The sequence below is a fragment of the Actinomycetospora sp. CA-101289 genome (assembly GCF_050955895.1).
GTDB lineage: Bacteria > Actinomycetota > Actinomycetes > Mycobacteriales > Pseudonocardiaceae > Actinomycetospora.
The window spans coordinates 3,419,348-3,650,033 of record NZ_CP192093.1; the positions used below are offsets into that span (position 1 = coordinate 3,419,348).

The 230,686-nt window shown below is 73.5% G+C and carries 203 protein-coding genes, 1 tRNA gene, 3 rRNA genes and 1 pseudogene (2 of these 208 cut by a window edge); 80 read left to right on the forward strand and 128 right to left on the reverse strand.

Features of this window, described 5'->3' with window-relative positions; translation table 11 throughout:
* Positions 1-1,204, reverse strand: the 5' portion of a protein-coding gene (locus ACQPX6_RS17135) for an acyclic terpene utilization AtuA family protein (protein ID WP_433781479.1). The gene continues 542 nt to the left of window position 1, outside the view; 1,204 of the gene's 1,746 nt are visible here — the first part of the coding sequence; its start codon is at positions 1,202-1,204; the stop codon falls past the left edge of the window.
* A gap of 289 nt (positions 1,205-1,493) precedes the next feature.
* On the opposite strand from ACQPX6_RS17135, the gene ACQPX6_RS17140 reads away from it, so the two are divergent.
* The 3 genes from ACQPX6_RS17140 to ACQPX6_RS17150 are packed head-to-tail and all read left to right on the forward strand — an operon-like array spanning position 1,494 to position 3,975.
* Positions 1,494-3,083 (forward strand): AMP-binding protein, encoded by a 1,590-nt coding sequence (locus ACQPX6_RS17140; protein WP_433781481.1) that lies wholly within the window; start codon positions 1,494-1,496, stop codon positions 3,081-3,083.
* A 38-nt stretch (positions 3,084-3,121) separates the two neighbouring features.
* Positions 3,122-3,550 (forward strand): FAS1-like dehydratase domain-containing protein, encoded by a 429-nt coding sequence (locus ACQPX6_RS17145; protein WP_433781483.1) that lies wholly within the window; start codon positions 3,122-3,124, stop codon positions 3,548-3,550.
* Positions 3,547-3,975: a MaoC family dehydratase gene (locus tag ACQPX6_RS17150; RefSeq protein ID WP_433781484.1), complete on the forward strand. Its 429-nt coding sequence runs from the start codon at positions 3,547-3,549 to the stop codon at positions 3,973-3,975. Before ACQPX6_RS17145 ends, ACQPX6_RS17150 begins: the two co-directional genes overlap by 4 nt.
* Before the next feature lie 4 nt (positions 3,976-3,979).
* On the opposite strand, the gene ACQPX6_RS17155 is transcribed toward ACQPX6_RS17150, so the two are convergent.
* Genes ACQPX6_RS17155 through ACQPX6_RS17165 form a run of 3 tightly spaced genes read right to left on the reverse strand, consistent with a single transcriptional unit; the run spans position 3,980 to position 6,754 of the window.
* Entirely contained in the window at positions 3,980-4,999 is a 1,020-nt protein-coding gene (locus tag ACQPX6_RS17155; protein ID WP_433781485.1) for a phosphotransferase family protein, read from the reverse strand.
* Positions 4,996-5,922: a DUF7064 domain-containing protein gene (locus tag ACQPX6_RS17160; protein WP_433781487.1), complete on the reverse strand. Its 927-nt coding sequence runs from the start codon at positions 5,920-5,922 to the stop codon at positions 4,996-4,998. Before ACQPX6_RS17160 ends, ACQPX6_RS17155 begins: the two co-directional genes overlap by 4 nt.
* Before the next feature lie 7 nt (positions 5,923-5,929).
* Positions 5,930-6,754, reverse strand: coding sequence for an enoyl-CoA hydratase/isomerase family protein (locus tag ACQPX6_RS17165; RefSeq protein ID WP_433781488.1), 825 nt, complete (start codon positions 6,752-6,754; stop codon positions 5,930-5,932).
* An 85-nt stretch (positions 6,755-6,839) separates the two neighbouring features.
* On the opposite strand from ACQPX6_RS17165, the gene ACQPX6_RS17170 reads away from it, so the two are divergent.
* Entirely contained in the window at positions 6,840-7,670 is an 831-nt protein-coding gene (locus ACQPX6_RS17170; protein ID WP_433781490.1) for a PaaI family thioesterase, read from the forward strand.
* A gap of 89 nt (positions 7,671-7,759) precedes the next feature.
* On the opposite strand, the gene ACQPX6_RS17175 is transcribed toward ACQPX6_RS17170, so the two are convergent.
* Together ACQPX6_RS17175 and ACQPX6_RS17180 are read right to left on the reverse strand one after the other, a co-directional pair.
* A complete protein-coding gene (locus tag ACQPX6_RS17175; protein ID WP_433781492.1) occupies positions 7,760-8,623 on the reverse strand; it encodes an SDR family NAD(P)-dependent oxidoreductase in 864 nt (287 codons plus the stop codon).
* Positions 8,624-8,658: 35 nt separating this feature from the next.
* Positions 8,659-9,114, reverse strand: coding sequence for a MaoC family dehydratase (locus ACQPX6_RS17180; protein ID WP_433781493.1), 456 nt, complete (start codon positions 9,112-9,114; stop codon positions 8,659-8,661).
* A 101-nt stretch (positions 9,115-9,215) separates the two neighbouring features.
* On the opposite strand from ACQPX6_RS17180, the gene ACQPX6_RS17185 reads away from it, so the two are divergent.
* Positions 9,216-10,529, forward strand: a complete 1,314-nt coding sequence (locus ACQPX6_RS17185; RefSeq protein ID WP_433781494.1) for a phytoene desaturase family protein — start codon at positions 9,216-9,218, stop codon at positions 10,527-10,529.
* A 27-nt stretch (positions 10,530-10,556) separates the two neighbouring features.
* Positions 10,557-12,179: a class I adenylate-forming enzyme family protein gene (locus ACQPX6_RS17190; RefSeq protein WP_433781495.1), complete on the forward strand. Its 1,623-nt coding sequence runs from the start codon at positions 10,557-10,559 to the stop codon at positions 12,177-12,179.
* Between the two features lie 6 nt (positions 12,180-12,185).
* Here ACQPX6_RS17190 and ACQPX6_RS17195 read toward each other — a convergent pair whose 3' ends face one another.
* Entirely contained in the window at positions 12,186-13,910 is a 1,725-nt protein-coding gene (locus tag ACQPX6_RS17195; protein WP_433781496.1) for a class I adenylate-forming enzyme family protein, read from the reverse strand.
* A gap of 104 nt (positions 13,911-14,014) precedes the next feature.
* Positions 14,015-14,773: an enoyl-CoA hydratase/isomerase family protein gene (locus tag ACQPX6_RS17200; RefSeq protein ID WP_433781497.1), complete on the reverse strand. Its 759-nt coding sequence runs from the start codon at positions 14,771-14,773 to the stop codon at positions 14,015-14,017.
* Positions 14,774-14,833: 60 nt separating this feature from the next.
* Between ACQPX6_RS17200 and ACQPX6_RS17205 the strand changes: the two genes are divergently transcribed.
* The 6 genes from ACQPX6_RS17205 (at position 14,834) to ACQPX6_RS17230 (ending at position 20,087) form a co-directional block, all read left to right on the forward strand.
* Entirely contained in the window at positions 14,834-16,039 is a 1,206-nt protein-coding gene (locus ACQPX6_RS17205) for an enoyl-CoA hydratase-related protein (protein WP_433781499.1), read from the forward strand.
* Positions 16,040-16,133: 94 nt separating this feature from the next.
* Positions 16,134-17,444 (forward strand): aromatic ring-hydroxylating oxygenase subunit alpha, encoded by a 1,311-nt coding sequence (locus ACQPX6_RS17210; protein WP_433781501.1) that lies wholly within the window; start codon positions 16,134-16,136, stop codon positions 17,442-17,444.
* Positions 17,441-17,986: an aromatic-ring-hydroxylating dioxygenase subunit beta gene (locus tag ACQPX6_RS17215; protein ID WP_433781502.1), complete on the forward strand. Its 546-nt coding sequence runs from the start codon at positions 17,441-17,443 to the stop codon at positions 17,984-17,986. The genes ACQPX6_RS17210 and ACQPX6_RS17215 overlap by 4 nt, the downstream gene beginning before the upstream one ends.
* A complete protein-coding gene (locus ACQPX6_RS17220; RefSeq protein WP_433781503.1) occupies positions 17,986-18,273 on the forward strand; it encodes a hypothetical protein in 288 nt (95 codons plus the stop codon). Before ACQPX6_RS17215 ends, ACQPX6_RS17220 begins: the two co-directional genes overlap by 1 nt.
* Before the next feature lie 9 nt (positions 18,274-18,282).
* Positions 18,283-18,894: a TetR/AcrR family transcriptional regulator gene (locus tag ACQPX6_RS17225; protein ID WP_433781505.1), complete on the forward strand. Its 612-nt coding sequence runs from the start codon at positions 18,283-18,285 to the stop codon at positions 18,892-18,894.
* Between the two features lie 38 nt (positions 18,895-18,932).
* Positions 18,933-20,087 carry an acetyl-CoA C-acetyltransferase gene (locus tag ACQPX6_RS17230; RefSeq protein WP_433781506.1) on the forward strand — a complete coding sequence of 385 codons (1,155 nt, stop codon included), beginning with the start codon at positions 18,933-18,935 and terminating at the stop codon, positions 20,085-20,087.
* A gap of 9 nt (positions 20,088-20,096) precedes the next feature.
* Here ACQPX6_RS17230 and ACQPX6_RS17235 read toward each other — a convergent pair whose 3' ends face one another.
* The gene (locus ACQPX6_RS17235; protein WP_433781507.1) at positions 20,097-20,906 is read right to left on the reverse strand and encodes an enoyl-CoA hydratase/isomerase family protein; all 810 of its coding nucleotides are present in this window, start codon (positions 20,904-20,906) and stop codon (positions 20,097-20,099) included.
* Positions 20,907-21,011: 105 nt separating this feature from the next.
* On the opposite strand from ACQPX6_RS17235, the gene ACQPX6_RS17240 reads away from it, so the two are divergent.
* The 5 genes from ACQPX6_RS17240 to ACQPX6_RS17260 all read left to right on the forward strand — a co-directional run bounded on the left by ACQPX6_RS17240 (position 21,012) and on the right by ACQPX6_RS17260 (position 26,171).
* The gene (locus tag ACQPX6_RS17240; protein ID WP_433781508.1) at positions 21,012-21,806 is read left to right on the forward strand and encodes an SDR family NAD(P)-dependent oxidoreductase; all 795 of its coding nucleotides are present in this window, start codon (positions 21,012-21,014) and stop codon (positions 21,804-21,806) included.
* Between the two features lie 64 nt (positions 21,807-21,870).
* The gene (locus ACQPX6_RS17245; protein ID WP_433781509.1) at positions 21,871-23,043 is read left to right on the forward strand and encodes an acyl-CoA dehydrogenase family protein; all 1,173 of its coding nucleotides are present in this window, start codon (positions 21,871-21,873) and stop codon (positions 23,041-23,043) included.
* 31 nt (positions 23,044-23,074) lie between these two features.
* Positions 23,075-23,695 carry a TetR/AcrR family transcriptional regulator gene (locus tag ACQPX6_RS17250; RefSeq protein ID WP_433781511.1) on the forward strand — a complete coding sequence of 207 codons (621 nt, stop codon included), beginning with the start codon at positions 23,075-23,077 and terminating at the stop codon, positions 23,693-23,695.
* Between the two features lie 74 nt (positions 23,696-23,769).
* Positions 23,770-24,942 carry an acyl-CoA dehydrogenase family protein gene (locus tag ACQPX6_RS17255; protein WP_433781513.1) on the forward strand — a complete coding sequence of 391 codons (1,173 nt, stop codon included), beginning with the start codon at positions 23,770-23,772 and terminating at the stop codon, positions 24,940-24,942.
* A gap of 14 nt (positions 24,943-24,956) precedes the next feature.
* Positions 24,957-26,171 (forward strand): cytochrome P450, encoded by a 1,215-nt coding sequence (locus ACQPX6_RS17260; protein ID WP_433781515.1) that lies wholly within the window; start codon positions 24,957-24,959, stop codon positions 26,169-26,171.
* A gap of 56 nt (positions 26,172-26,227) precedes the next feature.
* Here the strand turns inward: ACQPX6_RS17260 and ACQPX6_RS17265 are convergent, their stop codons facing one another.
* The 11 genes from ACQPX6_RS17265 to iolC form a co-directional block, all read right to left on the reverse strand.
* Entirely contained in the window at positions 26,228-27,214 is a 987-nt protein-coding gene (locus tag ACQPX6_RS17265; protein WP_433781516.1) for a sugar phosphate isomerase/epimerase family protein, read from the reverse strand.
* Positions 27,215-27,284: 70 nt separating this feature from the next.
* Positions 27,285-27,644 (reverse strand): universal stress protein, encoded by a 360-nt coding sequence (locus ACQPX6_RS17270; RefSeq protein WP_433781517.1) that lies wholly within the window; start codon positions 27,642-27,644, stop codon positions 27,285-27,287.
* 32 nt (positions 27,645-27,676) lie between these two features.
* Positions 27,677-29,098, reverse strand: a complete 1,422-nt coding sequence (locus tag ACQPX6_RS17275; protein WP_433781518.1) for a sugar porter family MFS transporter — start codon at positions 29,096-29,098, stop codon at positions 27,677-27,679.
* Positions 29,099-29,394: 296 nt separating this feature from the next.
* Positions 29,395-30,900, reverse strand: coding sequence for a CoA-acylating methylmalonate-semialdehyde dehydrogenase (locus ACQPX6_RS17280; RefSeq protein ID WP_433781520.1), 1,506 nt, complete (start codon positions 30,898-30,900; stop codon positions 29,395-29,397).
* Positions 30,900-31,802: a sugar phosphate isomerase/epimerase family protein gene (locus ACQPX6_RS17285; protein WP_433781521.1), complete on the reverse strand. Its 903-nt coding sequence runs from the start codon at positions 31,800-31,802 to the stop codon at positions 30,900-30,902. Before ACQPX6_RS17285 ends, ACQPX6_RS17280 begins: the two co-directional genes overlap by 1 nt.
* A complete protein-coding gene (locus ACQPX6_RS17290; RefSeq protein WP_433781522.1) occupies positions 31,799-32,815 on the reverse strand; it encodes a Gfo/Idh/MocA family protein in 1,017 nt (338 codons plus the stop codon). Before ACQPX6_RS17290 ends, ACQPX6_RS17285 begins: the two co-directional genes overlap by 4 nt.
* A gap of 12 nt (positions 32,816-32,827) precedes the next feature.
* On the reverse strand, positions 32,828-33,742 hold the full coding sequence (locus tag ACQPX6_RS17295) for a sugar phosphate isomerase/epimerase family protein (RefSeq protein ID WP_433781523.1): 915 nt from the start codon (positions 33,740-33,742) through the stop codon (positions 32,828-32,830).
* Positions 33,739-35,643, reverse strand: coding sequence for a 3D-(3,5/4)-trihydroxycyclohexane-1,2-dione acylhydrolase (decyclizing) (gene iolD, locus ACQPX6_RS17300; protein ID WP_433781524.1), 1,905 nt, complete (start codon positions 35,641-35,643; stop codon positions 33,739-33,741). Before iolD ends, ACQPX6_RS17295 begins: the two co-directional genes overlap by 4 nt.
* Complete coding sequence (iolB, locus tag ACQPX6_RS17305; protein WP_433781525.1) at positions 35,640-36,515, reverse strand: 5-deoxy-glucuronate isomerase; 876 nt, start codon at positions 36,513-36,515, stop codon at positions 35,640-35,642. Before iolB ends, iolD begins: the two co-directional genes overlap by 4 nt.
* A complete protein-coding gene (locus ACQPX6_RS17310; protein ID WP_433781526.1) occupies positions 36,512-37,408 on the reverse strand; it encodes a Cgl0159 family (beta/alpha)8-fold protein in 897 nt (298 codons plus the stop codon). The genes iolB and ACQPX6_RS17310 overlap by 4 nt, the downstream gene beginning before the upstream one ends.
* Complete coding sequence (gene iolC / locus ACQPX6_RS17315; RefSeq protein WP_433781528.1) at positions 37,405-38,373, reverse strand: 5-dehydro-2-deoxygluconokinase; 969 nt, start codon at positions 38,371-38,373, stop codon at positions 37,405-37,407. Before iolC ends, ACQPX6_RS17310 begins: the two co-directional genes overlap by 4 nt.
* Before the next feature lie 137 nt (positions 38,374-38,510).
* On the opposite strand from iolC, the gene ACQPX6_RS17320 reads away from it, so the two are divergent.
* The 3 genes from ACQPX6_RS17320 (at position 38,511) to ACQPX6_RS17330 (ending at position 42,361) form a co-directional block, all read left to right on the forward strand.
* Positions 38,511-39,257: a GntR family transcriptional regulator gene (locus ACQPX6_RS17320; RefSeq protein ID WP_433781529.1), complete on the forward strand. Its 747-nt coding sequence runs from the start codon at positions 38,511-38,513 to the stop codon at positions 39,255-39,257.
* A gap of 35 nt (positions 39,258-39,292) precedes the next feature.
* Complete coding sequence (locus tag ACQPX6_RS17325; RefSeq protein ID WP_433781530.1) at positions 39,293-40,666, forward strand: alpha-amylase family glycosyl hydrolase; 1,374 nt, start codon at positions 39,293-39,295, stop codon at positions 40,664-40,666.
* Between the two features lie 141 nt (positions 40,667-40,807).
* Positions 40,808-42,361, forward strand: coding sequence for an acyl-CoA synthetase (locus tag ACQPX6_RS17330; protein WP_433781532.1), 1,554 nt, complete (start codon positions 40,808-40,810; stop codon positions 42,359-42,361).
* Here ACQPX6_RS17330 and ACQPX6_RS17335 read toward each other — a convergent pair.
* A complete protein-coding gene (locus ACQPX6_RS17335; RefSeq protein WP_433781533.1) occupies positions 42,349-44,022 on the reverse strand; it encodes an AMP-binding protein in 1,674 nt (557 codons plus the stop codon). The genes ACQPX6_RS17330 and ACQPX6_RS17335 overlap by 13 nt on opposite strands.
* 80 nt (positions 44,023-44,102) lie before the next feature.
* Complete coding sequence (locus ACQPX6_RS17340; protein ID WP_433781534.1) at positions 44,103-44,798, reverse strand: TetR/AcrR family transcriptional regulator; 696 nt, start codon at positions 44,796-44,798, stop codon at positions 44,103-44,105.
* A 162-nt stretch (positions 44,799-44,960) separates the two neighbouring features.
* Between ACQPX6_RS17340 and ACQPX6_RS17345 the strand changes: the two genes are divergently transcribed.
* The 11 genes from ACQPX6_RS17345 to ACQPX6_RS17395 all read left to right on the forward strand — a co-directional run bounded on the left by ACQPX6_RS17345 (position 44,961) and on the right by ACQPX6_RS17395 (position 59,305).
* A complete protein-coding gene (locus ACQPX6_RS17345) occupies positions 44,961-46,112 on the forward strand; it encodes an acyl-CoA dehydrogenase family protein (RefSeq protein ID WP_433781535.1) in 1,152 nt (383 codons plus the stop codon).
* Between the two features lie 11 nt (positions 46,113-46,123).
* Complete coding sequence (locus ACQPX6_RS17350; RefSeq protein WP_433781537.1) at positions 46,124-47,722, forward strand: AMP-binding protein; 1,599 nt, start codon at positions 46,124-46,126, stop codon at positions 47,720-47,722.
* 2 nt (positions 47,723-47,724) lie between these two features.
* Positions 47,725-49,323: an acyl-CoA carboxylase subunit beta gene (locus ACQPX6_RS17355; RefSeq protein WP_433781539.1), complete on the forward strand. Its 1,599-nt coding sequence runs from the start codon at positions 47,725-47,727 to the stop codon at positions 49,321-49,323.
* 7 nt (positions 49,324-49,330) lie between these two features.
* On the forward strand, positions 49,331-51,304 hold the full coding sequence (locus ACQPX6_RS17360; protein ID WP_433781540.1) for a biotin carboxylase N-terminal domain-containing protein: 1,974 nt from the start codon (positions 49,331-49,333) through the stop codon (positions 51,302-51,304).
* Complete coding sequence (locus ACQPX6_RS17365) at positions 51,301-52,851, forward strand: class I adenylate-forming enzyme family protein (RefSeq protein WP_433781541.1); 1,551 nt, start codon at positions 51,301-51,303, stop codon at positions 52,849-52,851. Before ACQPX6_RS17360 ends, ACQPX6_RS17365 begins: the two co-directional genes overlap by 4 nt.
* Positions 52,848-53,627 (forward strand): enoyl-CoA hydratase/isomerase family protein, encoded by a 780-nt coding sequence (locus ACQPX6_RS17370; RefSeq protein ID WP_433781542.1) that lies wholly within the window; start codon positions 52,848-52,850, stop codon positions 53,625-53,627. Before ACQPX6_RS17365 ends, ACQPX6_RS17370 begins: the two co-directional genes overlap by 4 nt.
* Positions 53,624-54,394 carry an enoyl-CoA hydratase/isomerase family protein gene (locus tag ACQPX6_RS17375; RefSeq protein WP_433781543.1) on the forward strand — a complete coding sequence of 257 codons (771 nt, stop codon included), beginning with the start codon at positions 53,624-53,626 and terminating at the stop codon, positions 54,392-54,394. The genes ACQPX6_RS17370 and ACQPX6_RS17375 overlap by 4 nt, the downstream gene beginning before the upstream one ends.
* A 4-nt stretch (positions 54,395-54,398) precedes the next feature.
* Complete coding sequence (locus ACQPX6_RS17380) at positions 54,399-55,202, forward strand: TIGR03084 family metal-binding protein (protein ID WP_433781544.1); 804 nt, start codon at positions 54,399-54,401, stop codon at positions 55,200-55,202.
* A 47-nt stretch (positions 55,203-55,249) separates the two neighbouring features.
* Entirely contained in the window at positions 55,250-56,914 is a 1,665-nt protein-coding gene (locus tag ACQPX6_RS17385) for an acyclic terpene utilization AtuA family protein (RefSeq protein WP_433788288.1), read from the forward strand.
* Positions 56,915-57,047: 133 nt separating this feature from the next.
* Complete coding sequence (locus ACQPX6_RS17390; protein WP_433781545.1) at positions 57,048-58,388, forward strand: condensation domain-containing protein; 1,341 nt, start codon at positions 57,048-57,050, stop codon at positions 58,386-58,388.
* Positions 58,385-59,305: an alpha/beta hydrolase fold domain-containing protein gene (locus ACQPX6_RS17395; RefSeq protein ID WP_433781546.1), complete on the forward strand. Its 921-nt coding sequence runs from the start codon at positions 58,385-58,387 to the stop codon at positions 59,303-59,305. Before ACQPX6_RS17390 ends, ACQPX6_RS17395 begins: the two co-directional genes overlap by 4 nt.
* Before the next feature lie 6 nt (positions 59,306-59,311).
* Here ACQPX6_RS17395 and ACQPX6_RS17400 read toward each other — a convergent pair whose 3' ends face one another.
* Entirely contained in the window at positions 59,312-60,058 is a 747-nt protein-coding gene (locus tag ACQPX6_RS17400) for an IclR family transcriptional regulator (protein ID WP_433781547.1), read from the reverse strand.
* A 106-nt stretch (positions 60,059-60,164) separates the two neighbouring features.
* On the opposite strand from ACQPX6_RS17400, the gene ACQPX6_RS17405 reads away from it, so the two are divergent.
* The 4 genes from ACQPX6_RS17405 (at position 60,165) to ACQPX6_RS17420 (ending at position 64,397) form a co-directional block, all read left to right on the forward strand.
* A complete protein-coding gene (locus ACQPX6_RS17405) occupies positions 60,165-60,926 on the forward strand; it encodes an acetoacetate decarboxylase (RefSeq protein ID WP_433781548.1) in 762 nt (253 codons plus the stop codon).
* Positions 60,923-62,143, forward strand: coding sequence for a CaiB/BaiF CoA transferase family protein (locus ACQPX6_RS17410; RefSeq protein ID WP_433781549.1), 1,221 nt, complete (start codon positions 60,923-60,925; stop codon positions 62,141-62,143). The genes ACQPX6_RS17405 and ACQPX6_RS17410 overlap by 4 nt, the downstream gene beginning before the upstream one ends.
* Positions 62,144-62,184: 41 nt before the next feature.
* On the forward strand, positions 62,185-63,129 hold the full coding sequence (locus tag ACQPX6_RS17415; protein WP_433781550.1) for a 3-hydroxyacyl-CoA dehydrogenase NAD-binding domain-containing protein: 945 nt from the start codon (positions 62,185-62,187) through the stop codon (positions 63,127-63,129).
* 68 nt (positions 63,130-63,197) lie between these two features.
* On the forward strand, positions 63,198-64,397 hold the full coding sequence (locus ACQPX6_RS17420; RefSeq protein WP_433788289.1) for an acyl-CoA dehydrogenase family protein: 1,200 nt from the start codon (positions 63,198-63,200) through the stop codon (positions 64,395-64,397).
* Between the two features lie 151 nt (positions 64,398-64,548).
* Here ACQPX6_RS17420 and ACQPX6_RS17425 read toward each other — a convergent pair whose 3' ends face one another.
* On the reverse strand, positions 64,549-65,277 hold the full coding sequence (locus ACQPX6_RS17425; protein WP_433781551.1) for a GntR family transcriptional regulator: 729 nt from the start codon (positions 65,275-65,277) through the stop codon (positions 64,549-64,551).
* A gap of 140 nt (positions 65,278-65,417) precedes the next feature.
* Between ACQPX6_RS17425 and ACQPX6_RS17430 the strand changes: the two genes are divergently transcribed.
* From ACQPX6_RS17430 to ACQPX6_RS17460, 7 genes are all read left to right on the forward strand, one after another.
* Positions 65,418-66,635, forward strand: coding sequence for an acyl-CoA dehydrogenase family protein (locus tag ACQPX6_RS17430; RefSeq protein ID WP_433781552.1), 1,218 nt, complete (start codon positions 65,418-65,420; stop codon positions 66,633-66,635).
* A gap of 14 nt (positions 66,636-66,649) precedes the next feature.
* Complete coding sequence (locus ACQPX6_RS17435; RefSeq protein WP_433781553.1) at positions 66,650-67,531, forward strand: fumarylacetoacetate hydrolase family protein; 882 nt, start codon at positions 66,650-66,652, stop codon at positions 67,529-67,531.
* Positions 67,528-68,499: an alpha/beta fold hydrolase gene (locus tag ACQPX6_RS17440; RefSeq protein ID WP_433781554.1), complete on the forward strand. Its 972-nt coding sequence runs from the start codon at positions 67,528-67,530 to the stop codon at positions 68,497-68,499. Before ACQPX6_RS17435 ends, ACQPX6_RS17440 begins: the two co-directional genes overlap by 4 nt.
* Before the next feature lie 10 nt (positions 68,500-68,509).
* Positions 68,510-69,133, forward strand: coding sequence for a VOC family protein (locus ACQPX6_RS17445; RefSeq protein ID WP_433781555.1), 624 nt, complete (start codon positions 68,510-68,512; stop codon positions 69,131-69,133).
* Positions 69,134-70,726, forward strand: coding sequence for an FAD-dependent monooxygenase (locus tag ACQPX6_RS17450; RefSeq protein ID WP_433781557.1), 1,593 nt, complete (start codon positions 69,134-69,136; stop codon positions 70,724-70,726).
* Positions 70,727-70,746: 20 nt separating this feature from the next.
* Complete coding sequence (locus ACQPX6_RS17455) at positions 70,747-71,352, forward strand: NADPH-dependent FMN reductase (protein WP_433781558.1); 606 nt, start codon at positions 70,747-70,749, stop codon at positions 71,350-71,352.
* Between the two features lie 147 nt (positions 71,353-71,499).
* Positions 71,500-71,706, forward strand: a complete 207-nt coding sequence (locus ACQPX6_RS17460; protein ID WP_433781560.1) for a hypothetical protein — start codon at positions 71,500-71,502, stop codon at positions 71,704-71,706.
* A gap of 127 nt (positions 71,707-71,833) precedes the next feature.
* Here the strand turns inward: ACQPX6_RS17460 and ACQPX6_RS17465 are convergent, their stop codons facing one another.
* On the reverse strand, positions 71,834-72,382 hold the full coding sequence (locus tag ACQPX6_RS17465) for a hypothetical protein (RefSeq protein WP_433781561.1): 549 nt from the start codon (positions 72,380-72,382) through the stop codon (positions 71,834-71,836).
* Between the two features lie 1,301 nt (positions 72,383-73,683).
* Here ACQPX6_RS17465 and ACQPX6_RS17470 point away from each other — a divergent pair.
* Positions 73,684-74,010 carry a hypothetical protein gene (locus ACQPX6_RS17470; protein ID WP_433781562.1) on the forward strand — a complete coding sequence of 109 codons (327 nt, stop codon included), beginning with the start codon at positions 73,684-73,686 and terminating at the stop codon, positions 74,008-74,010.
* Between the two features lie 607 nt (positions 74,011-74,617).
* Here the strand turns inward: ACQPX6_RS17470 and ACQPX6_RS17475 are convergent.
* Positions 74,618-75,556: a LysR family transcriptional regulator gene (locus ACQPX6_RS17475; protein ID WP_433781564.1), complete on the reverse strand. Its 939-nt coding sequence runs from the start codon at positions 75,554-75,556 to the stop codon at positions 74,618-74,620.
* 36 nt (positions 75,557-75,592) lie between these two features.
* On the opposite strand from ACQPX6_RS17475, the gene ACQPX6_RS17480 reads away from it, so the two are divergent.
* Both ACQPX6_RS17480 and ACQPX6_RS17485 read left to right on the forward strand, forming a co-directional pair.
* Positions 75,593-76,651, forward strand: a complete 1,059-nt coding sequence (locus tag ACQPX6_RS17480) for a hypothetical protein (RefSeq protein WP_433781566.1) — start codon at positions 75,593-75,595, stop codon at positions 76,649-76,651.
* Positions 76,652-76,673: 22 nt separating this feature from the next.
* Entirely contained in the window at positions 76,674-77,642 is a 969-nt protein-coding gene (locus tag ACQPX6_RS17485; RefSeq protein ID WP_433781568.1) for a helix-turn-helix domain-containing protein, read from the forward strand.
* On the opposite strand, the gene ACQPX6_RS17490 is transcribed toward ACQPX6_RS17485, so the two are convergent.
* Together ACQPX6_RS17490 and ACQPX6_RS17495 are read right to left on the reverse strand one after the other, a co-directional pair.
* Positions 77,634-78,164: a carbonic anhydrase gene (locus ACQPX6_RS17490; RefSeq protein ID WP_433781569.1), complete on the reverse strand. Its 531-nt coding sequence runs from the start codon at positions 78,162-78,164 to the stop codon at positions 77,634-77,636. The genes ACQPX6_RS17485 and ACQPX6_RS17490 overlap by 9 nt on opposite strands.
* A gap of 15 nt (positions 78,165-78,179) precedes the next feature.
* Complete coding sequence (locus ACQPX6_RS17495) at positions 78,180-78,980, reverse strand: alpha/beta hydrolase (RefSeq protein ID WP_433781570.1); 801 nt, start codon at positions 78,978-78,980, stop codon at positions 78,180-78,182.
* Positions 78,981-79,134: 154 nt separating this feature from the next.
* On the opposite strand from ACQPX6_RS17495, the gene ACQPX6_RS17500 reads away from it, so the two are divergent.
* A complete protein-coding gene (locus ACQPX6_RS17500; RefSeq protein ID WP_433781571.1) occupies positions 79,135-79,683 on the forward strand; it encodes a carbonic anhydrase in 549 nt (182 codons plus the stop codon).
* A 48-nt stretch (positions 79,684-79,731) separates the two neighbouring features.
* The gene (locus ACQPX6_RS17505) at positions 79,732-80,562 is read left to right on the forward strand and encodes an alpha/beta fold hydrolase (RefSeq protein ID WP_433781573.1); all 831 of its coding nucleotides are present in this window, start codon (positions 79,732-79,734) and stop codon (positions 80,560-80,562) included.
* A 371-nt stretch (positions 80,563-80,933) separates the two neighbouring features.
* Here the strand turns inward: ACQPX6_RS17505 and ACQPX6_RS17510 are convergent, their stop codons facing one another.
* Together ACQPX6_RS17510 and ACQPX6_RS17515 are read right to left on the reverse strand one after the other, a co-directional pair.
* Positions 80,934-81,755 carry a DNA polymerase beta superfamily protein gene (locus ACQPX6_RS17510; protein ID WP_433788290.1) on the reverse strand — a complete coding sequence of 274 codons (822 nt, stop codon included), beginning with the start codon at positions 81,753-81,755 and terminating at the stop codon, positions 80,934-80,936.
* Positions 81,756-81,844: 89 nt separating this feature from the next.
* Positions 81,845-83,383 carry a tyrosine-type recombinase/integrase gene (locus ACQPX6_RS17515; RefSeq protein ID WP_433781574.1) on the reverse strand — a complete coding sequence of 513 codons (1,539 nt, stop codon included), beginning with the start codon at positions 83,381-83,383 and terminating at the stop codon, positions 81,845-81,847.
* A 181-nt stretch (positions 83,384-83,564) separates the two neighbouring features.
* Between ACQPX6_RS17515 and ACQPX6_RS17520 the strand changes: the two genes are divergently transcribed.
* Positions 83,565-84,746, forward strand: coding sequence for an IS481 family transposase (locus tag ACQPX6_RS17520; protein WP_433781575.1), 1,182 nt, complete (start codon positions 83,565-83,567; stop codon positions 84,744-84,746).
* Between the two features lie 374 nt (positions 84,747-85,120).
* Here ACQPX6_RS17520 and ACQPX6_RS17525 read toward each other — a convergent pair whose 3' ends face one another.
* The gene (locus tag ACQPX6_RS17525; protein ID WP_433781576.1) at positions 85,121-86,032 is read right to left on the reverse strand and encodes a hypothetical protein; all 912 of its coding nucleotides are present in this window, start codon (positions 86,030-86,032) and stop codon (positions 85,121-85,123) included.
* A 52-nt stretch (positions 86,033-86,084) separates the two neighbouring features.
* Between ACQPX6_RS17525 and ACQPX6_RS17530 the strand changes: the two genes are divergently transcribed.
* Both ACQPX6_RS17530 and ACQPX6_RS17535 read left to right on the forward strand, forming a co-directional pair.
* Positions 86,085-86,480, forward strand: a complete 396-nt coding sequence (locus ACQPX6_RS17530) for a hypothetical protein (RefSeq protein ID WP_433781578.1) — start codon at positions 86,085-86,087, stop codon at positions 86,478-86,480.
* Positions 86,481-86,848: 368 nt separating this feature from the next.
* Positions 86,849-88,132 (forward strand): pentapeptide repeat-containing protein, encoded by a 1,284-nt coding sequence (locus ACQPX6_RS17535; protein WP_433781579.1) that lies wholly within the window; start codon positions 86,849-86,851, stop codon positions 88,130-88,132.
* Positions 88,133-88,146: 14 nt separating this feature from the next.
* Here ACQPX6_RS17535 and ACQPX6_RS17540 read toward each other — a convergent pair whose 3' ends face one another.
* The 4 genes from ACQPX6_RS17540 to ACQPX6_RS17555 form a co-directional block, all read right to left on the reverse strand.
* A complete protein-coding gene (locus ACQPX6_RS17540; RefSeq protein WP_433781580.1) occupies positions 88,147-89,460 on the reverse strand; it encodes a protein rep in 1,314 nt (437 codons plus the stop codon).
* A 445-nt stretch (positions 89,461-89,905) separates the two neighbouring features.
* Entirely contained in the window at positions 89,906-90,058 is a 153-nt protein-coding gene (locus ACQPX6_RS17545) for a hypothetical protein (RefSeq protein ID WP_433781581.1), read from the reverse strand.
* Complete coding sequence (locus ACQPX6_RS17550; protein WP_433781583.1) at positions 90,055-91,353, reverse strand: hypothetical protein; 1,299 nt, start codon at positions 91,351-91,353, stop codon at positions 90,055-90,057. Before ACQPX6_RS17550 ends, ACQPX6_RS17545 begins: the two co-directional genes overlap by 4 nt.
* A 105-nt stretch (positions 91,354-91,458) precedes the next feature.
* On the reverse strand, positions 91,459-91,866 hold the full coding sequence (locus ACQPX6_RS17555; RefSeq protein ID WP_433781584.1) for a hypothetical protein: 408 nt from the start codon (positions 91,864-91,866) through the stop codon (positions 91,459-91,461).
* 174 nt (positions 91,867-92,040) lie between these two features.
* Here ACQPX6_RS17555 and ACQPX6_RS17560 point away from each other — a divergent pair, with 174 nt between their 5' ends.
* Positions 92,041-92,235, forward strand: a complete 195-nt coding sequence (locus tag ACQPX6_RS17560) for a helix-turn-helix domain-containing protein (RefSeq protein WP_433781585.1) — start codon at positions 92,041-92,043, stop codon at positions 92,233-92,235.
* A 272-nt stretch (positions 92,236-92,507) separates the two neighbouring features.
* Here ACQPX6_RS17560 and ACQPX6_RS17565 read toward each other — a convergent pair whose 3' ends face one another.
* From ACQPX6_RS17565 to ACQPX6_RS17590, 6 genes are all read right to left on the reverse strand, one after another.
* Positions 92,508-94,451, reverse strand: coding sequence for a hypothetical protein (locus ACQPX6_RS17565; RefSeq protein WP_433781586.1), 1,944 nt, complete (start codon positions 94,449-94,451; stop codon positions 92,508-92,510).
* A 226-nt stretch (positions 94,452-94,677) separates the two neighbouring features.
* Positions 94,678-95,664, reverse strand: a complete 987-nt coding sequence (locus ACQPX6_RS17570; RefSeq protein ID WP_433781587.1) for a protein NO VEIN domain-containing protein — start codon at positions 95,662-95,664, stop codon at positions 94,678-94,680.
* Positions 95,665-96,519: 855 nt separating this feature from the next.
* Positions 96,520-96,993: a hypothetical protein gene (locus ACQPX6_RS17575; RefSeq protein ID WP_433781588.1), complete on the reverse strand. Its 474-nt coding sequence runs from the start codon at positions 96,991-96,993 to the stop codon at positions 96,520-96,522.
* Positions 96,994-97,112: 119 nt separating this feature from the next.
* Positions 97,113-98,381, reverse strand: a complete 1,269-nt coding sequence (locus tag ACQPX6_RS17580; protein ID WP_433781589.1) for a hypothetical protein — start codon at positions 98,379-98,381, stop codon at positions 97,113-97,115.
* A 143-nt stretch (positions 98,382-98,524) separates the two neighbouring features.
* The gene (locus tag ACQPX6_RS17585; protein WP_433781590.1) at positions 98,525-98,950 is read right to left on the reverse strand and encodes a hypothetical protein; all 426 of its coding nucleotides are present in this window, start codon (positions 98,948-98,950) and stop codon (positions 98,525-98,527) included.
* Between the two features lie 104 nt (positions 98,951-99,054).
* Positions 99,055-99,387 carry a hypothetical protein gene (locus ACQPX6_RS17590; RefSeq protein ID WP_433781591.1) on the reverse strand — a complete coding sequence of 111 codons (333 nt, stop codon included), beginning with the start codon at positions 99,385-99,387 and terminating at the stop codon, positions 99,055-99,057.
* 111 nt (positions 99,388-99,498) lie between these two features.
* On the opposite strand from ACQPX6_RS17590, the gene ACQPX6_RS17595 reads away from it, so the two are divergent.
* Together ACQPX6_RS17595 and ACQPX6_RS17600 are read left to right on the forward strand one after the other, a co-directional pair.
* Positions 99,499-100,107 carry a hypothetical protein gene (locus tag ACQPX6_RS17595; protein WP_433781593.1) on the forward strand — a complete coding sequence of 203 codons (609 nt, stop codon included), beginning with the start codon at positions 99,499-99,501 and terminating at the stop codon, positions 100,105-100,107.
* Positions 100,104-101,291, forward strand: coding sequence for a tyrosine-type recombinase/integrase (locus ACQPX6_RS17600; protein ID WP_433781594.1), 1,188 nt, complete (start codon positions 100,104-100,106; stop codon positions 101,289-101,291). Before ACQPX6_RS17595 ends, ACQPX6_RS17600 begins: the two co-directional genes overlap by 4 nt.
* A gap of 93 nt (positions 101,292-101,384) precedes the next feature.
* On the opposite strand, the gene ACQPX6_RS17605 is transcribed toward ACQPX6_RS17600, so the two are convergent.
* Both ACQPX6_RS17605 and ACQPX6_RS17610 read right to left on the reverse strand, forming a co-directional pair.
* Positions 101,385-101,458 (reverse strand) — tRNA-Pro (locus tag ACQPX6_RS17605).
* 38 nt (positions 101,459-101,496) lie between these two features.
* Positions 101,497-102,114, reverse strand: a complete 618-nt coding sequence (locus ACQPX6_RS17610) for a TetR/AcrR family transcriptional regulator (protein WP_433781596.1) — start codon at positions 102,112-102,114, stop codon at positions 101,497-101,499.
* A 51-nt stretch (positions 102,115-102,165) separates the two neighbouring features.
* Between ACQPX6_RS17610 and ACQPX6_RS17615 the strand changes: the two genes are divergently transcribed.
* From ACQPX6_RS17615 to ACQPX6_RS17655, 9 genes are all read left to right on the forward strand, one after another.
* Positions 102,166-103,386 (forward strand): oxygenase MpaB family protein, encoded by a 1,221-nt coding sequence (locus ACQPX6_RS17615; RefSeq protein ID WP_433781597.1) that lies wholly within the window; start codon positions 102,166-102,168, stop codon positions 103,384-103,386.
* 32 nt (positions 103,387-103,418) lie between these two features.
* On the forward strand, positions 103,419-104,909 hold the full coding sequence (locus ACQPX6_RS17620) for a mannitol dehydrogenase family protein (protein ID WP_433781598.1): 1,491 nt from the start codon (positions 103,419-103,421) through the stop codon (positions 104,907-104,909).
* Between the two features lie 72 nt (positions 104,910-104,981).
* A complete protein-coding gene (locus tag ACQPX6_RS17625) occupies positions 104,982-107,639 on the forward strand; it encodes a LuxR C-terminal-related transcriptional regulator (RefSeq protein ID WP_433781599.1) in 2,658 nt (885 codons plus the stop codon).
* Positions 107,640-107,917: 278 nt separating this feature from the next.
* A complete protein-coding gene (locus ACQPX6_RS17630) occupies positions 107,918-109,924 on the forward strand; it encodes a serine/threonine-protein kinase (RefSeq protein ID WP_433781600.1) in 2,007 nt (668 codons plus the stop codon).
* A gap of 14 nt (positions 109,925-109,938) precedes the next feature.
* Positions 109,939-110,652 carry a hypothetical protein gene (locus ACQPX6_RS17635; RefSeq protein ID WP_433781601.1) on the forward strand — a complete coding sequence of 238 codons (714 nt, stop codon included), beginning with the start codon at positions 109,939-109,941 and terminating at the stop codon, positions 110,650-110,652.
* A 33-nt stretch (positions 110,653-110,685) separates the two neighbouring features.
* Positions 110,686-118,782, forward strand: a complete 8,097-nt coding sequence (locus ACQPX6_RS17640; RefSeq protein WP_433781602.1) for a hypothetical protein — start codon at positions 110,686-110,688, stop codon at positions 118,780-118,782.
* A gap of 118 nt (positions 118,783-118,900) precedes the next feature.
* Positions 118,901-121,036: an FHA domain-containing protein gene (locus ACQPX6_RS17645; RefSeq protein ID WP_433781603.1), complete on the forward strand. Its 2,136-nt coding sequence runs from the start codon at positions 118,901-118,903 to the stop codon at positions 121,034-121,036.
* Positions 121,037-121,040: 4 nt separating this feature from the next.
* Positions 121,041-121,706, forward strand: coding sequence for a CBS domain-containing protein (locus ACQPX6_RS17650; protein ID WP_433781604.1), 666 nt, complete (start codon positions 121,041-121,043; stop codon positions 121,704-121,706).
* On the forward strand, positions 121,699-122,658 hold the full coding sequence (locus ACQPX6_RS17655) for an FHA domain-containing protein (protein ID WP_433781606.1): 960 nt from the start codon (positions 121,699-121,701) through the stop codon (positions 122,656-122,658). Before ACQPX6_RS17650 ends, ACQPX6_RS17655 begins: the two co-directional genes overlap by 8 nt.
* 66 nt (positions 122,659-122,724) lie before the next feature.
* On the opposite strand, the gene ACQPX6_RS17660 is transcribed toward ACQPX6_RS17655, so the two are convergent.
* Entirely contained in the window at positions 122,725-123,300 is a 576-nt protein-coding gene (locus ACQPX6_RS17660) for a TIGR03086 family metal-binding protein (protein WP_433781608.1), read from the reverse strand.
* 149 nt (positions 123,301-123,449) lie between these two features.
* On the opposite strand from ACQPX6_RS17660, the gene ACQPX6_RS17665 reads away from it, so the two are divergent.
* A complete protein-coding gene (locus tag ACQPX6_RS17665; protein ID WP_433781610.1) occupies positions 123,450-126,077 on the forward strand; it encodes a LuxR C-terminal-related transcriptional regulator in 2,628 nt (875 codons plus the stop codon).
* A gap of 9 nt (positions 126,078-126,086) precedes the next feature.
* Here the strand turns inward: ACQPX6_RS17665 and der are convergent, their stop codons facing one another.
* From der to ACQPX6_RS17680, 3 genes are all read right to left on the reverse strand, one after another.
* The gene (gene der / locus ACQPX6_RS17670; protein ID WP_433781612.1) at positions 126,087-127,484 is read right to left on the reverse strand and encodes a ribosome biogenesis GTPase Der; all 1,398 of its coding nucleotides are present in this window, start codon (positions 127,482-127,484) and stop codon (positions 126,087-126,089) included.
* A gap of 1 nt (position 127,485) precedes the next feature.
* The gene (cmk, locus tag ACQPX6_RS17675) at positions 127,486-128,241 is read right to left on the reverse strand and encodes a (d)CMP kinase (RefSeq protein ID WP_433781614.1); all 756 of its coding nucleotides are present in this window, start codon (positions 128,239-128,241) and stop codon (positions 127,486-127,488) included.
* Positions 128,242-128,332: 91 nt separating this feature from the next.
* Entirely contained in the window at positions 128,333-129,076 is a 744-nt protein-coding gene (locus ACQPX6_RS17680; RefSeq protein WP_433781616.1) for a pseudouridine synthase, read from the reverse strand.
* A 145-nt stretch (positions 129,077-129,221) separates the two neighbouring features.
* Here ACQPX6_RS17680 and ACQPX6_RS17685 point away from each other — a divergent pair, with 145 nt between their 5' ends.
* A complete protein-coding gene (locus ACQPX6_RS17685; RefSeq protein ID WP_433781618.1) occupies positions 129,222-129,503 on the forward strand; it encodes a hypothetical protein in 282 nt (93 codons plus the stop codon).
* Positions 129,504-129,825: 322 nt separating this feature from the next.
* Here ACQPX6_RS17685 and ACQPX6_RS17690 read toward each other — a convergent pair whose 3' ends face one another.
* From ACQPX6_RS17690 to ACQPX6_RS17710, 5 genes are all read right to left on the reverse strand, one after another.
* The gene (locus ACQPX6_RS17690; protein WP_433781620.1) at positions 129,826-130,905 is read right to left on the reverse strand and encodes an IS110 family transposase; all 1,080 of its coding nucleotides are present in this window, start codon (positions 130,903-130,905) and stop codon (positions 129,826-129,828) included.
* Between the two features lie 109 nt (positions 130,906-131,014).
* Positions 131,015-132,523, reverse strand: coding sequence for a carboxylesterase/lipase family protein (locus ACQPX6_RS17695; RefSeq protein WP_433781621.1), 1,509 nt, complete (start codon positions 132,521-132,523; stop codon positions 131,015-131,017).
* A 29-nt stretch (positions 132,524-132,552) separates the two neighbouring features.
* Complete coding sequence (scpB, locus tag ACQPX6_RS17700; protein WP_433781622.1) at positions 132,553-133,122, reverse strand: SMC-Scp complex subunit ScpB; 570 nt, start codon at positions 133,120-133,122, stop codon at positions 132,553-132,555.
* Positions 133,119-133,961: a segregation and condensation protein A gene (locus tag ACQPX6_RS17705; RefSeq protein WP_433781623.1), complete on the reverse strand. Its 843-nt coding sequence runs from the start codon at positions 133,959-133,961 to the stop codon at positions 133,119-133,121. Before ACQPX6_RS17705 ends, scpB begins: the two co-directional genes overlap by 4 nt.
* Positions 133,958-134,857, reverse strand: a complete 900-nt coding sequence (locus ACQPX6_RS17710; RefSeq protein WP_433781624.1) for a ParA family protein — start codon at positions 134,855-134,857, stop codon at positions 133,958-133,960. Before ACQPX6_RS17710 ends, ACQPX6_RS17705 begins: the two co-directional genes overlap by 4 nt.
* A 249-nt stretch (positions 134,858-135,106) precedes the next feature.
* Between ACQPX6_RS17710 and ACQPX6_RS17715 the strand changes: the two genes are divergently transcribed.
* Complete coding sequence (locus tag ACQPX6_RS17715; RefSeq protein ID WP_433781626.1) at positions 135,107-136,354, forward strand: MFS transporter; 1,248 nt, start codon at positions 135,107-135,109, stop codon at positions 136,352-136,354.
* Positions 136,355-136,378: 24 nt separating this feature from the next.
* Here ACQPX6_RS17715 and ACQPX6_RS17720 read toward each other — a convergent pair whose 3' ends face one another.
* Positions 136,379-136,978 (reverse strand): TetR family transcriptional regulator, encoded by a 600-nt coding sequence (locus ACQPX6_RS17720; RefSeq protein WP_433781627.1) that lies wholly within the window; start codon positions 136,976-136,978, stop codon positions 136,379-136,381.
* Between the two features lie 164 nt (positions 136,979-137,142).
* On the opposite strand from ACQPX6_RS17720, the gene ACQPX6_RS17725 reads away from it, so the two are divergent.
* On the forward strand, positions 137,143-138,537 hold the full coding sequence (locus tag ACQPX6_RS17725; protein ID WP_433788291.1) for a cytochrome P450: 1,395 nt from the start codon (positions 137,143-137,145) through the stop codon (positions 138,535-138,537).
* Between the two features lie 24 nt (positions 138,538-138,561).
* Here ACQPX6_RS17725 and ACQPX6_RS17730 read toward each other — a convergent pair whose 3' ends face one another.
* The 29 genes from ACQPX6_RS17730 to ACQPX6_RS17870 all read right to left on the reverse strand — a co-directional run bounded on the left by ACQPX6_RS17730 (position 138,562) and on the right by ACQPX6_RS17870 (position 173,795).
* Complete coding sequence (locus tag ACQPX6_RS17730; protein ID WP_433781628.1) at positions 138,562-139,488, reverse strand: site-specific tyrosine recombinase XerD; 927 nt, start codon at positions 139,486-139,488, stop codon at positions 138,562-138,564.
* Positions 139,485-140,612 (reverse strand): alanine dehydrogenase, encoded by a 1,128-nt coding sequence (gene ald, locus ACQPX6_RS17735; RefSeq protein WP_433781629.1) that lies wholly within the window; start codon positions 140,610-140,612, stop codon positions 139,485-139,487. The genes ACQPX6_RS17730 and ald overlap by 4 nt, the downstream gene beginning before the upstream one ends.
* Before the next feature lie 49 nt (positions 140,613-140,661).
* Positions 140,662-141,339 (reverse strand): NUDIX domain-containing protein, encoded by a 678-nt coding sequence (locus tag ACQPX6_RS17740; RefSeq protein ID WP_433781630.1) that lies wholly within the window; start codon positions 141,337-141,339, stop codon positions 140,662-140,664.
* Positions 141,336-143,099 carry a CTP synthase gene (locus tag ACQPX6_RS17745; protein ID WP_433781631.1) on the reverse strand — a complete coding sequence of 588 codons (1,764 nt, stop codon included), beginning with the start codon at positions 143,097-143,099 and terminating at the stop codon, positions 141,336-141,338. Before ACQPX6_RS17745 ends, ACQPX6_RS17740 begins: the two co-directional genes overlap by 4 nt.
* A gap of 131 nt (positions 143,100-143,230) precedes the next feature.
* Positions 143,231-144,145: a copper transporter gene (locus ACQPX6_RS17750; protein ID WP_433781632.1), complete on the reverse strand. Its 915-nt coding sequence runs from the start codon at positions 144,143-144,145 to the stop codon at positions 143,231-143,233.
* On the reverse strand, positions 144,145-145,338 hold the full coding sequence (gene steA, locus ACQPX6_RS17755; protein ID WP_433781633.1) for a putative cytokinetic ring protein SteA: 1,194 nt from the start codon (positions 145,336-145,338) through the stop codon (positions 144,145-144,147). The genes ACQPX6_RS17750 and steA overlap by 1 nt, the downstream gene beginning before the upstream one ends.
* A gap of 95 nt (positions 145,339-145,433) precedes the next feature.
* Positions 145,434-147,329, reverse strand: coding sequence for a DNA repair protein RecN (recN, locus tag ACQPX6_RS17760; protein ID WP_433781634.1), 1,896 nt, complete (start codon positions 147,327-147,329; stop codon positions 145,434-145,436).
* Positions 147,330-147,431: 102 nt separating this feature from the next.
* Positions 147,432-148,343 (reverse strand): NAD kinase, encoded by a 912-nt coding sequence (locus ACQPX6_RS17765; protein ID WP_433788292.1) that lies wholly within the window; start codon positions 148,341-148,343, stop codon positions 147,432-147,434.
* Positions 148,344-148,480: 137 nt separating this feature from the next.
* The gene (locus tag ACQPX6_RS17770; RefSeq protein WP_433781635.1) at positions 148,481-149,320 is read right to left on the reverse strand and encodes a TlyA family RNA methyltransferase; all 840 of its coding nucleotides are present in this window, start codon (positions 149,318-149,320) and stop codon (positions 148,481-148,483) included.
* Positions 149,321-149,325: 5 nt separating this feature from the next.
* Positions 149,326-149,523: a hypothetical protein gene (locus ACQPX6_RS17775; protein ID WP_433781636.1), complete on the reverse strand. Its 198-nt coding sequence runs from the start codon at positions 149,521-149,523 to the stop codon at positions 149,326-149,328.
* 69 nt (positions 149,524-149,592) lie between these two features.
* Complete coding sequence (locus tag ACQPX6_RS17780; RefSeq protein ID WP_433781637.1) at positions 149,593-150,594, reverse strand: HAD-IIA family hydrolase; 1,002 nt, start codon at positions 150,592-150,594, stop codon at positions 149,593-149,595.
* Complete coding sequence (locus ACQPX6_RS17785) at positions 150,591-152,303, reverse strand: hypothetical protein (protein WP_433781639.1); 1,713 nt, start codon at positions 152,301-152,303, stop codon at positions 150,591-150,593. The genes ACQPX6_RS17780 and ACQPX6_RS17785 overlap by 4 nt, the downstream gene beginning before the upstream one ends.
* Positions 152,304-152,416: 113 nt before the next feature.
* Positions 152,417-152,533 (reverse strand): 5S ribosomal RNA (gene rrf, locus ACQPX6_RS17790).
* A gap of 124 nt (positions 152,534-152,657) precedes the next feature.
* Positions 152,658-155,782 (reverse strand): 23S ribosomal RNA (locus ACQPX6_RS17795).
* Positions 155,783-156,196: 414 nt separating this feature from the next.
* Positions 156,197-157,728: ribosomal RNA gene (locus tag ACQPX6_RS17800) — 16S ribosomal RNA — on the reverse strand.
* The 16S, 23S and 5S rRNA genes sit together here, the layout of an rRNA operon.
* Positions 157,729-158,144: 416 nt before the next feature.
* The gene (gene tyrS / locus ACQPX6_RS17805) at positions 158,145-159,422 is read right to left on the reverse strand and encodes a tyrosine--tRNA ligase (RefSeq protein ID WP_433781640.1); all 1,278 of its coding nucleotides are present in this window, start codon (positions 159,420-159,422) and stop codon (positions 158,145-158,147) included.
* A 22-nt stretch (positions 159,423-159,444) separates the two neighbouring features.
* On the reverse strand, positions 159,445-160,074 hold the full coding sequence (locus ACQPX6_RS17810; RefSeq protein ID WP_433781642.1) for a DNA-3-methyladenine glycosylase: 630 nt from the start codon (positions 160,072-160,074) through the stop codon (positions 159,445-159,447).
* A gap of 31 nt (positions 160,075-160,105) precedes the next feature.
* Positions 160,106-161,020 carry a lytic murein transglycosylase gene (locus tag ACQPX6_RS17815; protein WP_433781644.1) on the reverse strand — a complete coding sequence of 305 codons (915 nt, stop codon included), beginning with the start codon at positions 161,018-161,020 and terminating at the stop codon, positions 160,106-160,108.
* A 188-nt stretch (positions 161,021-161,208) separates the two neighbouring features.
* Positions 161,209-162,633, reverse strand: a complete 1,425-nt coding sequence (argH, locus tag ACQPX6_RS17820) for an argininosuccinate lyase (protein WP_433781645.1) — start codon at positions 162,631-162,633, stop codon at positions 161,209-161,211.
* On the reverse strand, positions 162,633-163,826 hold the full coding sequence (locus ACQPX6_RS17825) for an argininosuccinate synthase (protein ID WP_433781646.1): 1,194 nt from the start codon (positions 163,824-163,826) through the stop codon (positions 162,633-162,635). Before ACQPX6_RS17825 ends, argH begins: the two co-directional genes overlap by 1 nt.
* Positions 163,823-164,392: an arginine repressor gene (locus ACQPX6_RS17830; protein WP_433781647.1), complete on the reverse strand. Its 570-nt coding sequence runs from the start codon at positions 164,390-164,392 to the stop codon at positions 163,823-163,825. Before ACQPX6_RS17830 ends, ACQPX6_RS17825 begins: the two co-directional genes overlap by 4 nt.
* The gene (gene argF, locus ACQPX6_RS17835; protein WP_433781649.1) at positions 164,389-165,324 is read right to left on the reverse strand and encodes an ornithine carbamoyltransferase; all 936 of its coding nucleotides are present in this window, start codon (positions 165,322-165,324) and stop codon (positions 164,389-164,391) included. The genes ACQPX6_RS17830 and argF overlap by 4 nt, the downstream gene beginning before the upstream one ends.
* Complete coding sequence (locus ACQPX6_RS17840) at positions 165,321-166,529, reverse strand: acetylornithine transaminase (protein ID WP_433781650.1); 1,209 nt, start codon at positions 166,527-166,529, stop codon at positions 165,321-165,323. The genes argF and ACQPX6_RS17840 overlap by 4 nt, the downstream gene beginning before the upstream one ends.
* 2 nt (positions 166,530-166,531) lie before the next feature.
* A complete protein-coding gene (argB, locus tag ACQPX6_RS17845) occupies positions 166,532-167,482 on the reverse strand; it encodes an acetylglutamate kinase (RefSeq protein ID WP_433781651.1) in 951 nt (316 codons plus the stop codon).
* Entirely contained in the window at positions 167,479-168,657 is a 1,179-nt protein-coding gene (gene argJ / locus ACQPX6_RS17850; protein WP_433781652.1) for a bifunctional glutamate N-acetyltransferase/amino-acid acetyltransferase ArgJ, read from the reverse strand. Before argJ ends, argB begins: the two co-directional genes overlap by 4 nt.
* The gene (gene argC, locus ACQPX6_RS17855; RefSeq protein ID WP_433781653.1) at positions 168,654-169,685 is read right to left on the reverse strand and encodes an N-acetyl-gamma-glutamyl-phosphate reductase; all 1,032 of its coding nucleotides are present in this window, start codon (positions 169,683-169,685) and stop codon (positions 168,654-168,656) included. Before argC ends, argJ begins: the two co-directional genes overlap by 4 nt.
* A gap of 38 nt (positions 169,686-169,723) precedes the next feature.
* Entirely contained in the window at positions 169,724-171,721 is a 1,998-nt protein-coding gene (locus ACQPX6_RS17860) for an FAD-dependent oxidoreductase (RefSeq protein WP_433781654.1), read from the reverse strand.
* A 230-nt stretch (positions 171,722-171,951) separates the two neighbouring features.
* Positions 171,952-172,998, reverse strand: coding sequence for a winged helix DNA-binding domain-containing protein (locus ACQPX6_RS17865; RefSeq protein WP_433781655.1), 1,047 nt, complete (start codon positions 172,996-172,998; stop codon positions 171,952-171,954).
* A complete protein-coding gene (locus ACQPX6_RS17870) occupies positions 172,995-173,795 on the reverse strand; it encodes an alpha/beta hydrolase (RefSeq protein WP_433781656.1) in 801 nt (266 codons plus the stop codon). The genes ACQPX6_RS17865 and ACQPX6_RS17870 overlap by 4 nt, the downstream gene beginning before the upstream one ends.
* Before the next feature lie 63 nt (positions 173,796-173,858).
* Here ACQPX6_RS17870 and ACQPX6_RS17875 point away from each other — a divergent pair, with 63 nt between their 5' ends.
* Positions 173,859-174,416, forward strand: a complete 558-nt coding sequence (locus ACQPX6_RS17875) for a TetR/AcrR family transcriptional regulator (RefSeq protein ID WP_433781657.1) — start codon at positions 173,859-173,861, stop codon at positions 174,414-174,416.
* Between the two features lie 52 nt (positions 174,417-174,468).
* On the opposite strand, the gene pheT is transcribed toward ACQPX6_RS17875, so the two are convergent.
* The 3 genes from pheT to ACQPX6_RS17890 form a co-directional block, all read right to left on the reverse strand.
* Positions 174,469-176,997, reverse strand: a complete 2,529-nt coding sequence (gene pheT, locus ACQPX6_RS17880) for a phenylalanine--tRNA ligase subunit beta (protein ID WP_433781658.1) — start codon at positions 176,995-176,997, stop codon at positions 174,469-174,471.
* 60 nt (positions 176,998-177,057) lie between these two features.
* Positions 177,058-178,125, reverse strand: a complete 1,068-nt coding sequence (gene pheS / locus ACQPX6_RS17885; protein ID WP_433781659.1) for a phenylalanine--tRNA ligase subunit alpha — start codon at positions 178,123-178,125, stop codon at positions 177,058-177,060.
* Between the two features lie 82 nt (positions 178,126-178,207).
* Entirely contained in the window at positions 178,208-178,708 is a 501-nt protein-coding gene (locus ACQPX6_RS17890; RefSeq protein WP_433781660.1) for a MarR family winged helix-turn-helix transcriptional regulator, read from the reverse strand.
* Positions 178,709-178,802: 94 nt separating this feature from the next.
* On the opposite strand from ACQPX6_RS17890, the gene ACQPX6_RS17895 reads away from it, so the two are divergent.
* The gene (locus ACQPX6_RS17895; RefSeq protein WP_433781661.1) at positions 178,803-179,345 is read left to right on the forward strand and encodes an NADPH-dependent F420 reductase; all 543 of its coding nucleotides are present in this window, start codon (positions 178,803-178,805) and stop codon (positions 179,343-179,345) included.
* Positions 179,346-179,357: 12 nt separating this feature from the next.
* Here ACQPX6_RS17895 and ACQPX6_RS17900 read toward each other — a convergent pair whose 3' ends face one another.
* From ACQPX6_RS17900 to ACQPX6_RS17925, 6 genes are all read right to left on the reverse strand, one after another.
* Positions 179,358-180,182: a TrmH family RNA methyltransferase gene (locus ACQPX6_RS17900; protein WP_433788293.1), complete on the reverse strand. Its 825-nt coding sequence runs from the start codon at positions 180,180-180,182 to the stop codon at positions 179,358-179,360.
* Complete coding sequence (rplT, locus tag ACQPX6_RS17905; RefSeq protein ID WP_433781662.1) at positions 180,179-180,568, reverse strand: 50S ribosomal protein L20; 390 nt, start codon at positions 180,566-180,568, stop codon at positions 180,179-180,181. Before rplT ends, ACQPX6_RS17900 begins: the two co-directional genes overlap by 4 nt.
* A gap of 69 nt (positions 180,569-180,637) precedes the next feature.
* On the reverse strand, positions 180,638-180,829 hold the full coding sequence (rpmI, locus tag ACQPX6_RS17910; protein ID WP_433781663.1) for a 50S ribosomal protein L35: 192 nt from the start codon (positions 180,827-180,829) through the stop codon (positions 180,638-180,640).
* A gap of 141 nt (positions 180,830-180,970) precedes the next feature.
* Positions 180,971-181,597: a translation initiation factor IF-3 gene (gene infC, locus ACQPX6_RS17915; RefSeq protein ID WP_433788294.1), complete on the reverse strand. Its 627-nt coding sequence runs from the start codon at positions 181,595-181,597 to the stop codon at positions 180,971-180,973.
* A gap of 255 nt (positions 181,598-181,852) precedes the next feature.
* Positions 181,853-184,747 (reverse strand): excinuclease ABC subunit UvrA, encoded by a 2,895-nt coding sequence (uvrA, locus tag ACQPX6_RS17920; protein WP_433781664.1) that lies wholly within the window; start codon positions 184,745-184,747, stop codon positions 181,853-181,855.
* A 189-nt stretch (positions 184,748-184,936) separates the two neighbouring features.
* Positions 184,937-185,740 (reverse strand): helix-turn-helix domain-containing protein, encoded by an 804-nt coding sequence (locus ACQPX6_RS17925; RefSeq protein ID WP_433781665.1) that lies wholly within the window; start codon positions 185,738-185,740, stop codon positions 184,937-184,939.
* A gap of 52 nt (positions 185,741-185,792) precedes the next feature.
* On the opposite strand from ACQPX6_RS17925, the gene ACQPX6_RS17930 reads away from it, so the two are divergent.
* The 5 genes from ACQPX6_RS17930 (at position 185,793) to ACQPX6_RS17950 (ending at position 188,988) form a co-directional block, all read left to right on the forward strand.
* The gene (locus tag ACQPX6_RS17930) at positions 185,793-186,365 is read left to right on the forward strand and encodes a TIGR03086 family metal-binding protein (protein WP_433781666.1); all 573 of its coding nucleotides are present in this window, start codon (positions 185,793-185,795) and stop codon (positions 186,363-186,365) included.
* Between the two features lie 15 nt (positions 186,366-186,380).
* Positions 186,381-186,617 (forward strand): hypothetical protein, encoded by a 237-nt coding sequence (locus ACQPX6_RS17935; protein WP_433781667.1) that lies wholly within the window; start codon positions 186,381-186,383, stop codon positions 186,615-186,617.
* A gap of 20 nt (positions 186,618-186,637) precedes the next feature.
* On the forward strand, positions 186,638-187,315 hold the full coding sequence (locus ACQPX6_RS17940; protein WP_433781668.1) for an MBL fold metallo-hydrolase: 678 nt from the start codon (positions 186,638-186,640) through the stop codon (positions 187,313-187,315).
* Between the two features lie 125 nt (positions 187,316-187,440).
* Positions 187,441-187,959: a hypothetical protein gene (locus tag ACQPX6_RS17945; protein WP_433781669.1), complete on the forward strand. Its 519-nt coding sequence runs from the start codon at positions 187,441-187,443 to the stop codon at positions 187,957-187,959.
* A 111-nt stretch (positions 187,960-188,070) separates the two neighbouring features.
* Positions 188,071-188,988, forward strand: a complete 918-nt coding sequence (locus tag ACQPX6_RS17950; protein ID WP_433781671.1) for an alpha/beta hydrolase — start codon at positions 188,071-188,073, stop codon at positions 188,986-188,988.
* On the opposite strand, the gene ACQPX6_RS17955 is transcribed toward ACQPX6_RS17950, so the two are convergent.
* A complete protein-coding gene (locus tag ACQPX6_RS17955; protein WP_433781673.1) occupies positions 188,989-189,408 on the reverse strand; it encodes a TIGR03668 family PPOX class F420-dependent oxidoreductase in 420 nt (139 codons plus the stop codon).
* Between the two features lie 4 nt (positions 189,409-189,412).
* Positions 189,413-190,252: an LLM class F420-dependent oxidoreductase gene (locus tag ACQPX6_RS17960; RefSeq protein ID WP_433781675.1), complete on the reverse strand. Its 840-nt coding sequence runs from the start codon at positions 190,250-190,252 to the stop codon at positions 189,413-189,415.
* A gap of 45 nt (positions 190,253-190,297) precedes the next feature.
* Between ACQPX6_RS17960 and ACQPX6_RS17965 the strand changes: the two genes are divergently transcribed.
* Complete coding sequence (locus ACQPX6_RS17965) at positions 190,298-190,675, forward strand: RNA-binding S4 domain-containing protein (RefSeq protein ID WP_433781677.1); 378 nt, start codon at positions 190,298-190,300, stop codon at positions 190,673-190,675.
* A gap of 3 nt (positions 190,676-190,678) precedes the next feature.
* On the opposite strand, the gene ACQPX6_RS17970 is transcribed toward ACQPX6_RS17965, so the two are convergent.
* From ACQPX6_RS17970 to nadA, 7 genes are all read right to left on the reverse strand, one after another.
* Complete coding sequence (locus tag ACQPX6_RS17970) at positions 190,679-190,885, reverse strand: hypothetical protein (RefSeq protein WP_433781678.1); 207 nt, start codon at positions 190,883-190,885, stop codon at positions 190,679-190,681.
* A gap of 76 nt (positions 190,886-190,961) precedes the next feature.
* The gene (locus tag ACQPX6_RS17975; RefSeq protein ID WP_433781679.1) at positions 190,962-191,732 is read right to left on the reverse strand and encodes a GH12 family glycosyl hydrolase domain-containing protein; all 771 of its coding nucleotides are present in this window, start codon (positions 191,730-191,732) and stop codon (positions 190,962-190,964) included.
* 113 nt (positions 191,733-191,845) lie between these two features.
* A complete protein-coding gene (locus tag ACQPX6_RS17980; protein WP_433781680.1) occupies positions 191,846-192,751 on the reverse strand; it encodes a GH12 family glycosyl hydrolase domain-containing protein in 906 nt (301 codons plus the stop codon).
* 10 nt (positions 192,752-192,761) lie between these two features.
* A complete protein-coding gene (locus tag ACQPX6_RS17985; protein ID WP_433781681.1) occupies positions 192,762-193,907 on the reverse strand; it encodes an NAD(P)/FAD-dependent oxidoreductase in 1,146 nt (381 codons plus the stop codon).
* Positions 193,908-193,943: 36 nt separating this feature from the next.
* The gene (nadC, locus tag ACQPX6_RS17990) at positions 193,944-194,816 is read right to left on the reverse strand and encodes a carboxylating nicotinate-nucleotide diphosphorylase (protein WP_433781682.1); all 873 of its coding nucleotides are present in this window, start codon (positions 194,814-194,816) and stop codon (positions 193,944-193,946) included.
* Positions 194,813-196,405 (reverse strand): L-aspartate oxidase, encoded by a 1,593-nt coding sequence (locus ACQPX6_RS17995; protein ID WP_433781683.1) that lies wholly within the window; start codon positions 196,403-196,405, stop codon positions 194,813-194,815. Before ACQPX6_RS17995 ends, nadC begins: the two co-directional genes overlap by 4 nt.
* Positions 196,402-197,418, reverse strand: coding sequence for a quinolinate synthase NadA (nadA, locus tag ACQPX6_RS18000; protein ID WP_433781684.1), 1,017 nt, complete (start codon positions 197,416-197,418; stop codon positions 196,402-196,404). The genes ACQPX6_RS17995 and nadA overlap by 4 nt, the downstream gene beginning before the upstream one ends.
* A gap of 227 nt (positions 197,419-197,645) precedes the next feature.
* Between nadA and ACQPX6_RS18005 the strand changes: the two genes are divergently transcribed.
* The 3 genes from ACQPX6_RS18005 (at position 197,646) to ACQPX6_RS18015 (ending at position 199,607) form a co-directional block, all read left to right on the forward strand.
* Positions 197,646-198,353 (forward strand): NUDIX hydrolase, encoded by a 708-nt coding sequence (locus tag ACQPX6_RS18005; RefSeq protein ID WP_433781686.1) that lies wholly within the window; start codon positions 197,646-197,648, stop codon positions 198,351-198,353.
* A gap of 64 nt (positions 198,354-198,417) precedes the next feature.
* Positions 198,418-199,128 (forward strand): LON peptidase substrate-binding domain-containing protein, encoded by a 711-nt coding sequence (locus ACQPX6_RS18010; RefSeq protein WP_433781687.1) that lies wholly within the window; start codon positions 198,418-198,420, stop codon positions 199,126-199,128.
* A 23-nt stretch (positions 199,129-199,151) separates the two neighbouring features.
* Positions 199,152-199,607, forward strand: coding sequence for an ester cyclase (locus tag ACQPX6_RS18015; protein ID WP_433781688.1), 456 nt, complete (start codon positions 199,152-199,154; stop codon positions 199,605-199,607).
* 3 nt (positions 199,608-199,610) lie between these two features.
* On the opposite strand, the gene ACQPX6_RS18020 is transcribed toward ACQPX6_RS18015, so the two are convergent.
* The 8 genes from ACQPX6_RS18020 to ACQPX6_RS18055 all read right to left on the reverse strand — a co-directional run bounded on the left by ACQPX6_RS18020 (position 199,611) and on the right by ACQPX6_RS18055 (position 205,820).
* The gene (locus ACQPX6_RS18020) at positions 199,611-200,690 is read right to left on the reverse strand and encodes a M20 family metallopeptidase (RefSeq protein WP_433781690.1); all 1,080 of its coding nucleotides are present in this window, start codon (positions 200,688-200,690) and stop codon (positions 199,611-199,613) included.
* Positions 200,691-200,694: 4 nt separating this feature from the next.
* Positions 200,695-201,300 carry a DUF2567 domain-containing protein gene (locus ACQPX6_RS18025; RefSeq protein WP_433781691.1) on the reverse strand — a complete coding sequence of 202 codons (606 nt, stop codon included), beginning with the start codon at positions 201,298-201,300 and terminating at the stop codon, positions 200,695-200,697.
* The gene (locus ACQPX6_RS18030) at positions 201,297-201,527 is read right to left on the reverse strand and encodes a hypothetical protein (RefSeq protein ID WP_433781692.1); all 231 of its coding nucleotides are present in this window, start codon (positions 201,525-201,527) and stop codon (positions 201,297-201,299) included. The genes ACQPX6_RS18025 and ACQPX6_RS18030 overlap by 4 nt, the downstream gene beginning before the upstream one ends.
* The gene (gene bioB / locus ACQPX6_RS18035) at positions 201,524-202,561 is read right to left on the reverse strand and encodes a biotin synthase BioB (RefSeq protein WP_433781694.1); all 1,038 of its coding nucleotides are present in this window, start codon (positions 202,559-202,561) and stop codon (positions 201,524-201,526) included. Before bioB ends, ACQPX6_RS18030 begins: the two co-directional genes overlap by 4 nt.
* A 46-nt stretch (positions 202,562-202,607) precedes the next feature.
* Positions 202,608-203,309 carry a dethiobiotin synthase gene (gene bioD / locus ACQPX6_RS18040; protein ID WP_433788295.1) on the reverse strand — a complete coding sequence of 234 codons (702 nt, stop codon included), beginning with the start codon at positions 203,307-203,309 and terminating at the stop codon, positions 202,608-202,610.
* 34 nt (positions 203,310-203,343) lie between these two features.
* On the reverse strand, positions 203,344-204,258 hold the full coding sequence (locus tag ACQPX6_RS18045) for an MEDS domain-containing protein (RefSeq protein WP_433781695.1): 915 nt from the start codon (positions 204,256-204,258) through the stop codon (positions 203,344-203,346).
* Positions 204,255-205,124, reverse strand: a complete 870-nt coding sequence (locus ACQPX6_RS18050) for an STAS domain-containing protein (RefSeq protein ID WP_433781696.1) — start codon at positions 205,122-205,124, stop codon at positions 204,255-204,257. The genes ACQPX6_RS18045 and ACQPX6_RS18050 overlap by 4 nt, the downstream gene beginning before the upstream one ends.
* Positions 205,125-205,205: 81 nt before the next feature.
* Positions 205,206-205,820, reverse strand: a complete 615-nt coding sequence (locus ACQPX6_RS18055; RefSeq protein WP_433781698.1) for a TetR/AcrR family transcriptional regulator — start codon at positions 205,818-205,820, stop codon at positions 205,206-205,208.
* 61 nt (positions 205,821-205,881) lie between these two features.
* Here ACQPX6_RS18055 and ACQPX6_RS18060 point away from each other — a divergent pair, with 61 nt between their 5' ends.
* On the forward strand, positions 205,882-206,547 hold the full coding sequence (locus ACQPX6_RS18060; RefSeq protein ID WP_433781700.1) for a hypothetical protein: 666 nt from the start codon (positions 205,882-205,884) through the stop codon (positions 206,545-206,547).
* On the opposite strand, the gene ACQPX6_RS18065 is transcribed toward ACQPX6_RS18060, so the two are convergent.
* Together ACQPX6_RS18065 and ACQPX6_RS18070 are read right to left on the reverse strand one after the other, a co-directional pair.
* Positions 206,548-207,681, reverse strand: coding sequence for an 8-amino-7-oxononanoate synthase (locus ACQPX6_RS18065; RefSeq protein ID WP_433788296.1), 1,134 nt, complete (start codon positions 207,679-207,681; stop codon positions 206,548-206,550).
* Between the two features lie 70 nt (positions 207,682-207,751).
* Entirely contained in the window at positions 207,752-209,047 is a 1,296-nt protein-coding gene (locus tag ACQPX6_RS18070; protein WP_433781701.1) for an adenosylmethionine--8-amino-7-oxononanoate transaminase, read from the reverse strand.
* Between the two features lie 43 nt (positions 209,048-209,090).
* On the opposite strand from ACQPX6_RS18070, the gene ACQPX6_RS18075 reads away from it, so the two are divergent.
* Positions 209,091-209,948: a PaaX family transcriptional regulator gene (locus ACQPX6_RS18075; protein ID WP_433781702.1), complete on the forward strand. Its 858-nt coding sequence runs from the start codon at positions 209,091-209,093 to the stop codon at positions 209,946-209,948.
* 10 nt (positions 209,949-209,958) lie between these two features.
* Here ACQPX6_RS18075 and ACQPX6_RS18080 read toward each other — a convergent pair whose 3' ends face one another.
* The 5 genes from ACQPX6_RS18080 to ACQPX6_RS18100 form a co-directional block, all read right to left on the reverse strand.
* Positions 209,959-211,341 (reverse strand): NAD-dependent succinate-semialdehyde dehydrogenase, encoded by a 1,383-nt coding sequence (locus tag ACQPX6_RS18080; RefSeq protein WP_433781704.1) that lies wholly within the window; start codon positions 211,339-211,341, stop codon positions 209,959-209,961.
* Between the two features lie 8 nt (positions 211,342-211,349).
* Complete coding sequence (locus ACQPX6_RS18085) at positions 211,350-212,792, reverse strand: MFS transporter (protein ID WP_433781705.1); 1,443 nt, start codon at positions 212,790-212,792, stop codon at positions 211,350-211,352.
* Positions 212,789-213,397, reverse strand: a complete 609-nt coding sequence (locus ACQPX6_RS18090) for a TetR/AcrR family transcriptional regulator (protein WP_433781706.1) — start codon at positions 213,395-213,397, stop codon at positions 212,789-212,791. Before ACQPX6_RS18090 ends, ACQPX6_RS18085 begins: the two co-directional genes overlap by 4 nt.
* Before the next feature lie 84 nt (positions 213,398-213,481).
* Complete coding sequence (locus ACQPX6_RS18095) at positions 213,482-214,336, reverse strand: amidohydrolase family protein (protein WP_433781707.1); 855 nt, start codon at positions 214,334-214,336, stop codon at positions 213,482-213,484.
* A gap of 9 nt (positions 214,337-214,345) precedes the next feature.
* Positions 214,346-215,170 (reverse strand): class II aldolase/adducin family protein, encoded by an 825-nt coding sequence (locus ACQPX6_RS18100; RefSeq protein ID WP_433781708.1) that lies wholly within the window; start codon positions 215,168-215,170, stop codon positions 214,346-214,348.
* Positions 215,171-215,275: 105 nt separating this feature from the next.
* Here ACQPX6_RS18100 and ACQPX6_RS18105 point away from each other — a divergent pair, with 105 nt between their 5' ends.
* On the forward strand, positions 215,276-215,743 hold the full coding sequence (locus ACQPX6_RS18105) for a group II truncated hemoglobin (RefSeq protein ID WP_433781709.1): 468 nt from the start codon (positions 215,276-215,278) through the stop codon (positions 215,741-215,743).
* A gap of 18 nt (positions 215,744-215,761) precedes the next feature.
* Here the strand turns inward: ACQPX6_RS18105 and ACQPX6_RS18110 are convergent, their stop codons facing one another.
* From ACQPX6_RS18110 to ACQPX6_RS18170, 13 genes and pseudogenes are all read right to left on the reverse strand, one after another.
* Positions 215,762-216,541: an SGNH/GDSL hydrolase family protein gene (locus tag ACQPX6_RS18110; protein WP_433781710.1), complete on the reverse strand. Its 780-nt coding sequence runs from the start codon at positions 216,539-216,541 to the stop codon at positions 215,762-215,764.
* Positions 216,538-216,921, reverse strand: a complete 384-nt coding sequence (locus ACQPX6_RS18115; protein WP_433781712.1) for a VOC family protein — start codon at positions 216,919-216,921, stop codon at positions 216,538-216,540. Before ACQPX6_RS18115 ends, ACQPX6_RS18110 begins: the two co-directional genes overlap by 4 nt.
* Positions 216,922-216,979: 58 nt before the next feature.
* Complete coding sequence (gene dnaE, locus ACQPX6_RS18120; protein ID WP_433781714.1) at positions 216,980-220,516, reverse strand: DNA polymerase III subunit alpha; 3,537 nt, start codon at positions 220,514-220,516, stop codon at positions 216,980-216,982.
* A 376-nt stretch (positions 220,517-220,892) separates the two neighbouring features.
* Entirely contained in the window at positions 220,893-221,564 is a 672-nt protein-coding gene (locus ACQPX6_RS18125; RefSeq protein WP_433781715.1) for a hypothetical protein, read from the reverse strand.
* A gap of 185 nt (positions 221,565-221,749) precedes the next feature.
* On the reverse strand, positions 221,750-222,592 hold the full coding sequence (dapA, locus tag ACQPX6_RS18130) for a 4-hydroxy-tetrahydrodipicolinate synthase (protein WP_433781716.1): 843 nt from the start codon (positions 222,590-222,592) through the stop codon (positions 221,750-221,752).
* 33 nt (positions 222,593-222,625) lie between these two features.
* On the reverse strand, positions 222,626-223,006 hold the full coding sequence (locus tag ACQPX6_RS18135) for a cupin domain-containing protein (protein WP_433781717.1): 381 nt from the start codon (positions 223,004-223,006) through the stop codon (positions 222,626-222,628).
* 57 nt (positions 223,007-223,063) lie between these two features.
* Complete coding sequence (locus ACQPX6_RS18140) at positions 223,064-224,044, reverse strand: malate dehydrogenase (protein ID WP_433781718.1); 981 nt, start codon at positions 224,042-224,044, stop codon at positions 223,064-223,066.
* Between the two features lie 85 nt (positions 224,045-224,129).
* On the reverse strand, positions 224,130-225,431 hold the full coding sequence (locus ACQPX6_RS18145) for an NAD(P)/FAD-dependent oxidoreductase (protein ID WP_433781719.1): 1,302 nt from the start codon (positions 225,429-225,431) through the stop codon (positions 224,130-224,132).
* 170 nt (positions 225,432-225,601) lie between these two features.
* On the reverse strand, positions 225,602-226,285 hold the full coding sequence (locus ACQPX6_RS18150) for a hypothetical protein (protein ID WP_433781720.1): 684 nt from the start codon (positions 226,283-226,285) through the stop codon (positions 225,602-225,604).
* Positions 226,286-226,353: 68 nt separating this feature from the next.
* On the reverse strand, positions 226,354-227,283 hold the full coding sequence (locus ACQPX6_RS18155) for an RluA family pseudouridine synthase (protein WP_433781721.1): 930 nt from the start codon (positions 227,281-227,283) through the stop codon (positions 226,354-226,356).
* A complete protein-coding gene (lspA, locus tag ACQPX6_RS18160) occupies positions 227,280-227,849 on the reverse strand; it encodes a signal peptidase II (protein ID WP_433781722.1) in 570 nt (189 codons plus the stop codon). Before lspA ends, ACQPX6_RS18155 begins: the two co-directional genes overlap by 4 nt.
* 296 nt (positions 227,850-228,145) lie before the next feature.
* A pseudogene (locus ACQPX6_RS18165) lies at positions 228,146-229,618 on the reverse strand (potassium/proton antiporter); the annotation flags it as partial.
* 121 nt (positions 229,619-229,739) lie between these two features.
* Positions 229,740-230,686 carry the 3' portion of a hypothetical protein gene (locus ACQPX6_RS18170; RefSeq protein WP_433781723.1) on the reverse strand. Its footprint extends 463 nt past the window's final position, so the window shows 947 of its 1,410 coding nt (coding positions 464-1,410); the start codon falls outside the window, past its right edge — the gene reads right to left on this strand; its stop codon occupies positions 229,740-229,742.

The window sequence follows — 230,686 nt, forward strand, 5'->3', positions numbered from 1 at the left end:
TCGTGTGGACGCCGGGATGGCCGGCGAGGGCCAGCTGGGTGACCGCGCCGGAGAACGCGCGGCCCACCTTCGTCCGGTCCGGGTCCTTGACCGTGACCCGCAGGTGCGCGACGGCCTGCTCGTTGGTCGGTGCGTCCGGGGTGTCGAAGCGCAGGAGGCGGACGTCGGCCTCGAGGAACCGATCCCGGCCGCCCGCGGCCTCGAACAGCAGCCGCTCGGCCATCGCGGCCTTCGCCTCGATGTCCAGACCCGTGAGCACCAGGGTCATGGTGTTGCGGAACCCGCCGACGTCGTTGAGCGCCACCTTCAGCGTCGCCGGCGGCGGGGTGCCCCGGGCACCGTCGATCCGCACCCGGTCGTCGCCCTCGCCGGTCAGCGCCAGCGAGTCGACGTGCAGGGTGACGTCGGGCCCGGGATAGGCCGGCCCCGCGATCTCGTAGAGCAGCTGTGCGGTGACCGTGCCGACGCTGACCACCCCGCCCGTACCGGGGTGCTTGGTGATCACCGAGGAGCCGTCGGCGGCCACCTCGGCGATCGGGAACCCGGGCAGGTTCGGGCTGGTGACCTCGTCGAGGAAGGCGTAGTTACCGCCGGTGGCCTGCGGACCGCACTCGATGACGTGGCCCGCGGCGACGGCACCGGCGAGCCGGTCCCAGTCGTCCGGCTCCCAGCCGTGCCACCACGCCGCCGGGCCCGTGACCAGCGACGCGTCGGCGACCCGCCCGGTGACGACGACGTCGGCGCCGGCGTCCAGGGCCGCGGCGATGCCCCAGCCGCCGAGGTAGGCGTTGGCCGAGAGCGGCTTGGCCTCCACGGGCGGCACGATCGGCGACAGGTCGGCCCGCAGGTCGTCGCCCTCGACGTGGGCGACGCGAGCGGTGAGCCCAAGCCGACGGGCGACGGCGCGGATCTCCTCGGCGAGCCCGTCAGGGTTCAGCCCGCCCGCGTTGGCCACGATCCGGATGCCGCGCTCGAGGCAGGTCCCGAGGACGTCCTCGACCTGGGTGAGGAACGTGCGCGCGTAGCCGAGCGCCGGGTCCTTCGCCTGGGCCTTGGCCAGGATGAGCATGGTCAGCTCGGCGAGGTAGTCGCCGGTCAGGACGTCGATCGGCCCGCCGTCGACCATCTCGCGCGCGGCCGCGAGACGGTCGCCATAGAAGCCGGAGCAGTTGGCGATCCGCACCGGTCGGCGGTGCTCGGTCATCCGTCACACCCCCCTGGTCGCGGTCTGGTCGTGTAAATGGTCTGTCCATTGACCGGGATCCGCCGGGCCGCTGTCAAGGCGGTCGTCGACGCCGACCGGTGGTTGTCGTTTTGGACCGACCATTGTACGTTCGACCGAATCAGGTGACCCACGCCACGACTCCGAGGACGGCGATCGATGGAGATTCCCACCGTCAGCGACCGCTTCGCGGCGGCCGACGTCGAGAGCTACTACGGGTCCGGCCTGTGGGCGCCGGAGCTGTTCGGCGACCTGCTGGCCCGGACCGCTCGTGAGTGAGCGGGGCGACAAGACCTTCGTCACCGACGGCGAGGCCTCGATGACCTATCGGGACGTGTACGAGGACTCCCTGCGGCTCGCCACCGGCCTGCACGAGGTAGGCGTCCGTACGGGCGACCGCGTGGCCGTGCAGCTCCCGAACTGGGGCGAGTTCGTCGTCGTGGTCGCGGCCGTCGCCCGGCTCGGCGCGATCTCGGTCCCGATCATGCCGATCTACCGCCGCGAGGAGGTCGGGCACGTCCTCGACGACGCCGGCGTGAGCGCCGTGGTGACGCCCGGGACCTTCAAGGACTTCGACTTCCTGGGGATGTACCGCGCTCTCGCTGCCGACCGCCCAGCCGTACACACGATCGTCGCGGTGCGCGCCGACGCGGCCGTCGAGGCTGCCGCGGACGACGCCACCACCACCGTCCGGACCCTCACCGCGCTCACTGCCGACGTCGACCCGGCCACGGCGGAGACCGACCTGGGCGCCCCGGTCACGGCGGACGACCCGTTCGTCATCGTCTACACCTCGGGCACCACCGCGCAGCCCAAGGGCTGTGTGCACACCTTCAACACCTACGTCTCCGGAGCGCGTGCGCTCGGCGTGGCCTTCGCCTACACCGAGGACGACGTGCAGTTCGGCCCGTCACCGGTCACCCACACGACCGGGCTGGTCACCAGCGTCCTGCTCCCGTTGATCTACGGCGCGGCCACGCACTTCATGCCCGACTGGGACCCCGTCCGCGGGCTCGCCGAGATCGAGCGCTACCGCTGCACCGCGAGCGTTACGGCCACCGCATTCATCCAGATGCTCCTCGACGCCTACGACCCGGAGCGCCACGACGCGTCGAGCCTGCGCCTCTGGGTCTCGGCGGGCGCCCCGATCCCCCGCGCGGTCGTCGAGCGGGCCCGCCGGCTCCTCCCCCAGGCGAAGATCCTCAGCCTGTACGGGCGCAGCGAGAACCTCTGCACCACGACGTGCACGGCGGTCGACGACCCGGAGCGCGCGCTCACCAGCGACGGGGCCGCGCTGCCGTTCAGCGAGGTGCAGGTGGTCGACGAGCTGGGCGAGCAGGTGCCGGTCGGCGAGGAGGGCGACATCGCCTACCGCGGCCCGTCGCACATGCTGGGGTACCTCGGCCGGCCCGCGGAGACCGCGGAGCTGTTCACCCCCGACGGCTTCTCCCGCTCGGGCGACCTCGGCCGGATGGACGCCGACGGCTACGTCCGGGTCACCGGCCGGACCAAGGACATCATCATCCGCGGCGGGCTGAACATCAGCGTGCGCGAGATCGAGGACCTGCTCGCCGCCCATCCAGGTGTCGCCCGCGCGGCCGCCGTCGGCATGCCCGACCGCCGCCTCGGGGAGCGGGTGTGCGTCTACCTCGTGCCCGCCGACCCCTCCGGTCCGCCGAGCCTGCACACGCTGAAGGACTACCTCCTCGACAAGGGGGTCGCGCTGCAGAAGGTGCCCGAGCGCGTGGAGGTCGTCGACGCGCTGCCGACGACGGCGACCGGGAAGATCCAGAAGCACCTGCTCCGCCAGGACATCGCCCAGAAGGTCGAGCAGGCCGGGCGTGAGCCGGTAACGACCTGAGCCCGGTGAGCACCCTTGGCGAGGTCACCCTCGGGGACGTGGTCGACGAGGTCACGTTCGCCGTCGAGGCCGGGAAGGTCGCCGAGTTCGCCCGGGCGACGCGGGTCGAGGACCCGGTGCACACCGATCCGGGCGCCGCACGGGCCGCAGGGTTCGGAGCGCAGCCGGCGACGCCCACCCACGTCGTGGTCAGCGGTCACCACCGCGACCAGCAGGCCATGGTCGAGCGGCTCGGGCTCGCGATCGAGCGGGTCGTCGTCGGCTCGACGCGCTGGCGCTACCGCCGCCCCGTCCTCGTCGGCGACCGCCTGCACGGCGTGCGCCGGCTCGTGGACGACGAGCAGCGCACCAGCCGGGACGGCGCGGTGTCGCGGCGCCTGACCCTCGAGACCGTCTTCCTCGACGCCCACGGCACGCCGACCGTCGAGTGGCGCGAGGTCGTCATCGAGCGCGGACTGCGCCCGTGACCGCGCGCGCCCCGGTCGCGCTCGCTGTCGGGGACACCGTTCCCCCGCGCACGATCGGCCCGCTGACCCCGACCGACATCGTGCGCTTCGCCGGCGCGGGCGGGGACTTCAACCCCCTGCACCACGACCCGGCGGCCGCCACCGCGGCGGGCTTCGACGGCGTCATCGCCATGGGCCAGATGACCGCCGGGATGCTCGCCGGCTGGCTCTCCGACCGCTGCGGCGTCGAGCACCTGCGCGAGCTCGAGGTCCGCTTCCTCGCGCCCGTCCGGCCCGGCGACCTCCTGGAGCTCGCGGGCGAGGTCACCGCGGTCCGCGACGGGGAGGCCGGCGAGGCGGTCGCCGACCTCGCACTGACGGCCACGGTCGGCGCCACCCCCGTCGTCCGTGGGGAGGCGGTCGTCGTCCGCGTCGGCGGACGCTGACGCCTCACGTCCCCGCGGCGCGGTGCGCGGCCCCGAGGAACGCCCGGACGAGGGCCGGGTCCTCGTAGTAGGGATCACCCCCGCCGTGGCGGAGGCGCCGGCGGCTGTACTCGTAGAGCACGGCGAGCTTCCAGAGCGCGAGCACCGTGTACCAGGTGAGCCGGGCGAGGTCGCGTCCCGTGGCGGCGGCGTAGCGCTCGGCCAGCTCCTCGCGGGACGGCCAGCCGGGCTCGAGGACGGCGGTCCCGAGCTGCGCCGTCGGGACGAGCGGCTCGCCGGCGACCGGGTAGGACGCCAGCAGGTAGGCGACGTCGAGCAGCGGGTCGCCGAGCGTCGCGAGCTCCCAGTCGAGCACGGCCGCGACCCGTCCCGGTGGCTCCGGCGCGAGGACGAGGTTCCCGAGCCGGAAGTCGTTGTGGATCACCGTCGCCTCGCCGTCGGCGGGGGCCCGCTCCTCGAGCCAGGCGTCGAGGTCGGCGAAGGCGGCGGGCCGCGCGCCGTCCTCGTCGGCCACGAGGCGGCGCAGGCGGGCGAGGTGCCGCCGGGCGAACCCCTCGGGTCGACCGAGGCCCTCCAGGCTCGTCCCGCGCCAGTCGACCGCGTGCAGCGCCGCCAGCGCGTCGACCATCCCCGCGCCGACCTCCCTGCGGACGGCCGGGGACGCGAGGGCCGGCGGCGTCGTGGTGGTGACCACCGGCCCGACGACGTGGCTCATGAGCAGCAGCGGCGCGTCGACGACCTCGCCGGGTCCGGCCGTCGCGAGCACCGCAGGCACGGGGACGTCGCTGCCGGCCAGGCCGCGGAGCAGCTCGGCCTCGCGCAGCACGTCGTGCGCCCCGGGCGGCACCGGTGGCGGCGGCGGGCGGCGCACCACGACCCGGTGCTCCCCGTCGTCGACGAGGTAGGTCAGGTTCGAGTGCCCGTCGCCGATGCGCCGCGTCGTCACCGGGCCGTCGACGAGGTTGTGGCGGCGCAGGAACGCCGTCAGCGCCTCGCGGCGCTCCGGGGTCCAGTCCCAGATCACCGAGCGGCGCCCGCGGTCAGGTGGTCGAGATAGGACCGCGACCACTGGTTCTCCCACTGACCGGCGCCGGACTCACCGTCGATCGTGGCGTGGCAGGCGGCCTCCCAGATCTCGGTCCCGGTCCGCTGGTTGGTGGGGAGCTTGACCAGGCCGTACCGGTCGAACACGACCTCGGTGCGGCTGCCACCGACGTCGACGACGGTCGCCTCAAGCCGCCGCTGGGTCATGTCGTCGTCGTAGGAGGCCCGCTGCTCGATGCGGGCGATCGGGGTGGTGACGCCGTCGCGGGCGACGTAGCCGGCGAACCCCCACTCACCGCGGGCGATCCAGAGCCAGCCGTTCACCGCCCGCCCCGACTCGGTGTAGGCCACGAACCACTTCCAGTGCTGCGGCACGCCCCAGTCGCGCGGCCCCCAGGAGTGGTCGCGGTGGCCCATCCGGCCGCGCCAGTCGATGCGGCGCTCGCCGATCTCGAGGTACCCGTGGATCCGGCCGGACTGCTCGAGACGGTTCTGCGCGAACCACGTCGGGATGCCATCGGGGTTCCCGTGGTAGCTGAACGCGTCGTGGACGCCCTCGAACTCGTAGCGCAGGCGCAGCTCGTCGGAGGTGTAGGTGACGACCGCGGTGCGGCGCAGTTCGGGCTGCGTGACGGTCAGGCCGTCGAAAGCGAAGTCGTCGAGGTCCGTGTCGGCGCCGACCGTGCCGCCGCCCAGCTGGAGTGCCAGGGGCTCCGCCTCCGGGCCCCAGACGGTGACGTTGTAGCCGGTGTGGCCCCGGTCGGTGAGGTAGAGGTAGATCTGCACGCCGAGCTGCTCGTCCGGCATGATCACCTCCCAGAAGAGGCTGTCGCGCATGCGCGCGCCCGGCGCGGGCCAGTGGCGCAGGTCGTCCCGCGGCCCGAAGGCCTCGACGGTGGACACGGCAGCACTACCTCCCGGTGAAGTCGGGTGCCCGACGCTCGCGCAGGGCGGCGAGGGCCTCGGGCATGTCCTCGGTGCGGGTCAACAGGGCCTGGCCCCGGTTCTCCAGCTCGAGGGCGCCCGCGTACGAGGCGATCTCCTGGTTGCGCTGCAACGCTCGCTTGGACAGCCGGACACCGCCGGGCGAGTTCGCCGAGATCGCCGCCGCGAGCGCGAACGCCTCGTCGAACAGGCACTCGCCCGGCACGACGCGATTGACCAGGCCGATGCGCTCGGCCTCGTCGGCGGCGACGACCCGTCCGGTGTAGGCGATCTCCGCCGCGCGTCCGTACCCGAGCAGGCGCGTGAGCTGCCAGGACGTGCCGAGCTCCCCGACGGACAGGCCCACCTTGACGAACGAGCACGCGAACTTCGCCGACGGCGCGGCCAGGCGGATGTCGGCGGCGAGCGCGAGGGACAGACCGCCGCCGGCCGCCGCGCCGTGCACGGCGGCGATGACAGGGAACGGCAGGCCCCGGATCGCCGCGATCCCGCTGCTGGCCAGCTCCTGGAACCGGAGGAACTCCAGGGTCCCCATCTCGGTGATCACATCGATCTCGGCGAGGTCGAACCCGGAGCAGAACGCCTTGTCCCCCGCCCCGCGCAGGATCAGCGCCCGCGCCCCGCTGTCGCGCAGGGCGTGAGCGGCGACGCCGAACTCGGCGAACATGGCCGGGGTCTGGGAGTTGGCGCGGTCGGCCCGGTCGACGGTCAGCACGGCCACGCCGTCGGGGCGCACCTCGAGGCGCAGGGTCTCCATGTCGGGCGCGGAACCGGACCCGTCGATCGTCATGTCGGCCTTCCCACTCGGCACCCGGACCGGGCTACTGTAACTTTTGGCCTGACCATTTGAAAGCGCTACCAGGGCGAGGAGTCCCATGCTGCACGCCGAGGCCGCGGCGCGAGGCCCCCTGCTCGTCACCCCGCACCGGGCGCCCGAGGCACTGTTCGGCCTCACACCGGTCGAGGTCGACGGCGACACCGCGCGGGGCACGATGCGCACCGCCGAGTGGATGACAGATCCGGCCGGTGCGCCGGCCGCCGGGATGCTCGGCGTGCTGCTGGACGACGTCGTGGGACAGGCGACGCTGACGGCGCGGCCCGACGGCGGCTGGCCGGTCACCACCGAGTTGTCGATCGACGTCGTCGGCGGTCTCCCCGTCAACGGCTCGGTCCTCACCGCCGGGAGCCGACTGCTGGCCGCCAGCACCCGCCACGCCACCGCTTGCGGCGAGGTCCGCGCACCGGGGGGCGACGTGCTGGCCGTCGCGACCCTCTCCACGCACTACGTGCCCGGCGTCCCCGACCTCGACGGCGTGGTCCCGGCCGATGCCCCGGACCGGCCACCACCCGGGCTCCGGCTCCACGAGGTCCTCGGAGCGACACTGGAGAGCACCCCGGGCCACGGCGCGCTGCTCGTCGTCCCGCCGGGTCCGGAGGTCGGGAACGTCGCCGGGCACGGTCACGGCGGCATCCTGGCCGCGCTCGCCGACGTCGTGGCCGCGGCGGCGGTGGCCGACGGGGGTCATCCCCTGCGCACTGCGAGCCTGCGCGTCGCCTACCTGCGCCCGGCGGTCCTCGAGGGGCCCGTGCGCCTCCGGGCGGCCGTCGTCCACCGTGGCCGCGCGACCGCCGTGACACGCGTGGACGTCACGGGGGGCGACGGTCGGCTGTGTGCGGCCGCCACGGTGACGGCCGCGGCGCCGTAGCCACGCCTCAGCCACGGGCGGCGGGAGCTCCCCTCGAGGACCTCTCCTGGGCCCGGAGGGGATCGGCGGCGGCGCGTGTGAGGAGCGGGTCACCCGACGGGGTTGGTGCCCGGGACCGCTCCGGCGAGGTCGACGACCTCGTCCCACCGCGCGGCGACGTCCTCGATCGACGGGACCTCGACGAACGTCGCGCCCCGGGTCATGAACTGCCGCACCTGGTGCACCTGACCCCCGCCCGCGACGATCACCGTGCCGTTGTCGGTGCACTCGTCGCTGAGCAGGTGGCCGACAACCGGGGCGACGTGCGCCGGGGCGAGCTTCTCGAGGATCTCTGGTGGCGCGACGTCAGCGGTCATCCGCGTAGCCGCCATCGGGGCGATGGCGTTGGCCAGGATGCAGTACTTCCGGCCCTCGATCGCGAGGGTCTGGATGAGTCCGATCATCCCGGCCTTGGCGGCGCCGTAGTTGGCCTGCCCGAAGTTGCCGTAGATGCCCGAGGTGGAGGCCGCGACGACGACCCGACCGTGGCGCTGCTCGCGGAAGTGGGGCCACGCCGCGCGCACGACGTGGTAGGTGCCGTCGAGGTGCACCCGTTGCACGGCGTCCCAATCAGCGGCGCCCATCTTGTGAAAGGCGGCGTCGCGCAGGATTCCGGCGTTGGCCACGACGCCGTCGACGCGGCCGAAGGCGTCGAGCGCCGTCGCGACGACGCCCCTTCCGCCGGCCTCGTCCGCCACGGAGTCGTAGGACGCGACGGCCTCACCACCGGCACCGCGGATCTCCTCGACGACCGCGTCGGCCGCGGCGTGGCCCTGGCCGGTCCCGTCCCGCGCGCCGCCGAGGTCGTTGACCACGAGGCGCGCCCCGGCGGCCGCGAGCGTCCTGGCGTACTCGCGTCCCAGCCCGCCCCCGGCTCCGGTGACGGCGACGACCCGACCCTCGACTCCGGCCAACCCTGACCTCTCTCCCTTCGGCGCCCGGACGACGCTCAGACGAAGAAGCGCCCGACGCTCTCGACGACGCACGCGGGCTTCTCGGAACCCTCGATCTCCATGACGGTCCCGAAGACGACCTGGACAGTCGACGGGTCGAGCGGCGAGGCCTCGGCGACACGCGCCGTGGCCCGGACCCGCGATCCGACCGGCACCGGAGCCGGGAAACGGACCTTGTTGAAGCCGTAGTTCACGCCCATGCGCACGTTCTCGATGCGGTAGAGCCCGCTGAGCAGGACCGGGAGCAGCGAGAGGGTGAGCAGCCCGTGGGCGATGGTGGTCCCGAAAGGACCGTCGGCGGCCCGCGCCGGATCAACGTGGATCCACTGGTGATCGCCGGTGGCGTCGGCGAACGTGTCGATCGTCTTCTGGTCGACCGTCGTCCACTCCCCGGGGCCGAGCGTCTCCCCCTGTGCGGCGACCACTTCGTCGATCGAGGCGAACGTCCTCATGGGGCGTACTCCCGTCGTCGTCCGCGGCGGCCCGACGGCGCCTTGCCGGTGGTCGACCGCGGCATCTAATCTGGATTAAACCAGAGCTGCGGGGAGGTCGTATGGCCGGCGAGAGCCACCACTGCGACGCGCTGGTCGTGGGCGCCGGGGCCGGCGGGCTGCTGGTCGCCGCGCGCCTCGCGCACCTCGGCTACCGGACCCTCGTGGTGGAACGACGGGACCGGGTCGGCGGCCGGGCGTCGAGCGAGGAAATCGACGGCTTCACCGTGAACAACGGGGCGATCGTCATCGAGGTCGGCGGGATCACCGAGCAGACCTTCGCCGAGGTCGGGGCCCGTTTCGACGTCCGCCGGGCGCAGCCGCCGGTCCTCTATCGCATCGGCGGCAAGGACGTCGACGTCACCGGTGGGGGCTGGGGGTTCCTGCTCTCGAAGCTCACCCGCCAGGGGGCGAAGCTCCTCGACGGCCTCGGGGCCGCGCGCACCGACGAGGGCCTGCCCGACGCGCAGCTCTCCACCGCGGACTGGATCCGCCGGTACACCAGCAACGAGAGCGTGCACGGCATCTTCCGCAACATGTGCGCCTCGATCTTCGCCGTGAGCTCGGAGGACCTCCCGGCCAAGGTCTTCCTCACCTACTTCACGCGGAAGAGCGCGTTCAAGAAGTTCGGGTTCTGCCCGGAGGGCACCATCGGCGTCTGGCGGGCGCTCGCCGACGTCGTCGAGGGCCACGGCGGGGAGGTCTGGCTCGACAGCGAGGTGCGGTCCCTGGACCTCGGCGAGGACGGCACCGTGCGCGGTGCCACCGTCGAACGTCGCGGGCAGGTGACGCAGGTCCACTGCCGCTTCGCCGTCAGCGACGCCGGCCCGGCCGCCACCGCCGACCTCGTCGGCCGCGACCGTCTCCCTGCCGAGCACGTGGCCACCGTCGACACCACCCCGTGCGCGATGCTCGTGGTCAACTTCGCCAGCCCGGAGCGGCTCACCGAGGCCCCCGGACTGCTGAGCTTCGCCAGCACGCGGCGCATGTGCTACGTCGCCAACTTCACCGCGACCTGCCCCGAGATGGCACCCGACGGCTGGCACCTCTACAACGGCACCTCCGTGCCGGAGCCCGCGACCGGTGACTTCGACGAAGAGCAGGAGCTCGAGCTCCTCCGGCTGGACCTCGAGGAGCAGATACCCGGGTACGCGCACGCCCGCCACCTGTCCACCACCGTGTGGCGCGACGCCTGGCCCCCTCAGCGCGCCGTCGCCGGGTACGACATCCCGCACACGACGCCGATCGCGAACCTCTGGAACGTGGGCGACGCGGTCAAGCAGTACGCCAACGGCGGGACCACGGCCTGCGCGGAGACCGCGAAGCTGGTCGTCGACGAGATCGGGGCCCGCTTCCCGGTCCGAGCCCCGGCCTGACCCCTCGACCTCGACGCGAAGGCCGCCATGACCCTTGACCATCCCCCGATCACCCCGTCCGCCACCCAGCGGACGCTGACGCGGTCGGTCTGGGACACCGACGACGCGGTGCCGCTGGCCGAGGCGACGGTCGCCGACCTGGTGCGCGCCCGGGCCGCCGAGCACCCGGACGTCACGGCCCTGATCGGCACCCGGCACGACGGCAGCACGCTGCGGGCGACCTACGCCGAGCTCCTCGCCGAGGCCCGAGAGGTCGCCGCCGGCATCCGGCGCGTGGCCGAGCCGGGCGACCACGTCGCCCTGTGGGCGCCCAACGTCGCGGAGTGGCCGGTGATCGAGTACGGCGCCGCCCTGGCCGGCGTCGTGCTGGTGGCGCTTAACCCCGTGCTGCGCGCCGGTGAGCTCGAGTACGCGCTCCGCCTGTCCCGGGCCTCGGTGCTCCTGCACGCCGACGAGAGCCGGGACTACGACATGGCGTCGGTGGCGACCTCGGTGGCCGCCGAAGTGCCGGCCCTGCGCCACACGATCAGCCTCGGCGACACCGACCGGCTACGGGCGAGAGCCGACGAGGACGCGCAGGTCGAGCCGACCACCCCGGCCATGATCCAGTTCACGTCGGGGACGACCGGGCACCCGAAGGCCGTCCTGCTCGCGCACCGCTCGCTGGTGAACAACGCCCGCCTCACCATGATCACGGGCGAGGTGCCGGCCGGGGCGGTGGGCATCGTGCCGTTGCCGATGTTCCACACCGCGGCGTGCGTCATCTCGACGCTCGGTCCGGCGTGGCTCGGGGGCACGCAGGTGCTCATCGAGAGGTTCGTCCCGCACGAGGTGCTCGCGACCATGGCCGCCGAGGACGCCGACGTGCTCTTCAGCGTCCCCACCGTGCTGGGCGCGGTCCTCGAGGCCGCCCGAGGCACCGACGGTCCGGTCCCCCAGCTCTCGACCGTCCTCGTCGGCGCGTCCACGGTGCCGGGCTCGATGATCGAGGCGGTGGAGCGGACGTTCGGCGCCTCGGTGCACAACCTCTTCGGCCAGACCGAGCTCTCCCCCGTGCTCTCGCTGACCCGTCGCACCGACACCCGCGAGGACCTGGTGACCAAGGTGGGGCGTCCGCTGCCCCACACCGAGGCGGCGATCGTCGACCCCGTCTCCGGCGAGATCGCCCCGATCGGCGAGCAGGGCGAGATCTGCGCCCGCGGCTACAGCCAGATGATCGAGTACTTCGACGACCCCGACGCCACGGCCGCGACGGTCGATGCGGACGGCCGGCTGCACACCGGTGACTTGGGGACGATGGACGAGCGCGGCCTGATCACGGTCACAGGACGCCTCAAGGAGATCATCATCCGTGGCGGGGAGAACATCGCGCCGGCCGAGATCGAGGTCGCGCTCGCCGCCCACCCACAGGTCCTGCGCTCGGCGGTGCTCGGGCTCCCCGACGACCACTGGGGCGAGATCGTGGCCGCCGCCGTGGTCGCCCGCGACCGCGAGGCCGAGGGGCTCGTCGAGGACCTCGAGGCCTTGTGTCGCGAGCGGCTGGCCAAGTACAAGGTGCCCGCACGGTGGTTCCTCGTCGACGACCTGCCCACGACCCCGTCCGGCAAGGTCCAGAAGTTCGCGCTGCGGGAGGAGCTCGGCGCGGGCTGAGTGGCCTCAGGCCGGAGCCGGCTCGACGTCCGCCTGAGCAACCATGCGGGCGAGCCGGAACTTCTGCACCTTGCCGGTGGGTGTGGTCGGCAGGTCGCCGGCCGCCAGGAACACGACCCGACGCGGCACCTTGAACCGCGCGAGCTGTTCCTTGCACGAGGCGATGAGCTCGTCGGCGGTGACCTCCACGTCGGGCTTGGCGACCACGCACGCCACACCGATCTCGCCCCAGCGCTCGTCGGCCACCCCGACCGCGTAGGCCTGGCTCACGCCCGGATGACGCGACAGGACCTCCTCGACCTCCTTGGGCATCACCAGCTCGCCGCCGCTCTTGTACAGCTCCTTGCTCCGCCCGGTCAGCACGAGGTAGCGGTCCTCGGTGACGTAACCGAGGTCGCCGGAGCGCACCCAGCCCTCGCTGTCGAGAGCGAGCGCCGTCTCCTCCGGCTTGCCCCAGAACCCGAGCATGTTCGTCGGACCCCGGGCCGCGAGCTCGCCCTCCGATCCGGTCGGGAGGGGCTCGGAGGTGAGGACGTCGATCGCCCGGAACTCGGTGAGGTCGCCCGCGGACTCCCCGGCCGACTCCGGCAGGCCCGCGACCCCCGCGATCTTGACCCGCCCCACGGTGCCTGACAGCCGCTCCAGCGGGTCCTCGGGGAGGGTCAGCGTCATCGCCCCGCCCTGCTCGGTCATCCCGTAGCCGGTGACGATCTCGTCGACCCCGAGCGCGGCGCGCACCTTCTCCCACAGCCACACGGGTGCCGGCGCGGCCCCGGACAGGATCGCGACGAGGCTCGACAGGTCGCGGACGCCGAGATCGGGGTGCTCTAGCAGGGCGACGGTCATCGTCGGGACGCAGAGGATGTCCGTGGCGCGGTGGCGCTCGATGCCCTCGAGGTACCGGCCGGGGTCGAACGCGGTCTGCGGGATGATCGCGCCGCCGACCATCATTGCCGCCATCAAGCCCTCGACGTAGCCGAACATGTGGTAGCAGGGCAGCGAGAAGAGGATGCGGCGCCCGTCCTCGAACGCCCGCGTCAGCGCCGACGCGTAGCCGGTGCGCTGGCTCGCGTCGTGGGTGATGAGCACGCCCTTGGGCGTCCCGGTGGTCCCCGAGGTGTAGAGGATGTCGGCGACGTCCTCCGGCGCAGCACCGCGGTCGACGCTGCCTCCCGGGTGCTCCCTGCCGAGCTGCTCGAGGTCCTCCACCGAGCCGATGCCGTCGCGCGTCCGCCCGTCGGTGCACAGCGTGACCACGCCGCGCAGCTCCGGGAGCGTGGTCTGCTCCCCGCGGTCCCAGCCCGGGGCGATCTCGTCGAGCATCCCGAGGTGGTCGAGGCCCGCGAAGCCGGTCATGGTGATCAGGAGATTGCAGTCGGACTGCTCGAGGACGTAGCGCAGCTCCTCGGTCCGGTAGAGGAAGTTGAACGGGATGGCCACCGCGCCGGCGCGCGCGATCGCGAACTTCAGCGGGACGAACTCGATGTAGTTCGCCATCACCATCCCGACCCGGTCGCCGGGACGCACCCCGAGCGCCACGAGCGCGTCGGCCAGCCGCTCGGTCCAGGCGGCCACCTCGGCGTAGGTCACCGTCCGGGCGTCGGTGATGACCATGGGGCGGTCGCCGAACTCGTCCGCACAGTGCGCGAGACGGTCGTGGAGGGTCATCGGGGTCCACGTCGGGAAGCGACGCCGCAGCTCCGAGCGCCGCTCGTCGAGACTCGCCACCATCTCCGGCCACCACCCCTCGGTCGTTTAATCCGGAGAAGAATATGCGTGGACAGGCGGCGGGGACCAGCGCTGGAGCCGTGGTCGACCGATGGCGGGAAGCGTCGTCAGCGGTGGCGGAAGCCGGTGAGCCGTGCACCCACCGCCTCCTCGCCCAGGTGGTCCATCACGACCTCGGTCTCCCGGGCCAGCCCGTCCTCCAGCGGCAAGCGCAGGCCCTCGTGGACGAGCCGCTTGGTGCGCGCGGTGGACTGCGGGTCGGTCCGCGCGAGCCGCTCGACGACCTCGTTCACGAGCGCCTCGAAGTCCTCGGCGGGCGCGCTGCGCCAGGCCAGCCCGAGGGCGACGGCCTCGGGTCCCCGCAGCCGCTCGCCCAGCAGGATGTGGGTGAGCGCCCGCTGGGGACCGAGCAGGCGGGGCAGTCGCTGCGAGCCGCCGCCGGCGGGGACCTGGCCGTTGCGGGCGTGGTTGTCGGCGAGCACCGCGTCGTCGCGCACCACCACGACGTCGCTGGCCTGAACGAGCTCGAAGCCCCCGGCCATGGCGTAGCCCTCGACGGCGGCCACGACCGGCACCGGCAGGGTCGCGATCACCGAGCAGGCGCGGTGGAAGGCCTCGAAGAGCCCGCGCAGCGCGGCCGGTCCCTCGGCGCGCAGCCGCCCGACCTCGCCGACGTCACCACCGGCGCAGAAGTGCCCGCCGGCGCCGCGGACCACGATCACGCGGGCGCGGCCGGCCAAGTCCACGAGGTGATCGTGGAGCGCCTCGGCGAGGGCCAGGGTGATCGCGTTCCGGGCCTGCGGCCGGTTCAGCAGGATCACGCCGACCTCGCCCTCGAGCCGAGCGGTGACCTCGTCGTCCGACACGATGACTCCTCGGTGGTGGCCGTGTTCTAATCCACATTAGAACAACGGACCGGGAGCGCCATGCCGTCGCAGCGCGAAGAGGTCGTCCGGCGGCTCTACGACGCCCTCGCCGCGGGCGACGCGCAGGCCGCGACCGAGCTCCTCCACCCGGACTTCGTCGGCGAGACGACCGAGGGCCTGCCCTTCGATCTGGGCGGCACCCATCGCGGACCCGTCGCGATGACGGAGGAGTTCTGGTGGCGGATCGGGCGCCACTACCGCGCTCGCGCCGAGGCCCGAGACTTCCTCGCCCTCGCCGACGGCGGGCTGCTGGTGCTCGGCCGCTACACCGGCAGCGCCCGCGACGGCGGCGGCGCCCTCGACGCCGCGTTCGCCCATGTCCTGACCTTCGACGGCGACCGCGTCCGGTCGCTGCGGCAGTACACCGACAGTGCCCGATGGCGGCAAGCGCTGCCGCCGGCGCCGGCGGGGCGCCGGGAGCTCCGCGTCGTCCAGTACGAGGTCCTCGACGGCGTGGCCACCATCGAGCTCGACCGCCCCGAGGCCGGCAACGCCATCGACCCCACGATGGTCGAGGACCTCGACGAGGCGACGTTCCGGATCACCGCCGATGCCTCAGTCCGCGCCGTGCTTGTGCGCGGCGCGGGCGGCACCTTGTCCGTGGGGGGCGACCTGCCCTTCTTCGCCCGCACCGCCGCCGAGGACGTCCCGCAGCGGCTGCGCGCGATGACCGACCGCTACCACCTGACCCTGGAGAGGCTGGCCACGCTGGAGGTCCCCGTGGTGTGCGCCGTGCAGGGAGCTGCCGCCGGCGGTGGCATGGGCCTCGCCCACGTCGCCGACCTCGTCGTGGCCGCCGACACCAGCACGTTCGTCTTCGGCTACGGGGCGATCGGGCTGGCCTCCGACGGCGCGAACTCCTGGTACCTGCCGCGACTGGTCGGGACGCGCCGGGCGCAGCAGCTTTTCCTCCTCAACCGGCGCCTGACCGGAACGGAGGCCCTCGCGTGGGGCCTGGTGACCGAGGTGGTGCCGCACGACGAGGTGCTCGCGCGGGCCGACGAGCTCGCCGCGACGCTGGCGGCCGGCCCGACCGGCGCCTACGGGCGCATGAAGCGTCTCCTGCGGCAGAGCGCGAGCGCCGACCTCGCCGACCAGCTCGCGGCCGAGACCCGGGAGATGGCGGGCTCGGGAGCGTCGGAGGACTCGCGGGAGGGCATCACCGCCTTCGTCGAGCGCCGGCGCCCGGCGTTCCGGGGTCGATGATGGTCCCGGCACCCCGAGCTCGAGTGAATTGACGCCCGATTCGAAAAAGGGCACCGTGGGTGGCCGAGCCGGCCCCACCTGGAGGTGGAACGCGATGACCGCCGTCGAGGCCTTCCCCGGGGCGGACGCCGGGCGCATCCGCTCGCTGGTCCGGCCCAGTCGGGTGCACGGGTCGATCTACACCGACCCCGCGATCTACGCCCGGGAGCTGGAGCGCATCTGGTACACGACGTGGGTCTACGTCGGGCACGCGAGCGAGATCCCGCAACCCAACGACTACGTGCGCAAGACGATCGGTCCGCAGCAGGTGGTGATGACCCGCGACAAGGTCGGCGGGATCCACGTGCTGCACAACCGCTGCTCGCACCGGGGCAACCTCGTCTGCGACGCGGACGCCGGGAACTCCGGGTCCTTCCGGTGCCCGTACCACGGGTGGACGTTCACGAACACGGGCGAGCTGCTCGGCTTCCCGTTCAACCAGGGCTATGGCGGCAAGCAGGCGAAGGCGGAGCTGGGCGGTCTCGCCGCCGCCCCGCGGGTGGAGACCTACCAGGGCTTCGTGTTCGCGAGCCTCGCCGCCGACGGACCGACGCTGCGCGAGCACCTCGGCGCCGCCGCCGAACGGATCGACCGGTTGGTGCGCCTCTCCCCCGAGGGCGAGGTGGAGCTGACGGCGGGCTGGGTGAAGCACGAGGTCACCGCGAACTGGAAGATGCTGGTCGAGAACGAGACCGACGGCTACCACCCCCAGTTCGTCCACTCCTCGATCTTCAGCATCTCCGGCAGCGGCATCGGCGCGCTCTACAGCGACAAGTCGACCGCGGTGACCCGCGCGCTGGGCGGCGGTCACACCGAGAACGACCTCAGCCCGGAATTCCGCCGCATGGGCGTGCCGATGGGCTGGGCCGGGACGCCCGAGGCCAAGATTGCCGACTACGTCGCCGCCATGCGCGCCACCTACGGCGCCGCCGAGGCCGACGAGATCATGATCGACGGCTCGCCGCACATCATGATCTTCCCGAACCTCTTCATCGCCGAGATCCAGCTCTTCCAGATCCAGCCGCTCGCCCCGGACCGCACCGTCCAGCACGTCACCGCGATCCAGTTCAAGGGCGCGCCGGACCTCAACCGCCGGCTCGTGACGCAGTGCGTCGGCTCGGTCGGCCCGGCCGGCATGCTCCTCGCCGACGACGCCGAGATGTACGAGCGCAACCAGCGCGGCGTCGCCCAGCTCCAGCCCGAGTGGCTCGACCTGCGCCGGGGCCTCGTGCGCGAGCGCACCGACGAGCGGGGGTTCACGATCGGCACGGCCACCGACGAGACCTCGATGCGGGCCATGTGGCAGCACTACCTGACGCTGATGGCGCCGGAGCACGAGGCCGCGACCCCGGAGGCGACGGCATGACCGCCGCCGCCCAGCAGATCGTCGACGGCACTCCCCCTCCCGCGCAGGGCGACGACGCGCTCCAGACCGGCGGGACACCGGAGCTCGCCGAGGTCGAGCAGTTCCTCTACCGGGAGGCCCGGCTCGCGGATGCGTTCGCGCTCGAGGAGTGGGAGGCGCTCTGGACCGACGACGCCGTCTACCACGTGCCCGTGGACGACACCCAGGATCCGCGGACCCACATGTCGATCATCTTCGACAACCGCGGGCGCATCAGCACGAGGATCAAGCAGCTCCAGACCGGCCGCCGCCACTCGCAACGGCCGCCGTCCCGCCTGTGCCGGTCGGTCACCAACGTCGAGATCCTGGGGCGCGACGGGACCGAAACCGTCGTGACCTCGGTCGTGCAGATCCTCGAGTCCCGCGACCGCGGGCTCACCTGGTGGGTCGGGCGGGTCACCCACCGGCTGCGTCGCGTGGAGGGCGAGCTGCGCATGGCGGGGAAGAAGATCGTGCTCGTGGACTCCGACCGTGCCCTGCGCTCGCTGTCGTTCCTCGTCTGATGACCGAGGAGCCGGCGCCCGCCGACCTCGGGGTCGTGGCCAGCGAATTCGCCTCCGTGTCGGTCTCGGTCGACGACCGCGGCAACAGCACCCGCCTGCGCCTGGAGGACCTGCGCACGGGCGTCGTGCGCTACCTCGACGCCCTCGAACTCGAGTCGATCGTCTGGGCGCCCGACGCCTGGATCCGGACGCTGCTCGACCCGTCCCAGCACCGGTGGCGTGACGCCGATCCCGGTCCGGCCCGCGAGTCGCTCCGCACGCCCGGGAGCGCGGTCCCGGAACCCTAGGATCACCTCGTGTCCCGGCCGTCCAAGTCCACGCTCACCCGGGAGCGCATCCTCGCGGCGGCGGCGCAGGTCCTGAGCCGGAAGGGGTACGCCGGAACGCGCCTGAGCGACGTCGCCGAGGTCGCCGACGTGCAGGCGCCGGCGATCTACTACTACTGGCCCTCCCGCGAGGAGCTCCTCGAGGAGGTCGTCACCGTCGGGCAGCAGGCGACCCTGGAGCACGTCGTCGCCTCGCTCGACGCGCTGCCGCCCGGCACCGGGGCCATGGACCGGATCGACTGTGCGATCGCCGCCCACCTGGACGTCGTCCTCGGTCGGTCGGACTTCTCGTCGGCGGCCACCCGCAACGCCGGTCAACTGCCCACCGACATCCGCGAGCGCCAGCTCGTCGGGCAGCGCGCCTACGCCGACGTGTGGCGCCGCCTCGTCGAGGAGGCCGTGGCCGCCGGGGAACTCGCCGGGGACGTCGACGTGCGCGCCGCCCGGATGCTGGTCCTCGGCGCCCTGAACTGGGCGCCGGAGTGGTGGGACCCGCAGCGCGGGTCGTTGGAGGACGTCGTCGCGGTCGCGCAGCACGTGGTGCGATCCGGACTCGGCCCGCGCTTTCCTATTCTGGATTAAACTGGGCGGGACGACGCCGAGCGCACGTGGAGGTGCCCATGTCCGAGGCCTACATCGTGGAGGCGGTACGCACGCCGGTCGGCCGCCGCAAGGGAGGCCTGGCGGCGCTGCACCCCGCTGACCTGGGCGCGCACCCCATCCGGGAGGTCGTGGACCGCACCGGCGTCGACCCGGCCGCGATCGAGGACGTCATCTACGGGTGCCTGGACACCATCGGCGCGCAGGCCGGCGACATCGCGCGCACCGCCGCCCTGGCCGCGGGTCTGCCCGAGTCGGTCCCGGGGGTCACCGTCGACCGCCAGTGCGGCTCGTCCCAGCAGGCCGTCACCTTCGCAGCGCAGGCGGTCATGGCCGGCACGGCCGACCTCGTCCTCGCCGGCGGGGTCCAGATCATGAGCCAGTACCCCATCCTGAGCTCCTTCGCCGCGGGCGAGCCCTTCGGCGCGACCGACCCGTGGACGGGCTCCGAGGGCTGGGAGGCGCGCTATGGCACCCAGGAGATCTCCCAGTTCCGCGGCGCGGAGATGATCGCCGAGAAGTGGGGCATCACGCGCGAGGACATGGAGCGGTTCGCCTACGAGAGCCACCAGCGGGCCCTGCGCGCCATCGCGGAGGGTCGGTTCGACCGCGAGATCAGCTCCATCGCCGGCGTCGAGGTCGACGAGGGGCCACGGGCGGACACCAACCCCGAGAAGATGGCCGGTCTGAAGCCCCTCGCCCCGGGGGGTCGGCTCACCGCGGGGGTCGCGAGCCAGATCTCGGACGGTGCCGCGGCGCTGCTCATCGCGTCGGAGCAGGCGGTGCGCGACCACGGCCTGACCCCGAGGGCCCGCATCCACCACGTCTCGGCCCGCGGCGGCGACCCGGTGATGATGCTGACCGCGCCCATCCCCGCCACCGAACACGCTCTGGGGAAGACCGGCCTGACGATCGACGACATCGACACGGTCGAGATCAACGAGGCCTTCGCGAGCGTGGTGCAGGCCTGGATGGCCGAGACCGGCGCGGACCACGCCAAGGTCAACCCGAACGGCGGGGCGATCGCGCTGGGCCACCCCTTGGGCGCGACCGGCGCGCGTCTGATGACCACCATGCTCCACGAGCTCGAGCGCAGCGGCGGCCGTTACGGGCTCCAGACGATGTGCGAGGGCGGCGGCCAGGCCAACGTCACGATCATCGAGCGCCTGGGCTGAGACCGGAGCTCAGCCCCCGGTGAAGGTCGGGTCCCGGCGCTCGATGACGGCGGCCAGCCCCTCGCGCGCGTCAGCGGTGCCCGAGAGCTCGGCCACGGTGCGCGCCTCCTCCGGGAGCTGCGCCTCCACCCGTGAGCCGAGCCCCGACCACATCAGGCGCTTCGTGGCGGCCAGCGCCCGCGGGGCGCCGGCGGCCAGTCGGCCGACGATCTCGTCTGTCCGCGCGGCCAGCTCCCCGTCGGGCGCCACGGAGGTGAGCAGGCCGAGGTCGAGCGCCTCGGCGGCCGTGAGGACGGGGTTGATCAGAGAGATCTCCAGGGCCTTCCGGAGGCCGACCAGCGCCGGAAGCGTGACGGTCGTCCCGGCGTCCGGGGCCATACCCACCCGCGTTGCGCCGCCGAGGAACTTCGCCGACTCGGCGGCGACGACGAGGTCGGCGGCGCAGACGAGCCCGAACCCTCCCCCGCCGGCAGCGAAGCCGTGCACCGAGGCGACGACGGGCGCCGGGAGGTTCACCAACGCCTGCACCACCATCTGCAGCCACGACGTGGCCTCCCGCAGATAGTCGGGCAGGGCCTCGCCCTTGCTCGCGAAGGTCTTGACGTCCCCGCCCGCGCAGAAGTGCTTCCCCTCCCCGCTGAGCACGAGGACGCGGAGGCCCGGGCGGCTGTGGCAGACCATGACCGCGTCGTGGAAGGCCCGCAGCAGGGGCACGTCGAGACCGTTCGAGGCCTCGGGCCGGTTCAGCCGTAGCCGGGCCACCCCGGCGTCGTCGATGTCCAGCAGGATCGGGCCGGACCCGACGACCTCATCGCTCACTCGTCTGCTCCGTGCTGATAGTTTCTAATCGGCATTAATCGCGGCAGCCCATCACGGGCTCCGGAGGCTGTCAACGTCCTCCCCAGGAGACGGCAGGGAGACGGCATGGACCTCGAGCTCGCCGAGGCGCGGGTGATCGTGACCGGCGGTGCGTCCAACATCGGCCGCGGCATCGTGCACGGCTTCGCCCGCGAGGGCGCGCGCATCGTGCTCGCCGACCGGGACGGCGAACAGGCGCTCCGCGTGCGTGACGAGGCCATGGCGCTCGGCGCCTCCGCGCTCGAGGTCCTCGAGATCGACCTGACCGACGACGGCGCGGGCACACGCGTGGCTGCGCGCGCCGTCGACGCCTGGGGCGGACTCGACGTGCTCGTCAACAACGCCGGGTGGAGCGTGCCCGGCTTCCTCACCGAGCAGACCGACCGCGCCCTCTGGCAGCGCACCGTGGAGACCAACCTGTTCACCGCGATCGACTGCACCCAGGCCGCCCTGGTCCCGATGGGCGAGGCCGGCACGGGGGCGATCGTGTTCATCTCCAGCGACGCCGCCTTCGGCGCGATCCGGCAGGGCGTGTACGGCACCACCAAGGCCGGCCTCATCGCCCTCGCCCGCACCACCGCCCGCGAGCAGGGCCGTCGCGGCATCCGCTCCAACGTGGTCTGCCCCGGCCTCGTCCTGCCCGACGAGGGCGGGGTGGGCTCGGCGAGCCTGTGGGCCGCCGGGCGGGACGCCGTGTTCGACGACGACCAGATCGAGTACGTGCGTCGGCAGACACCGCTGCGGCGACTCACCACGCCCGACGACATCGCCGACGCCGTGGTCTGGCTGTCTTCCCCCCGGGCGGCGCGCCAGGTCACCGGGCAGGTCGTCGCGGTAGGCGGGGGCTCGGTTATGCCGTGAGAGGCGTTGACGGCGTTCCCGTCGATTTTTACTCTGGATGAGAAATTCAACCCGGGAGCCGTCCGTGAACAAGTCCTCCATCGTCCCCGAGACCGATGAGCGAGCGGCGCTGCGCGAGAGCGTGACGGCCCTGGTCGGGCGGTACGGACACGCCTACTTCGCCGAACGGGCACGCAAGCACGAGGAGCCCGTCGCGCTGTGGGAGGAGCTCGGCGCCGCCGGCTTCCTGGGTGTGCACCTGCCGGAGGAGTACGGCGGGGGCGGCGGCACCCTCGGCGACCTCTCGGTCGTGGTCGAGGCCGCGTCGGCCGCGGGATGCCCGCTGCTCATGATGGTGATCTCCCCTGCCATCTGCGGCACCATCCTCGCCCACCACGCGTCGGACGAGATGAAGAAGCGGTGGCTGACCGGCATCGCGGACGGCTCGCTGAAGATGGCCTTCGCGATCACCGAACCGGATGCGGGCTCGAACAGCCACGAGATCACCACGACGGCCCGTGCCGACGGCGAGGGCTGGCGTCTCTCGGGGACCAAGTACTGGACCTCGGGGGTCGACGAGGCCGACGCGATCCTCGTCGTGGCCCGCAGCGGTTCGGCCACGCAGGACGGCCCGCGCCGGCCGCTGTCGCTGTTCGTGGTGCCGACCGACGCCTCGGGCCTGACCCACCAGCCCATCGAGAGCGCGCTGGTCCAGCCCGAGCACCAGTTCACGGTGTGGTTCGACGACGTGCCGCTCGGCCCGGAGGCGCTCATCGGCAGGGACGGCCACGGCCTGCGGCAGGTGTTCTCCGGACTCAACCCCGAGCGGATCACGGCCGCCTCCATCAGCAACGGGATCTCGCTGTACGCGCTGGACAAGGCCACGACGTACGCTGGCCAGCGCAGCGTGTGGAAGGGCGTGCCCATCGGGGCGCACCAGGGCATCGCCCACCCGCTGGCGGAGGCCTACATCCAGGTGGCGCAGGCCCGCCTCATGGCGTCCCGGGCCGCCGACCTGTTCGACGCCGGGGAGGACGCCGCCGAGGCGTCCAACATCGCCAAGTTCGCCGCCGCGGACGCGTCGCTGCGGGCGCTCGACCAGGCCATCCAGACGCACGGGGGGAACGGGCTCGCCCTCGAGTACGGGCTCGCGGACCTGTGGTTCCTGGCTCGGATGCTCAAGACCGCCCCCGTCAGCCGTGAGATGGTGCTCAACTTCGTCGCGCAACGCAGCCTGGGCCTGCCCGCGTCGTACTGATCCCCGGCCGGGCGGAACCTAGGCTGTCGCCGTGGCCCACCCGTCCGCGCCGACCGTCGACACCAAGTCGGCGCGCACCCGTCGGCGGATCGTCGACGCCGCGGCGCACGTGCTCCTCCGCCGCGGCTACGCCGGCACGCGCCTCTCCGACGTCGCCGAGATCGCCGAGGTCCAGGCGCCGGCGATCTACTACTACTTCTCGTCCCGCGACGAGCTCATCGACGAGGCGGTCGCGACCGGGCTCGACCAGGCCCGCACCCTCGTCGCGGAGGCCCTGGCGGAAGCGCCGCCGGACCTCTCGGCCGTCGGGCGCCTGGAGGTCGCCGTCGCCGCGCACCTCAACACGCTGCTCACGCACTCGGACCACGCCGCCGCGGCCATCCGCACGGTCCCCCAGCTCCCGGAGGACATGCGCGAACGCCACCGCCAGGCCCAGCGGGACTACCTGGACGTGTGGCGGGGCCTCGTCGACGACGCCCGCGAGAGCGGCGCCGTCGACCCCGGAATCCATCCGGGGACGGCCCTCATGGTGATCATCGGCGCCCTCAACTGGACCGCGGAGTGGTGGGACCCCTCGCGGGGCTCACTCGACGGCGTCATCGCGGCGGCCCAGCGTCTCGTGGTCCGCGGGCTGAGCTCCGGCGGCCCCTGACCACCCTTGTTTTCTAATCCAGGTTCAGCGATGCTCGAGCGCACGACCACGTCGCCGCCGGAGGTCGACAGCGCATGCGCCGAACCCTGTACACCGACGACCACGAGCAGTACCGACAGTCGGTGCGCGCCTTCCTCTCCCGTGAGGTGGAGCCCCACCTCGAGCGCTGGGACTCCGAGCGCGCGATCGACCGCTCGGCACTCCGGGCGGCCGCCCGGACCGGCCTCTACGGGCTCGCGGTGCCCGAGGAGTACGGCGGCGCGGGCGAGACCGACTACCGCTACCGCGTGGTGGTACAGGAGGAGATCGCCCGGGTCTCCGCCACCGCCTTCGGCATGACCCTGGGGCTGCAGGACGACCTCGTCCTGTCCTACCTCCTCGACGCCACCACCGAGGAGCAGCGCCGGCGCTGGCTGCCCGGGTTCGTCGACGGGTCACTGCTCGGCTCGCTGGCCATGTCGGAGCCGAACGCCGGTAGCGACCTCCGGGGTATCCGCACGTCCGCGCGGAGAGACGGCGACGACCCGGACGCGGACTGGATCCTCGACGGCCAGAAGACCTTCATCTCGAGCGGGATGTCGTCCGACCTCGTCATCGTGGCTGCCCGGACCGACCCGGAGGCGGGGTCCCGCGGGTTCACTCTGTTCGTCGTCGAGGACGGCATGCCCGGCTTCGTCCGCGGCCGCAAGCTGGCGAAGGTCGGCATGCACGCGCAGGACACCGCGGAGCTGTTCTTCGACGGCGTGCGTGTCCCCGCCACCCACGTGCTCGGTCCACCCGGGAAGGGTCTCGCGCTGCTGATGGGGCACCTGCCGCAGGAGCGGCTGGCGCTGATCGCCACCACGTACTCGTCGGCGCGCGCCGTCTACGAGCAGACGGCCCGTTACTGCTTCGAGCGGCAGGCATTCGGCCAGGCCGTCGGCGACTTCCAGAACTCGCGCTTCGTCCTCGCCGAGATGGAGACCGAGCTCGACGTGGTCGAGGCGTACCTCGATCGTTGCGTCCTCGCCTTCAACGCCGGTGAGCTGACGCCGGTCGAGGCGGCCAAGGGCAAGTGGTTCGCCTCGGAGCTGCAGAAACGGGTCGTCGATCGTTGCGTGCAGCTGCACGGCGGCTACGGCTACATGGTCGAGTACCCGGTCGCCCGGGCCTACCTCGACAGCCGTGGACAGACGATCTGGGGCGGCAGCACCGAGATCATGAAGGAGATCGTCGGCCGCGACATCGCCCGCCGCCACCGCACGTGACGAGGAGACCCGAGATGGCCACCCCCGACGATCTCACCGCCGTCGACGTCATGGACCGAGCGCACCACGTCGCCGGGCCGCCCCACGCACTGTTCTCCCGCCTGCGGTCCGCGTGCCCCGCCCACGCGGTGACCGGGCCGGACGGCGAGCGGTTCTGGTCGCTGACCCGCGACGAGGACGTCGTCGCGGTCAGCCGCGACACCGAGACGTTCTCGAACCACCGGGGCGGGATCTTCCTGCACCCCGACCAGGTGGCCCCGCTGGACTTCCTCCGGCAGGTCCTGCTCTTCAAGGACCCTCCCGAGCACCGGAAGTACCGCAAGATCCTCGCCTCGGTCTTCACCCCGAAGGCCATTGCCGGCATGGAGGACTCGGTCCGCGCCACGGTCACCGACGTCGTCGACCAGGTCGTGGGAGCCGGCCGCTGCGACGTCGTGCGCGACATCGCCGTGCCCGTGCCCCTCCGGGTGCTCGCGGGGATCATGGGGCTGCCGGCCGAGGACGTCGACCGGCTCTACGACTGGACCCACCAGATCGAGCGGGCCCAACAGTCCGACGAGCCGGCTGGGGCCACGCAGGTCTTCGGCGAGATGGTCGGCTACCTACACCAGCAGATCGAGCGCCAGATGGCGGAGGGCGGCGACAGCCTCGTCACGCGGTTGAAGGCCGCCGAGGTGGACGGCGAGAGCCTCGCACCCGAGGAGATCCTGACCTTCTTCGGGCTCCTCGTCTTCGCCGGCAACGACACGACCCGCAACACCGCCGCCACGGGCACGCTCGCGCTGCTGCAGCACGCCCAGTGGGGCGCTCTGCACGACGACCCGTCGCTCGCGCCGCGGGCGGTCGAGGAGGTCCTGCGCTGGACCTCGGTCGTGAAGTACTTCGCGCGCACAGCGACGCAGGACACCGAGGTCGCCGGTCAGCGGATCGCCGAGGGCGAGAAGGTCGTCACCTGGTTCACCTCGGCGTCGCGGGACGGGGACCTCAACAAGGACCCCGACCGCTTCGACATCACGCGGGAGAAGGTGCAGCACCGGGCCTTCGGCGGTGGCGGGCCCCACCTGTGCCTCGGCAACCAGCTCGCCCGCCTCGAGCTGCGCGTGCTCTTCGAGGAACTCCCCCGTCGGATGCCGGACCTGGCCCTCGATGGCGAGCCCGAGTACCTGGCGTCGAACTGGGCCCACGCCCTGACGGCATTGCCCGTGCGGTTCGCCCCGGAGCGGGCTTGAGAGGCCGCGATCTGCACGTCATGACCCGCCTCTGCCCGGGCCGGGCCGGCACGAGGTCAGACCTCGCCGGCCGCGGCGAGCAGGACACGGGCCGCGACCTCGAGGCCCTCGAGCTGGCCGAGCTCGACGTCCTCGTGCTCGATGTTGACGGCCATGTCCGGGTCGATCTTCGCCAGGGCGCGCAGGAAGCGCGTCCAGAAGTCCTGGTCGTGGCCCTTCCCGAGGGCGACGAAGTCCCAGGCGGGGTTCTCCGGCCAGGCGGAGAGGGTGGCGTCGCCGCCGAGCCGGATCGGGTCCTCGGTGACTTCGCGGTGGCGGTCGTCGAGCACGCCGTGGACGAGCGCGGCGGGGTTGATCCGGGTGTCCTTGGCGGCCGCGTGGAACACCAGCGGCCCCAGGTGCTCGATCGCTGCGACCGGGTCGATGCCCTGCCAGAACAGGTGACTCGGGTCCATCTCGGCGCCGAGGTGGGTCGCGGCGGTCTGCTCCACCAGCCGCTCCAGGGTGGCGGGGTTGAACACCAGGTTGAACTGGTGCATCTCCAGGCAGACCCGCACGTCGTGGTCGCGGGCCAGGGCGTCGATCTCGCGCCAGAACGGCACCCCGACCTCGGCCCACTGCCGGTCGCGGGCGTGTAGGTAGGTGGACTCGAAGGGCATCGGGTTCCACGCAGGGACGGTGCCCCCGGCTTCGGCCGCCGGGAGGCCCGACATGGCCACCACCCGCGGCACGCCCAGCCGTCCCGCCGCCTCGATGGTGCGCCGCAGATCGGCCGCGTGCACCGGCCCGATCCGCGGGTCGGGGTGCAGCGGGTTCCCGTTGGCGTTCAGCCCGGTCAGCTCGACGCCGGCCTCATCGAAGAGGCCGAGGTAGTCCCCTGCGGCGTCGTCGGACGAGAGGACGTCGTCGACGGGCAGGTGCACCGGCGGCAGGAACCCGCCGGCGTTGATCTCGGCGCCGGTGAGGCCCAGCCCCTTGATGGTCGCGAGGGCTTCCGGCAGCGCACGGTCGTGCAGGATCGCGGTGTAGACGCCGAGCTTCATCGGTGCTCCTCGAAGGTTGGGCTCCGGCGCGGCGGGCGCCCGCTGGGAGCGCCCGCCGAGCCGGGAAAGATCAGTCCGCGGCCTTGACCGCGAGGACCGGGACCGGGCTGTCGAGGAGCAGGCGCTGGGCGACGCTGCCCAGGATCGCCTTCCCCACGGGTGAGCGACGGCGCATGCCGATGACGAGCCGCTGGACGTCGGGCCGGTCGCCGATCTCGTCGAGGACGGACTCTGCGGGGTCGCGGTCCTCCGGTCCGCTGCGCTCGAGGTACGTGACCTTGAGGTCCTCGGGCAGGCCCGAGACGTCGAGGGCGCGCAGCGTCATGTTGAGGACGACGAGGTCGGTGTCGAGCAGTCGTGCTTCGGCGGCTCCGGCGTAGAGGGCCTGCGGACCCTCCCGCCCCTCGGGGACGGCGACGAGGACGGTCACGGGATTCTCCTTCCGTGGGGTGGGGTGCGGGATCAGGAGTACTGCCGGCGGAACTGCTCCTCGAGCTGCTCGAGCGAGCGCCCGCGGGTCTCGGGCACCAGCAGGTACACGAAGACCAGGGCGAGCAGGCCGAGCGCGACGAAGATGAAGAACGTCGAGGCGATGCCCAGGCCCTCGACGACCACGGGGAAGCCGAGGGAGACCACGGCGTTCGACAGCCACAGCACCAGGACGCTGATGCCGATCGCCAAGCTGCGGATCTTCAGGGGGAAGATTTCCGAGAGCAGGAGCCACACGAGCGGGCCGATGGTGCCCTGCATGCAGAACACGAAGAGCACGACGAAGACGAGGATGAACCACGCCTTGGCGGTCCCGTCCGGCAGCAGGAACGCCGACAGCCCGACGAGCAGGTGGAAGAAGGTCGTCAGAGCGAACCCGGCGAGCAGCAGCGTCCGTCGGTTGATCTTGTTCATGATGAGCAGGCCGACGGTGATGCCCAGGACGCTGAACAGGCCGTTGGCGGTGTTGGCGATGATCGCGGCGCTGTCGGAGAAGCCGGCGTCGCCCAGCAGCTGTGTGCCGTAGTACATGATCGAGTTGATGCCGGTGAACTGCTGGAACATGCCCAGCCCGGCACCGATGAGGATGAGCCGGCGGATCCAGCGGACGCCCAGGTCGGTGGCCCCGGCGGTCTTGGAAGCGCGCTCTTCCTCGGCGAGCTGGTGGACCTCGGCCATCTCGGCGCGGGCACGTTCGGGGGTGCGCACCTGCTGGAGGACCCCGAGGGCCTCGTCCTCGCGGCCCTTCAGGACCAGCCAGCGGGGGCTCTCGGGCATGCGCATCATGCCGATGAACAGGGCGATCGCCGGGAGCACGGCGACGACGAGCATGTAGCGCCAGACGCCGGGGTTCTCGCCCCAGATGTTGAAGATGATCGCGTTGATCACGAACGCGGCGAACTGCCCGCTAACGATCATGACCTCGTTGCGGGTGACGATGCTGCCCCGACGCTCGACCGGCGCGACCTCGGAGAGGTAGACCGGCACGGTGGCCGATGCCCCACCGACCGCGAGTCCGAGGACGAAGCGGAAGAACGCGAGCACCGGCCAGCTCGGTGACAGGACGCAGCCGAGGGTCGCGACGCCGAAGACCACGGCGAGCAGGATGATGTTGTGGCGGCGACCGAACCGGTCGGACAGGGCACCGCCGACGATGGCACCGATGGCCGCGCCGAAGATGAGGATGCTGACGACGACGCCCTCGGTGAACGACGTCAGCCCGAGGTCGGCGGTCATCGGCTCGAGCGCGCCGTTGATGACGCCGGTGTCGTAACCGAACAGGAGGCCGCCGAAGGTGGCCACGACGGCGATGACGCCGAGCCGCCTCGAGTGCGGCCCCGGGACGTCCGGAGGGAGCACCGGTGCGTCCGGCCTCTCCTCGTTGTAGGTGGTCATGATGGGACTCCTCGTTGAGCGTGAAGACCTCGTGGGAAAGTCGCCCGGCGGTGGCGCTGACGGCGACCCACGATTTCCTCGTCGGGCCGGGCGCGGAATCCTGCGCGTGCGGACTACGTCGACGATGACCGTTTGTTTGATCCAAGTCAATGCTGTCCCCCGCAATTCTTCGACGATTGTTCTGAGCGGATCCACCCCCCGTGAGCAGGGCGAAGAAGGGCAGCACGACGACCCGGACCGCGGGAACGCGGTCCGGGTCGTCGGAATTGCTGTACGAAATTGTCCGAGGCGCAGGATCAGCCGTTGCGCGGAAATCCGAGGTCGAGCCCGCCCGATTCACCGCGGCGCGCCGGGTCGATCCAGCGCGTGGTGACGACCTTGCCGCGGGTGAAGAAGTGCACGCCTTCGGCTCCGTGGGCGTGGGTGTCGCCGAACAGTGAGTTCTTCCAGCCGCCGAAACTGTAGTAGGCCATCGGTACCGGCACCGGCACGTTGATGCCGATCATCCCGACCTGCACCTCGTTCTGGAATCGTCGCGCGGCACCGCCGTCGTTGGTGAAGATGGCGGTGCCGTTGCCGTAGGGGTTGGCGTTGATCAGCGCGACCGCCTCGTCGTAGGTGTCGGCGCGGACGACCGACAGCACCGGACCGAAGATCTCGTCGGTGTAGATCGACATGTCCGGGGTGACGTGGTCGAACAGCGTCGGTCCGACGAAGAAGCCGTCCCCGTCGGCGTCGGGCGTGACCGTGCGGCCGTCCACCACCAGCGTCGCCCCGGCGGCCTCGCCGGCGTCGATGTAGCCCGACACCCGCTCCTGCGCGGCGCGCGTCACCAGCGGCCCCATGTCGGCGCCGCGGCGCCCGTCACCCGTGCGCAGGCCCTCGGCCCGCTCCCGGATCTTCTCGACCAGGGTGTCCCCGGCGGAGCCGACGGCCACGACGGCGGAGATCGCCATGCACCGCTCCCCCGCCGAGCCGAAGCCCGCGTTGATGGCCTGGTCCGCGGCCAGGTCCAGGTCGGCATCGGGCAGCACGACGGCGTGGTTCTTCGCCCCGCCGAGGGCCTGGACGCGCTTGCCGTGCGCAGTGCCGGTCTCGTAGACGTAGCGCGCGATCGGGGTGGAGCCCACGAAGCTGATCGAACGGACCTCGGGGTGGGTCAGCAGCCCGTCCACGGCGACCTTGTCGCCGTTGAGCACGTTGAACACCCCGTCGGGCAGCCCCGCCTCACGCCAGAGCTCGGCCATCCACAGCGCCGCCGAGGGGACCTTCTCCGAGGGCTTGAGCACCACGGTGTTGCCCGCGGCGATCGCGATCGGGAAGAACCACATGGGCACCATGGCCGGGAAGTTGAACGGGCTGATGATCCCGACGACGCCGAGCGGCTGGCGGACCGAGTGCACGTCGATGCCGGTCGATGCGTTCTCGGTGGCCGATCCCTTGAGCAGGTGCGGCATCCCGCAGGCGAACTCGACGACCTCCTGGCCGCGGGCCACCTCGCCGGCCGCGTCGGACAGGACCTTGCCGTGCTCGGCGGTGATGAGCGCGGCGAGCTCGTCGGCCCGGGTGTTGAGCAGTTCCCGGAAGCGGAACAGGATCTGCGTGCGCTTGGTCAGCGAGGTGTCGCGCCACAGGGGGAAGGCCCGGACCGCGGCGTCGATGACCGCCGCCACCTCGTCCTCGGAGGCGAAGGCGACCTGGCGGGTCACCTGGCCGGTCGCCGGGTCGGTGACGTCGCCGAACCGGTCGGAGGCGGACTTGAGGACGGCGCCCCCGGCCCAGTGGTGGAGTGTCTCGGTCATCAGGGGTTCCTCCCGGGTGCGGGCTCGAGGACGGTGTCCGAGCCGAAGTGCTTGGCGACGAGGTCGGTGACGGTCGCGCGGTCGGCCGTGACGATCTCGGACGCGCGCTCCTCCCAGCCGAAGACGCAGTGGGTGAGCGTGCCGTCGAAGCCCGCCACGGCCAGCGCGGCGAACACGGCGTCGAAGTCGACCTCGCCGGCGCCCATCGGGGCGTGCTGGTGCACGCGGACCGTCGAGCCGGGCGGGTTGACGATGTAGCGCAGTCCGCCCGAGGCGGTGTGGTCGAGCGTGTCGGCGAGGTGCACGTTGGTCACCCGGGCGCCGGCGCGGGCGATGATCCCGGCGGGGTCGTTGCCCTGGTGGAACGTGTGCGGGGTGCAGTAGAGGAACGAGACCCAGTCCCGGTCGAGCCCGGCGACCATGTCCACCGCGGCATGCCCGTCCTCGATGAAGTCGTCGGGGTGGGGCTCGAGCACGAGACGGATGCCCTCGCGCTCGAAGTCCCGTGCCAGCTCCTCGAACGAGCGCAGGAACATCGCCTCGGCGTGCTCGGCACCCTCAGGACGACCGTTGAACTCGGTGTTCATGGTGTCCACGCCGAGATCGACGGCGATCTGGATCGCACGGCGCCACGCGCGGACCGCCGCCTGCCGGGCGTCCTCCGACGGCCCCGACCAACGCAGGACGGGCAGCACCGAGGAGATGCCGACGCCGGCGTCGGCGGCGCGGCGGCGCAGCGTCGCGACCGTGGCCGAGTCGACCCGGGGGTGCTGGAAGAAGGGGATGAAGTCCTCCTTCGGGGAGAGCTCCATCCACTGGTAGCCGGCGCGGGCGACGGCGTCGGGCAGGTCGGTCACCGCGTGGGTGCGGTGGAACATCTGGGCGTCGAGCGCGAGCTTCATCGCTGCTCCATCCCGGTCTCGATGCGCTCGCCCTTCACCACGGCGGCCACGCCTGCCTCGCAGATCGCGGCGGCGGCGTAGCCGTCCCAGCTCCCGGGGCCGTCGACGGCGTCGCCGCCCGTGGCGATGCCGCGGCGCGCGGCGTCGGCCCAGCGCTGCATCTGATCGTCGTAGGCCTGTCCGAAACGGGCGACGAAGTCCGGGGTGATGCTGCCGCCCCACGTACCTCCGACCCGCTTGGTGACGACGTGCTGGTCCAGCCCGATGATCGCCGAGCCGTGCTCGGCCACGACCTCGGTGCGCACCTCGTACGCGATCCCGGTCCGCACGAAGATCTCGATCGTCACCAGGGCGCCGGACTCGGCTTCGAACAGCACCAGCATGGGGTCGGACACCCCGGCCGGGGCCCCGGCGGTGGGCCGGCCGCGGACGACGCTGACCGCGGCGATCTCCTCGCCGAGCAGGAAGCGCGCCGAGTCGGCCTCGTGGACGACCGAGTCGCGGATCATGAACTCGGAGTCGAAGAACTCCGGCACCGCGGGGTTGCGGTGGGTGCAGTGCAGCATCAGCGGGGCTCCGAGCTCGCCGCCGGCGATCATCTGCTGCAGTGCGGCGTACTCGTGGTCGAAGCGGCGCATGAAACCGACCTGGACCAGGCGGCGGCCCAGCGCGGTCTCCCGCCGGTACACCGCGGCCGCGGTGGCGGCCTCCGTGGTCAGCGGCTTCTCGCACAGCACCGGCTTGGCGGCCTCGAGGCAGGCCAGGACCTGGGACTCGTGGGCGGTGCCGGGGCTGGCGATGACCACGGCGTCGACGTCGTCGACGGCGATCGCCGCGAGCGGGTCGGCGACCACCCGGGCGCCGATCGGGTCGGCCACGCGGTGGGCCTGCTCGTCGGAGAAGTCGCTGACCACGGTCACGCGGGCGCCCCGGGTGCGCCGGCTGAGGCTGTCGACGTGGAACGAGCCCATCTTGCCGACGCCGAGCACGGCGACGCGCAGTTCGTCCGTCATGGAGTCCTCCTCTCAGGCCGGCGTGCCGATGCGGACCGACGCGGTGCCGCAGGAGCCGAGGTAGGTGTGGGTGCGCTGCGCGATCGGCAGCGGTTGGTCCGGCGGGCAGGGGTACATGTCCTGCTCGACGATGGCGTAGACGTCGAGTCCCGCCTCCTCGACGGCCGCCAGCACCTCGGGCATCGACGGCACGCCGTAGGGCGGCTCGACCATGGCGCCGGCCTTGACCGCGTCCGGGAACGCCAGGTCCTCGGCCTCGACGCGGTCGATCACGGCCGGGTCGACCTGCTTGAGGTGCAGGTAGCCGATCCGCTCGGGGTACTTGCGGATGATCGCCACGTTGTCGCCGCGGTAGTACGACACGTGACCGGTGTCGAGGCAGAGGTTCACCCAGCGCGGGTCGGTCGACTCGACGAAGCGCTCGATCTCGGACTGGTAGCCGACGTGGGAGTCGGCGTGCGAGTGGAACTGCACCCGCAGGCCGTACTCCTCGAGCACACGGCGCCCGAGCTCGTCCATCCCGGTGGTGAGGCGGTCCCACCCGGCCGCGTCGAGGGTGGGCGACTCGAGGGGCGCTCCGGTCTTGTGGTCGCGCCACGGCTCGGGGATGACGACGAGGTGCTCGCCACCCACGGCCCGGGTCAGCGACGCGACCTCGGTGACCTGGTCCCACACGTGCTCGAAGCTGTCGGGCCTGTGCAGGTGCTCGAACACCGTGCCGGCGGACACGGTCAGGCCGTGGGCACGCAGGGTGTCGGCGAGCTCGGTCGGGTCGGTCGGCAGGTAACCGTAGGGCCCGAGCTCGATGACGTCGTAGCCGGCGGCGGCGACCTCGGCGAGGAAGCGGTCGGCCGGGGTCTGGTCGGGGTCGCTGGGGAACCAGACGCCCCACGAGTCGGGGGCGGAACCCACACGGATGGAGCTCACGAGGACACCTCTTCGCTGGGGTGGAGGAAGTTCTGCTGGGTGGACTTGGCGTCGTCGTAGGTCTTGCGGGCGCGCTGGGTCGACTCGAGGTGCGAGACCTCGGCGACCGGGACGTCCCACCACGAGCGGGAATCAGGGGCGGGCACCAGCGGGTCGGTCTCGACGTGGACGACGACGCTGGTCGTGGCGGCCTTGGCCTCGCGCAGGGCGGCGGCGAACTCGTCGGCGGTCCGGACGCGCAGGACCCGGACGCCGAGCGACTCCGCGTTCGCCGCGAGGTCGACGGGCAGCCGTTCGCCCTCCAGACGCCCGGAGTCCGACCGGTACCGGTAGCGGGTGCCGAACCGCTGCGAGCCGAGCTCCTCGCTCAGAGCGCCGATCGAGGCGTAGCCGTGGTTCTGCACGAGGACGGTGATGACCTTGACGCCCTCCTGGACCGCGGTCACCAGCTCGGTGGCCATCATCAGGTAGGAGCCGTCGCCGACCATGACGACGACGTCGCGGTCGGGACACGCCATCGCGACGCCGACACCGCCGGCCACCTCGTAGCCCATGCAGGAGTAGCCGTACTCGACGTGGTAGCCCTTCGGGTCCCGCGTCCGCCAGAGCTTGTGCAGGTCACCGGGCATGGACCCGGCCGCGCAGACCACGACGTCGCGCGGGTCGGTCAGCTCGTTGACCATCCCGATCACCGACGACTGGGTGAGCACGTCGTCCGACGGTCCCTCGGCGTACGCCCGGGCGACCGTGGCGTCCCACTCGGCGTCGAGCCGCTGGTACTCGGCCTCGAAGTCCGCGTCGACCCGGTGGTCCCTCAGGGCCGTGGTCAGCGCCTCGAGGGTCTCCCGCGCGTCGGCGACGACCCCGATCCCGGCGTGCTTCACCGCGTCCAGGCCCGCGACGTTGATGTTGACGAAGCGCACGTCCGGGTGCTGGAACGCCGTGCGGCTGGCGGTGGTGAAGTCGGAGTACCGCGTGCCGATGCCGATGACGACGTCGGCCTCGCGGGCGATCGCGTTGGCCGCGGTGGTGCCGGTCGACCCGATGGCGCCGAGGCACTGGGGGTGGTCGAAGGCGAGCGTCCCCTTCCCCGCCTGGCTCTGGCCGACGGGGATGCCGGTGGCCGCGCAGAACGCGGCGAGGGCCCCGGTCGCGCCGGAGTAGTGGACGCCCCCGCCGGCGACGACCAGCGGCCGGCGGGCCGACCGGATCGCCTCGGCGGCCCGCGCGAGCGCGGCCCGCTCGGGCAGCGGCCGCGCGACGTGCCACACCCGCTTCGCGAACAGCTCGACCGGCCAGTCGTGGGCCTGGGCCTGCACGTCCTGCGGGAAGCAGACCGTCACCGCGCCGGTCTCGGCCGGGTCGGTGAGCACCCGCATCGCCGAGAGCATCGCCGAGGGCAGCTGCTCGGGGCGCCAGACGCGGTCGAAGTAGCGCGATACGGGGCGGAAGCAGTCGTTGACGGTGACGTCGCCGGAGCCGGGCAGCTCGAGCTCCTGGAGCAGCGGCGACGCGGCGCGATCGGCAAAGGTGTCGGCCGGCAGCAGCAGCACCGGCAGCCGGTTGATCGTGGCCAGGGCGGCGCCGGTGACCATGTTGGTGGCACCCGGGCCGACGCTGGTGGACACGGCCCACGTCTGGAGGCGGTCCTTCATGCGGGTGTAGGCCGCGGCGGAGTGCACCATGGCTTGCTCGTTGCGCCCGAGGACGTAGGGCAGCAGCTCGGGCTCGGCGAGCTCGGCCTCGAGCAGCGCCTGCCCGATGCCGGCGACGTTGCCGTGGCCGAAGATGCCGAAGCAGCCGGCGAACAGCTTCTGCTCGACGGCGTCGCGCTCGGAGAACTGCGCGCCCAGGAAGCGCACGAGCGCCTGAGAGACGGTGAGGCGGACGGTGTCGCTCATGGGTGACCTGCCAGTCGCGGGTCGACCTCCTGGTCCGCCCACGTGGCGCGGACCCAGGCCTGGTCGGGGTGGTCGGTGATCTTCCAGGCGCGCTCGCCCGGGCCCGCCATGACGTTGAGGTAGTACATGTCGTGGCCCGGAGCGGCGGCGCACGGCCCGTGCCAGCCGTGCGGCACGAGCACGGTCTCGCGGTCGCGGACCTCGACGAGCACGTCGATGTCGCCCGCGTCCGAGGCGCTCGTGCGGTGGAAGCCGAGGCCGGGCTCGCCGTGTGGGCCGGGTGCGATCTCGTAGTAGTAGATCTCCTCGAGGGCCGACTCGGTCTCGGTCTCCTCGTCGTGCTTGTGGGCGGGGTAGCTCGACCAGTTCCCGCCCGGGGTGATGACCTCAACGGCGATGAGCGCGCCGGCCTCGAACACGCCAGCGGCGCCGAAGTTGCGCACCTGGCGGCTGCAGGAACCGGCGCCGCGGAGCTCCACCGGGACGTCGGCCTTCGCCACGTGGCGGAACGGCAGGACGGTGTCGGTCCGCGCACCGGTCAGCGCGACCCGGCAGCCGGCCTCGGACCGCAGCGTCGCGGTGCTGTGGATCGGGAGGTAGGCGACGTCGGTGGGGCCGGCGAAGACGTCGCGGCGGCCCTCCAGTCCGCACGCCTCGGCGCCCACCTCCACGTCGACGCCGCCGGTGAGCGGGACCACGATCATCTCCTCGCCGGCGGTGTCGAGACTGTGCTCGGCGCCGGCGGCGAGGCTGAGCACGCGCAGGCTCGAGTGGCTCCATCCGGCGACCTCGGGGGTGACCTCGAGGTCGTAGCCGTGGGTGGCGGCGCTCCCGGCCGGCAGGTGGAGCTCGGTGCGCAGGGCCGTGGTCACGACGCCACCCCCGCGCGCACCAGCGCGACGGCGGTGTCCACGGCGGCGGCGACGTCGCCGTCGGCGGGGTAGAGCAGCGCACGGCCGACGATGAGGCCGCGCACCGACGGCAGGGCCAGGGCGCGCTGCCACGAGGCGTAGGTGTCGTCCGGGGCGCCGGCGGGGTCGCCGCCCAGCAGCAGCGTCGGGAGGGTGGTCGCGTCCATGACGCGCTCCATCTCCTCCACCACGGGCAGCTTCATCCACGTGTAGGCGCTGGCCGTGCCGAGACCTTGGGCGATGTGGATCGACTTGACGACGGCCTCGGGCGAGAGGTCGTTGACGACCTTGCCCTCCACGCGGCGGGAGATGAAGGGCTCGACCATCGCGACGAGCTCGGCGCGGTTGAGACCGCTGACCGCGTCGGCGCAGGCCTGCAGGGTGGCGACGGTGCCCGGGTCGTCGAAGTCGATGCGGGTGAGCATCTTGGCGGCGTCGAAGCCGGCGTCGACGACGCCCTGCACGTCGTAGCCGGTCATCCGGTCGTCCATCTCGAAGCGCGCGCCGGCGAGGCCGCCGCGGTTCATCGACGCGACCACGACCTTGTCCTCCAGGGCCCCCATCAGCAGGAGGTCCTCGAGGATGTCGGCGGTGGCGAGCACGCCGTCCACGCCGGGACGCCCGAGCGCGGTGCGCAGCCGGTCGAGCAGCTCGGGACGGCTCGCCATCGCGTCGGCACGGCCGCGGGCGGAGAGCGCGCCACGCGCGGGGTGGTCCGCGGCGACGATCATCAGGCGGCCGTCGGCCGGCACGAAGGGGCGGCGGCGGCGGGTCGAGAGCAGCTTGCGCACCCGGCCGGGCTCGCGGGCACGGATGTCGGTGACGCCCTCGTAGGACGTGGCGAACTCGCTCACGAGGAGCCCTTCTCGAGGAGGTGGTCGATCTCGTCGGGGGTCGGCATGGCGGTGGAGCACTCAAGTCGGGAGGCGACGATCGCCCCGGCCGCGTTCGCGCGGTGCAGCACGGTCGCCAGCGGCCAGCCGGCGAGCAGGCCGTGGGCGAGCGAGCCGCCGAAGCTGTCGCCGGCACCGAGGCCGTTGAGCGGGGTCACCGGGATGGGCGGTGCTTCCACGCGCTCGCCGTCACGGGTCTTGCCGAGGACGCCGCGCGGGCCCTGCTTGACCACGGCGATCTGCACCCCGGCCTCGAGCAGGGCGTCCGCAGCGCGCTCGGGGTCGGTCTCCCCCACCGCGACCTCGCACTCCTCGCGGTTGCCGACCGCGACGGTGACCTGCCCGAGAACCTTCTGGACCTCGCCGGTGGCGGTGGCGGCGTCCGGCCAGAACATCGGGCGGTAGTCGAGATCGAGGACGGTGTGCTGCTTCTGCGCACGGGCGTCCAGCACGTCGTGGTGGGTCTGGCGGCTGGGCTCCTCGGACAGGCCGGTGACCGAGAGCCAGAGGAGGTCGGCGTCGCGGGCGGCGTCGAGGTCGACGTCGGCGGTGCGGACCTGCAGGTCGGGGGCGGTCGGGCGGCGGTAGAACCACAGCGGGAAGTCGTCCGGCGGGAAGATCTCGCAGAACGTCACCGGGGTGAGGTGGTGGGGGTCCGTGACCACGTGCGCGTCGTCGACCCCGAGCCGGCGGAGCTCACGGCGCACGTAGCGACCGAACGGGTCGTCGCCGACGCCGGTGATGATCGCCGAACGCCGACCCAGGCGGGCGGCCGCGACGGCGACGTTGGCCGTGGTGCCCCCGAGGAACTTGCCGAACGTCTCGACGTCCTCGAGGCCGACCCCTGTCTGCAACGGGTAGATGTCGACCCCGCTGCGCCCGAAGGTCAGGACCTCCGGCGCGCGGGGCGGCTGATCGGTGCTCATGGGGTGTCCTCGTCGACGGCTCGGCGGCGGGTAGCGGTGACGAGGACGTTAAGGAGCCACGAGGACCGACGTCAATACTTTGTCCAGACATAGAGTCATAGAGACCAACACGTCCACGTACCGCTACGGTGGACGCCATGACCGTCGCTTCGGGGCCCGTCGAGCTGGACGTCGACCTCGACCGCTCCAGTCCGGTGCCGCTGTACCACCAGCTCGCGATCGCCCTCGAGCAGGCGGTCCACGACGGCCGGCTGCGTCCCGGGGATCGGCTGGAGAACGAGCTGGCCATGACCACGCGGCTCGGCCTCGCCCGGCCCACCGCGCGCCAGGCCATCCAGGAGCTGGTCAAGAAGGGCATGCTCGTGCGCAAGCGCGGGGTGGGGACGCAGGTGGTCACCCCGCCGATCCGTCGCGCCGTGAAGTTGTCCAGCCTGCACGACGACCTGGCGCTCTCCGGACGGACGCCGTCGACGGCGCTGTTGGAGCGCGCCGGGGGCACCGCCGAGGAGCTCGGCGTCGACGACGCGGTGGACCTCACCGAACCGCTCACCCGCATCCGGCGACTGCGCATGGCCGACGGCGAGCCGCTGGCGATCATGACGAACTACCTGCCCGCCCGGTTCCGCCTCTCCGACGAGGACCTGGCCGAGCGCGGGCTCTACGCGGCGCTGCGCAGCCAGGGCGTCGTGTTCGCGATCGCCCACCAGACCATCGGCGCCCGGCTGGTGAGCACGGAGGAGGCGGAGCTGCTCGGCGAGGCCGAGCCCGCCGCGTGCGTGACAATGGAACGGCTCGTCTACGACGACACCGGCCGGTTCGTCGAGCTCGGCCGGCACATCTACCGTGCCTCCCACTACACGGTGCAGACCTCGCTCGTCGTGTGAGCCCGGGCCGCCGATCGATACGACAACGGAGCAGAGTGGGCGCGACGAACGACCGCGACGGGGCCAGCACGGAGCCCGACTGGGTGCGCCACGCCATCTGGTGGCACGTCTGCCCCCTCGGCTTCACCGGCGCCGAGCGTGCCCGCCCCGCCGACGAGCCCGTCGTCCACCGCCTCCCCCACCTCGAGCGGTGGCTCGACCACGCCCTCTCCCTGGGCGCCTCCGGGCTCGCCCTGGGCCCGGTCTTCGCGTCCGAGAGCCACGGCTACGACACCGTCGACCACTACCGCGTGGACCCGCGCCTCGGCGACGACGCCGACCTCGCAGCGCTGCTCGATGCCGCGTCTGCGCGCGGGATCCGGGTGCTCCTCGACGGCGTGTTCCACCACGTGGCGCGCAGCCACCCGGCCTTCCGCGCCGTGCTCGAGCAGGGCCCGACGGCACCGACCGCACGGTGGTTCCGGCTGCGCTGGCCTGTCCCGCCGCAGGAGTGGGTCCCGGGGATCGAGCCCGACTACGACGACTTCGAGGGCCACCACCACCTCGTCGCCCTCGACCACACCGAGCCGGCGGTGGTCGAGTACGTCGCCGACGTCATGAACCACTGGCTCGACCGCGGCGCTGCGGGTTGGCGACTCGACGCCGCCTACGCCGTCCCCACCGCCTTCTGGGCCGAGGTCAGCGACCGCGTCCGCGCCCGCCACCCCGATGCCTATCTCCTGGGCGAGGTCATCCACGGGGACTACGTACGCGCCGTGCGGGACGGGCACCTCGACACCATCACGCAGTACGAGCTCTGGAAGGCCGCCTGGAGCTCGCTCAACGACGAGAACTTCCACGAACTCGCCCACGCGCTCCGCCGTCACGACGCTCTGCTCGCCGACTTCGTGCCCTACACCTTCCTCGGCAACCACGACGTCACCCGCATCGCGAGCCGCCTCACCGACGACAGGCACCTCGCCCACGCCGTGGCGCTGCTCGCCACCGTCGGCGGGACCCCCGGCATCTACGCCGGCGACGAGCACGGGTACCGCGGCGTCAAGTACGACCGGGAGCACGGCGACGACGAGGTCCGCCCTGTCTTCCCCGACACCCCCGTGGACCTCTCCCCCGTCGGGCTACCCGTCTTCCACCTCCACCAGGAGCTCCTCGGGCTGCGCCGTCGCCTCCCCTGGCTGCACGCCGCCCGGACCGCCGTGCGGCACGTGACCGCGCGCCACCTCACCTACAGCTCGACGGGCGACGGACAGGAAATCCTCGTGGCCCTCTCCACCGACGACCAGCCCGCCGTCGTCCCGACACCCGGCGCCCGCGAGGTCCTGGCCGGCCAGGCTCGCCTCACAGAGCCCGGAACCCGCTCCTGCCACGCCGAGCTCGCACCACACGGCTGGGCCGTCCTCGGTACCTGATCGATCGCGACGCCATCGCCCGGGAGCAGCTCCCTCGCGACCTTAGTGAATCGCGGATGACAAAACCTTGAGGTGGTGTCCGTTTCGCGGCATCCTTCGATCGCCCCGTCAGAGCGGACGGGCTCGGCGAGGGGACGACACGTGTATCCAGGGGCCTTCAGCGCGACGACGCCCGACAAGGCGGCCGTGGTCATGTCCGACACCGGCGCGACGCTGACCTACGCGCAGCTCGAGGAGCGCTCGGTGCGCCTGTCGCGGGTGCTGTACGACTCGGGCCTGCGCCCGGGCGACGACGTGGCGCTGCTCGCCGAGAACGGCCTGCGCACCTACGAGGTCTTCTGGGCGGCCATGCGCAGCGGGCTCTACATCACCGCGGTGAACCACCACCTCAAGCCCGCAGAGGTCTCCTACATCGTGCGCGACTGCGGTGCGCGGGCCCTCATCGTCTCCACGGACCACGCCGAGACCGCCGTCGCGATCGTCGCCGACACCCCGGACGTGGCGCTCCGGCTCGCGTTCCCGGGCGCCGGCGCGGGTCCCGACCTCGCCGGTCACGACGACTACGACGCTGCTCTCGCCGGCGCGTCCGCCGAGCCCCTCGACGAGCAGCCCCGCGGCAAGGACATGCTCTACTCGTCGGGCACCACCGGTGTGCCCAAGGGAGTGAAGGCGCCGCTGCCCGGGGTGCCGGTCCAGCAGGGCGGCGAGCCCCTGCTGAACGTGTTCGGGCCGCTCTACGGCTTCGACGCCGACACCGTTTACCTCTGCCCCGCCCCGCTCTACCACGCGGCTCCCCTGCGGTTCGGCGGGCTGATCCACCAGGTCGGCGGCACCGTCGTGGTGATGCCGCGCTTCGAGCCCGTGGCCGCGCTCGCGGCGATCGAGCGGTTCGGGGTCACGCACAGCCAGTGGGTGCCGACGATGTTCGTGCGCATGCTCAAGCTCCCCGCCGCGCAGCGCACCGCGCACGACCTCTCCAGCCATCGGGTGGCGGTGCACGCGGCCGCGCCGTGCCCGGTGGAGGTCAAGCAGGCGATGATCGACTGGTGGGGGCCGATCCTGCAGGAGTACTACGCCGCCACCGAGGCCATCGGCATCACGGTCATCGACTCCGCCGCGTGGCAGCGCAAGCCGGGCTCGGTGGGCAAGGCCCTGCTCGGGGTGCTCCACGTGTGCGCCGAGGACGGGACCGAGCTCCCGACCGGCGAGGTGGGGCTCGTCTACTTCGAGCGCGAGGTGCTGCCCTTCGCCTACCACGGCGACCCCGAGAAGACGCGCCGCGCGCAGCACCCCGAGCACCCGAACTGGGGCACGACCGGAGACGTCGGCTACGTGGACGAGGAGGGCTACCTCTTCCTCACCGACCGGCAAGCCTTCATGATCATCTCAGGTGGGGTGAACATCTACCCGCAGGAGGTCGAGGACGCCCTGACCCTGCATCCCGCCGTCCTCGACCTCGCGGTGATCGGCATCCCTGACCCGGAGATGGGCGAGCAGGTCAAGGCCGTGGTGCGTCCGGCCGTGCCCGCCTCCCCCGACCTGGAGGCCGAACTGCTCGCCCACCTGCGCGAGCGCATCGCGCACTACAAGGTCCCCCGCAGCATCGACTTCGTCGACGACCTGCCACGCACGGAGACGGGCAAGCTGCAGAAGCACAAGCTGCGCGAGCGCTACCTCGGTCGTCAGCCCGCGTAGAGGTCGGCGTGCTGCGCCCGCAGCCGGTACTTGAGGACCTTGCCCCCGACCGTCTCGGGGAGCTCGTCGGCGAAGACGACGGCCTTCGGGGTCTCGTAGCCCCCGAGGCGGGTGCGGCAATGCGCGACGAGGTCGTCCTCGGTGACCTCCGCGCCGTCCGCCGGCACGACCACCGCGGTCACGGCCTCGCCCCAGCGCTCGTGCGGGAGGCCGATCACGGCCGCCCGCGCGACGCCCGGGTGCTCGTAGAGGACGGCCTCGACGCGCAGGCTGGAGACGTTCTCGCCGCCGGTCTTGACGATGTCCTTGATCCGGTCGACGGCGATGCGCAGGCCGTCCTCGTCGACGGCGGCGCTGTCCCCGGAGTGGAACCACCCGCCGCGGAAGGCCTCCCGGGTGGCGTCCTCGTTCTTGTAGTAGCCGGCGGTCATGATCGGGCTGCGGTACACCGCCTCCCCGGCGACACCGGGCTGGTCCCGGAGCGACACCCCGACCTCGTCGACGACGTCGGAGGCCAGCAGGGGGCTCGGCAGGCCCACGTAGTTGGTCGCCGGCGCGGTCCGCTCGTGGGTCTCGGGCCACTTGAACGGCCAGAAGCGGTGGCAGGCGATGGCTTCGGTCTGGCCAAAGATGCCCAGCACGACCAGATCCTCGCCGGCCTGGTCCAGCAGCGTCCGGTAGGTCCGGGGCGCGAGCGCGCCCCAGCCGTAGACGAGCACCCCGAGGCTGCTCACGTCGTGCCCGGCGGTCTCGACCTCCCCGACCAGCGCGGTCACGAACTGCGGGGATCCGGCCCAGAGAGCCGTCACCCGGTCCTCGGCCACCATCGCCGCGACCTGGTCCGGCACGGGACGGCGTCCGAGGACCAACGACCCTCCGGAGAGGAGCGCGGAGAGCGTGAAGATCAGGTCGCCGACGTGGTAGATGACCGGGAGGAACGTGCCGACGCGGAGGTCGCCCTCGAGACGGACCCCACGGCTCAGCGACAGCGCGAAGTTCATCGCGGCCAGGTAGCTGGAGGCATGGGACGTCAGCACGCCCTTGGGCATCGCGGTCGTGCCCGAGGTGAACAGCATTTCCCAGATGTCGTCGCCGTGGATCTCGACGTCCGGCTCATCGGTCGGCCGGTCCGCGACGAAGTCGGTGAACGACGGGCTACCGGCGACGGGGCCGCCGCCGATCGTGATGGTGGCGCCGACCGGGAGTGCGGCTCGCGTGAACGCCGCCTCCGCCCGGGGCCAGGTCTCGGCGTCCACGACCGCGAACGACGGCTCGGCGTGCCCGATGAGGTACGCGACGACGTCCTCGGCGAGGTTGGGGTTGAGCGGCATCGCCACCATGCCCGCCTTGGCGATGCCGATCTTGGTCAGGTACGCCTCCACCGAGTTCTCGCAGAACAGCAGCACCCGGTCGCCCGGGGCGAGACCCGCGGCTCGCAGGGCGTTCGCCACCTGGTTCGCGACCCGGTCAGCGTCGCGGTAGGTCAGCGACCGGAAGCGCTCGTCGGCGACGGCACCCGGCCGGCCGACGAGTGCCACCTTGTCGGGGTAGCTCCAGGTCAGGCGTTCGAAGACGTCGCCGACGGAGGTGCGTTCCCACCGCGCCACGGCCCGGCGGCCGCGCAGGGTCGTGACGTCGAACGTGGCGTTGTCGGTGTCCACGCGGGCCTCCCTGCCCTCGGGTGCGACCCGGAGCATCCCCAGCGACGCAGCGCCGGCGCAAGGAGTGGGTCAGCGGCCGTTCACTGAGAGAGGCGGTCGCTCAGCCCGAGGCACCGTCGGCCCATGTCCTCGAGCAGCTCGGTGAGCCGTTCGGCCGGGAGACCGCTGTGGTGGAACAGCACAGCCTGGGTGGTGCCGAGCGCGGCGTGCACCACGACGCGCAGCTCGGCGTCGGAGAGTTCCGGGCGCAGCGGCGCGAGCGCGATCACCCACTCCTCGATGTAGTGGCGCTGTGCGCGGCGCAGGCGACGCAGGTCCTCCTCGGGGAGGTGGTGTGCCTCGCGGTAGTACACCTGCAGCAGCCGCCGGTCCTCGATCGCGAAGCGCACGTGGGTCGCGACGAGGCGCTCGAGGGCCTCGCGGTCGTCGTGCACCTCGGCGACGACGGCGGCGGCCGACCGCTCCATCTCGTCCATGAGCCGCTCCAGCAGCGCCGAGAGCAGCGCGGACTTGCTGTCGAAGTGCCGGTAGATCCCGGAGCCGACGATGCCGGCCGCTGCGCCGATGTCGGCCATGCCGACCGCGTGGTAGCCGTGGCGGGCAACGAGGTCGGCGGCCGCGGCCAGGATGCGGTCCTTGCGGGCCGGGTCCCGCCGACGACGCGGCCGGACGGCTGTCCCCGGTCCGTCACCGCCGATCTCGGTCAACGCGACCGGCTCTTCGACCGTCGCTCCGTCGGGCGGCGCTGCCGCGTCCGCCGCTCGTGCTGCTCTCACGCCTCGTCCTCTCCGGCGCTGTGCAGGTCCTGACCAAGTCGACCGTCCGCAGACTAGCGGCTCCGGTGCCGTGGCGACCCCGCCACGCCTCTGGTCAGGTGGCCGGAGAGGCGCTACCGTCGCCGGTGAGTGAACGACGGATCACAACGCGCAGGGGTCAGTGTGGACTTCGTGGAGACCGACGAGCACCGTGATCTCCGAGCCGCGGTCGGACGGATCACCGCCCCCTTCGGCGGCGACTACTACGTCGACCACGCACGACGCGGCGAGGAGTGCACCGAGCTGTGGGAAGCGCTCGGCGACGCCGGCTACATCGGGGTGTCGGTCCCGGAGGCGTACGACGGCGGAGGTGGCGGGCTCGTCGAGCTCGCCATCGTCTGCGAGGAGACCGCCGCCCAGGGCGCCCCGATGCTCCTGCTGCTCGTGACGCACGCGATCTCGGCCGCCGTGATCGCCGAGTACGGCACCGAGGAGCAGCGCAAGGAGTGGCTCCCCGGCCTCGCGGGCGGCCGGGAGAAGGTGGTCTTCGCGATCACCGAGCCCGGGGCCGGCTCCAACACCCACCAGCTCGTCACCACGGCTGTCCGCGAGGGCGACGAATGGGTAATCCGCGGCGAGAAGTACTACATCTCCGGCGTCGACGAGGCCGAGGCACTCCTGCTCGTCGCCCGCACCGGTCGCGATCCCTCGGGCAACGCCCAGCTCTCGCTGTTCATCGTCCCGACTGATGCTCCCGGGCTGCAGCAGGTCCCGCTGCCGGTCGACGTGATGCTGCCGGAGAAGCAGTTCACGCTGCGCTTCGACGATGTCCGCGTCCCCGCCTCGGCGCTGGTCGGGGACGAGGGGCAGGGCTTCCGCCAGGTCTTCCACGGGCTCAACCCCGAGCGCATCACCGGCGCCGCCCTCTGCGTCGGCATCGCGCGCTACGCCCTCGCGAAGGCAGCCCGCTACGCCAACGAACGCGAGGTCTGGGGCCGCCCGATCGGCGCGCACCAGGGCGTGGCGCACCCGCTCGCCAAGGCACGGATCGAGACCGAGCTGGCGGCACTGATGACGCGCAAGGCCGCGTGGCTGCACGACCAGGGGCTCCCCGCGGGCGAGGAGTCCAACATGGCGAAGTACGCCGCGGCCGAGGCCGCCATCGCCGCCGTCGACGCCGCGATGCAGACCCACGGCGGCAACGGGGTGTCCCAGGAGTTCGGGCTCCTCCCGTACTGGGGCCTCGCCCGCCTGCTCCGGATCGCTCCCGTGAACCGGGAGATGATCCTCAACCACGTCGCCCAGCACGGCCTGGGCCTGCCCCGGTCCTACTGAGAGGAGCGGCGATGGAGCTGCAGCGCAACCTGGCCCAGCGGATCAACGTGGGGGACGCCCTCACCCGCTCGGCCGCCGCCCGTCCCGACCACCTCGCGCTCGTCGACTCCGGGGCGAGCGGAGCGACGGGAGAGACCACCGAGAAGCGGCTGACCTACGCGCAGTTCGACGCGTGGGTGAACCGCCTGGCCCACGGGTTGCTCGCCCGCGGCTACGCCGTCGGCGACGCGCTCGCCCTCGCCAGCGGGAACAGCGCCGAGTTCCTGGCGGTCTACTACGCGTGCGCCAAGACGGGCGTGGTCTGCGTCCCGATCAACCTCGGCTGGCGGCCCGACGAGGTGGCCTACGTGCTGCGGCACTCGCAGGCCCGCGGCCTCGTGGTCGAGAGCCAGCTGGCCGCGACGATGGCCGAGGCCACGGCCCAGGTCCCGACCGTCACCGACGTCGTCGTCGCTCCGGGCACCGGCACCGTCGAGCCGGGTGCGATCACCCTCGACGACCTGACCGTGGACGACCACTCCCCGCCCGAAGTCGCGATCGACGACCGCGCCCCGCTCTCGTACCTCTACACCTCGGGCACCACGTCGTTCCCCAAGGGCGTCGTCGGGACCCACCTCGCGATCCACCTGGAGTCGATGTCCGCCGCCCTGGATTCGAGCTGGCGAGCCGACGACAGGTTCATCGCGATGATGCCGATGTTCCACACCGCGCAGCTCAACGCGTTCTGCACGCCGGCCGTCATCGTCGGCGCGACCATCCACGTGCAGCGCGGGTTCGACCCGGCGCGGTTCCTCGACACGATCGAACGCGAACGCATCACCCAGGTGTTCGGACTGCCCATGATGTACCGGGCCGCGCTGGAGCACCTCGACTTCGACCAGCGCGACCTGGGATCGCTGCGCCGCGCGGTGTACGCGATGGCGCCGATGCCCGAGGCGCAGATCAAGGCCTGCCTCGACGGCTTCGGGTGCGACTTCGCGCTGCTCTTCGGCCAGACCGAGATGTCCCCGATCACCACGCTCTTCCGCCCCGAGCACCAGCTCTCCCATGTCGGGGCGGTGGGCACACCGCTCACGGGGGTGCAGGTCGGGATCATGAGCCCGGACGGAGAGCTGCTGCCGGCCGGCGAGCAGGGGGAGATCGTCTACCGGGGCCCGTCGACGATGCAGGAGTACCTCCACGACGAGACGGCCACCGAGACCGCCTTCGCGCACGGGTGGTTCCACTCCGGCGACGTCGGGTTCTTCGGCGAGGACGGCGTGCTCTGGTTCGCCGACCGCCGCAAGGACGTCATCAAGACCGGCGGGGAGAACGTCGCCTCCATCGAGGTCGAGCGCGCCGTGTACGACGCCGAGCCGGGTGTCGCCGAGGTCGTCGTGGTCGGGCTCCCCCACGCCCGGTGGAGCGAGGCCATCACCGCGGTCGTCGTCCCGAAGCCCGGCGCGACCGTCGATCCCGAGGCGCTGGTGCGGGCGCTCAAGGACCGCCTCGACGGCTACAAGGTCCCGAAGGCCGTCATCGTCACCGACGGGCTGCCGAAGACCTCCACCGGGAAGATCCAGAAGAACGTCGTCCGGGACCTCCACACCGACCACTACGGAGGCCGCTGACGATGGCCGTCCTGAAGTCCCTGCTCGACACCTCCTCCGAGTCCTACGTCAGCAACCGCAAGACCCAGCTGGAGCTCGCCGCGACCCTCGACGAGCAGCTCGAGCTCGTCGTCGCCGGCGGTGGGGAGCGGTACATGCAGCGCCACCGCGACCGGGGGAAGCTCCCGGTGCGCGAGCGGCTCGCGCTGCTGCTCGACCCCGACTCCCCCTTCCTCGAGCTCTCGCCCCTCGCGGCCTGGGGCACCGACTTCACCGTCGGCGCCTCGGTGCTCACCGGGATCGGCGTGGTCGCCGGAGTCGAGTGCCTCGTCATCGGCCACGACCCGACGGTGCGCGGCGGGGCGATGAACCCCTACTCGCTGCGCAAGACGCTGCGGGCTCTCGAGATCGCCCGGACCAACCGCCTGCCGGTGATCAACCTCGTCGAGTCCGGCGGCGCGGACCTGCCCACCCAGGCCGATCTGTTCGTCCCCGCCGGCCGAATCTTCCACGAGCTCACCGAGCTCTCCTCGATGGCGATCCCGACGATCGCGCTGGTGTTCGGCAACTCCACCGCGGGCGGCGCGTACGTCCCGGGGATGTGCGACTACGCCGTGCTCGTCGACCGTCAGGCCAAGGTGTTCCTCGGAGGGCCACCGCTGGTGAAGATGGCGACCGGGGAGACCGCCGACGACGAGTCCCTCGGCGGTGCCGAGATGCACTCCCGGGTCTCGGGACTCTCGGACTACTTCGCGGCCGACGAACGCGACGCCATCCGGCTCGGGCGCGAGATCGTGTCGCGGTTCCACTGGCGCAAGCTCGGCCCGCCGCCGTCACCGCACGCCCCGCCACCCCGGTACGACCCCGAGGAGATCCTCGGCATCCTCCCGCCGGACCCGAAGGTCCCGTTCGACCCACGCGAGGTCCTGGCGCGCACCGTCGACGGCTCGGAGTTCGACGAGTACAAGCCGCTCTACGGCACCTCGATCGTCACCGGGTGGGCGAACATCCACGGCTTTCCCGTCGGGATCCTCGCCAACCACCGCGGGGTCCTGTTCAGCGAGGAGGCCAAGAAGGCCAGCGAGTTCATCCTGCTCGCCAACCAGACCGACACCCCGCTGGTCTTCCTGCAGAACACCACCGGCTACATGGTCGGCACCGACTACGAGCAGGGCGGGATCATCAAGGACGGCGCCAAGATGATCAACGCGGTGACCAACAGCGGGGTCCCGCACCTGACCATCAACATGGCGTCCTCGTTCGGCGCCGGCAACTACGGGATGTCCGGCCGCGCCTACGACCCGCGGCTCATGTTCGCCTGGCCCGGCGCGAAGCTCGCCGTCATGGGCGCGGCGCAGCTCGCCGGCGTGATGTCGATCGTCGGGCGGGCGTCGGCGGAATCGCAGGGCAAGTCCTTCGACGAGGAGGCGGACGCCGAGCGCACCCGCACGATCGAGGCGCAGATCGAGGCGGAGTCGCACAGCTTCTACATCTCGGGGCGGCTCTACGACGACGGCATCGTCGACCCCCGCGACACCCGCTCCGTGCTCGGCATGTCGCTCTCGGCCGTGCACTCGAACACCGTCGCCGGCCGCCGTGGCTTCGGCGTCTTCCGGATGTGACCACCCCATGACCCAGAGACACAGCATCGAGAAGCTCCTGGTCGCCAACCGCGGCGAGATCGCGGCCCGCGTGATGCGCACCGCGCACGCGCTCGGCATCGGCACCGTCGCGGTGTACTCCGATCCCGACGCCGACGCGCCGTTCGTCGCCCTCGCCGACGAGGCGGTGCGCCTGCCCGGCGCGACGCCGACGGAGACGTACCTGCGGGGCGACCTCGTCATCGCCGCCGCGCGGGCGACGGGCGCCGACGCCGTGCACCCCGGCTACGGGTTCCTCTCCGAGAACGCCGGCTTCGCCCGCGACTGCGTCGCCGCCGGGATCACGTTCGTCGGACCCACCCCGGACGCCATCGCCTCGATGGGGTCGAAGCTCGAGGCCAAGGCGCTCATGGAGGCCGCCGGCGTGCCGGTGCTGCCCGGCGCGACCGTGACCGACGAGACCGACCTCGGTGCCGTGGCCGAGAAGATCGGCTTCCCGGTGCTGGTCAAGGCCGCCTTCGGCGGCGGCGGGCGCGGGATGCGGATCGTGCGGGCCGCCGCCGACCTCGCCGACGCCGTCGACGGGGCCCGCCGCGAGGCCGCGTCGGCGTTCGGCGACGGCACGGTGTTCCTCGAGCGGTTCGTGGAGGACCCGCGCCACGTCGAGGTGCAGATCGTCGGCGACGCGCAGGGCGAGGTGGTCCACCTCTTCGAGCGCGAGTGCTCGATCCAGCGCCGCTACCAGAAGATCGTGGAGGAGAGCCCCTCCCCGGCGGTCGACGAGACGTTGCGCGCCGAGCTCGGCGCTGCCGCTGTCGCCGCGGGCAAGGCCATCGGCTACACCGGCGCCGGCACCGTCGAGTTCGTCCTGGACCAGGCCGGTGCGTTCTTCTTCCTCGAGGTCAACACCCGCCTCCAGGTCGAGCACCCGGTGACGGAGCTGGTGACCGGGCTCGACCTGGTGGCGCTGCAGCTGCGGGTCGCCGAGGGGCACCCGCTGCCGGCCGACGTGACGGGCGCGCGGATCGACGGGCACGCGATCGAGGTCCGGCTCTACGCCGAGGACGTGGCCGCGGGCTACCTCCCCGCGACGGGCACGCTGCACCGCTTCGCGATCCCTGCCCTGGCCGGCGTGCGCGTCGACGCCGGCGTCACCGACGGCTCCGTCGTGAGCCCGCACTACGACCCGATGCTCGCCAAGGTCATCGCCCACGGGGCCACCCGCGCCGAGGCAGCCCGCGTCCTCGCCCGGGCGCTGGCACGCGCCGGCATCCACGGCGTGACCACCAACCGTGACCTGCTCGTCGGCATCCTGCGTGACGAGGAGTTCCTCGCCGGCCGCACCGACACCGGGTATCTGCCCCGCCACCCCGAGCTGGTCCGGCCCGACGTCTCCGCGGGCGAGCGGGTCCGCGCAGCCGCGGCCGCGATCGCGTTCCAGGCAGAGCACCGCCGCGAGGCCCCCGTGCTCGGCGGGTTGCCGTCGGGGTGGCGCAACGTGGGTGGACCCCCACAGATCGTCGGCTTCGAGGTCGGCGAGCGCACGCTGGAGGTCGCCTACGCGTTCCGGCGCTCCGGGCTGGAGGTCGCGGTCGACGGCGAGCCGCTCGCCGTCGACCTGGTCGCGGCATCGCCGGACGCGGTGACGCTGCTGGTCGACGGGGTGCGGCGCGACTACCGGGTGCACCGCGCCGACGGCGCAACCTTCGTCGACGGGCCCGACGGCTCCAGCGCGTTCTGCGACGTGCCCCGCTTCGCCGACCCGAACGCCGTCGCGCACGCCGGGTCGCTGCTCGCCCCCATGCCCGGGACGGTGCTGCGGGTCCTCGCCGCGACCGGCGACGACGTGACCGCAGGTGCTGCCCTGGTCGTGCTCGAGGCGATGAAGATGGAGCACACGGTCGCCGCGCCCGTCGACGGCGTCGTCACCGAACTGCACGTCTCGCCCGGCGACCAGGTCGAGACCCGCCAGGTCCTCGCCGTCGTGGAGGAGCCGGCGTGACCGGCGTCGTCGACGAGGCGACCGGGACGACTGTGGACGCGCTGTTCCGCCGCGCGTTCCGGGTCTTCGCCGAGCGCGTCGCCGTCACCTCGGACCAGCCGGGCGAGGCGCCGTGGACCTACCGGGAGCTGGGCGAGCGCACCGACCGGCTCGCGGCGGGGCTGCACGCCACCGGGCTGCGGCGGGGCGACCGGCTGGCCGTGCTCTCGGAGACCCGGCCGGAGTACGTCGAGCTCTACACCGCGGCCGCGCGCCTCGGCGTCGCGCTCATCACCCTCAACGTGCGCCTGCACCCCGACGAGCTCGCGGAGATCGTCACGAGCGCGGCGCCCGCCGCCCTGGTCACCTCGGGGACGTTCGCGCCGAGCGCCCAGGCCGTCCGCGGCCGCGCGGCGTCGGTCGCGGCCTGGTACTGCCTGGACAGCACCCCCGGCTTCACCGAGCTGCCCCGACCCGACGGACCAGTCCCGGGACCGGCCGCCCGGCCCGACGATCTCCACGTCGTGCTCTACACCTCGGGCACCACGGGTCCACCCAAGGGCGCGATGATCACTCAGCAGGCCGCGGCGGTCCGCGGCCTCCGGCTGGCGCAGTGGTTCGGGCTGACCCCCGACGACGGGTTCATCGGCTGGCTCCCGATGTTCCACTGCGCGGGCGACGAATCGCTCTACGGGACGCTGCTGACCGGTGGGCGATTCGCCTGCCTGCGCCGGGCGGACCCCATCCACATCCTCGACCTCGTCGAACGGGACCGGCTGAGCTGGACGCTGCTGCTCCCGGGCGTGATCACCGACGTGCTCGCCGAGCCCGTCGGCGAGCGGGACCTGAGCTCGTTCCGGTTCGCGATCGGCTACGCGAACATGATGCCGACGGTGGTTGAGAAGCTCACGGCCAAGTACGGCATCCGCTTCTGCGACGCCTTCGGCCAGACCGAGACCAGCTACGTCCTCGCCCACGGGTTCTCCGGTCCCGGCGAGACGCCGCACCTGCACAAGACCCCGACCCCCCTGGTGGACCTCCGGATCGTCGACCCGGAAATGACCGACGTCGAGGACGGGACGCCGGGCGAGTGCGTCGTGCGCGGGCCCGGCCTGATGGCGGGCTACCTGGACGACCCGAAGGCCACCGACGAGGCGTTCCGCGGCGGCTGGCTGCACACGGGCGACGTCCTGCGGCGGAACGAGGACGGCACGCTCTCCTTCGTCGACCGCGTCAAGTACCTGATCAAGACGGGCGGGGAGAACGTCTACCCGGCCGAGGTCGAGCACGCGATCAGCGGGCTCCACGGGGTGCAGGAGGTCTGCGCGTACGGCGTCCCGGACGAGCGGTGGGGCGAGACGGTGAAGGTCGCGGTCGTGCGCGCACCCGATGGCGGCGTCACCGCGGAGGAGATCGTGGCCCGGTGCCGGGAGCGGCTCGCCGGCTACAAGTGCCCCCGCTACGTGCAGTTCCTCGACGCTGCCGACCTGCCCCGCAGCACCACCGGCAAGCTGCAGCGCCACGTCCTCGCCGCCCGCGGTGCCGAGCCCTCGGAGCGGGTGCGGTGAGCGGCGCGGGTGAGATCGCCATCTCGGACCGCGGGCCGGTGCGGATCCTCGCGCTCGACCGGCCGTCGCGGCGCAACGCCATGAGCACCGCCACCGCCGAGGCCCTGGAGCTCGCGCTGCGCGCGGCGGCCGACGACGACGGCGTCCGGGCCGTCGTCCTCACCGGGGTCGGCGGGCACTTCTCGGCCGGCGGGGACGCCGAGGCGATCCTCGAGCACATCGCCGGCGACGACCCGGGGCTGCTCGCCCTGCTGCGGGCGTTCCACCGGCTCGTGGTCGAGATCTGGGAGTCCCCGTTGCCCGTGGTCGCCGCGGTGTCCGGCATCGCCTACGGCGGTGGACTGAACCTGGCACTGGCCTGCGACCTCGTCGTCATGAGCGAGGACGCACGGCTTTGCGAGATCTTCGTGCGTCGCGGCGTCGTCCCCGACGTCGGCGGGGCCTGGCTGCTCCCCCGGCTCGTCGGCATGCAGCGGGCCAAGGAGCTCATGCTCCTCGCGCCGGAGATCGACGCCCGCCACGCCGAGCGACTGGGCCTGGCCAACGCCGTCGAACCCGACGCCGACGCGGCGCTGGAGCGCGCCGTAGCGCTCGCCGAGCAGCTCGCCGCGCTCCCGCCCTACACCGTCGCGCTGTCGAAGAAGCTGATCAACCACTCCAGCGGCGACGACCTCCGTGGCTCGCTGGAACGTGAAGCCGTCACACAGTCCGCCGCCCTGCGCTCCCGTGCCGCGGGCGAGCAGTTCGAGGCCTTCCGGAAGGGAGCCCGGGGATGACCACGACCGAGGTCGTGACCTACGAGGTCGTCGACGGCGTCGCCTGGATGACGATCAACCGCCCGGACGCGCGGAACGCGCTCCGCAAGGACGTCCGGGACGGGCTGTGGGAGGGCACGCGACGGTTCGTCGCCGACGACACCGCGGCGGTCCTCGTCCTCACCGGCGCCGGCGAGAAGGCGTTCTGCGCGGGCGGCGACCTCAAGGAGATGGCCGACACCGCGCTGGAGATCCCGCCGCCGGACTTCCTGCCGCAGTTCGGCCGCAACATCGACGTGCCCAAGCCGACCATCGCCGCGGTCAACGGCGTCGCCTACGCCGGCGGCTTCCTGCTCGCCCAGCAGTGCGACCTCGTGGTGGCCGCCGAGCACGCCCGCTTCGCGGTGTCCGAGGTCAAGGTCGGGCGAGGTTCGCCGTGGGCGGCACCGCTGTCGTGGCTCGTCCCGCCGCGGGTGGCGCTGGAGATCCTGCTGACCGGCGATCCCCTCGACGCGACCCGGGCCTGCGAGGTCGGGCTGGTCAACCACGTGGTCCCGGCGGACGACCTGCGCACCCGCACGCAGGAACTGGCACGGACGATCGCGGCGAACGCCCCGCTCTCGGTCCGGGCCGGCAAGCAGACGGCGTACCTCTCGGCGCAGCACTCGCTGGCGGAGGCCTACGAACGGGCCGAGGAAATCTGGGCACCGGTGTACCGGTCAGCCGACGCCCAGGAGGGCCCCGCGGCGTTCCGCGACAAGCGCACACCGGTCTGGACGGGGAGGTAGCACCATGCCGGTGTCCATGGCGGCGCTGTGCGACGACCTGGCGGCCGAGTCCGCTGAGCTGCGTGGAGTCCTCGCCGGGCTGGACGAGCTGGGGTGGCAGCAGCAGACCCCGGCCGCGGGATGGACGATCGCCGACCAGGTCTCCCACCTGGCCTACTTCGACGACGTCGCGCTGCGCTCCGCGACCGACCCGGACGCGTTCGCCGCCGAGAAGGAGCGGATGGACGCCGAGGGCGGGGTCGACCCGGACACGATCGCAGCCCGCTTCCGTGACCTGGGCGGTGCCGAGCTGCTGGCGTGGTTAGACGACGCGCGAGGCCGGCTGATCGCGGCGTTCCGGGAGCTCGACCCGTCGGCCCGGGTGCCGTGGTTCGGGCCGGCGATGAGCGCGGCGTCGTCGTTGACCGCCCGGATCATGGAGACGTGGGCGCACGCTCAGGACGTCTACGACACGGTCGGCGTCGCCCACGAGCCCTCCGGCCGGATTCGCCATGTCGCGCACATCGGCGTCGGCGCGCGGGCGTTCAGCTACGCCGCCCACGGCCGCCCGGCGTCCTCGGTGCCGGTGCGGGTCGAGCTCGCGGGGCCGGACGGGTCGATGTGGACCTGGGGTCCCGACGACGCCGCCGACCGCATCACCGGGCCCGCGCTCGACTTCGCGCTGCTCATCACCCAGCGCCGGCACCGTGACGACCTCGCGCTCGAGGTCGTCGGTGAGGCCGCGCAGGAGTGGGTGGAGATCGGCCAGGCGTTTGCGGGCGAGGCCGGCACCGGCCGCGCACCGCTCGGCAAGGAAGAGGTCCGGTGACGCGCGACGTGCGGATCGGGAACATCTCCGGCTTCTACGGCGACCGGATGAACGCCGCCCGCGAGATGCTCGACGGCGGACCGGTCGACGTGTTGTGCGGGGACTACCTCGCCGAGCTGACGATGCTCATCCTCGCGAAGGCGCAGGCCAAGGACCCCGACGCCGGGTACGCCAAGACCTTCCTGAGCCAGATGCGCGACGTCCTCGCCGACTGCGTCGCCCGCGGCGTCAAGGTCGTCGCCAACGCCGGCGGGCTCAACCCCGCCGGACTCACGGCCGCTCTCGAAGAGCTCGGCACCGGCGCGCGGATCGCGTACGTCGAGGGTGACGACCTGCGCGGCTCGCTCGACGCCATCACCCCGCCGGTCACCGGCAAGCCCGTCTCCGCCAACGCCTACCTCGGCGGGTGGGGCATCGCCGAGGCGCTGGCCGCGGGCGCCGACGTCGTGGTCACTGGGCGGGTCACCGACGCATCGCTCGTCGTCGGCCCGGCGGCGTGGTGGCACGGGTGGGGCCGCGAGGACTTCGATGCGCTCGCGGGCGCCGTCGCCGCGGGCCACGTCATCGAGTGCGGACCGCAGGCCACTGGCGGGAACTACTCCTTCCTCGACGAGATCACCGACCGTCGCTACCCGGGCTTCCCGATCGCCGAGATCGCGGCCGACGGCTCGTCGGTGATCACCAAGCACCCGGGGACGGGGGGCCTCGTCTCGGTCGGCACCGTGACCGCGCAGCTGCTGTACGAGATCGCGTCCCCGGCCTACCTCGGCCCGGACTGCACGACCCACTTCGACACCATCGCGCTGACCGACGACGGGGAGCACCGGGTCCGCATCTCCGGCGTGCGCGGCAGCCCTCCCCCGCCCACGCTCAAGGTCGCGCTCAACGACGCCGGGGGCTACCGCAACACCATGACCCTGGTGCTGACCGGGCTCGACCTCGAGGCGAAGGCGGCGTACGCCGAACAGCTGCTGTTCGAGGTGCTCGGCGGCCGCGACCGCTTCGCCGAGGTCGACGTGCGGCTGCTGCGCTTCGACCACCCCGACGCCCCAGCCAACGACCAGGCCACCGCCCACCTGCGGGTGACGGTGAAGGACCCCGACCCGCGCGTGGTCGGCCGGTCGTTCTCGAACGCGACGATGGAGCTCGCCCTCGGTGGCTACGCCGGCTTCCACACCACGACACCGCCGACCACCGAGTCCGCCTTCGGCGTGTACCGGCCGGCCGTCGTGCCGCGCGAGGCCGTTATCCACACCGTCGTCCTGCCCGACGGCGAGCGCCGCGTGGTGGCCGACCCGCCGGATGTCAGCGACGTGGCTCCGCAGACACTCAACGTCCGCAACGGCACTTCGCTGACGCTGTCCGGCGGACGGACGACGCGCGCGCCGCTCGGCACCGTCGCCGGCGCACGCTCGGGCGACAAGGGCGGCGACGCCAACATCGGGCTGTGGACGCGCAGCGACGACGCCTACGCGTGGCTGCGCGGATACCTCACCGCCGACCGGGTTCGCGGCCTGCTCGGACCCGAGGCGACCGACCTCGCCATCGAGGTCCACGAGCTGCCCAATCTGCGCGCCCTCAACGTCGTGGTCCACGGCCTCCTGGGCGACGGCGTGGCCTCGTCGACACGGCCCGACCCCCAGGCGAAGGGCCTCGGCGAGTACCTCCGAAGCCGCGTCGTCGACGTGCCCGAAGCACTGATCAGCGCGTAGGACGAGAGGGAACCGTCTCCCTCCGTCGGCCTGAGGCCGTCGACGAGGATCCATCGCCAGATCCCACCCGCGTGGAGCAGTCGACTCCTACGATCTCCGCGCGTGCTCGATCACGACGACGCGAGGAGGCGGCGTGGCCGACCCGGTCCCGGAGGAGCGGTCGAGGGAGCACGAGGTGCCGCCGTCGCTGCCCCTCAGCCCCGTGGACGAGATGATCCTGCACCTGCAGGAGGCCCGGTCGCCGTGGAACGTGCAGGTCGAGCTGGGCGTCGACGGGCGGGTCGACGAGGCGGCGCTGCACCGGGCGGTCGTGGCCTGCACCCGCCGGCACCCGATGGCGCGGGCACGGCTCGCGCCGTGGCGGCGGTCCGACCGCGGGTACGCCTGGCGGTTCACCGACGAGGCCGACGTGTGCCCGGTGCGCCTCGTCCGCTGCCCCGATGACGACGCGCTGCGCCGCGACCTGCACGGCGAGCAGATCGCGCTGGACACGTCGCCGGGCTTCCGCGTCGTGCTGGCGCGGGGACCCGAGCGCGACACGGTGCTGCTCTCGGCCAACCACGTCGTGGCCGACGGGGTGGGGACGCTGCGGCTGATGACGTCGATCGCGCGCGCCTACCGCGGCGTGGACGACCCGCTCGACCCGACGCCGCTCCCTGTGGCCCGCGACCTTGAGGGGCTGCTGGCGCCGGACGACCGCGGCGAGCGCCGCGCGCGCCGGTGGGAGCCCGTGCGCCGGGTGCGCGAGGCGCTGGACCCCCCGGCCCGGCTCGCCGGGGCGACGGACGGCACACCAGGCGTGGGGTTCGTGACCCGGGTGGTCGCGCTGGACGACGCGACGGCGCTGACCGACCGCGCTCCGGACACCTCGATCAACGATGTGCTGGTCGCCGCGCTGCACCTCACGGTCGCCGGGTGGAACGCCCGGGCCGGGGCACGGACCGCGCGCGTCGGGGTGATGATGCCGGTCAACCTCCGGCCGGCCGAGAGCTTCTGGGAGGTCGTCGGGAACTTCGCCTCGATGGTCTCGATCTCCACCCACCCGGCCGACCGCGTCGACCTGCGCACCGCGACGGGCGCGGTGGCCGCGCAGACCCGGGAGCTGCGCCGCGAGGTGCGGGCGCGGGGGCTCTACGACCTGTTCGCGGTCGCGGCCGGGACCCCGGTCGGCGTCCAGCGGGCCGCCGCGCGCCTCATGCCCGTCGTCGGGGGTGACCGCTTCATCGACACGGCCGTGCTGTCGAACCTGGGCCGGCTTGCCGAGCCGCCCTCGTTCGGCGACGACGAGCCGCCCGCGCTGTGGTTCTCCCCGCCGTGCGACCGGGTGTGCAGCGTCGGCATCGGCGCCGTCACCGTGGGGAGCTCGCTGATGCTGAGCACGCGGTACCGCCGCGAGGTGCTCGACAGGGCGGGCGCCGAGGCGTTCGTCGACGACTTCGTGGCCCTGCTCTCGGGCGCGAGGGGCGGCCGGTGACGAGCCTGGCCGGCCGGGTCATGCCGCTGGCGCTGGCGCTGCGGAGGACGAAGAAGGTCCTGGCGAGCGCGGACGCCACCCGCGCGCAGGTCGACGCCCGCGTCCGGCGCCCGGCCCGGGCCGCCCCGCCCCGCTGGCTGCGCACTCGCGCCGACGTCACCGTGTCCGAGGTCGCCGGCTGGCCGGTCTACGACGTCGGCCCGCGGGGCGGCTCCCCGTCGCGGCGGGTCCTCTACCTGCACGGCGGCGCCTATGTCGCCGAGGTGGTGCTGCACCACTGGCTGTTCGTCGCCCGGCTCGCGGCCGCGACGGACTCCCGCGTGCGCGTGCCGATCTACCCGCTCGCCCCGACCGCGACGGCGGACCGGGTGGTCCCCGCCGTCACGGATCTCGCCGCGGACCTCGTGGACACCGCCGGGCCGGCGGACACGGTGCTCATGGGCGACTCGGCGGGCGGCGGGCTCGCCCTCGCCGCCGCCCAGGGGCTGCGGGACCGGGGCGTCCCCGCCCCCGCCCACACCGTGCTCATCTCGCCGTGGCTCGACGTCGGCCTGGGCGACCCGGCGATCGCCGCGACCGAGCGCCGGGACCCGATGCTCGCCGTCGCCGGCCTCCGCGCCGCGGGCGACCTGTACCGCGGGGACCTCGCCGCCGACGACCCGGTGGTCAGCCCGCTGCACGGCGACCTCGACGGGCTCGGCCCGGTCACGGTGTTCAGCGGGACGCGCGACGTCCTCCACCCCGACGCCGAACGCTTCGCCGACGTCGCCCGCGCCGCAGGCGTGCCGCTGCGCTACCGGCCGGCCCCGGAGATGCTCCACGTCTACCCGCTGCTGCCGATCCCCGAGGCCCGGGCGGCGCGCCGCACCATCCGTTCCGTGATCACCGGCGGCTCCGGGCCCCCGGCGTCGCGATGAGAGTGGCTAGCCGTGGTTATCGCGGGATCGCTGCTCCAGCCCCGCGAGCCGCTCCCACCCGGCGACCGCCTCGGTGAGCACCTCCGTCACCGCGTCGGTCCGGGTCGTGAGTGCCCCGCTGCGGTCCGCCGCTGCGAGGGCGGCCACGACCTCGCTCCGGGCACCGTCCTCCTCGCGCACCGGCACGGCGACGGCGATCGCGCCCGGCAGCAGCGGGCCGCTGGTGCCGGTCTCGCGGCCGGTGCGGCGGATGCGCTCGGAGTCCTCGAGCAGCGCCACGGCGGCCGCCGGGTCGTCGGGACGGGCCGCCTGCACGATCTCCCAGCGCACCGCCTCGGGCAGGTGGGCGAGCAGCACGCGCCCCGCCGCCGTGTCGGCCAGCGACCCGCGCACCCGGGCGGACAACGCGTAGTCGAACGGCTCATCGGCGCCCGCCCAATCGACGTAGACGGCGTCGCCGCCCACCCTGACGGCGAGCAGCACCGGCACGCCCACCCGCTCGGCGAGCTCGACGAGATCGCGGTGACGCGCCCCCGGTACGGGCCGCCGCCCGGCACGCAGGGACAGCACGTAGGGCGCCGGCCCGAGCCGGTACCGGCGTTCCGACTCGTCGAGGTAGCCGACGGCCACGAGGCCGTCCACGAGCTTCTGGACCGACGACACCGGGGCGCCGACAGCGCGCGCCAGCTGGGTGAGCGACGCTCCCGCGGGCCGGGCGACGGCGGCCTCCAACAGCTGCGCGACCCGGTCCACCGTGCGGTGATGCCCCCGAGGCCTATCCATATGGGTAACCATATCTCACATTGTGTGGACTGCTTAGCTCTCCTAACGTCGTCGACGAGCGACGGAGGGAGCACGGATGCGCATCGAGGACGTCCGGCGACAACTGACGACCCCGCTCGGGGCACCGGCCTACCCGGCGGCGAGATACCGCTTCACCGACCGCGAGTACCTCAACATCACCTATCGCACGGACCCCGACGCGATGCGCGCCGTGGTGCCCGAGCCGCTGACCGTCGGCGACCCGCTGGTGCGATTCGAGGTGATGCGGATGCCCGACACCACGGGGCTGGGCTCGTTCAGCGAGTCCGGGCAGGTGCTCCACGTGGAGTACGAGGGTGAACCGGCCGACTACCTGCACGCCATGTACGTGAACAGCCTCGCCTCGATCGCGAGCGGTCGGGAGATCAGCGCGTACCCCAAGAAGATGGGCGCCCCGCGCCTCTACACCGACTCCGACACCCTCGTCGGCACGCTGGACTACGGCACCCTGCGGGTCGCGACCGCCACGATGGGCTACAAGCACCTGCCGCTCGACGAGGCGGCGGCGCGGGCGGAGATCGGCCGGCCCACCTTCGGCCTCAAGGTGTTGCCCGCCGCGGACCGCCGGGGCCACCGCATCCTCGAGCTGGTCCGCAGCCAGATCACCGACATGACGATCAAGGGCGCCTGGACCGGGCCCGCGCGGCTGCAGCTCTTCGAGCACGTCAACGCGCCACTGGCCGACCTGCCCGTGCGGGAGATCGTCTCGGCCACCCACATCCTGACCGACCTCACCCTCGGCCCGGCGTCGGTGGCCTTCGACTACCTCGCCGAGGACGCCCAGGGAGGAACAGCATGACCGCACCACTGGCCGGTATCCGGGTCGTCGAGGTCGCGGGCTGGATGGCGGCACCCGGTGCCGCGGCGATGATGGCCGACATGGGTGCCGACGTGATCAAGGTCGAGCCCCTGCAGGGCGACCCGATGCGCGGCGCCACCCGGCAGCCGGACCCCGCGGGGGGCGGCGCACGGGTGGACCCGAGCTTCCAGATGGACAACCGCGGCAAGCGCGGCATCGCGGTCGCGATCAACACCGAGCAGGGCGCCGCCCTCGTGCGCCGGCTCGTCGCCGATGCGGACGTGTTCGTCACCAACCTCCTACCCGGGCGCCAGCAGCGCTACGGCCTGGACGCCGGGACCCTGCGCGAGGCCAACCCACGGCTGGTGCACGCGACATTGTCCGGGTACGGCTCGGAGGGCCCCGACACCGAGCGCCCCGGCTACGACCTGACCGCATTCTTCGGCCGTGGCGCGATCCTCGACGCGATGACCGAAGCCGAGGCGGAGACTCCCCCGCGCCTGCGCCCCGCCCAGGGCGACCACACCGCGGCCCTGAGCCTGCTCGCCTCGATCCTGGCCGCGCTCCGGGTGGTCGACGCCACCGGCGAGGGCCAGGACGTGGACGTGAACCTGCTGGCCACCGCCGCCTGGACGATGTCCACCGACCTCTCGGCGACCCTCGTCGACGGCTTGCCTCCCGCCTCCGGTCGCCGGAGCCGCCCCCACGCGCTCCACGGCGCGTTCCGCTGCGCCGACCGCCGCTGGCTCGTGCTCTTCATGCCCGAGCCGCGCTGGTGGGAGCCCTTCTGCGAGGCGGTCGGGCACCCCGAGTGGGCGCAGGACGAGCGCTTCGCGAGCTTCCGGGCCCGCGGCGAGCACATGGGCGAGCTCACCGACCTCCTCGACGCCGCGATCGCCGAGAGGCCCCTGGCCGAGTGGAGCCGCATCTTCGACCGGTACCGGTTCATCTGGGGCCCCGCGGTGACGCTCCCCGAGCTCGCCGCCGACGCGCAGGCCGAGAGCCTGAACCTCTACCCCCGGTTGTCCGATCCCGAGGCCGGCGAGTTCCGCACCGTCGGCGCCCCCGTCCACGTCGCGGGAGCCGACATCGCGCCGCGCGGGCCGGCGCCGGCCATCGGCGCGCACACCCGCGAGGTCCTCGCCGACCTCGGCCTCTCCGACGACGAGCTCGCCGCGCTGATCTCGGACCGCGTCGTCGCCGAGCGCGCGGGCTGAGCAGCACCGGCCCTCATCCACCACGACTCCCAGGGACCACCATGAACGTCACCGAAGTGGGCGCCGGGACCATCGGCGTCTCCTGGACCACCCTGCTCGCCGCCCACGGTCACGACGTCGTCGTCACCGATCCCCGGTCCGACCTGGTCGAGGTCGTCGATGCCGGTGTCCGCCAGTTCGCGCCCTCGCTGGACGCGGACCCCGACGAGCTGCTTGGCCGCATCCGGTGCGAGCCCGACCTCGAGGCCGCGGTGGCCGACGCCGCCGTCGTCCAGGAGCAGGGCCCCGAGGACGTCGACCTCAAGCGGTCGCTGTTCGCCCGCATCGGCGCCGCCGCCCCCGCGGAGGCGCTGCTGCTGTCCTCCACCTCCGGGATCCAGCCCACCACGATCGCCCGCGACCTCGACGACGTGATCGCCGCCCGGCTGCTCGTCGCCCACCCGTTCAATCCGCCGCACGTGTTGCCGCTGGTCGAGGTGGTCGCTGGGGAGCGCACCGCCGACGACACCGTCGCCCGGGCCGCGGAGTTCCTCCGTGGCGTGGGCAAGGACCCGGTGGTGCTGCACCGGGAGGTGGCCGGCTTCGTCGCCAACCGCCTCCAGTCCGCCCTCTTCCGGGAGGCCGTGCACCTGGTGCGGTCCGGCGTCGTCGACGCCGAGGAGCTCGACCGCGTGGTGACGGGGTCGCTCGGTCCGCGCTGGGCCACCGGCGGGCCGTTCCTGTCCTTCCACCTCGGCGGCGGTCCCGGCGGGCTGCGCCACATGCTCGCGCACCTCGGTCCCGGCATGGCCCGGCGCTGGCGCGACCTGGGCGACCCCGCGCTCGACGAGGAGACCGTCGACGCGCTGGCCACCGCCGCCGAGGTGGCCTACCGCACCGACCACTACGCGGAGCTCACCGAAGCCCGCGACCGCGCTCAGGTCGCGGTTCTGCGCGCCCGTGACCTGGGCACCACCGACACCGACCGTCGCGGAGGAGAGCACTGATGAGCACGAGCACCGACATCCAGGCCGGGCTGCCCACACCCACCACCAGCGAGGCCGTGCTGCCCCCGCTGCTTGGCGACTTCTACGGCTACGCCGAGCTGCTCGACCCCGAGGAGCAGGAGATCCTGGCCAGGGTGCGCCGCTTTGCCGAGGAGCGCATCGCCCCGATCGCGGACGCCCACTGGGCGTCGACGGACTTCCCCTTCGACCTGGTCCCCGGCTTCGCCGAGCTCGACATCGTCGGCCTCGGCCGCGCCTGGCCCGACCGGCGCGCCTACTCCAAGCTGCTGACCTCGATGGTCAGCATGGAGCTGTCGCGGATCGACCCGTCGATGTCGACCTTCTTCGGCGTGCACGGCGGGCTCGCGCTGTCCTCGATCGACCTGTGTGGGTCCGAGGAGCAGAAGGAGCGCTGGCTGCCGGCGATGCGGCGCATGGAGAAGATCGGCGCGTTCGCGCTGTCCGAGCCGCACGGCGGGTCCGACGTCGCCGGCGGTCTCGAGACCACCGCGCGGCGCGAGGGGGACGACTGGGTCCTCGACGGCGCCAAGCGCTGGATCGGCAACGGCACCTTCGCCGACCTCGTCGTCGTGTGGGCGCGTGACGTCACCGACGGCTCCGAGACCCACGGCTCGGTGCTCGGCTTCGTCGTCGAGAAGGGCACGCCCGGCTTCACCGCCACCAAGATGGAGGGCAAGCTCGCGCTGCGGACGGTCCAGAACGCGGACCTCACCTTCGAGGGCGCGCGGGTGCCGGAGGAGAACCGGCTGCAGAACGCCCGATCGTTCAAGGACACCAACCGCGTCCTGCGGGTGACCCGCGGCGGAGTCGCGTGGAACGCCGTCGGCGCGATGATGGGCGTCTACGAGCTCGCCCGCGCCTATGCCCTCGAGCGGGTGCAGTTCGGGCAGCCGATCGCGTCCTTCCAGCTCATCCAGGACCACCTCGTGACGATCCTGGGCCGGCTCACCGCGTCGATCGCCATGGCCGTTCGGGTCGCCCAGCTCCAGGACGCCGACCACTTCCGCGACGACCAGGCCGCTCTCGCGAAGCGCGAATGCACCATCGCGCTGCGCGAGGCCGTCGCGAGGGCCCGCGAGGTGCTCGGCGGCAACGGCGTCCTGCTGGAGAACAAGGTCACCAGGTTCTTCAACGACGCCGAGGCGCTCTACTCCTACGAGGGCACGCGCGAGATGAACACGCTGGTGGTGGGCCGCTCCATCACCGGCATCGGCGCCTTCGTGGGACGCGCGCCGGAGCGACACTGATCGCTCAGTCTGCCGACTCGACCATCGCGCCAACCCCGAGCTGGTGAAACTCCTCGACGGGTCGGCGTCGTCGGCGGCGCCGCGGCGCCGGCGAGTTCCCGCTCCACGGACATGCCGATCAACTGCACGGCGACCTTCTGAGTGCCCGCCCTCAGGCGGTGGCGTCGTGGTCGCCCGCCGCGCGGGGCGAGGTGTCGATGCCGCTCATCTCGGCGAGCATCGTGGCCAGGTTGCTCTCGAGGTGGTCGCGGACGGCCGCGCGCACCCGTTCCGGGTCGCGTGACCGGGCGGCGTTGACCAGCTCGTCGTGGGCGTGGGCGCGGTGGCTGGCAAAGGATTCCGGGGCCTCGACGGGATCGAAGACCAGGCGTGTGTAGCGCTCGGAGGCGTCCCAGAGGGGGGCGAGCATCCGACGGTCCCAGACACTCGCGGCCGGCTCGATGAGGGCGGCGTGGAAGTCGCGGTGGGGCTGCCAGAACGCTTCCCCGAGCACGTGATCAAAGGTCGCGCGCACCATCGCGGCGAGCTCGGCGATCTGCGCGTCGGTGCGGCCGGGCGCCGACAACGCGGCGAGCTCGGGCTCCACGGTGATCCGCAAGCGGTAGATCGCGCGCAGATCGTCCGGGTCGAGCGGGGTCACCAGCGCGCTGCGCGACGGGCTCAGCACGATCAGCCCCTGGGCCTCGAGCTGGCGCAGCGCCTCCCGTACCGGGACGTGGCTGACCCCGAGCTGTTCGGTCAGGGCCGGCACCGTGAACGGCCGTCCCGGAGGGAGTTCCCCGCTCAGGATGGAGCGGCGGATCTCGTGCAGCACGAGGTCGACCGCCGACGCCTTGCGCGCCGCCACCGACTGCACACCACGGCCCGCCTCTGCGGTCACGGCCCGCCTCCTGTCCTCCGATGCCCGCGACGGGCGGAGCATAGCCCCCGTTGACATCTTATAACTTAGCGCCCTAGCGTCCTCGATGGCTCAGGTCACACCGAAGCGACCGCCGGAGGTGCGCGATGTCCTCGACCTCGATGTCCGACTGTTCCCTTGACCGACCCGGGACGACCGACGAAGCCCGGGCGTTGCGCGCGGACCTGGTCGGCCGGGCCCGCGAGCTCGTCCCGGTCCTCGCCCGCAACGCCGCCCGCACCGAGGAGGACCGGCGGGTCGCCGACGAGAACATCGCGCTGATCGACGAGGCCGGCCTGTTCTCGATCACCAAGCCGCGCCGTCTCGGCGGCCTGGAGACCGATATCCGCACCAAGCTCGAGGTCTCCCGCGAGCTCGCCCGCGGCTGCGGGTCGACGTCGTGGGCGACGACGCTGATGAACGTCTGCGGGTTCTTCGGCGGCCTGTTCCCCGACCAGGCCCAGCGCGACGTCTGGGAGGGCGCGCCCGGCAACCGCATCGCCGGCGTGCTGGCGCCCTCGGCGGAGGCGACGCGGGTCGACGGCGGTTACCGGTTGGCCGGGAAGTGGGGCTGGGCCTCGGGCTGCCTGCACGCCCAGTGGGCGGTGGTCGGCTTCCCGGTCCCCGACGGGCACGGCGAGGTCGTCGACCAGGGCCTGGCCCTGGTCCCGATGACCGACCTGTCGATCGAGGACACGTGGTTCGTGGCCGGGATGCGTGGCACCGGCTCGAACACCCTCGTCGCCCGCGACGTCCTGGTGCCTGAACACCGGGTCATCTCCGTCCCGGCCGCGATCGGCGGCCGCTACGCCACCGAGCACACCGACGAGGCGCTCTACCGTTCGGCGTTCGTGCCCGTCGCCGCGATCGTGCTGGCCGGCCCCCAGCTGGGCCTGGCGCAGGCCGCCCTCGACCTCGTGATCGAGAAGGCCCCGAAGCGCTCGGTGTCCTACACCTTCTACGACACCCAGACCGACGCGCCGACCTTCCAGCTCGCGGTGGCCAAGGCCGCCTCGCTGGTCGACGCCGCCCACCTGTTCGCCTACCGGGCGGCCGCGGACATCGACCAGGCCGCGGTCGACGGCGTCTACCCCGACTACGCGGCCCGCGCGCGCGTCCGTATGGACACCGGCGCGGCCATCGAGAACGCCCGCGAGGCCATCCGCACGCTCGTCTCGGCCCACGGCGCCGGGTCGTTCGCCGAAGCCAGCCCCCTGCAGCGCGTCTGGCGCGACTCCGAGGTCGCGTCCCGCCACGCCGTGATCAGCCCGGCGATCTCCTCCGAGGTCTACGGGCGAGCCCTGCTCGGCATCACCGACGGCGTCACAGCGCTCGTCTAGAGAGGACGCACATCGTGCGCATCACCAACCATGCGGGCCGGCTGGCCCTGCTCGACCCCGTGACGGGGCCGGACGAGCCCCGCGGCGTCGACGTGGAGCAGGCCAGCGGCGGCCGCTTCGCCGCCGACCCGCAGGCCGTCTACGCCCGCTGGTACGAGTTCCGGGACTGGGCGGCGACGGTGTCGTTCGACGACGCCGCCCCGCTCGACGCCAACACCCTCGGGGCCGTCACCCCGCGCCCCCCTCAGGTCTTCGCCGTCGGCCTCAACTACCGCGACCACGCCGCCGAGTCGGGCTTCGACCTGCCGACCGAGCCGCTGGTGTTCACCAAGTACGCCTCGGCTTTCACCGGACCACGCGGGGACATTCGACTCTCCCCGGGCGACGTCGACTGGGAGGTCGAGCTCGTCGCCGTCATCGCCGACGGCGGACGCGCCATCCCGGTGGACAAGGCGTGGGACCACGTCGCCGGCCTCACCCTCGGCCAGGACATCTCCGACCGCGTCACGCAGTTCGCCGCACCGCCCGCGCAGTTCGGGATGGGCAAGTCCTACCCCGGCTACGCGCCGGTCGGCCCGGACCTGGTCACCACCGACGAGCTGCGGGCCGCCGGGCTCGACCCCGACGACCTGGAACTGGGCTGCCTGGTCAACGGCGAGAGCGTCCAGAAGAGCCGCACCAGCGCCATGATCTTCCCGGTCGCGGAGCTCGTCGCCCGGCTCTCGGCGATCGTCACCCTGCTGCCCGGTGACGTCGTGTTCACCGGCACCCCGTCCGGCATCGGCGCAGGGATGACCCCGCCCCGCTTCCTCGCCGACGGCGACGGGCTCACCACCTGGTGCGCGGGGATCGGTCAGATGCACCACCGCTTCGTGGCCGAGGAGTCCTCGCGATGACCCACCTGGAAGCCGCCGACCGCAGCGACACCTTCGTCGCGCACGCGTTCGCCGAGCACACCGTGGACCTCGGCGAGGTCCGGATGAACTACGCGGTGGCCGGCGACGCGTCGCAACCGGCCCTGCTGCTGATCCCGGGCCAGTCCGAGTCGTGGTGGGGCTACGAGGCCGCGATGCCGCTGCTGGCCGAGCACTTCCACGTCCACGCCGTCGACCTGCGCGGCCAGGGGCGCTCGACGTGGACACCGGGTCGGTACACGCTCGACATCTTCGGCAACGACCTCGTGCGCTTCATCGACCTGGTCATCGGGCGGGAGACCCTGGTCAGCGGGATGTCCTCCGGCGGCATCCTGTCCGCCTGGCTGTCGGCGTTCGCCAAGCCGGGTCAGATCCGGGCCGCGGTGTGGGAGGACCCGCCGCTGTTCTCCAGCGAGGTCCGCCCGGCCTTCGGCCACGGCATCGACCAGGCCGTCGGTCCGATCTTCCGCGTGTGGAACAAGTGGCTGGGCGACCAGTGGTCGATCGGCGACTGGCCCGGCCTCCTGCGTGCGATGCCGACCGAGGTCCCGCTCGAGATGCTGCGCAACCTGCCCGCGATGTTCCCGCCCGACGAGCACGCCGACCCCACCGCCGGACCTCCCCAGAACCTGCGGGAGTACGACCCGGAGTGGGGCCGGGCGTTCGTCTCGGGCACCGCCACGGCGTCGTGCGACCACGTCACGATGCTCGAGCAGGTCCGCGTCCCCGTGCTGCTCACCCACCACTTCCACACCGTGGACGAGACGACCGGGCAGCTGACCGGGGCCTACTCCGACGACCAGGCCCGCCGCGCCCGGGAGATCGTCACCGCGGCCGGTGGGCGGATCGACTACCGCTCGTTCCCCGACATGCCGCACGCGATGCACGAGCACGCACCCAAGCAGTACGTCGAGACCGTCCTCGACTGGCTCACGACCCTCGACCGATAGGAGCAGAGACATGGCCACCGACCACTCGCCCACGGACCACCGTCGAGCCCCGATCATCCCGCCGAAGCTGCACCACGCGACGTTCCTGACCTTGAAGCTGGACGAGATGGTCCGCTGGTACGGGCTCGTCGCCGGGCTCCAGCCCGTGCACTACAGCGAGTCCGCGGCCTGGCTGACCAACGACGAGGCCAACCACCGCATCGCCCTCATCGCCCACCCGGCCATCACGCGACCGGTGAACAAGTCGACCAGCGCCGGGCTGCACCACACCGCGTTCGAGTACGCGAACTTCGGCCAGTGGCTCGACAACTACGTGCGGCTGCGCGACCACGGCATCACGCCGTTCATGTGCCTCGACCACGGCCTCACGATGTCGCTGTACTACGCCGACCCCGAAGGCAACGGCGTAGAGATCCAGTTCGACTGCTTCGGCGACTGGGCGGCGTCCAAGGAGTGGATGTGGGCCGCCCGCGAGTTCGCCGAGAACCCGATCGGCGAGTGGTTCGACCCGGACAAGATCGTCGAGGCCCACGCCCAGGGCCTGACCCAGGAGGACATCCACGAAGGTGCCCGGGCCGGCAAGTACCGGCCCGAGAACCCGCCGGCCGACGTGCTGCTGCCCGAGATCTACTGAGTGGGCGGCACGCAGCGCAGCGGAGCTGCCGCGCCGGAAGCCGGACACCGCCGCACCCAGGTCCTCGTCGCCGGCGGCGGCCCCGTCGGTCTCGCGGCGGCCGTCGAGCTCGGCCGCCGCGGGATCGCGTGCGTGGTCGTCGAGCCCCGCGAGTCGGTGTCGCGCTCGCGGCCCCGGTGCAAGACGGTCAACGTCCGCACCATGGAGCACCTGCGGCGGTGGGGCATCACCGACCGGCTGCGCGCCCGTGCACCGCTCTCCCCGGCGTTCTCCACCGACGTCGTGTTCTGCACGTCACTGGTGGGCCACGAGCTGTCCCGCTTCACCGGCGTCCTCGGCCTCGCCGTCGAGGGCGACCGCTCCCCCGAGCTCGGGCAGCAGGCGCCGCAGTTCCTCCTCGAGGAGCTGCTGCGCGAGGTCGTCGACGAGCTCGAGACCGCGACCCTCGTGCTCGGGCGTCGCGTGGTCGATCTCGTGCAGGACGACGACGGAGTCACCGTGCACCTCGACGGCGGCACCGACACGATCCGGGCCGACTACGTGCTGGGCTGCGACGGTCCGCGCAGCACCGTGCGGGAGGGCATCGGCGCGACCTACGCCGGGGAGCACGCCCTGCGCCCCAACTACGGGATGGTGTTCCGGGCACCCGAGCTGTCCACGCACGTCCGGCACGGACCGGCCGTCCAGTACTGGACCGTGAACCCCTCCGCACCGGCCCTGCTCGGCCCTCTCGACCGCGCCGGCACCTGGTGGATCATCGCCTTCGGCGTCGACCGCGAGACCGGCGACCGCGACGGTGCGGCGATCATCGATGCCGCCGCCGGGACGCCGGTGGACCCCACGGTGCTCTCGACGGACCCCTGGACCGCACGGATGCAGCTGGTCGACACCCTGCGCGTCGGCCGCGTGTTCCTGGCCGGGGACGCCGCACACCTCAACCCGCCGTTCGGTGGACACGGGCTGAACACCGGGATCGGCGATGCGGTCGACCTCGGGTGGAAGCTCGCCGCGGTGCTCCAGGGCTGGGGGGGTCCGAGCCTGCTCGACAGCTACGAGGCCGAACGACGGCCTGTGCAGGACCGGGTCATCCAGGCAGCGCACGAGAACATGAAGACGCTCTCGACCGACCTGCTCACCGACGACCTGGACGCCGACACCGCCGCCGGCGACGCCGCCCGCCGTGCTGCCCACCAGCGCATCCAGGAGACCAAGCACGCCGAGTTCCACGCTCTGGACCTCGTCCTCGACCTCGACCACGCGGACTCGCCGGTCATCGCCTCCGGTGCCGGCCACCGGCTGCCGCACACCTGGCTCCCCGACGGCCGCTCGCTCTACGACGTCCTCGGCCCCGGGCTCACCCTGCTCGCCCGACCCGGCGACGAGCCCGCGGCGCTGCGCGAGATCTGCGCGCTGCGCGGGGTCCCCCTGACCGTCGTGAAGCTGCCTGACGGCGAGGCCCGAGCCCGCCCGGCAGCGCTGCTCGTCCGACCCGACCAGCACATCACCTGGTCCGGGCCCGTCCTGCCGGACGACCCCACCACCCTGGTGGACCGCGTGACCGGCACCGCGCCGCTCACCCACACCACCCGATGACACCACCAGAAGGAACCCCGATGACGGAGCCCGAGCGCCGCCCTCTGCTGCAGATCATCGTCGCGAGCACCCGCCCCGGTCGGGTCGGCGAGCCGATCGCGCAGTGGTTTGCGGCGTACGCACGGCAGTACGAGGGGTTCGAGGTCGAGATCGTCGATCTCGCCGAGGTCGACCTACCGATGTTCGCCGAGCCGGAGCACCCGCGGTTCGCGCGCTACGTGCTCGACTCGACGAAGGCCTTCAGCGCCACCGTCGCCCGCGCCGACGCCTTCGCGATCGTCCACCCCGAGTACAACCACAGCTACAACGCCGCCCTGAAGAACGCCCTCGACCACCTCAACCAGGAGTGGGCCGGCAAGCCGGTCGCGCTGATCGGCTACGGCGGCGTGGCCGCAGGAGCGCGCGCCGCCGAGGCGCTCTGGCCGGTGCTGGTCGCCCTGCGCATGGTGCCGGTCGCGGCCACCGTCCCCATCCCGTTCGCCGCCCAGAGGGTCTCGGGCGAGGGCGAGGCGCGGACGTTCACCCCGGCCGAGGAGACCGAGGCCGGCGCCAAGGCGGCCCTCGACGGCCTCGCCGGATGGCTCGACGTCCTCGGCCTGCGCGGCGCCCACGAGGCCCGCACCTGACCGTTCCCCTCAGGGCAGAGCTGACACCCGATCGGACGACTCTCCACCGGCTCCGTCGCGGCTCCGGAGCCGCAGCAGGGGCACGGCGATCTCGTCACGATCACGTCGAGCCTGTCGTCGGTCAGGGGTGCCGACGACGAGGAGCTCGTGCCGCGCGAGGTCGAGGGGCAGCAGGACGGGCGACGGCACCGGCGAGTCGCCGAGCTCGCCACGCTCGCGGGCGCGGTCGACGAGCGGTCACCGCGCAGGCGCCCGGCCACCCAGAAGACCGCCACCGGGTCGGGATGTGAGACGCGCACGATGGTGGGCAGGGCGATGAACACGACCGTGAACTCGTGGGTCGTGGTGAACTGAGCCAGCGGCAAGCTCGCGCGCGCACCGCTCTGCTCATCCGTTACGAGGGGCTGGCTTCCGCCTGGTCCTCGAAGGTCATCAGGTCGCGAGGTCGAGTCGTGACTGGGCGACGGACAGACCTGGCGCTCTAGGCCAAGCAACCGTCAACGGCATGCTGCTGGACGTAGCTAGTTGAAATCCCCTGAGCCTCGAGCTCCTGCTCAGGGGAACGACCGTCGGTGAGTGCATCGTGTCGGAGCATCCAACATTGCGCCTCGGTCACCGGTGGATAGCTCACACCGTAGACGCAAGGATTATCGGTATCGAAACTGTTGCGGGACAGGCATCCGTAACGATCGACAGCTGAGCCTTCAGTCGGGTCGGTGGTCGTGCGCGAGGTGGAGCTTGCACCGCCGTAACTGTTGGGCGAGTGGGCAGCGACGAACTTGCCGTTGTCAAGACTGAATATCAGGACCGATGTGCTGTCTGTGCCATCAAGCGTGTAACCGATGGCCTCGTCGATCGGGACGAGGCTGTGGGTACTCATGAGGTCGAGCAACGGCAGCCGGTCAGCTTCGGTCTGAATGATCGGAGCCAGCCACATGCCGAAGTTGGCGGGGTCGTCGCACAACGCTTCCAGGGTGTCCCGGCGATTGTTCAGGAGGGCCTCGTAGAACGCGTTGATGGTCTGCCCCACTTGGGCGGGCAAACGCCTACCGTCAACGACAGAGAGGTTCGCTCCGTGATTGCTGTCCGTCGGCGCTCCGGCCTCGCGCGACACGCTGGACGCAGGCGCGGCCGTCGAAGCCGGCGAAACGGAGTTCGCTGGCGCAGACGGCGCCCATCGCACCAGGAGGACAGCAGCCAAGCTGATCACGACGAGAAGGGCGGCGACAAACATACCCCACACCGGCCCGCCAACCTTCCGGCGCGCAGGAATGAGCAGAGGGGCAGTGGGCTGCTCTTCAAAGGAGACCCGCAAACCAGGGCCCTCCGGAGGCGAACCTGTAGTCCCAGGGTCCGCACCGCGACGCGTCACCGTCAGGGCCAGCTCCTCTTGTAGAAGGGCAGGGGTCCTGCTGACCGCTACCGGAGGAAGGTCGCGAGGACACCGTGGACGCATCCCTCGCGCACCTCCACTCCGGCACCTTGTCGGTTACGTAGTCGAGAGTGTTAACGGGCGGCGTGAGCGCCCCGCGTGCCGGAGGCCTTGCCGTCCAACGCTGTCAGGCACCGTCGGGGACCGAGTCCCGAGGGTCAGGAACCTGACCCGCTCAGCCGCTTGCGCGTCCGCCTCGGCGCCGCGGTCGCCTCGAGCCGAACTCGACCATCGCTGCGAAGGTCTGAGGCATGGTCAAGCGGACGTGGTCTCTGCAACCGCGCACGCTCGCTCGCCGGCCGCGGACGCCCTGACGGTGACGTTCGCCCGCGGACGGCCCGCGGCGGTGCGGGCCTCCTGGAACGAGGGGCCTGCCACGCTGGACCTCGACACCGGCGAGGTGCTCGCAGCCAACTCCAGTGATCACTGTCGCGCCGCGCGCGCCATGGGCCTCCGGGGGTCCTCCGTGGTCGTCGCGTACCTGGGATTCGCCGCCTCCAGGTGTGAGATCCCGGTACTGGCAGGCTTGTCGGGAGCCCCTTGTCGACTCGAGAAGGGTCGGCAAGCCACAGTCGCCGGTCGTCCATCCCCTACGGGGCGAGCCCATCGCGGGAGTGCGTCGTCGCAGTCACGATCATCAGCCTTGCGCGTCGCTGTAGCGTCTACCGACGGAGACGAGCTCGCGTATCGCCTCGTGCAGGAGCGTGCGAGCGTGGTCGCGCCGTGGACGTGCTCGGTATGCCGATGGCCGCTGTCGGCAGTGGTGACAGCACGAACCAGCTCACGCACCTGCACCCGTACGACTCCCTCCACGGACGCCGTGGCGGGGAGACGCCGATGCTAACCCCGGGAGGGTCACGGCCATCGGCAGCAGCCACGAGTGGGGCCGGCCTCTGGTGGTGACCGGTGCGGGCGATGGGCGCCTGCGCCTGTTCGACGCCTCTGCAGGCGGTTCCTGCCGCGAACCCCTCGAGGCCCACCAGCGTGCGATTCTCGCCTTGTCCGGCTCCACCGTCGACGGGACGAACATGATCGCGTCAGTCGGCGCCGACGATCGGCTGGTCGTGACCGAGCCGCGCCGTCGTCTCGAATTCGCGTCAAGGGTGGTGCGCGGCTTCAGGGCCATGGCGTCGGGACGGCTTGGGAGTCGATGGGTGGCGGTCACGGCCGAACCAGACGGCGACGGGCCCCTGGTACGGGGATGGGACCTCGTCGAACGGAGCTGAACCTGGGGACCCGTGGCGCACCACCTCGACGTCATCCCTGCCGGGCTGCGGGCCAGCGACCTCAGCCGGGGAAGGCCGACAGGTCGACCCACGCGGCCGTGGACCTCGTTCGCCCCGAGCAACACCCCGACGCCGTCGTTCTCGGCCCACGCACCTCGGGGCCCCTCCCGGCGGTAGCAGCCCTCGAGGTCGCAAACGGGCGCGTCATCGTCGTCTCGGGGGCCACGAGGGTGAAGTGCCACGTCTCCGAGATCCGGTAGCCATTGATGAGGCTGAGGATGTCGAGGCTGATGTCCAGCGCGACGTCGGACACACTGCCGCCCCGCTTTGGGTACCGCTTACGCCACACGATCGTCCGGCATGACGCTTGACCGCAGATGTTCCAGAGCGACGAGCACCATCGCCGACCCGCACGGACACTCACCGTGCATCACGAGCGAGGCCGTGACTCTCGTCCACGGGTTCGGGGTTCGAGTCCCTGACAACGTACCCTTTCCGCTGCTCACAGCTCTACGGTGCGATCTTCAAGCTGACTCCAGGGTCCTTCCACCCGCCGTTTACTCCACGGAATCGCGCCGCGGGAGATCGCCACGCCGGTCGCGCAGCCTCACGGGAACAGATCGTCGTCACGCAGATCCCCGGTAGCGGATTTCCATCCTGGAGGCGGTGAGACCGCGAGCGTGTGTCGAACGAACCGGTCCACGGCGGCCGCTCGGGAGCGGGACGGGTCCCACAGCACCGTGAAGGGCACGTCGTGCTGCGGCTCGACGGGTCGTACGACGGTGTCGGTGTGCCCGAGGGCCAGGGAGCCGATGAGCAGGACCCAGTCGAGCTCCGGCTGATCCATCCATCGGGTGGCGGCGAGGTCGGTCATCGTCAGCGAAATCTGCGGTGGAGCGATCCCGACCGCGTCCAGTGCTTGTCGCTGGGCGAGCGCCCATGCGGGGAACAGCGACTCCGGCGTGACCCCCAGCTGCTCGGAGGCGAGGTCCGTGAGACGGACGGTGTCGCGGCCGGCGAGCCGATGGGTCGGGCGCAACCCCACCAGCAGCGGCTCCGAGCAGAAGACCTCCGTCGTCAGGCCTTTCGGCTCGTCGACGAGCCCGCACGTGACGCCGACGTCCACCTCGCCGTCCAGCACGGCCTGGACGAGGGCGGGGAGCCAAAGTTGCGTGGTCACGAGGTCGACCCCCGCCACCACGTCGACGAACGTCGACACCAGGTGAGGGCCGAGCACCGGCGCGACCGGCGGTGTGATGCCGAAGCGCACCGTGCCACCGTCGCCGCTGGTGACGCGCTCGACCGCCCTGCGTGCGGCGGCGACGTCGTCGAGGACGACCTTCGCGTGCGCGAGGAGCTCGGTACCGGCAGCGGTGAGCGCGACCCGACGGGTGGTGCGTGTCAGAAGCGGTGTGCCGAGCTCGCGCTCCAGACGCCGGACCAGGTCGCTGAGCGTGGGCTGGGCCATCAGCAGCTTCGCTGCGGCGCGCCCGAAGTGGAGTTCGGTGGCCACGGCCACGAACGCCTCGAGCTGACGCAGCTCCATCCCCGGACGGTACCCAGGGATTGATCGAACGGGGCGATGAATCTCTTCGTCGATTGCCCCTCTGTTGGCAGCTCGTTCGGGCCCGACGATGAGGCAGCCATGGCGACCCCGAAGACCGTCCCGCTGAATCTGTTCGGCGTGCCCTTCGGCCTGGCCGGATTGGGTGAGGCCTGGACGGTGCTCGCGGGCTTCGGCCGTGCACCCGCGGCGGTCGGCGTGATCGTCCTCCTCGTGTCGGCCGGCGCGTGGCTCGCGGTCGCGTCGGCCTACGTGCTCTCGGTGGCGCGCCGACCGCCACCGAGGTCGGCGTTCCCCGGCGATCTCCTCGATCCGGTCGCGGCGCCGTTCGCATCCTTGGCGGTGATCACGCCGATGCTGCTGGCGAGTCTGGGTCTGTACCCGTACGCCGAAACCCTCGGGCGAGCCGTCACGGACGTCTTCATCGTGCTCACGGTGCTGCTCGGTGGCTGGTTCACCGGGCAGTGGATCTACGGCTCGGTGGATCTCGACCGCTTCCACCCCGGCTACTTCCTGCCGACGGTGGCCGGCGGCCTGATCGGGTCCGGGGCTGCGGCGACGGTCGGGCAGCAGCGACTCGCCGGGGTCCTGTTCGGGCTCGGCGTGGTCTGCTGGCTCGTCCTGGGGTCGGTGATCCTCGGGCGCCTGTTCTTCCGGCCCATGCTCCCGCCGCCCCTGCAGCCGACCCTCGCGATAGAGGTCGCCCCGGCGGCCGTGGCCAGCCTGGCCTGGTTCGCGTTGCAGGGCCCGCGGCTAGACGGGGTGGCGTCCTTCCTCGCCGGTTACGGGCTGCTCATGGTGCTCGCGCAGATCCGCCTGCTCTCCCTCTACCGGCGGCTGCCCTTCATGGTGAGCACCTGGGCGTTCACCTTCAGCTGGGCGGCCGTGACCGCCGTCGCGATGGTCTGGCTGGAGGTCGCACAGCCGGGCGGCTACCGCGTGGGCCAGTACGTCCTGATCACTGTCATCTCACTGCTCGTGGGCGGTATCGCCCTGCGCACCGTGGTCGCGATCAGTCGCCGCGACCTCCTCCACGCTCCGTCGGGCGGCGCGCCCACCCGGGTGGCCGCCTCGTGATGCATCAGAAAGAAGAGCTCTCGTGACCGTTCTCCTCGATTCCCGCGAGATTCCGGCGGTCGATCGTGACCAGGCCGTCCGCGAGGCCGTCGCCCGCATGAAGGTGCCGCTGGACATCGAATTCCCCGTGCGTACCGGCCCCGTGGTCCGCGGAGCGTTCACCGACCTGGGCAGCGTCCGGGTGTGCTCGTGCCGGTCCAACGCGACACGGGTGACGCGCACGGCCCGGCTCACCCGCGACGACTTCGAGCCCTCGGTGTTCCTGGCTCTCCAGAAGTCCGGGAGCAGCGTGATCACCCAGCTCGGCCGCGAGACGGTGCTGCGGACCGGCGACCTGGCGGTTCTCGACACCACCGCACCCTTCGCGATGGCCGACGCGGGCGGCGTCCGGCAGTACCTGGTGCGCGTGCCGGTCGATCGGCTCGCGTTGCCCCCGGGCGCCCTGCGGCAGGTGTGCGCGGTCAGGTTGAGCCCCCGGCACCCCGTCGCGGACCTCACGGCCGGGTACTTCAAGCGGATGGCGTCGCGGCCCGATCTTCTCGATCACCCTGACGGGGACGCGGTCGGGCAGCCGAGCATCGAGCTCATCCGGGCCGTGATCAGCACGCATCTGCACATGGGCGTCGTGGCGGCCGAGTCTCTCAACGCGACGCTGCGGGTGCGGATCCTCGAGTACGTGCGTGCTCATCTGTACGACCCGCGGCTCAACGGTGCGCAGGTGGCGGCCGAGCACCACATCTCGGTGCGACAGCTCTACAAGGTGCTCGCCGACGGCGACGTGACATTCACGGACTGGATCCGGGAACGCCGCCTCGAGGAGTGCCGCACCGAGCTGAGCGGTCCGAGCCCGCGGGCCGTCACCGTCGAGGCCGTCGCCCGCCGGTGGGGCTTCGTCAACATGTCGAGCTTCAGCCGGGCGTTCCGGGCCGCGTACGGGATGTCGCCCCGCCAGTGGCGCGATCTCCACCGGACCCCGGCGCCCTCAGCGTAGGGGTGTCTCGGGGACGACTGTCTCGACCCGTCCGGTGGTCACGTCGTAGACGAGGCCGGACACCAGGAAGTCGTCGGCGTGGAGAACGCCGAGGATGACGCCGACGTCGACCCGCACGGAGCCGCGCGGGTCGCTCACGGACTTCTCCCCCAGCTCGGCCGCCGGAATCTCGAAGTACTCGGCGAGCAGCTCCGGGAAGGGAGCCAGGTCGGTCATCCCGCAGTTGGTGTGGTGCAGGATGACCAGGTTCCACGTGCCGGGACACCGTCCGTCCGCGTTCGCCTGGCCGACCTTCCCGAGCATGGCCATGGTGCGCAGCGTCGCGGGGGTCATGCGGCCGCCGACGTTGCGGATGACGGCGGCCTCGCCGTGCCGGACCCCGAGGACCTGTGCGGGGTCGACCCGAGGGTCGACACAACCGACGATCATCATGTTCCCGCTGGGGTTGATCCTCAGGTCGGGCGCGAACCGCTGGTCGGCGAACTCCGCGTTCCGCCGGACGAGGTCCTCGGTGTCGGTCATCGGTCGTCCCTTCGGTCAGTGGCCCTGCTTCTTCAGCCAGCTCAGCGCCAGGTCGGCGACCTCGCGCCAGCCGTGGTCGATCGTCAGCGAGTGTCCGCGGTCAGCGAACTCCTCGAAGTCGGTGACCGCCGCCGAGTGCCGGTACTGCTTGAGGGTCGCCTCGGTGATCACCTCCGGGACGGTGTGGTCCTGTCCGCCGGCGATGAGCAGCAGCGGTCCGCGGGTCTCGTTGTCGGTGCCGACCTTGAACGGGGAGTGCGGGCTGAAGTTCGCGGCGGAGACCTCGAACAACGGCTTGCCGGGCCCGGGGATGCTCCAGCGCGCGTGGAGCTCGCCGGACTCCTCGGGGGTCAGGGTGTTGCCGAAGCTGTAGCGGAACTGCTCGGCGGTCAGCGAGACCGCCCGATGGCGGTTCGCGGGGTTCTTGAGCACCGGGAAGGCGCTGCGCAGCGTCGCGAGCGGTAGTGGGAGGACTCCCTTGATCTGCGCGGCGTCGACAGTGACGGCCGCGACGCCGAGGTCGAGGCCCAGGAGCTTCTCGGCGACGGTGCCGCCGAAGGAGTGCCCGACCAGGATCGGCGGGGCCTCGAGGGTGGCGATGATCGCCGCGTAGTGGTCGACGATGTCGTCGAAGCCCTGCCCGGCGATCGGGTCCGCGTTCGCCCGGGTCTGCTCGACGGTGTCGCTCTCCCCGGGCCACCCGGGCGCGTGTGGGCGGTAGCCGGCGTCGGCGAACAGATCGACCCAGGGAGCCCACGACGCGGCGTGGAGCCAGAGGCCGTGGATGAACAGGACGGGCGTGCCGGGTGTCGCCATGAGATGAGCCTTGCCGCCGCGGGCACGTCCCGGTGTTCGTGGCGTGCACATCTCTGTGCCGGGGGCGCCCATCGGCCGGCGAGGACTATCTCGGGCGCCGGCCGGCCGTCACGCTTCCGACGGTCGGCACAGCAGCAATTCTGAGGGGCACCACATGGACACGATCACGACACTGATCGAACGCAACGACGATTTCGTCGAGAACCGGTTCCCGTCCGGACTCAAACTGGTACCCACTCTCAAGACACTCATCATCGGCTGCGTCGACCCGCGGGTGGATGCCGCCCACATTCTCGGCGTCCAGCTCGGCGATGCCGCGATCATCCGCAACGTGGGCGGCCGCGTCACGCCCGCGGCCATCGAAGAGCTCGTGATGCTGCGCAAGGTCACCCAAGCCGGCGGAGGCGACATGGGCGCCGGGTGGGACCTCATCGTGCTGCACCACACCCAGTGCGGAATCACCCGCCTCGGCGCCGAGCCGGCCCTGCTCGCCACCTACTTCGGCGTCGACCAGCAGGAACTCGCCGGGAAGGCGATCAACGACCCGCACGAGGCCGTCACCGTCGACGTCGCCGCGCTCAAGGCCTCGTCGTCCCTGGCCGGCGGGTTCCTCGTCTCCGGCATGGTCTACGACGTCGAGACCGGACGCACCGAGGTCGTGGTCGCACCTTCACTGCTGCGCGAGGAGACCACCGTCGGATGAGCACGCATTCCTGACGGCCGAGTACCGACCACAGAATCGAGAACTGCCATGCCCTACGTACCGGTCGCCGAACAGAACAACAAACCCATCGAGCTGTACTACGAGGACCACGGCACCGGCACGCCGGTGGTCCTGATCCACGGCTACCCGCTCGACGGCCGTTCCTGGGAGAAGCAGGAGGCTGTACTGCTCGACGCGGGCTATCGTGTCATCGCCTACGACCGGCGCGGATTCGGCAAATCCAGCCAGCCCTCCGCCGGGTACGACTACGACACCTTCGCCGCCGATCTGGACGCCCTGCTGACGTCTCTCGACCTCCACGACATCGCGCTCGTGGGCTTCTCGATGGGCACCGGGGAGGTCACCCGCTACCTGGGCACCTACGGCTCCGCGCGCGTCGCCAAGGCCGTGCTCCTCGCACCCATCCCCCCGTTCCTGCTGCAGACCCCGAACAACCCCGAGGGGGTCGACGGCAGTCTCTTCGACGGGTTCATCGACGCGATCCGGGCCGACCGACACGCATGGATGACCGGTTTCCTCACCAACTTCTACAACTACGACATCTACGCGGGCACCCGCGTCAGCGAAGAACGGTTCCGCTCCAGCTGGAACACCGCCACCTCCGCCTCGGCCATCGCCTCCGTCGCCTGCGTGCCGACGTGGCTCACCGACTTCCGGGCCGACCTGCCGAAGATCGATGTGCCCACCCTCGTCGTCCAGGGCGACCAGGACCGCATCCTGCCCGCGCCAGCCACCGGCAACCGCCTACCCGGACTCATCGGCGACATGAAGCACGTCGTCCTCGAGGGCGGGCCCCACGCGATCATCTGGACCCACGCCGAACAGGTCAACGCACAGCTGCTCGACTTCCTCGGGTGAGTCGTCGGCTCCCTCGGGGACCGAGCCCGCTGCGGGAGCCCAGGCGCCATCGAGGCGCTGGGCCGCGAAGAACCGCCCTTGTGGGGATGCTCCCCCGGCCGGATCAGCGGCCAGCGGAGCTCGCGATCACCGACCGCTCAGGTGGACGCTGACGTCACAGCTTGGCCATCACCAGGAGGTCACCCGCTGATGATCGAGGCCGCGTGGCACCGGAGCTGACCAGCACAGACGCTCATCGTGCATCACGAGCGAGGCCCTGACTCTCGTCCACTGGGTTCACGGTTCGAGTTCAGAGGGTTCAGAACGTCGCAGCGCTGAAGTGTGGCGCGGGCTGTAGCCGCCGGCTCCGCGGTGCGGAGTCGGCGGGCGCCTCAGTCCGCCCAGCGCCGCCGGTACTGCTCGGCGAGCCAGACGTCGGCCGCCGCCCGGTCGGGCTCGGGTGGCAGGTGCGAGGTGGTGTCCAGGACTTCCAGCCGCGCCTCGAGGTCGGCGGCGGCGTCGAGGGCCTCACCTCTCGTGCGACGGCCCTGGCGCAGCTCACGCAGCCACGACAGGTGCGGCTCGGGGACCGGCAGCGTGATCCGGCCGGACTCCATGAGCTCCACGCCCTGCAGACCGAGACGCACCATGTGCATCGCGTACTTGGTGTCGAACCCGTAGCGGCGCACCATTTCCTGCCGCCCGACCCCACCCGCCCCCGCCCGCAGCCCGAGCATCCCGCGGCGCTGGGCGTTCAGGTAACCGCGGAACCGGCGCCCGGCCCGCCGCGACACGATCCACGACGCGGCCTCCCGCAGCGCCTCACCGTGCTCGTCGCACAGATAGACGTGCACGTCGGGCACGAACAGCGGCAGCAGGATCGTCGGGTTCCCGGCCAGGGCCAGGTCGAGGTAACGCCGCAGGCCGTACACGACGAGGTCGAGGTCGCCCGGCCCGGACGGGTGCCCCTCGGGCTGGGTCCGGTAGATGTAGTGCCGGAACGGCCGCAGCCCGAGCGCGGCGGTGGCCGACTCCACGACGACGCCCATCTCGTCCTGGTCGTCCTGGCCCTCGACCGCCGTGCCGTGCAGGCCCGACCCGACCAGCAACCGCAACGCCAGCCCCTCCTCGGCGATGCGCTGCGCGCTGTCGGAGTCGTCGCGCACGACCATCGGCCCGAGACGCTCACACGTGGACGTGCTCCCGGTGGACATGGTCACGACGGACAGCGTGCCGCGTCCGGCCCCACCGCGAGAGCGATTTCCGCAAGCTCGAAGATTGCCGGCAGGGCGGGAGGCGATTGCTACGTCACCGCAGCACGCCGCCCGCGCGAGACCTCGACCTTGCCGCTCTCGGCGAGCAGCGCCACTGCACGGTGAGCCGTCGCTACCGACACCTCATACCGATCGGCCAGCTCCTTGACTGTTGGCAGGAGGTCTCCGGCCCGCAGCGCGCCGATGCGCAGGGCGCCTCGCAGGTCCGAGGCGATGCGTCGATACGGCGCCGAATCCTCGTCCTCGGCTGCCGGCGCCGGCGCCGGCGCCGGCGCCGGCAGCTCCAGGACCGGCGCCCCGTGCTGCGCGACCGGACTCGGCAGCTGGGGCACGCGGTCAGCCAGCGCACGCGAGGCGCGCTGATCGGCCTCGGCGACCCACGCAGTGTAGTAGCGCAGCGTCGTCACTCCCCCGCCGCCGTGCCCGAGTCGCCCAGCGACGGTGCGGACGTCGACACCGCCGGCGATGAGCTCGGTCGCCGAGTAGTGCCGCAGCTGGTGCAGGTGGATGTCGTAGCCGAGGGCGGCACACATGCGCGTGAAGCGGCGGGTCATCGTGGCCGGCTTCGGCCACGATGACCCGTCGGGGTCCGGGGAGAACACGAATCCGTCCTCGGGCAACTCGATACCGAGCGCTTCGGTCTCCCGGGCTCGCACGACGAGAAGGGCGCGGAGCAGACCGAGCGTCTGCGCATCGAGCACGATGCGCCGCTGCTGGTGGTCCTTGGTGTCCTTCTCCCAGTTCTGGCCGTTGACCTCGGCGATGCTCGTGCGGATCGTGACGACGGCCGCGGCGAAATCGATGCGCTCCCAGCGCAGCGCGCACAGCTCCCCGCGCCGCGCGCCGCTGGTCATCGCCAGCCACACGAACAGGCCCCACACCGGGTCCTTCCACGCCTCGGACGAGATGCGCGCGGCCTGTGCGGCAGATGGTGGTTGTGGCTTGGGCTTGGCCGCTCGGGGTGCGACGGCCTTGGCGCAGGGGTTGGTGCCGATCCATTCCCATCGGACGGCGTGCGCGAAGGCGCTGTTGAGGATGACGTGGGCCTGGCGGACACCGCTGGGACCGAGGGGACGGCAGCGGTGGGGCCGGCATCGCCGGTCGCACGCGTGCGGCACCCGGGTGCGGTGGTCGACGAGTCCACGGGCCCCGCGGCAGTGGATGCGGCAGGCACGCAGCTGGGCGTAGAACGAGTCGAGCACCTCGCCGCGCACGCGCCCGACCGGGAGATCGCCGAGCAGGGGCAGGATGTGCGTGCGGATCAGGCTCTCGTAGCCCGCGCGCGTGGCTACCTCGACGTCGATGACTTCGAGATAACGCTCCACGAGCTGCGTGACGGTCGCTGACGTCCGCGGCTGCCGGTCGGCGTCGATGTGGGAGGGCAGCCGGGTGCGGACCTTCTCGGCCTCCGCCCGGGCCTTCGGACCGTCCGGCACGGTTTCGGTGACGTAGTGCCGCTTGCCCGAGACCGGGTCGGAGCCGGCGAAGACGCGGACCTGCAGGGTGCCACTGGGCAGCTCGACGATCTCTCCGCGACGGCGACCAGTGGTCTGCTTGGGGGGACTCACCACAAGCTAGAGAGCGGCTCGCAACACGTCCAGCAACATGCTCACGAGCCGATGGAGATCCATCGGCCCGTGAGCTGCGTCGGGACGACAGTGTCGTGTCTCAACACATCCCGGACAGGTGTCTCACGACATGCCGGACAGATGTCGCGGGTGATCCCGGACGGGCTCGGGACGCTCGTGCATGTCGTCCAAGGCGCGTCTGGTGATCACTGCTGTGGTCGTGGAGAAGCGGCCGGTCGCGCAGGTCGCGCGCGAGTACGGGGTGTCGCGGTCCTGGGTCTATGAGCTGCTCGCCCGCTACCGCGCCGAGGGTGACGGGGCGTTCCGGGCCCGCTCACGGCGACCGAAGACCTCGCCGCGGGCCACCCCGCCGGAGACGATCGAGATGGTCTTGGAGCTGCGCAAACGCCTCGCCGGGCAGGGCCTGGACGCCGGGCCGGACACCATCGTCTGGCACCTGGCCCACCACCAGGGCGTGGCCATCTCGCGGGCCACGGTCCACCGAATCCTGGCCCGCCACAGCCAGGTCGTGCCGACCCCGGCCAAGCGCCCCAAGTCGTCCTACCTGCGCTTCGAGGCCACCTACCCCAATGAGTGCTGGCAGTCCGACTTCACCCACCACCGCCTTGCCGGCGGCGCCCACGTCGAGATCATCACCTGGCTCGACGACCACTCCCGCTACGCCCTGGGGGTGACCGCCCACCACCGAGTCACCGCCGGAATCGTGGCCGCCACCTTCGCCACCGCGGCCGCTGCGCACGGGTTCCCGGCCTCGACCCTGACCGACAACGGCATGGTCTACACCGTCCGGCTGGCCTCGCGCCGCGGCGGTCGCACCGCTCTCGAGCACGAACTTGCCCGCCGCGGCATCACCCAGAAGAACAGCCGACCGTCGCACCCCACGACCTGCGGCAAGGTCGAACGTTTCCAGCAGACCCTGAAGAACTGGCTGCGCGCACAACCCCACCCACCGGCGACGATCGTCGAGCTCCAAGCCCTGCTCCACCGCTTCGTCGAGACCTACAACCACCAGCGGCCACACCGCGCGCTCGCCCACCGCGCCACCCCGGCCACCGCCTACACCGCCCGCCCCAAAGCCGCCCCCGGCGCCGACCGCACCACCGACACCCACCACCGCGTCCGCACCGACAAGATCGACAAGTCCGGGACGGTCACCCTGCGCGTCGCCGGCCGGCTGCGCCACATCGGCATCGGCCGACCCCACAGCGGAACCCACGTCCTACTGCTCACCCAGGACCGCCACGTGCGCGTCATCGACGCCGCCACCGGCGAACTCCTCCGCGAGCTCGAGATCGACCTCACCCGCGACTACCAGCCCCGACACCCACCGACCCCGAAATGACAAACGCCCGAACCCACACAACGTGGGTCCGGGCGTCCGGGATGTCCTGAGACATCACAGCGTCGGGACGACAGGATTTGAACCTGCGACCCCTTGACCCCCAGGCGGCCACAGTCATCGGTTGCCCACGGTCGATGTCGGTTCCTGTCGGTCGATATCAGACCGCCGAGGGCGCCGTCATCCGGGTCCGTCGGTCCCCGTCGGTACTTGTCGGTTCCCGTCCGCGTGACACGGCCGTGACTCCCCAGCCCCCCGTGGCTGGCGCGCTCGTACTCCCCAGCACAGCTGCACGTCCTCGGCCCGGTAGGTCTCCGTGGCGTCCCTCCAGCTTCCATCACGCCGCAGAGAGGGAGGCACGAAAGGTGGGCGCCCCGCTAGAAGTCGTCGCCCGCCTCCCTCTCGCGGTCGCCCAGCTGCCCCTCATGGTCGAACAGCGACCAAGGCTCCGGCTCCTCACGGGCTCGGGTGTGCTCGCGCTCCCCCATCAGTTCAACCTCGCGCAGCAGCTCGCCCCATGCTGTTTCGGGCTCACGCACGGCAGGCTCACGCACGGCAGGCTCACGCACGGCAGGCTCACGCACGGCAGGCTCACGCACGGCAGGCTCACGCACGGCAGGCTCACGCACGGCAGGCTCACGCACGGCAGGCTCACGCACGGCAGGCTCACGCACGGCAGGCTCACGCTCGGCAGGCTCACGAACGCTCCCTTCGAGCCGCTCCAAGCGGGCGAGCAGCTCCGCGTACTGCCGTCGTTCCCGCTGACTCCGCGCAAGGTGGGTCAGCTCGCCGGCAAGGGCACCGAAGGCTCCGCTGATGGTCGCTTCCATGACCTTTTGCCCCACCTCCTGCTGCAAGGCCATCGCGATGTACGGCCCAGCCAGCCCGCCACTAATCAGTGCCGCGACACCGATGCTCGCCACGGACGTAGCGACCTCCAAGACGAGGTACCGGTCCGGTAACCGCTGCGCGGGCTCCGCAGGCAGAGCGGGCCCGTCGAGCGCGACGGGCTCCCTGTCCGGCTCCCGGCTCAGCTCCCAGCTCAGCTCGGCGATGCGCTCGGCGGCGTGCGCCGTCATCTCGGACGGCTCTCGCTCCGCAGCCTCCCTCAGCACATCGCCGGCTTGCTCCAGGACCGACGACGCCGCTTCCCGCTCCACGTCGTCGTCGGGGTCCGCGTCGGCGAGGGACGCCATCCGTTTCTGCAGCTCGGCGAGCTGCCCGAGGAAGTACTTCTCTGACTCAGACGGCTCTCGACTCACAAGATCAATCCCCCCAGGCTCATGCACCAGCAAACCACCCCTTCGGGCTGAGCCCTTCGCGGTTGGCCATGATCACGGGGTGAAGAAGGTCAGGCTTTGGGCCATCGTGCTCGTGTCGGTGATGCTGACGGGAGTGAGTGTGGGCGCCCTGTTCGGGCTTGGGCGGCCCACAGAGGCCATCGCGGCAATCTTGGCCTACCTGCCGCTGAATCTCGTGTCGGTCATGGCACCCTTCGCTGCGCGTTTGGAGAGCGACGCGCTCGCGGAGAAGGCCGCTGAGGCGTCAGTGAAGTGCTATGTCGTGGGCCTGTTCGGACTCGCCCTCGGTACGACGCTCGTGGTCGCACCACTCCCGATCGCACAGTCCGGGCCAACATGGTTCGTGGCCAGCCTCGTGGGTGTGAGCTGCTGGTCGCTGGCCGTAGAGATCGCCATGCTCCTGTTCTGGCACGGGCGCACAGTGACGGACGACTGACGACGGGATCACCCGCGCCGGCGTCCCGGCCCTAGAACCCGAGACCTTCCTCGCGATCTTCCTATGGCTCGCCGTCCACAGCCTCTAGCGATGGGGTCCGTCGTCAGCTTCCCCGCCAGGCAGGCGTCGGGCCGCCCCGACGGCTCGGGCAGACCGGTATGGGCCAGACTCACGGACCGATGGGGGCTGATGACGATCTCTCGTGGTGGCAGCGTTCGCGCCGATCACTGAGCTCAGCGATCCCTGGTGCGCTCATGGCGGGAGCCGTTGCCGTCCTTCTCCTCGGGTTCTCCGCGGCAGGATGGGTACCTTGGTCCCGGCTCGGGGCGCTTCTGCTTCCTGTGTGGTGGGCGCTTCCTATCGCCGCCGTGCTGCTGATCGCGGCCTTCATCATGAGTCGGCGGCGGCCGGACCCGCAGATCACTCCGATCTCCACGTGGGCGCTGGTGCTGGTCGTGCTGGTGATCCTCACAGTGGGCGGCGGGGTCACAATCTGGCTCTACGGGATCGCCTCAACCACGCCTCCGCCAGGGCAACCGGCCGACGCCGCGGTCCGGATCGACGCGATCCGCACCGGCTTAACGATCGCTGTCGGGACGGGCGGCGCCTTCGGGCTCGTGCTCGCGTTTCGCCGTCAGCAGTCCGGTGAGATCACGGGTCGCAACCAGATCGTCGATACCACCGAGCGGCGGATCACCGAGCTGTACACGAAGGCTGTCGATCAACTCGGTGCGGCGGAAGCGCCGGTGCGCCTGGGCGGGCTGTACGCCCTCGAACGACTCGCGCAGAACACCCCCGACCAGCGGCAGACCATCGTAGATGTGATCTGCGCCTATCTGCGAATGCCGTACCCGTCAGCCTCGGCGAGTGGCCAAAACCCCTTCTTCCCCGAGGGTCGAGGGAAGGCTGCCCCCGACCACACCGCACAGCAGGAGCGCCAAGTCCGCCTCACCGCGCAGAACATCCTGCACCGGCACCTGAGGCCCTGCGACACGGCGCGATTCTGGAGAGGTCTCGACATCGACCTAACGGGCGCCCACTTGATCAGCTTCGACTTAGACTCATGCCAGGTGCGCGATGCCCGCTTCGACGGGGCCACCTTCACCGGCCGCGCCTTCTTCAATGGGACCACCTTCAGCGGCGGCGCCACATTCTTCGGAGCCACCGTCGACGGCGGCGCCTTCTTCGAAGGGGCGACCTTCAGTGGCGGCGCCACCTTCCGCGGCGCCACCTTCAGCGGCGGCGGCTACTTTACGGAGGCCACCTTCAGCGGCAGCGCCCCCTTCAATCGCGTTTTCACGGGGGGCCCCTTCGACAGCGGCGTCTCCTTCTACAGGGCCACCTTCAGTGGAAGCGCCTTTTTCAACGGGGCCACCTTCAACGCCGACACCGACTTCAGGCTGGCCAATTTCGGCGACGCCTCCCAAAACCACGCTTCCTTTATGAAGGCCACCTTCAACCGCGATGGGTTCTTCAACGGGGCCACCTTCAGCGACGCCTCCTTCGAGGAGGCCACCTTCAGCCGCGGCGTCTCCCTCAGGGCAGCCCGCGCCGAACCGCGTGGCCAACAGTGGCCGCCAGGATGGGCGCTCGATGCAGCTGTCGAGCCGGACGCTGAGGGCCGACTGCCGCTGGTGCAGGTGAGTAAGTAAGCGGCCGAAGACGATCAGAGCAGCGAGGACGAGTAGGACAGCACTTCCCGCGCCTCCCGCTGCGCCTGCACCGACCGCGGACGCGGCCCCTCGCGCCGATACGGACGAGCCCACCGCCACGGCAACCCCCGCTCGTCCAACCACGCCACCGCCGCCCCGACACCGCCCACGTCGGTCACCGCCAACAGCTCCGGCTGCCACCGCCGACGACTCAACGTCGGCCACGTCTCGCCCACCAGCTCCACCGCGTCGTCTCCGCCGGTGTCCTCCGCCGCCACCGCCTCGTCGGACTCCTCGCGGCCCAACCCCGCGAGCCGCCGCAGGTCCATCCGGCCCGTCGACCAGGTGAGCTGCTTCCGGCCGTGGCTCGCGGCCTCGTACTCCCACCACAACCCCAGGTCGCCGGCCTCGTACGTCTCCGTCGCGTCCCGCAGCAGCGCGAACGGCGACCGCCCCGCGCGGCTGTCCTTCGTCCACGACGACGTCAGCTCGAGCGCCGCCTTCCCGAAGTAGCCGGCCAAGCCCTCGTCGCCGCTTACCACCCGCCGGGTGTCCACCCCGTGCACCGGCGTCGAGTCGAACCCCCACCGGCGCAGCGCCCGATCCCACCGGCCCCACCCACGCATCGCCACCCACGCCGACGCGGCCTCCGGGACCGGCGACGACCAGGCCAGCAGCGCGTGCACATGCACATGCCACCCGTTCCGCCCGGTGTGCGTGACCTCCACGACCCGCGCCCAGCCGAGCAGCCCCGCCTTGTCCTCCATCCACGCCGCCCCCGACGTCACCCGCGCCCACGCCGCCGACACCGCGTCCCACACGTCGGCCAACCGATGACCTTGGTGATGCCGCACCGTGAAGGTCACCAGGTCCATCACCCCGCCAGCGACCTCGACCGCGGCCATCACCGCCGCCAGCTCCGACGCCCGCCGGGCCGCGATCTTCCCCGAGCAGCACGGACACACCCACGGACTCCCGCAGGTCGCCAGCCCGGCGAAGCCACTCCGACCGCCCGGCGCGGTCCGCAACACCGGATTCCCCGTGCCCGTCAACGTCGCCCGCCGACACTCCCGCAGCCGCTTCACCCTCGACACCGGGCGCGCCGCATCCAACAGAGCCCACCGCTCAGCCCGGCGGTCCCGCACCGCCGCCACCTCATCCACCCCGGACACCGCGCCCCCGGCGGCCCCCGAAGGGTTGTGCGCATGATTACCAAGGGCGCCGCCGCTCGGTCGCTTCGCTCCCTCGCGCGCCCGCGCGCTGCCTTCGGCCGCGCGGGCGCACGTCCCCGCTTCACTGGTGGCCGCGGGGTGCCGGTGGTGGCTCATGGGCTCAGCCCTCGGGACAGCCCTCCGGGGGGCCTCGGCGCTCGGGGAGGGGGGTGGCGACCGGTCAGGCCCACCCGACGCGCGACGGCTCCCGGAGGGCTCGCCGGAACCCCGCGCCGCGTCAAGCGCCGGGGACGCCGGTCGGGTACGTCAGTGGCGGCACGCGGCAGCTCCTGGGGCGCTTGACCCGGCCCGAGAACCCGGCGCGGGCTGGCGCCCGCCGACGCGCGACGGGAGAGCCCTCCCTGAGCGCGGCGTGTGCCGGGGGCACCGGGCCGGGACAGGCCCGTGCTGGTGCGGCGTCGGGCCGTGGAGCGCCGCAGACCGTTGGGCCCGGATCGGCCCGTGCTGGTCGCCGCGTCGGCCGTGGAGGGCCCCGCGCGCCCCGCGGCAGGGTCGATGCACCCTCGGGTGCCGCGGCCGGGCCCAGCGGGCCGTTCCGGGGTCACCACGCGTCCCCTCGGGTGCGATGACGGCGGCGTTCCCGGCGGAGGTCGGCACGGCGCTCCCGGACGTGCCGGACCGACACCATCAACCGGATCAGCACCCAGACCGCGAGGACGAGCAGCGCCAGCCAGCCGATCCACTCGGTGCTCACTGCGGGCCGCTGATCCGCGCGCAGTAGTCGGCGTAGCCGCCGGACCACGGGACTCGGAGGCGGGTTAGGGGGCGGCCGGGCGCAGTCACCAGGGCGATGCCGGGCGGGGCGATCTGGTGCTCGGAGCCCCACGGGCGGGCGTCGTCGCCGTGGAGCATCACCAGGGAGTCGGCCGGGACCCGGAAGCTGATCGACAATGCGAACTGGTCCCGGGCGTAGCCGCCGCCCATCGACTCGGCCTCGGCCCGCTGCGCCAGCATGATCACGCGGAAGGCGACCTTGCGGGACTCGGAGAGCAGTCGCAGCGTCGCCAGCTTGATCCGCTGCAACACGGTGGGCGGCGCCTTGCCGTTGATCTTCGCGGGGGCCGGTTGGGCGGCGGCGGCGCGCAGCAGACCCGGGTACTCCTCCAGCACGACCACGATCAGCGGGAGGTCGGGGGACGGCGTCAGGGTGTCGACCCGCGGGGGCATATCGGCGAGCCGGCGGTCCATCTCCGCGACCAGCGACTCCAGGTGCGCGGCGTGCAGGTCGGCGCGACCGGCCCCGGCGGCGCACTGCCAGTCACGGTGCCGGGTGCCGTCCCACGGTGCGCCGAGCAGGAGCCCGGTCGGATCGCATCCGGCGACCAGGACGTCCGGGGCCTCCGCGAGCTGCGCCAGCAGGCCGTACAGGAAGGCGCTCTTGCCCGACCCGTTCTGACCTTGCACAGCGATGTGGGCGGCGCGGGCGATGACGTGCCCGACGATGCGCCCGGCTTCGTCGCGGCCCAGGATCACGGCGTCGCCGCTAGTCGAGATCGGGACCCGGGGCAGGTCGAACGCCACGCCCAACGGGTCGTCGTCGAGAAGCGTGATGCGCAGGAAACGTCCACCGAGCGCGTCAAACCGGACGGCGGCGGCGTCGAGCGCCAGGGCCAGCCGATCCGCAACGGCGAGGTAGTCCCCTGGGAGCTGGCCGGGCAGCAGCTCGACGATCAGACTCAGCGGTCGGCCGTGATCGTCCTCGGCGACCGCGATCAGCCGCGGGATGACGGCTGTCTCCCCGGCGGCAACGATCACCGTCCTGGTGAGCCCGGAGCCCTCGGCGGCGGCCGTCCAGTCGGGCCCGTGCTGTAGCCGCTGCCGGGCCAGGGCTTCCAGCTCGTGGCGGTACGGGCCCTTGCGAGGGCCGGCGCGTAGCAGCGGGTGGCGTTCCCGCCGGGCGGCGAGCAACCCGCGCACCCACGGGAAGGTCTGGCCGACGGGCTGCGGCTCGGGCTGGCCGGAGGGGTGGCGTGGTTCGGACAAGGTCACGGCGGAGTCCCGGGGTCAGGGGGCGCGACCACGAAGGCCCGGGACAGGGCGGCGGGCGTCGGTCCCGGGTCCCCGCGTCCCGCCTGCGGGGAAGTGCGGGCGGGATCAGGCGGGCGTCTCGGCGGGGGCCGCGGCGCGACCGTTGCCGTTGCGCCGGGCCTGCTCGGCGACGTTGGGGTCGGCGATCCCCACCGCCGACCAGTAGCCGGTGAGAACGCCGCTCTTGTTGATCGACACCCGGACCTCCAGACCGTGCAGGTCGACCGGGGCGAGCGGCGTCACGACCGGCTGGTGCCGGGCAGGGACGCGCACCGCCAGCACCTCCGGACGACCGCCGGTCTGGACGAGCGCGTAGATCGTCCAGAGCGGGAGCCCGGCCGTCTCGTCGACCTCCTGGCGGTCGGTGAGCGTCCGACGACCATCGGCGGCGTCCTCCCACACGGCGACCGGTTCGGCCTCACCGGCGGCGACCAGCTCTAGCCGGGCGGTGTCTACGGGGACGGTTCTGATCATGGCGGGGTCTCCTCGGGAATCACGCGCGGTCTTCAGCGGCCATCAGCGGCCACGGATGGACACACTACGCGCACCGAGGACACTAGGAGTCGACAGAAGTAATGATCGGTCAGGAGAGGACAGTCAGGCATGTCGGCAGTCACCGGCAGACGACTAGGCGCGACACTGCACACCATGGCGCTCCTGACCACGGCAGATGCCGCCGTCGAACTCGCCATCTCGGCGCGCACGTTGTCCCGCTGGGCGAAGGAGGGCTACGTGCGACCCGCGTTCGTCACCCGCTCCGGGGGCTACCGCTGGGACCTCGACGACCTGAAGGCTCAGCTACGGGCGAAGCAAGACGAGGACGGCACGCTCCCAGCACCTTGACGACCCGGGAGGCCCGATGCCTGACGGCGGCGCCAAGGTCGAGCTGATCCCCGAGAGCTGCCCGGCGGGCCATCCGTGGGGGCCGCCCGTCCACGGCACCGTGCGCGTCATCGCCGGATGGCTGCCGTGTAGCTGTCCCGGGACCGAGGGCCGCGGTGGGCACCGCTCGTATCACTGCGAAGTCGTCGACTGTCCCTCGCCGTGGGTGTACTCAGGCGGTCACGATCCTCAAGCGTGACGGCCCCCGCGACGACATCAGGCGAGCCAATTGATCACATCTTCCGCACGGCACCGGTGAAGCCAGCGATGAATAGCGCGGCAAAGGCCCATGCGGCGAGTTGGAGCACCCACGTGCTGATCAACAGCGCGGTGGCGGTGGCGCTGGTGGAGTCCGGGCTGATGCCGCAGCGGTCGCGCACCTTGGTGGCCGAGCCGAGGAGCGGGGTGCCGAGGTCGAACCCGGCGCCGACCTGCTCGACCACCGTGCAGCGCTCCAAGGGCGCGCCCGGTCTGGGCGGATGCGTGAGGGCGCCGTGAAAGCCAAGGACGACCGCAAGGACCGCGGACACGATGAACACGCCAGCCAGCCCATACAAGGACCGCCAGGGCTTCCACCCGTAGCCCAGCACCACTCCGGTGAACTTGGCCCACGCCTTCTCGTGCCACGAAAGGCCACCGCGCGCGATCTGGTCCTCGCGCTGGGCGATCAGAATCTTGCGCACCTCGTGCTCGTGACCGGCCGCACGGTACACGTGAGCCAGTTGTTGATAGGGCTGGGCCGCGTAGAGCGGCGTCTTCCAGCGCAGGAGCGCAAGCCACCACAGCACGTCTTCTGGTTTGATCCCGGCGTACGTGACCCCGTCCAGGTCCCAATTTCCGGAGGTCTCGGTTGGCTCCGTAAGATTCAGAGTTCCCAGCTTCCCCGATGAAAGGGAGATCAGGGCGCCACGGCCCCCGGCCGTCCTGAACCCGCCGTCGAGGAGCACCGCGCCGCTGACCTCAACCCCGTCGGCGACAAGTGCGGGCCCGGACTCGTTGACCAGCCATGCACCACGGCAATTGAGCTGGCCAGTGATGTGCGCTTCGGCTAGTCGCACCGCGCCGTACTCACCGGCTCCGCGCGCCCTGACCCCGTCGAGGACCACCCCGCCGCCGACCTCGGCACGATCGGCGACAAGTGCGGGCCCGGACTCGTTGACCAGCTCTGCACCACGGGAGTTGAGCCGGACAGAGATGTGCGCATCGAGCAGTCGCACCGCGCTGTACTCACCGGCTCCACGCGCCCTGACCCCGTCGAGGACCACCCCGCCGCCGACCACGGCCTGGTCGGCGTCCAATGCGGGCCCGGACTCGTTGACCAGCTCTGCGCCGCGACAGCTGAGCTGGCTAGTGATGTGCGCTCCGGTCAGTCGCACCGCGCCTTCCTCACCGGCTCCGCGCGCCCTGAACCCGTCGTCGAGGGCCACCGCGCCGATAACCTCGACCATGTCGGCGACAAGTGCGGGCCCGGACTCGTTGACCAGCTCTGCACCACGGCAGTTGAGCTGGCCAGTGATGTGCGCTCCGATCAGTCCCACCGCGCCTTCCCCACCGGCTCCGCGCGCCCTGAACCCGTCGACGAGGAACAACCCAGTGCCGGCTCGGACCCCTTCGGCAGCCAATGCGGGAGCGGAGTCGTTGACCAGCCACGCACCGTTACAGAAGACCCCGCCGATGATGCGCGCGCCGAATAGGGCGACAGTGGGGCTGTTCGCGGCCGTGGTGGTCAGCAAGCTGCCGTTAAGGCGCAGGTCGTCGTCAAGGCAAATGCTCAGCGCGTTGAGCGCCGGGTCATGTTCGCTAGTGACGTGACACCTCTCCAGGGCCATGTAGGGCAGGTGCGCGCTGTAGGCGCTCACCCCCTGGTCAAGGCGACAGTCCGCCAGAGTCAAGGGAACCGTGGCCGTGACGTGGTCGAGGTCGAGACGACCGACGATGCGCACTCCGCGCAGCCGCACGCCACGCGGGTCCGCCGCCTCTTGGGCGGGCAGACCCCGTCCCAGCAGCAACGAGCGCAGGTCCTCAGCCGCGAGATCGTGCGCCTCCCCCCAGGCGCTCATGACCGCCTCGTCCAGCCGCGCACCCCCAGCCTGGTCGGGCAGCAGATCAAGCCACTCACCTGCCACCAACGCAGCCGCCAAACGGTCCCTGAGCGACTGACCCTCCTTATCGGTCACGGTGAGCGAGCCTAATCAGCGAGACGACGTCGGGGCCTATGGCGGGTCTCCGGCGTCGTGGGCCTCTTGCTTCGGGTCCTGACAGCGGCCAGCTCGACCCGGGCGACGCCGCATTAGGGCCGCACCACTTGACATTCAATCAGGTGCAGGCCCCATCGACGCAGGTCCGGGGGCTGGTGTCACGCGCTTGTCACGCGCCGGGCGCGCTCACTTCCCGGCGTGGGGGTCACTGTTGTTTCTCACCGAGGTCGTACAGGAACTGGAGCGCTGAGAGCTGCTCGTCCTGCGGACTCCAGGACCGCCAGATGCGCCAACGCCCGCCGGCGGTCGTGTACGTGCCCTCCGCCTCGGCCCGCCACTCGATCTCGTCGACGACGACGAGATCGGTCGCCTCGTGACCGCGAGCGTGGATCACCTCGTTGATGGTGAGCAGGACCTTGTCGATGCGGAGCGAGCTGCCCTTGACCTCCACGTGGCGCTCACCGCTGGGGCCACGCACGAGGAGGTCGTACGGCTTGCCGAGGACCTCGACCTCTGTCGCACCGGCGGCGAGGTAATGCTCCTTCGCGACCGCCACGGCGTGTTCCTCGATGGCCTTCCGAAGGACAGGGTCTTGGAGCCGTCCAGCACCCTTGCGCGGGCGCGCCGAGGGCGGGGGGCCGGGGAGCACCATCGCCTCGGCCAGCTCCGGCAGGAGCCCGAGTAGCTCGGCTGGGAACTTGGTCAGGTAGGCCTGCGCTGCACGGAGTCCGTCGCCATAGCGCGTGAAGGGGAAGTACGTCGTCCCGTGGCGCCGCTTCAGGTCCTCACCAAGCTGGAGCACCGAGTCTCGGAGTTCGAACATCCGGGCGCCGTCTACAGGTCGGGTCAGCTCGGTGAAGTTTGCGCAGGGCGTCCGCCACCCCCGCCCGACCGTCGGCACACCGCGCGCCCTGCCGCGGGTGCCGCGTGCCTGCCAGGCGTAGGGGTAGACCTCTTCGAGCGGCCCGGCGATCTCGGACCAGCCGATGAGGGCGGAGTTCTCGAACCAGTCGGTGTGCCAATGGAACACGACGTCGCCCGGTCGCGTGGCGGCCACCAGCGAATAGGTCCAGCTCTCGTTGCCAGCGCCATCACGCTGCGGAGCGTTGAGGTCGCTGCCCACATCACGTCGATTCGTGATCTCCATCCAGAACCGCTGGGACGCGTCGCCGACCCACCACTCGTTCACCACGAGACCTACCTCCCCCTGTGCCGCGGGCGCGCCACTCTAGAAGGCAGGCAGCACGAAGATCGGTCCGTCTCCACGAGCCGGGGCAAGTCGAGCCGCCGCTCGGGGCAGCCGGGTGGCGCACCGATGGTAACGCTGCGCAACTGCTCGTTCGATGCAGAGACGTCACAAATAGGCCGAGTGGGGGCAGAGTGTCGGATGCGGGAACTGTGAGGCGCAGCTTGCAGAGCTCGACATTTAGGCGTGAAACTTCAAGTCCGCTACTTCGAGCGCAAAAATTGACGACTGGTTAGCTTGGCCGCTCAAAGTGCTACACCGAATGTCAACGATGTCGGTGTCGTTACTTGCAACTCTAAGCGTACCCTGAAGAGCCAGTGTCTGAGATGTATATGGCCCCATCCTGACTTCGACAAAATCGAGTAGGTTAGATCCGTCTTTCGAGGTCAGTCGCGCCAGGACTTCCTGACGGGCCGCATCCACGTTCCCGGCGTTGACTCGGCCAAAAACTATATACGTACCGGGACCCACGTTGAGTCTCAGCACCGTCTCCTGAGCAAAATTGTTCAGGCCCAGTCCAGAGCTGTCGCTGTTGACGTACACGACTTGAGTTGCTGTCATTCTACAAGTATTGCGCAACCTCGACGCCCAGGGAAAGTGGGGTCGGCGCCGCACTCGCCGCCCCGCTGCGGTGGGCGGTGGCGCTGCTGTGGGTCGCGGCCGGGCTAGCCGTGCTCGCCGCGACGGGCTCGGGGTCCTGCCCTCGCGTCGGCCGCACATCGCGTGCCACCGGGTTCTCCCGGCGGTGCAACCCACTCGCATGCCCGAACGCCACCACCCGCCCCGAGCACTACGGTCCCCTCACGCTTCGCCGTCCACGCGCGTCGCCAGCGCCGCCTCCAGGCGTTTGATCTCCCGCTCGACGGCGTCGTCGGTGATCACCTCTACGGCGGTTCGGCGCGGCGCATCGAGGCCTAGCAACGCCGCCCGCCGCGCCTCGAGCTTGATCAACGACGCGATCGCTTCCAACGTCGGCCGCGCATCTCGCACCGGCACACCCTCGTGCACCACCACCCGCCCCGCCGACACAGCCACGTGCCCGGTCAGCACGATCTTCCACAGCACCAGGGCCAGTTCGTCGAGCTGCCGGCAGGCCAGCTGCCGCTGCTGCTCCACCGGTGCCCGCACCGACTCCGACAGTGATCGCATGACCGCGGCATGCGCCCCAGATGGGCCGGCGTAGCCCATCTCATCGGCGATCCCCCGGTAGTCCATCCCCGTCACACGAAGCCGTGCCGCCTCGCCGTCGCGACGTCGGGATCGTTCACTCCTCACGATCCACTCCTCTGTTCGATTCGATCAACTGCTCGATCAGCGCAGTCGGCGCACTGCCTCTCGGCGCTTGCGCCAACGCCCGCGCGAGGGCCTGACTCGACTGGCCCAACTTGGCGCGGTCATCGGTCCTCCGCCCCGTCGTCACCGGGGACGCCACCACCGCGATAGGCGTGACGCTGGCAGCGGTCGAACAGGAACGGCCGGATGGGGTCATCGTCGGGGCAGCCACACACCGCACAACCCCACTGTTGATCTGCGTCCCACTGCGTCCCGTCTGCGTCCGCCGCAGTACCGGCGTCTGCGTCCCGCGTCCCCCTCTCTATAGGGGACGCAGACGCGGACGCAGTCAGGGAAGCAGACGGCCCTTGATCACCTCGGGACGCAGACAGAGCCCGGTATCCATTGGCTCCGTGCCGACCCTTGATCAGCTCAGATCGTCCCGCCGCCACAAGATCGTCGACTCCGGCACGCACCTCGACGTCCCTGATCTTGTGCCCGGCCTTGCGCACCTCGGCAAGCAACGCCCGCTCCGACGACACCTCGCCCCCGGGTAGCGACGCCAGCACTGCATGCACAGCCTCAGCAACGGGCGACGTCTCGGCCGGCAGCACATCGTCGTCGGCCCCGTCCCCCGCCGGGGCATGGAAACGGAGCAGGAGACCGGAGGTCACCGTCCGGGTGTCGTCGACCACCAGCTCACCCATGAACGTCTTGGCGGTGCCGCCCCGGCTCGCCCGGCCGTGTTGACGCAGATTCCCGGGCCGATCCTTCGTCACGAACACGTGGGAGCGTCCGCGCTGGCCACGCCCGAACGCCTCGGCGTTCTCCAGCAGGATCAGGACCCCCGTCAGTCCGTTGATCTTGTGGACGGAGCCGATCGGCCCGCGGCCTCGGCCCTGCGTGTCCTTCACGAGGTGGTCACACGAGAGCGTCGCCGCCCCGATCTTCGTGCACGGCTTCACCAGGCGCCGGCGGAACGCCGCGATCCCGTCCGTCGCGTTGCCCTCCCACTCGTGCAGACTCAGCGCCTCGTTCACGCCGTCGAGCACGACCAGCGACGGCACCGGATCGAGCAGCGCCGCGAGCCGCCGAGCGGTGACGGGCTGATCGGGCCCCACGAACGTGAGCAGCTTGACCAGCAGCTCCGCGTCGAGCCCAAGCGCGAGCAGCCGGTCAATGGTGTCGACCGGGTCGGCCTCCTCGAAGTGGATGTACACGACCCGATGCCCGGCCATCAGCTCGGCGACCACGCACCCAATCCCGTACCAGGACTTGCCGGATTCCGTCTCCCCAATGATCGAGTGCTCTTTCCCTGGGTAGATCATCTGGAGTCCGTCGCGACGCCGGATGCCCAGCGACGGCACCGGCCGCACGACCTCGCCGCGCACGTATGGACCAAGGTCCACCGGCGCCCACGAGTCGACCTCCGCTCCATCCCCGGCGTCAGCGTCAGCGACAGACAGGCTCGCCTCCGTCGACCCGAAAGCGGCGTAGGGCCCATAGCCGGTGCCACCGGTCCACTCGCCGCCCATCACGGCACCCCGTCCGGGCCCCACGACGGCACCGGTCCCCCGGCGTGGTCGACACCACCACGGCGCCGGTACAGCTCACCGCGGTCCGCACGCCAGGCCGCGAGCTGCGCCATCGTCGGCCGGGCAGGGCCAGCGTTCCCGGCCGCCCACCACGCCCGGCACACCTCTTGCGACGCCGCGACCTGCCTGCCGACGTCGATGCGGGCGATGACCTCGGGCAGCGGGTCGCCGACGTGCCACCAGTCGAGGGCGGCGGCGGCGATCGCGGCCAGCCACCGCGGGGACCAGGCGGGCAACGTCGCCCACGCGTCGGACGCGAACTCCGGGGCGTCGCCACGCAGCAGCTCGACGACCGGGGCGAGCCCCTGCAGACGGGCCAGCTCCGAGACAAGCGCAGCGTCCCCGTCGGGGTCGGCCAGCGTCACCGGGTCCCACCACGCAGTACTCGCAGTAGCCTGATCGGGATTTCGCTCGGCGGCGGAGTCGGCGGCGGGCCCTCGTGGCGGGGGCCCGCTTCGCCGTCTCCGGGTCATCCGGCACGACCGCGACGTGCCCCCACCGGCGTGACATTAGCGTGACGAGACCCCTCCGCACCCTCGCTGAACTGGGCCGATCCCGACTCCACTTGACCGCTGATCAAGGGGTCGGCGTCACCATCAGCGTCCAGCCCGAGGCTGCGTAGCACCAGCATCGTCGGCCAGCGCAGCGACTTCCCCACCCGCAGCGGCGCCACCGGTAACAGGCCCGCGTCCGCGTTGACGTAGATCGACCACTTCGCCACACCCCACAGCTCGGCGACCTCGGCGGCGCTCAACGTCGTCGGCAGGTCCGCCGCGTCGACCCCCACGATGTTCCCGGTCATGACGTTCCCTCTCGCTGGCATCTCGCCCCGATAGGAACGCTAGGCGCGCCGACTGGACCTCGTCAAACCATCCGGGATAGGCTTCGTTCCCGTATCGGAACGGAGCTGATCATGCCGTTGCAGAACCCCGCCCGCGCGGTCGAGACCGAGCAGAACGTCGCCCGGCGCATCGCCTACGAGCGGCTGCGACGCGACTGGAGCTACGAGCACGTCGCCAAGTTGATGACCAACGCAGGCTGCCCACTCCAAGGCTCCGCCGTCTTCAAGATCGAGAAGGGGCGGCCGCCGCGTCGGATCACCGTCGACGAGCTGGTCACGTTCGCCGCGATCTTTGGCACCACCGCCGTGGACCTCCTGCGGCCCGTCGCACTGATCGGCGACAACGAGGCCAGTGCGCTCGTCAACGAGTGGATCGACGTGCAGCGCGAGATCGGGGACCTGACCGTCCGCGCCGACGCACTCGCCGACCGGCTCGACGACCTCCGGCGCAGCGGCACACTCCGCGACTTCCCGATCCACCAGGTGCTCGGCAGCCGCCTGTTCAAGGACATCCGGAAGGCCCAGGCGAAGGCGACCGCCGCGTTCTCGGCGTTCCTCCACGAGTGGCAGCACCCCGACGGGTCCGCTGACCCGGCGAGCGCCGCACTAATCTCCGACGCCCGCGCCCGCTCCGGCGTGGACGACCACGGACGCTCCCGCCCCGAGGGGACCCCGCGATGACCACCGCCGCCACCACCACACCCGAGACCCGCGACGGCATCCGCCGACGAGGCACCACCTGGACCGCGCTGTGGTGGGTCAATGACACCGCCACCGGCGAACCCCGCCAGCGCTCTAAGGGCGGATTCCGGACCCGCCGAGACGCCGTCGCCCACCGCACAACCCAACTCGCGGCGATCAACGACGGCAGCTACACCGAGGTCACCGACAAGACCATCACCATCGGCCGGTTCCTCACCGACGTGTGGCTCCCCGCCATCCGCACCGGCGACCGGCGCCCCTCCACCATCGCCAGCTATGAGTGCGCCGTCGACAAGTGGATCACCCCGCACATCGGGGGCATCCGGCTCGTCGCCCTCACCCCGCGGCACGTCGAGACCCTGCTCGCCACCCTCCGCGAGTCCGGCGGCAGACACGGCCAGCCACTCTCCGACCGCAGCGTCCAGTACGCCTACAGCACGCTCCGGATGGCCGTCGACCGCGCCCAACGCCACGGCTACGTGCCCCGCAACGTCGTCGCCACCGTCGACCGGCCCGGCGCCGGCCAGCCCTCCGTCGACTGGTGGACCACCGAGCAGGCCCAGCGCTTCCTCCGCGCCACCGCCACCGACCGACTGTTCGCAGCGTGGGCCCTCCTACTCGCCCGCGGGCCACGACGCGGCGAGATCGCGGGCCTGCGCTGGTCCGACGTCGACCTCGACCGCGGAACCGCCACGATCAGACACACCCGGGTCAGTATCGGCGGCCGCGTCGTCGACTCGACACCCAAGACCAAGGCGGGCGGCCGGACACTGTCCCTCGACCCCGGGCTCGTCGCCGTCCTTCGCCGCCACCGCACCGCCCAGCTCGCCGACCGCATGGCGGCCGGACCGGCGTGGACCAACGACGCCGACCTCGTGTTCACCCGCGAGGACGGCCAGCCCTACCACCCGGAGCACTTCTCCGACCGGTTCGACCGGCTGTGCGCCGCCGCCGACGTCCCCCGCATCCGGCTCCACGACACGCGGCACACCGCCGCCAGCCTCATGCTCGCCGCCAAGACCCCGGTCAAGATCGTCCAGGAGATGCTGGGCCACGCCTCCCCGACGATCACCCAAACGATCTACGCGCACACCATCGAGGGCATGGGCGAAGCCGCCGGCACCCAACACAGCGCCGCCCTCGGCATCATCGCCGACGAGTGATCCACCTGCCCTGCGTGACACCGGCGTGACACCGACCCGGTCAGAGCGGGTGTCACCACCCTCGTGCACCCGCTCTGACCTGGCCTTATTCGGTCGGGACGACAGGATTTGAACCTGCGACCCCTTGACCCCCAGTCAAGTGCGCTACCAAGCTGCGCCACGTCCCGAACCGCCGCGCCCGCGAGCGCGACGCCAGAACGATACCTCACGGGACGGCCCCGCCCGGTGACCCCTCCAGGTAGCGGGTGACCAGCTCGGTCAGCTCGTCGACCAGGTCCTCGCGGGCGATGGGCGGGTCCTCGAGCACCCAGCCGATGGTTGCCTGCTCGACCGCGCGGACGAGCACCCAGGCCATCACGTCGGGCCGCCGACCCGGCGCCGCACGCCCGCTCAGCACCGTCGCCACGAGCTGGTCGACCCGGCGCGCGAAGGCCGCGCGGCGGCTGCCGGCGCCGCGGGGCATCTGCTCGACGAGGACGCGGGTCATCGCGGGCTGCTCGCCGAACGCGTCGAGCAGGGCCTCGACGTTGCGGCGCACCACGTCGCCGCCGATCGGGGCGTGCAGGGTGTCGACGAACGCGCGCGAGATGCGAGTCTCGAGCTGCCCGATCTCGCGGTCGACCACCTCGTCGAGCACGGCCTCCTTGTCCGGGAAGTACTGGTAGAGCGAGCCGGGGCTGACACCGGCCGCGGCCGCGACGTGGTTGGTGGTCACCCCGTCCCACCCGCGCTGGAGCAGGACGGTGCGGCCCGCGGCGACGATCCGCTCGACCGTCTCCCGCGAGCGCACCTGGCGCGGCGCCCGCCGCTCCCGGCGCGTCACGCCGGGAACGCGAGTTGAAAGCGAGCAAGGACTCGCATCAGCATGGTGGGCATGGTCGCACAGCCCGCGGACGTCACGGCCACGCCGACAGCACCGGCGCCGACGCGCTTCTGCGCGGCGCCGGCACGCAACGCCCGGCTCGCGCGGCCCTTGCGGGTGGTCGCCGGCGTCCGGGAGCTCGACCCGCACCTCGTCGCCGAGCTCGGGCGGCGGATGCAGACCCGCGACGAGCTCGGAGCCGCGCTGGCGGGGGCGATGAAGCGCCCCGCGGACGACCCGCAGCGCGTGACCATGCGCCAGTTCCACACCGCGCTCGCCGACGGCGTCGACGCGGTGCCGGACGCCGGGCCCGAGCTCCGGCGGTTCTTCGCGGTCGTCGACGAGGTCCCGGCGTGGGTCGACCTGGACCTCGTCGAACGGGGCGCGCGAGCGTTCCGCCGCCTGGGCCGCACGCGGATCGACGTGCTGCTCGCGCTCTCGCTCATCGGCGGGTACCGGTTCGGTGGGCCGGCGGACCTGCTCGTCGCGACGGGCGGGCTCACCGGCGACACCGCGATGCGCCGCCTCGGCGAGACCGAGACGTGGGGCCGCGGCGTCACCGCACCCGGCGGGATGCGCCGCGACGGCGAGGGCTTCCGCCTCACCGTGCACGTCCGCGTCATGCACGCACTGGTCAACCGGGCCTTCGAGACCAACGGACGCTGGGACGCCGGGCGCTGGGGCCTGCCGATCAACCAGACCGACCTCGCGACGACGCTCGGGCTGTTCAACAGCACCGCGTTGCTGGGGTCGCGGGCGCTGGGGCGCCTCGTCACGCGCGAGGAGTCGCGGGCGGTCATGCACCTCTGGAAGTACGTCGGCTGGCTCATGGGGGTCGACGAGGACTGGCTGTTCGACACCGAGCGCGAGCAGAACGTCTTCAACTACCACGTGCTGCGCGTGCAGGACGACGTCACGCCGGCCGGGGCGGCGCTCTCGCGGGCGCTCGTCGACGGCCACGGCGCCCTCCCGGACCGCTGCGCCCGCCCCAAGCTGCTCGGGCTGCTGCGCTTCTTCCTGGGCGCCGAGGGCCTGCGCGACCTCGGCCTGCCCCGCGCGAGCGCCCTCCCCGTCCTGCCGGGCGCCGTGATCAACCTGGTGGCGTCCGGCGTCGTCGCGCGGACACGGGCCGGGCGACGGTTCCTGGAACGCGCCGGCGACCGGGCCACCGAGCAGGAGCTGGCGCGGTGGTTCGGCGAACGCCGCGCCGAGGTGGGCCGCCTGCCGGGCTGACGCCGGTGATCAGGGCTCCTACCCTCCGGGCCATGGCCACTCCGCTGTCGCAGGCCGCCCTCGGCGAGATCGACGTCCCCACCCCGTCCTACGACCGGTCCGCCGTGTCGGTCGGGATCGTCCACTTCGGGGTCGGCGGCTTCCACCGCGCCCACCAGGCCATGTACCTCGACCGGCTCATGGAGCAGGGGCAGGCGCTGGACTGGGGCATCTGCGGGGTCGGGGTGCTCGAGGCCGACCGCCGGATGGCCGAGGTCACCGAGGCCCAGGACGACCTCTACACGCTGGTGCTCAAGCACGCCGACGGGTCGCGCGACGCACGGGTGATCGGCTCGGTCGTCGACTACCTCTACGCCCCGGACGACCCGGAGGCCGTCCTCGAGCGCATGACCGATCCCGCGACCCGGATCGTCAGCCTCACCGTCACCGAGGGCGGCTACCACCAGAGCGCCAGCACCGGGGAGTTCGACGACCGGGACCCCGCGATCCGCGCCGACATCGACGCCGCCGAGGGCGCCGCCCCGCAGACCACGTTCGGCTACGTCGTCGAGGCGCTGCGGCGGCGCCGGGCTGAGGGCACCGGGCCGTTCACGGTCATGTCCTGCGACAACATCCAGGGCAACGGCCACGTCGCCCACGCCATGATCACGGCCTACGCGCGCCGGAAGGACCCGGAGCTGGCCGACTGGATCGAGGCGAACGTGCCGTTCCCGAACTCGATGGTCGACCGGATCACCCCGCGCACGACGGACGAGGACCGCGCCGAGCTGCGGGACAGCACCGGCATCGAGGACGCCTGGCCCGTGGTCTGCGAGCCGTTCACGCAGTGGGTGCTCGAGGACCGGTTCGCCGCCGGCCGCCCGCCGTTCGAGGACGTCGGCGTCCAGGTGGTCGACGACGTCGAGCCCTACGAGCTGATGAAGCTGCGCCTGCTCAATGCGAGCCACCAGGCGATCGCCTACCTCGGCTACCTCGCCGGGTACCGCTACGCGCACGAGGTCGCGGGCGACGAGCTGTTCGCCGGCTTCGCCCGCGCCTACATGGACCGCGAGGGGACGCCGACCCTCGCGCCGGTGCCGGGCGTGGACCTCGACGACTACAAGGCCACGCTGATCGAGCGGTTCGCCAACCCCGAGATCCGCGACACCCTGGCCCGCCTGGCCGCGGAGAGCTCCGACCGCATCCCGACGTGGCTCGTGCCGGTGATCCGGATCAACCTCTCCCACGGCGGCGAGATCGAGCGCTCGACGCTGGTCGTGGCGGCGTGGGCCCGCTACGCCGAGGGTGTCGACGAGGCCGGCGAGCCGATCGAGGTCGTCGACACCGGCCGCGCCGAGGACCGGACCGCAGCGGCGCGCCGGTACCCCGACGAGCCGCTGGCGTTCCTCGCCGACCGGGACCTGTTCGGCGACCTCGTGGACGACGAGCGCTTCACGACGGCCTACCGCGCCCACCTCGACGCCCTGCACCGCGACGGCGCGCGGGCCACGGTGGCGGACATCGAGGCACGATTGCCCCGTTGAGCTCACCGCCGCTTCACACCTTCGGCCCTGTTGGGGCACACTCCGGGTCCCGATCACCCCGGAGGATCGACGGTGCCCCGAACCGCGAGCTCCGCGCCCGGGCACGGCTGGCCTTTCACCGGGCGCACGGCGGAGCTGCGCGCCGTCACGACGGCCTTCGCGCGCGACGGCGCGGTCGTCGTCGCGGGTTCCGCCGGGCTCGGGAAGAGCCGGCTGGCCCGCGAGCTCGTCGCCCGGGTCGCGCCCGCCGAGACCGTCGAGGTCGTCGCCGCGTCGGCGTCGTCGCGGGACATCCCGCTGGGCGCCTTCGCGCCGTGGCTCTCCGGCGCGACGGGCGGCAGCACGGACGCGGGAGACGACGACGTCATGGTCAGCGCGCTCGCCCGCGTCGGGGCCGCCGTCCGCGCCGGCGGGCCGCGCTCGGTCCTGCTCGTCGACGACGCCCACGCGCTGGACACCGTCTCGGCGACCCTCGTGCACCAACTCGCGCAGGAGCACGCCGTCCGCCTGGTCCTGACCGTGCGGTCCGGCGCCGCCTGCTCCGAGGCGATCACCGCGATCTGGAAGGACGGGCTCGCCGAGCGCATCGAACTCGGGTCCCTGGACGCCGACGACACCGCCGCGCTGCTCGACGGCGTGCTCGCCGCCCCGGTCGACGCCCAGGTCCTGCGGCGGCTGCACGACACGACCCGGGGCAACGTGCTCTGGTTGCGCCACCTCGTCGAGGGCGAGCGGGCCGCCGGGCGGCTCGTCGCGGTCGACGGGACCTGGGAGTGGCACGGGGCGCCCGCCCTGTCGCCGGCCCTGGAGCAACTGCTCGCCGAGCGCATCGGCACCCTCGCCGAGGGCGAGCGCCACGCCCTCGAGCTGGTCGCCCTCGGCGAGCCGCTCGGCCTGAGCATGCTCGTCGACCTGGTCGCCGAGGCCGACGTCGAGCGCATCGCCGAGCGCGAGCTGATCACCGTCAGCGTCGACGGCGCCCGCTCGGAGGTGCGCCTGGCCCACCCGCTCTACGGTGAGGCGATCCGCGCACGGCTGAGCGTCCCGCGGGCCCGGCGGCTGCGCGGGGACCTCTCGCGGGCCCTGCGCTCGACGGGTGGCCGGCGCGCGGGCGACGAGCTCCGCCGGGCCGTCCTCGACCTCGGCAGCGACAGCCCGCCCGACGCGGCGCTGCTGATCCTGGCGGCCGAGCAGGCGCTGAACCTGACCGACATCGGGCTGGCCGAGCGGCTCCTGCGCGCCGCGGTGGCGGCCGGCGGCGGGTTCGAGGCGCGGCTCGGGCTCGGCTTCCTGCTGGGCTGGATGATGCGCGCCGACGAGGCGGAGCGCGAGCTCGCCGCGGCGCTGCCCGAGGCGACCACCGAGGCCGAGCGCGCGCGGGCGCTGCTGGCCCGGTGCCACCTGCTGATGTTCATCCTCGAGCGGCCCGACGAGGCGCGCGCGGTGCTGCGCAGCGAGGGGTCCGACGCCGACGGCACGCCCTACCCCGAGACCGTCGCGCTGGAGGCCCTGCTGCGTCTCGTCGACGGCGACGTGGTGGCGGGCATCGACGGGGCCACGGCGGCACTCGCCCGGCCGAACCCGTCGACGCAGACGATCACGTGGGCGTCGTGGGTCGCGGCGTACGGGACGGCCTACCGGGGCGGCGGAGACCGGGTCCGTGACCACGTGGCGCGGGGCATGGAGGCCGCGCGCGCGGCGCCGGAGACGATCGCGATGCTGGGCAACGTCGGGTTCGGGGACATCCTCGAGGCCGGTTACTCGGGCGCGCTGGAGGACGCGCGGCCCCGGCTCGACTGGGTCGATGGCCTCCCGGGGCGGCACGGCGCGACCTGGTCGGCGCTCTACCACGGCCGCCACGCGCTCGAGTCCGGCCGACCCGCCACCGCGGTCCGGCTGCTCGAGAGCATCCTGCCGAGCTTCCCCGGCTCCGGCGGGGGCTGGACGGCCTGGTTCCACGCGATGATCGCCCAGGGCCGCGCCGCCCTGGGCGACGCCGCGGGTGCCGCCGAGGCGCTGGCGGCCGCGGGACGGGCCCGCCACTCCGTGATGCGGCTCGCCGACCCGGACGTCGACCTCGCCCGCGCCTGGGTCGCGGCGGTGCACGGCTCGGTGCAGGACGCCGCGCGGACCGCCCACCGCGCCGCCGCCGAGGCGAGGGCCCGGGGCGCACGGGCCGTGGAGATGGTCGCGCGGCACACCGCGGTGCGCTTCGGCGACCGCGACCAGGCCGGCGCCCTCGCCGAGCTCGCCCGGCTCCTCGACGGGCCGCGGGCACGCACGGCGGCGGCCCACGCCGCGGCGCTCGCCGCCCGGGACGTCGCCGGGCTGCTGGGCGCCGCGGAGGGGATGGAGTCCTGCGGGATGCTGCTCAGCGCCGCGGACGCCTTCGCCCACGCGGCGGTGGTCGCGCGGGACCGCGGTCAGCACGCCGAGGCCACCGCCGCCGCCGACCGTGCCGCCACCCTCGCCGCGGAGCGCTGCGAGGGCGCGACCACCCCGGCGCTGCGCCTGGCGCGTGCGCCGCTGGCGGTGAGCACCCGGGAGCGCGAGGTCGCCACGCTGGCCGCCGAGGGCCTGACCAATCGCCAGATCGCGTCCCGCCTGCACGTCTCGGTCCGCACGGTGGAGAGCCACATCTACCGCGCGTGCACACGCCTGGGCCTGCCCGACCGCGCCGCCCTCGCGGCCGCGATCGCCCCGCACCACCACCGCGGGGGCGGGTCGTGAGCGCCCGCCCGGCCTGGCCGTTCACGGACGCGACCACGAGCTGCACGTCTCGGTGCGCACGGTGGAGAGCCACGTCTACGGGCCTGCACCCGACTCGGACTCACCGACCGTGATGCACTCGCGTCGGTCATCCGCGCCACAGGGGATAGACCGGGCACCCGATCACCCGGATGAGGTACGCACAAGCACGTAACGTCGGAATGCCGTAGTGCACTACGGCAGACACCGCACTCCCCCGCCGCCCACGATCTCGGCGACTTCAGCAGGGGGAGGCGGACATGGCGCGGGACCGGTGGTCGGTACCGGGGTACGACGAGGTCCGGGAGCTCGGGCGCGGTGCGACCGGGGTGGTGTTCCTGGCGGTCCACACCTCGACCGGCCGGCCCGTCGCGATCAAGTACCTCGACGACGGGCTGCGCGGCGACCCCGAGTTCCTCGCGGACTTCCGCGGGGAGGCCCGGCTGCTCGCCGAGGTGACGGACCCGCACGTCGTGCGGCTCTTCGAGTACGTCGAGTCCGGGCGGGGCGCGGCGATCGTCATGGACCTGGTCGACGGCGTCACGCTGCGCCGGATGCTCGACGAGCGCGGAGCCACCTCGCCGGAATCGGCGCTGCTCGTGCTGCAGGGCTCGCTGCGCGGGCTGGGCGCCGCCCACCGCGCGGGTGTCGTGCACCGTGACTACAAGCCGGCGAACGTCATGGTCACCGCCGACGGCGCCAGCATCCTCACCGACTTCGGCATCGCGACCCGCCACGGCAGCGCCGCGACGATGAGCGGGACGCCGCTCTACATGGCCCCCGAGCAGTGGGACGACGGCGCCGCCAGCGTGCGCAGCGACGTCTACGCCGCGACCGCGGTCTTCGTGGAGTGCCTGCTCGGCCACGCGCCGTTCCCGTCGACCGACGCGGACACGCTGCGCCGGCAGCACCGGCACGCGCCGCCGCCGCTGGACGAGCTGCCGGCGCCCGTCCGCGACCTGGCCGCCGCTGGTCTGGCCAAGGCGCCCGCCGACCGTCCCGCCGACGCGTGGCAGTTCCTCGTCGCGCTCGACGCCGCCGCGACCCTGGGCTACGGCGAGGACTGGGAGGAGCGCGGCCGGCGCGGTCTCGCCGAGCGAGCCGCCCTGCTCGCGCTGCTCTTCCCGTTGGCGGCGGGGCTCGTGGGCGGGAGCGCGGTGGCGACCACGGTCCTCGGGGCCGGTGGCGCCGGTGCCGTGACGGACCTCGGCGCGACCCCGGCCGTCGCGGCGCCCGTGGCCGCCGGCCGGCTCGCTGACCGGTTCGGCGGGCGCGCCCGTCTCGGGCTCGGCGCCCTGGCCGCGGTCCTCCTGGTCGGTGCCCCGATCGTGGCGACGACGGCGAACGGCTCGAGCACGGGCTCCGCGGTGCTCGCCGACGGGACCACGAGCCCCGGGGGCTCCGGGACCACCGTGGGCGGCGGCTCCGGCACCGGGGGCCCGGTCGGTCCGGTGCTGCCCCTGACCGCTGCCCCGAGCTCGTCCCTCGGAGGCGGTGGCGGCTCGGTGCTGCGCATCGGCGGCACCGGAGTGGGTGGGAACGGGGTGGGCATCGGACGCGCGCTCGAGCCGATCGTCGACCTCGGGAACCCCTTCGGCACGGGAGGCCGTGGTGGCGCCGCCGGCGGTGCTGGTGGCGGCGCCGGTGCCGCGGCCGCGCTCGGCGGAGCCGGCGGTGCCGGCGGAGGCGGCGCAGGCGCGGGAACGGCGGGGCCGGCGACCGGGACACCGGGCGGGTCGGGTACGGGCGCCGGCACGGCCAGCGGCAGCGGCTCGAGCAGCGGGACCGGTTCGGGCTCGGCCAGCGGCTCGGCCAGCGGCTCGGGCAGCGGCAGCGGGTCCGGGTCGGGCAGCGGCTCGGCCAGCAGCTCGGGCAGCGGCAGCGGGTCCGGGTCGGGCAGCGGCTCGGCCAGCAGCTCGGGCAGCGGCAGCGGATCCGGGTCGGGCAGCGGCTCGGCCAGCAGCTCGGCCAGCAGCTCGGGCAGCGGCAGCGGATCCGGGTCGGGCAGCGGCTCGGCCAGCAGCTCGGGCAGCGGCAGCGGATCCGGGTCGGGCAGCGGCTCGGCCAGCAGCTCGGCCAGCAGCTCGGGCAGCGGCAGCGGATCCGGGTCGGGCAGCGGCTCGGCCAGCAGCTCGGGCAGCGGCAGCGGATCCGGGTCGGGCAGCGGCTCGGCCAGCAGCTCGAGCGGCGGCGGGGGCGGCGACCCGATCATCGACTACGGCGGCTGCGCGTGCGGCGGCACGGGCTCCGACCCCGTCGTCCACTGACGCCGGGAGGAGGGATGGAGCCGAACGGTCACGACGACCCCGCGGGCACCCGGGCCGGGCAGCGCGCCCACGACGCCGCGGAGTCGCCCGCACCACCACCCGCCACCGCGACCGCGCTCGGCCAGCGGTGGGCCGCCGCCGGGGTGACCCCGCCGGCCGGCACCCAGGCCGGCCACGGTCGCGGGGACCGCACCGGCGAGCCTCGGGACGCGACGCCGGCGGCCGCACCAGCGACCGCGGACGACGAGGTCGTGCGGTTCGGACCGGGGGTGCCGGCCGCGACGGCGGTGCCCGGCTGGTCGACGCCGGCGGGTGGGGCCGGGACACGACGCCGCCGGCCACGCCGCTGGGTCGGCGGGCTACTGACGCTGCTGATCGTCGCCGGAGTGGTGGCGTTCCTGCTGCTGCGCGGCGGTTCGTCGGTGGCCGTGCAGCGTGTCGACGTCCGCGCGGCCCCGGCGAGCGCGAGCTGCGACTCCACCGTCGACGTCGTCGGGACCCTCACCACCGATGGGCGGGCCGGCTCCGTGCGCTACCAGTGGCTGCGCAGCGACGGGCAGACCAGCGAGGTCCTCAGCCAGACGATCGCCGGCGGCACGACCGCGACCGACGTGCACCTCCAGTGGTCGGTCACCGGCCAGGGACGCCTCGCGGCGACCGCGACCCTGCGCGTGCTCGACCCGACGCCGGCCGAGGCCTCCGGCGGCTTCACCTACTCCTGCCCCTGATCGCTCGATCCCACGGCCCGAGGAGGGTCAGGCATGACCACCGCCCCCGACCGGCACGCGCTGCAGGACCTGCTCGCCCGCATGGCCACCGACCCGTCCTTCGCCGAGGAAGTCCTGGGCGACCCGGCGGCCGTCGGCGCGCGCCACGGGCTGACCGAGGATGAGGTGACGTCCCTGCGCGCCGTGCGCCTCGGCGGCGTGGACCGGCGCCCGGCCCGACTCGAGGAGCGCCTCTCCCGCTCGGCGCTCTTCTTCGGCGGCGAGCTCCACACGAGCGACTCCGGTGGCGACTCGGGTGACTCCGGCGGTGACCACGGCAGCGACCCCGGGAGCGACTCGGGCGGTGACTCGAGCAGTAGCTCCAGCAGTGACTCGGGCAGCGATTCCGGCAGCGATTCCGGCAGCGACTCGGGGAGCGATCACTCCGACTCGAGCGACTCGGGATCGGAGCACTCCGACAGCTCCGACAGCTCCGACAGCTCCGACAGCTCCGACTCGAGCAACCCCGACTCGAGCAGCTCCGACTCCGGCAACAGCTCCGACCCGGACACGTCAGACAGCTCCGAGACGGGTGACACCGGCTCCGCCCACGACGGCTCGGGCGACACCGCGTCGACGTCGACCACCCAGGCGGCCGACCCGTCCACGCCGGCGGGGACCGACACGTCGCCGCAGACCACCGGCACCGACCACGCGGGCGACACCGCACCCACGACGGCGTCGGCGCCGACCACGACGGCGAGCACGCCCACCTCCGAGCCCGTCTCGGGTCCCGGCGGCGCCGAGCCGCCGACCCACACCGACGCCGCCGCGAGCACCACCGGCTCCTCGACGCAGGCGACCCCGCAGACCGCCCCGGAGACCACGAGCAGCACCCCCGACACGGGTACGGGTCCGTCCGCGCCGACCCCCGACGCCCCGCTCGCCGCGACCGCCGGCCCCGTCGCCACCGTGCCCGTCGCGTCCCCCGCCGCGGTCCCCCACACCGCGTTCGCGCAGGTCCAGAGCACCCCCGACGCGCGGGCGACCGGCCCGGCCCCGGACACGCTCATCACCTACGGCGCCACCGACAGCGCCCCGTCGACCCACGGCACGCCGTTCACCCCGGACGGCACCGTGATCGGCGGCGGTGCCGGCTCCGACGGCACGAGCGTGACCCAGGTCCGCCTGCCCGACGGCACGATCGCGACCACGACGATGCACGCCGACGGCACCGGCCAGCAGGTGGACACGGCGCCGAACGGCACGGTCACCGGGCAGTACAGCGTCTACCACCCCTACGCCGACGGGCCGTGGGCGCGCATCCCGCTCGACGGCGACGGCGACCACGAGGTCCAGGTGATCGACGGCCCCCGCGCCGACCACCTCGACATCGGCGACGACCTCCGGATCACCACGCGGGCGGCCCTGCCCGCGGAGGACGGCGGGCTGCTCACCACCACCTACCAGCTCTCCTTCGACGACGCCCGCGGCTTCGGCCACCCGACCACCGTCCAGGTCGCCGAGCACGCCGACGGCACCACGACGACGACGGTCAGCGACTCCGGGAGCACCGTCACGACCCAGCGCGACGCGTTCGGGCAGGTTCTCTCCGAGCAGGTCGAGGCCGGTCCCCGAGCCCACGGCTTCGTGGTCGCGGCGTCCCACGGCAACCCGTTCACCCCCACCGACGCCTGGGTCAGCGGCGGGATGGGCTCCTCGACCGGCGACTACGGCACCACGGTCACCCTGGCCGACGGCAGCACCGTGACCACGACGCTGCACGCCGACGGCAGCGGCGAGCAGGTCACCGCGGCCCCCGACGGTCACGTCCTCGCCCGCGCCGGGCTCCTCCGGACGCCCGGCCAGGTGTGGCTCCAGTTCTCCCCGGGCTCCGACAACCCGTCGATGATCTACGACGGCAACGCCGACCCGACCACGACGACGAACCTGGACGCCTCCACGCCGGGCCACATCACGTCGACGACGACGAGCCGCCCGAACCCCGACGGCGACGTCTACGTCACCCTGCGCACCGCCGACCACGACGCGGCCGCCGGCACCGTGTCGCACGTCGTGACCACGACGACCGTCACCCACCCGGACGGCAGCTCGCTCGTGTCCGTCGTCGACGCGGAGGGGCGCACCACGACGTCCTACGACGCGCACGGCCGCGCGACCGGCGGATCCTCCGCGTCGGCCGACGGCCTGAGCTCGGGCGTCTGGGGCACCGGCTCGGCGCCCGCCCAGGACCCGATCGACCCCTTCGCGATCATCCCGGGCGCCGTCGACGCGTCGACGGGGACCGGCGGCGCGTCCTTCCACGCCCTGACCCTCGACCAGGGCGCGGACGGCGATCACGTCGACGGCACCGTCGCGCCCGACACGGCCGGCGACCACGCCGGGGGCCACCACGGCGGCGGCGCGAGCGGCAACCCCTTCGTCCGCCCCGAGGTCACCCCGGCGGTCGCCGCGGCCCTCGCCGCGTCGACGAGCAACTACCACGGCGGCGTCCTGGCCCAGGAGGTCAGCGCGGACGGGGCCTCCGTCCGCTACACCTACGGCGACGGCAGCACGGCCACGGCGCAGCGCACGACCGACCCCGTCACCGGGCAGATCACCGACACGATCACCCGCGCCGACGGCACCACCTCGAGCCACCAGTGGGATCCCGCCCAGGGGCCGGCGACCGGCCTGTGGCAGACCACCGCCCCCGACGGGACGTCGACCTCGTTCAACGAGGACCACGGCACCGCCTACGGCCACTCCGACCGACCCGACGGCTCGACCGTCGACCTGGCGATCACCACGCCGACGGATGCGAACGACCAGCAGCTGCTGACGATCACCGAGACCGGGCCGGAGCCCGACTTCGCCCAGACCACGGTCACCGCGCACGGCATCGCGGGCTACCCGGACCTCGTGACCGTCTCCGTCCTGGGGGCCGACGGCCAGACGACGTCCGTGACGGCCCAGCTCCACCACACCGACAACCCCGACGGCTCGCGGACCACGACGATCCTCTACCGCGATGGCGACTCGGACTCGTTCACCACGCTCGACGGCCACGTCGTCGACCACCAGTCGGTGCGGACCGACGGCACCGTGCTCGCAGACACCGACGCGCAGGAGGTCTGGCGGGTCCTGCCCGACCCGGTCCAGCAGGTCGTCGACCGCGGCGTGGCCAACGACCACGGCCGGGTGGTCGGGCACGAGGACCTGTCCGAGGGCTACGACGGCAGTACGACCATGCGGCTGACCTACGCCGACGGGACGACCGCCGAGTTCACCCGGCACACCGACGTCCCGAACAGCAGCTGGCACGACGTGACCGTCCAGCCCGACGGCACCGAGGTGACGCAGTACTGGTCGATGGGCCCCGGCCGGGTCCTCACGGCCGGCGAGACCGTCACGACCCACCCCGACGGCTCGAGCACGACGCTGACCTACGAGCAGCCGCGCGACTACTACCTCGCGAACTTCACCGAGACGACCACGCGGCCCGACGGCTCGTCGACGGTCTTCACCGGCTTCAAGGGCTACGACACCCCCAACGACCGGGCGCCCGGCGGCTCCATGCTCGCCCGCTCGGTGGACACCGACGCCGAGGGCCACACGACCGTCACCACGTACGGCACCACGGAGCCCGGCGGGACCTTCGCCGCGATCGTCGACGCCCCGGACGGCACGCGGACGGTCACCCCGATCTGGTTCGACAGCACCGAGATCGGCGGCGGCTGGCCCAACAGCGACTACGTCTACACGTTCGTCCGCCCGGACGGCGGCACCGAGACCGTCGCCCTCGGCCAGCAGGCCCACGACGCGTTCGACGCGTACAACGCCCCCGAGGTGCGGCACTGGACGACGGCGCCGGAGGACGGCGCGGTCCCGGGTGGCGGCGAGGTGGGGAGCGTCGGCCACGAGGTCGACGGGCCGGGCGCAACCAGCGAGGCCGACAGCACCGCCCAGCACCCGTGGATCCCTCGCGACTCGAACGCGTACTACACCATCGAGCACGACGCCGACGGCAACGAGATCACCACCGTCGACACCTGGAACGCCACCCAGATCCGCACCGTCCACCCCGACGGCACCGGCACCCGAGTCGACTGGGACAGCGACCCCTACGGCGACCGGGGTGGCCCCCACGCCATCGCCACCTGGACCATCGAGCGCCAACCCGACGGCTACTGGCTCGAGACGCAGGTGACGACCGAGCCCGGCGCCCCACCGGTGCACGTGCTCTACGCCCCCGACGGAGCCGCGCGCGAGGTCTCGTTCCCGGTGACCGGCGGTGCCAACCAGAGCGCGGATCCCGGTGCCCTCGTGACCACGACCTACCCCGACGGGCAGGTCCGGTCCTACCAGTACGGCCAGCTGAGCTCCTCGAGCTTCCCGCACGACGACCGCGGGTGGACGACGTACACCGCCGGCACCGACGGCCACGTGCGCGGAGAGAGCTACAGCGGCAACGGCACCCTGCTCTGGACCTCGGACCAGACGGGCCCCACGCCCTCCAACGTCGGCACGGAGACCAGCTTCTACGGCCCCGACGGGCGCCTGCTCGGCGGTACCTGGGCCGGGAACGGTTCCGGTTCCTGGGGGACGGTGCCGGCGGACACCACCGCACCCCCGGTGCCCGACAGCTTCGGTGACCACGTCCGGATGACGCCGGTGCTGGCGCCGGACGAGTCCTCCGCGACCGTCTTGCACCCCGACGGCAGCTGGACGCACGTCTACGTGACCTTCCGCAACCAGGTCATCGCCCCGACGACCACGACGGTCGTGCACGAGGTGGACGGCAGCTACACCGAGACCCTCCAGGCCGACGACGGCACCACGACCACCCACTACGACGCTCAGGGCCACGCCACGGGCGGGGGGTACACCGCCGCCGACGGCCGCAGCGGCGGGGCCTGGGTCAGCGGGGCCGACCCGGCCCGTGACCAGGCCTTCCACACGCTGACGCTCGACACCTCGACGATCGCTCCGGACACCGCTCCCGTCGTCCCCGACGCGGGTCCCGAGGCGGGGACCGACGTCGCGACCGCACACCCCTTCCTGCCGAGCGACCCCGAGGCGCGGGTCACCATCACCCACGACGCCGCCGGCAACGAGGTCTCCACCGTCGAGACCACCGGCGACACCCAGGTCCGCACCATCGGCCCCGACGGCACCGGCACCCGCGTCGACTGGGACCCCGACCCCTACGGTGACCGCGGCGGCCCCCACGTCACCGCCACCTGGACCATCGAGCGCCAGCCGGGCGGCTACTGGCTCGAGACCGAGGACGGCACGGTCGGCGGTCCGGTGACGGTGCTCTACGCCCCCGACGGCGCCGCCCGCGAGTTCGTCGGGCACGGAGCCCAGCTCAATCAGTCGGCCTATCCGTACGACCGGGTGACGACGACCTACCCCGACGGCACGGTGCAGACCCACGAGCAGGGCCAGGTCACCCACACCGGCTTCCCCCGCGGCGACGGCGGCTGGACGACGTACGACCGCGGCGTCGACGGCCACGTGCGCGGGGAGAGCTACAGCGCCAACGGCACCCTGCTGTGGACCTCCGACCGGACCGGGCCCACGCCCTCGAACGTCGGCACCGAGACCACCTACGTCGGCCCCGACGGTCAGGTGCTCGGCGGCAGCTGGGCCGGGAACGGCTCCGGCTCCTGGGGCACCGTCCCCGCCGGTACCACTGCGCCCATCCCGCCGGACAGCTTCGCGGGCTTCGCTCGGGAGACACCGGGGCCGGGGCAGGACTCCCTCTACGTCATCGACCCGGACGGCAGCTGGACGGTCGTCCATCGTTCCGCGAACCAAGCCGGGGGCCCGACGACCACGACGGTCGTGCACGAGCTGGACGGCTCCCGCACCGAGACGGTGCAGGCCGACAACGGCACGACCATTACCCACTACGACGCCGACGGCCACGCGGTGAGCGGGGGCTACTCCGCCGCCGACGGCCACAGCGGCGGGGGGTGGGTCGGCGCCGACGCCGATCCGGCCCGTCACCAGGCCTTCCACGCCCTGACCCTCGACGCGTCGGACGTCCTCGGCACCGAGTCCGCGACGTCCCTGGCGACCCCCACCGAGGCGCCCGGCCCGGACGTCCAGGCGCTCCTGGCGACGATGCAGGAGGTCGGCGGCGGCGCGCCGGGCGAGGCCCTGCGTGGCGTGGTGACGTCGCTGGCCCAGGTCCTGGCAAACCTCTCCCCCGAGCAGCTCCAGCAGGTGATGGACCAGGTCCGGCAGTCGCCGGGCGACTTCCTCGCGCGGCTCGGGGTCGAGCACCAGGACGCCGACCCGCCGGGGACGCCGGAGCACGCCGACACCGGCACCGGCCCCGGCAGCGACGGCGCGCCGGCGGTGGCGGCGGCCGCCGTCGCGGTCCCCGCGGTCACCACCCCGATGGCGCCGGGGGCGGCGCTCGCGGCCCCGCCCGTCGACGCCAACGTCGGATACCACGGCGGGATCGTCCGGGCGGCGCCGACGCCCAACGCCGACGGCACCCAGACCGTCCACGTCCGCTACGGCGACGGGACCACCGTCGACGTCGCGCGCACCACCGACCAGGCGACCGGTGTCCGGACCGACACCTGGACCGAGCCCGACGGCACGACGGCGACGCGGACGTGGGGCGACACCGGCCCGGACGTCACGGTGCGCTCGGCGCCCGACGGCACGGTGACCGCCGCCGCGGTCGGCGAGTCGTTCGCCTCGGAGGTCACCCGTCCCGACGGGACGTGGAGCCAGACCACCTGGGGGCCCACCGACGCGGCGCCGACCGCGCTCTTCTCCACCGTGGACCACTTCGGGGCCGCCCGGGTCGTGACCGTCGTGACGCCGACGGCCGCGGGCGGGCACCTCGCCACGATCACGGCCTCCGACGGCTCCGTGGAGACGGTGCGCATCGCCACGCGGGACGTCGACAACCCCGACGGCTCGACCACCCGGATCTTCACCTATCCCGACGGGGACACCGACGCGTTCACGACGGACGCCGCCGGCCGGGTGGTCCACCACGAGTCGCACCACGCCGACGACACCGCCCAGAGCTGGGCGGGACCCGCACCGGCGACGACCCCGCCCGGCGAGCTCACCACCGACCCCGTCACCGGTGCGGTCACGACCGTCGTCACCGAGCCCGACGGCCACCGGATCACCACGACGACCGGCCTCGACGGCGCCGAGACCCGCACCGACACCGCGCCCGACGGCAGCTGGTCGCGGACGGCCGACGACGGGCGGGGCGGCACCACCGAGAGCTACGGCACCGGCGACCTCACGACCCAGCTCTCGACGAGGAACGCGGACGGCTCCTGGCGCAGCGCGAACTTCGACGACGGAGGGCGGACCACCTGGGAGATGACCGGGACCGCCGACGGCATCACCACCGAGACCCGGTACGAGGCCGACGGGTCCTGGTACCGGAACGTCATGCGGCCGGACGGCACGCGCACCGAGACCGTCGGCTACGAGGGTGGGTGGACCGACGGCGCCTACACCGTCTACGACGTCGACGGTGCCAGCACCACCTACGCCGGGGACGGCACGACGAGCGTCCTGCACCCGACCGCCGACGGCGGGTTGGAGGTCGTGCAGACCGCCCCCGACGGCACGGTCACGACGTCGTTGTTCGGCGCCGACAACACGGGGATCAGCGACACCGTCGTCCACCCCGACGGCACCGGCACCCGGACCCATCACCTGCCCGACGGCACCAGCCGCACGGTGCCGATCACCCGCGGACCCGACGGCACCATCGTCGAGACGCCGGTGACGGAGCCGCACGAGGTCGGCCCGTCCGATCCCGGCCCGACCGAGCCCGCACCCGTGTCATCGCCCGACCCGTCCGCGGAGCTCGCCCCCCAACAGGTGGACTTCCACGGCGGCTCGCTCGACATCTTCCGGTACCGGGACGGCCACATCGAGGTCTTCGCCGGGTTCGAGGACGGCACCACCTGGGAGGGCTCGTTCGCCAGCGAGGCGGAGATGCACAACACGGTGATCAGGGTCGGCCGGCCGGTCGACATCGTCGACGGCGTCGGGACTTACCACTACGAGCAGCAGGTCTGGTACGCCGACGGGCGCTACGAGTGGAAGAACATCGGCGGCGGCGTGAAGCCGGTCTGGGACGACTGGTTCTGAACCCGACCGTGCCCGTCGCGGTTGCCGTAGTCGACTACGGCAGACACGACGGCTCCCACATCCGACGATCGGCGGCACTGCACCACGAGGGGGATCCATGCTGTGTCGGTCGTGCCACGTGCACGTGCGTCGAGACTTCCCGTACTGCCTGCGCTGCGGGGCGCTGCGCCCTGGGGCGAGCGTCGCCGAGTTCGCCCCGCCCACGCTCGTCTACCGGGTGGCGGCGAACGGGATGCGGGAACAGCGCGCCACGCTCGACGGGGCGTCGACGACGATCGGGCGCGACGACGAGAACGACGTCGTGCTCGACGACCCGAGCGTCTCGCGCCACCACGCGACGATCACGCGCACCGGCGCGGGCTACGTCGTCGAGGACCACGGCTCGTACAACGGCACCACGGTCACGCCGCTCGGCCGCGGCGAGCAGGAGGTCACGGGCGACGCGACGGTGGCCCTCGCTGACCACGCGACCGTCCACGTGGGTGACGTCGCGGTGCTGTTCGACCAGCCGCGCAGCGGTGTCGTCGCCGACCGCACCCAGGTCAAGGACATCGCCGGCACGGTGCTGGGCAAGACCACCGACGGCGAGGACGAACCGCCGCCGGCGACCGAGCCCCTCGCCGCCGTGCCGCGGCGGCGCAGCGGGTGGGCCCTCAAGCAGATCGAGCCCGACCGGTGGGTGCTGCGCAACACCCGCACCGGCTCGTACCTGAGCCTCGACGACCGCGACGTCTTCCTGTGGCACCGCCTCGACGGCGAGAACTCCATGCGCGACCTGCTCTTCGCCTACCTCGAGGAGTACGGCGAGCTGGCGCTGCCCCGGATCGAGGCGACCGTCCGCACGCTGCACCAGGCGGGCCTGGTGCGGGGGCTGCCCGGCGATGTCGAGGAGACGACGTTCTGGAAGCGGTTCGGGCGGGCCGTGATCAAGAACCTCATCCGCGTCGAGCTCTCGGTGAAGCGACTGGACCCGATCGCCGAGAAGATCTACCACGGCGTCGCCTGGCGGTTCTTCACGCTCCCTGCGGTGGTGCTGCTCTGGGCGCTGGCGATCGGCGGGCTCGTCGCGTTCGTCAGGGCGTCGTCGGAGCAGTTGCTGTTCGACTTCGGCGGCGCCGGGATCGTCGGCCTCGTCGCCACCTTCGCCGGCTACGTGGTCGCGACGACCCTGCACGAGCTGGCGCACGCGCTGGCCGTGAAGTCGTACGGCCGGCGGGTCAACCGCGGCGGGTTCCTGCTGATGATGGGGATGCCGTTCGCGTTCGTGGACACCTCGGACATGTGGTTCGGGACGTCGTGGTCGCGCATCGTCGTGGCCGTCTCCGGACCGCTGACCACGGTCGGGCTCGCGGGCGGCGCGTCGATCGCGGCACTCTCCGTTCCCGACCCGACGGTCGCCGGGATCTGCTTCACCCTCGCGGCCGGCCTGTACCTGAACACCCTGTTCAACCTCATCCCGCTCGTGCCGCTCGACGGCTACCAGGCGCTCGCCGACGCCCTGCGGACCCCGCGGCTGAAGGAGGAGGCCAAGGCCTACTTCGGCGGCGGGTTCCTCAAGGACCTGCGGGCGGGGCGTCGTCCCGGGCCCAAGCAGGTGGGGCTGCTGGTCTTCGGTGTCCTCTCGGCGATCTGCCTCTGGGCGATGATCGCGCTGTCGGTGATGACCTGGAACTCCCGGCTCGGCGGCCTGGCCCGCGAGTACGTGGCGCAGCCATGGCTGACGATCCTGGTCGTGCTGGTGATCGCGCTGATCGTCTTCCCGGTGTGGTTCCCGCGCGCCCGCACGATCGTCCGGCGGATGAAGGAACGCCGTGCCGCGCGCACCTCGCCCGCGGACGCGGGCGAGGTGACAGAGACGGAGACGGCCCCGGGGACGGCCGAGCCGGCCCCCGAGCCGGTTGCCGAGCCGGCCGCGGGCGGGCCCGCACCCGCCCCGGCCACGGTCGACGCGACCTTCGTGCCGCGACGCGCCCGGTCCGCGCCGGCCACGACGCCGGTCGCACCCCGCCCGGCCGTCACCGCCACGGACGCGACGTGGACCCCGCGGCGTGCCCCGGCAGCTCCCGCCGCGACCCCGCCGGCCGCCCCGGCGACGACCCCGGCGGCGACGGACGCCACGTGGATCCCGGCGCGCCGGACGACCACCGCGAGCACCGCGACGTCCACCACCACCGAGGCGGCCGAGACGTCGACGGCCCCGGGCACCGACGCGACGTGGGTGCCCCGTCGCCGGCGCCGCGACGGTGGGGGGTGACGTCGTGCAGGTCGAAGGGATCATGACCCGGTACCCGCCCACCGTCCGGGCGGGCGCCGACCTGCAGCGCGCCGCCGAGGTTCTCGCACTCGCCGACCTCGGCGCGCTGATGGTCGTCGACGACAACGGGCGGTTCGTGGGCACGCTCTCCGACCGCGACGTCGTCGCCGCCCTCCTGCCGACCGCGGACGAGGCGCAGCGGGCCGGCAGCGTGCTCGCGGCGTCGGCGGCCTTCCTCACCGGGTCCCGCGCCCGGGCGGCCCGTCCGGTCGACCCGCACGTCGTCCGCGACCCGATCACCCTCCGTCCCGGCGCCACGGTCGCGGAGGCCGCCGTCACGATGGCCGACCGCGACCTGCGGGGGCTGCCGGTGGTCGTCGACGGCCGGCTGGTCGGCACGGTGTCGCGGTCCGACGTCTGCCGGGCGGTGCTCGCCCACGCCGCCGCCCCTGCCGACGGAGCCACCCCGACCGCCCACACCGCCCGTGTCCCTGCCCATGTCCCTGCCCATGTCCCTGCCCATGTCCCCACCGCCCAGGTCCCCACCGCCCAGGTCCCCGCCGCGGTCGCCGCCGCCCGGGCGCGTGCGGCGGCGGCCCGGGTCGCGGCGCGGGCCGGCACACCGGGGTCCAACGGCACGTCGACCACCCCCGGGACCCCCGATGCCTGACGCCGTCCGCCTGGTCATCGCGTCCGAGGAGGGCGACGCCGAGGAGCGGGTCGTCACCCTGCCCGTGGCGTTCGGCCGCGACCCCGACCGCGCCGACGTCGTCCTGCCCGACCGCATGGTGTCCCGGCGCCACGCGACCCTGGAGGCGGAGGACGACCACCTCGTCGTCGTCGACCTCGAGAGCGCGAACGGCACGTGGGTTGGCGACGAGAGCGTCGACCGCCGCGCCCTCGGGCCCGGCGACGCCGTGACGATCGGCGCGCACACCGTGCGCTGGGCCTGGGTCGAGACCCCGCCACCCGACCCACCCGCTCCGACCGAGGACCCGGGTCCTCCGCGCGAAGCCCCCGACCTCGGCGCCGCCGGCGGTGTCGTGCTGGGCGCCGAGGGCCTGCGGTTCCTGCCGCTCGCCGAGCTCTTCGCGGGCTTCGACCAGGCCGAACGGCGCCTGGGGGAGATCGCCGAGGAGCTCGCGCGCGACGGCACCACGACCGGCACGGCGGCTCGGCTCGACGCCCACGACCGGTGCGTGGCCGCGGTCGACGCCCTGTTCGACGAGGAGCTCGACCGGGTCGCCCCGGCGACGCTCTCACTGTGCGCGCCCGACGTGGGTGTCGCGCAGTTCCGCCTCCGGCTCGCCGCGCTGCGCGACCTCCCCGCACACGGGGCGGCGCGTGCCGCGGGTGTCCGGACCCGCCGGGGCGAGCTCCCGGAGACCGCCGCCGCGGTGCTCCTCGAGGAGGACCGGCGGCTCGTGGACGCGGTGGCGGAGGCGCTCATCGACGCGCTCGACGCGTTCGCCGAGCACGGGCGCGAGGTCACGCGGGCCGGTGCGGAGCGCCTGCTGGGGGCGCTGCGGGACGTGCTGGTCGCGGTCAGGGAGGCCGACGGCCGCGTCGCCGGGCGCGTCCGGGACGCCGGTCTCGCCCCGGCCGGGTCGGTCCCGGAGTGACACCACGCGGGTGACGTCGGCGGGGGGGGTCCGACCACCCCGGGTGAGGGGCGACCGGTCCTCGACTCAGCCCGACGCGCTCGCCAGGGGCCGGTGGGGATCGCGCCCGGCGAGGGCGAGAACGCGGTCGAGCTCGCTGGCGGGATCGGCGTCGACGACCGGCCCGTAGAGCCCCGCCCGGCCCTCCTCCCCCGCGTGCTCGAAGCCCGCGACGAAGCCGCCGACGGTCTCGACGTCCTCGTCGCGCACCGCGTACCCGGCGCCCACCGAGCGCGCCAGGTCCCAGCCGTGCAGGACGATCTCCTCGAGCGCCACGACGCCGAGCTGCGCGTTCGGCATGGTCAGCCCGCCCGCGGAGCCCTCGCCCTCCCAGGCGCCGGGCTCGGTCCAGGCGACGGCCAGGTCGGCGAGGCGCTCGTCGAGAACCGCACGCCACCCCTCGGTCACCTCGGCCGGCGGCCCACCGCGCTCGGGGGCCGCGTGGCGGGCGACGGAGGCGAAGTGGGCGGTGAGGGCGAGCAGGTGGCCGAGCAGGTCGCGGACCGTCCACGCGCCGCACGGGGTCGGGCGGTCGAGGTCGTCGTCGCCCACCTGCGCGGCGACGCGCGCCAGCTCGCGGGTGGCCGGACCCAGATCGTGCACGGCGAACACTCCTCAGGACTCGATGGTCCTGAGAACGTACCAGGCTGGGACGTCTCGGGGATCGGAGGACCGGATTCATCGTTGGGCCGATGTGCGGCAGACTCCGTGGACCGCTCCGCCCATCCGGAACACGGAACCGGAGGATCGTGGTGCCGCCGTCCCCCACCTCGCCCGGCTCCTGGCCCTTCACCGGCCGGGAGCGGGACCTCGTCGTGGTCGCGGACGCGCTGGAGCGCGACGGCGCCGTGGTGCTGGCCGGGGCGGCCGGCGTCGGCAAGAGCCGGCTGGCCCGCGAGCTCGTGGCCCGGGTCGCGGCGCATGACCAGGTCCGCGTCGCCCGGGCGTCCGCGTCGGCCTGCGAGATCCCTCTCGGGGCCTTCGCGCACTGGCTGGAGCCCGTCCGCCCCGGCGAGGGCGAGGCCGCGACGCTGGCCCGGACGGCCGAGACCCTGCGCACCGGGGGGGCACGCTCGGTCCTGCTCGTCGACGACGCGCACATGCTCGATCCCTCGTCCGCGGCGGTGCTCAGCCAGCTCGCGACCGACCGCGCGGTGCGGATCGTCGTCACCGTCCGGGCCGGCGCACCGTGCCCCGACGCCGTCACCGCGATGTGGAAGGACGGCGTGGCCGCCCGCGTCGAGATCAGCGCGCTGGACGAGGAGGTCACCGCGGCGCTCCTGGAGGCCGCACTCGGCGGGCCGGTCGACGCGCGGGCGTCCCGCCGCCTGCACGAGGTCACCCTCGGCAACGTGCTCTGGCTGCGCTACATGGTGGAGGGCGAGCGCGCCGCGGGCCGGCTCTCGCCGTCGCGCACCGGGCGATGGGAGTGGACCGGCCAGCCCGTCCTCTCCCCCGCCCTCGAGCACCTCATCGACGCGCGGATCGGCACCCTCGACGACGACGAGCGCCGGGTGATCCAGCTCGTCGCGCTCGGGGAGCCCCTCGGGCTGGGGATGCTCGAGGCCCTGGGCGGCGCCGACGAGGTCGAGCGGGTGGCCGAGCGCGGCCTGATCGCCGTCCACGAGGACGGCGTCCGCAGCGAGGTGCGCCTCGGGCACCCCCTCTACGGCGAGGCCGCGCGAGGCCGGTTGAGCGTGCCGCGAGCACGGCGGATGCGCGGCGAGCTCTCGCGGGCACTGCGCGCCACCGGCGCCCGGCGCGCCGGCGACCAGCTCCGGCACGCGGTGCTCGACCTCGACAGCGACACGCCGCGCGACGCGGCCCTGCTGGTCGCGGCGGCCCGGCAGGCGACGGAGCTCAGCGATTTCCGGCTCGCCGAGCGCATGCTCCGGGCGGCGATCGAGGCCGGTGGCGGCTTCGAGGCCCACCTGAGCCTGGCGTTCCTGCTGTCCTGGGAGCTGCGCGCCGAGGAGGCCCTGACGGCCCTGACCGGGGCGATGGAGTTCGCGACGAGCACCGACGAGCGCATGCGCGCTTTCCTCGTGCGGGTCCAGACGACGTTCTTCATCCTCGACCGCCACGACGAGGGCATGGCCCTGCTCGCGGCCGAGGAGGCGCGGACCCCCGACCGCAGCGAGCCCGCGGTGGTGCGCGCCGTCGTCCGGGGCGTCGGCGGCGACGTCGCCGGTGCCGCCGACGACGCCCTCGCCCTGGCCCGCCGGGACGACCTCAGCAGCCAGGCCGTCTGCTGGGCCTCCTGGGCCGCCTCGTACATGGTGGCCTTCCGGGGCGGCGAGACCGCACAGCAGCACGAGATCGTCGCCCGGGGCACGGACGCGGCGCGCCGGGCACCGGAGACCGGCGTGATGCTCGGCAACATCGTCTTCGCCGAGCTCCTGGACGCCTTGTACGCCGGCACCCCCGACGCGGTCCAGGACCGGCTCGCCTGGCTCGACGACCTGACCGGCGCCCAGGCGACCACGTGGACCGGGCTGTTCCGGGGAACCGTCGCCGGCGAGACGGGCCGTCCCCGCACCGCGGTGCGGCTGCTCACGGGCATCCTCGCGGCCTTCCCGGGCCACGGCGGCGGCTGGTCGTCCTGGCTGCACGGGCGGATCGCCCAGGGCCACGCCCTCGTCGGTGACACCGCCGCGGCGGAGGCGGCCGTCGCGACCGCGGTGCGCCACCACCAGGGGTGGGTCCGGGTCTTCGACACCGAGATCACGGTCGCGCGCCTGTGGATCGCGGCGAACCGCGGTGCACGCCCCGAGGCCGTGCGGCGGGCCGGGCAGATCGTCACCGAGAGCCGGCGGCGGGGCGCCCGGGCGACGGAGCTCGCCGGCCGCCATCTCGCGGTGCGCCTCGGCGAGCGTGACCAGGCCGAGCCCCTCGCCGAGCTCGCCCGCCGGCTGGGCACCCCGCGCGCCGCCGCGAGCGCGGCCCACGCCGCGGCGCTGGCCCGGCGGGACGTCACCGGTCTGGTCGCCGCCGCCGAGGCGCTCGAGGCGTGCGGTCTCGACCTGGCGGCGGCGGACGCCGCGGCACAGGCCGTCGTGGTGGCCCGCGAGGAGGGACGGGCGTCCGGTCCCCTCGCCGTCGCCGCACGGGCGACGGCGCTGGCCGCGCGCTGCGAAGGCGCCACGACCCCGGCCCTGGCCGAGGCGCGCGTCCCGCTGCGGGTCAGCGAGCGGGAGCGGGAGGTCGCGATCCTGGCCGCCGAGGGCTTCAGCAACCGCGAGATCGCGGCCCGCCTGCACGTCTCGGTCCGCACGGTCGAGAGCCACGTCTACCGCGCCTGCACCCGCCTCGGCCTGCCCGACCGCGCGAGCCTCGCCTCCTACGTGGCCGAGAGCATCGCGTCGTCGTCGCGACCCTGACCCGGCGCGCTACCTCCGGCCGCCCCGCTTGCCCTTCTCGCGGACCCGCACGTTGATCTGGATCGGCGTGCCCGTCAGCGGGAACGTCTCGCGTAGCTTGCGCTCGAGGAAGCGGCGGTAGCCGGCCTCGAGGAAGCCCGAGGTGAACAGCACGAACGTCGGCGGTCGGTTCTGCGCCTGCGTCGCGTAGAGGATCTTCGGCTGCTTCCCGCCGCGCACCGGCGGCGGGGTGGCGGCCACGACGTCGGCGAGCCACTGGTTGAGCTGGCCGGTGGGCACGCGGCGGTCCCAGTTCTCCAGGGCCGTGCGCATCGCCGGGGCCAGCTTCTGCACCGCGCGGCCCGTGCGCGCCGAGATGTTGACCCGCTCCACCCACGGGAAGCGCACCAGCGCCCGCTCGAGCTCGCGGACCATGGCGTAGCGGCGGTCGTCGTCGACCAGGTCCCACTTGTTCATGGCCAGCACCAGCGCCCGGCCGGCGTCGGCGACCTGGGACGCGACGCGCAGGTCCTGCTCGCTGATCGGCTCGGAGGCGTCCAGCAGCAGCACCGTGACCTCGGCGGCCTCGATGGCGGCCTTGGTGCGCAGCGAGGCGTAGTACTCGGTGCCCGACGCCTGGCCGACCCGTCGGCGCAGGCCGGCGGTGTCGACGATCTTCCAGGTCTCGCCGTCGATCTCGACCAGCGAGTCGACGGGGTCGGTGGTCGTGCCCGCGGTCGGGTCGACCACGGCGCGCGTCTCGCCGGTGAGCTGGTTGAGCAGGCTCGACTTGCCGACGTTGGGCTTGCCGACCAGCGCCACGCGCCGCGGCCCGCCCTCGAGGTCGACGTCGTCGCGGGGGCTCTGCGGCATCGCGTCGATGACGAGGTCGAGCAGGTCGCCCGACCCGCGCCCGTGCAGCCCGGACACCGGGTGGGGCTCGCCGAGCCCGAGACGCCACAGCGCCGAGAGCTCGTTCTCGCCCCGCTGGTCGTCGACCTTCGTCGCGGCCAGGATCACCGGGCGGTCGGCGCGGCGCAGCGTGCGCGCGACGGCCTCGTCGACCGCCGTCGCCCCGACCTGCCCGTCGACCACCAGCAGGATCACGTCCGCGGTGGCCATCGCCGTCTCGGCCTGCGCCGAGATCGCGGCCTGCATGCCCTTGGCGCCGGGCTCCCACCCGCCGGTGTCGAGCAGCGTGAACCGCCGCCCGTTCCACAGCGCGTCGTAGGCGACCCGGTCGCGCGTCACGCCCGAGACATCCTGGACCACGGCCTCACGCCGGCCCAGGATGCGGTTGACCAGCGTCGACTTGCCGACGTTGGGGCGCCCGACCACGGCGAGCACCGGCTGGACCGGTGCTCCCTCGTCGTCGGGCAGGGCGCCCGTGCCTTCGCCGAGCAGCGAAGCGGGCAGGTCCTGCGTCACGTCATCCTCCTGTAGTGCCGACTCCCACGTCGGCGAGGCCGGTGACCATCTCGCGGTCCTCGGCCAGGTGCTGCAGGCGTGCGAGCACGCCGTCGATGTCCAGGGTCGAGGTGTCGACTTCGACCGCGTCGTGTGCCGGGCGCAGCGGGGACGCTGCGCGCGACGAGTCCAGCGTGTCGCGCCGCACGAGGTCGGCACGGGTGTCCGGGGCTCCCCGACGGCCGGCGGCGGTGTTCTCCGCGTCCCGGCGGCCCGCGCGGACGAGCTCCGAGGCCGTGAGGAACACCTTCAGCCCGGCGTCGGGGGCGACGACCGTGCCGATGTCGCGGCCCTCGACCACGATGCCGGCGCCGTCGTCGAGCGCCGCGCGCACGATCCGGCGCTGCATCTCCACGAGGCGGGCGCGCACCGCGGTGAGCGCCGAGACCGCCGACACCGCCGCGGTGACCTCGCTGCCGCGGATCTCGGCGTCGACGTCGTCGCCGTCGAGGCGCACGCGCGGCTCGGCCGGGTCGGTGGAGACGTCCAGCCGCGCGCCCAGGGCCACGGCCACCACCTCGTCGTGGCCATCGGCGGCCGTCGCGGCGACGTCGACCGGCACGCCGGCGCGCAGCACGGCCAGCGTCACCGCGCGGTACATCGCGCCCGTGTCGAGGTAGCGCGCGTCCAGGCGCATCGCCAGCCCCCGCGCCGTGGTCGACTTGCCCGTGCCGGACGGCCCGTCGACGGCGACCACCCCGCGCAGCGTCCCGTCCATGCCGACCAGCCTCCCGAACGTCGCCCGCACCCCGTTCGGGTCTCCATTGTGCCCTGGACCCGGGTGTGACGTCCGCCCCGTACCGGGTGAGCTACAGCCCGACGGCCTTGTAGAGCGAGCCGACCTCGTCGCGGCCGAGCTTGCGCAGGCTCCCGGGCCGCTGCTCGCCGAGGCGCACGTCGCCCACCGCGGTGCGCACGAGGCGCTCGACGGGCTTGTCGACGGCCTCGAGCAGGCGCCGGACGATGTGCTTGCGGCCCTCGTGCAGCACGACCTCGACCATGACGCGCGCGCCGGACCGGTCGATCACCCGGAAGCTGTCGACCGCGACCGGCCCGTCGTCCAGCTCGATGCCGTCGCGCAGCCGGCGTCCGAAGTCCTTCGGGATGGGCGCGCGCACCTCGGCGAGGTAGGTCTTGGGCACCTCGTAGGACGGGTGCATCAGCCGGTTGGCCAGCTCGCCGTCGTTGGTCAGCAGCAGCAGGCCCTCGGTGGCGGCGTCGAGGCGCCCGACGTGGAACAGCCGCTGCCCCTCGGCCTTCTCCAGGACGACGTCGCCGACGCACCGGCGGCCCTGCTCGTCCCACATGGTCGAGAGCATCCCCTCGGGCTTGTTCAGCGCGAGGTGCACGGTCTCGGTGTCCGTGACGATCCGCGAGCCGTCGACGTGGATCACCGAGCTGTCCGGGTCGACCCGGATGCCCATCTCCTTGACGACCTTGCCGTCGACCTCCACGCGGCCCTGCCGCATGAGGATCTCGGCCTGGCGCCGCGAGGCGACGCCCGCCTCGGCCAGCACCTTCTGCAGGCGCACACCCTCGCCCGACCCGTCCACACCGCTCCTTGCTCCAGGGTCGAGCTCCGCTGCGCTTCGTATCCCGGCTCGACCCGTCACCAGCGTACGCAGGCGCCCTCGTCACATCCGCGGCGCGGCCTGCGACTCCCTGACGAGACAGCGCACCCCGGACGAGGAGGCCACCGTGCCCGCCCTGCTGCTCGCGCTCGACCGGCGCTTCGTGCACCGCGTGCGCCCGGTGTCGGGCAAGGACACCCACCCGGTCACCGAGGTCGAGCTGCTGGCCGAAGGCCTCATCGACCACGACGGCGTGCTCACCACCAACAAGGTGATCACGTACCGACCCGACCGCGCGGTGCTCGGTCTGCGCCCCGGCGACGCCATCGCGATCGACGCCGCCGCGTTCGAGCGTCTCGCCGAGGCGTTCTTCACCGAGCTCGAGGCGCGGTTCGGCGAGGCCGGCTAGCTGATATGGAGGGCACTTCTGTCAAGTGGGCAGGGGTGATGGGCCCTCGATGCGGTGCATCGTGGCTGGTCAGGGCGTTGTGGGTCCGGCGGGGCCGGGTGGGGTGGAGGCGTGCCGGCTCGACGCGCGGTCAGGCTGATATGCGCGGGTTGGTTACCGCATGACCGGGTGTTCGTCGGGAGCGTTCCGCGGATCTAGGGGCGAGCGTCGCCCTGCTCGATGAGGGTCGGGCGGAGCTGCTCATAGCTAACTCGCGGGTCGCTCCTCGCGCTGCCTGCATCCGCACCCGGCACCCGCCGGGGCTTGTGGGGGCGGCCGCGTGTCAGGCGGCCGCGTGATGCTGGTGCTCGTCGAGCACCGCGAGGCTCCAGCACCAGCCGGCGAGCTCGCGGGCCACGGCCACCACCGACACCGTCGGGCGCTTGCGGCGCTGCTCGAGACGGCACCAGCGTTGGTGTAGGCGGCGGTTGCCGGCCTCGGCGCGCGCCCGCACCGCGGCGGGCTGACCGTCGGCGCGCCGGGCCCGTTCCCGGCTGGGGCGCAGCGGGCGACGGTGATGCCAGGCGGCTTCGACCAGCAACCGGCGGGCGTGCGCGTTGCCGGTCTTGGTGATCCCGCCCTGGACCCGCCGAGCTCCCGAGGAGAACTCTGAGGGCACCAGCCCGAGGTAGGAACCGATGGTCGAGCCGGTGAAGCGGTGCCAGTCGGCGACCTCGACGCAGAGCCCGACCGCGGTCAGCGTGGAGACCCCGCGCAAGCAGCGCAGCCGTCCCACCGGCCCGGCCAGCGACGTCGTCTGGGCCATCTCCTCGATCGCGGTGTCGAGCCGGTCGCGGCGGGCGTGCACGCTGAACACCGCATCGAGGGCTTCGTCGAAGGCCAGCTGCACCCCGCGCCGGTCGAAGCGCTGGCGGCGCAACCAGTCGGTGTGCTCGCCGGTCCACGCGCTGCGGTCCCACACGATGCCCTGGCGCAGCAGCAGCTTGGAGAGCCGATGCCGGGCACGCATCAGGTCTCCCCGCGCGTCTTCACGGGCCCGCACCAGATCCCGGGCGGCTTCCTCGGCCTCGCTGGGGACCCGCACCGCGGGCAGTTCCCCGATGCGCAGCAGCCGCGCCAGGCGCTCAGCGTCCCGACGATCGGTCTTGACCTTGTCCCCGGCCGGACGCTCGAGCTTCGAGGGCGCGACCACCTCGCAACGGACCCCGGCCGCGGCCAACGCCCGCGCGAGTCCGAAACCGGTCGGCCCGGCCTCATAGGTCACCGCCACCGGCCCCGGCAGCGCGAGAACCCAGGCCACGATCGCGGCGGTCTGCGGCGCCACCCGCTGGGTGCGGATCTCGCACGCCTCGTCATCGATCGCGCACCCCACGACCGAACGAGCATGAACGTCCAGACCCACCCACGTACGCTCTGCCAACACCCGGCGCCTCCCGTAATTGCGGCACCGTCACCGAGTGCGACGGCGACCCGCGCCAACTTACGAGCGAGGCGCCGGGCCTCCATACGGTCTAGCGCACCCCGTCCCACACCGCCTGCTCCGGGCCGTCCGGAGCGTCGGTGAGGGCGTCGGTGGTGTCGAAGCGCTGCGTGGTCGGCGCGTCGGCGGTGTAGCACGGCCAGCCCGGGTCGCCGCCGCGGGCGAAGGCCACCCACGCGGTGCGCATGCGGGCGGCGAGGGCGCGCGTCTCCTCGGTGTCGACGGTGACGAAGGCGCCGGTATCGACGCGGCCGATCACGTCGAAGACGAACGGCAGCTCCAGCCCGTGGCAGGCGCCGAGCCGGCCGTCCCAGCCCGGCGAGCGCCAGCCGAACGCGTAGCGCCAGGTCCGCCCGGTGTGCGCGTCGGCGAGCCGCCGGGTGGGGACGCCGAACATCCAGTCGGTGCGCACCGCGTCGTGGACCTCGGCGGCGGTGCTGCCGCGGCCCGCCGACCGGTAGGCGGCGATCACCGCGTCGGGGTCGTCGTGGAGGCGGGCGACCGCGGCGTGCAGGTCGTCCTCGTCGGGCCCCGGCAGGCCCAGCGCCTCCCCGAGCACGACGCTGTACAGCCCCATCTCGTCGTCGTTGCTGCCGGCCAGCAGGTCGACGCCCGCCGCGGCCCCGGCGGCGACGGCGTCCACCGGCCGGCGCTCGAGCAGGTCGTCGTCGATCACCGGCCCGACCAGGCCGAGGCCCATGAGCGGGTCGCGCAGCCCGCCGACCCTGAGGTCGGGCGGCTCCTGCCCCAGGCGCCCGAGGGCCGCGACGAGGCCCTCGTCGGGCACGTCGAGCAGGCCGGCCGGGGTCACGCCGAGCTCCTCGGCCAGCGCGACGGTGGTGACGGCGGCCTGCTGCGGGACCAGCGTGTGCGACCCGCCGCCGCTCTGCACCACGGCGCGCCGGACGAGTCCCGGCGGGGCGGCGACGAGCAGGGCGGCGACGCTGATCGCGCCCGCGGACTCGCCGAACACGGTGATGCGGTCGGGGTCGCCGCCGAAGGCCGCGGCGTTGTCGTGCACCCAGCGCAGCGCGGCGATCTGGTCGAGCAGGCCGCGGTTGGCGACGACGCCGGGGATGTGGGCGAAGCCCGGGGCGCCGAGGCGGTAGTTGATCACCACGACCACCGCGCCCTCGCGGGCGAGCTGCGTGCCGTCGTACACCGACGCCCGCGACGACCCGCCGGTGAACGAGCCGCCGTGGACGAACACCATGACCGGCAGCCCCGAGCCTCCGGAGCCGCCGGTGTCGGGGGTGCGCACGTCGACGGTCAGGTACTCCGAGCCGGGCACCCAGCCGGGGCCGAGGACCGGGCTGATGTCGGGCATCCCCGGGGCTTCCGTGGGCCCCTGCGGCGCGGTCGGGCCCGGGGCGGTGGCGTCGCGCTCGCCGTCCCAGCTCGTCGGCTCGGGCCGCGCGAAGCGCCGCGGGCCCACCGGGGCGGCCGCGTAGGGCACGCCGAGGAAGCTCGCCACAGCATCGGGGCCGTCGGCGACGGTGCCGCGGATCGTGCCGCCGGTGGTCTTCCGCGTCTCGTCCACGGGGGCGAGGGTGCCCGACCGGCTGCTCGCTACTCGTCGATGTCGTCCACGTCGGGCAGCAGCGGGGCGATCGGCGGCAGGTCCTCGAGGGAGTCCAGGCCCAGGCGCTCGAGGAACATCTCGGTGGTGCGGTACAGCGTGCCGCCGCCGACGTCCGTGCCCGCCTCGATGATCAGCCCGCGGGCGGCGAGCGTGCGGATGACCCCGTCGACGTTCACCCCGCGCACCGCGGCGACCCGCGAGCGCGTCACGGGCTGGCGGTAGGCGACGACGGCGAGGGTCTCCAGAGCCGCCCGGGTCAGGCGGGTGCGCTGGCCGTCGAGGACGAAGCGCTCGACGTACGGGGCGAAGCGGTCGCGGCTGTAGAGCCGCCAGCCCTCCCCCGTCGCGCGCAGCTCCATCCCGCGCCCGCGCTCGGTGTACTCGGCGGCCAGGCCCTCGAGCGCGCCCTGCACCCGCGGGATCGGCTGGCCGAGGACGTCGGCGAGCTGGTCGGTCGGCGCGGGCGTGTCGACGACGAGCAGGACGGCCTCGAGGGCGGCGAGCAGCTCGGCGTCGGAGACCAGGGCCTCCTCGACCTCCTCGAGGGGGTCGGTCACGCGTCCTCCTCGTCCACCTCGTCCGCCTCGTCCACCAGTCCGGCGCTGCCCGCGTCACCGCCCGGCGCCCAGCGCACCCGCAGCTCCGCGAAGGCCTCGGGCTGGTCGAGGGCCACGTCGCGGGTGCGGTACATCTCCAGCACGGCGAGGAAGCGTCCCACGACCTCGATGCCGTGCTCGCAGTCGGCGACCAGCTCGGCGAACGTCGCCACGCCCTGCGCGCGCAGGCGGCCGGTGAGGATCGCGACCTGTTCGGGCACCGACACCGTCGAGGCGTGGAGGTGGTCGAGGCCCACCGTCGGCGGCGGCTTGGGCCGGAAGACGGCGGCCGCCAGCTCGGCGAACCCGGCAGCGTCCACGCCGAGCTGCACCGGGGGCAGGAGCTCGGCGAAGCGCGGCTCCAGCGTCACCGCGCGCGGGTAGCGCAGGCGCGCCGAGGCCTCGAGCTCGCGGAACATCGCCGCGACCTGCTGGTAGGCGCGGTACTGCAGCAGCCGCGCGAACAGCACGTCGCGCGCCTCGAGCAGCGCGAGGTCCTCCTCGTCCTCGACCTCGGCCTGCGGCAGCAACCGGGCGGTCTTGAGGTCGAGCAGCGTCGCGGCGACGACGAGGAAGCCGGTGGTCTCCTCGAGGTCGGCGTCGTCGCCCAGCGCGGCGGTGTAGGCGATGAAGTCGTCGGTGACGCGGGAGAGCGCGACCTCGGTGAGGTCGAGCTCGTGGCGGCCGATGAGCGCGAGCAGCAGGTCGAACGGGCCGGTGAAGTTGTGCAGGCTGACCTGGAAGCGGACCCGGTCGGGTGCCTGGGGTGCCTGGGGTGTCTCGGGGGGCGCGAGCGTCACCGGGCGATGACCTCGCGGGCCAGCGCGCGGTACGCCTCGGCGCCGGCGGACTTCGAGGCCCACCGGGTGATCGGCTCGCCGACCACGGTGGTCTCGGGGAAGCGGACCGTCCGGTTGATGACGGCGTCGAACACGAGCTCGCCGAACGCCTCGACGACGCGTGTCATCACCTCGCGGGTGTGCAGCGTGCGCGGGTCGTACATGGTGGCCAGGATGCCGGTGATCTCCAGCTTGGGGTTCAGCCGGTCCTGCACCTTCTCGATCGTGTCCATGAGCAGGGCCACGCCGCGCAGGCTGAAGAACTCGCACTCCAGCGGGATCAGCACCCCGTCCGCGCAGGCCAGCGCGTTGACGGTCAGCAGGCCGAGCGAGGGCTGGCAGTCGACGAGCACGTAGTCGTACCGGTCGAGCACCGGGGCGATCGTGCGCCCGAGGGTCTGCTCGCGGCCGACCTCGGTGACGAGCTGGACCTCGGCGGCCGACAGGTCGATGTTCGACGGCAGCAGGTCCATGCCCTCGACCGTGGTCGGGCGGATGACGTCGTCGATCCCGACGTTCCGCTCCATGATCAGGTTGTAGATCGTGGTGTCGAGCTGGTGGGGCTGCACGCCCAGCCCGACCGACAGCGCGCCCTGCGGGTCGAAGTCGACGAGCAGCACGCGGCGGCCGTACTCGGCGAGCGCGGCGCCGAGGTTGATCGTCGACGTGGTCTTGCCGACCCCGCCCTTCTGGTTGCACATCGCCAGGACGGTGGCCGGGCCGTGCCCGTCGAGCGGGCCGGGCACCGGGACCTGGCGCCGCGGGCGGCCCGGGGGGACGGTGCCGCAATCCTCGGCGGCGGTGCCCGGTTCTGGGGTGTCGGTGGCTGGCCAGAGGACGGGCTGGGGGTTCGACATCGCGGTCCCCTCCCTCGCGTGCCCGGTGCTCGTACTCGTGCGATCAGCCTAGGAGGCGCCCGACGCGTGTCCGCGCGCGACTCGCCGGGCGCGGACGCTCCGAGAGCCCGGCGGTGGCCGTCGTCACCGAGCGCGAGCGGGTTCCTCCCGATCCGTCACGTTCTTCCGGTCAGCGGGAGGCGACGGTGACGCCACCGCGTGACCGCCCGCATACTGCGCGCTTCCGTCGACCCCACGAGGACGTGTGCGATGACGACCACCCCCAGTTCCGTCACGACCGGCCGGGCCGTGGGCGCCGGCTGGGTCCGCCCGCTCTGCTGGGCGGTGGTGGCGCTCGAGGGCTTCGACCTCGTGGTCCTCGGCGTCGTGCTCCCGGTGCTGCTGCGCGACCCCGGCTGGGACCTCGACCCCGCCGGCGCCTCGGTGGTGGTCACCGTCGGCCTGCTGGGCGTGATGGTCGGCGCGCTGGCCGTCGGGCCCGTCGCCGACCTCGTCGGGCGCCGGGCGACGATGCTCGGCACCGTCGCGGCGTTCTCGGTGCTCACGCTCGCGTGCGCGTTCGCGCCGAACCCCGAGGTGCTCGGCGGGCTGCGCTTCCTCGCCGGCATCGGGCTCGGTGGGGTGCTGCCCGTGGCGCTCGCGCTCGTCGCCGAGTACGCCCCGCCCGGGCGCGGCAGCAGCGCCACGACGATCCTCATGACCGGCTACCACGTCGGCGCCGTGCTGACCGCGCTGCTCGGCATCCTGCTCATCGGCTCGCTCGGCTGGCCGGCGATGTTCGTGGCCGGCGCGATCCCCGCGGTGGTCCTGCTGCCGCTGCTCTGGATGCGGCTGCCGGAGTCGGCGGAGTACCTGGCGCGGCGCGGGCGCGACTCCAGCTGGCGCGGCGAGCGCCGGGAGAGCCGACCCAACCCGATCGCGACGCTCTTCCGCGACGGCCTCGCCCGCCCGACGATCGCGTTCTGGATCGCGTCGTTCATGGGCCTGCTGCTGGTCTACGGCCTGAACACCTGGTTGCCCGAGATCATGCGCTCGGCGGGCTACGAGCTCGGCGCGGCCCTGGCCCTGCTGCTGGTGCTCAACGTCGGGGCCATCCTCGGCCTGCTGCTCGCCGGCACCGTCGCCAACCGGATCGGGGTGCGCCCGGCGACGATCGCCTGGTTCGCCGCCGCGACCCTGTTCCTGGCGCTGCTCTCGATCCCCCTGCCCGGGATCGGGGTGTACCTCAGCGTGCTGCTCGCCGGGATCTTCGTGTTCTCGGCGCAGGTGCTCGTGTACGCCTACGTCTCGCAGCTCTACCCCGCCGAGGGCCGCGGCACGGCACTGGGCACGGCCAGCGGTGTCGGGCGGCTCGGCGCGATCACCGGCCCGATCGTCGGCGGCGCCCTGCTCCAGGCGGGCATCGCCTACCCCTGGGGCTTCTACGCCTTCGCCCTCGTCGCCGCCCTGGGCGCCCTCGGCGTGGTCCTGGTGGGACGCGCTCCCGCACGTGCGTGATCTTCTGAGCTATAGCTCAGAAGATCACTCACGTACCCCGGCGAGGTAGCGCACCACCGTCGTCGCGATCTGGTCGGCGACGTCGTCGGGCGGGTGCAGGGGCAGCACGACGTGGCTGATCGTCAGCCGCGCCGCGATCTCCGCCGCCGCCGTCGTCGTGGCCGCGTCGAGCTCCGGGCGCCGGCGCGCGACGAACGCCGCGGCCCGGTCGCGGGCGGCCACCACCAGCGGCTCCGCCTCGCTGGTCAGCAGCGGCAGCAGGTCCTCGGCGCCCTGCCCGGTGAGCAGCACCCGCAGGAGCGGGTCGCCGGCGACCGTGTCCAGGGTCGTGCGCACGGCCCCGCGCCACGCCCGGTACAGGTCGTCCTCGCCCTCCAGCGCGGCGTCGAGCCCGGCCAGGAACTCCTCGGTCCGCCGCAGCACCAGCGCCGCGGCGAGGCCCTGCTTGCTCGTGAACTCGTTGTAGAGCGTCTGACGGCTCACGCCGATGCCGTCGGCGACGTCCTGCAGCCGCAGCCCGCGCCAGCCGCCGGCCACGAGCAGCTCCGCCGCCCGCTCGAGGGCCTCGTCGCGGACGAGGCCGCGGGTGCGGTCAGTGAACGACCGGGGCGGCGGGGCGGGCACGGCGCCGAGGGTAGCGGGTCCTGGACACGTCGCCCGCTCGCGTCTCCCCCGTGGACACGAACGCGATCCGTGTCTAACGTCCAGGACACCGACTCCCGGAGGTGGCCGTGTCCGCTGTCCGCACCGTGACGGGCGAGCGCCTGTCGTCTGTCGTGCTCACGCCCATGCCGCGCGACGTCGACCGCCGGCTGCTCGAGCGGACGCGCCCGCGCCGGGTCCGCCCGCTGGCCGCGCCGCCCGCGGGCTCCGGGCTGCTGCCGGTGCCGGGCGACCCGGGGCCGCCGGTCCTGGGGCACACGCTGTCCTACATCCGCTACGGCCACGCCTTCACCCGCGCCCGGCACGCGGCGCTCGGCCCGGTGTCGTGGTGCGGGTTCGTCGGTGAGCACGTGGTCATCGCGGCTGGCCCCGACGCGACGCACGCCGTGCTCACCAACCCCGAGAAGGCCTACTCGCAGGACGGGTGGCGCTTCCTCGTCGACGACTTCTTCCACCGCGGGCTGATGCTGCTCGACGGCGACGACCACCGCGTGCACCGCCGCGTCATGCAGGAGGCGTTCACCGCCGACCGGGTGCGCGGCTACGTCGACCGCACCGTCCCCGTGCTGCGCGAGACGATCCCGGCCTGGCCCACCGGCCGCCAGGTGCGCATCTATCCCCTGCTCAAGCGGCTGACCCTCGACGTCGCCACCCGGGTGTTCATGGACGGGCGCTCCGGGCCGGAGGCCGAGGCGGTCAACGACGCGTTCATGGCCTGCGTCCAGGCGGCCAGCGCGATCGTGCGGCGCGACCTGCCCGGGACGCGCTACCGCGCCGGGCTGCGGGGGCGCGCCCTGCTCGAGCGCTACTTCACCGAGGCGCTGCCGGCCAAGCGCGCCGGTGACGGCGACGACCTGTTCTCCGCCCTGTGCCGGGCGCGCACCCCCGAGGGCGAGGCCTTCAGCGACGCCGACGTCGTGAACCACATGATCTTCCTGATGATGGCGGCGCACGACACCTCGACGATCACCAGCGCGGCCGCCGCCCACTACCTCGCCGCGAACCCGGAGTGGCAGGAGCGCGCCCGCGAGGAGTCGCTGGCCCTCGGCGACGCCCCGCCGGACGCCGCCGCGCTGCAGTCGCTGGGCACGCTGGACCTGGTGATGAAGGAGTCGCTGCGCCTCGCCGCGCCGGTGCCGATCGTGATGCGCCGGACGGTGCGCGACACCGCGCTGCTGGGTCACCACCTGCCCGCGGGGCAGCTCGTCATGGTCGCGGGCGCGGTGAACCACCACGACCCCGCGATCTGGACCGACCCCGACGTGTTCGACCCCGAGCGCTTCGCCGCGGGGCGCCGCGAGGACCGCGCCCACCGCGACGCCTGGATCCCCTTCGGCGGCGGGGTGCACAAGTGCCTGGGGATGCTGTTCGGGTCGCTGGAAGTGACGGCGATCCTCCACGAGCTGCTGCGCCACCACCGGATCACGGTCGCGCCGGGTTACGAACCGCGCTGGGACAACACCTCGCTGCCCGTCCCCGCCGACGGCCTCCCCCTGCGCCTCGAACCCCTACGTGCGTGATCTTCTGAGCTATAGCTGGGAAGATCACGCACGTGCGCGCGGGTGCGCCATCGCGAACACCTCGCGCAGGGTGTCGACGGTGACCTGGGTGTAGATCTGGGTCGTGGTCACCGAGGCGTGGCCGAGCAGCTCCTGCACCACGCGCAGGTCGGCACCGCCGTCGAGCAGGTGGGTCGCGAACGAGTGCCGCAGGGTGTGCGGGGAGATGTCTCCCGTGATCCCCGCGTGGTCCGCGGCCGCCCGCAGCGACGCCCACGCGCTCTGGCGCGAGAGCCGTGCCCCGCGGGCGTTGAGGAACAGCGCCGGCGTCCCCCGCCCCCGCGCCGCCAGCCCCGGGCGTGCCCGCACCCGGTAGGCATCGAGCGCGGCGAGCGCCGGGCGCCCGATCGGCACGATCCGCTCCTTGCCGCCCTTGCCCGCCAGGCGCACCGAGCGCTCGGTGGCGTCCACGTCGTCGACGTCCAGCCCGACCGCCTCGGAGATCCGCGCGCCCGTGGAGTACAGCAGCTCGAGCAGCGCGCGGTCGCGCACGCCGCCCAGGTCGTCGGCCTCGCCGCCCCGCGCGGTGAGCAGCCGGTCGACGGTCGTGACGTCGAGCGCCTTGGGCAGCCGGCGCGGCGGCGAGGGCGGGTGCACCTCGCGCGCCACGTCCACCGCGACGATCCCCTCGGCCAGCGCGAACCGGTGCAGTCCGCGCACCGCCACCACCGCGCGCGTCGCCGACGCCGTCGCCAGCGGGGTCCGCCCGCCCGCACCCGTGCGCAGGCCCACGAGGAAGTCGCCGACGTGGCGCTCGGTGACCTCGGCGAGGTCGGTGACCCCGGCGGCGTCGAGGTGCTCGAGGTAGCGCGCCAGGTCCCGGCGGTAGGACGCGAGCGTGTTCGCCGCCGTGCCGCGCTCGACGAGGAGGTGGTCGAGGTAGAGACGCAGCGCCGACGCCGGGGTCGTCACCCCGCGACCTCGGGCAGCACCTCCGCCAGCGCCCGCACCGGGATCCCGTGGGCCTCCCCCACCGCCTCGGTGACCAGCTCACCGTCGACCACGTTGACGCCCTTCGCCAGCGCCGGGTCCGCCGCCGCGGCGGCGCCGAGACCCCGGTCGGCCAGGGCCAGGACGTAGGGCAGCGTGACGCCGGTGAGCGCCCGCGTCGACGTGGTCGGCACCGCGCCCGGGACGTTGGCGACGCAGTAGAACACCGAGTCGTGCACGCGGTAGGTGGGGTCGGCGTGGGTCGTCGGGTGGGTGTCTTCGAAGCAGCCGCCCTGGTCGACGGCCAGGTCGACCAGCACCGAGCCCGAGCGCATCTCGCCCACCAGCTCGCTCGACACCAGCACGGGCGCCCGCGCACCCGGCACGAGCACGGCGCCGATGACCAGGTCGGCCTCGCGGCACGCGCGCTCGATCTCCGGGGCGCTCGAGAGCACCGTGCGCACGCCTCCCGAGAACACCTCGTCGACCCGGCGCAGCGCGCGCACGTCGACGTCGAGCACCTCCACCGACGCCCGGAGCCCCACCGCGATCGTCGTCGCAGCCATGCCCGACGTCCCGGCCCCGATCACCGCCACGCGTCCGGGACGCACACCGGGCACGCCGCCGAGCAGCACGCCGCGCCCGCCCTGCGCGTTCTCCAGGTGGTGCGCCCCGACCTGCGGGGCCATGCGCCCGGCGATCTCGCTCATGGGCGCGAGCAGCGGCAGCGCCCCGTCGGCGGCCTGCACGGTCTCGTAGGCGACGGCCGTGGCGCCGGCGTCGAGCAGCGCCGTCGTGCACTCCTTCGACGCCGCGAGGTGCAGGTAGGTGAACAGCACCTGGCCGCGGCGCAGCCGGTGGTACTCCTCGGGCACCGGCTCCTTGACCTTGAGCAGCAGGTCACTCGAGGCCCACACCTCGTCGGCGGAGTCGACGATCGAGGCCCCGGCCTCGCGGAACGCGTCGTCGCTGATCACCGACCCGACGCCGGCGCCGGTCTCCACCAGCACCTCGTGGCCCCGGCGCACCAGCTCGGTGACGCCGATGGCCGTCAGCGCCACCCGGTCCTCGTGGTCCTTGACCTCGCGCGGCACACCGACCTTCATGGCCGGACCCTAGCGCCGCCGACCGCTCCGGGGCGGCACCGCGACGCCGTCAGTCCTGCGCGGCCCGGCGCTCCGCGAACTCGCTCGGCTTGTGGTCCCACGGCGCGTCGACCGGCCGCGGGGCGTACTTCCCGTCGCGCACCGCCGCCGCGGCGAACACCCCCGCCACGCACGGGCCGTTGACCAGGGCCCCGGACATCGCGCCCATCACGAGGTCGTCGAGCGGCACGCGGCGGATCACGAGGTCCGCCTCCTCGTCGTCGCCCCCGGCCGGGCGGTCCACCGACCGCAGTCCGCGCGCGAGGAAGACGCGCACCGACTCGTCGGCGAACCCCGGGCACCCGACGATGTCGACCAGCGTCGACCACTCGTCGGCCTCGATCCCGACCTCCTCGACGAGCTCGCGCTGCGCCGCGACGACGGGCTCCTCGGTCCGGTCGTCGAGCAGGCCCGCCGGCATCTCCCAGATGCGCCGGCCCAGGGCCGGCCGGTACTGGTAGATCATCACCAGCCGGTCGTCCTCGTCGAGCGCCGCGATCGCGACGGCGCCGAAGTGCTCGACCTTCTCGCGCTGGGCGACCCGCCCGCCCGGCATCCGCACGTGGTCGCGGCGCAGGGCGAAGATCGCGCCGTCGTAGAGGATCTCGGAGTCCTCGACGGTGAAGTCGTGGGGCGGGTGCCCGCCGTGGGGGTCCGCGAGGCTCTCGGGCGTGCGCGGGGCCGTCACGTCGACACCGGCTCGGCGGCCGGGATGTCGACGCCGTCGGCCCGCGCGGTGCCGCCGTCGGTGTCGGCGCCGTCGGGCACGTCCCGGGTGTCCCCGAGGTCCAGCCGCCCGGACGTCAGGTGCCGCAGGGCCGCGGCGACGAACGCCCGGAACAGCGGGTGCGCCCGGGTCGGGCGGCTCTTGAGCTCCGGGTGGGCCTGGGTGCCGACGAAGAACGGGTGCTCGTCGCGGCGCAGCTCGACGAACTCGACGAGCGTCCCGTCCGGCGAGGTCCCCGAGAACACCAGCCCGGCGTCGGCCAGCCGCTCCCGGTAGGCGTTGTTGACCTCGTAGCGGTGGCGGTGGCGCTCGGTGACCCGCCCCGTGCCGTAGGCGGCCCGCGTGATCGTCTCGGGCGCCAGCGTCGCCGGCCACGAGCCCAGCCGCATCGTGCCGCCCATGTCCCGCTCGCCGGCGACGACGTCGTGCTGGTCGGCCATCGTGGAGATCACCGGGTGCGGGGTGGTCTCGTCGAACTCCGCGGAGTTCGCGCCCTCGAGGCCCGCCATCTCCCGCGCCGCGTGGATCACCATGCACTGCAGCCCCAGGCACAGCCCCAGCGCGGGGATGCCGTAGCGGTGGGCGTGCGCGAGCGCCCCGAGCTTGCCCTCGATGCCGCGGATACCGAAGCCGCCGGGCACCAGCACGCCGTCGACGCCCTTGAGCGCCGCGGCCGCCCCCGCCGGCGTCTCGCACTCGTCGGAGGCCACCCACCGGATCGCGACCCGCGCGCGGTGGGCGAACCCGCCGGCGCGCAGCGCCTCGGTGACCGAGAGGTAGGCGTCGGGGAGGTCGACGTACTTGCCGACGATCGCGACCTCGACCGTCTCCTTGGGGTGGTGGACGCGGTCGAGCAGGTCGCCCCACACCGTCCAGTCGACGTCGCGGAACGGCAGGCCCAGCCGGCGCACCACGTAGGCGTCGAGGCCCTCGCCGTGCAGCACCTTGGGGATGTCGTAGATCGAGCGGGCGTCGGGGCAGGCGACGACGCCGTCCTCCTCGACGTCGCACATCAGGCTGATCTTGCGCGTCATGTCGTCGGGGATGTCCCGGTCGGCGCGCAGCACGAGCCCGTCGGGCTGGATGCCGATGTTGCGCAGCGCGGCCACCGAGTGCTGCGTCGGCTTGGTCTTCAGCTCCCCCGACGGCGCCAGGAACGGCACCAGCGACACGTGCAGGAAGAAGCAGTTGTCTCGGCCGACCTCGTGGCGCAGCTGCCGCGCGGCCTCGAGGAACGGCAGCGACTCGATGTCGCCGACCGTGCCGCCGACCTCGGTGACGACGACGTCGGGCGCGGGGTCGTCCCCGGTGCCCGTGCGCATGGCCAGCACCCGGGCCTTGATCTCGTCGGTGATGTGCGGGATGACCTGCACGGTGTCGCCGAGGTACTCGCCGCGCCGCTCCTTGGCGATCACCGTCGAGTACACCTGGCCGGTGGTGACGTTCGCCCGCGCCGAGAGGTCGCGGTCGAGGAAGCGCTCGTAGTGCCCGATGTCGAGGTCGGTCTCGGCCCCGTCCTCGGTCACGAAGACCTCGCCGTGCTGGAACGGGTTCATCGTCCCGGGGTCGACGTTGAGGTAGGGGTCGAGCTTCTGCATCGTGACCCGCAGGCCGCGCGCGGTGAGCAACTGACCCAGGCTCGACGCGGTCAGCCCCTTGCCGAGCGAGGAGGCGACGCCGCCGGTGACGAAGACGTGCTTGGTGGTGCGCGCCGGATGCATCAGACCCCCGGCGCGTACGAGAGGGCCGTTCGGGCGATGTAGCGGTCGGACTCTCCGCGATCCACGGGGCTTCACGGTAACACCGTGTCGCCACCACGCCCGGGCGGGTCGGTGGTCCCGTCAGGGTTCCGTCAGCCGACGGCCGGCTGCGGGGTGAACGTCCCCGCCTGCGGTCCGTAGACGCCGGCGCGCCCGTCGGCCTGCTCGCGCAGCGCCAGCACGGTGGCGACGCGCGACGCCGGGCCCTCGAGGGCGTCGACGGTGGACAGGCCGCTGCGCAGGGCCGGGTCGGCGCGCACGGCGGACACGGCGCCCGAGCCGGTGCGGCCCGCGATCACCGCGCCCGCCCCGACGCGGTCCATCTCGCCCGCGAGGCGGGTGAGCGTGGCGTCGCGCGGCGGGTCCGCACGCCCGCCGGTGACGACGAGGGCGAGCTCGGCCGGCGCCGGGTCGAGGGCGTCGGGGACCCGCAGGAAGCCGCCGTCGGCCAGCGCACGCAGGGCCGTCGTCGCCTCGGTGCCGGTGGCCTGCTCGCCGGCGCCGCCGGGGCGGGCGACGAGCAGCGAGCCGAGCAGCGAGCCGGTGAGCGAGCCGGTGTCGGTGGTGCTGGGCAGCTGCGCGCCCGCGGGCAGCAGCCGCGGCACCAGCGCCCGCAGCGCCTCGGCCTGGTCGGGGGCCAGGGCGGCATCGGTGAGGGCCAGCCGTCCCGTCACCCGCCCGCCGGCGGACTCGACGAGGCCGGCGACGGCGTCGACGTCGGCGGGGTCGGCGTCCGGCGCGGCGAGCACGGCGACGCCACGGCCCGGGAGCACACCGGCGACGGTGGACGGGGCGCCCGCGGCGACGAGCCCCTCGGTGGCCCGCAGACGGGCCTCGGCGGCGTCGCGCTCCCCGCGCACCGCGACGACCTGCCCGGCGAGCTGGTCACGGTCGGAGGTCAGCGCCCCGAGCACGCGCCCGGACAGCGCCGACGCCCCGAGGACGACCCCCAGGGCGAGCGCGAGCAGCACCGCCGCGATCGACACGACGTGGTACCGCAGCGACATCAGGTCCCCACCCCCGCGAACGCGGCCAGCACCGCGGCCCATCCCTCGCGCACGAGCAGCACGATCGCCTCGGCGGCCCCGCTGGCCAGCAGCGCCGCCGCGCCGACCGCGACCACGGCCAGCAGCAGGAGCAGCACCGCCCCGGTGGTGACGCGGTGGCGGTGCAGGGCCGCGACGGCCGCGCCGTCCACCAGCGTCGGACCCAGGCGCAGGCGGGTGAGCACGGTGGACGGGTTGCTGCCCGTCCGCCCGCGGTCGAGGAAGCCGGTCAGGGTGGCGTCGAAGCCGCACGCGACCACGAGCGACGCGCCGTGGCGGTGGGCCAGCAGCAGCGCCATGTCCTCGGGGTTCGCCGACGACGGGAAGCCGACCGGGTCGACGCCCGCGTCCTGCAGCCGCGCGAGGCCGGTGATGTGCCCGTCGAGGTCGGCCGGGATGACGACGTCGACGGCCTTGCGCGCGAGCTCCGGGTCGATCTCCAGCGCGGTCCCGACGAGCACCGCCGGCGTGTGCCCGGCCTCGCGCAGGGCCTCGGCCCCGCTGCCGACGCCGACGAGCACCGGACGCTCCTCGCGGATGAAGTGCCGCAGGCGCCGCAGCTCGGCCACGCGGTCGTGGCCCGGCGCGACGACCAGCACGGTCCGCCCGTGCAGCGCGGTCTCCAGCCCCGGGACGCCGACGCCGTCGAGCAGCATCGCCCGCTCGCGGTGCATGAACTCGGTGGTGTTCGCCGAGAACGCCTCCAGCTGCGACGCCAGCCCCGAGCGGGCCTCGGCGAGCTGGTCGGCGACCGTCTCGGCGGTCTGCGAGAACCCGCGGGCGACCTCGTCCTCGCCGACGAAGACCCCGCCGTCGTACAGGCGGATCGCCGCGCCGTCGCGCACGCGGCGCAGCACGCCCTCGCCGACGTCGTCGAGCAGCGCGATGCCGGCGTCGGTGAGGATCTCCGGGCCGAGGTTCGGGTAGCGCCCCGAGATCGACGGCGACACGTTGACGACCCCGGCGACGCCGGCGTCGACGAGCGCGTGGGCGGTCGAGCGGTCGAGGTCGACCTGGTCGATCACCGCCACGTCACCGCGGCCGACGCGGCGCAGCAGCTCCGGGGACACCGCCCCGCCCGAGCGTCCCCCGAGGCGCGCCGTGCCGACGACGCCGGCCGGCGCCTCCTTCGTGCGCCCTCGTGGCCACTTCATGCCCGCCACCCCGCACCCGTGCCACGACCCATGCCCCGATCGTCGCCGGACGGGCGGGCGTGGCGGGGCCGACGCGCCGCACGGGCGCGCAGCGGTCACCCAGCTCGGCGACCCCGGCGGGATCCGTTACGCCGCGTGGCCGCACCCCGGGTGATCGGGGTGGGCCCGTCCTCGGCGCCCCCAGCCGCGCGATCGGCGGCGGCCGCGCCCAGCAGCTCCTCCGCGTGCGCGCGCCCGGTCTCGGTCTCCTCGGTGCCCGCGAGCATCCGCGCGAGCTCGACGACCCGCTCGTCGTCGCCCAGCGTGCGCACGGCACTGCGCGTGACCCCGTCGGTGCCGACTCCCCCGTCGACCGCCTGCAGCCCGCCCTTGTCGACCACCAGGTGCCGGTCGGCGTACGCCGCCACCTGCGCGAGGTGGGTGACCACCACGACCTGGTGCGTCGCGGCCAGGCGCGCGAGCCGGCGCCCCACCTCCACCGCGGCGCGCCCGCCGACCCCGGCGTCGACCTCGTCGAACACCAGCGTCGGCGTGGTGTCGGCACCGGCGAGGACCACCTCGACGGCCAGCATCACCCGCGAGAGCTCGCCGCCCGAGGCGCCCTTGTGCACCGCCAGCGCGGGGGCGCCGGCGTGCGGGGTGAGCAGCAGCTCGACGTCGTCGACGCCGTCGGGGCCCGCCACCACGTGCCGGCCGTCGACCTCCAGCGCGTCGGACGCCCCGGGCGCGGCCTCCTTGGTGCCCACCGCGAGCTGCACCGACGCCGCGCCCATGGCGAGGCCGTCGAGCTCAGCGGACACCGCCGCCCCGAACCGCTCCGCGGCCTCGCGCCGCGCGGCCGACACCGCCGCGGCGTGGCCGGCGAGCTCGCCCGCGAGCGCCTCGGCCTCCGCGGCCAGCCCGGCCAGGGCCTCGTCCGAGGTGTCGAGGCCGGCCAGGCGCTCGCGCGCGCTGTCGGCCCAGGCCAGCACGCCCTCGACGTCGGCGGCGTACTTGCGGGTGAGGCTCTTGAGCTCGGCCTGGCGGGCGAGCACGTGCTCGAGGCGCTGCGGGTCGGCCTCGAGGCGCTCGAGGTAGTCGGTGAGCTCGGCGGCGGCGTCGCCGATCAGCGCCGCCGCCTCGGCCAGCCGCGGGTCGAGGCCGGCGAGCACCGGGTCGTCGCCGCCCTGCAGCCGTCGCCGTGCCTCGCCGAGGAGCGCGACCGCGTCGGGCTCCTCCCCCGTGCCCTCGGGCGGGCCCGCGAGCGCGGTGAGCGCGCCCGTGGCCGCGGCCCGGAGGTCGTCGGCGTCGGCCAGCCGGCGCGCCTCGGCGACCAGGGCGGCGTCCTCGCCCGGCTGCGGGGCCACGCCCTCGATCTCGCCGAGGCCGTGGCGCAGCATGTCCGCCTCGCGGGTGAGCTCGCGCGCCTGGTCGCGGCGCCGGGCCAGCTCGGCGACGGCGCGCCGCCAGGCCGTGCGCGTGCGCCGGTAGGCGGCCAGGGGCTCGGCCACCGCGGCGCCCGCGAACCGATCGAGCACCGCGCGCTGCTCGGACGCGCGCAGCAGGCGCAGCGCCTCGTGCTGGCCGTGCACCGCGAGCGCGGCGTCGGTGACGTCGCCCAGCACAGCCATGGGCACCGAGCGCCCGCCCAGGTGCGCCCGCGAGCGGCCGTCGGCCGAGACCGTGCGCGCGGCGATCAGGCTGCCGTCGTCGTCCAGCGCGGCGCCGGCGTCGGCGGCCAGGCGCAGGGCCGAGCGCTCCTCGGCGTCCGCGTCGTCGTCGGGCGCGTCGGGGCTGCCGGGCAGCAAGAACCGCCCCTCGACGGTGGCCCGCCCGGCGCCGCGGCGCACGCGCGACGAGTCGGCCCGCCCGCCCCCGAGCAGGTGCAGCCCCGTGACCACCATCGTCTTGCCCGCGCCGGTCTCCCCGGTGACCACCGTGAGTCCCGGGTGCAGGTCGAGGGTCGCGTCCTCGATGACTCCGAGGCCCTGGATCCTCAGCTCGCTGAGCACGGGCCTCACGATAGCCACGCCCCCCGACACCCCGGGGCCGAACACGCCGACCCGGTTCGAACAGGTGGTCGAACGGTCACCGCGACGCGGTCAGCGGGACGATCACCGCCGGCGGCCGCGCCACCCCTGCACGGGTAGCCCGAACTTGCGGACGAGCCGGTCGGTGAACGGCTGGACGCGCAGGCGCGCGAGCAGCACGGGGTTGCGTCCGCGCACCACCTCGACCCGCGAGCCCGGCGGCAGCTCGATGGTGCGGCGCCCGTCGCACACGAGCACGCCGGCATCGCCGCTGTCGGACACCTCGAGCGCCACCCGCGACTCCGGCGAGATCACCAGGGGGCGGGCGAAGAGCGCGTGGGCGTTGCTCGGCACCAGCAGCATCGCCTGCACCTCGGGCCACACCACCGGCCCGCCGGCGGAGAACGCGTAGGCCGTCGACCCGGTGGGCGTCGCGCACAGCACGCCGTCGCACGCGAACTCCGACACCGGGCGGCCGTCGACCTCGAGCACGATGTCGAGCAGGCGCGCCCAGTTCATCTTCTCGACGATCGCCTCGTTGAGCGCCCACGTCCGGCCCAGCTCGGTGCCGTTCTGGTGCGCGGAGACGTCGACGGTCATGCGCTCCTCGACGCGGTAGGTCTTGTTCACCACCGCGTCGAGGACCTCGTCGAGGTCGTCGATGTCGGCCTCGGCGAGGAAGCCGACGCGGCCGAGGTTGATCCCGAGCATCGGCACCCGGGCGTGGCGCGCGAGCTCGGCCGCGCGCAGCAGCGTCCCGTCGCCCCCGAGCACCATGACGATCTCCATGCCCAGCGCGGCGTCGGAGTCGGCCTCCACCGTCTGCGGGCACAGCTCGGGGGGCAGCTCGTCGAACAGGCCCTCGTCGGTGGAGTACTCGTCGGGCAGCACCCGCAGCGCGAACCCCGCCTCGGCCAGGCGCCGCGCGGCCTGGACCGCCACGCGCCGGGTGGCCTCGCGACCGGTGTGCACCACGAGCAGGGCGTCGCGCGTGATGCCGTCGCCCGTGTGGTCGCCGGCGCCCGGGTGCGTCTCCACCGAGTCCACGCTGTGCTCCCCCGCCTGCGGCGGGGCGACCCCGTTGCCCCGCACGTCGGACCCGGGCCCGGTCACCGAGGCCCTCCTGTCATCGCTCACGCCGGTCCCCGTTCCACGGCCCGCCGCACGAGCGCCTCGTCATCGGTGCTGTCCGTGCTCTCCGGCCCGCCGTCGGCGCGGCGCAGCCAGCAGAAGTACTCCACGTTGCCCGACGGCCCCGGCAGCGGGCTCGCGACGACGTCGCGCAGCGCCAGCCCGCGCGCGCGGGCGGCCGCGACGACGTCGAGCACGGTGGCCGCGCGCTGCTCCGGGTCGCGGACGACCCCGCCGCTGCCCAGGCGCTCGCGCCCCACCTCGAACTGCGGCTTGACCATCGGCACCAGGTCCCCGCCCGGCGCCGTGCACGCCACCAGCGCGTCGAGCACCAGGGCCAGCGAGATGAACGACAGGTCGGCGACCACCAGGTCGACCGGCCCGCCGATGTCGGCCGGCGTCAGCGACCGCACGTTGACGCGGTCGTGCACCGCCACCCGCGGGTCGGTCTGCAGCGCCCACACCAGCTGCCCGTAGCCGACGTCGACGGCGACGACCTCGCGCGCCCCGCGGCGCAGCAGCACGTCGGTGAAGCCGCCGGTGGACGCGCCGGCGTCGAGGCAGCGTCGCCCCTCGACGGCCAGCCCCTGCGGGCCGAACGCCTCGAGCGCGCCCAGCAGCTTGCTCGCGCCGCGCGACGCCCAGCCCGGGTCGTCGACGTCGTCGCGCACCACCAGCGCGGCGGCGGTCTCGACGGCGGTCGCGGGCTTGGTGGCCACCGTGCCGCCCACCGTGACCCGCCGGCCGGCGATGAGGCCTGCCGCGTGCTCCCGCGAGCGCGCGAGCCCGCGCCGCACCAGCTCGGCGTCGAGGCGCAGCCGGCGCGCGGTCGACCGGGCCACGGTGCTCAGGTCCCGTCCACGTCGGCCAGCACCGCGACCAGCGCGTCGTGCACGGCCTCGAAGCGGGCGGCGTGGTCGGCGGCGTCGATGTCGCCGTCTGTGTCCCCCTCCGTCGGCTCGGGGAGCGCGGCGGCGGCGGCGCGCAGCTCGTCGAGCGCCGGTGCCCCGGGGGGTCCGGGGCGCGGGGGGCCGGGCACGGTCATGGCGAGCGCCTCCCGACGTCGGTCCACGGCGGCCGGTCCCGGTGGCCGTCCGGCCCCCACGCTAACGCGTCAGCCCTCGCGGAGGCCGAGCGTGGTGATCACCTTCTCGGCGCGGTCGTCGTCGCCCCGCACGCCGTCGTGATCGCCGGCCCCGTCCCAGGCCGCCCGGCACAGGGCCCGCAGCGCTGCGACGTCGTCGTCGCCGGCCCCGTCCTCGCTGTGCAGGACGAGCGTGTCGCCGTCGCGGTCCGCCCGCCATCCGGCGGGCCCGCCGTCGACGACGCGCGTGGCCTCGAGGTCGCCGTCGAGCACCCGGAGGTCCGCGCCCAGGAAGGTCGGCCGGTACTCGGGGGGCGCGACGAGCAGGTCCGCGGCCGTCGAGACGCCGGTGAGGACGAGCAGGCTGTCGGTGTCGACGGCGTGGGCGCCCGCGATGTCGGTGTCGAGACGGTCGCCGATGATCAGCGGGTGCTGTGCTCCCGCCCGCTCGATCGCCTGCTGCAGCAGGGGGGCGGCCGGCTTGCCCGCCACCTGGGGCTCGCGGCCGCTGGCCAGCTCGAGCGCGGCGACCAGAGATCCGTTGCCGAGCATCATGCCCCGCTCGTGGGGCAGGGTCGGGTCGACGTTGCAGGCCACCCAGATCACGCCGCGCCGCAGCGCCAGCGTCGCCTCGGCGAGGATCGGCCAGCCGGTCTCGGGCGAGTGCCCCTGCACCACCGCGATCGGGTCGTCCTCGTCGGAGCGCACGGGCTCCAGCCCGACGAGGCGGATCTCCTCGCACAGCGCCTCGGTGCCGACGACGAGCACCTTGGCGCCCGGCTCGCACTGCTCACCGAGCACCGCCGCGCCCGCCTGCGCGCTGGTGACGACGTCCTCGGTCTCGAGGGTCAGGCCGAGCTCCCGCAGGTGGCCGGCGACCTCGTCCGGTCCGCGCGAGGCGTTGTTGGTGACGTAGGAGATCGTCGCCGTGGCCCGCGCGGCCTCGAGGCTCTCCACGGCGCCGTCGATGGCCGACGGGCCCTTGTAGACCGTGCCGTCGAGGTCGACGAGCAGCGCGTCGTAGCCGCTCACCCGCGTGTCCCGGCCGGCGCGTCCTCGTCGGCGTCCTCGCCGGTGTCCACCGCGCCCGGGTCGCCGACGCCGAGCATGATCGCGCGCTCCTCGGCGTCGGTCTCGCCCTCGACGTCGAGGCGCGCGGCCTCGAGGAACGCGCGCACGGCGTCGTCGGTGCGCCCGGCGGCCTGGAGGGCCTCGCCGTACGCGTAGAACAGCCGCGGCACCCACGGGTCGTCGCGCGACGCGTCGAGCTCGGGGACCTGCAGCCCGACGACGGCGGCGTCGACCTCGCCGAGGTCGCGCCGGGCCCCGGACACGACGATCAGCAGCTCGACGGCGTCCTCGGCCTCGAGGTCGCGGGCCTCGGGGCTGCGCGAGAGCTCGAGAGCCCGCTCCGGACGGCCCAGCGCGCGCTCCGCGTCGGCCATCACGGGGAGGTGCCCGTCGCCGCCCATCCGGCGGCTGGCGCGCAGCTCGGAGAGCGCCTCGGCCCACTCGCCGGCGTGGTACGCGGCGAGCCCCGAGGCCTCGCGGACGATCGCCACCCGGCTGGCCTTGTGACGGGCGAACCGCGCGTGCTCGAGCGCCGCCTCCGGCTCGTCGTCGACGAGCTCGCCGACCGCGACGAGGTGCCGCGCCACGAGGTCCGCCAGGTCCTTGGGCAGCCCGCGCAGGTCGCGGCGGGCCTCGGGGTCGAGGAGGTCGGGGGTCACGTCGTCGGGCAGCGGCGGCGCGACCGGGCGCGGCGCCGTGTCCTGGTGGCGCTCGACGGGGCGGTCGGTGTGCAGCTCGCGCTTGCGCGCCTTCTCGTCGTCGCTGAGCCCGCGGCGCTCGCCGGACCTCGCCTCACCGGATCCCGACGCGCGCGCCGGGCGATCGTCGCGACGACGGTCGGCCGGGCGGTCCTGTCGAGGCCCGTCGCGACGCGGCCGGTCGTCCCGGGGCCGGTCGTCCCGCGGGCGGTCGCTGCGGGGCTTGTCGTCACGGGGCCGGTCGGTGCGCGGCCGGTCGTCGCGCGGGCGATCACTCTGCGGCCGGCCGCCGCGGGGCTTGTCGTCGCGGGGTCGATCCCGCTGGTCCCGCTCACCGCGACCGCGCGGACGGTCGTCGTCGGTGCGGCCGGCGCCGGGTCCACCCTCGGCGGCCCGGTCCTCGCCCCGGAAGCGGTCGTTGCGGGCGTCGCTGCGCGGCCGGTCGTCCCGGTCGCCGCGCGGCCGGTCGCCGGACCGGTCCTGCCACGAGCCGCGGCGGGGGCCCTCACCGGTGCGGTCGTCCGTGCGGCCGCGGGTGTCGGGGCGCCCGGCCTGCCCGCCCCGGGGGGCACCGTCACGCGGGGGCCGCCCGCGGTCCTGCCCGCCCGACGGCCGGCCACCGGGAGCTCCCGGGCCGCGCCGCGGGCCGCCGCGGCCGGCGTCGTCTCCACGACCCTGGTCGTTCCGTCGGGGGCCTGCGCCACGGGGGTCCTGGCGGTCGTCGCCCCGACGGTCGGCACCGCCCCGGGGACGGTCACCACGACCGGTGGGGGCGTCACCGCGCCCGCGGGCGCCACCATCACCGCGCGCGGGGCGCTCGCCGCCGCGGGAGCGGGCGTCACCGCCGCGGGGGGCGCCACCTCGCCCGCGTCCGCCCTGCTGGTCGGGACGCGACGAGCCGGCGGTGCCGCCACCGCGGCCGCCGTCACCGGCCCTGCGAGAGCCGGCGGCGTCCGACGGATCCGACGACATGGGGCGGGCCTCCTGGAGACACACGAAAGGGCAGGGCTCCTACCGGAGTCCTGCCCGTCGTGGGTCGTGCTCGATGTACATGGTCCCACCCACGTGGCGGGGGTGGTCGGGTGTTCCGGCGGTGTCCTACTCTCCCACGACCTGTCGGTCGCAGTACCATCGGCGCTGGAGGGCTTAGCTTCCGGGTTCGGGATGGGTCCGGGCGTTTCCCCTCCGCTGTGACCACCGGAACACCCCACCACCCCCACAACGAGTGTGGGGTGGGGTGTGTGGTCGCTGGGATATGCACAGTGGACGCGAGTATTGTTGTTACGCAGCGCTTTCGAAGGTTTGCTCGTGACCCTTGATGGGTGTGTGGGCAAGTCCTCGGCCTATTAGTACCAGTCCACTGAACGCCTTGCGGCGATTACATGTCTGGCCTATCAACCCACTGGTCTGGTGGGGGCCTTAACCCTCGAAGGGTGGGAGACCTCATCTTGGAACAGGCTTCCCGCTTAGATGCCTTCAGCGGTTATCCCTCCCGAACGTAGCCAACCAGCCGTGCCCCTGGCGGGACAACTGGCACACCAGAGGTTCGTCCGTCCCGGTCCTCTCGTACTAGGGACAGCCTTCCTCAAGTCTCCTGCGCGCGCGGCGGATAGGGACCGAACTGTCTCACGACGTTCTAAACCCAGCTCGCGTACCGCTTTAATGGGCGAACAGCCCAACCCTTGGGACCTACTCCAGCCCCAGGATGCGACGAGCCGACATCGAGGTGCCAAACCATGCCGTCGATATGGACTCTTGGGCAAGATCAGCCTGTTATCCCCGGGGTACCTTTTATCCGTTGAGCGACACCCCTTCCACCAGGAGGTGCCGGATCACTAGTCCCGACTTTCGTCCCTGCTCGACCCGTCGGTCTCACAGTCAAGCTCCCTTGTGCACTTGCACTCAACACCTGGTTGCCGACCAGGCTGAGGGAACCTTTGGGCGCCTCCGTTACCCTTTGGGAGGCAACCGCCCCAGTTAAACTACCCACCAGGCACTGTTCCTGGACCAGATCATGGCCCGAGGTTAGATGCCCAATTCGACCAGAGTGGTATTTCAACGTTGACTCCACCCGCACTGGCGTGCGGGCTTCACAGTCTCCCACCTATCCTACACAAGCCGAACCGAGCACCAATACCAAGCTGTAGTGAAGGTCCCGGGGTCTTTCCGTCCTGCCGCGCGTAACGAGCATCTTTACTCGTAGTGCAATTTCGCCGAGTCTGTGGTCGAGACAGCGGGGAAGTCGTTACGCCATTCGTGCAGGTCGGAACTTACCCGACAAGGAATTTCGCTACCTTAGGATGGTTATAGTTACCACCGCCGTTTACTGGCGCTTAAGTTCTCAGCTTCGGGCTTGCGCCCTAACCGGTCCCCTTAACGTTCCAGCACCGGGCAGGCGTCAGTCCGTATACATCGTCTTGCGACTTCGCACGGACCTGTGTTTTTAGTAAACAGTCGCTTCCCCCTGGTCTCTGCGGCCCCACCCCGCTAACCCGCAAGGGGTTTCACGGAACAGGGCCCCCCTTCTCCCGAAGTTACGGGGGCATTTTGCCGAATTCCTTGACCACAGTTCGCTCGAACGCCTCGGTATTCTCTACCTGACCACCTGTGTTGGTTTGGGGTACGGGTCGCGTAGGAACTCGCTAGAGGCTTTTCTCGGCAGCATGGGATCACTCTGCTTCGCCGCAACCGGCTATGCGTCACGTCTCAGCCTCATGGTGCACGGATTTGCCTGTGCACCGGCCTACACGCTTGCACCAGCACTACCACTAGCTGGCGGAGCTACCCTCCTGCGTCACCCCATCGCTTGGCTACTACCAGGCAGGTTCCCGCGCTCCCCTGTTCGGTCCCCGAAGGGACCTGCAGGTTCGGGCGGTTAGCACACCTGGATTCGCCAGGGACGCGCCTACACGAGCACGGGAATATCAACCCGTTGTCCATCGACTACGCCTGTCGGCCTCGCCTTAGGTCCCGGCTCACCCTGGGCGGAAAAACCTGGCCCAGGAACCCTTGGTCATCCGGCGGCAGAGTTTCTCACTCTGCTATCGCTACTCATGCCTGCATTCTCACTCACACGGGCTCCACGGCTGGATCACTCCGCCGCTTCACCGCCCGCATGACGCTCCCCTACCCAACACCACCACCAGCTACGCCCACTACAGGCAAGCAGTGTTCACGTGGTGTTGCCGCGGCTTCGGCGGTGCGCTTGAGCCCCGCTACATTGTCGGCGCAGGACCACTTGACCAGTGAGCTATTACGCACTCTTTCAAGGGTGGCTGCTTCTAAGCCAACCTCCTGGTTGTCTGGGCGATCCCACATCCTTTCCCACTTAGCGCACGCTTAGGGGCCTTAGCCGGCGATCTGGGCTGTTTCCCTCTCGACGACGAACCTTATCGCCCGCCGTCTCACTGCCGCGCTCAACGCTCACCGGCATTCGGAGTTTGGCTGACTTCAGTAAGCTTGTAGGCCCCCTAGGCCAACCAGTGCTCTACCTCCGGTGAGTACCACGCGACGCTGCACCTAAATGCATTTCGGGGAGAACCAGCTATCACGGAGTTTGATTGGCCTTTCACCCCTACCCACAGCTCATCCCCCAGGTTTTCAACCCTGGTGGGTTCGGGCCTCCACGCCGTCTTACCGGCGCTTCACCCTGGCCATGGGTAGATCACCCCGCTTCGGGTCTAGAGCACGCGACTACAGATCGCCCTGTTCGGACTCGCTTTCGCTACGGCTACCCCTCGACGGGTTAACCTCGCCACGTACCGCTAACTCGCAGGCTCATTCTTCAAAAGGCACGCCATCACAACCCCACCACCAAGGTGGGCATTTGCTCTGACGGCTTGTAGGCGCACGGTTTCAGGTACTGTTTCACTCCCCTCCCGGGGTACTTTTCACCTTTCCCTCACGGTACTCGTCCGCTATCGGTCATCAGGGAGTATTTAGGCTTACCGGGTGGTCCCGGCAGATTCACAGCGAATTCCACGGGCTCGCTGCTACTCGGGGACACCGCAACAGATGAACGTGATGTTTTCGTCTACGGGGGTCTCACCCTCTACGCCGACGCGTCCCAACGCCTTCGACTAACACCACGAACACCCGCACCAGGGCGGCAGCCCTGATACACGGAACCCCACAACACCCCACCAGCAACGCCTGCCGGCTATCACACTGGCGGGGTTTAGCCTCTTCCGCTTTCGCTCGCCACTACTCACGGAATCACTGTTGTTTTCTCTTCCTGCGGGTACTGAGATGTTTCACTTCCCCGCGTTCCCTCCCACCGTCCTATACATTCAGACGGCGGTGACACCCCATGACGGGTGCCGGGTTACCCCATTCGGACACCCTCGGATCAACGCTCGGTTGACAGCTCCCCGAGGACTATCGCGGCCTCCCACGTCCTTCATCGGCTCCTGATGCCCAGGCATCCACCGTGCGCCCTTGACAACTTGACCAACACACACATCAAGAAATCACGACACAAACACGCTACAGAAACAAAAGATGCTCGCGTCCACTGTACAATTCTCAACGACCACACGAACCGCCACCCAACACCACCAACCGATGATGCAAGACGAACGATCGCCCCGAAGAACACAACAAAGCTCCCGCAAGCGGGAGCCCGGTTGTCCTCTCAGGACCCAACAGCGTGCCGCCCCGCACCCACCCGTGAACACACGGGCCGGCGCCGGGACTGTCTGGTGTTTCCACTTTTTCTCGAGCAACCCCCTCCCATCCCTCGAGCACCGCAGGCAGAACCTGCGAGCACGGGGAGGTACTGGGGCCCTCCACCCCTACAACCATGCGTGCACAGAACAGTCGCCTGTGGACACGCCAGCCGAGAAGTGTTCGGTGAAGCTCCTTAGAAAGGAGGTGATCCAGCCGCACCTTCCGGTACGGCTACCTTGTTACGACTTCGTCCCAATCGCCAGTCCCACCTTCGACCGCTCCCCCCCTTACGGGTTGGGCCACGGGCTTCGGGTGTTACCGACTTTCGTGACGTGACGGGCGGTGTGTACAAGGCCCGGGAACGTATTCACCGCAGCGTTGCTGATCTGCGATTACTAGCGACTCCGACTTCACGGGGTCGAGTTGCAGACCCCGATCCGAACTGAGACCGGCTTTACGAGATTCGCTCCACCTCACGGCTTCGCAGCCCTCTGTACCGGCCATTGTAGCATGTGTGAAGCCCTGGACATAAGGGGCATGATGACTTGACGTCATCCCCACCTTCCTCCGAGTTGACCCCGGCAGTCTCCCATGAGTCCCCGGCATAACCCGCTGGCAACATAGGACAAGGGTTGCGCTCGTTGCGGGACTTAACCCAACATCTCACGACACGAGCTGACGACAGCCATGCACCACCTGCACACCTGCCACAAGGGAACGCCCATCTCTGGACGCGTCAGGTGCATGTCAAACCCAGGTAAGGTTCTTCGCGTTGCATCGAATTAATCCACATGCTCCGCCGCTTGTGCGGGCCCCCGTCAATTCCTTTGAGTTTTAGCCTTGCGGCCGTACTCCCCAGGCGGGGCGCTTAATGCGTTAGCTGCGGCACGGAACCCGTGGAATGGACCCCACACCTAGCGCCCAACGTTTACGGCATGGACTACCAGGGTATCTAATCCTGTTCGCTACCCATGCTTTCGCTCCTCAGCGTCAGTATCGGCCCAGAGACCCGCCTTCGCCACCGGTGTTCCTCCTGATATCTGCGCATTTCACCGCTACACCAGGAATTCCAGTCTCCCCTGCCGAACTCTAGTGATGCCCGTATCGACCGCACGCCCAGAGTTGAGCCCCAGGTTTTCACGGCCGACGTGACACACCGCCTACGAGCTCTTTACGCCCAATAATTCCGGACAACGCTCGCACCCTACGTATTACCGCGGCTGCTGGCACGTAGTTGGCCGGTGCTTCTTCTCGACCTACCGTCAGCCCACCCAGAAGATGGACCTTCGTCGATCGCGAAAGAGGTTTACAACCCGAAGGCCGTCATCCCTCACGCGGCGTTGCTGCGTCAGGCTTCCGCCCATTGCGCAAGATTCCCCACTGCTGCCTCCCGTAGGAGTCTGGGCCGTGTCTCAGTCCCAGTGTGGCCGATCACCCTCTCAGGCCGGCTATCCGTCGTCGCCTTGGTAGGCCATCACCCCACCAACAAGCTGATAGACCGCGGGCCCATCCCCCACCGAAAAAACTTTCCACCCACCGGCATGCACCAGAAGGTCCTATCCGGTATTAGACCCAGTTTCCCGGGCTTATCCCGAAGTGGAGGGCAGGTCACCCACGTGTTACTCACCCGTTCGCCGCTCGTGTACCCCGAAGGGCCTTACCGCTCGACTTGCATGTGTTAAGCACGCCGCCAGCGTTCGTCCTGAGCCAGGATCAAACTCTCCAACAAAAAACATCGGAACAAAAGTCCCAGCAAAAAGCACCCGACCCCACTGGCAAACAAAGCCGGGCACACTCAAAGAAACCCCACGACACCACAAGACCAAAGCCCTGCAACGCCGACGAGGACAAACACACCAAACATCGGCACACTGTTGAGTTCTCAAAGGACAACCACACACGACTCTGCCAGACCCATTGGGCCGGGTTCCTCGCGGTGCTTCGCCACCGTACCACCCGCTCTGAGAGCGGACATCCGGGAGGGCGACCTCCCAACCTACTCGGCCGCGGAGCCCGGGGACAACCCCTGACCTCGCGACGAGCAGAACTCTACACACGCCCGAACCTGACCCGACGCGGGGGTGGATCACCGCGTCCGTGCTGGTCACCGCTGGTGCCCGGCCCCGCGGACGCGGGAACCCCCCGTCAGGTGCCCGCGAGCTCGACCCCGGCGGCGTTGCGCTTGCCGCGGCGAACGACGAGCCAGCGGCCGTGCAGCAGGTCCGCGTCGGCGGGCGCCCAGTCCTCGGTCTCGATCTTCGTGTTGTTCACGTACGCCCCGCCCTCGGCCACGGTGCGCCGGGCCGCGCCCCGGCTGGACGCCAGACCACTGCCGACGAGCAGGTCGACGATCGTCGGGTTCTCCGACCGCGTCGCGGTGAAGGACGGGATCTCGGCGACCGCCGCGGCGAGCGTCGCGGCGTCGAGCGCGGCCAGCTCCCCCCGGCCGAAGAGCGCGCGGCTGGCGGCCTCGGCGCGGGCGACCTCGTCCTCGCCGTGCACCAGCGCGGTCACCGCCCGGGCCAGGGCCCGCTGCGCCTCCCGTGCCTGGGGCTTCTCCGCGGTCAGCCGCTCGAGCTCGGTGATCTCGTCGTGGGACAGCCACGTGAAGGCCCGCAGGTACGTGCCGACCATCGCGTCCTCGGCCTGGATCCAGAACTGGTAGAAGGCGTACGGGCTGGTCAGCTCGCGGTCGAGCCACACCGTGCCGCTCTCGGTCTTGCCGAACTTGGTGCCGTCGGCCTTCGTGATCAGCGGTGTGCCCAGCGCGTGCAGCGACCGTCCCTCGACGCGGTGGACGAGGTCGGTGCCGGCGGTGAGGTTGCCCCACTGGTCGCTCCCGCCGGTCTGCAGCGTGCAGCCGTAGCGGCGGTACAGCTCGAGGAAGTCGTAGGACTGCAGCAGCTGGTAGGAGAACTCCGCGTAGCTGATGCCCTCGTCGGACTCCATCCGCCGGCTGACGGCCTCCTTGGCCAGCATCCGGCCGACGCGGAAGTGCTTGCCGACGTCGCGCAGGAAGTCCAGCGCCGACAGGCCCTCGGTCCAGTCGAGGTTGTTGACCAGCAGGGCCCCGTTCGCGCCCTCGAAGTCGAGGAACGGGCGCAGCTGCGCCCCGAGCTTGTCGACCCAGGCGGCGACGACGTCGCGGTCGTTGAGCGTGCGCTCCGAGGTGGGCTTGGGGTCGCCGATGAGGCCCGTCGCCCCGCCCACGAGCGCGATCGGGCGGTGCCCCGCCCGCTGGAAGCGCGCGAGGGTCAGCCACTGGAGCAGGTGCCCGATGTGCGCGCTCGGCGCGGTGGGGTCGATGCCCGAGTACAGCGTGACCATCCCGGCGTCGAGGTCGCGGCGCAGCGCGTCGAGGTCGGTGCTCTGGGCGATGAGGCCCCGCCAGGCGAGGTCGTCGAGGATGTGCAGGTCGGTCACGACCCCAGTCTGCCGAACGCGCTCACCAGTCCGGACCGTCGGTCCGCGCGCGTCCCGCCTTATACGGCGTGACGGCCGGGGAGCCGGCCACCCAGAACCGCCACGGCCGCTGCTGCCCGGCCGCGACGCCGACCCGCGGACCGGTGCGGACGTCGGCATCGGGCACCGGGTCGCCCGTCTCGAGGCGCACCGGCGACGCGGGGTCGAGCACGTCCACGCCGTCGTGCTCCCGGCCGAGCCCCAGCAGCGTGCACAGTCGCGCGGGTCCGCGGGCGAGCTCGGCGTCGCGGCCCCGGGCGGTGGGTCGCCGGACGTGCGCCACGCCGGGGTCGGAGAGGACCTCGCCCGCGCGCAGCAGCACCGCACCGGCCACGCCCTCGGTGAGGCAAACGACGTTGGCGCAGAAGTGCATGCCGTAGACGAAGTAGACGTAGAGATGGCCCGCCGGTCCCCACATCACGGCGTTGCGGGGCGTCCGGCCCCGGTAGCAGTGCGAGGCCGGGTCGTCGGCGCCGCGGTAGGCCTCGACCTCGACCACCCGGACGCGGACCTCGCCGTCGGGGGTCTCGGCGACGAGCTCGCAGCCGAGCAGGCGCCGGGCGGCGGCGAGCACGTCGTCGCGCAGGGCGGCGGCCGGGAGCAGGGACGTCATCGGCGCCGATCCTGCCCGTCGACGCGGCGGGTCAGCGCGGGGAGGTGCGGGCCAGGAAGTCGACGGCCCGGATGGCCGCGGGCTCGTCGTAGCCGACGGGCAGGTGCACCCGGCCCGAGGTGGTGCGGAAGTAGACCTCCCAGGCGTGGAAGCCGAGGAAGGCGCGCTCGTCGACCGCCATCAGCCCGGCGTAGGCGCGCACGGCGCGGACGTAGCGGACGTCGTTGTTGTAGCGCTTGAGCGCCCGGTCCAGGCCCGCGTCGGTGGCGCCGCCGTTGGCGCGCAGGTAGTTGGCGGCGCCGAGGATCGCGTCGTGCGGGTCGTCGATGTCGCCGCCCAGGCCGTAGCTCGCCCAGGTGCTGGGCATGAACTGCATCGGCCCGCGGGCGCCGGCCTCGGAGTTCGAGGCGATGCGGCCCATCCGCGTCTCGACGAGGTTGACCGCGGCGAGCACGTGCCAGGGCACGCCGAAGCGGTCCTGGGCCTCGGCGTAGAGCGTGCGGAGCCGGTCGGGCGGCAGCGGCTCGACGACCCGCCAGGCGGGCAGCTCGTCGCCGGGGACGCCGCGGGCCATACCGAGGAGGTCGCGGCCGGCGGTGACGATCTTGTTCGTGGTGTCGGCCGGTCCGGGCGGCAGGGCGGCGAGCACCGGGGCGAGGCGGTCGGGGTGGAAGGCGAGCTCCTCGTACGCGACCTGCGCGGTGCGCGCGGCCGCGGCGACCTCGGCGGGCGGCCGGGCGGGGTCGGCGATCGTGGCCTGGGCGGCCTCGACGGTGCGGGCGAGGGCCACCGGCTCCTCGGGGACGGCCGGGCCGTGGGGGCCGATCTCGTCGGAGGGCGGGGCCGTCGGTGTGGGGGGTGCGGGCGACGCCGGGGTGGCGGCCGGAGGTGGGGCGGGGTCGCCGGCGCAGGCGGTCAGGGCGGCGAGCAGGGCCAGGACGGCCACCCACCGACCGCCCCGCCTCGTCCCCACGTGGAGCAACGCTAACGACGCCCCGCGCGCTCGTCCGGGCGGCGCACGGAGCACCGCCCGGACGGACGTACGCCGAGGCTCGCGGAGCGCCGCTGCGCGGTGATCGAAGTGCCGATACGGACACTCAACGTCTGCGACGCCACTTCGCTGACACTGGGGCGTCAGCGGCGGGCGACCGGGCGGCCGGACCAGGCGTGGGCCTCGATGGCCGCGCCGGCGATGCGGTCGAGCTGCTCGGACACCCGCTTCGGGGCCGTGCCGCCGTGGGCGTCACGGGACGCGATGGAGCCCGCCACCGTGAGCACCCCGCGCACATCGGGGGTCAGGGCCGGGTCGCACGCGGCCAGCTCGTCGTCGGTGAGCTCGTCGAGCCCGACCCCCCGGGCCTCGGCCGCGCGGACGCAGGCGCCCGCCGCCGCGTGGGCCCGGCGGAACGGGACGCCCTGGCGCACGAGCCACTCGGCGAGGTCGGTGGCCAGCGTGAACCCCGCGGGCGCGAGCTCGGCGAGGCGGTCGGTGTGGAACTCGAGCGTCCTGATCATGCCGGCCATCGCCGGGAGCACCATCGCGAGCTGGGCCGCCGAGTCGAACAGCGGCTCCTTGTCCTCCTGCAGGTCGCGGTTGTACGCCAGCGGGAGGGCCTTGAGCGTCGTCATCAGCCCGGCGAGGTTGCCGACCAGCCGCCCGGCCTTGCCGCGGGCGAGCTCCGCGACGTCGGGGTTCTTCTTCTGCGGCATGATCGACGACCCGGTCGACCAGGCGTCGGCGAGCGTCACGTAGCCGAACTCCGCGGTGGCCCAGAGGATCACCTCCTCGGCGATCCGCGACAGGTCCACCGCCACCATGGCCAGCACGAACGCGCCCTCGGCGGCGAGGTCGCGCGACGCCGTGCCGTCGATCGAGTTGTCGACGGCGTCGGTGAAGCCGAGGTCCCGGGCCACCGCGGCCGGGTCCAGGCCCAGCGAGGTCCCGGCCAGGGCGCCCGACCCGTACGGCGAGTACGACAGCCGCCGGTCGAGGTCCCGGCAGCGGTCGACGTCGCGCAGCAGGGCCTGGGCGTGCGCGCTCAGGTGGTGGGCGAGCAGCACCGGCTGGGCGTGCTGCAGGTGCGTGCGCCCCGGCATCGGCGCATCGGGGTGCAGCCGGCCCTGGACGAGCAGCGCGTCGACCACCCCGGTCACCCCGCGCACCACCGCGCGCAGGGTGTCGCGCAGCCACATCCGCAGCTGGGTGGCGATCTGGTCGTTGCGCGAGCGCCCGGCCCGCAGCCGCCCGCCCAGCTCGTCGCCCACCCGCTCGATGAGCCCGCGCTCCATGGCGGTGTGCACGTCCTCGTCCTCGGGGGCGGCGACGAACGCCCCCGAGGCGACGTCGGCCTCGAGGCGCGCGAGCCCGTCGAGCATGCCCGCGAGCTGCTCGTCGCTGAGCAGGCCCGCGCCGTGCAGCACGCGGGCGTGGGCGCGGGAGCCGGCGATGTCGTAGGGCGCGAGCACCCAGTCGAACTGCGTCGACTTCGACAGCGCCGCCATCACCGCGTCCGGGCCGGACGCGAAGCGCCCGCCCCAGAGGGCAGACCCTTCCGGCATCAGGCCTGGTCCCGCCGGGCCGCGATCTTCGACGGGAGGCCCCAGAGCTGCACGAAGCCCTTGGCCAGCGACTGGTCGAACAGGTCGCCCTCGTCGTAGGTGGCGAGGTTGAAGTCGTAGAGCGACGCGGCGCTGCGCCGGCCCGTCGGCACCGCGCGGCCGCCGTGCAGCGTCATCCGGATCTCGCCGGTGACGTGCTCCTGGGTGGAGTCGACGAACGCGTCGAGGCTGCGGCGCAGCGGCGAGTACCAGAGGCCGTCGTAGACCAGCTCGCCCCAGCGCTGCTCGACCTGGCGCTTGAACCGCGACTGCTCGCGCTCGAGCGTCACGTTCTCCAGCTCCTGGTGCGCGGTGATCAGCGCGATCGCGCCGGGGGCCTCGTAGACCTCGCGGCTCTTGATGCCGACGAGGCGGTCCTCGACCATGTCCAGCCGTCCGACGCCCTGCGCGCCCGCGCGCTGGTTGAGCTGCTCGATGGCCTGCAGCACCGAGACCTTCTGGCCGTCGACCGTCACCGGCACGCCGGCCTCGAAGCCGATCACGACCTCGTCGACGTCGCGCGGCTCGGCGGGGTTCGCGGTGTAGGAGTAGACGTCCTCGATCGGCCCGTTCCAGATGTCCTCGAGGAAGCCGGTCTCGACCGCGCGACCCCACACGTTCTGGTCGATCGAGTAGGGCGAGCGCTTGTTGACGTCGATGGGCAGCGAGCGCTCCTCGGCCCAGGCGATCGCCTTCTCGCGGGTCCACGCGAAGTCGCGGACCGGGGCGATGACGTCGAGGTCGGGGGCGAGCGCGCCCACGCCGACCTCGAAGCGCACCTGGTCGTTGCCCTTGCCCGTGCAGCCGTGGGCGACGGTCGACGCGCCGTGGGCGCGGGCGGCGTCGGCCAGGTGCTTGACGATCAGCGGGCGCGAGAGCGCCGAGACCAGCGGGTACCGGTCCATGTAGAGCGCGTTGGCCCGCAGCGCCGGCAGGCAGTACTGCTCGGCGTACTCGTCGCGGGCGTCGGCGACGGCCGCCTCCACCGCGCCGCAGTCCAGGGCGCGCTTGCGGATGACCTCGAGGTCCTCACCGCCCTGCCCCACGTCGACGGCGACCGCGACGACCTCGCGCCCGGTCTCCTCGGCGATCCAGCCGATGGCGACCGAGGTGTCGAGACCCCCGGAGTACGCCAGCACGATCCGCTCGCTCACTGCTCTCCCTCTTCCTGCTCGTGCTCGATGTCCGGGGACGACCGCGCCGTCGTCCGTGTGCTCAGGGTCCGCAGCCGCGCCGCGAGACCGGCCCCGTCGAGGGGCTCGCGGGCGACGACGAGCACCGTGTCGTCGCCGGCGATGCAGCCGACCACCTCGGCCAGTGCCGCGCGGTCCAGCGCGCTGGCCAGGTAGTGCGCCGCACCGGGCGGGGTGCGCAGCACCGCGAGGTTGCCGGAGTGGTCCGCGGAGACCAGCAGCTCGGCGAGCAGCCTCGACAGTCTGTCGGTGCCGCCGACGACGCCGCGCACCGGGCTGCCGTCGTCGGGGACGACGTAGCGCCCGACCCCGCCGTCGGCGCCGCGCAGCTTCACCGCGCCCAGCTCGTCGAGGTCGCGCGACAGCGTCGCCTGGGTGACCTCGACGCCCTCGGACGCGAGCAGCCCGGCCAGCTCGGCCTGGCTGTGCACCTCGCGCTCGGTCAGCAGCGCGACCACGCGCGCCTGGCGGGCGGCCCGGCTGCCTATCGGCGTGCTCCCCCTATTGCCCTTCGCCGTCTCGGTCACGAGTGCTCCAGCAACCACGTCAGCACGGCCTTCTGGGCGTGCAGGCGGTTCTCGGCCTCGTCCCAGACCGCCGAGCGCGGCCCGTCGATGACCTCCGCGGTGATCTCGTCGCCGCGGTGGGCCGGCAGGCAGTGCAGGACGGTGACGTCCGGGCGGGCGCGGGCGACCAGCGCCTCGTCGACGCGGAACGGCGCCAGCGCCGCGCGGTCGCGGCCGTCGCCCTCCTGGCCCATGGAGGTCCAGGTGTCGGTGACGAGGACGTCGGCGCCCTCGGCGGCGGCCGGGTCGTCGGTGACGGTGACCGAGCCGCCGGTGTCGGCCGCTCGTGCCCGGGCGGCGTCGACGACGTCCTCGGCGGGTGTGAAGCCCGTCGGGCCGGCGATCCGGACGTGCATGCCGGCGGTCGCGCCGCCGAGCAGCAGCGAGTGGGCCATGTTGTTGGCGCCGTCGCCCAGGTAGGTCAGCGTCAGCCCGGCGGTGCGGCCGTGGCGCTCGGTGACGGTCTGCAGGTCGGCGAGCACCTGGCACGGGTGGAACCCGTCGGTCAGCGCGTTGACCACCGGGACGGTCGCGGACGCGGCCATCTCCTGGATGCGCTCCTCGCTGCTCGTGCGCCAGATGATCGCGTCGACGTAGCGCGAGAGCACCCGCGCGGTGTCGGCGATCGTCTCGCCGCGCCCGAGCTGGGCGGCGTTCCCGTCGATCATCACCGGGGTGCCGCCGAGCGCGGCGATGCCGACCTCGAAGGACACGCGGGTGCGGGTGGAGCTCTTGTCGAACACCACGGCGACCGCCCGCGGGCCGGCCAGGGGCCGCTGCCCGAACGGGTCGGCCTTCATCGTCGCCGCCAGCTCGAGCACCTCGGCCTGCTCAGCCGGGCTCAGGTCGTCGTCGCGCAGGAGGTGCCGCACGCCGGTGGTCAGCAGGGTCACGAGCCGGCCGCCTCGGCCGCGGCGGCGCCCTGGTCGAGCAGCCCGGGCAGGGCGGTGAGGAACCCGTCGACCTGCTCGTCGGTGACCACCACCGGCGGCGCGAGCCGCACGCGCCCCGGGACGGCGTTGTTGATCAGGTAGCCGACCTCGCGGGCGGCGGCGGTGACCTGGGTGGAGATCGGCTCGTGCAGCGCGACGCCGATGAGGATGCCGACGGCGTCGACGTGGTCGACCGCGCCGTGGCCCAGGCCCTCGATCCGCGCGGCGACGTCGCGGCCCAGCGCCGTGGCGCGCTCGAGCAGGCCGTCGGAGGCGATCGTGTCGAGCACGGCCAGCGCGGCGGCGCAGCACACGGGGTTGCCGCCGAAGGTGGTGCCGTGCTGGCCGGGGCCGAGGAGGTCCCCGGCCGCGCCGACCCCGATGCAGGCGCCGATCGGCAGCCCGCCGCCGAGGCCCTTGGCCAGCGTGACGACGTCCGGGACGACGTCGGTGCGCTGGTGGGCGAACCACAGGCCGGTGCGCCCGACCCCGGTCTGGACCTCGTCGAGCACGAGCAGCGCACCGCGCTCGGCGGTGATGTCGCGGGCGGCGCGCAGGTAGCCGTCGGCGGGGACGATCACGCCGGCCTCGCCCTGCATCGGCTCGAGGAACACGGCGGCCGTGTCGTCGTCGACGGCCGCGCGCAGCGCCTCGACGTCGCCGTAGGGCACGAACTCCACGCCGGGCACCAGCGGCTCGAACGGGGTCCGCTTCGCCGGCTGCCCGGTCAGCGACAGCGCGCCCATCGTCCGGCCGTGGAACGCGTTCTCGGCGGCGAGGATCTTCGGCCGGCCGGTGCGCCGGGCGATCTTGAAGGCCGTCTCGTTGGCCTCGGCGCCGGAGTTGCAGAACAGCACGCGCCCGGGGTGGCCGAGCAGGTCGAGCAGGCGCTCGGCGAGCTCGACGGTGAGCGGGTTGATCACGAGGTTCGAGGTGTGCCCCAGCGTCGCGACCTGGCGGGACACCGCCTCGACGACGGCCGGGTGCGCGTGGCCGAGGAGGTTCACCGCGATGCCGCCGAGCAGGTCGAGGTACTCGGTGCCGTCGGCGTCCCACACCCGGGCGCCCTCGCCGCGCACGAGGCTGATCGGCGGGGTGCCGTAGTTGACCATGAGCGAGGCGTTCCAGCGGCGGCGGAGGTCCTCACCGGTGATCGTCTGAGTCATGGTCAGGCCTCCTTCCCGTCGGCCGGGACGACCATCGTCCCGACCCCCGCGCTGGTGAACACCTCGAGCAGCACCGAGTGCGCCACCCGCCCGTCGATGACGTGCGCCCGGGGCACGCCGCCCTGCACCGCCCGCAGGCAGGCCTCCATCTTCGGGATCATCCCGCTGGACAGGGACGGCATCAGGGCCTCGAGCTCGACGTCGTCGATCGACGAGCGCAGGCTCGAGCGGTCGGGCCAGTCGCTGTAGAGCCCCTCGACGTCGGTGAGCACGACGAGCTTGCGCGCACCGAGCGCCTCGGCCAGGGCGGCCGCCGCGGTGTCGGCGTTGACGTTGTGCACCACGCCGTCGACGTCCGGGGCGACCGTCGACACGACGGGGATGCGCCCGCCGGCGACCAGGTCGAGCACGGCGGCGGGGTTGACGTCGACGACGTCGCCGACGAGCCCGACGTCGACCTGCTCGCCGTCGACGGTGGCCGTGCGGCGCGCGGCGGTGAACAGGCGCGCGTCCTCGCCGGAGAGCCCGACGGCGTAGGGGCCGTGGGCGTTGATCAGCCCGACGAGCTCGCGGCCGACCTGGCCCACCAGCACCATGCGGACGACGTCCATGGTCTCCGGGGTCGTGACGCGCAGGCCGCCGCGGAACTCGCCCTCCATGCCGAGCCGGCCGAGCATGGTCGTGATCTGCGGGCCGCCGCCGTGCACCACGACCGGGCGGATGCCGGCGAGGCGCAGGAACACCATGTCCTCGGCGAACGCGCGGCGCAGCGCGTCGTCGGTCATCGCGTTGCCGCCGTACTTCACGACCACGACCGCGCCCTGGAACCGCTGCAGCCACGGCAGGGCCTCGGCGAGCACGCCGGCCTTGGCCGCGGCCGCGTGGTAGCGGTCGGGGACGTCGGCGGGGACGGGGATGGACGTCAGCGTCTGATCGGTGTCGATGTCGGTCATGTGGAGTACGCGCTGTTCTCCTCGACGTACGCGTGCGAGAGGTCCGTGGTCAGCACGGTCGCCCGGCCCTCGCCGGCGCCGAGGCCGACCTCGACGGCGACCTCGGGGCCGGAGAGGTCGGCCTTGCTCCGGTCCCCCACCGCCGCCGCGGCCTCGCAGAGCAGCACCCCGTTGACGGTCACCGAGAGCCTCTGCGGGTCGACGTAGGCCTCGCTCGCGCCGACCGCGGCGGCGATGCGGCCCCAGTTCGGGTCGGAGCCGAAGAGCGCGGTCTTGACGAGGCTGTCGCGCGCGATCGCGCGGGCGGCGACCAGCGCGTCCCGGTCGTCGCGGGCGCCGGCGACGGTCACCGCGATCCGCTTGGTGACGCCCTCGGCGTCGGCCTGGAGGCCGCGCGCGAGGTCGTCGCAGACCTCGGTGAGCACCGCGGTGAACGCGTCGGCGTCGGCCTCGACCCCCGAGGCGCCGGAGGACAGCAGCAGCACGGTGTCGTTGGTGCTGGTGGAGCCGTCGATGTCGAGGCGGTCGAACGTCTGCGCGGTGGCCGCGCGGAGCGCCGCGTCGGCCGTGGCCGCGTCGACGACCGCGTCCGTCGTGACGACGACGAGCATCGTGGCGAGGCTCGGGGCCATCATCCCGGCGCCCTTGGCGAAGCCGCCGACCGTCCAGCCGTGGCGGCCGCGAGCGGCCTGCTTGTCGACCGTGTCGGTCGTCAGCACGGCCGTGGCCGCGGCGGTGCCGGCGTCCTCGCCGTCGGCGAGCTCCCCCGCCGCGTCGTCGACGCCGTGGAGCAGCTGCTCGATCGGCAGGCGCTCACCGATGAGGCCGGTGGAGCACACGGCGACCTCGATCGCGCCGCAGCCCAGGACGTCGGCGACCTTCTCGGCGGTGCGGTGGGTGTCGCCGAAGCCGTCCGGGCCGGTGCAGGCGTTGGCGCCGCCGGCGTTGAGCACGACGGCGCGCAGGCGCTGCTCGTGCAGCACCTGCTGCGACCAGAGCACGGGCGCGGCCTTGACCTGGTTGCGCGTGAAGACGCCGGCGGCGACCTGCTCGGGGCCGTCGTTGACGATCAGGGCGAGGTCGGGGCGGGTCGCCGTTGGGCCAAGAGAAGATTGAACCCGCAAGCCGGCCCGGACGCCGGCGGCCCGGAAGCCCTGGGCGGCGGTGACGCTCACGGGTGCACTCCCGTCGTGGGCAGGCCGAGGGTCTCCTCGAGGCCGAGGGCGAGGTTGACCGACTGGAACGCGCCGCCGGCCGTGCCCTTGGTGAGGTTGTCGATCACGGCGGTGACCACGAGGCGCCCGGCGTCGACGTCGACCGCGACCTGGAGCTGCACGGTGTTGGAGCCGACCACGGACTTGGTCGCGGGCTGGACGCCGGCGGGCAGCAGGTGCACGAACGGCTCGGCGTCGTAGGCCTTGGCGTAGGCCTCCCGCGCCTGGTCCTCGGTGACGCCGTCGTCGGCCAGCGGGGCGCTGGCCACCGCGAGGATCCCGCGGGGCATCGGCGCGAGCACCGGGGTGAACGACACCCGGACCGGCTGGGGGCTCACGGCCGCGAGGTTCTGCACGATCTCGGGGGTGTGCCGGTGGCCGCCGCCGACCCCGTACGCGGTGGCCGAGCCCATGACCTCGGCGCCGAGCAGGTGCGGCTTGGCCGCCTTGCCCGCGCCCGAGGTGCCGGAGAACGCCACGATGCTGACGTCGGGCTCGACCAACCCGGCGGCGACGGCGGGGAACGCGGCCAGGGTGCTGGCCGTCGGGTAGCACCCGGGGACGGCGATGCGCTGGGCGCCGCGCAGGGCCTCGCGAGCGCCGGGGAGCTCGGGCAGGCCGTAGGGCCAGGCGCCGGCGTGCTCGCCGCCGTACCAGCGCTGCCAGGCCGCGGGGTCGGTGAGGCGGTGGTCGGCGCCGCAGTCGACGACGAGCACGTCGTCCGGCAGCTGCGCGGCGAGCTCCGCCGAGCGCCCGTGTGGCAGGGCGAGGAACACGACGTCGTGCCCCGCGAGCTGCTCGGGCGTGGTCTCGGCGATCGTGCGGTCGGCGAGCGAGGGCAGGTGCGGCTGGTGGGCGCCGAGCGCGGAGCCCGCGGACTCCCCCGCCGTCACCGCCCCGATCTCGACCTCGGGATGGCCCAGGGCGAGCCGCAGCACCTCACCCCCGACGTACCCGCTGGCTCCCGCCACGGCGATGCGCATACGCATCACTATGCACGTTCACGAAAAGCCATGCAAACGAGGTGTCAGGAGTCGCGGAGCGAGTGCCGGGGGCGACTGGTCGACGGGTAGGGCGCGCGGGGCCCGTCCTCGCGGGCCGGCTCGCCGAAGGAGAGCGACGGCGTCGGCTCGCGGAACGGCAGCGAGGGGTGCGGCTCGCGGATCGTCATCTCCGCCGAGCCCGCCGGCGCCGGGTCGGGCACCGGGAACGAGCCCGACTGCGCGGCGGCGATCTGCCACGCCGGCAGACCCTGGGAGTCGGTGGCGCTGGCGGGGCGGGCGGAGACCACGGGCAGCGGCCCGGTGGCCGGGGCCGGGGGCTCGGCGCCCCAGGTCGGGGTCCCGCCGGTGTTCGGCGTCCGCTCCCCGATCTCGCTCTCGTCGACCCGCGGCGCGACCGTCGGCGGGGCGTCGGCGTCGGGCACGGGCGCGGCGTCACGGCGCCCGACGGCCACGAGGTCGCGGCCCATCAGCCCGGAGACGAGCCAGTCGAGGGCGATGCGCACCGTGCGGTCCGCGGTGGGCATGGCCCAGAGGTGGTACGCGCGGTGGAGCAGGAACGCGGCCCAGCCGGTGAAGCGCAGCCGCCCGATCTGCGCCGCGCCGCGCCGGCGCCCGAGGCCCGCGACGGCCCCGGCGTTGGCGTGCCGGTAGCCCTTGAGCAGGCGCCCGGCGAGGAAGGCGTCGACGTTGCGGGCGAGCAGGCGGGCCTGGCGCACGGCGTGCTGGGCGGTCGGCGCGGTGGTCACCGGGTCGCCGTCGCGCGGGGTCGGCACGGTCACGTCGGGGACCGCGGCGCAGTCGCCGGCGGTGAACACGTGCGCGCGGTCACGGACCTGCAGCGTGGTCGAGCAGCGCACCCGCCCGCGCGGGTCGAGCGGCAGGTCGGTGCGCTCGAGCAGCGGGTTGGGCACCGAGCCCGCAGCGGCGACGACCGTGTCGGTGGCGAAGCTCGTGCCGCCCGCGAGGACGACCGTGCCGCCCTCCGCGGACGTGATCTTCGCGCCCACCCGCACCTCGACGCCGCGGCGCAGCAGCTGGGCGTGCACGCGGGCGGCCAGGGCCGGGCTGACCTCGGGCATGATCCGGCCGGCCGCCTCGAGGACCACCCAGTGGATCTCCTCGGCGACGTAGCCGGGCTGGTGGCGGGCGGCGCGCCGCGTCATGTCCTCGAGCTCGCCGAGCACCTCGAGGCCCGCGAAGCCGCCGCCGATCACGGTGAACGTCAGCAGGCGGCGGCGCTCGGCCGGGTCGACCGTCGAGGCGGCCGCGTCGAGGCGGGACAGGACGTGCTCGCGCAGCGCGAGCGCATCGGTGACCGAGCGGAACGGCAGCGCGCGCTCGTCGAGCCCCGGGATCGGCAGACGGCGCGGCGTCGTGCCGGGCGCGACCACCAGCACGTCGTAGGTCAGCTCGCGCGTGCCTCCGTCGGGCAGGCTCACCACGGCGCGGCGCGACGCGTCGTCCACGGCGGCGACCGAGCCGGTGATCACGTCGCAGCGGCGCAGCACCCGGCGCAGCGGCACCGTGAGGTGGCGCGGCTCGATGGCACCGGCGGCGGCCTCGGGCAGGAACGGCTGGTAGGTCATGTGGGCCTGCGGGTCGACCACGGTGATGCCGGCGATGCCCGTCGTCGCGGCGCCGGGCCCGAGGTGACGCCCGCCCCGCGCGCCGCCGGGCAGCCGCGCCTGCAGGGCACGTGCCGCGACGAGGCCGGCGTAGCCGCCCCCGACGACCAGCACCCGCGCGCCCTCCCCCTCGCCGGCGTCCGTGCCGTCGAGGGCCCCCGCCCGGCGCAGGCGGGCCATGAACACCAGCGCCACGACGCAGAAGAACCCGCCCAGGCCCGCCGCGCCCCACGCCGGCAGCGCGCCGAACGCCCACAGCAGCCCCACGACCACCGGGCCGACGACGAGCAGCGTGCCGCGGCCGACCACGAAGTCCGCGGTCGACCAGCGGCCGCCGGTGGACGGGTCGGGGTCGTGCTGGTCGGGCTGCTCGCTCGGTCCGGGCGCGCTGGTCATGCAGGGGTCTCCTCGGTCGGGGGTCGAGGTGTGGCCGCGTCCGGGCAACGGGGGAGCTCCCGGGGTCACGACCAGGTCACGGTACGAAGGTCGATCACGACGCTGCGTGGACCTGAGAGCGCGACGCGCCGCGAGCCGTCCACGGCGTCCCGGGGCGCGGTCACCGGTCCGGGTTTCGCCCGATCGGCGCAGTGGGAGGCCGCTGGACTCTCAGGAAGGCCGACGAGCGGTCACGCCGGCAGCCGGGCGAACGCCTGCGTGACGGCCGTCGCGGAGGCCGGCGCCCCGGGGCCGAAGGCCGTGACCTCCGGGCGCCCGCGGGTCACCGTCCACGTCCCGGTGACCCGGCCCCGGTGGACGAGCGTCGCCCGGAAGATGCCGTTGCCCCCGGGGCAGATGCGGTCGCGTTCGGCGGGGTCGAGGACGTCGTCGCGGTGCCGGTGACCGAGGACGAACTCGTCGAACCCCGGCAGCAGGTGCACCCCGAGGGCCGCGCGGCGGTGGGCGGCGAGGAGGTCGGGCACCGCCGGGTCGAGGAGGTACTCGGTGCCGTCGACGTCCAACGCCGCGAGGTCGGGGCGGGCGAGGGCGACGGCGGTGCGGACGTCGGCGGCGGGCAGCCCGGTCCAGCCCGCGAAGTCGCTGACCGGGGCGGGGCCGTGCGAGCGGAAGTAGCGGCGCGCCCACTCCCCCAGCGCCTCGTCGCGCTCGAGGTGCCGGGGCGCGGGGATCCAGCGGGCGACGTCGACGATCACCGGCTCCTTCCCGTCGAACGGCCCGAAACAGAGCACACCGGTCTGCGCCAGCTCGGCGAGCAGGTGGTAGCCGCGGCCCTTCGCCGGCGCGAGGCCCGCCTCCTCCCACACCGCGAAGAGCCCCGCGCGGGTCGCGGGCACGGCGCCCACGGCCAGCTCGCGGGCGTTCTCGACGTCGGCGTCGGTGAGCCCCAGCTCGCCGCGGCGCCGCGCCGCCTGGGCCCGCGGGCGGGGCGTGCCCAGCGGGAGCATCCAGCCCAGGTCCTCGGCCGGCACGGCGTGCAGCGTCCCGCGCATCGGCCAGCTGCGGACCACCGCGCCGGCGTCGCACGCGGCGACGACCACGGCCCGCGAGCGCGACGCCGTGCGCAGGGCCAGCGAGGTCAGGACGCCGGGGAGGTCCTGGGCCTGGACCGCGCCGAGGTGGCGGACGACGTCGGCGGGGTCGTCGCTCTGCGGGCCGACGAGCCCCGACGCCACCAGCCGCAGCAGCCCGATCTCGGACGCGCCCCGCGTGCTCACGCCCCGAGATGCTGCCGGAACCACGCCACGGCGTGCGCGTCGACCTCCGCGGCGTGCGGCGTCTGCGGTGCCGGCTCGAGGCCCGGCTCCTCGGCCAGCGCGTGGCCCATGCCCGGCACGGTCACGAGGTCGCCGGCCGGCAGCGCCTTGACCATCGCCTCGGCGGGGTGGAGGAACGCGTCGGCGTCGTCCTCCGCGCCCACGACCAGGCGCACCGGGAGCTCGCCGAGCTCGTCGGCGCGGGCCACGAGGTCCATGCGGTCGGCCACGACGTCGGACTCGGGCGTCCAGTCGTAGGGCCGGCCGAACAGCCGCCCGAGGTACGCGACGGCGGGGCGCAGCTGGACCAGGGGGCTGACCAGCACCGCGGCGCGCACCGGCAGGTCCCCGGCGAGCGCCACCCCGCCCGCCACGCCGGCGCCCGCCGAGCCGCCGAGCACGCCGACCGGCCGGTCGCCGATCCCGTGCTCGGCGCGCACGGCCGCGAACGCCGCCGGGAGCTCGGCCACCGCGTCGGCGTTGACCGGGCCGTGCATCTGGAGGACGGGCTCGGCGAAGGCCCGCCGCATGACCTCCTCCTCGCCCGGCGACCGCGAGCCGCACAGCGGGAGCCCGAAGTAGATCCGCCACGCGTCGAGCCCCGCGAGCGGGAGCGCGGCGGCGAAGGCCGATTCGGTGCGCGGCGCGTCGAAGAGGTGCCACGCGAGGACGACCGGCGCGTCGGCCCGGCGCCCGGCCGGCGCGCGCAGGACGTAGGGCACCCCGGCGGCGACACCGTTCTCGACATCCGTGGTCATGGCAGCTCCCTCAGTCGACCTGCTGTACACCGTCCAGCTTACTGGACGCTGTACAGTTCGTCCATGCCCCGGACCCCTGGTCAGCGTGCCGGACTCACCCGCGACGCGGTCCTGCACGCGGCACGGACCGTGTTCGCCGAGCGCGGACTGGACGGGCTCTCGATGCGCGCCGTCGCGAAGGACCTCGGCGTGGCGCCGAACGCGCTCTACAGCCACGTCGCGGACAAGGAATCGCTGGTCGACGCCCTGCTCGACGACGTGCTCGGCGCGCTCGACCCGCCCGACCCCGGGGCCGAGCCGATGGCCGGTCTGCGCGGGGTCATGCTCGCGACCTTCGACCTGCTCGGGCGCCACCCCGACCTCGTCCCGCTCTACCTCGCCCGCCAGGGCGCGCGGGGCACGAACGCGCAGGCCCTGGGTGCGCCGATGGCCGTGCTGCTCGGGCGTCTCGGCGTCGACGAGGACGCCACCGGGCGCGTGGTGCGGGCGCTGATCGTCAGCACGCTGGGCTTCGCGGCCCTGGCGACCGCCGACGACCCGGCGCTGACGCCCGCCCAGCTGCGCGCCGACCTCGAGGCGACGCTGGACTGGCTGCTGCGGGGTGCGCTGCCGCGCACGTGAGCATTTCTTGGTGCTCCAGCACCGAGAAGTGCTCACATGCGCGCAGCGCACCTCAGCGCAAACGCGCCCCGTGGCGCTCGGCGGCGGTATCGACGGCCGCGTCGCGGCGGGCCGAGGCCTCCTCGAGGGTCAGGGTCCGGTCGGGGGCGCGCAGGCGCAGCGCGAAGGCCAGCGAGCGGTTCCCCTCCCCCACCTGGGCCCCGGCGTAGACGTCGAACAGGCGCACGTCCTCGACGAGGTCGCCCCCGCCGTCGCGCAGGGCCGCCGCCACGGACGCGGCGGGCACCGCGGCGTCGAGGACCAGCGCGACGTCGAGCAGCACCGGCGGGAACGGCGACACCGCCGGCGACGGGCGCGCCTCGACCAGCGGGAGCCGGTCGATCTCGAGCTCCATCGCGCACGTGCGCGCCGGCAGACCGAGGGTCTCGACGACCTTCGGGTGCAGCTCGCCGGCGTGGCCCGCGAGCGTGCCGTCGGGCAGGTGCAGCGCCGCGCAGCGTCCCGGGTGCCAGGGCGCGTGCCGGTCGGCGGACACCTCGAGCTCGACGCCGTAGGTCCGCCCCACCAGGCGCGCGGCCTCGATCGCGTCGGCCCAGTCGGCGGGACGCCCGGGACCCCACCAGCCCGCCCGGTCCCAGGCCCCGGTCAGCACGGCGCCGACGCGCAGCGGCTGGGCGGGCAGGCCCGCGAGCACCTCGGCGATCGCCGCGTCGTCGGGCCGCGCGTCGACCGGCAGCACCGGCGCCGCCGCCGGCTCCCCCTCGGCGGGCCGGACGACCTGGCCGATCTGGAACAGGGCGAGGTCGCGCAGACCCCGCGACACGTTGCGGACCACGGCGTCGAGCAGCCCGGGCAGCAGCGTCGTCGCCATCAGCGCGCGGTCGGCGTCGAGCGGGTTGGCCAGGCGCAGCGCGCGCCGGCGCGGGTCGTCGGCGTCGAGACCGAGCGCGTCGAACACCGCCGGGGCGACGAACGGCGACGGCAGCACCTCGTCGTACCCGGCGTCGGCGAGCGCCCGCGACACCTGGCGGCGCCGCCGCTGCCCGAGTGTGAGGCCGGTGCCCGGGTGCGCGGCGGGCAGCTCGGACGGGATGCCGTCGTAGCCCTCGAGGCGCAGGACCTCCTCGACGAGGTCGGCGGGCCGGGTGAGGTCCGGGCGCCAGGTCGGCGGCGTGGCGCGCACCCCGGCGCTGCCGCCGTCGCCCGGGTCGGCGCCGGCGACCTCGACCGCGCAGCCGATCTGGCTCAGCCGGCGCACCACGGCGCCGCGATCGTAGCGGCGGCCGGCGACGCGGTCGGGCAGGTCGAGCGCCATGAGCACCGGGGCCGGCGCGGGCACGCCGCCCTCGTCGGTCACGCCGGGCGCGACCGTGGCGCCGCCGTAGGTCGCGAGCAGCCAGGCGGCGCGGTCGGTGGCCGCGCGAGCGACGGCGGGGTCGACCTCGCGCTCGAAACGCCGCGCCGCCTCGCTGGGCAGGCGGTGGCGGCGCGCCGCGCGCGCCACCGACGGCGCGTCCCAGGTCGCCGCCTCGAGCAGGACGTCGCCGGTGGTCGGCGTGACCTCGGTGCTCGCGCCGCCCATGATCCCGGCCATGCCGATTGGCCCGGAGTCGTCGGTGACGACGACGTCGTCGGGGTCGAGCACGCGCTGGGCGTCGTCGAGCGTCGTGATCTTCTCGTCGCCCCGCGCCCGCCGGACCACGATGTCGCCGCGCACCGCGCTCGCGTCGTAGGCGTGCATCGGCTGGCCCAGCTCGAGCATCACGTAGTTGGTGACGTCGACGGCCAGCGAGATCGGGCGGACCCCGCACAGCAGCAGCCGGCGGCGCATCCACCAGGGCGAGGGCGCCGCGGGGTCGAGGTCGGTGACGCGGCGGGCGACGAACCGCCGGCACTGCGCGTCGGGCTCGAGCCGCACCGGCCACGCGTCCCCCTCGGGCGCGGGCAGGTCGTAGCCGAGCAGCGCGGGGTCGCCGTAGGCGGCGTCGAGGGCGCAGGCCAGCTCGCGGGCCAGGCCGCGCACCGACAGGCAGTAGCCGCGGTCGGGGGTGACGGCGATGTCGAGCACCGCGTCGTCGAGGCCCAGCAGCTCCGCGGCGTCGTCGCCCGGATCGGCGGTGCCCGGCGGCAGCACGAGGATGCCGCTGTGGTCGTCTCCGAGGCCCAGCTCGTCGAGCGCGCAGATCATGCCGTCGGAGACGTGGCCGTAGGTCGTGCGGGCCGCGATCGCGAAGTCGCCGGGCAGCACGGCGCCGGGCAGCGCGACGACGACGAGGTCGCCGTCGACGAAGTTCGTGGCCCCACAGACGATGCCGCGGGTGCCGGCGTGCTCCCCGTCGGCGTCGTTGTGCTCGGCGCCCACGTCGACCCGGCAGTACCGGATCGGCTTCTTGAACTCGCTGAGCTCCTCGATCGACCGCACCCGGCCGACCACGAGCGGGCCGACCGAGACCGGGATCGGGGCGACGTCCTCCACTTCGAGCCCGACCCGGATCAGGGCGTCGCCGACCGCCTCGGGCGACGGGACGTCACCGGGGGGCAGGTCGACGTGCTGGAGGAGCCACGAGACGGGGACGCGCACGACTTCGGACCTTCCTGGTGGGTGACCGGCGGACGGGCCGGGATCAGGGCTCAGCCAAGATCAGGGCTCAACGGCGAAGGCCGACGTGAACCGCACGTCGCCCTCGACCATGTCGCGCATGTCGGGCAGCCCGTTGCGGAACTGCAGCGTGCGCTCCAGGCCCATGCCGAAGGCGAACCCGGAGTACCGCTCCGCGTCCACCCCGCACGCCCGCAGGACGTTCGGGTCGACCATGCCGCAGCCGCCCCACTCGACCCAGCCGGCGCCGCCGCGCTTCTCCGGGAACCACACGTCGACCTCGGCCGACGGCTCGGTGAACGGGAAGTACGACGGCCGCAGCCGCGTCACCGACTCGCGCCCGAACATCGCCTGGGCGAAGGCGTCGAGGGTGCCCTTGAGGTGGGCCATCGTGATGCCCTCGTCGACCGCGAGGCCCTCGACCTGGTGGAACACCGGGGTGTGGGTGGCGTCGAGCTCGTCGGTGCGGAACGTGCGGCCCGGGCAGACGACGTACACCGGCAGGTCGCGCTCGAGCAGCGTGCGGATCTGCACCGGCGAGGTGTGCGTGCGCAGCACCTGGCGCGCCGCGGGCGGCTCGACGTGGAAGGTGTCCTGCATCGTGCGTGCCGGGTGGTCGGGCAGGAAGTTCAGGGCGTCGAAGTTGAGCCACTCCGACTCGACCTCCGGGCCCTCGGCCACCTCGTAGCCCATGCCCACGAAGATGTCGGCGACGCGCTCGGAGATCTGGGTCAGCGGGTGCCGGCTCCCTCGCGTGTGCCGGTCGCCGGGCAGCGTGACGTCGACGGCCTCCTCGGCCAGCACGCGCTCGTCGCGCTCGGCGGAGAGCACCGCGAGGCGCTCGTCGTACGCCGTCTGGATCGCGACGCGGACCTCGTTGACGCGCTTGCCGGACTCCGAGCGCGCCTGCGGGGGCAGGGCCCCGATCTCGCGGCGCGCGGTGAGCACCGGCGAGCGGTCGCCGAGGTGGGCGGGCTTGAGCGCCGTGAGCGCCTCCAGCGTCGTCGCGCCGCCGAACGCCGCGGTCGCGTCGGCGCGCGCGGCGTCGAGCGTCTCGGGGTCGAGCGCCGCGACCTGCTTGGGGTCGTAGAGGTCGTTGGTGCCGGACATCGAGGTGGTCTCGCTCCTGGGGCTCGGGTGCGTCGCCGATGGTATCGGAGCAGGTCGAGCCGCCCCGGGGCCTGCTCCCGGGTCAGTGCTCCGGCTCGGACCGCGCGTCGTCCGAGGGCCGCGCGCCCAGCGTCGCCAGCCGTGCCCGCACGGTCTCGCTGATCGCGGACAGGGTGTCGAGCTCGGCGGGCGTGAGGTGGTCGACGAGCAGGTCGCGGACGTCGTCGACGTGCCGCGGCGCCGCCGCCTCGATGAGCGTGCGGCCGTGCGGGGTGATGCCGACGACCGCTCCGCGCTGGTCGGTGGGGCACGGCTCGCGCGTCACCAGACCGCGCCGCTCCATCCGGCCCAGGTGCTGGGACAGGCGGCTCTTCTCCCAGCGCAGCAGCCGACCGAGCGCGAACGGCCGCAGCCGCCCCTCCGGCGCCTCCGAGAGGTGGGCCAGCACCTGGTAGTCGGCGTGGGAGATCCCGAACCCGGTGCGCAGCTGCCGGTCGACGAACTCCGTCATGCCGTCCTGCAGCGCCATCAGGCCGCGCCAGGCCCGCTCCTCGCGCTCGTCCAGCCACCGCGCCTCGGCCACGATCGCCAGCCTAGCCACTGGTTGACGTGTGAACCAGAGCCGTCCTACGTTGGTTCACACGTCAACCACACGGCGTACTCCGGAGGAGAACGAGATGAAGATCGTGACGATCGGGCGCGGCCGGATCGGCGGCGGGCTCGCCCGCCTGTGGCGCGAGGCGGGCCACGACGTCGACGAGCTCGGCCGGGACGGCGGCGACGTGTCGGACGCCGACGTCGTCCTCGTCGCCGTCCCCGGCGACCAGGTCTCCCCCGCGCTGTCGAAGGTCACCGGCCTCGCGGGGAAGGTCGCCATCGACGCGACGAACGTCCTCCCGCCCCGCGGCGGTGACGCGCCGTCGAACGCCGAGGAGGTCAAGTCGTTCACCGGGGCGCCGGTGGCCAAGAGCTTCAACATGAACTTCGCGGGCCTGTTCGACCAGGTGCGCGCGCAGCGGGTGCGACCGAGCAACTGGTACGTCGCCGACGACGGCGCCCGCGAGGTCACCGAGCAGCTCATCCGTGACGCCGGCTACGACCCGGTCCACGTCGGCGACCTCTCCCGGGCCCGCGACTTCGAGGGCGCGGTCTGGCTGCTCCTCGGCATCAGCCCGGTCGGCGGCGTGTTCTACCGCTTCGCGGAGCCGGGCGAGCTCTGAGGGGGCACCCGGTCAGCGCTGGACGCGGGCCGAGGCGTACAGGCACACCGCGGCGGCGGTGGCGAGGTTGAGGCTCTCGGCGCGCCCGTGGATCGGGACGCGGACGCGGTGGTCGGCGGCCGCCGCGACGGCCGGATCGAGGCCGTGCGCCTCGCTGCCGAACAGCCACGCGGTGGGGGCACCCAGCAGCGCGTCGGCGCCGGCGTCGAGGACGGTGTCCCCGTGCCCGTCGGCCGCCAGCAGGGTCAGGCCGCGGGCGCGCAGGGCGTCCAGCACGGCCTCGACGTCGCGCTCCGCGGCCACGGGGACGTGGAAGAGGCTGCCCATGCTGGCGCGCACGCACTTGGGGTTGTGCGGGTCGACCGCGTCGCCGGCGAGGACGACCGCGTCGGCGCCGGCGGCGTCGCTGGTGCGGACCACGGTGCCGGCGTTGCCCGGGTCGGCGACGCCGACGAGCACCGTGACCAGGCGCGGCGCGTCGGCCAGGGCGGTGGCGAGGTCGACGGCCACCGTGGCGCACACGGCGACGACGCCCTGCGGGGTGACGGTGTCCGACAGCCCGGCGGCGGCCTTGTCGGTGACCCGCGCGACGCGGATCCCGGCGGCGTCGGCGCGGCGCTCGAGCTCGGGGTGGCGGTCGGCGACCGCGGAGGTGAGGAAGAGGTCGTGCACGCGGCGGTGATGATCGCTGGGGCCCTCGTCGGCCCAGTCCAGCACGTCGTGCACGGGGCGGACGCCCTCGACGAGGAAGCGCCCGGCCTCGACGCGCGCCGCGCGCCGCAGCAGCTTGCGGGCTGCGGCGACGCGCGGCGTGCGTTCGGTGAGGAGGTCGGTCAGGCCGCGTCCTCGTTGGTGGCGCCCTTGTCGGACGGCACGGCCGCCCGGGCGACCTCGACCAGCGCGGTGAACGAGGCCGGGTCGGAGACGGCGATCTCCGCGAGGTTCTTGCGGTCGACCTCGACGCCCGCGAGCTTGAGGCCCTGCATGAACCGGTTGTAGGTCATGTCGTTGGAGCGCGCCGCGGCGTTGATGCGGGTGATCCAGAGCTGCCGGAAGTCGCCCTTGCGCTGCTTGCGGTCGCGGTAGGCGTACGTCAGCGAGTGGAGCGTCTGCTCCTTGGCCTTGCGGTAGAGCCGGGAGCGCTGACCGCGGTAGCCGCTGGCCATCTCCAGGGTGGTGCGACGCTTCTTCTGCGCGTTGACCGCGCGCTTCACGCGTGCCACGTGGTCCTGCCTTCGATCAGATCAGGGACGGGTTCCCGTCCGGGGTGGGTCGGCGAGGCGGGAGGTGCTTCAGCCGAGCAGGCGGCGGACCCGCTGCGCGTCCGACGACGCGACCTCGGTGTTGCCCGAGAGCTCGCGGGTCTTGTGGCTGGACTTCTTCTCCAGCAGGTGGCGCTTGCCGGCCTTCTCGCGCAGCAGCTTGCCGGTCCCGGTCACCTTGATGCGCTTCTTGGTGCCGCTGTGGCTCTTGTGCTTCGGCATGTCCTGTCCTTGCTCCTCGTGCGGCCCGGTCGTGCTCCGCGCGGGTGGTCGACGTCCGTCCCGATCCCCGCGAGGGGGAACGCTACGGGCGCCCGGGGTCCCGGCCGCACCCATGGGGGTTAGGCCGGTCGTGCGGGGTGTTCAGCTCGCCGGCTCGGGGGCGGGCTCGGCCTCGGCCGCCTGCTCCTGGTTGGCGCGCGGGGCCTTCTGCGGCTTCTTGTTCGGCGCCAGGACCATGGTCATGTTGCGGCCGTCCTGCTTCGGGGTGGCCTCGACGTAGCCGAGCTCACCCACGTCCTCGGCGAGGCGCTGCAGGAGGCGGAAGCCCAGCTCCGGGCGCGACTGCTCGCGACCACGGAACATGATCGTGACCTTGACCTTGTGACCCTGGCCGAGGAAGCGGGTGACGTGACCCTTCTTCGTCTCGTAGTCGTGCGGGTCGATCTTGGGCCGGAGCTTCTGCTCCTTGATCACGGTCTGCTGCTGGTTGCGCCGCGACTCGCGAGCCTTCTGCGCGCTCTCGTACTTGAACTTGCCGTAGTCCATGAGCTTGCAGACCGGCGGGCGGGCCTGGGCGGCCACCTCGACCAGGTCGAGGTCGGCCTCACGGGCCAGGCGCAGGGCGTCCTCGATGCGGACGATCCCCACCTGCTCCCCGTTCGGGCCGACCAGTCGCACCTCGGGAACGCGGATGCGCTCGTTGATGCGGGTCTCTGCGCTGATGAGTTCTCCTCGGGTCCGTGACTTTGTCGCCGCGACCGCGGCCAGATGGAGTCGCTCCCGACGAACGACGGGCCCCGCACCACGATGTCGTCGTGGCTGGGGCCCGCGGTCGACCGATCCCGGCACGCCCCGGAGGGTGCGCCTCGACCACCGGCCACGAGGGCCGACGGCGGACCGGAACCCGAACACCTGAGCGGCGGCCGGGTGGGAGCGGGGCTCCACTTGCCGCTCGAGGGGCGCGTGGCACCCAACGAGCTGGTCGCTCAGCGTCGACAGTACCACCGGCCCGCGACGGGCCGGTCAGCCGGCCTTCTTGGCCCGCCGCGCCGGCGCCTCCTCCGGCGCGACGAGGCGGGCGAGGAACGCGCCGGTGTAGCTGTCGGGCGAGGCCGCGATCTGCTCCGGCGTGCCCTGCGTGACCACCGTGCCGCCGCCGTTGCCGCCCTCGGGGCCCATGTCGACGACCCAGTCGGACACCTTGATGACGTCGAGGTTGTGCTCGATGACGAGCACGGTGTTGCCCTTGTCGACCAGGCCGTTGATGACGCCGAGGAGCTTGCGGATGTCCTCGAAGTGCAGGCCCGTGGTCGGCTCGTCGAGGATGTAGATCGTCCGGCCCATGGAGCGCTTCTGCAGCTCCGAGGCGAGCTTGACGCGCTGGGCCTCGCCGCCCGACAGCGTCGGCGCGGGCTGGCCGAGGCGGACGTAGCCCAGGCCCACCTCGGTGAGCGTCTGCAGGTGCCGGTGGATCGCGCCGATCGGCTTGAAGAACTCGGCGGCCTCCTCGATCGGCATGTCGAGGACCTCGGCCACGTTCTTGCCCTTGTAGTGCACCTCGAGGGTCTCGCGGTTGTACCGCGCGCCGCGGCAGACCTCGCAGGGCACGTAGACGTCGGGCAGGAAGTTCATCTCGATCTTGATCGTGCCGTCGCCGGCGCACGCCTCGCAGCGCCCGCCCTTGACGTTGAACGAGAACCGCCCGGGGCCGTAGCCGCGCACCTTGGCCTCGTTGGTGGAGGCGAAGAGCTTGCGCATGTGGTCCCACACGCCCGTGTAGGTGGCCGGGTTGGACCGCGGCGTGCGGCCGATGGGCGACTGGTCGACGCGCACGAGCTTGTCGAGGTGGTCGATCCCGGTGACGCGGGTGTGCCGGCCGGGCACCTGGCGCGCACCGTTGAGCTTGTTGGCCAGCACCGTCGCCAGGATGTCGTTGACCAGTGTCGACTTGCCCGACCCGGACACCCCGGTGATCGACACCAGGCAGCCGAGCGGGAACGAGACGTCGACGTCGTGGAGGTTGTGCTCGCGTGCCCCGACGACGGAGAGCTGGCGCTTCTTGTCGATCGGGCGGCGGATGTCCGGCACCGGGATCTGCTCGCGGCCCGAGAGGTAGGCGCCGGTGAGCGACTCGGCACTGTGCTCGAGGCCCTCGACCGGACCGGAGTAGACGACGCGGCCGCCGTGCTCGCCGGCGCCGGGGCCGATGTCGACCACCCAGTCCGACGCCCGCACGGTGTCCTCGTCGTGCTCGACGACGATGAGGGTATTGCCCAGGTCGCGCAGCCGGGACAGCGTGTCGATGAGCCGGCGGTTGTCGCGCTGGTGCAGCCCGATCGACGGCTCGTCGAGGACGTAGAGCACCCCGACCAGGCCCGACCCGATCTGCGTCGCGAGACGGATGCGCTGGGCCTCGCCGCCCGAGAGCGTCGCCGCGGCCCGGGCGAGCGAGAGGTAGTCGAGCCCGACGTCGAGCAGGAAGCCCAGGCGGGCGTCGATCTCCTTGAGCACCGCGCCGGCGATGACCTGCTCGCGCTCGCCGAGCACCATGCCCTTCATGAACTCCGCGCAGTCGGCGACCGAGAGCGCGGTGAGGTCGGCGATCGAGCGGTCGCCGAGCGTCTCGTGCTTCAGCGTGACCGCGAGGATCTCCGGCTTGAGCCGCGTGCCGCCGCAGACCGGGCAGGGCACGTCGCGCATGTAGCCCTCGTAGCGCTCGCGGGCGCTCTCGGACTCGGCCTGGTCCATGCGGCGCTCGAGGAACGGCACGACGCCCTCGAACGACGCGTAGTACGAGCGCTCGCGGCCGTAGCGGTTGCGGTAGCGCACGTGCACCTGGTCGTCCGAGCCGTGCAGCACCGCCTTCTGCACCCGCGCCGGGAGCTTGCGCCACGGCGCGTCCATGCGGAAGCCGACCTGCTCGGACAGCGCCGAGAGCAGGCGCGTGAAGTACTCGGCGGACTGGCCCGTGGCCCACGGGGCGATGGCGCCGTCGGCCAGCGAGAGCTCGTCGTCGGGGACGAGCAGCTCGGGGTCGACCTCCTTCTTGATGCCCAGCCCGTGGCACGTGGGGCAGGCGCCGTAGGGCGCATTGAAGGAGAAGGCGCGGGGCTCAAGGTCGTCGACCTGGAGCTGGTGGCCGTTGGGGCACGCCATGCGCTCGGAGAAGCGCTGCTCGCGGTGGGGGTCGTCCTCGTCGAGGTCGACGAAGTCGAGCACGACGACGCCCTCGGAGAGCCGCAGCGCGGTCTCGACCGAGTCGGTGAGCCGCTGCTTCGCGGTGGCCTTGACCGACAGGCGGTCGACCACGACCGCGATGTCGTGCTTCTCCTGCTTCTTCAGCACCGGCGGCTCGGCCAGCGGATACACCGTGCCGTCGACGAGGACACGGGAGTAGCCCTGGCCCTGGAGCTGGCTGAACAGGTCGACGTACTCGCCCTTGCGCCCGCGGATGACCGGCGCGAGCACCTGGAAGCGCCGCCCGGGCTCCATGGCGAGCACCTGGTCGACGATCTGCTGCGGCGTCTGCTTCGAGATGACCTCGCCGCACGTCGGGCAGTGCGGCGTGCCCGCCCGCGCGTAGAGGAGGCGCAGGTAGTCGTAGACCTCGGTGATGGTGCCGACCGTCGAGCGCGGGTTGCGGCTCGTGGACTTCTGGTCGATCGAGACCGCGGGCGAGAGGCCCTCGATGAAGTCGACGTCGGGCTTGTCCATCTGCCCGAGGAACTGGCGCGCATACGCCGAGAGCGACTCGACGTAGCGGCGCTGGCCCTCGGCGAAGATCGTGTCGAACGCCAGGCTGGACTTGCCCGAGCCCGACAGGCCCGTGAAGACGACGAGGCTGTCCCGCGGCAGGTCGAGATCGACGCCCGTGAGGTTGTGCTCACGAGCGCCCTGGACGACGAGACGATCCACCACGTGCAGGGCCTCCAGGCTCGGGGCGAGACGCGCCGGGGTGGGAACACGCGACGTCGTGCGTCTCTTCCCCCGGTCCTCTCCATGGTAGGAGTGACCCCCGACAACGGCCGTCCCGCCCGGGCCCCGGGCGACCGGGGTGGGCGTCCGGGCGACGACCGGTCGGGCCATGTGGGTGGTCGGGGTGGGTGGTCAGGTCGCCGGGTAGCGCCGGGCGTACCAGGTGGGCGGTTCGCCGAAGAGGTCGGCGAAGTCCCGCGAGAGGTGCCCCTGGTCGGCGTAGCCCAGGGTCGCCGCGAGGTCCGCCCAGTCGACCGGTCCCCCGGCCTCCAGCCGGTCCACGACCTCCTGCAGCCGGTAGCGCCGGATCACCCACTTCGGCCCGGGCCCCACGTGCTCGGCGAACAGGCGCTGCAGGGTGCGGACGCCCAGCCCGGCGGCGGCCGCGAGCCGGTCGACCCGCGCGATGGTCGGGTCGGCGGCCACCCGCGCCACGAGCTCGCCGGCCTCCCGCGCCGCGCGGCCGGGGCCCTCGGCGGGCAGGTGCGCGCGCAGCCAGGATGCGAGATCCCGGTGATGCGCCTCCGGCGCGGCAGCTCCGCTGCGCTGCGTGCCGCCCCACGCGGGCGCCCCCGCCAGGACCGGGACCTCGGCGACGTCGAGCTCGCGGTCGACCAGCGCGCCGACCGCGCACCCGGCCACCGCGCGGAACACCCCCGGCCGGAACGCCGCCCCCACGACCGAGCTCCGCCCCGCCAGCTCGCGCACCATGTGGCGGCTCCGCGGCCCCACGACGCGAGGCCCTTGCACACCGATCACCGACACGTGCACCTGCGGCAACGGCACGATCTTCTGCCGGTAGGGCTCGGCGTACTCCCACGACGCGGTCCACAGGCGCTCGACCCACGGGGCGAGGTCGGGGTCCGGCTCGTGCACGGCGATCCGCTGCGCGGTGCGCCAGTGCCCGCCGAGCTCGCGGGGGTCCCGCTGCGCCACCTGTCGCGTTCCTCCATGACCGGCACGCCGGCCGTCGCTAGCGTCCCGTCCCGTGTTCCCCGACTTCACGCCCCGCCCGCACCTCGTCGCCGCGGCCGCCGCCCCGCAGGCCGAGGTCGTCGCCGCGGCCACCGACCACCTCGACGCGCCGACCCCGTGCGAGGGCTGGACCGTCCGCGACCTCGTCGAGCACATGATGACCTGGACGCCCGTCCTCGCCGGCGCCGGACGCGGCGCGCCGCCCGAGCCCGGCGCCCCGAAGGCCGAGGGCGACTGGCCGGCCACGCTCGACGCCGCCCGCCAGGACCTCGTCGCGGTGTGGAGCGACCCGCGGTCGTGGCGGGGCACGACGACGATGGTGAGCTCGGAGCTCCCGGCCTCGGTGGTGGGCACGATGTCGCTCTGCGAGCTGGTGCTGCACTCCTGGGACCTCGGCGTCGCGCTCGGGCTCCCGGTGACGTGGGACGAGGCCACCCTGGAGGAGGTCCACGAGGCGCTCGCGCAGCTCACCCCGCTGGGCCGCGGGATGGGGGCGTTCGGCCCCGCGGTCGACATCGTGCCCGACGCGCCGCTGCTCGACCGCGTCGTCGCCGTCGCCGGGCGCGACCCGTCGTGGACGCCCTGAGGGCAGGATGGGGGCATGAGCGAGATCGACCCCGCGGACCTGGCGCGGTTGCGGTCGCGCGCGGCGTGGAGCGAGGGCGGCGGGGACGTCGAGCCCGACCGCGCCGCGCGCCGGGCCGAGTGCGCCGCCAGCCGCGCGGGTCACCTCGCGGTCGTGGTGGTCTCGGGCGAGGCGCCGCGGTGCGAGCACTGCGGCGAGACGCTGAGCCCCGACGCTCTGCGCAGGGCGGGCTACAAGCCCGTCCGCCCCTGAGCGCCGCTATCGTCCGGGGCGTGGACCTCCTCGACGACTACACCGGCCACGTCGAGCCCGGCGGCCCTGCCGCCCGGCGCGACCTGCAGCACGTCTCGATCACCAAGGTGTCGGTCGGGCCGATGGACAACAACGCGTACGTCCTGGTGGACAGGTCCACCGGCGAGACCCTGCTCATCGACGCGGCGAACGAGACCGAGCGCCTGCTCGACACCGTCGACACGGTCGGCGACCGCGGCAAGCTCCGCCACGTGGTGACCACCCACAAGCACTGGGACCACATCCAGTCGCTGGAGGAGGTCGCGTCGGCCGTCGGGCCGCGCACCTACGCCGGGGTCGACGACGCGCCCGAGCTGCCGGTCACCCCGGACGCCACCGTCGGTGACGACGACGAGGTGGTCTTCGGCGACGCGGTCCTCGAGGTCATCCACCTCGTCGGGCACACCCCCGGCTCGATCGCGCTCCTCTACCGCGACCCCGAGGGCACCGGGCACCTGTTCACCGGCGACTCGCTGTTCCCGGGCGGCCACGGCAAGACCGCCACCCACGAGGACCACGAGACGCTGATGAACGACCTCGAGCACAAGGTGTTCAGCCACCTCGGCGACGACTGCTGGGTCTACCCGGGCCACGGCGACGACACGACGCTGGGCAACGAGCGCCCGCACCTGTCGGAGTGGCGCGAACGGGGCTGGTGACCCACGGCGCTCCCTGACCTCCGGCGCCGCGTCACGCGATCGGGGGATCGCCTCGCTAACGCTCCGTCCCTCTGGTCCGATCGAGCGGAAGACACGTCCGTTCGCGAGCCCCGGGGAGCACGTCCATGTCGACGCAGGAGAGCACGCGATCGGGACGGTCGCGCGTCGTCCTCGGGATCGTCGCGGCGGTGGTGGTCGTGGTCGTCGTGCTGCTCGTCCTCGCCCTCACGGGCGCGCTGGGTGGCCTGTTCGCCAAGGAGGTCCAGCGGACGGTGCGCACCGACGTCGACGCCAGCGGGCTGGTCGCGACCCTCACCACCTACCCCGACTCGTTCCGCGGCGGCACCCTCGCCGGCGGGCAGGCGGACCTCGACGTGCAGATCGACCAGGCGGCGCTCCGGGGCGGTGACCCCGCCGCGCAGCCCGCGACGATCCTCCTGCGCACCTACAGCTGCCCGGGCGCCGACGGCCGGCCCGCGATGACGCGCCTCCTGATCGAGGGCGCGGACGCCGAGCACCTCGCCCCCCGGCCCGCGACCGCCGGCGGCGGCCTCGCCCTCACCGGCGCGTACGAGATCGTCGCGGTCGGGCCCGTGGGCCCCGGGCCCGAGCCCGAGTGCCGCATCGACCTCGCCGCGCGCTGAGTCGGCGTTCCCGGACCGTGATCAGGTCACGGGAGCTCGGCGGTACCGCCACGGCGTGACGTGGCGCACGCTCGTCGGCGTCAGGGTCGACGAGGACGGGAGCGCGCGGACATGCGCGAGGACATCGAGTTCGACGCCGAGGGCGCCACGCTGCGCGGGTGGTTCTACGCGCCGGAGGGCGACGCCGGCACGGGCCATCCCTGCGTCGTCATGGCGCACGGCTTCTCCGCGGTGAAGGAGCAGCACCTCGACGACTACGCGGAGGTGTTCGCCGCCGCCGGGCTGGCGTGCGTGGTGTTCGACAACCGCGGCTTCGGGGCGTCGGACGCCGCGCCGGGCCGGCCGCGGCAGGAGGTCGACCCCTGGGAGCAGGTGCGCGACTACCAGCACGCCGTCACCTACGCCCAGGGCCGCGACGACGTCGACGCGGACCGCATCGGCGTCTGGGGCTCGAGCTACTCCGGCGGGCACGCCTACGTCGTGGGCGCCATCGACCGGCGCGTGAAGGCCGTCTCCGGCCAGGCCGCGCTGGTCTCCGGCCGCCGGTCGTTCGAGTCGCTCGTGCGCATCGACGCGTGGGGCCCGACCTGGGACGCCTTCGCCGCCGACCGCCTCGAGCGCGCCCGAGGCGGCGAGCCGGCGATGATGCCGGTGGTCACCGACGACCCGGCGGCCCCGGCCGCGCTGCCCACCGCGGACTCGTACGAGTTCTTCACCCGCACCCAGCGCGACCGCGCGCCGTCGTGGCGCAACGAGGTGACGCTCCGGTCGATCGAGCTGTTCCAGGGCTACGAGCCGGGGCGTTTCCTCCCGCTGATCGCGCCGACGCCGGTGCTCATGGTCATCGCGCCCCACGACCGGCTCGTCGCGGGCGAGCTCGCGACGGCCGCCTACGAGACGGCCGCGCACCCCAAGAAGCTCGTCACCGTGCCCGGCGGGCACTTCGACGCCTACACGGGCCCGGGCTTCGAGATCAGCTCCGGCGCCGCGCGGGACTGGTTCGTCGAGCACCTGGGCGTCGGCAAGTAGCTAGCTCGCCGACCACCCCGACCAGCGGGCGACCTCGACGACGATCGCCGGCCCCTCGGGCGGCTGCTCCCGGTGCCGGGGGTAGCGCGCCCCGAGGGCGGCGCGGGCCCGCCCGAGCAGCGGCACGGCGTCGCCGACCGTCGCCGTGCCGTCGGCGCGCACCCACCAGAGGGCGTCCCAGTCGTCGTCGTAGTGGTCGACCAGCAGCGACACGGCCGGGTTCTCCGCGATGTTGCGCAGGCGCCGCAGGGCGCGGTGGCGCTTGGGCTTGGCGTCGACGGCGATGAGGACCGTGTCGTGCTCGACCGCGAAGACGACGGGCACGAGGTGGGGCTGCCCGCCGCCCGACACCGTGGCGAGGCGCGCGACGCGCGCGGCGGCGAACCGGCCGCGCGCGTCGTCGGCGTCCAGCGTCGGCATCTGCTCAGCCGACCTGCGTCGCCAGCTCGTCCAGTTCCTTCAGGACGGTGTCGCGGTCGGCCGAGCTCACGGCGTGGATGGCGCGCTCGAGGCCGATGCGCCGGTAGCCGTCGAGGGCCTCGGGCGTGGACTCGGCGCCGAACAGCGACATCGGGATGCGGCCGCGACCGGCGTCGGCGGCGCGCTGCTGCAGGGCGTCAGCACGCTGTGCGAACTCCTCGAGGTTGTCCGGCCCGACCCGCTGGGGCAGCCAGGCGTCGCCGTAGTCGAGGAGGCGGTCCTCGACGCCCGGGCCCATGCCCCCGACGTAGACCGGCGGGTGCGGGTCCTGCAGCGGCTTGGGCCAGGCCCAGCTCGGGTCGAAGTCCACGAACTCACCGTGGAACTCGGCCTCCTCCTGCGTCCACAGCTCCTTCATGGCCTTGACCTGCTCGCCCATGAGGCGCATGCGCGTCTTCGGGTCAGTGCCGTGGTCGGCCATCTCCTCGCGGTTCCAGCCGGCGCCGATGCCGAAGAGGAAGCGCCCGCCGGACAGCCGGTCGAGGCTCGCGACCTGCTTGGCGGTGTGGATCGTGTCGCGCTGGATGACCAGGCAGATGCCGGTCGCGAGCTTGAGCGTCGTCGTCGCCGCGGCCGCCGCGGTGAGCGCGACGAAGGGGTCGTAGGTGCGGGTGTACATCCGGGGCAGGTCGCCGCCGCCCGGGTAGGGCGACTCCCGCCTGGTGGGGATGTGGCTGTGCTCGGGGAACCAGAGCGAGTCGAAGCCCCGGTCCTCCACCTCCTTGGCCAGATCGGCCGGGTCGATGGCGTCGTCGGTCGGGAACATCAGGATGCCGTGGTCCACGTGCCGACGGTTATCCCGTGGCCGCGGACGGCACACTGGACCCCGATGGAGGGCACGCGCGTCGACCGCTGGCTGTGGGCGGTGCGGCTGACCAAGACCCGCGCCGACGCCGCCGAGGCGTGCCGCGGCGGGCACGTGCGCGTCAACGACACCCCGGCGAAGCCCGCGACGACGGTGAAGCCCGGCGACACGGTGCGCACCCGGGTGTACGACATCCCGCGGATCGTCGAGGTCACCAAGATCGTCGAGAAGCGGGTCGGCGCCCCGGTGGCCGTGACCTGCTACGTCGACCACACCCCGCCGCCCCCGCCGCCGGAGGAGCGCCCGGCCCCCGTGGCCGTGCGCGAGCGCGGGGCGGGGCGTCCCACCAAGCGCGACCGGCGCCTCATCGACGCGCTGCGGGAACACGCCGGCGAGGGCTGAGCGTCAGCCCGGGCCCACCCCGTGGTCGAGGGGGCAGGCCGGGTCGAGGAGGGGCTCCGCCGCCGCCCCGCACCGGTAGGCGGCGTTGGCCAGCACCGAGCAGCGGCACCCCGCGTCGACGGCGGCGGGGCTGCCGGGCGCGAGCGGCACCGGGGCCGGGCCGGTGACGGAGGGTTCGCACGGGGGCGGGGTGCGCGATGCGGGGGTCATCGCGTCCCACACTCCCGCGCGCGGCCCGGCGGTGGGCGGGCCGCCGGAGGAACTAATGGCGATCAGCCGACCGGGCTCACAGGGTCGCCGAGAACGACTTGGTCGTCAGCCCGGTGCCGCCGATCCACGGCTCGAAGCCGGCCTGGACGCTCGTCATGTACCACTCGGGACGGGCGACGCCGCGGTTCTGCGCGTCGGCGACGAACGCGTCGAGCGGCAGGTCGGTGACCTCGAGGGTCGGCTGCTGGCGCACGTAGGTGATCGTCGGCAGGTCGATCCTGCCCAGCCACACGTCCCAGGTGGTCCCGCCGATCGTGACCTCGGCCTTCTTCTCGCCGATGGGCTGCACGCGCGGGGTGTTCTTCAGCCAGATCATGAGCTCGAGGCCGGTGGGGCGGCCGTCGCGGCGCGGGGTCGGGTCCATCCACAGGTCGTAGGCGACGTTGTAGTCCCCGGTCGCCGGCACGCCCACCGACCACGACGACCGAAGCCCCGCGAGCTGCGAGACCGGGCGCGGGAACGGGCTGTCCTTGGTGCAGTTGCCGTAGTTGCAGCCCCAGACCATCGACGGGTAGGCGGCGGGCTCGTTCGTCTTGTTGTGCTCGGCCGGGTCGACGACGAAGCCGACGTCGAAGGCCGTGATGCACTGGCGGGTGTCCGCGCCCCACACGTCGTTCTGCACCTCGTAGCGCCCGCCCGCCACCGGGGTGGAGCCGAACTTGTCGCAGACCCGCACCCCCTCGACGCGGGGCGTGGTGGCCAGCGCGGGGCTGCCACCCACCAGGACCGCGAGCACGACCGTGATCACCACGACCAGTCCGCTCGTCGTCCGTCGTCGACCGTTCATCCGCCGCCACCTCGCTACTAGACCGTTCAGCGCAGCTGAACGTACGTTCGTCGTAGCGGAGACGGCAGCTCCACTCCCCCGATCGAACGGGTGGAGTCGGGGTCAGAGTGGGGTCAGACCCCGTTGCGGGTGAGCGCGAAGGCGTCGGTGGCCAGGCCCTCGCCGCCGATCCAGGGCTCGAAGCCGGCCTGGATGTTCGTGAGGAACCAGGTCGGCTCGACGACGCCGCGGCGGGTGGCGTCGCCGACGAAGTCGCTGATCGGGAGGTCGAGGACGGTGTCGGTGGACTCCTCGCGGACGTAGGAGATCACCGGCGTGCCCTGGTTCTCCCCCGTCCAGACCGCCCAGGACGCGTCGCCGATCCGCACGGTGGCGCGCTCGGCGCCGATGGGCTGCACGCGCTCGGTGCGGTCGAGCCAGATCATCAGCTCGGCGCCGGTGTTGGCGCCCTCGCGGCGCGGGGTCGGGTCGAGCCAGACGTCGTAGGCGACGTTGAAGTCGCCGCGCTCGGGCACGGTGACCGCCCAGCTGGAGCGGATGTCGCCGAGGTCGCTGATCGGGCGCGGGAACGGCGTGTCGCGGGTGCACGTGCCGTAGTTGCAGCCGACGACGATCGACGGGTACGCGGCGGGCCCGGAGTCCTTGCTGTGGCGGGCCTGCACGACGAAGCCGGTGTCGAACGCGGTGGTGCACTGGGGTGTGTCGGCGCCCCAGGCGTTGTTCTGCACCTCGTAGCGGCCGCCGGCGACGGGCACCGACTCGGTCCTCCCGCAGATGCGCGGCCCCTCCCGCGAGCCGCGCGGGGGCAGCGGCGCGAGCAGGCCGGGGGCTGCCGCGGTGGTGCCGGGCGCGGCGGCGTCGGGGGCCGGGGCGGCGGGTGACGGCGTGGGGCCGCCGACGGGAGCGGTCACCGGCAGCGGCGGGACGTCGCCGCCGGTGCCGCCGCAGCCGGCGAGGGCGAGCGCGAGCACGGCCGTGACGGCGGCGGCCAGGCGCCGGACCCGCGGAACGTCCCCCATACGGGCGAGGCTAGCGAGGCCGGTCGGCGGGCTCGCCGGGGGTCGGGAGACGGCGGGCGAGGACGGCCCCGACGCCGACGCCGTGGTCGGCCAGCGCCGCGGCGACGTCGGCCGGCGGGTCCTGGCCGCGGACCACCGCGGCGGCGAGGGCCGCGGCGGCGGGCGCGGTCTCGATGCCCGACCCGCCCTGCCCGGCGAACAGGTGCAGGCCGGGGTGCTCGGGGCGGTCGCCCAGGACCAGCGCGCGGTCGGGGGCGAAGGTGCGCAGGCCCGTCCAGCTGGTGACCACGGAGCGCAGGCCCAGCGTGGTGACGGCGTTGACGCGCTCGAGGGCGGTGGCGACGTCGAGCTCGTCGGGGCGCGGGTCGCCGGGGTCGGCCGGGGTCTCCTCGGACGGCGAGACCAGCAGGTGCTCGCCCTCGGGCTTGGCGTACCAGCGCTCGCCGGCCGAGACGGCGAAGGGGTCGTCGCGGCGCACGGGGGCGCCGTCGGGGATGCGGGCGATGGCGATGGTGCGCCGCAGCGGGCGCAGGCCCAGCGGGGCGGCGCCGGCGAGGGCGAGGAGCCGGTCGGTCCAGGCGCCGGCGGCGAGGACGACGAGGTCGGTGTCGACGTGCTCGTCACCGAGGCCGAGGCGCCAGCCGGTGCTCGTCGTCTCCAGGCTCGTGACCGGCATCCCCGGGCGGATCCGCCCGCCGCGGGCGCGCAGGGCCCGGCGGAAGTGCTGGTGCAGGCCGATCGGGTCGGCGTCCTGGGCGTCGGCGACGAGGCCGGCGGCGCGCAGGCCCTCGGGGCGCAGCGCGGGCCAGAGGGCGAGGGCTTCCGGCACGGTGAGCTCGTCGACGGTGGCGAGCGGCAGGATCTCCGCACGCAGCACCCGCTCCTCGTCGGCGTCGTGGGCGACGTGCAGCACCGGGCGCGGGCGCAGGAAGGAGTGGCCGGCCTCCTCGGCGAGGGCGTCGAACCGGGCGCGCGAGGCGGCGACCAGCGCCTGGGCGGGCGGGGGCCCGTGGCCGGGGATGTAGCTGGCCGCCGAGCGCCCGGTGGTGTGGCGGGCGAGCTCCGTCTCGGCCTCGACGAGCAGCACGTCGCCCTCGCGCGCCAGCTCCGCGGCCACCGAGACCCCGGCGATGCCTCCCCCGACGACGACGACCATGTGAGCGATCTTCTCGGCTATGGCCGGGAATTTCACTCACGTACGGAGGTCGAGGCCCAGGTCGAGCACCGGCGCGGAGTGGGTGAGGGCGCCGACGGCGAGGAAGTCGACGCCAGCGGCGGCGTGGGCGGCGGCGGTGTCGATCGTCAGGCCGCCCGAGACCTCGAGCCCGGTGCCCGGGGCGGCGGCGTCGCGGCGCGCGACGGCCGCGGCGGACCCGGCGGGCGTGAAGTTGTCGAGCAGTACGAGCTCGACGCCCAGGGCGAGCACCTCGTCGAGCTGGGCGAACGAGTCGACCTCGACCTCGCACGGCAGCCCCGGCGCCGCGGCCCCGGCGGCGGCGAGCGCCGCCGTGACCGAGCCGGCCGCGGCGACGTGGTTGTCCTTGATGAGCACGGCGTCGCCCAGCGACATGCGGTGGTTGACCCCGCCGCCGCAGCGCACCGCGTACTTCTGCAGCGCCCGCATCCCCGGCACCGTCTTGCGGGTGTCGCGGATGCGCGCCCGGGTGCCGGCGACGGCGTCGACCCAGGCGGCGGTGGCCGTCGCGACCCCGGAGAGCTGCGACAGCAGGTTCAGCGCCGTCCGCTCCGCGGTGAGCAGGGTGCGCAGCGGCGCCCGCACGGCGAGCGCGACCTCGCCGGGCGCGAGACGGTGGCCGTCGGCGCGGGCGTCGAGGACCTCCAGGTCCGGCCCGCACACCCGCTCGAGCACCCGCACCGCCACCCCGACGCCCGCGAGCGTGCCCGCCGGCCGGGTGCGGAACTCCCCCACCGCCACGGCGCCCGCGGGCACGCACGCCAGCGTGGTGACGTCGGGGCCGTCGCGCAGGTCCTCGTCGAGGGCCCGCGCGACGACGGCGTCGACCTCGGCGGGGTCGAGGGTCACCGGCAGCGTCGTGACGGTCATGCCGCACCTCCGTGCCGGGCGTCGGTGGTGCCGACGTGCAGCCGCCCGTCGCCGTCGAGGACGAGGGTGCTCGACGCGCGCTGCCAGTGGTCGTCGACGGCGGGGTGGTCGGTGCGCACGTGGCAGCCGCGGGTCTCGGTGCGCGAGCCGGCGGCGGCGAGCAGGGCGTGCGCGGCGAGGGTCAGGGCCGCGTCCTCGGCCTCGGCGCGGGTCGCGGGGACGCGGGTGGTGCTGGCGGCCTCGATGGCGTCGGAGGCCGCGGCGAGCCCCGCGGCGTCGCGCCCGATGCCCGCCCCACGGGTCATCGCGGCCTGGAGGACGGCGCGGTCGGCGACGGGCACCGGGCGCGGCGCCGGCGCCTCGACCGGGTCCAGCGCGCGGGGGCCGGCGAGGGCCGCGACGACGTCGTCGGCGGCGCGCCGGCCCGTCACCAGGCCCTCGAGCAGGCTGTTCGACGCGAGGCGGTTGGCGCCGTGCAGCCCGGTGCGCGCGACCTCGCCGGCGGCCCAGAGCCCGGTCACCCCCGTGCGGCCGTCGGCGTCGGTGACGACCCCGCCGCAGGAGTAGTGGGCGGCCGGGCGCACCGGGACGGGGTCGCGCGCGAGGTCGACGCCGATCGCGGCGCACGACGCGGCGACGGTCGGGAAGCGGGCGACGACGTCGGGGACGCCGGTGGCGTCGAGCCACACGTGCTCGGCGCCGAGCTGGGTGATCCGCCGGGTGACGGCGGCCGCGACGACGTCGCGCGGGGCGAGGTCGCCGAGGGGGTGCACGCCGGCGGTGACCGAGGCGCCCGCGGTGTCGCGCAGCACGGCGCCCTCGCCGCGCAGGGCCTCGGTGACCAGCGGCGCCCGGCCGTGGGTGGCCGCGCCGGTCCAGAGCGCCGTGGGGTGGAACTGCACGAACTCCACGTCGGCGAGCACCGCCCCGGCGTGCAGGGCCAGCGCCCAGCCGTCGGCCGTCGCCACGGCGGGGTTGGTGGTCGTCTCGTAGAGCCCGCCGACGCCGCCGGTCGCGAGCAGCACCGCGGGCGCGGCGAGGCGCCCGGCGCGGCCGTCGCCGTCGCGCACCTCGAGGCCCCGCACCGCGCCGTCTTGCCCGGTGAGCACGGCGGTGGCGGCGTGGCCGGCGAGCACGGTCAGCGCGGCCCGGCTGGTCGCCGCGAGCAGGGCCCGCTCGACCTCGGCGCCCGTCGCGTCGCCGCCGGCGTGCACGACGCGCAGCGCCGAGTGCCCGCCCTCGCGGGTGCGGGCGAGCCGCGCGGCGGGCCCGTCGAACACCGCGCCCTCGGTGCGCAGGGCCGCGACCGCGGCGGGTCCGGCGGCGAGGATCGTGCGCGCGGCGGCGCCGTCGACCAGCCCGCCGCCGGCGGCGAGGGTGTCCGCGAGGTGGGCCTCGACCGAGTCGCCGGTGACGTCGCCGAGCACGACGGCGATCCCGCCCTGCGCCCAGCGCGTGCTGCCCTCGTCCGGGGCGTCCTTGGTGACCACCACGACCCGCAGCCCGGCCCGCTGCGCCGCCAGCGCGGCGGTCAGGCCGGCGACGCCGGAGCCGACGACGACCAGGTCGGCGGTGGCCTCCCAGCTCATTCCCCGCCCCCGGGTCGGCCGATCTCGATCATCCGCTGGACGGCGCCGCGCGCCCTGCCCGCCGTGGCGACGTCGACGTGGACCTCGTCGCGCCCCTCGACCAGCGCCCGCGTCAGGGCGCCCGGGGTGATCATCTTCATGTAGTGGCAGGACGCGCGGTCGTTCACCGCGCGGAAGTCGACGTCGGGGTTGGCGCGTCGCAGCTGGTGGAGCATGCCGACTTCGGTGGCGACCAGGACGGTGGCCTTGGTGGTGTTCTTGGCGGCGTCGAGCATCCCGCCGGTGGAGAGGATGTGGACCTGCTCGGCGGGCACCGCGCCGGTCCCCGCGAGGTAGAGCGCGCTGGTGGCGCAGCCGCACTCGGGGTGCACGAACAGGTCGGCGTCGGGGTCGGCCTGCGCCTTCGCGGTGAGCGCGGCGCCGTTGATGCCGGCGTGGACGTGGCACTCGCCGGCCCAGACGTGCAGGTTCTCGCGGCCGGTGATGCGCTTGACGTGGGCGCCGAGGAACTGGTCGGGCAGGAACAGCACCTCGCGGTCCGGGTCGATCGACTCCACGACCTCGACGGCGTTCGACGACGTGCAGCAGACGTCGGTCTCGGCCTTGACCGCGGCGGTGGTGTTGACGTAGCTGACGACCACGGCGTCCGGGTGCTCGGCCTTCCAGGCGCGCAGCTCGTCGGCGGTGATCGAGTCGGCGAGGCTGCACCCGGCGCGGGCGTCGGGGATGAGCACCGTCTTCTCCGGCGCGAGGATCTTCGCGGTCTCGGCCATGAAGTGGACGCCGCAGAACACGATGGTGCTCGCGTCGGACGCCGCGGCGAGGCGGGAGAGCGCGAGCGAGTCGCCGGTGTGGTCGGCGACGTCCTGGATCTCGGGTCGCTGGTAGTTGTGCGCGAGCACGACGGCGTCGCGCTCCCGGGCGAGCCGGCGGACCTCCTCGGCCCACCCCGGACCGGCGGTCAGCGGCGCGACGAGCGTGGCGGCGTCGTCCACCGCGCTGGCGACGGTCATGGCCGTCTCCTCCCCCGGGTGCCCGCCGACGGTGGTGGGTCCGGACCCTCGAGTGGTTTTCGCCTCATGGTCGAAAACGTGGCCGACGCTACCTCCCGACCGCCCCGCGCGCCACCACCTGTCACGGTCAGTGGCGAGCACCATGGGACCGGATGTCAGCGGAGTGGCTCCGCAGACGTTGAGTGTCTGCGGAGCCACTCCGCTGACACGGCCTACGCTCACTCTCCGTGGACGGGGCCGGGGCGGGCGGGGAGCAGGGCTCCTACGCGCACGACGTGCTGGCCGTGGTCCTGCGGATCACCGGGGCGGTGCCGAGCGTCCTGCTCTGGCAGCGCGCCCGCGAGCCCCACAGGGGGCGCTGGGCCCTGCCGGGCGGGCGGCTGGGGCCCGACGAGGACGTCGAGGCCTCGGTGCGCCGGCACCTCGCCGAGAAGGTCGACCTCGCCGAGGTCGCCCACGTCGAGCAGCTCGGCGTCTACTCCGATCCGTGCCGCGGGCCCGCGCCGCGCCGGGTGGCCACGGCGTTCCTCGGCCTCGTGCCCACCGACGCCGACCCCGCGGTCCCCGACGACACCGCCTGGTACCGCGTCGACGCCCTGCCGACCACGGCCTTCGACCACGGCGCGATCACCCGCGACGGCGTCGACCGCCTGCGCGCCAAGCTCTCCTACACCAACATCGGCTTCGCGCTCGCCCCCGCGGAGTTCACGGTCTCGGAGCTGCGCGATCTCTACGCCGCCGCCCTCGGGCACCGCGTCTCGGCCACCAACCTGCAGCGCGTGCTGACCCGCCGCGGCGTCCTCGTCCCCACCGGCGGCACCGCCGCCCCGGGCCCCGCAGGCGGGCGCCCGGCCGCGGTCTTCCGCTTCTCCGAGCACGTCCTGCGCGTCACCGACCCGTTCGCGGCCCTGCGCCCGCCCGGCGAACCGGGCTGAGCACCCGCAACGCCTGCACCACCCCACCAGCGCCACCCGGCGCCGGGAGCCCCGGAGTCGTAGCGTGAGCGCCGTGGTCGACACCGTGCCTCTGTTCCCCTTGGGGACCGTCCTGCTCCCCGGCGCGTCGCTACCACTGCACATCTTCGAGCCCCGCTACCGCCAGCTGACCATCGACCTCGTCACCGGGACGCTGCCGGGCAAGCAGTTCGGGGTGGTCGCGGTCCGCGAGGGCTGGAGCCCCGACGACGGGCGCGAGGGCCTGCACGACGTCGGTTGCACGGCGAGCCTGCGCGAGGTGCGCCGCCTGCCCGACGGCCGCTTCGACCTCCAGACCACCGGCGACCGCCGCTTCCGACTCCTCGACGTCGACGACGGCACCGCCCCCTACCTCGTCGCCAACGTCGAGTGGCTCCCCGACGACGAGGGCGACACCGAGACCGACCTCGCCCCGCTCGCCATGGCCGCCCGCGCCGCGCACCGCCGCTACTGCACCACCGCCTGGCGCCAGCAGGGCGGCGGCGACGGCGAGCTGCCGGCCGAGCTGGAGGACGAGGCGACCGTGGACGTCGCCGACCCCGAGCTCGCGCACGTCCTCGCCGGCGACTGCCTGCTCCCGCTGTCCGACCGCCAAGAGCTGCTCGAGCAGACCTGCCCCATGGAGCGGCTGCAGCTCGTGCGCCGCTCGATGACCCGCGAGGCCGTGCTGCTCGGCGAGCTGCGCGCCGTGTGGGCGCCGACGGCGAAGTTCGCCGTCGAGCACAGCCCCAACTAGACACAGCTCGAACGAGGAGCGCGATGAGCGCCACGCCCACCGAGGTCTACCGCGCGTTCCTCGACGCGGTGAACCGCCGGGACCTCGACGCCGCCCAGGATTGCGTCGACGTCCTGCGCTACCGCGAGAACTGCGTCGGCTTCACCCCCGGCTTCGTCGACTGGAAGGCCGCGCGGGAGGCGATCCGCGCCGTCTGGGTCGGTCTGCCCGACCTGCACGTCGAGCTGCGCACCGTCGCCGCGGACGGCGGGGCCGTGGTCGCCCACGGCACCGTGACCGGAACGAACACCGGCAGGCTCTACGGCGTGCCCGCGACGAAGCGGCGCTACGAGGCCAGCTTCTTCGACCGGGTCGACGTCGAGGACGGGCTCATCGTCGAGCGCGTCCAGCAGGCCGACGTGCTCGGCCAGATGCGCCAGATCTACGGCAAGGCGTTCGGGGTCGTCGGCCTCGCCGCGCTGCTCGTCCGCCTGCCGTAGCGGCTACGTCAGCGCGGCGAGCACGCCGCGGAACGCCTCGGCCGCGGGCCCGATGAGGCCGGCCGGCGCGGTCTCGTCGGTGACGTGGGCCTGCTCGGCCTCCCCGGGGCCGAAGACGATGACGTCGGCGCCGCCGAGGGCGCCGGCGAGCACGCTCGCGTCGGTGAAGTAGGTCGCGTACTGCGCCGTCCCGCCCCCGAGCAGCTCGACGGCCCGCGTCACGCGGCCCGGGTCGGTGTCGATCAGGGGCAGCTCGACCAGACGCTCGGTCGTGACCGGGCAGCCCGCGAGCCCGACGACGGTGGCCTCCGCCGCGTCGGCGGTGTCGCCCGGCACCAGCCGGAGGTCGACGGTGAGCGCCGCGTGGTCGGGGACCACGTTGGGCTGGACGCCGGCGCGCATCATCCCGACGTTCGCGGTCGTCGCGCCGTGCGTGGTGCTGGTGGGCCACCCGTCGTGCTCGTGGATCCGCACCGCGGCGCGCGCCAGGTCGACCAGCGCGTTGTGGCCGAGGTCGGGACGCGACCCGTGCGCCGGCGTTCCGGTGGCGTGCAGGACCAGCCACAGCACGCCCTTGTGCCCGAGCACGACGCGGTTGGCGGTCGGCTCGGCCACCAGCAGCGTCCCCGACGGCGTCAGCGCGTCGCCCGGGAGCTCGCGGGCCCCCTCGCAGCCGGTCTCCTCGCCGAAGGTGAGCACCACCTGCACCCCGGTGCCGCCCGCGCGCACGTGCTCGGCCGCCGCGACCACGGCGGCCGCGACGCCGGCCTTCATGTCGCTGCTCCCCCGCCCGCGCAACCGCCCGTCGACGACGTCGCCCGCGAGCGGGTCGAACGACCACACCGCCTCGTCGGCGGGCACGGTGTCCAGGTGGCCCGTCAGCGTCACGGGGGTCTCGGCGCCGTGGCGGGCGACGAGGTTCGCGCGGCCCGGCCGGGTCTCGTGGACGGCGACGGACAGCCCGGCGTCCTCGAGGCGGCTCGCCAGCACCGCCGCCGCCGCGCTCTCCCCGCCGCCGCGGGTGTCGAGACGGACGAGCTCGCGGGCCAGGTCGACGGCGTCATCGGGATCCACGGTGCTCACCCGTTCAGGATGCCCCGTCGCGGCCCATCTCCTCGTGCCCGTCGACGATCGCGGCGAGCACGTAGGTCAGCGCGGCCGCCAGTCCCGCGATCAGCGCGACCCACCAGGGCCCGGGCGAGGGCGGCACGCTCGTGAGCACCGCGGGCACCGGCCCGCCCGGCGCGCCCGACCGGCTCAGCGCCGCGGGGTCGACGAGCACCGGCACCGGCGAGGCCGCCCAGGCGAGCAGCGCCCCGATCCGCCCGGCCACCCAGGCGCCCACGAGCGTCCCCGCGACCAGGGCCACGAGCAGCACCGGGCCGCGCCGGTGGCGGCGCCGCCAGGCCACCGCACCCGCGATCACCCCGAACGCCGCGACGAGCAGCACGTGGACCGCGACGGCGTCGAAGGCGTGGTCGGCCTCCCCCGCCGGCGAGCCCGACCCGCCGCCGGGCAGCGCGACGACGTGCACCACGGGCGCGAGGAACGCCCACAGCGCGCCCAGCGGAAGCCCGACCACCACGAGGATCGCGGCGTAGCGCAGGCCTGCCGGCACGTCGGCGCGCAGCTCGCGGGCCCCCAGCCGGTGCGGGGGCTCGCCGGGCAGGAAGTCCTCGTCGAGAGCCGTCACCCGAACCCGCTCGCCCCCGTCGACTCGCCGTGGCGGCTGCACCGCGCGGTCCAGCCCATCGGGTCGACCTGCACGATCATCCGGCGGGCGCACTGCGGGCAGTGCCGCGGCGGGTCGACCGTCGCCAGCCGGCGCGCGCACGTGGCGTGGTCGCCCTCGGCGCGCGCGCCCCCGCACCAGGCGCAGAACGGCTGGTCGGTGCCCGTCGGCTCCAGGACGGCGCTCACAGCGTGTCGTTCAGGGCCTTGATCGGCATCTTGAGGGTCTCGAGCATGTCGAGGTCCTGCTCGGCCGGGCGCCCGAGGTTGGTCAGGTAGTTGCCGACGATGATCGCGTTGACCCCGCCGAGCATGCCCTGCTCGGCGCCGAGGTCGCCGAGGGTCAGCTCCCGGCCGCCGGCGAACCGCAGCACCGTGCGCGGCAGCGCGAGGCGGAACGCGGCGACGGTCATCAGCGCGTCCGCGCCCTGCGGCACCTCGAGGTGCGCGAACGGCGTGCCGGGGTTGGGGATGAGGAAGTTCAGCGGCACCTCGTCGGGCTCGAGCTCGGCGAGCTGCACCGCGAACTCGGCGCGCTGCTCGAGCGTCTCGCCCATGCCGACGATGCCGCCGCAGCAGACCTCCATGCCCGCCGCGCGCACCATCTGCAGGGTCTCCCAGCGCTCCTCCCAGGAGTGCGTGGTGACGACCTCGGGGAAGTGGCTGCGCGCGGTCTCGAGGTTGTGGTTGTAGCGGTGCACGCCCATGGCGGCGAGCTCGTCGACCTGAGCCTGGCTCAGCATGCCCAGCGAGCACGCGACGTTGATGTCGACCTCGGCGCGGATCGCGGCGATGCCCGCGCGCACCTGCTCCATGAGCTTGGCGTCGGGTCCGCGGACCGCGGCGACGATGCAGAACTCGGTGGCCCCGGTCTTGGCGGTCTGCTTCGCCGCCTCGACGAGCCGGTCCTTGTCCAGCCACGCGGCGCGCACCGGGGAGTCGAAGAGCCCCGACTGCGAGCAGAAGTGGCAGTCCTCGGGGCAGCCGCCGGTCTTGAGCGACACGATGCCCTCGACCTCGACCTCCGGGCCGCACCAGCGCATGCGGACCTCGTGGGCCAGCGCCAGCGCCTCGCCCAGGCGCTCGGTGGGCAGCTGCAGGACGGCCAGCACCTGCTCCTGCGTGAGCCCCTCGCCCCGCTCGAGCACCTGCTCGCGGGCGACGGCGAGGACGTCCCCGCCGGCGATCTCCTCACCGGTCGAGCCTGTCTCCACGGCCGTCACGCAGGGCTCCCTTCGTCGGGCACGGGTCTCCGCGCCGCAGTGTGCCTCACGACGCGGATGTCGGGGACCACCCACCACCGAGGACGGGACCGAGGCCACACCGCGCCGCGGCCAGGAACGCGTCGCGGTCGACCCCGCCGAGGCCCGCGGGCAGCACGCCGAGCAGGGGCGCGCCGGTGACCCGCGGGAGGTCGTCGACGTTGGTGCGCTCGGCCAGGTCGGGATGCTCCGGGTGGGCGCCGAGCACGGTGCCGAGCAGCGGGATCCCCCGCCGCGCGAGCGCCTCCGCGGTGAGCGCCGCGGTGTTGAGCACGCCCAGCCCGGACGACGCGACGAGCACGACCGGGGCGGCGAGGCCGGCGGCGACGTCGGCGAGGGTGCTGGGCGGGTGGGTGTCGTCACCGTCGTCGAGGCGCACGAGCAGCCCGCCCGCACCCTCCACCAGCACGAGGTCGGCGTCGAGTCGGCGCACGGCGTCCACCACCTGCGCGGCCATCACCGGGGCAGCGCCGGCCCGCCGGGCGGCGGTGGCCGGCGCCAGCGGCTCCGGGTAGCGGGCGAGCTCGCGCGTCGCGACGTCCCCGGCGAGGCGGGCGACGGCGGCGAGGTCGCCGGGCTCGTCGGGCGCGACGCCGGTCTGGGCGGGCTTGACGACGGTGACCCGCTCCCCCGCCGCCCGCGCGAGGGCGGCGATCGCGGCGACCACCACCGTCTTGCCGACGTCGGTGCCGGTCCCGGTGATGATCATGGTCCGCACCCGGCGAGGGTAGCGGCGCGCCGTGTCAGACGGTGGTGAGCACCCGCACCGCGCGGCCCTCGGGGCCGTCGTGCAGGTGGGCACCGGTGCAGAACGGGCGCAGGTGGGCGAGCGGATCACCGTCCCCGGGTTCCTCGGCCGCGGGCGGGCCGACGACCTCGGAGAACAGCGTCTCGCCCGGGCGCGCGCGCACCTCGACCACCAGCGGCGCGCGCACCGGGTCGCCGGTGCGGCACGCCAGCACCGCGGCCTCGTGGACGGCGAGCACCGCCGCGCGGACGGCGTCGCCCTGCAGGCCCGCGCGCTCGGCGACGTCCGCGACGCACTGGCGCACCTCGGCGAGGCCGGCGGTGCCGTCGACGCCGACCCGCGCGGCCACGTCGCCCCACAGGCCGGCGGGCACCGGGTCGGTGGTCGGCGGCCTGCGGAACTCGGGGTTGTCGACGGGGCCGTCGGGCGTGGCCAGGAGCGGGTGGGTGCGCCGGGCGACCGCGAGGAGGTCGGGATCGAGGTCGTGGTGGCACGTGCAGATCAGGGTCAGCGGCAGGTCGCGCAGCACGAGGTTCAGCGCGTCCTCGCCGAACCCGCAGTCGGTCGCGGGCAGCGTCGCCGGGTACTGGCCGAGCACGGTGGTGCGGCGGTCGGCGCGCGCCCAGCCCTGCACGGTGGCCAGGAAGCCCGGCGCGGACGGCGGGAGCATCGACGAGGGCGGCGGGAAGACCACGTGCTCGGCGTCGTCGCCGAGGCCCTCGCGGAAGGTGCGCGCGGTGCGGCGGTCGACGATGAGGTGCACCTCGTCGCCGGCGGCGATCGCGCGCCGCACGGCCGGGAGCGCGCTCGCGACGAGGTCCTCGGGATCGTCGTAGAAGAGCCCGAGGTGCACCAGGCCTCCGAGGACGGTCCGGCTCCGCTCCGCTTCGCGTCCTCCGAGGCCCGTCACGCGTCCTCGCTCTCGCGCACCGACGCGGGTCGGCCCACCGCGTCGAACAGGCGCCGCAGGAAGCGCTGGCCGTCGTGCAGGACCACCTGCTGGCCCGCCGGCGCGGAGCGCGCGGCGAGCATGAGGATCTCCGCGCAGGCGACGTCCATGAACTCGACGGCGGACAGGTCCAGGTGCAGGTCGGGGCCGTCGTCGTGGACGCGGGCGGCGCGCAGCGCGCCGTGCACCGCCGCGCCGAAGCGGCGGGCGACGTGGGCGTCGAGGTCGCCGCGCGGCTGCCACCGACCCGCGCCGACCCCGGCCGACCAGACGCCGTCGACGAGGTCGCGGTGGTGCACCGCGACGGTCTCCCACAGCGCGGTGTCGTTCTCGTGCGGGACGGAGAGCTGGCAGAGCACCCGCACCGGCCAGCACGCGGCCAGCACGTCGAAGCCGGCCTCCCAGGCGGCGTAGTCGCCCACCTGGGCCGCGTCGGCCATCGGCAGCCCGGGGCTCTCCTGGCTCAGGGCGACGGTGGGCCAGCGGTCGTCGAGCGCCCGCTCCACCTCGTCGCGGAACAGCGCGATGACCCCGTCGGCGGTGCCCCCGGAGCGGGCGACGACGGTCGGGAAGTCGAGGAACTCGAGCTGGCCGGACGCGAGCGCCTCCCGCGCCCCGCGAGGTCCGGCCGGGCCGGCGAGCCAGTGCTGGTCGGGGCGCCGGCCCTCGGCGAGCCAGCCTTTGTAGTAGACCTTCGAGCCGTGGGCGAGCTGCTGGTCCAGCCACGCCGCCGTACCGCGGCGGCCGTGGTCGACGGCGTCGGCGACGAGCAGCGTGTGGGGTGTCTCGCCCCCGACGAGGGGCTCGGCGTGCCGTAGCGACGTCACGGGCCCTCCCCTCGGTCGTCGGCGTGGCCCGTCAGGTTACCGCCGCACCACGCTGCGTGACGAATCGTGCGGGCGGACGGCTCAGTGGTGACGCGGTGTACCCAGACGGGCGTCGGCGAGGTCGGCCAGGAGGACGCCGACCGCATCCGTCGTTCGGCCGCGCGGGAGCGCCAGGGTGTCGTAGGCGTCGAAGCCGGTCAGCAGCCACAGGACGTCGAGGGCCTCCTCCGGCGCGACCCCGAGCAATCCGGCCGCGTCGAGGCGCCCGACCACCGTGCGCAGGAGGGCGAGGCGGCCCTCGTCGTGGCGGGCGACCAGCGCGGCGGCGTCGGGGTCGGCGGCGGTGAGACCCAAGATGCGCCGGGCCAGCACGGGGTCGGTCGCCCAGTAGCGGCAGCCGTCCACGATCGTCGCGCGCAGGAGCCCGGCCGGCGGGGTCTCGGTGATCACCCAGGTGAGGCGCGCGAGATCGGCCCGCTCCTCGAGGTCGGCGAGCACTGCCTCCACGAGCCCCAGCTTCGAACGGTAGTGCTGGTAGACGGTGGCCCGGGCGACGTCGGCGCGGCGCGCCACGTCCTCCACGGACCGCTGCCGGCCGCCCTCGCACAGCAGGTCGCGGGCGGCGTCGACGATGCGGCGGCGGGTGTCGGCGACGGCGACGGCGCGCTCGCCGAGGCGGTAGGGGCGCGGGCTCACGGCTCTCGACGGTAGCGGGTTTCGGTCATACAGTCCGTACGACGAAACCGAGGAGCGCGCCATGGTCGTCACCGCCGAGGCCCCGCGGACCCACCCCGCCGCCACCACCGCCCGCGCCGGGATCTGGCTGCTGCCCGTGCACTCGGTCCTTCTGGCGGTCGGCACGCTGACCCACCAGCCCGATCCGCGGACGGCGTTCGACGCCTACGCCCGCTACGTCACCACCGGCCCGTTCCTCGCGGGCCACCTCGTCGCGAGCATCGCCGGGGCCGCGCTCGGGGCCCTCGGCGCGGTGGCGGCGCTGGCGTTCCTCCGGGGCCGGGCCGCCCGTCCGGCGGTGCTCGCGGTCGCGCTGCTCGTGGCCGGGCAGGTCGTGAACACGGCGGTGTTCGGGGCGGCGGCGTTCGCCCAGCCCGCGATCGGGCGGGCGCACCTGCGCGGGGTCTCGGACGCGGCGGCGATCGACGCCGATGTCTACGGCCTGCCGCTGGTGCTCACCGCGCTCGTCGGCGTCCTGCTCCTGCTGGCGGGCAGCATCGCGCTCGCCGTCGCGGTGGTGCGCGCGGGTGCCGGCGACCGTGCGTTGCGGCGGGCGGGCGTCGTCTACGCGGTCGGGTTCGCGCTGTTCCTGGTCTTCGGCCTCGTGCTCACGGTGCTCCAGCCGCTGGCCGCGCTGGTCGCGGCCGGCGCCGCCGTCGTCGTCGCCCGGCGCCTGCCGCGGGTGTGATCAGCCGAGCACCTTGTGCAGCACCTGGTCGACGAGGGCGAGGTCGTCGGCGGTGAGGTCGGCGCGCGCGGTCAGGCGCAGGCGCGACGTCCCCGGGGGCACCGAGGGCGGGCGGAAGCAGCCGGCGCGCAGGCCGTGGTCGGCGCAGGCCGCGGCGGCGGCGACGGCCACCTCGGGGTCGCCGAGCACCACGGGGACCATGGCCGCGGTCGGCACGGGCACCTCGAGGCCCGGGGCCGCGGCGCGCGCCGACGCGGCGACGGCGGCCGCTGCGGCGTGCAGGGCCGCGACGCGCTCGGGCTCGGCGCGGACGACGCCGAGGGCGGCGAGCGCCGCGCCGACCGCCGCGGGCGCGAGGCCGGTGTCGAAGATGAAGGGGCGCGCGGCGTCGACGAGGTGCGCGACGACGTCGCGGTCCGCCAGCACGACGCCGCCCTGGCTGCCGAGGGACTTCGAGAGGGTCGCGGTGACCACGAGGTCCGGCGCGCCGGCGAGCCCCGCCTCGGCGACCGTGCCCCGACCGCCCGGTCCCCGCACGCCGAGGCCGTGCGCGTCGTCGACCACCAGCACCGCGTCGCGCGCCCGGCACACCGCGTAGAGCGCCGCGAGCGGGGCGATGCCCCCGTCGACGCTGTCGACGCCGTCGACGACCACGAGCGCGCGGGGCTCGTCGCGGGCGGCGAGCACCCGGTCGACGGCGCCCGGGTCGGTGCAGCGGGCGACCTCGACGCGTGCCCGCGACAGGCGCGCGGCGTCCACCAGCGAGGCGTGGGCGGCGACGTCGGAGACGATGAGCGCCCCGCGCCCCGAGAGCGCGGCGACGGTCCCGAGGTTGGCGGTGTAGCCCGAGGAGAAGACGAGCGCGGCCGGGGTGCCCGTGAAGTCGGCGAGCTCGTCCTCGAGGTCGGCGTGCAGCCGCGTCGACCCCGTGACCAGGCGCGATCCCGTCGACCCGGCGCCCCAGGTGCGCAGCGCGGCGACCCCGGCCTCGACGACGCGGGGGTCGCGGGCGAGGCCGAGGTAGTCGTTGGACGCGAGGTCGACGAGCGGGTCGTCGGCCGCGCGGGGCCGGAGCGTGCGCCGCAGGCCCGCGTCCGTGCGCGCCCGCGCCGTCTCCGCCAACCAGGGCCCCAACCAGCTCACCCGCCGCAGCCTATGTGAGCGATCCTGGGGCCTATAGGCCCCAGGATCGCTCACGTGGCGGTCACCCGACGCGGGCCGCCGCCACCATCGCCTCGCCGATCCGGACGACGTCCTCGGCCGGCGTGACGTAGGGCGGCATGGCGTAGACGAGGTCGCGGAAGGGCCGCAGCCACACCCCGTGCGCCTCGGCCGCGGCCTGGGCGGCGGGCACGTCGACGGGGTGGTCGAGCTGGACGACGCCGATGCCCCCGAGGGTGCGCACGTCGCGGACGCCGGGCAGGGCGCGGGCGGGCGCGAGCACCTCGGCCAGCCCGGTGCCGATCGCCGCGACCTCGCCGGCCCAGTCGCGGCGCAGCAGCTCGTCGATGCTCGCCGCGGCGACCGTCGCGGCGAGCGGGTTGGCCATGAACGTCGGGCCGTGCATGAGCCCGCCGGCCTCGCCCGCCGAGATCGCCTCCGCCACCGCCGACGTGCACAGCGCCGCGGCCATCGTCAGGTAGCCGCCGGTGAGCGCCTTGCCCAGGCACATCACGTCCGGCGACACCCCGGCCTGCTCGGCGGCGAACAGCGTGCCGGTGCGCCCGAAGCCGGTGGCGATCTCGTCGAACACCAGCACGAGGTCGTGGGCGTCGGCGATCTCGCGCAGCGTCCGCAGGTGCCGCGGGTCGTGGAAGCGCATGCCCCCGGCGCCCTGGACGACCGGTTCGACGACGATGCCCGCGAGCTCGCCGGCGTGCGCGTCGGCCACCGCGCGCAGGTGCGCGTCGTAGGCAGGGTCGAAGGCAGCCGGTGGCCGGTCGGCGAACACCTGCTCGGGCAGGAACCCCGTCCACGCCGCGTGCATCCCGCCCTCGGGGTCGCAGACGCTCATCGCGCCGAACGTGTCGCCGTGGTAGCCCCCGCGCCAGGTCATCATCCGCGTGCGCCCCGTCCGGCCCCGCGCGCGCTGGTACTGCAGGGACATCTTCAGCGCGACCTCGATCGACACCGAGCCCGAGTCGGCGAGGAACACGTGCTGCAGGGGCTCCGGGGTGATCGCGACGAGGCGCTCGGCGAGCGCGACCGCCGGGTCGTGGGTCAGGCCTCCGAACATCACGTGGCTCATGGCGCCGGTGGCCGCGACGACGGCCTCGTCGAGCGCCGGGTGCCGGTAGCCGTGGACCGCTGCCCACCACGACGCCATCCCGTCGACCAGCTCGCGGCCGTCGTCCAGGGTGAGCCGCACCCCCCGGGCCGAGCGGACGACGAGCGGGTCGGTGCGCCCGGGCATGGGGCCGTAGGGGTGCCAGACGTGGGCGCGGTCGAGGTCGCGCAGGGAGGCGGCACGCCGGTCGGGCGTCGTCGGGGCACCGGTCATCGGCGCACCGTAGCCGTGCTCGGGGCCCTTAGGATCGGCGACGATGACCACCGCAGGCGAGAGCGCCCGCGACGCGCGGCCCGACCCGTTCTCGCGACGCCGTGAGGTCGCGGCCACGAGCGCGCGGTCGCTGCTCGTCACCGTGCTGGGCGAGATCGTCCTCCCCAGCGGGGGCCCGGTGTGGACCCAGACCGTCGTCGACGTCCTCGGGCTCGTCGGCATCGAGGAGAAGTCCGCCCGCCAGGCCCTGGCCCGCACCGCCGCCGACGGCATGCTCACCTCGGAGCGGGTGGGGCGCCGCGTGCGGTGGGACCTGACGTCGTGGGGCCGGCGGCTGCTCACCGAGGGCGCCACGCGGATCTACGCCCACGGCCGCACCCGCCCCACCTGGGACGGGCGCTGGCTGGTGCTCGTCGCCAGCGTCCCCGAGCAGCAGCGCGCGCACCGCCACCGCCTGCGCACCCGCCTGGCCTGGGCCGGCCTCGGCTCGCCGGCCGCGGGGATGTGGGTCTCCCCCGACACCGCGCGCATCGACGAGGTGCGCGAGGTCCTGGCCGAGACCGGGCCGGCCGACGCCCACGTCGTCACCGGCGAGTACCAGGGCGGCCTCACCGCCGCCGAGCTCGCCGAGCGCGCCTGGGACCTCGGCGACCTCGCGGCGCGCTACGCCGAGTTCGTCGGACGCTTCGCCGACCTCGTGCCCGCGGACGACGCCGAGGCGCTCGCCGCGCAGGTGCGCCTCGTCGACGCGTGGCGCCGGTTCCCGTTCCTCGACCCCGGGCTCCCCGACGCGCTGCTGCCCTCGCCGTGGGTCGGGCACCGCGCCACCGAGGTGTTCCACGGGCGGCACACGGCCTGGGCCGCCGGAGCGCTGCGCGCCGCGGCGGCCCTGGGCCTGTGAGCCGTGCGCGCTACTGGATCCAGATCGTCTTCGCGTTGACGAACGACTGCGGGCCGAAGCTCGCCAGCTCGCGGCCGTAGCCGGAGTTCTTCGCGCCGCCGAAGGGCACCTCGGGCGTCGACTCGGTGACCTTGTTGATGTACACCATGCCGCTCTCGACCTCGGTGGCGAAGCGCATCTTCTCGTCCTCGTCGGTGGTCCAGGCGCTGCCGCCCAGGCCGAACGGGGAGTCGTTGGCGATGCGGATCGCCTCGTCGGCATCGGCGGCGCGGAACACCAGCGCCACCGGACCGAACAGCTCCTCGTAGTACGCGCGGGCGTCCTTCGGGATGTCGGCGAGCACCGTCGGCGGGTAGTAGTTGCCGGGCCGGTCCAGGCGCTCGCCGCCGGTCAGCAGCCGCGCGCCGGACTTGATCGAGTCCTGGACCTGCTCGTCGAGGTCGGTCACACCGTTGCCCTGCGACATCGGGCCGAGGTCGGTGTTCTCGTCCATGGGGTCGCCGATGGTCAGCGCCTCCATCTTCTGCACGAGCTTCTGCGTGAAGTCGTCGGCGACGTCCTGGTGGACGATGAAGCGCTTGGCGTTGATGCAGGACTGGCCGTTGTTGAGCATGCGGCTCGACACCGCGGCGTCGACGACGGCGTCGAGGTCCTCCACGGAGGGCATGACGATGAACGGGTCGCTGCCGCCGAGCTCGAGCACGCTGGTCTTGACGTTCTGCCCGGCGCGGGCGCCGACCTCGCGGCCCGCGGGCTCGCTGCCGGTGAGCGTGACGGCGCGGACGCGGTCGTCGTCGATGATCCCCTCGATCACCGAGGAGCCGACGAGCAGCGTCTGGAACGCGCCCTCCGGGAAGCCGGCGCGGTTCAGGACGTCCTCGATGGCCATGGCCACCTGGGGGACGTTCGACGCGTGCTTGAGCAGGCCGACGTTGCCGGCCATGAGCGCGGGCGCGGCGAAGCGCAGCACCTGCCAGTACGGGAAGTTCCAGGGCATGATCGCCAGGACCGGGCCGAGCGGCTGGTAGCGCGTGAAGATCCGCGCGTTCTCCGAGGCGCCGGAGGGCTTGGGCCACTCGACGTCGGCGAGGTCCTCGGCGGCGTGGTCGGCGTACCAGCGGCACCCCAGCGAGCACTTGGCGACCTCGGCCTTGGCGGCCTTGAAGGTCTTGCCCATCTCGAGGGTCGCGAGCTCGGCGAGGCGATCGGTCTCGGCGTCGAAGATGTCGGCCGCCGCGCGCAGCCAGCCGGCGCGCTGCTCGAACGTCGTGTCCCGATAGGTCTGGAACGTGTCCCACGCCCGCTGGAGCTTCTCCTCCAGCTGCTGCTCGGTCAGGGCGTCGAACTCCTGGACGGTCTCCCCCGTGGCGGGGTTCGTCGTTGCGATGGCCATGGTGTCGTCTACCCCACGCGCCCCGCCGGGCAATCCACTTCTTGATCTTGAGCGGCAGCCGGCCGCCGCGCCGCGACCCGCTCGGCCCGGGCGACGGCCACGGCGCACACCGCGGCGGCGACCCCGGCCACGGCGAGGAACACCCAGCCGGCCCGGACCAGACCGAGCTCCTCGGGGCGGCCCGTGGTGTGGGTACCGATCACCGACACGAGCAGCGCGACACCGAGGACGGACCCCACCTGGCGCGCCGTGGTGATCAGCGACGACCCGGTGCCCCACCGCTCCGCCGGCAGCGCCGCCCCGACGACCGAGGACAGCGACGGCAGCACCAGGCCGACCCCGAGGCCGGTCAGGAGCTGGCCCGGCAGCATCCCGGCGACGTAGTCCGGCGCGACGCCGAGCCGCAGCGCCCACCACGCCGGCCCCGCCGCGAACGCCAGCCCGCCGACGGCCGCGACCGCCCCGATGCCGAAGCGCCGGGTGAGGTGGGGCGTCACCCGCGCCACGACGACCACCACCAGCGGCCCGGCCGCGAGCGCGATCCCGGCCGCCGGCGCCGACCAGCCCCACGTACCGGTCAGGTACAGGACGTTCGCGACGAGCATGCCGGCGAACCCCGTCGAGAACGCGACCATCGCCAGCGCCGCCAGCCCCACGACCGGGGTCCGGACCACGGCGAGGTCGAGCGCGGGGACCGCGTGCCGGCGCGACCGGAGCACGACCCCGGCGAGGCCGAGCACCGCCGCGGCGAGCCCGGCGACCACCGGGACCGACGCCCACCCGTCGTCGGGCGCGCGGACCAGCGCGTAGGCCAGCGCGCCGACGCCCACGACGAGCCCCACCGCGCCCAGGACGTCGGGACGGCCGGCAGCGCCCGTGGGCGCCACCCGCGGCAGGGCCCGCGAGCCCGCGACCAGCGCGACCAGCCCCACGGGCACGTTGACCAGGAAGACCCAGTGCCAGGACGCCTCCACCAGCAGGCCGCCCAGCGGGGGCCCGAGCGCGGCCGCGATCGCGCCGATCGAGGCCCAGGCACCGACCGCGTGCGCGCGGCGCTCGGCGGGGTAGGCGGCGAGCAGCAGCGACAGCGAGGTCGGCGTGACGAGCGCGGCGCCGAGGGCCTGCACCGCCCGCGCGGCCACGAGCAGGCCCACCGACGGCGCGAACGCGCAGACCGCGGACGCGACCGTGAATACCGCGAGGCCGGCGAGGAACACCCGGCGGTGTCCGACGCGGTCGGCGAGGCGCCCGGCGAGGGCCAGGAACGCCGCGAACACCACCGTGTAGCCGTTGAGGACCCACGAGATCTGCCCGAGGTCGGTGCCCGGGAAGTCGGCGCGGATGTCGGGGAACGCGATGTTGACGATGAACAGGTCGAGGCTCGCGAGGAACGCCGCGGCCGAGGTGATCAGCAGGACGGTCCGCGGCCGGGTCGCGGTCGGGGCGCTCACGTCGCCGACCGGGCCTCGTCGACCAGGCGCGCGGCCAGGTCGACCGCCGCCGACGCGCCGACCCGCCCGTCCCAGCCGCGCCGGTAGGCGGCCTGGAGGTAGAGGCCGTCGACGAGCAGCCAGAGCTCCTCGAGCAGGCGGTCGGGGTCGGCGACCCCGAGCTCGGCGACCAGCCCGGCGAGGTCCTCGCGGGTGGCGGCGAGGAACGTGTGGGCCACGCCGGCCGGACCTTCCTCAGCGCCCTCGTCAGCGTTCTCGTCGGGGAACTCGGCGAGGTAGTTGCGGAACGCGCAGCCGCGGAAGCGGGGGTGCTCGGCGGTGGCGGCGACCTCGGCGACGGTCGCGAGCAGCCGGGACCGCGCGTCGTCGCCCGCGGACGCCCGCGCCCGCTCGGTCGCGGTGGCCCGGATCTCGCGGGCCCGCCCGAGATAGGCCGCGACGAGGTCCGACTTGGTCGGGAAGTGCGAGTACAGCAGGTTCTTGCCGGTGCCGGCCTCGGTGATGATCTGGTTCATCCCGACCGCCCGGACGCCGTGCTCGTAGAACAGGCGCGACGCGGTGGTCAGGATGCGCTCCCGGGTGCCGGGTGCGGGCGTCCGTGCCACGAGGGCTCCCTCCTCGGGGACCAGGCGGTCCCGGACCGATCGGTCCGTTCGAGGACGACGGTACACCGTCGGGCGCCGGCGCGGTCAGACGCGCTGCGGCGGGGTGTCCAGACCGGGGTAGACGCGGCGCGCGTGCTCCCCCAGCAGGCCCGCGGTGAGCGTGTCGTCGAGCCCGAGCTCGCGGATCGCGGCGATGTTGCGCGCGGGGTCGGCGGCCGGGGAGTCGGTGCCGAACACCGACTTGGCGGCGACGCGGTCGAAGCCGAAGCGCTCGTAGTAGACGGGGAGCCTGCGCGGCGGGAGCCCCGCGAGGTCGAGCCACACGTTCTCGCGGGTCAGCGCCAGCGACGCCGCGGCCTCGTAGCTCCAGCCGCGCCCGCCGTGGGCGAGGACGACGACCAGCTCGGGGAAGTCGCGGAGCACGTCGTCGAGCAGCACCGGGTCGCCGTGGCGTGCGGTGGCGCCGGGGAAGTTCGACGGCCCGGTGTGCACGATCACCGGGACGCCGCGCTCCTGCGCGCGCGCGTAGGCCGGGTAGAGCTCGCGGTCGTTCGGCGCGATGCCCGCGTGCACGGGGTGGACCTTCAGCGCCACGGCACCGAGGTCGAGCTGCCGGTCCAGCTCGCGGGCCACCGGGTGGTGCACGTGCGGGTTGACGTTGGCGACGATGCGGAAGCGCTCGGCGTCGGCGTCGACCAGCGGCAGCATGTCCTCGACCGTCTGCCACCCGGTGGCCTTCGGCGAGTACTCGCAGAAGAGCAGCACGCGGTCGACGCCCGCCCCGGCGAACAGCGCCGACACCTTCTCGGGGATCGCCGCGCCGTCGCTGTCGTAGCAGGCGGCCCAGGCGTCGACCGGCCCCGCCGGCCCGATCCACTGCTCCCAGGGGACCTTGAGCCGGGCGAGGTGGGCGACGTGCACGTGGGCGTCGACGATCACGCCCGGAAGCTAGTCGAAGAGGTCGGGGTCCGTGCGCACGACCTCGTCCCACAGCGGCTGGAACGCGAACCAGCCGGCGTAGGCCGAACCGGTCTGGTCGGCGGTGAACTGCGCGTTCTCGTGGTCGATCTGCGTCGGCGTGCCGGCGGCCTCGGCGAGCAGCTGGGCCTGGCAGTTGCGCTCGGTGTTGATGAACCACCACGCGGCCTCGGCGACGGTGTCGCCGACCGAGAAGATGCCGTGGTTCTGGTGGAAGACCATCTTGCGTCCGGTCAGCCCGTCGGCGAGGGCGCGCCCGACCTCGGGGTCGAGCACGACGGCGCCGCGGCCCTCGGTGACCACGCCGTGCTGGCCGTAGAGCGTGCAGGCGTCCTGGGTGATCGGGTCGAGCGGGCGCCCGAGCGACGACCACGCCTTGCCGTACACCGAGTGCGCGTGCGCCGCGGCGACGACCTCGGGGTGGGCGTGGTGCACCGCGGAGTGGATGACGAAGCCCGCCTGGTTCACCGGCTTCGTCCCGTGCACGATCTGCCCGTCGTGGCTCACCGCGATGAGGTCCGAGACGCGGATGTGCCGGAAGCTCATGCCGAACGGGTTCACCCAGAACAGGTGCGGGTCCTCCGGGTCGCGCACGGTGATGTGGCCGGCGATCCCCTCGCCGAAGCCGAACCGGCCGAAGATGCGGAAGGCGCCCGCGAGCTGCTGCTTGCGGTGCAGCCGCTCCTCCGCGCTCGTCGCGAACGTGGGCGGCTGCGGCATCTGGATGCCCTCCTGGGAGGGCCGGAAGGCGGACATGTCGTCGGCGGGGCTGATGCTCTGCGTGGGGGCGGCCATTCCTCGACCGTGCGCCGAGCGGCGCCGCGGGGTCAAGGGGACGCGGCGGCTTGTCCCGGGTGCCGGGATGGGGCCAGGCTGGCCGGTGAGCACCCGGGAGGCGGTGTGACCACACCGGCACGGCCCTCGCTGTTCGTGGCCGTCGGCGGCGACGAGGCGTTCCTCGCCATCGCCCGCGCGCACCACGCCCGGTGCCTGGCCGACCCCGAGCTCGCCCACCCCTTCTCCGGCCCGGGCCAGCACCCGCGGCACGTCGAGCGTCTGGCGGCCTACTGGGCCGAGGTCATGGGCGGGCCCCCGCAGTTCTCGCGCGCGTGCGCCGACCAGTCCCACGTGCTCCGGCTCCACAGCGGCAACGGCGACGTCGACGACCTCGGGCGCCGCTTCCTCGCCTGCTTCCTGCTCGCGCTCGACGACGCCGGCGTGCCCGACGACCCCGAGCTGCGCGGATGCCTGCGGGCGTACATGGCGTGGGCGGTGGGCGACATGCTGGCGGTCGCGCTCCTCGAGGCCGACGACGTCCCCGACGGCGCCGCGGTGCCCCGCTGGACCTGGGACGGGCTGGCGGTCTGACCCGACCTCAGAGCCGCTTCAGAGTCGGGCGGCGACGAGATCCGCGACGGCGCGCATCCCGGCCGCGGTCGGGTGGAACGGCACCGGGCCCCCGAGCGGCGCCACGCCCAGCGCCACCCCGCCGATCCAGGGATCGGGGCTGCCGGCGCCGTGGTCGGTGCTCGCTTCGGAGGCGGCGACGAGGTCCGCGCCGGTGTCGGTGGCCGCGCCGGCGAAGACCTCGGCGAGCCCGGCGGCGACGCGGCGGCCGGCCTCGATCTGGTCGGCGGTCAGCGGCAGCGTCTGCGGGGTGGCGTGGGGGCCGAGCACGGTGAGGTAGTCGACGAGCACGACGCGCGCGGCCGGGGCGCGCCGGCGCACCTCGCCGACGACGGCCCCGAGCGAGGCCCGGACCTCCGCGAACGTCGCCGGGGGCGGGACCTCGACGGTGTAGCGCAGGCGGCGCGCGAGCGTCGCGGGCAGGCGCCGGGCCAGCGCCCCGCGCAGGGCGGCCGAGGTGAGCATGCCGAGGTAGCCCAGGTCGTTGCCGCCGATCGTCACCGTGACCAGCGCGGTGTCCGGGGTGAGCGCGTCGACCTGCGGCGGCAGCGCGCCGGTGAGGGTCGGCTGGCGCCGGTGGCGCACGTCGGCGGTGGTGGCGCCCGAGCAGGTGGCGTCGACGAGGTCGAGGCCCCGGGCGTCGGCGAGCAGGTGCGGGTAGTTCCGCGCCGAGCGCAGCGCGCCCCGGTGCACCAGCGGCGGGATGCCGGGGCCGGCGGCGAACGAGCTGCCGAGGGCCACGTAGCGCCCGGCGATCACCCCGCGGTCTGCCAGAGCCCGACCACGTTGCCCTCGGTGTCGCGGAAGTAGGCGGCGAAGCCCATGTCGCCGACGGGCTGGCGGGGCGAGAGCACCGTGCCCCCGTACGCCGCGACGTGCTCGAGGGTCTCGTCGATGTCGCCGACGTCGACGACGAGGACCGGGCTGCGCGGCTCGTCGTCGCCCCGGCGGAACATGCCGCCGTTGATGAACCCGGGCTCCTCCGGCTCCCCGGTCTCGGTGACCGGGCCGCTCATCGCGATCGTGTAGTCCATCCCCGGCATGTCCTGCAGCGTCCAGCGGAAGACCGCCCCGTAGAACGCCCGCGCGCGGTCCCCGTCGTCGAACGGGACCTCGAAGTGGACCACCCGACCGCTCATGAGCGGCTCCTCCCACCGTGGTTCGGCGTGCCCGGCGTGCCCGGCGTGCCCCGTGAACTCAGCCCAGACAGCGTGGACCGAGCAGGGCCTTCAGGTCACCCATGAGGGCGCCGGAGTTCTGGACCTTCAGCCCGTCGTCGAGACGCAGCACGTGGCTCGCCCCGTTGGCGGCCATCAGCGTCAGGTGGACCTCGCTCGGGCCCGGGTGGGCGACGAGGACCTCCTTGAGCTTGCCCACGCGCTCGGGCGTGCAGCGCGCGCTCTCGAGGACGACCTTGACCGGCGCGCCGCCCACACCCCCGGACAGGTCGGGCACGGCGAGGTCCTCCACGAACAGGCTGACGCGGTCGTCCCGCTTGTTGACCTTGCCCTTGACCAGCACGATCGCGTCCTCGGCGACGTCGATCGACACCGCGGCGTAGGTGCGCGGGAAGAACAGCACCTCGATGCCGCCGGCGAGGTCCTCGATCTGCGCCGACGCCCAGGGCTCGCCCTTCTTGTTCACCCGCCGCGTGACGGTGGCGAGGATGCCGCCGACGGTGACCGTGGTGCCCTCGGCCACGTCGCCCTCGAGGATCTTGGTGATCGCGGTGTCGGCGCGGCTGGCGAGCACCTGCTCGAGGCCGTTGAGCGGGTGGCCCGAGACGTAGAGGCCGAGCATCTCGCGCTCGAGGGCGAGCCGGTGCTTGGGCTCCCACTCCCCCTCGGGCACCTTGACGTCGAACATTCCCGTGGTGTCGGCGGCCCCGACGTCGGCGTCGTCGAAGCTGCCGAAGAGGTCGAACTGGCCGTCGGCCTCGGCCTTCTTCGTGGTCATCACCGCGTCGACGGCCTCGGCGTGCACCAGCGCCAGGCCCTTGCGGGGGTGGCCCAGCGAGTCGAACGCGCCGGCCTTGATCAGCGACTCGACCGTCTTCTTGTTGCAGACCTGCTGCGGGACCTTGCGCAGGAAGTCGGAGAAGTCGGAGAAGTTGCCCTTCTCGCGCCGCGCCTCGACGATCGCGTCGACGACGTTGGTGCCGACGTTGCGGATGGCGCCGAGGCCGAAGCGGATGTCGTGCCCGACCGGGGCGAAGTCGCGCACCGAGTCGTTGACGTCGGGCGGCAGCACCGTGATGCCGATCTTGCGGCACTCGGCGAGGTAGATCGCCGCCTTGTCCTTGTCGTCGCGCACGCTCGTGAGCAGCGCGGCCATGTACTCGGCGGGGTAGTTGGCCTTGAGGTACGCCGTCCAGTACGAGACGAGCCCGTAGCCCGCGGTGTGCGCGCGGTTGAAGGCGTAGTCGGAGAACGGGACGAGGATGTCCCACAGGGTCTTGATGGAGTCCTGCGAGTAGCCGTTGGCCTTCATGCCCTCGGAGAAGGGCACGAACTCCTTGTCGAGGATCTCGCGCTTCTTCTTGCCCATCGCGCGGCGCAGCAGGTCGGCGGTGCCCAGCGAGTAGCCCGCGAGCTGCTGGGCGATCGCCATGACCTGCTCCTGGTAGACGATCAGACCGAACGTCTCGCCCAGGATCTCCGAGAGCGGCTCCGCCAGCTCCGGGTGGATGTGCTTGATCTCCTGCCGGCCGTTCTTGCGGTCGGCGTAGTCGTTGTGGGCGTTGGCGCCCATGGGGCCGGGCCGGTAGAGCGCGAGGACGGCCGAGATGTCCTCGAACGTCGTGGGCACCATGCGACGCAGCAGGTCGCGCATGGGACCGCCGTCGAGCTGGAACACGCCCAGGGTGTCTCCGCGGGCCAGCAGCTCGTAGGCCGCGGTGTCGTCGAGCCCGAGGTTGTCGATGTCGAGCGGCGGCTTGCCGTTGAGGACGATGTTGGCCAGCGCGTCGTCGATGACCGTGAGGTTGCGCAGGCCCAGGAAGTCCATCTTCAGCAGCCCGAGCGTCTCGCAGACGCCCATGTCGAACTGCGTGATGATCGCGCCGTCGGCGTCGCGGCGCTGGATCGGGATGACGTCGATGAGCGGGGTGCTCGACATGATCACGCCGGCGGCGTGGACGCCCCACTGGCGCTTGAGGCCCTCGAGGTCGCGCGCGGTGTCGACGATCTCCTTGACCTGCGGGTCGACCTCGTAGAGCGCGCGGACCTCGGTGGCCTCGGAGTAGCGCTTGTGGCCGGGGTCGAAGATGCCCGAGAGCGGGATGTCCTTGCCCATGACCGCGGGCGGCATGGCCTTGGTGATGCGGTCGGCGACGGCGTAGCCGGGCTGGCCGTAGAGCACGCGCGCCGAGTCCTTGATCGCGGCCTTCGCCTTGATCGTGGAGTAGGTGATGATCTGGGCGATGCGGTCCTCGCCGTACTTCTCGGTGACGTATCGGATCATCTCGCCGCGCCGGCGCTCGTCGAAGTCGAGGTCGATGTCGGGCATCGACTTGCGCTCGGGGTTGAGGAACCGCTCGAAGATCAGGTTGTGCTTCACCGGGTCGAGCTCGGTGATGCCCAGCGCGTAGGCGATGAGGCAGCCGGCGGCGCTGCCGCGGCCCGGGCCGACGCGGATGCCGACCGACTTGGCGTGCTGCACGAGGTCGGCCGTGACGAGGAAGTAGCCGGGGTAGCCCTTCTGGCAGATGACGTCGATCTCGTACGCGGCCTGCTTGCGGTGGCTGTCGGGGATCTGACCGTTGAACCGCGTGTGGAGGCCGCGCTCGACCTCCTTGACCAGCCAGCTCGACTCGGTCTCGCCCTCGGGGACCGGGGCGACCGGCATGAGGTCGCGGCCCTCCTCGAACTCGACGTGCACCCGCTCGGCGACCGCGAGGGTGTTGTCGCAGGCCTCGGGGAAGATCCCGTCCCACTGCTGGCGCATCTCCTGCGCGCTCTTGAGGTAGAAGTCCTGCGCGTCGAACCGGAAGCGGTTCGGGTCGTTCATCGTCTTGCCGGTCTGGACGCAGAGCAGCACCTCGTGCGGCTTGGCGTCCTTGGCGTACGTGTAGTGCAGGTCGTTGGTGGCCAGGCCCGGCAGGTCGAGCTTCTTCTTGAGGTCGTGGAGGTCGTCCCGGACCCGGCGCTCGATCTCGATGCCGTGGTCCATCAGCTCGCAGAAGAAGTTGTCCTCGCCGAAGATGTCGCGGTAGTCGCTCGCGGCCTGGCAGGCGCCGTCGAAATCGCCGCGCTGCAGCAGGCGCTGGACCTCGCCCGACGGGCACCCGGTGGTCGCGATGATGCCCTTGCCGTAGGTCTCGAGCAGCTCGCGGTCCATGCGGGGCTTGTAGTAGTAGCCCTCGAGGCTGGCGAGGCTGGAGAGCCGGAAGAGGTTGTGCATCCCCTCCGTGTTCTCGGCCAGCAGCGTCATGTGGGTGTACATCTCGCCCGGGTTGTCGTCCGAGACGACCTGCCCGCCCAGCGTGGCCCGCTTGCGCTCGTGACGGCTGCCGGGCGCGAGGTAGCCCTCCATGCCGATGATCGGCTTGACCCCGTGGGCCTGCGACTTCTTCCAGAACTCGTAGGCGCCGAAGGTGTTGCCGTGGTCGGTCATCGCCAGGGCCGGCATGCCCATGCGCGCGGCCTCGGCGAACAGGTCGTCCAGCCGCGCGGCACCGTCGAGCATCGAGAACTCGGTGTGCGTGTGGAGGTGGACGAACGAGTCGCCGGTCACGTCGTGGGACCACCCTTCCAGGGCCGGGATCGGGTGCCGCCGACCGTGCCCGGCGTGCGGGCGGCGGTCGGTGGAGGTGGCCCCAGCGTAAACGCGCCCCCCGACAGCGCGGCCCCTCCCCGAGGCTCGCGACTGTCGTCGCTGCTCACCTCCGCGGGCCCGGCGTGTCGCCCGGATCCGGGCGGGTCCCACCCGCCCCAGGCGCCCCATCGACGTCGTCGTGGCGGCCTCCGCGTGCCAGCGTGGGGGCCACGCTGGCGTTGGGTGCGCGGAAATCCGCCTCGATCAAGGACGGGGCGCGGGGAGCTGGGCGCGAGGGGCACGGTGCGCAGGATCGACAGGCTCAGAGCCTGCGCACCGTGCCCTCGCGCCGCCGTCAGCGTTCCGCCGTCGCGTCGAGGCCCTCGAGCCACCGGTCACCGCCCGCTCCCCCGACGACCAGGACGGCGGCGAGCAGCCAGATCCGCGCGACCAGCACGTCGTCGGGGATCCGGAACAGGGTCCCCCGCAGCGCCTCCCGCGCCGCGGGCCCGAGCACCCGGGCAGCGTCGTCGACCGCGGGCCCCGCCTCGCCGAGGACCTCCGCGACCCAGGCGGTCGCCCGTTCCGCGAGGTCGGCCTGCGGGAACCGCCGCCGTGCCTTCGCGAGCCACGAGCCGACGAAGAGGTTGACGTAGAACTGCTCGCCGCGGGCGACGAGGGCGCGCGCGACCTCGGGGTCCTGCTGCACCACGGTCGCCCTCAGCGCCGCGCGGACGCCGTCGTCGAGCAGGTCGAGCCGATCGGGCCGGTCGTCGCCCCCGTCGTCCCAGGCGTCGTCCTCGTCGTCCCACCCGTCGTCGAGCTCGTCCTCGTCGTCGTCGAACGCGTGCGGGAACTGCTCGAGCAGCTCGCAGTCGCTCAGCAACGGCGCCGTGACCCGCTCGACCGCCGCGCCGAGGGGCCGCGCACCCCGCGGCGGCCGCGTCACGCCCGACCCCGCTCGTCGCCGGCGCCGCGCCTCGACCTTCGCCGCCCGCCGCCGACCGTCGTGCCTGCGCCTGCCCATGGCTCCTCCTCGGGGTCGTCCCGCGGCGGAGCATGCGCCGGACCCCCGACAACGCCGGGGCACGAAGATCAGCAGCACCGGAGGCGGATGCCGCACTCGTGATCTTTCGAAGATCAACAGGGCGAAAAGCACCCGCGGCGGGCCCCGCACGGTGCCTTTCGGCCTGCTGATCTCCGCGCGAGCCCCTACAGCAGCCCGGCCCCCACCAGCGCCGCGCGCACGACCTCGCGCTCGTGCTCGTCGGCCTCCAGCAGCGGCAGGCGCAGGCCGCCGACGGGGCGACCGAGCAGGTCGAGGGCGGCCTTGACCGGGATCGGGTTGGTGGTGACCCCGAGGGCGTCGAACACCGGCTTGAGCGACGCCTCGATCTCGGCACGCTGGTCGGGCTCGTCCACCATGCGCCGCATGTGCGGGCCGACGACGTGGCTCGCGACGAGGATGCCGCCGCAGCCGCCCATCTCGAGCACCGAGCCGAACAGGTCGTCGTTGCCGGCGTAGATCCCGAGGCCGTCGACGGGCGCGAGGTTGGCGTTGTTGGCCTGCTTGACGTAGTCGATCCGGTCGATCTGGGCGAGCTCGGCGAGCAGGTCGTTGGGGAGGTCCACCACGCACCGCGAGGGGATGTTGTAGAGCACCACGGGCTTGTCGGTGGCCCGCGCGACCTCGCCGAAGTGCGCGAGCATCCCGCGCCGGTTCGGCTTGTTGTAGTAGGGCGTCACCGAGAGGATCCCGTCGACGTCCAGGGCGGTCGCCCGCTCGGTCATCTCGCAGGCGTGCCGGGTGTCGTTGGAGCCGGTGGACGCGACGACGGTGGCGCCCGCCGGCCGGTGCTGCACGGCCAGCTCGACGAGGCGCAGGTGCTCCTCGGTCGACAGCGTCGACGCCTCGCCCGTCGTCCCGCACACCACGAGCCCGTCGGAGCCGTTCGCGTACAGGTGGGCCATGAGGTCGACGAAGGCCTGCTCGTCGACCGCACCGTCGGGGGCGAACGGGGTCACGATGGCGGTGAGGACGGCGCCGAGGCTCATGACCTCAGGTTGCCCCACCGGCGCGGGCGCGGTCTACGCCGGGTCCGGCCCGTCGACGTTGATCGTGGGCGGGCCCTGGCCGGCGCGTCCGATGACCGCGGTGGAGCGCTCGCCGGTGGGGTTGGACTCGCGGTGCACGGTGTGCGGCGGGACGCGCAGGAAGTCGCCCGGTCCGGCCTCGACGGCGTCGTCGCCGCCGGGGCCGAACTCCAGGCGCATCGCCCCGCGGACCACGTAGAGGCTGGTCTCGTGGTCGCCGTGGTGGTGCCAGCCCGACGAGGCGCCGGGCTCGGTGTGCACCAGACCCGCCCACAGCGCGTCGGTGGAGAACGCGACCTGCCGCTGCATCCCGGGCGTCGGGTCGCCCTCGGCCAGCTCGGGACCGCGGAAGACCTCGACGGGTTCGCTGCTCACGCCCGAGAGTGTGAGCGCTTTCCCGTGCCGTGGCACGGGAAAGCGCTCACGAGGTCGTCAGACCAAACCGAGCTTCTGCACCGCCTCGCGCTCCTCGGCGAGCTCGTTGACCGAGGCGTCGATGCGCTCGCGGGAGAAGTCGCTGATCTCCAGGCCCTGGACGATCTCGAACTTGCCGTTCGACGCCGTGACCGGGAAGGACGAGACCAGGCCCTCGGGGACGCCGTAGGAGCCGTCGGAGACGATCGCCGCCGAGGTCCAGTCGTTCTCGCGGGTGCCGTTGACCCAGGTGTGGACGTGGTCGATCGCGGCGGCGGCGGCCGACGCGGCGGACGACGCCCCGCGGACGTCGATGATCTCGGCGCCGCGCTTGGCCACGCGCGGGATGAACTCGTCGGTCAGCCAGCTCTGGTCGACCTCGCCGCCGATCTGCTTGCCGTCGATCTCGGCGTAGGTCACGTCGGGGTACTGGGTGGCCGAGTGGTTGCCCCAGATCGTCATCTTCGAGACCGAGCCGACCCGCACGCCGTACTTGGTCGCCAGCTGGCCGACGGCGCGGTTGTGGTCCAGGCGCGTCATCGCGGTGAAGCGGTCGCCCGGGACGTCGGAGTTCGAGCGCGCGATCAGCGCGTTGGTGTTCGCCGGGTTGCCGACGACCAGCACGCGGACGTCGTCGGCGGCACCGTTGAGGGCCTGGCCCTGCGGCTTGAAGATCCCGCCGTTGGCCTCGAGCAGGTCGGCGCGCTCCATGCCCTTGCTGCGCGGCTTGGCCCCGACGAGCAGCGCGACGTTGGTGCCGTCGAACGCCTGGTTCGCGTCGTCGAAGACGTCGATGCCGTCGAGCAGCTCGAACGCGCTGTCGTTGAGCTCGAGCGCGGTGCCCTCGGCGGCCTTGACCGCGTCCGGGATCTCGAGCAGCCGCAGCCGCACCGGCACCCCCTCACCGAGCAGATCGCCGGCCGCGATGCGGAAGAGCAGCGCGTAGCCGATCTGTCCGGCCGCGCCGGTGACGGTGACGTTGACGGGGGTGGGTGCCATCGGTGCTCCTGGTTCTCTCGGGACGGGGGGCCTCGCGACGGGGCAGCCTCGCACGTCACCGGGGTGCGTGCGCAGGCAGCCCGCCTCAGCGGTTCGGGGGTCTGTCCTCCGGGTCGCCGACGACCATCTGGCCCCGCCGCTGCGCGAGGTAGCGGAAGGTCAGGCCCAGCGACACGAAGATGCGGTTGCGGTTGCCCAGCAGCGAGAAGACGTGCACGAACATCCAGATCAGCCAGGCGAGGACACCGACGAGCTTGGGGCCGTGGGCGATGTCGGCGATGGCCGAGCCGCGCCCGATCGTCGCCATCGTGCCCTTGTCCTTGTACTTGAACCGCTCGGTCGGCTCCCCCGCGACGAGCCGGGCGATGGTGCGCCCGGCGTGCTGGCCGGTCTGCAGGGCGGGCTGCGCGAGCTGGGGCAGCGGGTCGTCCTCGATGAGCCCGACGTCGCCCGCGGCGAGGATCTCGGGGTGCTCGGGCACGCGCAGGTCGCCGCCGACGAGGATGCGCCCGCCCCGGCCCTGCCGCAGGCCCCAGTCGCCGATCTCGGCGTGGGCCGCGACGCCGGTGGCCCAGATGGTCATCTGCGCCTCGAGCTCGGTGCCGTCGGCGAGCACGACGCACTCGGGCCGGACCTCCTTGACCGCGGTCTCGAGGCGCAGCTCGACGCCACGCGCGCGCAGCTGCTCGGCGGCGTAGTCCCGCAGCTTCTTCGCGAACGGCGGGAGCAGCGTGTCCGTCATCTCGACGAGCACGACGTGGACCTCGGACGGGTCGAGCTCGGGGTAGCGGTCGGGCAGCACGGTGTTGCGCAGCTCGGCCAGCGTGCCGGCCATCTCGACGCCGGTGGCGCCGCCGCCGACCACCACCACGGACGCGCCGCGGCGCTCGCCAGTGGCCGCGATCCGCTCGAGGTAGCCGGTCATGCGGTCGCGCACGGCCAGCGCCTCGGCGCGGGTGTAGATCGGGTAGGCGTTCTCGGCCGCGCCGGGCACGCCGAAGTAGTTGGTGGTGACGCCGTTGGCGATCACCAGGTAGTCGTAGTGCAGGTCGGGCCCGACGTCGAGGGAGATCGTCCGCGTCTCCGGGTCGACCTTCTGCACGGCGCCCTTGCGGAACGACGCGCCGGTGTGGGCGGCGAAGCCGCGGGCGCCGTAGGTGATGTCGCCGGGGTTCAGCGCGCCCGTGGCCACCTGGTAGAGCAGCGGCTGGAAGGTGCTGTAGCTGTGGCGGTCGACCAGCGTGGTGCGCACCGGCGCCCGGCGCAGCGTGCGGACGGCGGCGAGGCCGGCGAACCCGGCCCCGAGCACGACGACGTGGGGCCGCGGGTCGGCGTCCGTGCTCGACGTCCCCGAGGCCGCGCCCCGGGATGACGGAACGGCGCTCATGGCAGCCGCACTCCTCTCGCGTGGGCCCGCGGGCACCGGCCGGGACGCCGTCGTCCCTGCTCCGGAGCCCGGCGGGCGGGTCCTCCTGGGCCTACCCCCCACGGTCCTCCCGCACGCCGCCGGAGTGGGGCCGACGACGACGCGTCACCTGTCGGGACACTCACAGGCACTCACTGCGGCGGCACCGGACCGTCGTCGGGGACCGGCCCGACGGTCTCCGGCGGGTCGCGGCCGTCGTCGGTCTGGTCCGGCAGCAGCGGCGACACCGCCAGCGCACCGACCCGCGCCCCGGCCGGGGCCACCTCGACCGCGCGCACCTCCGGACGGTCGCGCAGCGGGGCGAGCGCGGCCGGATCCGCCTCGACGACGAGGGCGACGACGCAGGCGCAGCCGGCCGCCAGCCGGGCCGACTCCGTGGTGGCCACCGCCGCCGCGCGCCCCTGGGCCGCGCGCGCCTGCTCGCCGGCGCGGTTGGTCGCCTGGGTCTCGGCCAGGCGCAGCGCCGCGACGGGGTCGACGGTGCCGGTGTCGTCGAGCGAGACCCGCCGCAGCGCGGTCTGCACCCGCGGGAGCGGGACCCGGAACACCGCCTCCCGCGCCGTCGCCCCCGACCCCGCGAGCGCGGCCGCGGCGCCGGCGCCGTCCTGCTCGACGGCGAACTGCACGAGCGCGGGACGCGGACCCGCCGGCCCGGGCGGCACGACCGCGGCCCGCGCCAGGTAGCCGGCGACCGTCTCGCCCGCGACCGGCCCGAGCCGCGTCGTGTCGGTGCTGCCCGACCCCTCCCCCGGCGCGCTCGACGACCCGGCGACCCACGCCGTCAGCAGCCCCACGACGAGCACGACGGCCAGCACGACGGCCGCGGTCGGCCAGCGCGGACGAGGCCCGTCCTCGTCGTCCTCGTCGGGCTCCGCGGGCGGGGTCAGCTCGCCGCCCGGAGGCTCTCGAGGGCGGTGGCGAGGTCGTGCGGCGGCTCGCTGGTGTACTCCACCCATCGGCCGTCGGCGGGGTGGTGGAAGCCCAGGCGGTGGGCGTGCAGCCACTGCCGCGTGAGCCCGAGGCTCTTGGCGAGCACCGGGTCGGCGCCGTAGGTGATGTCGCCGACGCAGGGGTGGCGCACCGCGGAGAAGTGCACGCGGATCTGGTGGGTCCGGCCCGTCTCCAGCTCGACCTCCAGCAGCGACGCGGACCGGAACGCCTCGAGCGTGCGGTAGTGCGTGACGCTCGGGCGTCCGTCCCGCATCACCGCGAACTTCCAGTCCTGCCTGGGGTGACGGTCGATGGGCGCGTCGATCGTGCCCTCGCTGGGGTCGGGGTGGCCCTGGACCACCGCGAGGTAGATCTTGCCGACGGTGCGCTCCTTGAACGCCGCCTTGAGCACCGAGTAGGCCCGCTCGGACTTGGCCACCACCATCACCCCGGTGGTGCCCGCGTCGAGGCGGTGCACGATGCCCTGGCGCTCGGCGGCGCCGCTCGTCGCGATGCGGATGCCCAGCGCCGCGAGCCCCGCGACGACCGTCGGCCCCGACCAGCCGGGGCTCGGGTGCACGGCGACCCCGACGGGCTTGTCGACGACGACGATCTCCTCGTCCTCGTGCAGCACCACCAGGCCCTCGACGGCCTCCGCGGTGACGACCTGCGTCGCCTCGGCGGGTTCGGGCAGCTCCACCTCGAGCCACGCACCCGCGACGAGTCGGTCGGACTTGCCGGCCTCGACCCCGTCGACGCGCACGGAACCGCCGGCGGCGAGCTCGGCGACGACGGTGCGCGAGAGGCCCAGCATCCGCGAGAGCCCGGCGTCGAGCCGCATCCCGTCCAGGCCGTCGGGCACGGGCAGCGTCCGCAGGCTCATGCGCGCGCGTCCGGGGTGCGGACGCCGTCGAGGTCGCGGCCGAGCAGCGCGAGCAGCACGAGGACGGCGCCGCCGACGGTGATCGCGGAGTCGGCCACGTTGAACACCGGGAACCAGCCCACCGACACGAAGTCGACGACGTGGCCCTGCAGCGGGCCCGGGTCCCGGAAGAAGCGGTCGACGAGGTTGCCCAGCGCCCCGCCGAGCACCAGCCCGAGCGCCAGCGCCCAGCCCCGGGACCGCAGCCGCCGCGCGAAGCGGACGATGCCGACGACCACCGCGAGCGCCACCAGCGTCAGCACCCACGTCATGCCCGTGGCCAGCGAGAACGCGGCGCCGGGGTTGCGGACGAGGGTGAACGAGACGAGGTCGCCCACCAGCGGCACGCGCTCGCCGTCGCGCAGCCAGGACACCATGACGATCTTGGTGAGCAGGTCGAGGGCGATCACGGTGGCCGCGATCGCGGCGAGCATGCCCAGCCGCTTCGGCGGCGGCTCCGGGGCCCGCTCCCCGGGGTCGGGGAGGCTGTCCGGCCCGCTGTCCGGGTCGGTGTGTGCGCTGCTCACCGGTTCATCGTCCCAGCCCCGCTCCCCTCGTCCGCCGCCCCGCCCGCGCGCCCCGGTGTCCCGGCGCCGGGGTCGCGGTCGTCGCCGGTGTCGGAGCCGGTCTCGGAGCCGGCCTCGGAGCCGGCCTCGGAGCCGGTGTGGGAGCGCGTGCCGGTGGGCGGTGTCGGGCGCGCCGGGGGCCGTCCCGGCGGGGGCGACGCCGGGAGTGCCGGGCCGGGACGGCCGTCCCCGCGGGGGGCCGCGGGACCGGGCAGGCCACGCCCCGGCGACCGGCCGCCGCGCAGCGAGGGCGTGCCGCCGGTGTCGCCGTGCCAGCGTGCGAGCCGCCCGGAGCGGTCGACCGAGCGCAGCCGCTCCTCGGCGGCGGCGCGGGCGGTCTCGGTGCTGACGACGAGGAGCTGGTCGCCCTCCTGGAGCCGGCTCGCGCCCTGCGGGGTGAAGCTCGTCCCGCCGCGGACGACGAGGCTGAGCCCGGAGCCCTCGGGCAGGCGCAGCTCGCGGACGTAGACGCCGTGCATCCGCGAGCCCTCGGGGACGGTCATCTGCAGCAGGTCGGCGCGCAGGCTCTCCAGCGGGGCGGCGTCGACCTCGATCTCCTCGACGCGCGAGTCGCCCGCGAGCCCGAGGGTGCGCGCCACGAACGGCAGCGTCGTGCCCTGCACCAGCACCAGCACCACCACGAGCACGAACACCGCGTCGACCAGCGCCTGCGCGCCCGGGACGCCCTCGGTGAGCGGGATGAGGGCGAGCACGATGGGCACGGCGCCGCGCAGCCCGGCCCAGGACAGGAACACCTGCTCGCGCCAGGGCACGCGGAACCCGATCGCCGCCGCGACGACCGAGAGCGGGCGCGCCGCGAACACCAGCACCGCGCCCGCGATGAGCCCGGGCACGAGCGCGCCGGCGAAGCGTTCCGGGGAGACGAAGAGCCCGAGCAGCACGAACAGCCCGATCTGGGCCAGCCAGCCGAGGCCCTCGGCGAACGAGCGGGTGCCCTCGCGGTGGGGCAGGGTCGAGTTGCCCAGCACGAGCGCGGCGACGTAGGTCGCGAGCAGGCCGGACGCGTGGGCCGACTGGGCCGCGGCGTAGGCGACGATGCAGACGGCGAGGGTGGCGAGCGGGTAGAGCCCGGTCGCGGGCAGCGCCGCCCGGCGCAGACCCAGCGCGCCGAGGCGCCCCAGGACGGCACCGATCACGCCGCCGGCGACGAGCTCGTAGACCACGAGCAACGGGTCGAGCCAGCTCAGCGCCGCCGTGGACGACAGCAGGACCACGGCGAGGAAGCACGGCGCGTCGTTGAGCCCCGACTCGAGCTCGAGCGAGCCGACCAGGCGCCCGCCGAGGCCCAGGTTGCGGAGCACGCTGAACACCGCGGCCGCGTCGGTCGAGGACAGCACCGCACCCCAGAGGAACGCGAGCCGCAGGTCGAGCCCGAGCAGCGCCCACAGCGCGAACCCGGTGACGCCGATGCTCACCGCCACCGCCAGGGTCGACAGCGCGATGCCGAGCCCGAGGGCCGGGCGGACCGTGCTCCAGCGGGTGGAGAGCCCGCCGTCGGCCAGGATCAGCACGAGTGCGGCCAGGCCGAGCGCCTGCGTGAGCGCGGCGTCGTCGAACCGGATGCCCAGGCCCGCCTCACCGAGCGCCACCCCGATCCCGAGGTAGATCAGCAGCGAGGGCAGCCCGACCCGGGTGGACACGCGCACCGCGATGACGGCGACGAGCACCACGCCCGCCCCGGCACCGAGCACGAGGGGCAGGCGGTCCACGCGTCGCACCCCCTACAGCTCACGAAGGGGATGACCCTAGCGACCACCGGAACCCCGCGAGGCCGCGGATCTCCTGCCGGTGAGGTGGTTCACGGTCGGGCCGCGCGGTGCGGCCCCGGGCTCAGCGCCGGCTGTCGGCGCTGCGGGGACCGGTCAGCGCCGCGACCGGCGTGCACCACGAGCAGCCCGTGAACCCCAGCTCGACGGCCTCCGACGCCGGGAGCGGGATGACCTCGCGCCCGTAGAGGTAGCTGCAGCGCCCGAGGTGGAACAGCGGCTCCTCGTCGATGACCAGCACCTCGTCGTCGAGGCCGGCGAGGGCCTGCAGCGCGGTGTCGTCGGTGGTCTCCTCCTCCGGCTGCGACGCCGGGGGCGGGGGCGGCGGGGCACCCGCGGGAGCACCGGCCGGCCCGCCGGGAGGTGGTCCGCCGGGGGCGCCGCCGGGCGGGGGTCCACCCGCCGGTCGACCGGGGGGCGGGCCCTGCGGGGCCTGCTGGCCCTGACCTGCGGCAGCCGCTGCGGCCGCGCCGTCGCCGTCGGCCTCGCCCGAGACCTGGCGCATGCGGGCGAGGTCGCCCATGTCGAGCCGGGTGGTGGCCGCGTCGTCGCCGCCGGGAGCGCCCCCCGGGGCACCACGGGGCGGCCCGGAGGACGCGCCCGACGCGGCGGGGCGGGCTCCGGCACCGCCGAGGCGGGCCTCGGCCGGCGTGCCGGGCAGCGGGAGCATCCCGAGCAGCCGTGCACCACGCGGGGCGCCGGCGACGCGGGAGGGTTCGTCGGTCAGACGGGACGCGGGGGTGGTCCAGCGCGACCCCGCCGACGGTCCGGTCGGCCCGGTCGATCCGGGCGACCCGTTCGCACCGCTCGACCCACCGGGGCCGCCCGTGGCGGCGGCGGCGAGACCGGCCGCTCCGGCCCCGGCGGCCGCCGCGGCTCCTGCTCCTGCGCGTCCGGAACCGGGTCCGTCCTGCTCCCCGGGCCGCTGACCCGGGCCGCCCGGACCACCGGGCCCACCCGGACCGGCCGGCGGGCGTCCGGGAGGCGGCCCGCCGGGGCCACCCGCCGGGG

Excerpts from the sequence above, each read along its gene's own strand:
- ACQPX6_RS17165 (WP_433781488.1), bottom strand. The coding sequence starts at position 6,754 with ATGACGATCGACGGGTCCGGTTCCGCGCCCGACATGGAGACCCTGCGC.
- ACQPX6_RS17170 (WP_433781490.1), top strand. The coding sequence starts at position 6,840 with ATGCTGCACGCCGAGGCCGCGGCGCGAGGCCCCCTGCTCGTCACCCCG.
- ACQPX6_RS17180 (WP_433781493.1), bottom strand. The coding sequence starts at position 9,114 with ATGAGGACGTTCGCCTCGATCGACGAAGTGGTCGCCGCACAGGGGGAG.
- ACQPX6_RS17185 (WP_433781494.1), top strand. The coding sequence starts at position 9,216 with ATGGCCGGCGAGAGCCACCACTGCGACGCGCTGGTCGTGGGCGCCGGG.
- ACQPX6_RS17190 (WP_433781495.1), top strand. The coding sequence starts at position 10,557 with ATGACCCTTGACCATCCCCCGATCACCCCGTCCGCCACCCAGCGGACG.
- ACQPX6_RS17195 (WP_433781496.1), bottom strand. The coding sequence starts at position 13,910 with ATGGTGGCGAGTCTCGACGAGCGGCGCTCGGAGCTGCGGCGTCGCTTC.
- ACQPX6_RS17205 (WP_433781499.1), top strand. The coding sequence starts at position 14,834 with ATGCCGTCGCAGCGCGAAGAGGTCGTCCGGCGGCTCTACGACGCCCTC.
- ACQPX6_RS17210 (WP_433781501.1), top strand. The coding sequence starts at position 16,134 with ATGACCGCCGTCGAGGCCTTCCCCGGGGCGGACGCCGGGCGCATCCGC.
- ACQPX6_RS17215 (WP_433781502.1), top strand. The coding sequence starts at position 17,441 with ATGACCGCCGCCGCCCAGCAGATCGTCGACGGCACTCCCCCTCCCGCG.
- ACQPX6_RS17220 (WP_433781503.1), top strand. The coding sequence starts at position 17,986 with ATGACCGAGGAGCCGGCGCCCGCCGACCTCGGGGTCGTGGCCAGCGAA.
- ACQPX6_RS17230 (WP_433781506.1), top strand. The coding sequence starts at position 18,933 with ATGTCCGAGGCCTACATCGTGGAGGCGGTACGCACGCCGGTCGGCCGC.
- ACQPX6_RS17240 (WP_433781508.1), top strand. The coding sequence starts at position 21,012 with ATGGACCTCGAGCTCGCCGAGGCGCGGGTGATCGTGACCGGCGGTGCG.
- ACQPX6_RS17255 (WP_433781513.1), top strand. The coding sequence starts at position 23,770 with ATGCGCCGAACCCTGTACACCGACGACCACGAGCAGTACCGACAGTCG.
- ACQPX6_RS17260 (WP_433781515.1), top strand. The coding sequence starts at position 24,957 with ATGGCCACCCCCGACGATCTCACCGCCGTCGACGTCATGGACCGAGCG.
- ACQPX6_RS17265 (WP_433781516.1), bottom strand. The coding sequence starts at position 27,214 with ATGAAGCTCGGCGTCTACACCGCGATCCTGCACGACCGTGCGCTGCCG.
- ACQPX6_RS17275 (WP_433781518.1), bottom strand. The coding sequence starts at position 29,098 with ATGACCACCTACAACGAGGAGAGGCCGGACGCACCGGTGCTCCCTCCG.
- ACQPX6_RS17280 (WP_433781520.1), bottom strand. The coding sequence starts at position 30,900 with ATGACCGAGACACTCCACCACTGGGCCGGGGGCGCCGTCCTCAAGTCC.
- ACQPX6_RS17285 (WP_433781521.1), bottom strand. The coding sequence starts at position 31,802 with ATGAAGCTCGCGCTCGACGCCCAGATGTTCCACCGCACCCACGCGGTG.
- ACQPX6_RS17290 (WP_433781522.1), bottom strand. The coding sequence starts at position 32,815 with ATGACGGACGAACTGCGCGTCGCCGTGCTCGGCGTCGGCAAGATGGGC.
- iolD (WP_433781524.1), bottom strand. The coding sequence starts at position 35,643 with ATGAGCGACACCGTCCGCCTCACCGTCTCTCAGGCGCTCGTGCGCTTC.
- iolC (WP_433781528.1), bottom strand. The coding sequence starts at position 38,373 with ATGAGCACCGATCAGCCGCCCCGCGCGCCGGAGGTCCTGACCTTCGGG.
- ACQPX6_RS17320 (WP_433781529.1), top strand. The coding sequence starts at position 38,511 with ATGACCGTCGCTTCGGGGCCCGTCGAGCTGGACGTCGACCTCGACCGC.
- ACQPX6_RS17350 (WP_433781537.1), top strand. The coding sequence starts at position 46,124 with ATGGAGCTGCAGCGCAACCTGGCCCAGCGGATCAACGTGGGGGACGCC.
- ACQPX6_RS17355 (WP_433781539.1), top strand. The coding sequence starts at position 47,725 with ATGGCCGTCCTGAAGTCCCTGCTCGACACCTCCTCCGAGTCCTACGTC.
- ACQPX6_RS17360 (WP_433781540.1), top strand. The coding sequence starts at position 49,331 with ATGACCCAGAGACACAGCATCGAGAAGCTCCTGGTCGCCAACCGCGGC.
- ACQPX6_RS17375 (WP_433781543.1), top strand. The coding sequence starts at position 53,624 with ATGACCACGACCGAGGTCGTGACCTACGAGGTCGTCGACGGCGTCGCC.
- ACQPX6_RS17380 (WP_433781544.1), top strand. The coding sequence starts at position 54,399 with ATGCCGGTGTCCATGGCGGCGCTGTGCGACGACCTGGCGGCCGAGTCC.
- ACQPX6_RS17385 (WP_433788288.1), top strand. The coding sequence starts at position 55,250 with ATGAACGCCGCCCGCGAGATGCTCGACGGCGGACCGGTCGACGTGTTG.
- ACQPX6_RS17405 (WP_433781548.1), top strand. The coding sequence starts at position 60,165 with ATGCGCATCGAGGACGTCCGGCGACAACTGACGACCCCGCTCGGGGCA.
- ACQPX6_RS17410 (WP_433781549.1), top strand. The coding sequence starts at position 60,923 with ATGACCGCACCACTGGCCGGTATCCGGGTCGTCGAGGTCGCGGGCTGG.
- ACQPX6_RS17415 (WP_433781550.1), top strand. The coding sequence starts at position 62,185 with ATGAACGTCACCGAAGTGGGCGCCGGGACCATCGGCGTCTCCTGGACC.
- ACQPX6_RS17430 (WP_433781552.1), top strand. The coding sequence starts at position 65,418 with ATGTCCGACTGTTCCCTTGACCGACCCGGGACGACCGACGAAGCCCGG.
- ACQPX6_RS17440 (WP_433781554.1), top strand. The coding sequence starts at position 67,528 with ATGACCCACCTGGAAGCCGCCGACCGCAGCGACACCTTCGTCGCGCAC.
- ACQPX6_RS17445 (WP_433781555.1), top strand. The coding sequence starts at position 68,510 with ATGGCCACCGACCACTCGCCCACGGACCACCGTCGAGCCCCGATCATC.
- ACQPX6_RS17455 (WP_433781558.1), top strand. The coding sequence starts at position 70,747 with ATGACGGAGCCCGAGCGCCGCCCTCTGCTGCAGATCATCGTCGCGAGC.
- ACQPX6_RS17475 (WP_433781564.1), bottom strand. The coding sequence starts at position 75,556 with ATGGAGCTGCGTCAGCTCGAGGCGTTCGTGGCCGTGGCCACCGAACTC.
- ACQPX6_RS17480 (WP_433781566.1), top strand. The coding sequence starts at position 75,593 with ATGAATCTCTTCGTCGATTGCCCCTCTGTTGGCAGCTCGTTCGGGCCC.
- ACQPX6_RS17490 (WP_433781569.1), bottom strand. The coding sequence starts at position 78,164 with ATGACCGACACCGAGGACCTCGTCCGGCGGAACGCGGAGTTCGCCGAC.
- ACQPX6_RS17495 (WP_433781570.1), bottom strand. The coding sequence starts at position 78,980 with ATGGCGACACCCGGCACGCCCGTCCTGTTCATCCACGGCCTCTGGCTC.
- ACQPX6_RS17500 (WP_433781571.1), top strand. The coding sequence starts at position 79,135 with ATGGACACGATCACGACACTGATCGAACGCAACGACGATTTCGTCGAG.
- ACQPX6_RS17505 (WP_433781573.1), top strand. The coding sequence starts at position 79,732 with ATGCCCTACGTACCGGTCGCCGAACAGAACAACAAACCCATCGAGCTG.
- ACQPX6_RS17510 (WP_433788290.1), bottom strand. The coding sequence starts at position 81,755 with ATGTCCACCGGGAGCACGTCCACGTGTGAGCGTCTCGGGCCGATGGTC.
- ACQPX6_RS17520 (WP_433781575.1), top strand. The coding sequence starts at position 83,565 with ATGTCGTCCAAGGCGCGTCTGGTGATCACTGCTGTGGTCGTGGAGAAG.
- ACQPX6_RS17540 (WP_433781580.1), bottom strand. The coding sequence starts at position 89,460 with ATGAGCCACCACCGGCACCCCGCGGCCACCAGTGAAGCGGGGACGTGC.
- ACQPX6_RS17555 (WP_433781584.1), bottom strand. The coding sequence starts at position 91,866 with ATGATCAGAACCGTCCCCGTAGACACCGCCCGGCTAGAGCTGGTCGCC.
- ACQPX6_RS17560 (WP_433781585.1), top strand. The coding sequence starts at position 92,041 with ATGGCGCTCCTGACCACGGCAGATGCCGCCGTCGAACTCGCCATCTCG.
- ACQPX6_RS17590 (WP_433781591.1), bottom strand. The coding sequence starts at position 99,387 with ATGACCGGGAACATCGTGGGGGTCGACGCGGCGGACCTGCCGACGACG.
- ACQPX6_RS17595 (WP_433781593.1), top strand. The coding sequence starts at position 99,499 with ATGCCGTTGCAGAACCCCGCCCGCGCGGTCGAGACCGAGCAGAACGTC.
- ACQPX6_RS17600 (WP_433781594.1), top strand. The coding sequence starts at position 100,104 with ATGACCACCGCCGCCACCACCACACCCGAGACCCGCGACGGCATCCGC.
- ACQPX6_RS17615 (WP_433781597.1), top strand. The coding sequence starts at position 102,166 with ATGGTCGCACAGCCCGCGGACGTCACGGCCACGCCGACAGCACCGGCG.
- ACQPX6_RS17620 (WP_433781598.1), top strand. The coding sequence starts at position 103,419 with ATGGCCACTCCGCTGTCGCAGGCCGCCCTCGGCGAGATCGACGTCCCC.
- ACQPX6_RS17630 (WP_433781600.1), top strand. The coding sequence starts at position 107,918 with ATGGCGCGGGACCGGTGGTCGGTACCGGGGTACGACGAGGTCCGGGAG.
- ACQPX6_RS17635 (WP_433781601.1), top strand. The coding sequence starts at position 109,939 with ATGGAGCCGAACGGTCACGACGACCCCGCGGGCACCCGGGCCGGGCAG.
- ACQPX6_RS17640 (WP_433781602.1), top strand. The coding sequence starts at position 110,686 with ATGACCACCGCCCCCGACCGGCACGCGCTGCAGGACCTGCTCGCCCGC.
- ACQPX6_RS17655 (WP_433781606.1), top strand. The coding sequence starts at position 121,699 with ATGCCTGACGCCGTCCGCCTGGTCATCGCGTCCGAGGAGGGCGACGCC.
- cmk (WP_433781614.1), bottom strand. The coding sequence starts at position 128,241 with ATGGACGGGACGCTGCGCGGGGTGGTCGCCGTCGACGGGCCGTCCGGC.
- ACQPX6_RS17710 (WP_433781624.1), bottom strand. The coding sequence starts at position 134,857 with ATGTCGAACCCCCAGCCCGTCCTCTGGCCAGCCACCGACACCCCAGAA.
- ACQPX6_RS17715 (WP_433781626.1), top strand. The coding sequence starts at position 135,107 with ATGACGACCACCCCCAGTTCCGTCACGACCGGCCGGGCCGTGGGCGCC.
- ACQPX6_RS17725 (WP_433788291.1), top strand. The coding sequence starts at position 137,143 with ATGCCGCGCGACGTCGACCGCCGGCTGCTCGAGCGGACGCGCCCGCGC.
- ald (WP_433781629.1), bottom strand. The coding sequence starts at position 140,612 with ATGAAGGTCGGTGTGCCGCGCGAGGTCAAGGACCACGAGGACCGGGTG.
- ACQPX6_RS17745 (WP_433781631.1), bottom strand. The coding sequence starts at position 143,099 with ATGCATCCGGCGCGCACCACCAAGCACGTCTTCGTCACCGGCGGCGTC.
- ACQPX6_RS17750 (WP_433781632.1), bottom strand. The coding sequence starts at position 144,145 with ATGTCGCTGCGGTACCACGTCGTGTCGATCGCGGCGGTGCTGCTCGCG.
- steA (WP_433781633.1), bottom strand. The coding sequence starts at position 145,338 with ATGAAGTGGCCACGAGGGCGCACGAAGGAGGCGCCGGCCGGCGTCGTC.
- ACQPX6_RS17775 (WP_433781636.1), bottom strand. The coding sequence starts at position 149,523 with ATGACCGTGCCCGGCCCCCCGCGCCCCGGACCCCCCGGGGCACCGGCG.
- ACQPX6_RS17785 (WP_433781639.1), bottom strand. The coding sequence starts at position 152,303 with ATGTCGTCGGATCCGTCGGACGCCGCCGGCTCTCGCAGGGCCGGTGAC.
- ACQPX6_RS17810 (WP_433781642.1), bottom strand. The coding sequence starts at position 160,074 with ATGACGTCCCTGCTCCCGGCCGCCGCCCTGCGCGACGACGTGCTCGCC.
- argH (WP_433781645.1), bottom strand. The coding sequence starts at position 162,633 with ATGCCGGAAGGGTCTGCCCTCTGGGGCGGGCGCTTCGCGTCCGGCCCG.
- ACQPX6_RS17840 (WP_433781650.1), bottom strand. The coding sequence starts at position 166,529 with ATGACTCAGACGATCACCGGTGAGGACCTCCGCCGCCGCTGGAACGCC.
- argB (WP_433781651.1), bottom strand. The coding sequence starts at position 167,482 with ATGACCGACATCGACACCGATCAGACGCTGACGTCCATCCCCGTCCCC.
- argC (WP_433781653.1), bottom strand. The coding sequence starts at position 169,685 with ATGCGTATGCGCATCGCCGTGGCGGGAGCCAGCGGGTACGTCGGGGGT.
- ACQPX6_RS17860 (WP_433781654.1), bottom strand. The coding sequence starts at position 171,721 with ATGACCAGCGCGCCCGGACCGAGCGAGCAGCCCGACCAGCACGACCCC.
- ACQPX6_RS17870 (WP_433781656.1), bottom strand. The coding sequence starts at position 173,795 with ATGACCACGGATGTCGAGAACGGTGTCGCCGCCGGGGTGCCCTACGTC.
- ACQPX6_RS17875 (WP_433781657.1), top strand. The coding sequence starts at position 173,859 with ATGCCCCGGACCCCTGGTCAGCGTGCCGGACTCACCCGCGACGCGGTC.
- pheS (WP_433781659.1), bottom strand. The coding sequence starts at position 178,125 with ATGTCCGGCACCAACGACCTCTACGACCCCAAGCAGGTCGCGGCGCTC.
- ACQPX6_RS17895 (WP_433781661.1), top strand. The coding sequence starts at position 178,803 with ATGAAGATCGTGACGATCGGGCGCGGCCGGATCGGCGGCGGGCTCGCC.
- rpmI (WP_433781663.1), bottom strand. The coding sequence starts at position 180,829 with ATGCCGAAGCACAAGAGCCACAGCGGCACCAAGAAGCGCATCAAGGTG.
- ACQPX6_RS17935 (WP_433781667.1), top strand. The coding sequence starts at position 186,381 with ATGAGCGAGATCGACCCCGCGGACCTGGCGCGGTTGCGGTCGCGCGCG.
- ACQPX6_RS17945 (WP_433781669.1), top strand. The coding sequence starts at position 187,441 with ATGTCGACGCAGGAGAGCACGCGATCGGGACGGTCGCGCGTCGTCCTC.
- ACQPX6_RS17950 (WP_433781671.1), top strand. The coding sequence starts at position 188,071 with ATGCGCGAGGACATCGAGTTCGACGCCGAGGGCGCCACGCTGCGCGGG.
- ACQPX6_RS17955 (WP_433781673.1), bottom strand. The coding sequence starts at position 189,408 with ATGCCGACGCTGGACGCCGACGACGCGCGCGGCCGGTTCGCCGCCGCG.
- ACQPX6_RS17965 (WP_433781677.1), top strand. The coding sequence starts at position 190,298 with ATGGAGGGCACGCGCGTCGACCGCTGGCTGTGGGCGGTGCGGCTGACC.
- ACQPX6_RS17970 (WP_433781678.1), bottom strand. The coding sequence starts at position 190,885 with ATGACCCCCGCATCGCGCACCCCGCCCCCGTGCGAACCCTCCGTCACC.
- ACQPX6_RS17975 (WP_433781679.1), bottom strand. The coding sequence starts at position 191,732 with ATGAACGGTCGACGACGGACGACGAGCGGACTGGTCGTGGTGATCACG.
- ACQPX6_RS17980 (WP_433781680.1), bottom strand. The coding sequence starts at position 192,751 with ATGGGGGACGTTCCGCGGGTCCGGCGCCTGGCCGCCGCCGTCACGGCC.
- ACQPX6_RS17985 (WP_433781681.1), bottom strand. The coding sequence starts at position 193,907 with ATGGTCGTCGTCGTCGGGGGAGGCATCGCCGGGGTCTCGGTGGCCGCG.
- nadC (WP_433781682.1), bottom strand. The coding sequence starts at position 194,816 with ATGACCGTCACGACGCTGCCGGTGACCCTCGACCCCGCCGAGGTCGAC.
- ACQPX6_RS17995 (WP_433781683.1), bottom strand. The coding sequence starts at position 196,405 with ATGAGCTGGGAGGCCACCGCCGACCTGGTCGTCGTCGGCTCCGGCGTC.
- nadA (WP_433781684.1), bottom strand. The coding sequence starts at position 197,418 with ATGACCGTCGCCAGCGCGGTGGACGACGCCGCCACGCTCGTCGCGCCG.
- ACQPX6_RS18015 (WP_433781688.1), top strand. The coding sequence starts at position 199,152 with ATGAGCGCCACGCCCACCGAGGTCTACCGCGCGTTCCTCGACGCGGTG.
- bioD (WP_433788295.1), bottom strand. The coding sequence starts at position 203,309 with ATGATCATCACCGGGACCGGCACCGACGTCGGCAAGACGGTGGTGGTC.
- ACQPX6_RS18060 (WP_433781700.1), top strand. The coding sequence starts at position 205,882 with ATGGTCGTCACCGCCGAGGCCCCGCGGACCCACCCCGCCGCCACCACC.
- ACQPX6_RS18070 (WP_433781701.1), bottom strand. The coding sequence starts at position 209,047 with ATGACCGGTGCCCCGACGACGCCCGACCGGCGTGCCGCCTCCCTGCGC.
- ACQPX6_RS18075 (WP_433781702.1), top strand. The coding sequence starts at position 209,091 with ATGACCACCGCAGGCGAGAGCGCCCGCGACGCGCGGCCCGACCCGTTC.
- ACQPX6_RS18080 (WP_433781704.1), bottom strand. The coding sequence starts at position 211,341 with ATGGCCATCGCAACGACGAACCCCGCCACGGGGGAGACCGTCCAGGAG.
- ACQPX6_RS18100 (WP_433781708.1), bottom strand. The coding sequence starts at position 215,170 with ATGGCCGCCCCCACGCAGAGCATCAGCCCCGCCGACGACATGTCCGCC.
- ACQPX6_RS18115 (WP_433781712.1), bottom strand. The coding sequence starts at position 216,921 with ATGAGCGGTCGGGTGGTCCACTTCGAGGTCCCGTTCGACGACGGGGAC.
- ACQPX6_RS18125 (WP_433781715.1), bottom strand. The coding sequence starts at position 221,564 with ATGGGCAGGCGCAGGCACGACGGTCGGCGGCGGGCGGCGAAGGTCGAG.
- dapA (WP_433781716.1), bottom strand. The coding sequence starts at position 222,592 with ATGAGCCTCGGCGCCGTCCTCACCGCCATCGTGACCCCGTTCGCCCCC.
- ACQPX6_RS18140 (WP_433781718.1), bottom strand. The coding sequence starts at position 224,044 with ATGGCACCCACCCCCGTCAACGTCACCGTCACCGGCGCGGCCGGACAG.
- ACQPX6_RS18145 (WP_433781719.1), bottom strand. The coding sequence starts at position 225,431 with ATGAGCGCCGTTCCGTCATCCCGGGGCGCGGCCTCGGGGACGTCGAGC.
- ACQPX6_RS18155 (WP_433781721.1), bottom strand. The coding sequence starts at position 227,283 with ATGAGCCTGCGGACGCTGCCCGTGCCCGACGGCCTGGACGGGATGCGG.